We start from the raw sequence: 219,024 nt of genomic DNA, 5'->3' as shown, positions 1-219,024 counted from the left end.
TCGCCCCCGACGCGCGCGACCATGTCCCCCCGGCGCACCTCCTGGCGGAGGATGACGGCGACCTGTTCCAGCACGCGGTCACCGGCGGCATGGCCGAGCGTATCGTTGACGGCCTTGAAGTAGTCGAGGTCGAGATGCATCAGCCCGAAATTGGGCTTCCGCTGCCGCGTCAGGCGTTCCAGATGCAGGTCCATGGCGCGCCGATTGCGCAGGCCCGTCAGCTTGTCAGTCGCCGCTTCCTCCTCGGCTGCAAGGCGGGCCTGCTCCAGCCGGTCGCTCAGGTGGCCGAACTGTTCCAGCACGATGCGATGCGCTTCGAGCAGGAAGAGAAGATCAACTGTCGGATCGACGTCGGAAAAGTCGTTCGCGGACAGATTGTGACGGCGCAATTGAGGCGTGGGGTCGGCCCCGAGCGACATGGCCAGCACGCAGCGCCCGTCGGCCAGAGGCACGGCCACACAGCGCAGGGGCGTGGGGCGCCGATCTTCGGAACCGGCAGGCGCGCGGACCGCAACCTTCAAGCGCCGCCCCATCCACGGCATGATCGCCTCGAACGTCGGGTGTATCCGGGGTTGCCGGAAATCGAGGATCTCGGACAGATGCGCGCCCGGACGGTTGGAGGCCATCTTGGCCAGCGTGGGGCCCATGTGTTCGACGATGCCGTTCTGATCGAAGATCAGCGCCATCGGCACGACACCGTCGAGCACGGCCAGATCAAGGGAAATCGCTGTCATGCCTGCCCCGTCAGTGTGAATTCGCGCGGCGACTGATGCGATTGGTCATAGACGTGAATCGTCAACGTCTCGATCCAGTGGTTTTCGAGCCGCTTGTGCGCCGTCTCGTCGATGACGACGAGGGTGCCGTAGTCGTCGGCCATGGCGCGCAGCATGCCGCGCAGCACCGAACAGCCGCCGGGCACTGTCCAGGTGGTCTGAACGCTGAACACACCGCTTCCGTCGTCCGAGACGATCAGGTCGGGCAGGTCGATCCCGGGCAAAGCCATGTTCGCGCGGTCATGCATCTCATCCAGGGAATAGATCAGGTCGATGAACGTGCCGCCGGTGAAGCGCAGCAGGCGGCGGAAGGCTTCGGTTTGCGGTTCGGTACAGAGCCAGTGGCCCATGTCTTCGAGAATGTGAAACGGATCGTCCTTGATGGCACCGGCCGTCGCCGCCGCGAGAGCCATGATGATCCGGGTATCATAGGTCCGCAGCATCTCGAAGCGGTCGAAGTCGAGACCGGCATCGCGCACGATGCCGGACCAGACCGCCGGGCCATGGCGGTCGATGATGAAACTTTCCAGCGATTTGCAGATCAAGCCGTGCATCTGGCACCTCAGCCTCGGGACTTGTCCTTAAAGACCCCGAAATCTGAAAATCCGGTTAAGTCGCGCGCGATTCCCTGTCGGCCATCGCAAGCCAGTCGGGCAATCCGGTCACGTCGTCGATGACGGCCGCCGCGTGGGGTGCCAGCGCCGCGCGGCCGAGCGTCCCGGTCAGCACGGCGACGGCGGTCAGGCCCGCGCCACGCGCGGCCGCCATATCGGTCAGCCCGTCCCCGACCAGCGCGACGGACGCGGGCGGCAGGCCCAGGGCGCGGGCAAAGTCGGCGGCCCCGCGCGGATCGGGCTTGGCGCCGAAGCCGCTGTCGTGGCCGATGATGCGCGTGATGTGGTCGACAATGCCCATATCGGTCAGATGGTTGCGGGCCTCTGCCTCGCTTGCGTTGGTGAGAACGCCCAAGGGCAGACCGGCGGCAACCAGACGGGCCACGACCTGCGGCACGCCGGGCACCATGACCTGTCGCACGCTGCTGGACCGGGGTCCGATCCAGGCCGAAAGATCGCGGGCGGACCATCCGATGGCGCGGGCGGCGGCGGCCACGGTGACATGACCGGGGGCCGTCACGATCAGCGCATCGTCGCGCAGGCGCCCGGCGCCAAGGTCGAACCCGAAGGCGTCCGCAACGCCCTGTTCGGGGTGGCCCGACGCCCGCGACAGGTCGCGGATCATCGCTGGCATCCAACCGTCCCAGGTGGCCCGGAAGTCGGTCAGCGTGCCGTCCTTGTCAAAGAGAATCGCGCGGATCATGGGCGGACACTGCCCGCCGTCATCCTGCCCGTCCAGCGACGCCGATCAGTCGAGGCGGACCGCGCCGAGGATGGGGCCGGGCTTGCCATCGACCAAAGCCTGCGCCAGCACCGCCTGGCGCATCCCGTCGGGGGCATCGGGCACGACGAAGGCGCCCTCGGCCCCGTCCCAGTCGGCCAGCACGTCCCATCCCTGCACCACGTTGTGATAGCTCATGTCGCGCCCGGCATTTTCGCCGTGCAGGATCATGACCGTCGCCTTGGGCATGTAGGTCACGAGGATGAGTTGGCCGCCGCCGTCGACCGGGGCCACCATCACCTCGCGCCCTTGGGGGGTGGAGCCGACGCGCAGCACATCGCCGGTCGCGTCGCGGTGGGCGTCGATCGTCTCGGCCAGTTCCATGCCAGAGGGGCCGGCCATCTGGTCGCGGCCACCAACGATGAATTGCGGGGTATAGACCACGCTGGAGCCTGCGGCGGCGGCATAGGCATTCTGGCGCGCGGTGAAGGCGGGGTTCGCGAAGGTGTCCTTCCAGCCGATCCAGTCCCAATAATCCACGTGCAGCGACAGGGCGATGACATCCTCGCGGTCAGCCAGTTCGCCCAACATGGCATCGGCCGGCGGGCAGGACGAACAGCCCTGCGAGGTGAACAGCTCAAGCACCACCGGGTCGGCCTTGGCGGGCACGGCCAGGGCCGTTGCGGACAGCAGGGCAAGGATCAGGGTCGGACGCATGAGAATCTCGGCACTTGGAGCGGGTCCGTTGCAGATAGACGCTTGGCGCGCTCCGATCCAATCACCCCTTGGTGAGGGCGGCGTTGGCGCGTCCTTTGCGCCACTATCGGCGGGGAGGTCAGATCCAACGGCGGGTGCGGGCGAGGTAGTCCTCGGCCTCGGGTCCGAAGGCGGCGCGCAGTTTTGCTTCCTCGGGGGCGGCGAAGCGGCGGTCGAGGGCGAGGAACAGCAGCGGGAGCGGCAGGAGGGCGGCGATCCCGCCCTGGCGCAGGGCAAAGCCGAGTGCCACGACCATCAGGGCGAGGTAGATCGGGTTGCGCGAGACCCGATAGGGGCCTTCGACGATCAGCGCCCTGGGATCGTGGTGCGGCTCGATCGGGGTCTTCTTGCGCCAGAACCACACCCCCGCCCAGACCATCGCCGCAAGCGCCCCGGCGATCATCGCGCCGCCAGCCCAATGGCCGACCGCACCAAACGACGGCGACGGCAGCGCCGCCCCCAGGCCCCAGGAGGCGACCATCGTCCCGGCCAGCCAGACCGGGGGCACGTCGGGGAAGTTCTTGCGCATCCGGGGCTCCGGTCGGGTTGCAGGGTCCATCGGACACCGTGTTGATCCCCCAGACGTGGGACGGGCGTCAAGTCATGGGGCAGACGCGGGCGCGGTCTCTTGCGGTGGTGTTCTTAGGTCAGGTCTCGAGAACGTGGACACGCTCAAGTTTTTTCAGTCGGAGCGCGTCGAAGCGGGCGAGGAATTCTTCCGAGACGAAGAAACCGGGAAAAATTGTTGCTTCCCGCCATAGGTGAAAGCCCGCGACCTCGTCACGGCGGAGACTGAAGTGATCATCCTGATCATAGGGGATCCGGATAGGAATAATCCGTGGTTCCGGCATATATTTGTTTGGCGGGCGATAGACCTGTTCCTTTTGCCATTCGCTCAGATTCATCGAGTCCGCCCGGTTGGTGATGTTGAGGATGTAATAAGGCTCCTCGGCGGGCGGACCCTTTTTCCCGTTGCGCAGCGCATAGGGAAAGAACTGGTGCCGCCCCGGCTCGAACGCCTCGACAAGCTGCCGGAATGTTTCGGAGACATAAAAAAAGCTTCCTCGCGCCATGATGGCCGGGATCAGCTTGCGGCGCTTCTCGGTCGCCCCGGAGCGGTACAATCTGACCTTGTTGGGGCCTGCTTCCTTCTCCGGATCGATGGGTCGACCTATATCCAGGCCGAAACTAAGAGCTGATGCCACCTTTTTATCGTCATCAATCACTCTGACGTAGTACGGTGGATTCACAGTCCCCCTCACGACCCAAGCCATCCCTTAGCCCCCCATTCGCGCCAGACGCTCGATCACCATCCGCAGGATCGGCCCGTGCGTCCGGAAGTCAATGTCGGCATCACGGCGGGAGCGGCAAGGGTGACGAGATGGCGACCTGTCACAGTGTTGCTGCAATGGGTCGGCAGTGAAAAGGGGTGACACAGGGAATCATCATCCAGTCCTCAAGCCTGCGCGTGGCCAGCCTGCCGATCATCTGGTTCGGCTTCGAACTTGTGTTCCCGGCGCTCTATATCCTGACCATCCATCATGCGCCCCATATCTCGGCGCCATTCAAGGCGGTCTTCGCGGCGGCGGCTGTGTTCAGCGGTCTGCTTGCCCTTCGGTCGCTCATGTCCATCTGGCGTATCTGGAAGGCAGACGGTGACTGGACGGCCCGGGTGGGCGACGGGCGACTGACGTGGAACGCGCCGGTTCCCTGCCCCGGCCTGCCCCTCGACCTGCCGCTGGCGGAGATCGCGGAGGCGGTGCGGCTGGAGGTGTCGACCACCGACCGGGAGGGGGCGACGGACGTCGAGACGCGGTACGAGCTACGCCTGACGGATGGGCGGGTCATGGCGTTTGACCGGGAGACTTCGGGCCTCGACCCGCACCGGGTGTTCAGCGCGCTGGCCCGGCACGGTATTTCTTATGCCCTTTGGACGCAGGACCTGACCCGCGACAGCCGTGACAGGTCACCGGTGATGGACACGGCTTATTGACGTCGCGCCGGTTTCGTCGCGATCGGGTCCGGGGCGCAGCGCCGAAACGCAAACGGGGCCCCGAAGGGCCCCGCAGCTTGTGGGTCTGATCGCGGATCACTCAGCAGCAACAGGTGCCGCCGCCAAGTTGCGCAGCACGTAGTGCAGGACGCCGCCGTTCTTGATGTAGTCGATTTCGACTTCGGTATCGATCCGACACTTGAGCGTGATCGTCTTTTCCGTCCCGTCGGCCATGGTGATGGTCGCGGGCACCTCCTGCAGCGGCTTGACGTCGCCGAGGCCCAGAATGCTCACCTGTTCCTCGCCGGTCAGGCCAAGGGACTTGCGGGTGTCGCCGCCGGTGAACTCGAAGGGGATGACGCCCATGCCGACCAGGTTGGAGCGGTGGATCCGCTCGAAGTTTTCGGCGATGACGGCCTTGACGCCCAGAAGCGCGGTGCCTTTGGCCGCCCAGTCGCGGCTGGACCCGGCCCCATATTGCTCGCCGCCGAAAACCACAAGCGGGACGCCCTTTGCCTGCCAGGCCATGGCGGCGTCATAGATCGAGGTCTGTTCGCCATCGGGGCCCTTGGTATAGCCGCCTTCAACGCCCGACAGCATCTCGTTCTTGATCCGGATGTTGGCGAAAGTGCCGCGCATCATGATCTCGTGATTGCCGCGCCGGGACCCATAGGAGTTGAACTCCCGCACCGGAACCTGACGTTCGATCAGATACTTGCCCGCAGGGCTGGTTTCCTTGAAGGAGCCGGCCGGGCTGATGTGGTCGGTGGTGATCATGTCGCCCAGAACGGCCAGAACGCGGGCGTTCTCGATGTCGTGGATGATGCCCGCTTCGGGGGACATGTTCTGGAAGTAGGGCGGGTTCTGCACGTAAGTGGAGGTCGCGGGCCAGTCGTATGTCTCCTGCTCGGCGACTTCCACGTCCTGCCATTTGTCGTCGCCCTTGAAGACGTCGGCGTATTTCTCCTGGAAGGCTTCGCGCGTCACCGTCTTCTCGACGAGGTCGGCGACTTCCTTGGAGGTCGGCCAGATGTCCTTGAGGAAGACGTCGTTACCGTCCTTGTCCTGCCCCAGCGGCGCGGTGGTGATGTCGACGTTCATGTCGCCGACCAGCGCATAGGCCACCACCAGCGGCGGCGAGGCGAGGTAGTTGGCGCGCACGTCCGGCGAAATCCGCCCCTCGAAGTTGCGGTTGCCCGACAGGACCGAGGTGGCGATCAGGTCATTGTCGTGGATCGTCTTCGAGATTTCCTCGCCCAGCGGGCCGGAGTTGCCGATGCAGGTCGTGCAGCCATAGCCCACGAGGTTGAACCCGATGGCGTCGAGGTCTTCCTGAAGGCCAGCGGCCTCCAGGTAGTGCGACACGACCTGGCTTCCGGGGGCGAGCGATGTCTTGACCCAGGGCTTGCGATTCAGGCCCAGGGCCCGCGCCTTGCGCGCGACCAGACCGGCCCCGATCATGACGTAGGGGTTCGACGTATTGGTACAGGACGTGATCGAGGCAATCACGATGGAGCCATCCTGAAGCTGCGCACGGTCGGCCTCACCGCCCGAGACGAAGCCGCGGGCATGGTGGCCCTGATCGCCCGGAATCTCCACCGGCTCGGGCTGACCGCCCTCGCCTTCCCAGCGCACTTCGGCCTTCTTGGAGACGTCCTTGCCGCTGCGAATGCCCTTCACATAGTCGCCGAACGCCTTGGCGGCCTTGTCGAGCGCGATGTAATCCTGCGGGCGCTTCGGCCCCGAGATGGCGGGCACGATCGTGCCCATGTCGAGCGACAGCGTGTCGGTATAGACCGGCGCGTAATCCGCATCGCGCCAGAAGCCGTTTTCCTTGGCATAGGCCTCGACCAGCTGGACCCGGTCTTCCTCGCGGCCCGTGTTGCGCAGGTAGCGCAGCGTCTCGTCGTCGATTGGGAAGAAGCCGCAGGTCGCACCGTATTCGGGCGCCATGTTGGCGATGGTCGCGCGGTCGGCCAGCGGCAGGTGATCGAGGCCCGAGCCGTAGAATTCCACGAACTTCGACACCACGCCCTTTTCGCGCAGCATCTCGACGACCTTGAGCACAAGGTCAGTGCCGGTGGTGCCTTCCATCATGCGGCCCGTCAGCTCGAAGCCCACGACTTCGGGGATGAGCATGGAGATCGGCTGGCCCAGCATCGCGGCCTCTGCCTCGATGCCGCCCACGCCCCAGCCCAGAACGGCCATGCCGTTGACCATGGTCGTGTGGCTGTCGGTGCCGACCAGCGTGTCGGGATAGGCCACAGTCTCGCCGTTCTGATCCTTGTCGGTCCAGACCGTCTGGGCGAGGTATTCGAGGTTGACCTGATGGCAGATGCCGGTGCCGGGGGGCACAACGCGGAAGTTGTCGAAGGCGGTCTGGCCCCATTTCAGGAACTGATAGCGCTCCATGTTGCGCTCGTATTCGCGGTCCACGTTCATCTGGAAGGCGCGCGGGTTGCCGAATTCGTCGATCATGACCGAGTGGTCGATGACCAGATCGACCGGGTTCAGCGGGTTGATCTTTTGCGCGTCACCGCCCAGCGCCTTGATCCCGTCGCGCATGGCGGCCAGGTCGACGACGGCGGGGACGCCGGTGAAGTCCTGCATCAGGACGCGGGCCGGGCGATAGGCGATCTCGCGCGGGTTCTGGCCGCCCTTGGTGGCCCATTCGGCGAAGGCCTTGATGTCGTCCACCGACACGGTGCGGCCGTTGTCCTCGAACCGCAGCATGTTCTCGAGCACGACCTTGAGCGCGGCGGGCAGTTTCGAGAAATCGCCAAGGCCGGCCTCGGTGGCGGCGGCGATGGAGTAATAGCTGACGCTTTGGGCGCCGACACTCAGGGTGCGGCGGGTCTTGGCGGTATCGGTTCCGACGACGACGGTCATGGAAGGCCTCCGGGCATGTGGCAGGGAATTGCCCGCGTCATGCCCGAAGCGCGCCCCGGGATCAAGGGTATACCGTGGTATGCCGCGCGGTTTTCGGCGCCATATCCCTTGAATTTGACGCAAGGGATTGGGCAACCTGGCCGGGGCGTGGCCCGTTGTCGCGGACGGGTTGGGGCGGCAAAAAGCACGAAGGGACAGGATATGCTGACCGAGTTCGGCCCCGACATCTGGCTTGGCGACGGGGGCGAGGTCGCCGTTCTGGGGTTTCGCTATCCCACGCGGATGGCGGTGATGCGGCTGTCGGGTGGCGATCTTGTCGTGTGGTCGCCGGTGACTTTGACCGATGCGTTGCGGGTCCGGGTGGCGGAGCTGGGGACGGTGGCGCACATCATCGCACCCAATCATCTGCATCACCTGGCGTTGACGGAATGGACTCGGGCCTTCCCCAATGCGCGCGTCCACCCTGCCCCGCGCCTGCGTGGCAAGCGCCGGGACATCGCCTTTGCCGCCGATCTGGGCGATGTGGCCCCGGACGCCTGGGCCGGGCAAATCGATCAGGCCGTCTTCGGGGGCAACCGCATCACGACCGAGGTCGTCCTGTTCCACCGGGCCAGCCGGACGGTGCTTTTCACCGACCTGATCCAGCATTTCCCGCCTGGAACACATCCGGGATGGCGCGGTGTCGTGGCGCGGCTCGACCGGATGGAAGGCGCGGTCCCTGCCGTGCCGCGAAAATTCCGCCTGGCCCAGACCGACCGCGACGCCGCACGCGCCGCGTTGCGGCGGATCGAGGGCTGGAAAGCGGAAAGGCTGGTGATGGCCCATGGCGCGCCCGTCACCCGCGACGTGGCGGGAATGCTGGAGCGGACCTTCGACTGGCTGTAAGGCGCGGGAAATCGGCTCTCCCCTTCGGCCCCCGACCCCGCTAGACCGGCGGCCATGGAATTGACCGTCACCGATCTGGCCTGCCGTCGCGGCGAGGCGACCGTGCTTCGGGGGGTGAGTTTTGCCCTGGCCCCGGGGCGGGCGCTGGTGCTGCGCGGGCCGAACGGGTCGGGCAAGACGACGCTGCTGCGCACGCTGGCCGGGCTGACCCCGCCGGTGTCGGGCAGCCTGTCCGCCCCGCCCGAGGCGCTGGCCTATGCCGCCCATGCCGACGGGTTGAAGGCGCAGCTGACCGTGGCAGAAAACCTGACCTTCTGGGCGTCGGTCTTTGCCACCGACGACATCGCCCCCGCCGTCGCGGCCTTTGACCTGTCCGACCTGCTGGCGCGGCGGGCGGCGGACCTGTCGGCGGGCCAGAAGCGTCGCGCGGGGCTGGCGCGGCTGATGCTGACCGGGCGGCCCATCTGGTTGCTGGACGAGCCGACGGTCTCGCTCGACCGCGACAACGTCGCCCGCTTCGCCGCCGCAATCGAGGCGCACCTGGCGCAGGGCGGCAGCGCGGTTCTGGCCACCCACATCGACCTGGGCCTCGCCACGGCCTCCGACCTCGACATCACCGCCTTCGCCGCGCGTGCCCGTACGGAACCTTCGGGCGACCCCTTTGCCGAGGCCGTGGAATGATCGCGTTGATCGCCCGCGACCTGCGGCTGGCGTTCCGGGCCGGGGGCGGCTTTGGCCTGGGGCTGGTGTTCTTCCTGATCCTGGCCACGCTGGTGCCGCTGGCCGTCGGCCCGCGCCCGACCCTGCTGGCGCCGACGGCGGCGGGGGTTCTGTGGCTTGGGGCGCTGCTTGCGTGTCTGTTGTCGCTGGACCGGCTCTTTGCGCTGGATCAGGAGGACGGATCGCTCGACCTGATCGCGACCGCGCCCTTGCCGCTGGAGGGGGTCGCGGCGGCCAAGGCGCTGGTCCATTGGCTGACCACGGGCCTGCCCCTGACGCTGATCGCGCCGGGGTTGAGCCTGCTTCTGTTCCTGCCGACCGCCGCGATGCCCTGGCTGGTGATCTCGCTGGCATTGGGAACGCCTGCCCTGTCGTGGATCGGCACCTTCGGCGCGGCGCTGACGGTCGGCCTGAAACGCGGATCGCTGCTGCTGTCGCTGCTTGTCCTGCCGCTTTATATCCCGACGCTGGTCTTCGGGGCCGAGGTGGTGCGGCGTGGCGGCGAAGGGTTGTCGGTGGCGACGCCACTGGCGCTGCTGGCCGGGATCACGCTCGGCTGTATCGCCATCCTGCCCTTCGCGACCGCCGCCGCCTTGCGGGTGAACCTGCGCTGAGGCGGCTTGCCGCGTCGGCAATTTTGGAACATAGTGCGAACATCTCGCCGCAGGAGGCCCGCCATGACACCGCTTTTCCCGACCCTCAACACCGGGCTGGTCGTCCTGGTCCGGATCACCGCGAAAGAGGGTGAGGGCGATGCCATCGCCGCCATCCTGCAGGACCTGGCCGCGCCGTCGAATGCCGAACCGGGCATGAAGGCCTTCATGCCCTATCGGTCGCCCGATGATCCGCTGTCCTTCATCGTCTATGAAATCTACGAAGATGCCGCTGCCTGGGCCGCGCACAATGCGTCGGACCATTTCCTCGGCGCGGTCGACGACCTTGTGGCGCGCGCAGCCTTTCGCGAAAGGCTGCCCTACCTGCCCTTCGTGGCCTGACGCAGGCCCGCCCACGCCGATGTGAGGGCCCTGCGACGCGGCGTCTCTTGCCGATGGGGCGCAGCGGACATAGGAAGCGCCCATGTCGCTTTGGGAATATGCCAACCCCCGCCGCTTCATGGCGCTGTCCGGCGCGGCGCTGCCGTGGGTCTGGGTCGCGGCCGCCGTGCTGTGCACCACCGGACTGGTCTGGGGGTTCTTCTTCACGCCCGAGGATTTCCGCATGGGGACCTCGGTCAAGATCATCTATATCCACGTGCCCTCGGCCTTCATCGCCATCAATGCCTGGTTCATGATGCTGGTCACCTCGCTGATCTGGCTGATACGGCGGCATCACGTCAGTGCGCTGGCCGCCCGCGCCGCAGCCCCCATCGGGCTGGTGATGACCGTGGTGGCCCTTCTGACCGGGGCGATCTGGGGCAAGCCGATGTGGGGCACCTATTGGGCGCCCGACCCGCGCCTGATGTCGTTCCTGATCCTGGGGTTGTTCTATCTGGGCTATATCGCGCTTTGGGAGTCGATCGAGAACCCGGACAGCGCCGCTGACCTCACCTCGATCCTCTGCCTCGTCGGGTCGGTCTTTGCGGTGCTGTCGCGCTATGCGGCGCAGTTCTGGGCGCAGGGGTTGCATCAGGGCGCGTCCCTGTCGCTGGATGCCGAAGAAAACATATCGGACGTGTTCTGGATCCCGCTGGTGATCGCGCTGGCGGGGTTCGTGGCGCTGTTCCTCGCGCTGGTTCTGGTGCGGACGCGCACGGAAATCCGACGCCGCCGCCTGCATGCGCTGGCGGTCAAGGCGCGCACGGCCTGAGGGGGACGCATGGTCGATCTGGGGAAATATGCCGCCGACATCCTGCTGAGCTACGGGCTCACGATCCTGCTGATCGCGGGGCTGATCGGGCAATCGGTCTGGGCCGCGCGGCGCGCCCGCAAAGCGCTTGAGGAGCGGGGCGAATGAGGTGGCTGGCCCTGCTGCCGGTCGGGATCTTCGCCCTTCTGGCCGGAGTGTTCCTGAGCGGGCTGTTTCGCGACAACCCGGACGAGATCCGCTCGGCCCTGGTCGGGCGTCCCGCGCCGGAGCTGGCGGTCGGCGAATTGACCGGCAAGCCGGTGCTGACGCGCGAAATGCTGGACGACGGTGAGGTCAAGCTGGTCAACTTCTGGGCCAGCTGGTGCGTCCCCTGCCGGGTGGAGCATCCGCAGATCGAGACGCTGGCCGAGACGGTCCCGGTCTACGGCGTGAACCACCGCGACAAGCCCGAGGATGCGTTGGCCTTTCTGGCCGAGCTTGGCGATCCCTATGCCGCCATCGGTGCGGACCCGGGGCGCGTGGCCGTCGACTGGGGCGTGACCGGGTTCCCCGAGACGTTCATCCTTGACGGGTCGGGCAACGTGACGATGCGCTATGCGGGACCGATCACCGTTTCGGTGATGGAAGACACCATCCTTCCCGCGATTGCGGCGGCCCGGGGCGACTGAAGCCTCGGTTCAGGCGGGACGAAGACGATTCGTTGAACAGTCTTCCAAACGTCTTCCCCGAAGACTTTTGCCCCCTCACGAATTGAAGCGCCAGCCGCGGGCCTGGGCCTGAACCCAGTTCCAGCTCGACTCGCACATTTCCGACAGGTCGTGTTCGGCCTCGAACCCCAGTTCCTCGCGCGCACGGGTCGGGTCGGCATAGAGGCGCGGCACGTCGCCCGCCCGCCGCTCGGCCATGCGGCAGGCCAAGGGGCGCCCGACCGCCGCCTCGTAGGCCGCGTGCATTTCCAGGACCGAGACCGGATTGCCCGTCCCGATGTTGAGGTTGTGCCCCCGGTCGCCCAAAAGGGCATCCATCGACAGGACATGGGCCCGCGCCAGGTCGGCCACATGGATATAGTCGCGCCAGCAGGTGCCGTCGGGCGTGTCGTAGTCGTCGCCAAAGACCGACAGCTCGGGCAATTCGCCAAGGGCCACCTTGGCCAGGTAGGGCATCAGGTTGTCGGGGATGCCGCGCGGATCCTCTCCGATCAGGCCACTGGGATGTGCGCCCACCGGGTTGAAATAGCGCAGGATGCCCACGACGAAGGGGTCGGCCACGGCGGCCTGATCCAGGATCTGCTCGCAGGTGAGCTTAGTGAAGGCATAGGGCGAGGTATGCGACAGGGGCGCCGTTTCGGGGATGGGGAAGACCGCCGGGGCGCCGTAGACCGTCGCGGTCGAGGAGAAGACGATCCGCCAGACGCCCGCCGCCTTCATCGCCTGCGTCAGGGTCAGCAGGCCGCCGATATTCGTCTCGAAATAGTCGAGCGGCGCGCGCACGGATTCGCCCACGGCCTTGCGCGCCGCGAAGTGGATGACCCCGTCGAAGGCCTTGGCGGCAAAGACGCCCGCCAGGGCCGCGCGGTCCAGCACCGAGCCCTGCACCAGGTCGACTTCGCTCCCCGTGAGCCGGGCCAGCCGGTCGATCACGCCGGGATCGGAATTGGCGAAATTGTCGAAGATCGTGACCTCGTGCCCCGCCTCGCGGAGCGCGACATAGGTGTGGGAGCCGATGTATCCCGCACCTCCGGTCAGAAGAATTTGTGCCATTCCGCCTCCGTACCCGTCATGCCACTCCTAGCCAGCCAATCCGCTGCGCGAAAGGCCCCGTTGGTAGCTCGGGTCAGGAAATTCCATCGTCCGCGTCGCGCAGGGCATCGGCGATGAAACCTTCGGGGTCTGCGGTAAAGGATTGATAGAGCTTGAAATGCGAGGTGTCGCGATAGGCGATTGGCACGATGCCGTGGCGCGTCACCTCGAGCAGGCGGGCCTCGGGGACCGCCATCAGAATGGGCGAATGGGTCGCCATGATGACCTGCGCCCGCGCGCTCGTCTGTATGCGGTGCAGCAGGTGGACCAGCTCCAGCTGCCGCTTGGGTGACAGCGCGCTCTCGGGTTCGTCCATGAAGTAGATGCCCTGTCTGCCCATCCGTTCCTCGAAAAAGCGCACGAAGCCTTCGCCATGGCTCCAGGACAGGAAGTCCGGCGGGGTGCCACCGTAAGTCAGGGCGACGTCGTCGAGATAGCGGGCGACGGAAAAGAACGTCTCGGCCTTGAAGAACCAGCCGGCCGTCACCTTGGGCAACCATCCCGCGCGCAGGGCAACGGCCAGCCCGCCCCCGCTCTTGTCAAGGGCGCCCTCGTGATCGACCGCGTTGTAGCCCTTGCCACCCCCCGCCTCGTCATATCCGCTGAGCGCGGCAATGGCCTCGATCAGGGTCGATTTGCCGGTGCCGTTCTCGCCCACGATGATGGTGACGGGGGTCGTGAATTCCAGCTCGAACGATCCGTCGCGCAACCAGGGCAGGTTGAACGGATAGACTTGCGGATCCGGCACCCGGTCGGGCAGCAGCGCGAGCCGTTGCAGATAGGGCGCAGGCAGCGTCGTTCCGGTCTTGCGTCGGGCCATGGCGGCTCTCCTTCAGTCGCCGGGCGTGCCGGGCGGCGCCCATTCGCCCCGCTCCCGGGCGCCCGTCTCGGGACGAAATCCCAGGATCGGCTCCAACGCGCGCGCCAGATCGGGCACGCAGACCCGCGCCACTTCGTCCAGCGTCCCGTCGCCAAAGGCATTGAGAACGCAGCGCTCCGCCTGCTCGGCCAAGAAGAATGCGGTGGCATCGCCGGTGGTGAGCGCCATGTATTTCGCCCCCTCCGCCAATTCGACCGAAAACAGAAGCGACCGCCGCGCAGCACCCGTCGACAGATCATCGCGGGACGCGGCTTCCAGTGATCGAAACAGAGCGTAAAGCGCATTCTCGGCGGCCGGATATTGGCCGATCAGCGCGATTGCCTCGCTTGCGGGCATGGCTTCGGCCGTCTCGAAATCGCTGGCCCCTCGGGTCCAGGCGTCGCTGATCTCGCCCCGGGCCTGCGCGGCGCGGTAGTTCGCATAGGCCCGCATCCCCTGCCCTGCAATCATCCGGTCGTCCGCAAACAGGACCGGATCCGCGATGCGCAACTCCTGGGCCAGCCCGCCCGCGCCCCCCACCAAGCGCCCCGCCCCAAAGCCCACGCCAAGCAGCAAAGCGGCAGCAGCGCCAAGAGCAATCCAACGCATCATGGCGTAAACACCTGGTTGTCCCAGATGCAGCGCAGGCCCGTGCGCCGGGCCTCGGCCTGCCGACTGATGGTGGCGAAGGTCGCTGTGGGTTTTTTCATTCGAATCCTCCCGACATAAAGCCCGCCGCCGTCGCGTGCCTTGGAAAGGGCATCGACGATGGTGCCCCATCCCCGGTCCTGCCCCCTGTCGCTCACGTTCGTGAAGCATCCGGTGGACCCTCTACCCAGGTGGAAATAGCGGTCATTGCCCACGGCGTCCGAGCTCCGGTTGACGGGGGCGGTCTCGGCATCGACGCGGAACCAGACGGTTCCCCTCCGCGCGTTGTAGCGGTTGCCGCCTCGATGGGGGAAGTCCGGAATCGACAGGATGAAGCACTGGTTGGGCGTGATGACATCCGCTGCATTCTAACGGTCTTGGTGACCCCGGCTAGGTCATCTCGCCCTCCGCGTCCGCGACGGCATACCTACGTGATCCGTCGGTGGCGGTCCGCACGCTGTGTGAGCTGTTGGCGACGGTAATTCGGGCCGCCGCGGTATGCGGGTTGCACAGGACAAGGACATCGGTGCTGCCGGAGCGCTTCGACACATTGCCCTGACGATTGCCGCGGTCGTCCCAATGCACGCCGGCGGTGGCGATCAGTCTTTCGACGATGGTGAAGTAATACCGGTCACCCCGGCAGCTTCGGGGGCCGTCCACCCGGACCTTGAGGTGTTGCGGCAGGGCGCGGCGATTGGAGGAGGAGATATGACCCGGGATCGTGTTCCAGAAACCGGTGCTCGAGACATTGAACCAGGCGTCGTAATCCTCGGTGCAGGGGGCGCCGGTGGTGGTCGACTCCTCGCTTTCGGTTGCGGGCGCGGGATCGTCCTCCCAGGGCATGCGCGGCAGGGTGCACATCTCAGACCCTCGCGAGGGTCTGCTCGATCTGCCGCAGCGACTGCCGCACCAGCAGGCGGTCGGGATCGTCCCGACCCGGAGCGGACGCGAGAACCTCGGTCAACGGGCGCTGCAACGGGTCGCGGTGCGTCATGTGCCCACTCATCAGAAGGGTCTTGAACAGGATGAAGCGGGATGTTTCTGCCCCGAGGCCCGCCTCGGCGGTGATCTGGGCGACCGTGGCAAGATACTCGCGCACCGCATCATCGGGCATCAACTCCAGCCGGGCAGGCCAATGGGCCTGTGCCAACGCTTCGGGGTCGGCGTCGGACCAGAGGCGGTTCGGTTGCGACAGGGCGGTCTTGCTGGCCTCGAGAAAGTGCTGAACGTCGGCCGCGCGGGCGGATCGGGCACAACACCAAGCGGATCGGCGTCCCGACGGGGCGCAACGCCCGTCGTTCGCTTCGAAATCGCGAAGCGCATCAAAACCCTCGCCTGGAATGGATCATCAAATATCCGGGTAACGTATCGGCCCGTCGGGAATACGGCAGGTCCGGACACCCCAACCCTTCCCCCGCCCCCGCATCTGGCCTATCCTGCGCCCAACAACACAATATAGAGCAGATGCATGGCCGATGACCTTCTGGGCGGGGCGGATGACCCGCAAAAGTACGATGCTTCCTCGATTGAGGTGCTGGAGGGGCTGGAGCCTGTCCGCAAACGGCCCGGCATGTACATCGGCGGCACCGACGAGCGCGCCTTGCACCACATGGTGGCCGAGGTTCTGGACAACTCGATGGACGAGGCGGTGGCGGGCCATGCCAACCGGATCGAGGTCGAACTCCACGCCGACAATTCCGTCACCGTGCGCGACAACGGGCGCGGCATTCCGGTCGATCCGCACCCGAAGTTCCCCGACAAGTCCGCGCTGGAGGTGATCCTGTGCACCCTGCACGCGGGGGGCAAATTCTCGGGCAAGGCTTACCAGACATCCGGCGGCCTGCACGGGGTGGGCGCGTCGGTGGTCAACGCCCTGTCGGATTCGATGGTGGTTCAGGTCGCGCGCGACCGCGAACTCTGGGAGCAGCGATTCTCGCGCGGGATGCCGCTTGGCCCGGTGGAAAAGATCGGCGCGGCGCCCAACCGGCGGGGCACAACGGTGACCTTCCATGCGGACCCCGAAATCTTCGGGGCGCAGAAGCTCAAGCCCGCGCGGCTGTTCAAATCCATCCGCTCCAAGGCCTATCTATTCTCGGGCGTCGAGATCCGCTGGAAGTCCGAAATCGACGACGGCGAAACCCCGACCACCGCCACCTTCCACTTCCCCGGCGGCCTGTCGGACTATCTGACCGAAACGCTCGGCACCGCGTCGACCTATGCCGACACCGCCTTTGCGGGCACCGTCGATTTTCAGGAAAAGTTCGGCGAGGCGGGCAAGGTCGAATGGGCGATCAACTGGACGCCGTCGCGGGACGGCTTCCTGCAATCCTACTGCAACACCGTTCCCACGCCCGAGGGCGGAACCCATGTCAGCGGGTTCTGGGCGGCGATCCTGAAGGGGATCAAGGCCTACGGCGAGCTTGCCAACAACAAGAAAGCCGCGCAGATCACCCGCGAAGACCTGATGTCGGGGGGCTGCGCCCTCGTCTCCTGTTTCATCGCGGAGCCCGCCTTCGTCGGCCAGACCAAGGACAGGCTGTCGTCGGAAATCGCCCACAAGATGACCGAAGGGGCCGTGCGCGACCGCTTCGACAACTGGCTGGCGGGCGACACCAAGGCGGCGGGGGCGATCCTCGACTTTCTGGTGCTGCGCGCCGAAGAGCGGCTGAAACGCCGTCAGGAAAAGGAAACCGCGCGCAAGACGGCCACCAAGAAACTGCGCCTGCCCGGCAAACTGGTCGATTGTTCGCAGTCCGCGCGCGACGGGACGGAGCTGTTCATCGTCGAGGGCGACTCGGCCGGCGGGTCGGCCAAGATGGCGCGCGACCGCCGCACCCAGGCCCTGCTGCCTCTGCGCGGCAAGATCCTGAACGTCCTGGGCGCGGCGTCGTCGAAACTGGGCTCGAACACGGAAATCAGCGACCTGTCCCAGGCGCTCGGCGTGGCGATCGGGACGAAGTTCAACATCGACGACCTGCGCTATGACAAGGTCATCATCATGACTGACGCCGATGTGGACGGGGCGCATATCGCGGCCCTCCTGATGACGTTCTTCTTCACCCAGATGCGGCCGATGATCGACGCGGGCCACCTCTATCTGGCCTGCCCGCCGCTGTTCCGCCTGACGCAGGGGGCCAAGCGCGTCTATTGCATCGACGAGGCCGAGCGCGACCGCTGGATGGCCAAGGGCCTGGGCGGCAAGGGCAAGATCGACGTGAGCCGCTTCAAGGGCCTGGGCGAAATGGACGCCAAGGACCTCAAGGACACCACCATGAACCCCGCCACCCGCAAACTCATCCGCGTGACGGTGGACGAGGATCTGCCGGGCGAAACCGGCGACCTGGTGGAGCGGCTGATGGGCAAGAAACCTGAGATGCGGTTCCAGTATATCAGCGAGAACGCGAAGTTCGCGGGGGAGTTGGATGTTTGACGACTTCTATCCCGGAGCATTTCCACTTTGATTAGAAAAGTGTCGCTGTATTTAAAGCGCTGGGCGGGCTGGATAGGCTCCGGCTTGTCTGGATGGGCAGCATTAGCGGTGTTTCTTATTTGCCTAGCAGTTCCGTTTTGCGTTCGATCCATTGTTCCCGCTGAAAGCCTCAACGGCTGGATAGTAGGTATTGGCCTGATCTATCAAGTTTCGGGCTTCGGTATAACGATTTATTCTCTTGCGAATATTCATAAAGAGCTGGGCGGTCAAACTATCTGGCACCGCTTAAATCACTATCTCAAGTGCGCTCCATTCCGCTTCAGAAGATCTGTAAGGATTACACCGGCTGAGGAAGGAGGATATGGTGGCGTCATGCCAGTGGGCGTCAGAACGGGCAAAGCTGATGCTGAAACATTCGAAGAATTGAAGCAGTTATTCCTTCAAGAGAAGGAGAATACGCGTGCCGAATTTGACAGCCTACGCCTAGAAATTGAAGGCCTGAGGACCAAGTATCTTGAAAGCGTTAAAGAGGCCAAGGAGCACTCTCGCGATGCAGAGTCTCGTATTTCTGATAGGCTAGAAAGGACTTTCGCAAGGAACATTGCAATGGATTTTCTTGGCGTTGGCCTTTTCACGATTGGCATTGTCCTTGCTACCATTCCAAGCTTCTTCGTAAACCTCTAGCCACTCGGCCGGAGTTGGGCGCCGACCACCGTTCCAAATCCAAAGAACAGAACACGCCTTTTCCAAACTACCACCGCTTCCCCCATGCCCCCCATCCTCATCAACCTCCTCCAGCGCCCCCTGCACCTCCTCGCCCTTCTCGCCGTGATCGTAGCCGCCTACGTGGTGCTGACGCATCGGCCCGGGCCGCCGCAGGACAGGATGGCGGAGAAGCGCCACGCCCGCCGACCCTCCTCGATTTACGCCTGACGCGTCCATCCCACCTTGGCCAATCAACCCTGAACCGTCCCGCTCACTCCTGAACGCTCTCCAACCACGTCGCCAGCGCCGCGATCCCTTCGGATGTCACGATGGGTTGGCCCGCGTCGGTGCGGACGAAGGCGGATTGCACTCCGTCGAAGACCGGGCCCCAGACCGGCATCGCGCCGCCGTGGCTGATCAAAGGGTCACGGCCGTCGATCTTGGCCACCACATCGAACATGCGGAACCCGCCATCGCGAGCGGCGAGACCCGTGAGGTCGGGCACGTCCACCGAAAGGACCGCTTCCATCGGTCCGTCCCCGCGCGCGCCGACCCCGTGGCAACTGGCGCAGTGGTCACCGAAAAGCGCCGCGCCCTCGGCGACAAGGTCCACGTTCTGCGCCTCGGCAGGCACGGCCAGCAGGGTGACGAGCACGAGGTAACGCATGGATTGATCCTCCGGTTGACTGGCGACAGTGTCTTCGCTCCGGACCGCGCACGCCTTGACGCCAGTCAATTCCCGGTCCCCGAGACATCAGATCGACGGGACCCTGTTGGGGATAGGTCCCGGACCCGTCCCCGTCGCGCACTCTTCCCCCCGACCATCCCCACGCCTAACCTCTCTTCATGCCCCCGTTCCTGATCGATCTCCTCCGCCGTCCCCTGCACCTGCTTGCCGTCCTGGCGCTGCTTGTGGCGGGCTACACGGTGCTGACGCATCGGCCCGGGCCGCCGCCGGACCCGATGGTGGAGCTGTTCGAGGCGGTGCGGATGGCCCATGGCATCCCCGGCGGCGTCCTGGCCTTCGGCACCGCCGGGGAGGAGCCGACCGTCCTGGCGCTCGGGCTGGCCGATCCGACGACGCAGGCGGCGATGACGGCGGATCACCGGTTCCGCCTCGCCTCCCTGACCATGCCGATTGCAGCTGCCCTCGTGCTGGAGGCCGCGGCCGAGGGGCGGCTGGACCTCGACGCGCCGCTGGCGGATCAGACCGCCCTGCCCGCCCCCGGCGATGCGCGGCTGGCGGGGGTGACGCCGCGCCAGATTTTAGGCCACCGCGTCGGGTGGGACAGGATCGCCGCGGGGTTTGACCCGCTCTTTGCGCCGGATCGGGTGGGGGCGGACCCCGGCGCGTCCTGCGCTGAAATCGCGCGCGCCGCCTGGGCGGTCCTGCCGCTCGACGCAGCCCCCGGCACGGCGAAGGCCCATGCCGAGCTGCCGCCCTGCCTGCTCGCGGATGTGGTGACCGGCGGAGACCTCGCCCCGGCGCTGGCCCGCATCGCGCCCGGCGTCGACATGGCGCGCGCCGACGGCCCCAATTGGGTGCGGTCGGACGACGGCTGGCGCGCGCACTATGTCGATGATGGTGCTGACGCCGCGTTCCGGAACCTGGGCGGCGCAGGCGGGGCCACGGCATCCGCCGAATCCTACTGGCGCTTTGCCGCCCGCCCCCACCCGGCCCGCAATGCCCCGGCGCCCGAGGGCGAGGCGGCGGATTTCCACGCCCTGGGCTGGCGCGTCTGGCCAGCTATCGAGGGCGCGGCGATCAGCCATACGGGCAATTTGCCCGGCCTCTTCACCGTCGCCGTCAACCTGCCCGACGGGTTCACCGCCGTGGCGCTGTTCAACGGCGGGGTGACCGACAGCTGCACACTCCACGGCGACATCGTCGCGGAAATGTGCCGCCTGCGCGGCCTGATCTGCGGCCCGCCCTAGGGCGCGTCGATGGCGGCGGCGATCTCTTCGCGGGTCAGACGCGTCAGACCCGCGCGCGACAGCTCTCCCATCGGGCGGATGTAGCAGGTCACCACCGCCCAGCCCCGCTCCAGATCAGTCAGCCGCGAGGTGAAACCGTGGGGCGTGGCCTTGGCCATGTCGCGCACCTTCTGCGCCATCGCCTGGGGGTCGTCATCGGCGTTCCAGCCGCGATTCGACGTCCCGGAAATGCGCCCCATGGCCAGGAAATCCTCGACCATCGCACGGGACTTGGGCAGCAGGTGATCGACATCGCGCCCAAGCGACGTGCGCGGCATCACCGCGTCGAAGGCGCCGCGATAGTCCTTGTAGGTCGGCGCACAATAGACCGTGCCCCATCCGCGCCGTTCCAGCACGAAACAGCCGGTGATCTCGCGTTTGCCGATGCGGTGAAGACTGACCCCGACCTGCCGCAGATCGGCCCGTCCGATTGCGGGTGCGGGCCAGAGAATGGATTGTATGCGCATACGTTCGCCGTATTCGCGGGCCGTCGTGGGGGGCATCGAAATCTCCGTCTGAAATAGGCGGACAGGGAAGACCCGGGCACCGTCCTTGTCAACGGCGTGTTGTCGCCCGGGTCGGGTTCTTTGCCCGCCTTTGCGACATCTGGGCCCTTTCGCCCCGCCCCGGCCCGGCCTAGCATCTCGACGATGCGCCTTGCCCTGATCCTCGTCCTCGCCCTTGCCGCCTGCACCCGCCCGCTGACCCCGGCCGAGGTGGCGCTGGTCGCACCCTTGCACGGGGAGTCGCTCGACACCGCGCCGGTGCGCCTGATCCGGTCGCCCTTCGTGGGCCTGTTTCCCATTACTTTCGACGCGCGGCCCCGGACCACCTGCCGCGAACGGATCGGCCCCCCGCGCGAGGGGCGGATCACCACCAGCACTGGAGGCATCGTCCTGTTCGAGAAGTTGTTCCTGAACCCCGACAGCTTCCTGCCCGACTATGCGGCCACCTACGGCCCCGAGGACAAGCTGGACCTGGCGGCGGCGATGTTCCTGGTCCACGAGATGACCCACGTCTGGCAGTGGCAGAACCGCGCGCTGACCGGCTATCACCCGCGCCGTGCCTTTCGCGAACAGGTCACGATTGACGATCCCTATCTGTTCGATGCCGAAGCCTCGCAACCGTTCCTGAGCTATGGCTACGAGGTGCAGGCGAGCCTGGTGGAGGAATATCTCTGCTGTGCGACGCTGGACCCGAAAGGGGTGCGGACCACGCGGCTCAAGCACCTCCTGCGCGAGGTGATGCCCGTGGCCGAGCCCGAGGTCTTCGCCCGCCCCGTCTGGGTACCCTATACCGAGGATCTGCCGAAGATCTGTTCGTGACGCAGGGCCGCGAAGCGCGCGCCAGCACGCGACAAGGCACCCCCGACATCACCGCTGGGGCGTGACGTCCTGTCCCCTTCCCAAGGGTCGGTCAGGCGTTACGGTCGACCCATGCGCCTGATCCTTGTCTGCCTCACCCTGCTCGCCACGCCGGTCGCCGCACAGGATACCGACCTTGAACTGGTCCTTCTGGCCGATGCGTCGGGGTCGATCACCCAATCCGAACTCCTGTTCCAGCGCCGCGCCTATGCCGAGGCGATGACCGACCCGGAGGTTCTGACCGCGATCCGCAACACGGCCTATGGCAACATCACCGTCACCTATGTCGAATGGGCGACGAACCAGGCCGTCGTCGTCCCCTGGATGCGGATCGAGACGGATGCGGACGGGGCCGCCTTTGCCGCCGCACTCGACGGCCCGCCGCGACAGGCCAGCGGGCGCAACGCCATCGGCTCGGCGCTTCTGTTCGCGCGCGACCTGATCGAGACGAACCGCATCGACGGCTGGCGGCGGGTCATCGACTTTTCGGGCGACAGCACCGGCAACAGTTTCGGCCCCGCGATCACCGACGCCCGCGATCAGGTGCTGGCCGACGGGGTGACGATCAACGCCCTGGCCATCCTGTCGGAAGGCGGGATCATGGACGGGCGCGACGCATTGGCCGAGCGCTATGCCGACATGATCATCGGCGGCCCCGGCGCCTTCGTGGTCGAGGCGGCGACACGCGACGTCTTTGCCCAGGCCGTCAAGCGCAAGCTGATCCTCGAAATCTCGGGCGTGGCGACGCAGCGGATCGTGGCCGACCTGGACTAGGCGCTGGCCTTCTCTTCCAACGCCAGCCATTCCTCTTCTGCGTCCGACAGACGGGTGTGGCGTTCTACCAGGGCATCGCTGGCCTTGGCGAATTTGACCGGCTCGCGGGTGAACAGCTCGGCATCCGACAGCAATTCCTCCAGCTTTGCGATCTCCGCCTCCAGCCGCGCGATCTCGGCGGGCAGCGCCTCCAGGCGGTGGCGTTCGGTATAGCTCAGGCCGTCCGCCTTGGCGGCGGGTTTTTCGGCCACCGGGGCCGCGCCCTTCTTGCGGCCCGTGGGCTTGCCCGCCTGGCCGAAATCGTCGACCGCGCCGCGCTGCGCCAGATAGTCGGACCAGCCGCCGGGATAGGCCTGCACCCGGCCCTGCCCCTCGAAGGCGATGGTCTGGGTGGCCACCCGGTCCAGGAAATCGCGGTCGTGGCTGACCAGAAGGACGGTGCCGTCATAATCGCCGATCACGTCCTGAAGCAGATCCAGCGTTTCGACGTCGAGATCGTTCGTCGGCTCGTCCAGCACCAGAAGGTTGGAGGGCAACGCCATGATCCGCGCCAGCAGGAGGCGCGCCTTTTCGCCCCCCGACAGCGACCGGACCGGGGCCTTCAACTGCTTGTCGTCGAACAGGAAATCCTTGAGGTATCCCGCCACATGCTTCGGCGTGCCGCGCACCATCACCTGATCCGACGCGCCCGACACGCCCAGCAGCGGGTCCAGCGTCAGACTGTCCCAGAGGGTCGCGTTCGGGTCGAGTTTGGCGCGCGCCTGATCGAAGACCGCCACCTCCAGATTTGTGCCCAGCTTTACGGTGCCCGCATCGGGTTCGATCTCGCCCAACAGCAGCTTCAGCAGGGTCGTCTTGCCCACCCCGTTCGGGCCGACAAAGGCGACCCGGTCGCCGCGCAGCACCCGCAGCGAAAAGTCGCGGACGATGGTGCGGTCGTCGAAGGCCTTGGACAGCTCTGCCGCCTCGATCACGCGCTTGCCACTGGTCTGGCCCGAATCGAGTTCCAGCGCGGCGGTCCCCGCCCGCCGGATCTGGGCCGAGCGTTCGGCGCGCAGGTCGGCCAGCGCGCGGACGCGGCCCTGGTTGCGCTTGCGCCGGGCGCTGATGCCCTCGACGGCCCAGCGGGCTTCGGCCTTGATCTTGCGGTCGAGCTTGTGGCGCTGCTGGTCCTCTTCCTCCCAGACCTTGTCGCGCCAGGCCTCGAACCCGTCGAAGCCGGTCTCCTGCCGCCGGGTCTGGCCCCGGTCGATCCAGAGCGTCGCGCGGGTCAGCGCCTTGAGGAAGGCGCGGTCGTGGGAAATCAGGACAAAGGCCGCGCGGGTCGATTTCAGCTCTTCTTCCAGCCAGGCAATCGCCTCGATGTCGAGGTGGTTCGTCGGCTCGTCCAGCAGCATCAATTCCGGTGCCTCGGCCAGCAGCTTGGCCAGCGCGGCGCGGCGGCGCTCGCCGCCCGACGCCTGATCGGGATGCGCGTCAAGGCGCAGCTTCAGCCCTTCGGCCACCGCCTCCACCCGCCAGGCCTCCGACGGATCGAGGCCCGAGATGGCATAGTCGCCCAGCGTCTCGAAGCCCGAGATATCCGGCTCCTGCTCCATGTAGCCGACCGACACCCCGGGCGAGAGGGTGCGCGCCCCGCTGTCGGCCTCGACCAGACCGGCCATGACCTTCATCAGGGTGGATTTGCCCGACCCGTTGCGCCCCACCAGCGCGACGCGGTCGCCCGGTTGAACCACGAGACCGAGGTCGGAAAACACCGGCGCCCCCCCGAAGGTGAGCGAGATGTCGGAGAGTTGGAGAAGGGGTGCGCGTGCCATGCTGCGCCGCCTATCCGGCCCGGCGCGGGCGGTCAATCGGGCGCGCGCTATGCCGGGCTGAGCATCCCCGTCAGAAGGCGCACCCGCGCGGGCGGGATTGCCGCGATCGGCAGCGCGGTGAAGACATGGAGCGTGTTCAGATCCTCGTCGACCACCGCGTGATCCGACACGCTGGCCCCCAGCGCCAGATAGCTGCGCAGCATCGGCGGCAGGTCCCCGGGTGTGTCGGGAATCGGCACCGTCTGCCCGTCGCCGGATCCGGGGGCCCAGACCTCGGGCGCGATATGGCCGTCGAGGCGGGCCATGCCGGTGCCGTCGCGCGGGAACGACGAACAGCCATAGAGCACCGGCACGCCCGTCTCCTCGACCACCCGCGCCAGCGCAGCTAGCATCAGGCGCGGCAGGTCGGGGTCGGTCGCCCCCCGCGCAAGGCAGATGCGCCCGACCTCCAGCCCTTGCGGGAAATGTTCCGAAAACCGCGTCAGATCATAGCGTCGCCCGGTATAGCCCGCGCGCATCGACACCCGGTCGCGCTGCACCCAGAGCCGGGCCGAGGCGCGCAGCGCGCCCTCCTCCTCGATCAACAGGTGCTGTGCCACGGCGTCGAAGGCATCGGCGTCATCCGCGCCCCCACGAAACACCTGCGCCCGCAGGGCCAGCGCCGCATCGGCCGCGTCCAGTGTCACGAGACGCGCGCGGTAGCGTCCTGCGGTGATATCCATCTCAACCCTCGCCCTTGGCGCGCAGGACCTGCGGGCCTAAGTCCTGACCTGTACCGCCAGATGGCGTGGATACAAGAGAAAGGAAGCCCCATGGACAAGGTCGTGAAGTCGGATGCCGAGTGGCAGGAGCAATTGGGGCCCGAAGCCTACAAGGTTCTGCGCAAGCACGGGACGGAACGCGCGGGCACCCACGAGGATTTCCCCAAGGCCGCGGGCACCTACCGCTGCAAGGGCTGCGGCGCGCCGCTCTTTGATCAGGCCCATAAATTCGAAAGCGGGACCGGCTGGCCCAGCTTCTATCAGCCCGTGGACGGCGTCGAATCGCAGACCGTCGGCGAAAGCGAGGACAACAGCTGGTTCATGAAGCGGACCGAGGTGCATTGCGCCCGCTGCGACGGGCATCTGGGCCATGTGTTTCCGGACGGGCCGAAGCCCACGGGCCTGCGCTATTGCATCAACGGCGTGGCGCTAGAGTTCGAGGAGGACTAACGCGCGACGGGCCGTCGGCCCGGACATGGGTTCGACGCCAATGCGCAGCGCGGGGATGGCGGGGCCGTTGGACCGCCCCCCGCGCGGTCAGAAACCGGCATTGCGACCCCAATGCCGTGGCGTGAACGGGCGCGGCGGGCATCATTCTAGGGAAAAATTCGCCAAAAAAATAATCATTTAGATTAAAAAATGCGCAAAATCAGGGCCCTGCCCCTGTATGGTCGCTTTTTCGTCAAAGGCGTTTCGCACCTTGGGCAGGTTCGTAACGAAAGACAGACCCATGCCCCCCACAGTAAAGTCGAGGTTTCCTCGCAGGTTCCCGAGTATCCGCGCAGTTGCCGCTACTCTTGCCCTCATCACCACGCCGCTTGCCGCGGATCAGCACGCGCTGATCCAGTTGCAGGCGAAAGACGGAAGCATCTCCATCAGCGGTCAGCTCGTGGGGATGGAGGACGATCACTATATCGTCGCGACGTCCGATCTTGGCACGCTTCGCATTCAGGCGAGCAACGTCACCTGCACCGGTGTGCTCTGCCCCCAGATATCCTCCTATGGCCCCGAATTCGGGATCTACGGATCGCGGACGGTCGGGACCACGTTGATCCCCACCCTTCTGCGCGGCTATGCGCAGTCGGTCGGTGCGAGCTATGAACTCGTCACCACGGATGACGCCGCCGAACGCTTCGTTCGCCTCACCAATGCCGACGGATCCCTGCGCGCGGAAATCGATCTTCAGACGCGCGGCTCCGGCAGCGCCTTTCCCGCGCTTGCCGAGGGTGTCGCCGCCATCGGTGTCGCCGATCGCCGCATGAATGATGGCGATGTCGAGAAACTTGCCGTCGCTGGCATCCCCGATCTGCGCGACACCGCCAATGAGACGGTTCTGGGTGTCGACGGCATTGTGATGATCACCCATCCCGCCAACCCGGTCCGCAACCTCACCTCCCTCGAGATCGCGAAGATCTGGTCGGGCGAGATCACCAACTGGCTGGAACTGGGTGGCGGCAATGTCCCGATCACCGTCAATTCCTTCAGCGAAAGCTCAGGTGACCGCGCGGTGATGATGGATGCCCTCGTGCGCCCAAACAACCGCGACGAAACGGCCCCGGTCGTGCGGTGGAGCGATTATCAGGACATGATCGACGCCGTCATGGCGGATCGCGGCGGCATCGGGTTCGTCGGTCGCTGGCTGGCGCGCACCAATGACGTCAACCTCCTCGATATCCGCGAGACCTGCGGGTTGCTGTCCCCGCCTACGGACTTCCGCATGAAGATCGAGGGCTATGCCCTGTCGCGCCGTCTCTATGCCTATACGACCCCGGGCGACATGCACCCCGAGGCGCGGGCCTTCCTTGACTGGACGCTCACCGACGAAGCGCAGGCTTATATCAAGGAAAGCCACTTCATCGACCGCGAACTCGAGCGGATGCGACTGGAAGACATGGGCATGATGCTGGTGCACACCGCTGCGGTGGAGCCCGATTTCGACGGCCGCCAGTATTCGGACATGATGCAACAGCTGCGCGGCGCCGACCGCCTGAGCGTGTCGTTCCGCTTCCAGACCGCCTCCAGCGTGCTGGACGTGGAATCGGTGCGCAACGTCGAGGAATTGGCCGAGCGCATGGAAGCCGGTGCCTTCGACGGCATGGAAGTCCTGCTGGTCGGGTTTGCCGATTCCATCGGGAACCGGGTCCAGAACACGGCCCTGGCGCAGCAGCGGGCGGACACCGTCACCCGCATCATCGCGCAAGCCGTGTCGCGCCAGAATGCCCTGCGCCTGCGTGCGGTCAGCTATGGCGAACTGCTGCCGCTGTCGTGCAACGAGGACGAAGTGGGCCGCGAGCGCAATCGCCGGGTCGAGGTCTGGCTGCGCCTGCCCGACAGCCGTTCGATCCTGCGCTGAGGGCGCAACCAAGGATCGCGAAAAGAAGCGGGGGCGTCGACATCTGTCGGCGCCCCCTGCGTTTCGTGCGACATGATCGGGCGATCCGCTTCAGCCGTCGGCCAGCGTCTCGCCCACGTTGATGCGGCCGAAGTTGCGGATGATCTGCTGGATCAGGCCGAACTCGCGGATCGACGTCTTCGTCACCCGCCGCGACAGGGTCACGACCCGGCCCCGCTCCAGCCCGAACTTCTCGATGTTCTCGATGGTCCCGTCTGGCGCGAAGCTGATGGCGACCAACTCCCGCTCCAGGGTTTGGGGCGCGCGCCAGGCGTAATTGCGCACCTGGCTCTGGACGTAATACCACGCATCCTCGCGCTCCACGCCGCTGGTGGCGGGCCGACCCACGGTCGTCTCGACCGTGTCGCGGGTGTCGACGCCGATGATCAGCGCCTCGAGGTCGGCATCGTCGGGGACGTAGCCGTGGTTGCGGAAAGTGGCCGAACAGGCCGCAAGCCCCGTCACGACAAGCAGGATCGCCAAACCCTTGAAGAAAGATGCCATCGCCTGCCCCTTACAGTCCGTCCCTGGTGCCCGCCGCGTCTGCCGCATCGGATCGCCCCCCGTTGCGCGAAGGGTCGGTTTCGCAATATGGCTTACCCGCCCCCGGCCCCTCCATCAAGTGCGGGCCTTGTCTGAGGTTGAATCGATGAAACCCGTCCTGTCCCATCCTGTCCGGCTCACCGACCTGGCCCAGCGCAAATCGACGCGCCTGCGGCTTGTCCCCGACGAAGGCCAGCTCGAGGAATTGGCCGACCGTCTGGGGGTCGATGCCCTGCGCAAGGTCCGCTTCGACGTGGAGCTGAAACCCGGGCGGGGCCGCGACTGGTCGCTGACCGGAACCCTGGGCGCCACCTTCGTGCAGCCCTGCCGCGTGACGACCGAACCCGTGACCACCCGCGTGGACGAGCCGGTCACGCGTCAATACCTTGCCGATTTCGCCTATTCCGAAGCGGACGAGGCCGAGATGCCCGAAGACGACACGCTCGAACCCCTGCCCGAGGTGCTGGACCTGGGCGACCTGATGGAGGTGGAGCTGGTCCTGGCCGTCCCGCCCTTCCCGCGGGTCGAGGGGGCCGAGGACATCAACCTCACCGCGACCCCGCCGGGGGCCGAACCCCTGACGGACGAGGCGGTCAAGCCTTTTGCGGGCCTCGCCGACCTCAAGGCCAAGATGGACAAGGGCGACTCGTGACCCGCGCGCCGGGCCGCGTCTTCCTGCGGGCGGGCCTTGCGTGGCTGGCCTGCATCGCGTTCGGCATCACCAACATCCATATCATCTATGTCGCGCAATCCGTTCTGGCCGGGCTCATATTGGGTGCCGTGTCGGGCCTCCTGCTGCTCGGCACGTATGTCACACTCAATGCGCTCTCGCTCAGGTGGCCGTTGTCCCGGCGCGTGGTTCTGGGGGCCGGCTTCTCGGCATGGGGCCTTGCGGCGGCCTGGGGGGCGGCCATCGTGCAGGCGGCCCCCGGGTCCCCCACGGGCTTCGTCGACAGCTGGCTTGTCGTGGATGCCGCCTTCACCCTTCCGATCCTGTTGATCCTGATGTGGCGCGACGGCTGGTTTGGCGAACTCTCCCCTACGGCATGAGGGCAACGCGCTTGCATCCGGGCGGAATCGATGTATGAGGCCGCTTCCGGCATATCACAGTCGGGAAATCGCTGGACCCCCGGTCTGATTGCCACTAGGGACAGCCCGAGATTCATTGTGACACACCGGGTGCCCCGCACCCTCAGAAAAGACCCGAGGTGAGCCATGGCCGTTCCCCAGAACAAAGTCACCCCTTCGCGCCGCAACAACCGCCGGTCGCACGACAGCCTCGTGCCCGGAAACCCTGCGGAATGCCCGAACTGCGGTGAGCTCAAGCGCCCGCACCACGTCTGTGGTGCCTGTGGCCATTATGCCGACCGCGAAGTGATCGCGGCAAACACCGTCGACCTGGATGACGACGTCGCCTGATCGGCGGCTGCGCGTTTGAGAAAGGGGGCATCCGATGTCGGATGACACCGGCGAGGCCCCCATTCAGACCGGGGACGCAACGGGCGTCCTTTCGATCGACGCCATGGGCGGCGACCTCGGCCCCGAGGCCGTGATCGCCGGACTTGCGCGCGCGATCAAGAAAACCCCCGCGATGCGGTTCATCGTCCACGGCGACAAGCCCGTGATCGAGGCCCTGATCGCCAAGCGGCGGGGCCTGAGCGACCATTGCACCGTGCGGCACGCCTCGGGCGTCGTCACCATGACCGACAAGCCCAGCCAGGTGATGCGCACCGGCAAGGACACCTCCATGTGGTCCGCCGTCGATTCCGTCCGCTCGGGCGAGGCGACGGTCTGCGTCAGCTGCGGCAACACCGGCGCGCTGATGGCGGTGTCAATGCTGCGCCTGCGCAAGCTGCCGGGGATCAACCGCCCCGCCATCGCGATCCTGTGGCCGTCGCGCAACCCGAGCGGGTTCAATGTGATGCTCGACGTGGGGGCGGACGTTCGCGCCGATGCCGACGACCTTCTGCAATACGCCCTCATGGGCATGTCCTATGCCCGCAACGGTCTGGGGCTGACCCGTCCCCGTGTCGGCCTGCTCAACGTCGGGACCGAGGAAAACAAGGGCCGCACCGAACTCAGGGAAGCCCACGACCGCATTGAAACCGTCGCGGCCGAGGCCGATTTCGATTTCGTCGGCTTCGTCGAGGGCGGCGACATCCCCGGCGACCGCGTCGATGTGATCGTGACCGATGGCTTTACCGGCAACGTGGCGCTCAAGACCGGCGAAGGCACCGCGCGCTTCGTGCGCGACATGCTGGGCGAGGCGTTTCGCGCGACGATCCTCTCCAAATTCGCCGCCGTCCTGGCCATGACCTCCCTGAAACGCCTGGCCGCGCGGATCGACCCGCGCCGGGTGAACGGCGGCGTGTTCCTGGGGTTGAACGGCACGGTCGTAAAATCGCATGGTTCCGCCGACGAAACAGGTGTCGCCGCCGCCGTGGGGCTGGCCTGGGATCTGTCGAAATCCGGTTTCAGCGACCGATTGAAGACGCGCGTGGCCGCCGTCACCGCCTCTGTGGAAGGGCAAGAATGATCCGATCCGTCGTCAGGGGAGTCGGGCACTACCTGCCCGAACGTGTGGTGCCGAACGAATGGTTCACCACCTTTCTGGACACTTCGGACGAATGGATCGTCAGCCGGTCGGGCATCGAACGCCGCCATTTCGCCGCCGAGGGACAGACAACCTCGGACCTGGCCATTCGTGCCGCCACTGCCGCGCTGAGCGATGCCGGGATGGTGGCCGACCACATCGACGCCGTCATCGTCGCCACCTCGACCCCCGACCTCACCTTTCCGGCGACCGCGACCATCGTGCAGGCGGGCCTTGGCATGACCCGCGGCTTTGCCTTCGACGTGCAGGCCGTCTGCGCGGGCTTCGTCTATGCGCTTTCCAACGCCGACGCGCTGATCCGCTCGGGTCAGGCGACGCGCGTCATGGTCATCGGGGCCGAGACGTTCAGCCGGATCATGAACTGGGAAGACCGCACGACCTGCGTCCTGTTTGGCGACGGGGCCGGAGCCCTCATCCTTGAGGCGGCCGAGGGTCAGGGGACCAGCGCCGATCGCGGCATCCTCGCCACCGACCTGCATTCGGACGGGCGGTTCCGCGACATCCTCCAGGTCTCGGGCGGCGTCTCCTCCAGCCAGACCACCGGCCACCTGATGATGGCGGGCAAGGAAGTCTTCCGCCACGCGGTCGAAAAGCTTGCCAAATCCACGCTCGACGTTCTGGAAAAGGCGGGCGTCGCCATCGCAGACGTCGACCGGGTCGTGCCGCATCAGGCCAACATCCGCATCATCACCCGCACCGCCCAGAAACTTGGCCTGCCCATGGACCGCGTCGTGGTCACTGTGGCGGACCATGGCAACACCTCTGCCGCATCGATTCCCCTCGCCATGTCGGTCGCATCGGCCCGCGGCGACCTGTCGCAGGGCGAGCTTGTCGTGACCGAAGCCATCGGCGGCGGCCTGGCCTGGGGTGCCGTTGCCTTAAGATGGTAACCTAACCCGTTGTTCCGAATATAAAACCGCCGAGAATTCGCAACGGCGTGGTTTCGCGTGAACTATGCCCTGCAACCCCTTCATGTTGACTTGTTTTCGCCGGGCCCGCAAAGGTTGGTCAGGTCGAAGGGGGGAGGACGCCTTTGACGCTGGATCGAACATCAACGGGGGCGGACATGGCAGACAAGACACTCACACGCATGGACCTGAGCGAGGCGGTCTTCCGCAGCGTCGGGCTCAGCCGGAACGAAAGCTCGACATTGGTGGCCTCGGTGCTGCAGCACATGTCCGACGCGCTCGTCGCCGGCGAGCAGGTCAAGGTCTCGGGCTTCGGCACCTTCTCGACCCGTGACAAGACCGCCCGCGTGGGCCGCAACCCCAAAACCGGCGAAGAGGCTCCGATCCCGCCGCGCCGGGTTCTGACGTTCCGCCCGTCGCATCTCATGAAAGATCGCGTGGCCGCCGGGAACGCCGCGAAGAAGGGCTAAGACTTGGCGCAACCTCCCGAAAAATCGGACGGCGCGTTTCGCACCATCAGCGAAGTCGCGGATTGGCTGGGCGTGCGCACGCATGTCCTGCGCTTCTGGGAGTCCAAGATCGACCAGATCGCGCCGGTCAAGGGCGCGGGCGGTCGACGCTATTACCGCCCTGAGGACATGCGCCTTCTGGGCGGCATCAAGGTCATGCTGCACGATCAGGGCCTGCCGATCCGGGGCGTCAGCCAGAAGATCGAGGAGGAGGGCGCCGACGCCGTGATGCGCCTGTCGCCGGACCTCGACGTGCCGGAAACACCCCCGGCGCGCACCCGCCGGGTGATCCGCGCGGGCGACGACGCCGAAGGGGCCAAGATCGTGCCCTTCGACAATCGCACCAGGATCACGCCCGAGGGCGACGATACCGCGCCCGACGCGATGCCCGCACAACCGGACGCGCCCGTCGATACCGGGGAATCGCCGCCACAGGTCGACGAGCCCGCACCGCCGCAGCCCGACGATGGCCCGATCGAGGAACCGGCGGCCCCTGCCCAGCCCGACGTCGCAACCGAAACCGCCGAGGCCCCGGTCGATGTGCCGCCCCCGGCCACGTTTCCCACGCCCGAACCCGGACCCGCCGCCGAGCCCACCACCCTGTCGGCGGCCATCACCCAGGCGCAGGCCACGATCTCCCTCGGCCCCCTCGAACAACGCCGTCTGCGCCGGATCATCCGCAAGCTGCGCGGCCTGATCGAAGAGGTCGAGGCAGAGATGGACACGGGGCCGAACCGCTGACCCGAAACGCGGTTCTTTCGGCTTGCACCCCCACGCGAAAGCCGTATGTAGGGCTTCACGTCGGGCTATGGCGCAGCCTGGTAGCGCGTCCGTCTGGGGGACGGAAGGTCGCAGGTTCGAGTCCTGCTAGCCCGACCAACATCGCAACGCCTCGCCCCCACCGGGGTGAGGCGTTTCGCGTTCGACCAAAGGGGTCCGCATGACCTATCCGACCGGCGTCCTCGCCAGCCAGCAGATCGAGACCCTTGCCGCGACGGGGGCGATCACCGCCCCCGCATTCGCCCCGGGCCAGATCCAGCCGGCCAGTCTGGACCTGCGTCTGGGCGATGTCGCCTACCGCGTGCGCGCCTCGTTCCTGCCGGGTGCCGGGCGCAGCCTCGAAGCCCGCCTGCCCGAGTTCGAGATGCACCGCGTCGATTTGTCGGGCGGGGCCGTGCTGGAAAAGGGCTGTGTCTACCTTGTCCCCCTGCAGGAACGCCTGACCCTGCCCGACGGTGTCTCTGCGGTGGCCAACGCGAAATCCTCGACCGGTCGGCTCGACCTGCTGACGCGCACGGTCACCGACGGCGGCGTCGAATTTGACCGCATCCCGCTCGGCTACGATGGCCCGCTCTTTGCAGAAATCTGCCCCCGCAGTTTCAGCGTACTGGTCCGCCCCGGCATGCGCCTGAACCAGATCCGCTTTCGCGCCGGAGAGGCCGTGCTGGACGACGACGCCCTGCGCGCTCTCCACGCCCAGACCCCGCTGGTCGACGGCACGCCCGTCATCGACGACGGACTGGGGTTCAGCGTCGACCTGGAACCCGGCCCCGGCGACCTTGTCGGCTGGCGCGCCAAGCCGCACACCGGCGTCATCGACCTCGACCGTCTCGGCCACTACGACCCCGCCGATTTCTGGGAAGCGATCCGCACCGACCGGCGCAGCACCATCCTCGACCCCGGCGCGTTCTACATCCTGGTCAGCCGGGAGGCCGTGACGATCCCCCCGACCCATGCCGCCGAAATGGCCCCCTACCTTGCAATGGTGGGCGAATTCCGGGTGCATTACGCGGGCTTCTTCGATCCGGGCTTTGGCCACGGAACACCCGCGCGCGGCGTGCTCGAAGTGCGCTGCCACGAGGCGCCTTTCGTGCTGGAACACGGACAGGTCGTGGGTCGGCTGGTCTATGAGGCGATGTCCGAAGTGCCGGCGCAACTTTACGGCCAGGGCATCGCGTCCAACTATCAGGGTCAGGGCCTGAAACTCTCCAAGCATTTCGCCGCGCCCTAGCGGCGAATGTAATCACCCTGCGCCAGCGCCTCGGTCACCTCGGCCTGCACACCGCGCTCCAGATAGGTCGACAGCGCGATATAGGTCCGGGTCCCCCGCACCCCCTCGACGTCATAGATGCGCGACAGCAATCCCTCCAGCGCATGGGCGGATGCCACCCGCACCTTCAGGATCAGACACGTATCGCCGGTGGCCGAATGGATCTCTTCCACCTCGGGCAGTGCCCCAAGCTCCATCAACCCGCTGGTCTTGCCCCAGCCGACGCTGTCCACATGCACGAAGGCCAGAAGCGGTTTGCCCAGGGCCACACCGTCCAGATCGGCGGTCGTCCCCCGAATCGCACCCGACGCGCGCAGGCGGCGCACCCGTTCATGCACGGCCGCCGCCGACAGCCCGACCCGCGCCGACAGATCGGCATAGGATAGCGTCGCATCCCGCGCCAACTCACCGGAGATTTTTCGGTCAAGGGCGTCCAGACCCCGGAGCATGGCCCTGTCCTGCCGAACAGTGTTGGTTTCTGGCATGTCGCCCATCGGTTTTCCTTTCCGAATGTCATACGTCCAAATACGTCCTGGTCCGATCAATCATCAAGGATGGGGCAATGAACCGGAACCTGAACCTGCTGATGGCCGCAGTAGGCGTCGTCGGCGCGAACTCCCTGGTGCTGGCCCCGGTTTCGGCGGCGGTCGGGCAAGACCTTGGCCAGGCGCCCGCCGACGTTATGCAAGCGGCGGCGGCCTTCGGCGTGGCGACGGCGGTCTCGGCGCTGTTCCTCGCCCCGCTGATCGATCGGATCGGCGCGGGGCGGATGATGCGCCTGGCCCTGCTGGTGCTTTCCGTTGCCTTGGCCGCATCGGGACTGGCGCCGGACTTCGGCTGGCTTCTGGCGGCGCAGGCCGGGGCGGGCCTCGCCTCGGGTGTCGCCTTGCCTGCCGCCTATGCTCTGGCGGCCGAAGTGGCCCCGCCGGGCCGGGCGGCCGCAGCCCTCGGGCGGGTCCTGACCGGCTGGACGCTGGCGCTGGTCTTCGGGGTGACCACCTCGGCCATTCTGGCGGATCTCCTGAACTGGCGCGCGGTCTTTGGCCTCACGGCGACGGCGGCCTTGCTGCTGGCCATCGCCGGGCGGGGCTTGCCCGACACGAGGGCCGACCGGATCACCCTGCCATGGGCCGCCCTGCCCCGGCCCGGCGTCGCGCGCGGCCTCCTGCTGCAACTGGCGATGATGGTGGCTTTCTATGGCACCTACAGCTTTCTGGGCGCGCATCTCGACCGCCTCGGCCTCAGCACCCTGCAAGGCGCGATCCCCGTCCTCGCCTATGGCATCGGGTTCGGCCTGGCCGGACGGTTCGACCCCTGGCTCGACCGGCGCGGCTATGGTGGGGCGGCCCCCTTCGTCTTTGCGGGCGTCGCCGCGTCGCTGGTGGCCATCGCGACCTTGGGCGGAACGCTGACCGGGCTGACGCTGGCCTTCTTCGCCTGGGGCCTCGCCAACCATCTGGGCCTGGGCCTTCTGGTCGGGCGGCTGACCACGGTCGCCGGGGCGCAGCGCGGCGCCGTTCTGGGCCTCAATTCGGCGATCACCTATCTGGCGGTCGTTCTTGGCGCAGCGGGTCTGCGCACCGCCTTCGACCTGGGCGGCCTGTCCCTCTGCGCCGTGATCGGCGCGGTCCTGGCGGCCACCATCGCGGTCGAGGCCCTCACAGGCCGGGACAGGTCGCCCGCTGTTCAGGGCTGAGCGCATCGACCGGCACGATCCAGGTATGCACCGCGAAAACCATGACCCCCGTCACGGGTAGCCGGAAAACGGTCTGCCGCTCTGACCGAATATAGCGCACCGGCACGCGCGGCACGCGCGGCGCTGTTTCGGACTTCGGGCGATGCAGCACCGCCTCCCGGTGCGGCAGGACATTGGCCCGCCAAAGGGTGCGCCCCACCGGCACCCGGTCGAACAACCGCTGCACCTTCCCGGCGATCTGCGCGTCATATTCCGGCACCGGCGCGTGGATGCGACCCAAGGGGCGACCGATCTTTTCCGCCAACGTCCAATAGGCGGGAAAACACAAGAGCCCCGCGATCAGAACATGTTCAGCCGCCCCCTCGGGCCGATCGAGCAGCAGGATATCCTCCTGCAACAGCCCGTTGATCACCTCGAACGGAGGCCCCGCGACCCAGACCGTCCGACCATCGGGGCAGGTCACGCGATCGCCCTCCCGCCGAAACCCGGCCGCCAGCGCCCCGAGCACCGCGCCCAGCAATTCCGCCATCGCCTCCTCGGCCCCCGGCATCTGCGCCAGAACCACCGCGCGGTGATCGCGCATCAGCCGCGCACGCTCCGCCATCTGCGCGGCGTAGGCGTCATCGACGACGATCCACGGCCCCTCGACCGGGCGCATTCCCGGCATCCGTGACAGGGCCGGATCGTCCCAGGGCGTGTGCGGCAGGTGGCTCTGGCAGATGACGGGCCGCTCACTCACGCGGGGCGGTCGTGTTCAACAGGTCGTCCTCGCCTTCCGCGCGACGCTCGGCATCGACCATCTTGGCGATGGTCTGGTCGGCGGCCACATCCTCGGCCACCGGCGGCGCGACTTCGGCTGGCGGCGGCGGCGCGGGTTCGGCCTCGGTCACGGTGATCTCGCCGCTGCGCCCCTTCTGGTCGGGCAGGTCCAGCACGGGCAATCCGCCGCCCACCAGGTTCAGGCGATAGCTCGGCTCCGGCAGGCCGATGCCCGCCCGGGTCAAGGCCGCCATCACCAGGCGCAACGCCTCGCCCCGCGCCTGGGCAAAGGCCGTCGTCCGCTGGTTCACCCAGCCATAGAACTCCATCGTCACCGTGCTGTCGCCCGACTCCGCGACCCAGACCTGCGGCGCAGGCTCCGACAGCACGAAATCGAGCGCCGTCAAAGTCTCCAGCCCGATGCGCTTGGCCTCGGTCAGATCGTCGTTCGGATCGATGCCCAGAACAAAGCCGAACCGACGCTCATCGTTGCGGGTGAAGTTGATGATCTTCGCCTTGAAGACGAAACTGTTGGGCAGGCGCACATGGTTGCCGTCCGGGTCCAGCAGGATCGTGGCGCGGCTGGTCAGGCGGATCACCGACCCGGTGGAGCCTTCGATGTCGACCACGTCATTTGGCCGGAACGGCTGGCGAAGGGACAGCATGACCGAGGCGATGAAATTCTCGACCGTGTCGCGCACAGCGAAACCCACGGCCAGACCGACGATCCCCGCCGCGCCCAGAAGGGTCGACAACAAGGCCGTCGCATTCAGGATATCCAGCGCCACCACGACGCCCGCCACCACAAAGACCAGCCGCAGGATCGTGCGATAGATGTCGGCGATGAACGGGTTCGGGGCCAGCCTGCGCCAGGGCCGTTCCCACCGCGCGATGATCACACCCAGAAACATCACCAGAACACCGGCCATGACGGCCACGGCCAGCAGAGGCAGATAGTTGATGAACTGCGTCGCCCGCGTGCGGAACCGTTCGGCCACCGGGTTCAGACGCTGACGAACATCCGTGCTCTCGATCACCCGGTTCTCGATGGCCACGACATCCTCGACCCGCGCGGCCAGCACATCCAGACGCGGAATCGTCTCGGCATCCAGAACCTCGCCCTCGAAGGTGACAATGCCTTCGTTGACCGTGACCGTCACATCATCGTAGCCGTCCAGTTCGCCGATGATCGCCTCGATCCGACGCTGGATCGCCCGGTCCCCGCCCGCGTCCTGCGTGGTCGAGATGGTGCCCGACGGCTGTGCCGCGTCCTGTGCCGCAAGCGGCAGGGGAAACAGAAGTGCCAGCGTCAGAAACAGCCGAAGAAGAATGCGCGTCATCGAAAATCCGGGGTCAGAACGTCTGATCGTAATCCCCGACATTGGGCTCTACGCGGATGATCGCGTCAAGGTCGGCGAAAATCGCGCGCAACTCCGCCTCGGACTCGGGACTTTCGCAGACCACCACCAGGTTCGGGGTGTTCGACGATGCCCGCACCAACCCCCAGCCGCCGTTCTCCAGCATGATCCGCGCCCCGTTCACCGTGACCACATCAACGATCTTCTGACCGCCCAGGGTCCCCTCGCCCTTCATCGGCACGATCCGGTCCACGATGCGTTGCAGCGTGTCGTATTTCTCCTCGTCCGGACAGAACGGCGACAAAGTCGGCGTGTTCCACACCTTGGGCAGCGCGCGGCGCAGGTCGGACATCTTCATGTCCGGGTTCCGGTCCAGCAATTTGCAGACCTCGACCGCCACCCGCATGCCGCAATCGTATCCGCGCCCGATGGGGGCGGCCATGAAGTAGTGGCCCGACTTCTCGAACCCGGCCAACGCGCCGATGGCATGGACCCGCCGTTTCATGTGGCTGTGCCCGGTCTTCCAGTAATCGGCCTTGGCCCCGTTCGCCTTCAGGACCGGATCGCTGGCGAACAGGCCCGTCGACTTCACATCCGCCACGAAGGTCGCATTCGGATGCAGTCGCGACAGGTCGCGCGCCAGGATCACCCCCATGATGTCGGCGAAAATCTCCTCGCCCTCGTCGTCGACCACGCCGCAGCGGTCGCCGTCGCCGTCAAAGCCCAGCGCCAGGTCCGCGCCCGACGCCTTCACCGAGGCCGCCATGTCGTGGAGCATCTCCATCGCCTCGGGGTTCGGGTTGTAGTGCGGGAAGGTGTAGTCCAACTCGTTATGGCTCGCCACGATCTCTACCCCGATCCGGCGCAGCACCTCGGGCGCGAAGGCCGATGCGGTGCCGTTGCCCGTGGCGCAGACGATCTTGAGCTTGCGGGTCATGCGGAAATCCCCGACCAGATCGTCGAGATAGGCCTCCATCACGCCGTCCACACGCTCCCACTTGCCGCCGTCGCGTGCCTCGCCCTCGCCGTTCAGAACGATATCGCGCAGCTCCGACATCTCGTCGGGACCATGGGTCAGGGGCCGCTCGAACCCCATCTTGACCCCGGTCCAGCCGTTCGGATTGTGCGAGGCGGTCACCATGGCCACGGCGGGCGCATCGAGATGAAACTGCGCGAAATAGGCCATCGGCGACAGGGCCGGGCCGATGTCCTGCACGTGGATGCCGGCCTGCGTCAGGCCCAGGATGAGCGCATTCTTGATGGCCACGGAATAGTCGCGGTAATCATTGCCCACGGCAATCCGGGGCTCGATCCTCCGGCGCATCATCTGCGTGCCAAGGCCCAGGCCAAGCGCCGTTACCCCGGGCAGGTTGATCGCCTCGGGGTATTTCCACCGCGCGTCATATTCGCGAAAGCCCGTGGGGGCGATCATCGGGTCGCGCAGGAATTCCCAGGTGTTGGGGGTGACGTTGGCAATCGGCTTCATGGCAAATCCTTGGGCGGCTGTCCGGTCAACCCCTGACTAGCGGGGCCAACCGGCAATGCAAACCGAAGATTAGCCGCTGACCTGTTCGCGCAGGATCGCCGCCGTCAGCGACACCATCAGATAGATGCCCGCAAAGATCAGAAACGCCAGAAGCGTGTTCTCGAAGGCGCGCGGATAGGTCGGTTCGTCCGGGGCAATGGGCGGCACCGGCGTCGACAGGTAACGCACTTGCCGGTTCGCCTCGATCCGGGCCAGCTCCAGTTGCTGCGCGGATTGTTGCAACAACAGTTGCCGCGTCACCAATTCCTGCCGGGCGATCTGCAATTCGGCCGTCACCCGGGCCAGGCTCGCATCATCGGCGGCGTCATCGGTCAGGCTGGCGCGCAGCCCCTCGACCTCCGCCTCGAGCCGGGCGATGGCCTGGCGCGAGACATCGACGCGCGCCTGGTTGGGCCGCGCATTCGACAGCAGTTGATCCAGACGCAACCGCTCGGCCCGGATCTCGCCCTCCATCTGCCCGATCTGGGTATAGATGTTGGTAACCTCCGCCTCTTCCGAGACGACGCCCAGCTTTTCCTGCAATTCCACGACGCGGTTCTGCGAGGCCAGCATCCGGTCTTCGGCGGCCCGGAAACTGTCCTCCGCACCCGCCATCTGGTCGCCCCGCAGACGTGCGGTCAACTGGTCCACCTGCTCCTCGGCATAGCTGATGAGCGCGGTGCTGAACGCGGCGGACACCTCGGGATCGGCGGCCACCACCTCCATCTTGATCACGCCCTCGGTCGGATCGTACCCGATCTGCACCATCCGCTTGTAGAGCCGGTAGGCCTGTTCGCGCGACGCATCGGCGTCCAGCTGCTGCAACGCATCGATCGCGTCCGACGAGAAGTGACTGGTGAACCCGAGTTCGGCGTCCAACCGCTCCAGCGCGTCCCGCGACAGAAGGTAGGATTGCACCGAAATGCTGTCCTGCTGCGTGGCCAGCCCCGTCCCCGAGAACAGCCCGCCCAGACCCGACGCCCCGGCCGAGGCGGCATCGGCCTGTTGGATGATGAATTCGGACTTGGTCGCATACATCGGCGTCGCGATGACGAAATAGTAGATCCCCGCGATCACCGTGGGCAGGCCCACGAAGAACGCCAACCGCGACGCCAGAAGCGCCAGCCGCCGCCGCCGCCGCCGGGCGATGTCGCGCTGGATTTTCACGATCTCGCTGGCCCGCGTGTCGGAATCGATGGTGAGCGGATTGGGCTGAGCGGGCAGCGGTGCGGTGCGCGCCACGGCCGGGACCTGCGGTGCAGGCGCATCCTCGGCCGCCTCGGCCGGCTTGGCGGTCTGGCCGGGCACCAGCTGGATCATGTTGCTGCGCTCGAAGGGGTCGATGCCCCGCTGGCGCAAGGCCTCCACCGCCTCGCGATCGGAATTGACCTGGATGCCGTGCTTCTGCGCGATCCGCCGCGCCATGCGCAATTGCCGACCCGTCAGGGACGCTGGCGCGCTGTCGTTCGCCGGGGGGGCACTGGCGACCGGGGCCGCAGACGCCTGGGGCATGGCCGCAGGGACGCGCACGCCGGGGCGGTTGAAACTTCCATCGGGACGGATGCGGAATTTGACGGCCTTAGGCATCGTATTCGTACAGCCTCCGCGCTTCTTCCAAGGTCTCGAACTGATAGAGCTTGCCGTCGCGCAACACCGCCGCCGTGCTGGCGAACCGCTCCAGAACCTGGGGCTGGTGGCTGACGATCACGACGGTGGCTTCCTTCAGGCGGTCCTTCAGGATCGATCCGGCCTTGCGGTTGAACTCCGCATCCGTGGTCGAGGGCATGCCTTCGTCGATCAGATAGATGTCGAATTCCAGCGCCAGCATCAGTGCGAAACTGAACCGCGCCTTCATACCTTGGCTATAAGTCCCGACCGGCATGTCGAAATATTCCTCAAGCCCGCAGACCCAGCGACAGAACGCCTCCACGTAATCCGGGTCCAACCCGTAGAGCGTGGCGATGTAGCGGCAGTTCTCGGTCGCGCTGTTTCGGTTGACGACCCCGCCCATGAAGCCCAGCGGGAAGGACACCCGGCTGGTGCGGCGGATCTCACCCTCGTCTGGTTTTTCCAGTCCCGCCATCATGTTGATGATCGTCGTCTTGCCGGTGCCGTTCGGGGCCAGGATGCCGACCGACCGCCCCGGCTCCACACGGAAAGACGCGCGGTCAAGGATCACCTTGCGCTGCTTCCCGGTCCAGAAGGACTTGGAGACATAGTCGAACTCGATCATCGGCGCGGGGCTCCCGAATCGCTCACCACTTCTGCTGCCCAATATGGGCCTCATTTCCGTCTTTGATAATCGGGCATTCGGTCCACAATAAGGAGCGCAGGGCGCGATCGTCATCGGCCAATGCGGATACTGCGGCGGATTTTAGGCAAATCCGCCGCCCAGTGCCGCCGTCCTGCCGCTATCCGTTCTGCTTCTGGACCTTTGTCAACTTGCCCGCCAGCAGGCTGATCCCGGCGGCCGCAAAGCTCAGAAGCGCGCCCATCTTGGCGGCATCCTGCACCGGCCCCTGCTCGAACGCGACCGAGGCCACGAAAAGCGACACCGTGAACCCGATGGCTGCCACGCAGCCCACCACGAACAAGTCGACCGTGCGCATCCCTTCCGGCAGACCCAGCCGCAACGTATGCGCCCCGATATAGCCGAACACCAGCACGCCGATCGGCTTGCCCACGATCAGACCCGCCAGCACCAGCCAGGTCGGCTCCGCGATTGCGGAAAACTCGACCCCCGCATTCAGCAGGCCGAAGAAGAACAGCACGATCTCCACCGGATGCTTCAACAGATGCTCGGTGTGGTTGAGAAGGTCGGTCAGATATTGCTCCGCCTCCGAGAAGATCCCGAACGCCCGATCCGCATGGGGCAGCGTCGGCACGATGGGCAACAGGCCCAGCGCCGGGTGCAGACCCGATTGCGCGAATCCATACCAGGACAGCGCGCCCGCAGCCAGATACGGCCAGAACGACAGCTTGTTGCGCATCCAGGTGGACCGAGGGCGCAGCTGGTCGCCGGCATCCAGCTTGCGCGGCAGCCAGTTGAACAAGACGAAGACGCCCACCGCCGCAAAGATCGACAGCATCAGCCAGATCGGGGCCAGGTCTCCCGAGGGATAGAAGATCGCCAGGATGATCAGGCCCGCCGCATCGTCGGCAATCGCCAGCAGAAGCAGGAACCGCACCGCCGGGTGCCCCGCCCCGAAGACCAGCCGCCCGACCAGATAGCTGAACGCGATATCCGTCGCCGTCGGAATGGCCCAACCGTTGGCCACCGCGTCATAGACATCCGACCCGAGGAACGCCGCCAGACCCAGATAGACCGCAATCGGCCCGAACATGCCGCCCGCCGTCGCAAACAGAGGGGTCGCCGCCTTCTTGCCGCGCAGGCTCCCGTTCTTCAGGATCACGGCTTCCCAGACTTCCTTGGCCGCGATGGCAAAGAAGAACGCCATCAACACGTCGTTGACGAGATAGTGCAACGTCATGACCTTGGCCGTCTCGGCATGGCCGAACGCCTCGGCGTCCTCGCCCATCACCTTGACCCACTTCTCCATCGAGATGCCGATCTGGTCGTTGAACCAGAGCGGGTATTCGACGAACACGTGATAGCTGTGGGCGTCCGTATTGACCCAGACCAGCGCGATGATCGCACCCAGGATCAACAGCAGCGAATAGTTCGTGACGAAGTTCCAGACCCGATACATGCGCGCTCCCCTGGCAGCCGTAGAGGCCTTGCTACCGGAGGGGGCAGAGTGCGGCAAGACCGGTCATGCCAATTCGCCCGCCCCGTCGCGGGCTTGCCGAGAGATGCCGGGAAGGCTCGCTACGTCGCTGCGAACATGCCACGACAAGACCCCCCAAACGTGACAAGGGGCCCCGAAGGGCCCCTTGCCTTGCAGTCCGTTCACGCGATGGCGTGATTACATCATGCCGCCCATGCCGCCCATGTCGGGCATGCCGCCACCGGCGCCTGCACCTTCCTTGGCGGGACGATCCGCGACCATGGCTTCGGTCGTGATCAGCAGACCGGCGATCGAGGCCGCGTCTTCCAGGGCGGTGCGAACCACCTTGGCCGGGTCGATGACGCCGAACTTGAACATGTCGCCATATTCTTCGGTCTGCGCGTTGAAGCCGAAGGTGACGTCATTGCTCTCGCGGACCTTGCCCGCAACCACGGCACCGTCGACGCCGGCGTTCTCGGCGATCTGGCGCAGCGGGGCCTCGACGGCCTTGCGCACGATGGCGATACCGGCAGTCTGGTCCGCATTCGCACCTTCGAGACCGTTCAGAACCTTGCCGGCCTGCACGAGGGCGACACCGCCACCCACGACAACACCTTCCTGCACGGCCGCGCGGGTCGCGTTCAGGGCGTCGTCGACGCGGTCCTTGCGCTCTTTCACTTCGACTTCGGTCATGCCACCGACGCGGATGACGGCAACACCGCCGGCCAGCTTGGCAACACGCTCCTGCAGCTTCTCACGGTCGTAGTCGCTGGTGGTCTCTTCGATCTGACCACGGATCTGGCTGACCCGGGCTTCGATCTCGGCCTTGTCACCGGCACCGTCGACGATGGTCGTCGCGTCCTTGGTGATCGAGACGCGCTTAGCAGACCCCAGCATGTCCATCCCGACGTTCTCGAGCTTCATGCCCAGATCGTCCGAGATCACCTGACCACCGGTCAGGATCGCGATGTCCTGCAGCATGGCCTTGCGACGGTCGCCGAAGCCCGGTGCCTTGACGGCGGCGATCTTCAGACCACCGCGCAGCTTGTTGACGACCAGCGTGGCCAGAGCCTCGCCCTCGACATCCTCGGAGATGATGAGCAGCGGCTTCTGCGACTGGATCACCTGCTCGAGCAGGGGAACCATCGGCTGCAGCGACGACAGCTTCTTCTCGTGCAGCAGGATGATCACATCCTCCAGCTCGACGGTCATCTTCTCGGGGTTGGTCACGAAATAGGGCGACAGGTACCCGCGGTCGAACTGCATGCCTTCGACGACATCGGTCTCGGTCTCGAGGCCCTTGTTCTCCTCGACGGTGATGACACCCTCGTTGCCGACCTTCTGCATCGCGTCGGCGATCTGGCGGCCGATGTCGGCCTCGCCGTTGGCCGAGATGGTGCCGACCTGGGCGACTTCGTCGCTGTCGGTGACGTCACGGGCGGCGGCCTTGATGGCCTCGACGACCTTGGACGTGGCCAGGTCGATCCCGCGCTTGAGGTCCATCGGGTTCATGCCCGCGGCAACCGACTTCATGCCTTCCTTGACGATGGCCTGGGCCAGAACCGTCGCGGTGGTGGTGCCGTCACCGGCCTCGTCGTTGGTGCGGGAAGCGACTTCCTTCACCATCTGCGCGCCCATGTTCTCGAACTTGTCCTCGAGCTCGATCTCCTTGGCGACCGACACGCCGTCCTTGGTGATCCGGGGCGAGCCGAACGACTTGTCGAGAACCACGTTGCGACCCTTGGGGCCCAGCGTGACCTTGACGGCATCGGCGAGGATGTTAACGCCCTTGAGCATACGATTGCGGGCGTCGGTGCTGAATTTCACGTCCTTGGCGGCCATGTTATTCTCCTGGAATGTAAAAGGTTAAGACGAAGGTTCGGACAGGGCGTCGCCTCAGGCGATGATGCCCAGGATGTCCGATTCCTTCATGATCAGCAGCTCTTCGCCGTCGATCTGAACTTCGGTGCCCGACCACTTGCCGAACAGGATCTTGTCACCGGCCTTGACCGACGGGGCGATCAGCTCGCCCGAGTCCTTGCGCGCGCCCTCACCGACGGAAATGATCTCGCCCTCGGCGGGCTTTTCCTTGGCGGTGTCGGGGATGATCAGACCACCCTTGGTCTTCTCGTCGGATTCGATGCGACGGACCAGAACGCGGTCATGCAGCGGTTTGAAAGCCATTGTCAGCCTCTCAGCTATGAGTGTTTCCTCTGTTGTCACTCACCCGGGGGGAGTGCCAACGATCGCGAGATAGGCATCTGTGGCGGGGCTGTCAACGGGCGCAGATGGGAAAATTGGCACTCTCGGCGACCGGCTGCCAGCGATAGCGGGGCGCGGCCCGCGCCGCAAGGCGATCCCTCGGCTGCACATCCCCCATCGGCCGAAATCGCCGCAGGCCTGCGGTGGCCTTGCGGCTTGAAAACCGGGCGAAGGCAGACGACCTTGCGCCCCGAACGCACGGATCAGGACGACGACACCGATGACACCTTCCAAAGGCCCCAGCGATCCCCTTGTCGGGCTAACGGCGGCACTCGCCGACAGTCCCGACTGGTTCTATCTGCTGCGCGAATTCGAAGCGCTCTACCGGTTCGGCTCCGCCGGCGGCAGCCCCAAGATCCGCAGCCACCGCCGCGCCGTCCGCGAGGCGCTGTCGAAGGTCATTGCCGCCAATCCCGAAATCGTTGACCGCCCGCCCGAACGCCTGCCGGTGGTGGCCCACCTGCCCCGCGCGCTGGACCTGGGCGAACGCGCCGCGATGCAGGGCATGGCCCGCGCCCTGCGCGAGGTGCAGCACCGGCTGGCATGGGAATACGGCTATGACAAGGTGCCCAAATCGCTGGTCCGGAAGTTCGCCTATTGTGACATCCTGGGCCCCAACGGCGCGGTCCCCTGTGACAATCTCACCCTGGGCTTCGTCCTCTTCGCGCCCCGCACGACCTATCCCCAGCACAGCCACAAGGGGATCGAGGAAAGCTACATCTCCATCTCGGGTGCCTGGTCCGAAAACAACGCCGCCGTCTATGCGCCCGGCTCGCTCATCCTCAACGGCTCGGGCGACGAACACCGCATCACCACGGGCGACACCGATCCCTGCCTTCTCGCCTACGCCTGGGTCGGCGCCCCCGAAGCCCTCCGCGCCCCATCCATGAAGTTCACGCCCCCGCGCAAATCAGGCTGAGATCGTCCCGCGTCCCCGGGCCCGGGCCCGGGCCCGGGCTTTCTGACCCGATGGCCTTAGGCCCAGAATCCGCAGCACATCATCCTCGGCACACCTTACCGGGCCCAACATCCTCGGCATACCATTCTCGACCCAATGCCGTCGGTCCAGCATCCCTGGCCCAATTTCTCCCTGGACCAGCGCATCTCGCACAGCACTCTCGTCCCAGCGCCATCGGCCCCGCGCCTTCGATCCAAGGCCCTTGGCGGAATGGCTTCGGTCCAACGCCCTTGGCCCTATGCCTTTGGTTCAACGCCCTTGGCCCAAAGCCATCTGGCCCAGCATCCCTGGCCCGGTGCAGCCGACCCAAGGGCGACACCCAACGCGTCCGACCCAAAGGCGCCCCCCAACGCGTCCGACCCAAAGGCGCCGCCAAACGCGTCCGACCCAGAGCCCCTTTGCCAACGTCACCGTCGAGGCATTCCGTCAGAGGCGCGCCCGGTGATCGCGCCGCGTTCCCAACGGCCCCGCACCCCCGGGAAATTCACCCGCTCGCCTGACCAGACCCGCGCTTTCCCGACGTCTCGCAGTCGCACACTCCTCGCCTTCCGGGATACCTCACGCTTCCGGACACCTCGCGTTTCCGGACGCCTCGCATTCCAGGACATCCCGCATTCAAAGACGTCTCGCATTCGCGTACATATCGGCTGCCCAGACATATCGCCTGCCCAGACCTCTTGCCGTCCCAGGCCTCTTGCCGTCCAAGACCTCTTGCCGTCCCAGACCTCTCGCCCTTCCGGACGTCTCGCGAGACCGGAAACCACCCCGCGCTCCAGACCGAAACCCGTCCAGAAGCCGACCCGCTTCCCGGCAGGCCTGCCCCCGCCAACACGCGGCGGCGCTCCGGGTACAAGATCGCGACGCCGTCCGTTCCCCTGCGCGCCGATCGGTCGTCGCCCCGGTCGAGGCGCGTCAGGTATCTCAAAGGCCAAGCCAACCTCTGACCCACATGTCTCAACATCGAGGCCAATCCCCGTCCCGCATCGCCCGACACCACGGGACATCCCGTGGGCGAATGACCGGACACAAAATGCAAGGCGCATCGCCACGCCGCTGTCTCTCTGCACTCCTCCTACTTCTGAACGCGGCCACCCCGCATCCTTGCCGGACCCGGACGACTCGATCCGGACCACCCTACCCGCGAACTGCATACAAACCGTTAAGCGGCACCGCCCGTCTGTACGCAGGGTGTACGGGGGGTGTACGCAGGGTGACGCCTGTTTTCCCTTGCCACACAGGCCCCGCAGGACCCGACGTATTTTTTTTCGCTCACAACGTTAACCATTTCGGCGAACGGTCCTAGGTTGCTGCGAATGCCCCTGCCCGACGACCTCCGATCCTGCCGCCTCTGTGCCGACCGCTTCGCCGCAACCCATACGGCCCACCGCCCGAAGCCCGTCGTCTGGTTCAAGCCCGGCGCCCCCATCCTCGTGGCGAGCCAGGCGCCCGGGATGCGCGCCCACACCTCGGGCAAACCCTTTGACGACCCTTCGGGCGTGCGCTTGCGCGACTGGATGGGGATCGACGAAAAAACCTTCTGGAACAAGGACAACCTGGCCATCGTACCAATGGGGTTCTGTTTTCCGGGCTATGATGCCAAGGGCAGCGACCTGCCGCCGCCGCGCGTCTGTGCCCGCACCTGGCGCGACGCCGCCCTGCGGCATGTGGGCCAGCCCAGGGTGACTTTGTTGATCGGCGGCTACGCCCAGGACTGGACCCTTGGCAAAGGTCGTGTCACCGACCGGGTGCGCGATTGGCGCGCCTTTGCCCCGCAGGTGTTCTGCCTGCCCCACCCGTCTTGGCGCAATACCGCCTGGCTTAGAAAACACCCGTGGTTTCAGACGGATATCCTCCCCGTCCTGCGCCGCACAATTCAGGAGGCGTTGCCATGACCCCCCTCGACCAGGCCCACATCCGGGCCGAGACCGACGGCACCGACACCGCCCGCCTCGCCTTCTTCAACGCCCTGGCCGAGGCGGAATTGCACCTCCTCCTCGACGCCGAAGATGGCGAGACCGTCGCGCCTACCATCGCCCCGGTCGACGGTGTGGACTATGCGCTGGCCTTCGATCTGCCTGACCGCCTGACGGCCTTCGCCGGGGTCGCCGCCGCCACGGCCACCCTGTCGGGGCGGCGCCTTGCGGCACTTCTGGCGGCCGAGGGTCTGGGCCTGGCACTGAACCTCGACGAGGCGCCCTCCGCCCAGTTGCTGCCGCCCGACGCCATTGCCTGGCTGGCCGAAACGCTGGCCCGCGCGCCCGCCGAAACCGAAGCCCGGATCGCGGAGATCGCTCCGCCGGGGGCCTTGCCCGAAAACCTGATCACGGCGCTGGATGGCAAGCTGTCACTGGCGGCGGGGCTTGCGGCACAGGCCTATCTGGCGCGCGCGACCTATGCGGATGGCACGCGCGGCCACGTGCTGGCCTTCATCGATCCGCTGCCCGGGGCCGAGGCCGATCTGGCCCGCGCCGTGTCCGAGGCATTGGTCTTTTCGGGGCTGGAGGCGGGTCAGATCGACGTGACCTTCCTGCGCGCCGCACAGACCCATGCGGCCAGCCTTGCCCGGCATGGATTGCGCATCGACCTGCCCAAACCGCCCGAGCCGCCGCGCCAAATGGCTCCGGGCACCGGCGACGCCCCGCCCCGCCTGCGCTAGCCGCGCCGCGCGGACATGGGTGCCAGGGTCACGCCCTCGGCCTCCAGCGCGGCCCGCACGGCGCGCGCGATGGCCAAGGCAGTCGGCCCGTCGCCATGCAGACAGATCGAGTCGCAGGCCGCAGGCACCACCTTGCCGGAGTTGGCGACGATGGCCCCGCGCCGCACGAAATCGACCATCCGCGCCGCCGCTTCGGCCGGGTCGTGGACCATCGCGCCCGGCTGGCCGCGCGTGACCAACGTGGCGTCATCGTTGTAGCCCCGGTCGGCAAAGATCTCCCCTGCCCAGTTGGCCCCCAAATCGCGGGCGACCGCCTCTTGCACCGTGCCCGCAAGGACCAGCAGGATCACCTCGGGATCGACGCGCAGCGCCGCCTCATAGGCGGCGCGCGCCATGTCGGCATCTTCGCAGGTCATGTTGGACAACGCACCATGCAGCTTGAAATGCCGGACCGTGGCCCCCTGGGCCGCCGCGACGCCACGCGCGGCCCCGAACTGCCAGATGATCAGGTTTGCAAGGCTGTCGAGGGGCATGGACATGCGCCGCCGCCCGAACCCCTGAAGGTCGGGAAAGCCGGGGTGCGCGCCGATGCCGACACCCCGGTCCTGCGCAAGCGCCATGGTCCGCGCCATGACATCCCAGTCGCCCGCATGGGCCCCGCAGGCGATGTTGACCGAGGTCACGACCTCGAGCAGGGCCGCGTCGTCGCCCATGGTCCAATCGCCAAAGCCCTCGCCCATATCGGCGTTCAGATCGACTTTCATTCCGTCTCCTTCGCGGACACGACGCCGCCAATCAGGTTGAGACCCAGCAGATCGCCCATCTCGGCCGGATCGCGGGTCAGCGGGGTGACCTGGGGTGCAGGCACGGTCAGGGCGCGCGCCTCGGCCAAGGGCACAAAGCGGAACCGGAGCGGCGCGCCGGGCAAGGCCTGCAACGCGCGGGGCAGATCGGCGGCGATGACCGTGCCGATCCGGGGATAGCCGCCGGTGGTCTGGCATTCCGGCCCAAGGATATAAGGCACCCCGTCGCCGGTCATCTGCACATCGCCCGGCAGGATGAAGTCCGAGAGCAGGTTCAGCTGTCCCTCGGTCGCGAAGCCCGCACCATTGCTGGCCAGACGCACACCCTGCCGGTTGCCGCGCGGATCGCGGGTAAAGGCGGTGTTCTCGAAGCGGGTCAGGTCGTCAGGCGGAAACAGACGGGTCTGCGGCGTCTCGACGATCCGCAGAAGGCCGCCGCCGAAACGGTCGGCCGGCGTCACCCGGCTGGCCGCCCCGACCGACGGCGCATGGTCCAACCGGTCACCGGGGGCGAGCGGCGCGCCGATGTTGGCGATCAGATGCGCCGCCCGACTGCCCAGAACCTCGGGCGCATCGAAGCCACCGGTAACATGCAGATAGGAATAGATGCCCGCCGTGCCGGGACGCAGCCGCAGGACGCTGCCTGCGGGCAAGGGGTGCGCAGCGTGCCAGACGAGCGGCCGACCGTCGACATCGGCGGACATCTCTGCGCCGGTCAGGGCGATCCGTGTGTCCGTCGTCAGGCGCAGGGTCAGGGGCGACCCCGGGATCTCCAGCCCCGCTCCGATGGTCCCCAGAAGGGCCTCCGCCTCGCGCAGGGCCTGACGATCCGCCGCCCCGCCCTCGGCCAACCCCTGCGACAGATGCCCGGGCCGCCCGCGATCCTGCAGGGTGATGAGCGGGCCGCAGGACACCACCTCCATCATCGCAAAACCTCCCAGGTGGCGCCGCCCAGACGGTCGCTGTCCTCGGCGGCACGGTCGCGCAATTCCCCGGGCGAGACAGAGGGAAAGGTCACCTCGTCGCCCGGCGACAGGGCAATCGGGCGGGTCCGCGACGGCTCGAAACAACCGAAGAGCGTACGCCCGACCTGTCGCCACCCTGTCGGCGCCTCGGTCCCGAAGAGGACGAACTGACGGACGGCCACGACGAGCGCGCCTTCGGGCACCTTGGGCGTCAGGCCGGTCTGGCGCGGCAGGTCCCAGGCCTCGGGCAGGATGCCGAGATAGGGCATCCCGGGCGCGAACCCCAGGGCCAGAACCCGGACCCGAGCCGAGGACAGCGCGGCGATGGCGGCGTCGACCGACAGGCCGGCCATGGCCGCAGCCTCGGCCAATTGCGGGCCGTCGTCGCCGCCGTAACTGCACGGGATCTGCCAGAGGCGGCGCTCGGGCGGATCCACCGCAGACCAGTCGCGCGCGGCAAGAAGGTCGTCGAGCGCGGATTTGACCGCATCCGCCGCCCCCGGGTCATGGCGCACCAGAACCGACCCCAAGGACGACGCGGTTTCGGTCACGCCCTCCGGCAGCGCCGCCTGAAGCCCCGCGCGAAAGGCCACGCAGGCGCGGTTGGCCGCATCGTCCAGACGCGGCGCGAACCGCACCAGAAGTGCCGCTTCGCCCAAGGGCTCGATCCGGGGAAAGGTCTCTGACATCGCGGTCAGGGGTCGCCCGTGCGACCGCGCGCGTCAAGCCTTGCGCCGCGTCGCGGGGCGTGAAACCAAGAAGCATGCGGCTTGCATTCACCATGACCGAAGGCCGGGGCGAATTGGATCCCCTGCTGCACCGCGTGGCCCTTGCGGCCATCGACAGCGGGCTGCGTGTGGCCGGGATCGTCCAGGTCAACCACGACCGCCCCGATTGCACGCGCTGCGACATGGATGCCATCGTCCTGCCGGACGGGCCGACGATCCGCATCAGTCAATCGCTTGGCCGGGAAAGCCGGGGATGCCGGTTGAATGCCGAAGGGCTGGAGACGGCGGTCGCCGCCGCCGAAGCCCGCCTGCGCGAGGGCGCCGACCTTTTGGTGGTGAACAAGTTCGGCAAGCAGGAGGCCGGGGGCCGCGGCTTCCGCAACGTCATCGCCGATGCGTTGGCGCAGGGGACGGATGTGCTGGTCGGGGTCAATGCGCTGAACCTGCCAGCCCTGCGCGATTTTCTGGGCGAGGACGCGACGCAGGTGCGCGCCGATTTGCCTGACCTTCTGGCCTGGGTCGGCGCAAGGGTTCCGCACTAACCTTTTCCTGGCTCTTTTTGTCGCTACCAGCCAACCCGCCGGCTACGATCGTCCCCGGACCCCGTCGCGCGGGTCAACGGCATGGCCGCTCCTCGCGTTTCGCATCCGCTGACCAGCGGCGATGTGATCAGCTTTCGCTTGCGGTCGGTGCGCTCTGGCCCCTACGTGGGCGCAATGTCCGACAGCCCCCCCGACACCCTGCCACCGTGGCAATTCTGGCTCTGGCCTGCGATCCTGGTGGTGATTGCCTTCGGCATGTGGCTGCTGCCCTGGGCCGATTGGGTGCCGCTCCTGCGCGACTGGGTCGAAAGCCACGGCTCCCTTGGCGTGCTGGTCTATCTGGTGGCTTACGTGATCGTCGTCATCCTGCCCCTTCCTGCGGCGGCGATGTCGGTCGTGGGCGGGCTGGCCTTCGGGTGGTGGGGCTATCCATTGGCGCTTCTGGGCAGCGTTCTGGGCGCGATCCCGCCCTATCTGATTGGGCGGCACTGGCTGCGCGACTGGATGCTGCGGCGGTTCGCGGGGCCGAAGATGAACGCGGCGGACCGGGCCATCGCCAACAACGCCTTCTGGTTCGTCACGTTGCTGCGGTTGACCCCGATCCTGCCGTTCACGGCGCAGAACTGGCTTCTGGGGCTGACGGCGGTGCGTCCCGTCCCCTATGTCTTCGCGACGGTTCTGGGGCTGGCACCCGGAACCCTTGCCATGGTCTGGATCGGAGAGATGGGGGGCCTTGCGACCCTGGGGTCGTCACGGGTTCAATTGCTGATCGCCGGGGGCGGGTTGCTGGCCTTCGGGGCCTTCGTCCTCTGGCTGAGCCGGGTCGCGGGCCGGGAATTGCGCAAGGCCGGTTTCGACGCCGGGCCGGTCACGGGCGACGAAGGCTAGTTTTCTTCCTCGGCAGGGGAGGGCGTGAACATGTCGTCCTGATCCTCGTCCTCCTCGGGCGTGTCCGGTGTCAGGTCGGGCGGTCCGGCGCTGTCCAGAAGGCCTGCGGCCCGCAGCTCCTTCAGGCCGGGCAGATCGCGGGCGGACGAAAGGCCGAAATGGTCGAGGAAATTGCGCGTCACCACGAAGGTCACCGGGCGACCCGGCGTATCCCGGCGCTTGCCAAGCTTGATCCAGTCGAGTTCCAGCAATTGCTCCACTGTACCCTTGGAGACCGAGACGCCGCGCACCTCCTCGATCTCGGCACGGGTGACCGGCTGGTGATAGGCGACGATGGCCAGTGTTTCAACGGCGGCACGGCTCAGCTTGCGGGTCTCGACGGTTTCGCGCGTCATGAGGAAGGCAAGGTCCGGCGCGGTCCGGATGGCCCAGGCCTCGCCGATGCGGCGCACCTGCACGCCGCGCCCGTCGTAGCGTTTGGCCAGTTCCTCCAGCGCCGCCGGGGCGTTGCAGCCATGGGGCAGTCGCGCGTGAAGCTCCGCAATCGTCACGGGCGTGGCCGAGGCAAAGAGGATCGCCTCGACCATCCGCTCCTGCTCGGCCAGGGGCGGCGCTTCGAACAGGCTCTCTTCGGGGGTGTCGGTCATGGTCTTCCCTTGATGCGGATCGGGCCGAAAGTTTCGTCCTGACGCAGGTCCAGACGGCCGTTCTTGGCCAGCTCCAGCGTGGCCGCGAAGGTCGAGGCGGTGGCGGACCGGCGGCGCGCCGGGTCGACGTCCCACCCTTCGGGCAGGAACGTCATCAGGTCGGTCCAGTCGCCCAGATGTCCGATGAGGGGACGCAGGCGGTCGAGCGCCTCTTCCATGGTCAGCACACCCTTCCGGTCCATCACGAAGGGACGGAAGTCGTCGCGGGTGCGCAGGCGGGAATAGCCCTGCATCAGGTCCAGCAGCGTCGCCGTCCAGACCACCTTGCGCGACCGCTCAAGTCCCTGCGGTTCCCCCCGGGCAAAGACATCGCGGCCCAGATGGTCCAGCGCCATGAGCCGGGCGGCGGCCTTGCGCATCGCCTCCAGCCGCTCCAGCTGAAACGCCAGATGCGCGGCAAGGTCTTCGGCTGAGGGCCCCTCGTCGGTCGGATCCGGCGGGAGCAGCAGTCGCGATTTGAGAAAGGCGAGCCAGGCAGCCATGACAAGGTAATCGGCGGCCAGTTCCAGCCGGAGCTCCCGCGCCTTTTCCACGAACCGCAGATATTGCCGCGCCAGTTGCAGCACCGAAATCGTGCGCAGATCGACCTTCTGCGTGCGCGCCAGCGTCAGAAGCACGTCGAGCGGCCCCTCGAAGCCCTCGACATCGACGATCAGCGCTTCGGCCGCCAGCCCTTCGGCCACGTCGTCGCGCGCCGGTCCTTCGATGAAGTCTTCTGGCAATGCCCGGCCCCCGGCCAACCTCAGGATGTGAGGTCGGCAAGTTCCGCGTGGGCCGCTTCGATGTCAAGCTCGACCGGACCCGCGCGCATCGACAGCGCCCGATCCGCCCGCAGCAGCCCCGCCTCGCTTAGCGCGGGCGCGTTCTCGGCTACGGTTTCCATGTCCTCACGCTCGCCATTGCAGTGCAGGATGACGTCGCAGCCCGCCTCGATCGACGCGCGACAACGGCTGGCCATGTCGCCCGGCAGCGCCCCCATGGAGATGTCGTCGGTCATCAGCAGGCCGTCAAAGCCGATGCTCCTGCGGATCTCGGCGATCGTCCGGGCGGAAATCGTGCCGGGGGCGGTGTCGATATCGCAATAGACCACATGCGCGGTCATCCCCAGGGGCAGGTCGGCCAGACGGCGGAAGACCTCGAAATCGGTCTTGCGCAATTCGTCCAGCGGGGTCCTGACCTGCGGTAGACCCAGATGGCTGTCGACGGTGCCGCGCCCGTGGCCGGGGATATGCTTCATGACCGGCAGGACGCCGCCCTGAAGGCAACCTTCGGCATTGGCGCGGGCGCGCGCCGCGACGGTCTCGACGCTGTCGCCGTAAAGACGGGACAGAAGAAAGGGATGGGTATGCTCGCCCGCGATATCGGCGGTCGGGGTGCAATTGACGTCGATCCCGACGTCGCGCAGTTCACGGGCAATGAGGGTCGCGCGCAGGAACATGGCACGTTCGGGGTCGCGGGCGCGTGACATCTGGGTCAGCGGACGGGGCCAGCGGGTCCAGAACGGGGGGCCCAGACGCTGAACCCGACCCCCCTCCTGGTCGATCAGAATCGGCGCATCACGCCCCACAGCCAAACGCAAATCGGACGTCAGCTTTCGCAGGCGATCCGGCGTGTCGATGTTGCGGGCGAACAGGATGAACCCCCACGGATCGCAGTCGCGGAAGAATGCCTGCTCTCGTTCGGTCAGGTCAGGGCCTTCACAGCCAAGAATGAAGGCGCCTGCCATGGGCCTTAGCGGATCGTGACCGGCATGCAGACGGCATCCTGCGCCAGCAGGGCCGAGCAGAAGCGGCGCGCATCCGAACCGTCGTCAAAGCCGACGACCCGCAGACGCCAGAAATCGCGACCGCCGGAGCGGGCCTTCTGGATCATGCGCTGCTTGCCGTACATGTAGTCGCCGAACTTGCCTTGCAAACGGTCCCATTCACCCCGGGCCAGCTGCTCGCTGTCGAAGGCACCGACCTGGACGACGCGGGTACCTGCGGCGATGGAATTCGGATCGACGTCGCCGGACCGCTCCACCGGGCCGTTCGAAGCGACCTGCACGCCCGCGGGCGTCTCGGGGGCGTCAGTCGGAAGGCTGGCGATGGTCGGGCGCAGACCGGCGGGCCGCTGGCGCGGGCGGGTCGACTGCGCCACGCCGGGAACGGTGGCGGGCACAAGCGACGCGACCTCGGGGCCTGTCGGAGCGGAGGGGGCCAGGGCCGCCTCGGCGGCGGCGACCACATCGACGGGGCTGCTGGCGCTGACCAGGATCTCGTCCTCGATCACACGCAGGCTGGCCTGCAACAGGGCCGGGTCGACGGTGACATCGGGAACGGGCGTCGCGGTGGCGGCCACGACCGGTGCCGGCGCCGGGGCGGTGATGCCCGCGGCGGCTCGGCGCTCGGCCAGGGCCGGCGCTTCGAGCGAAACCGGCGGCGGCGCCAGCACAATCTGATCGGGGGCGGGTGCCGCAGCACCGCCCGAGGTGATGTCGGACAGGGCCAGACCCTGGAAGGGGGCGACCTGACCACCCGGCTTGGTGGGTTCTGTGCGCATCGGCCCTTCGAGCGCCATGATGACCGGAACGCCGGAGACGTCGCGGAAGGTCATGTCGATCGCCCAGACCGCCATGCCCGCCGTCAGACCGATGGACGTCAGCGCCCCGGCCCAGTTCACGAAACCGAAGTTGCGCGCGGCATCCATGAAACGCGAAGATTCCTCGGTGCCATAGTCCGCACCGTAATAGTCGAGATCCGCCATGTGCCTGCCCTCCACCTCCGGGGCGGCGATGCCCCGTGGCTGTTTTATTATGACTGCCTTCAAGAACCGGACGTTTCCGATTCTCGCCTCATATCCGGACGCGGGTTGGCCCCGCTGTCCAAAATTGCTCGTTCGCCCGCTGCGTCACGCCCCTTCAGGGGTCTTCAACGCATTTCCTGCGCAGGCTCGACACCCAAGATACCCAAACCCGCCGCAATTACAACGGAAACGGCACGGGCCAGCGCAATCTTGGCGCGACTTGTGTCCGGATCGTCCTGCAGGAAGCGCAGGGACGTGTCGTCATTGCCCCTGTTCCAAAGGCCATGCAGGCCCGAAGCCAGCTCGTAGAGATAAAATGCAACACGATGCGGCTCGTGTGTACGGGCCGCAATTTCGACCAACCGTGGCCATTCGGCCAGCTTGGCGGCCAGCGCATGTTCCGCCGGGTGATCGATTCGCGTGAGGTCAGCGGCCCGCAGCGCCGCATCGTCGGCGGTGATTCCCTGCTCGGCGGCCTTGCGCAGCACCGACATGACCCGGGCGTGGGCATATTGGACATAGAAGACCGGGTTGTCCTTGGACTGCTCCAGCACCTTGTCGACGTCGAAATCGAGCGGCGCGTCGTTCTTGCGGGTCAGCATGACGAAGCGTGTCACGTCACGGCCGACCAATTCGACGACATCCGCCAGCGTCACAAACGTGCCCGCCCGCTTGGACATTTTGAGTTGCTCGCCACCCCGCGTGAGCTTGACCAGCTGCGTCAGCTTGATGTCGAGCGGCACGCGGCCATCGGTCAGGGCCGCGACCGCCGCCTTCATCCGTTTGACATAGCCGCCGTGATCCGCCCCGAAGACGTCGATCAGCGCATCGAACCCGCGCTGCGTCTTGTCGTAGTGATAGGCGATGTCGGGGGCGAAATAGGTCCAGCCGCCGTCGGACTTCTGGATCGGGCGGTCCACGTCGTCGCCGTAGTCGGTCGACTTGAAGAGCGTCTGTTCGCGCGCCTCCCAATCGTCGGGCAGCTTGCCCTTGGGCGGCTCCAGCGTGCCGCGATAGATCAGGCCCTTGGCGCGCAGCGCGTCGATGGCGGCCTCGATCTGGCCGGTGCCGTAGAGCGCCTTTTCCGAGCTGAAGACGTCCATCTCGACGCCCAGAAGCGCCAGGTCCTTGCGGATCAGGTCCATCATGGCATCGTTCGCGAAGTTGCGGACTTCTTCAAGCCAGAACTGCTCGCCCTTGTCGACGAAGGCATCGCCGACCTTGGCCTTGAGCGCCTCGCCCACCTCGATCAGGTAGTCGCCGGGATAGGTGCCCTCGGGCCAGTCGACGGTGAGGTCATGCGCCTCGAGGTAGCGGTTGTAGACGGACCGGGCCAGCACATCGACCTGCGCCCCGCCGTCATTGATGTAGTACTCCCGCGTCACATCGTGGCCCGCGAATTCGAGCAGACTGGCCAGCGCGTCGCCGAAGACGGCCCCCCGCGTGTGGCCCACGTGCAGTGGCCCGGTCGGGTTGGCCGAGACGTATTCGACGTTGACCCTGGCGCCCTGCCCCATGTCGGACCGGCCATAGGCCGTGCCCTCTGCCAGGACGGCGGCCACGACCTGTTGCCAGACCTGCGCGGACAGGCGGATGTTGATGAAGCCGGGGCCCGCCACCTCGGCCACGTCGATGCGCGGATCGGCGGTCAGACGTGTGACGAGGGCGTCGGCGATATCGCGGGGCTTCATGCCCGCAGGCTTGGCCAGCACCATCGCGGCATTCGTCGCCATATCGCCGTGGGCGGCATCACGCGGCGGCTCGACCGCTACGGCGTCGGTCGGCAGCCCCTCGGGGATGACGCCTTCGCGGGCAAGATCGGCCAGCGCGTCGATGGTCAGGGCACGGATATCGGAAAACAGGTTCATCACGGTCGGTCCTTTGGAATTACCCCCCTCTAACGCCGCCCGCGCGCCGCCTCAACCGTGCCGGGCCTGCGCCACGTCATCTCAATTGATGAACCTCTTGTCTGCAAAAACAGTCACGACGCATCCATTAGCATCGGGGATCTCAAGACCGACGACCTTGGAAACCGCGAGAACATCAATCTGCGTCTCAACACCGACGTGCGACGGTGTGATGTATGTGAGCTCGAAGCTGCCTATGAGCTCTTTCCCCGAAACCAGGGGAAAGACGAAATCGGCATTGGACGACCGACCGGTTTCCAGACCCTCGAACTGCGCGGCTACGATTGACTGGGCGGCATCGAAATCCTTCCAGACGATATCTTCGACTGGTTCACCTTCCGCGATCGGAACGACGATATCCACGAAGAATTGGATTTCGTCGGAGCACGACGCGCTCTGCTCAACAGAACGCGTTTCGGTGCGCCATTTGCCATCGTGCAGCTGAACGGAAATGTCTGCACGCCCAAGGACCAGGAAGACCACGACGGCGAGGGCAAGAAAAGTGAGGGCTATCAAGGTCCGGGGCATCGCATCTCGCTGGTCGCGTTTGGGATGGGCCTTGTCGGAAACAATCGGGGCATTTCCATGGCGACGTTCCGCAACTTCCTTGTTTTCACCCTCCCCGAAGGACGGCATGGCAACGGGCTGCGGACCGCTCTGGCCCCGACCACGGGTCGCACCGGGCAGGCGGCCTCACTCCGAAGCCTTGTCGTCCCGAGGTTCTTGCCGACTGCGCGACCGCACCGAGGCCAGCCATTTGTCCACCAGAAAGACCGGCGCGATGATGATCGTCCAGGACACCGCGTTCAGCACGGTGAACGCCAGCTTGGCCGAGGTCGCCATGTCCGACCGCCAGAGAAACACATGGGCCACCACGATCCCGCAGATCAGGACCGCAACGATGGCCAGCAGCCGTCTGGACAGCCCCGTCGTCATGCGCCCCCGATCAACCGGTCGTGGCATTGCAGCGCGAAGCGGTCGGTCATGCCCGCGATGTAATCCGATACGATGCGGGCCAGGGCCGTCTCGCCCTCGGCCTCCTCCACGTCCTTGCGCCATTGCTTGGGCAACTCGCCCGGGTTGGCCATGAAGAAGGGAAAGAGCTCGTCGATGACCTGGGTCACCTGCTTGCGCATCTCGACCACCGGGGGCGCGCGGTACATCCGTTCGAAGAGGAACGCGCGGATCGTCTTCAGGTCCGACCACAGACCCGGCGAGAATTGCACCATCATCCGCCCGGCATGGCGGATGTCGGCGGCGGTTTGCGGGGAAAGGTCGCGCAGGTTCACCTCGGTCACGCCGATCACATCCTCGACCAGGATGCCGAAGAACCGGCGCAGCGCCTCGTGGCGACGCCGGTAGTAGTTCAGCCCCGGATAGATCGCGTCCACTTCGGCAAAGCAGTCGCACAGGATCGGCAGCTCGGCCAGTTCATCGGTCGAGAACAACTCCGCCCGCAAGCCGTCGTGCAGGTCGTGGTTGTTGTAGGCGATGTCGTCCGACAAGGCGGCAACCTGCGCCTCGGCGCTCGCGTGGGTGTGCAGTTCCAGGTCGTGGCGCGCATCGTATTCGGCCAGGGCATAGGGCACCGGGTCGAGCACCGGGCCGTTGTGCTTGGCGATGCCCTCCAGCGTCTCCCACGTCAGGTTCAGCCCGTCCCATTCGGCATAGTGCCGCTCGAGCGAGGTGACGATCCGAAGGGCCTGCGCATTGTGGTCGAACCCGCCGTAGGGCGTCATCAGCCGGTCCAGCGCCTCTTCCCCGGTGTGGCCAAAGGGCGTGTGGCCAAGGTCGTGAGCCAGCGCCACCGCCTCGGTCAATTCCATGTTCAGACCCAGATGCTTGGAGATCGTCCGCGCCACCTGGGCCACCTCGATGGAATGGGTCAGGCGGGTGCGGAAATAGTCGCCCTCGTGTTCGATGAAGACCTGGGTCTTGTGCTTGAGGCGACGAAACGCGCTGGCGTGGATGATCCGGTCGCGGTCGCGCTGGAACGGGGATCGAAACGCGCTCTCCTCCTCGGGAAAGAGACGCCCGCGCGACTGCTCTGGATCGCTGGCGAAGGGGACAGACATCTGGACTCGTTCCTGTGATGGGCTGCGGCCGGTATAGCGCAGCCGACCGGCAACCCCACCCCCTCGCGTCGGAAAGTTCAGCCGCCGAAGATCTCGCCCAAGGGCCAGTCCGGTCCACGCTGATCGGCCGGCAAAAGCGGATGGTCGTAGAGGCGGCGCAGCACCGGGCGCACGCGCGGATCGAGCCCATCGTCGATCGGCGCGCTGTCGGCCAGAAGCGAGGACCGGACGAACGACCCGCCCCGCCAGCTGCCGTAGGCAAAGGCCAGCGCGATTTCCATCATCGCCGGATCGCGCTCGGCCTCGTCCAGCAGAAGCGTCAGGATATCGGCACGCCGCCCCGCAGGCAGATCGAGCATGGTCGCCGCCGCCCCGTATTTGGTGAAGAAATCCACCTCGGGGTCGCGCAGCAACGCCTCCAGATTGGGTTGCCAGGCCGTGGGGTCGCTGCGGATCGTCTGGAACAGCTCCGTCTCGGACGGCGGAAAGCTGAGCCCGTCATTCACGTCGCGGCGATAGGTGTCCGTCATGGTCTCGGTGGCCGCGTCGCGGAAAGCTGCGTATTGCATATCAACTGCCTTGCTTGGAATTTCTTTCACCAGGAGGACGGCGACGGTGAGGGCTGCTGCCAGTAGCGGGATCGCAGGAAGCAGCCAGAGTCGCCTCACCGGCGAACCTCGACCCCGGCGGCAGGTGAGTTCAGGCTGTTCGTTTCCTTCTTGTCGCTTGTCCGAAAGCCCCAATTGTTTTCGACAACCGCAGCGCCGGTGGCGGAAATCGTCTGGCCCTGCATCACGACCGTGACGGTGTGGGTCGAGCCTCGGACGGCCTGCGTGGCGTTCGCGGGTTCCGGATAGGACACGATCCCGACGTGACCGGTCGCATCGCTGTAATTCGCGGCGATTGCAAGAATGGAACCGGGCGCAACGGGCGTCCCGCGCGGCGGGCGATAGTCGATGTTGCGCCAGCCCTCGGTCGGATCGGACGCGGAATTGTCGTTCGTCGCCCAACTCCCGGCGAGGTCTGGCACGGTTTTTCTGATCGGGCTCCAGGATCCGCCGCGCCCATAGGTATAGGTCGGCGCGGAGCCATAGGTCTGCTGGATCATGTCATAGATGAAAAAGTTGCACTTGTTGGTTCTCCCGGGAAGGCTCAGCTCTCCGTCGAGCGAGGTGATGGACGGTGCATAGGCCCACCGGGTGCTTCCAACATATTCCTTGGCCCGGTCGACCAGCGCATTGGTTTCGTCGACGGCTACGCCGACCGCATAGTCCCCGCAGGGGATATCCCTGAACGTATGGGTCCCCGTGGTCGTGGTGACGTTTTGCGTGGACGGCCCCCGCAGCGCGATGGCGACCACACCGCCGACCTTGACGCGGCTGTCTTTCATGTAGGGCGTGCCTGCGTTGGCGTCGTTGCCCCAGTGGACATTGACGATCAGGGTTCCCACACAGCCCGCGACGGGCGACCCGGCGGGGCGATTTGATCCCGGATTTCCTGGTGGTGTGCCATCAGGCATCTGATCTCTCCGGTTCAAGGGCGGCGCGGGGGCGGGCCGCGCGTTGTTCGGCCCAAGCGAGGAAGGCTTGGGCCCGCGCATCCTGCGGTTCATCTTTCGCCATCAGAACCGCCCGGCCGTCAGCGTCAAGTCCAGCCAGGTCGCGACGCAGCAGATAGAGACCGGCCAGCGCGAAATTCACCGCATATTCCGTCGTGATGCCGATGTCGGCCAGAGGCGCAAGCTGTGCCGCAGCTACAGCCTCCATGTGATCGCGCGATGTGGGGTCACCGCCGAACGCCTCGAGCAGCCAAGATACCGTTGTGCGCAGGAATCGGATCCGCTCCGCCCGCCCGAATGCGGCCAGTTCGATGGCGTCGAGGTCGGGCGGTCCGGGCGCAGGCGTCGACACCTCGGGAGGACGGATCAGCGCGATCTTGCCCGGTTCCGCCTCGGCAAAGAGACGCAGGGGCCTGCCGTCGGCGGGTGTGAGGAACCGCGCCAACCGCGCCGGACGATCCGCGTTGGCCTCTGCCAGTACCAGGGCGACCGACGGATCCCAGAACCGCAGAAACAGCGGCCGCGCAAACCCTTCGGCCCGAAGCGACACGAAGGACAACAGGTGGTCGGCCAGATCACGCGGCCGACAGCGCCCGGTCAGGAACACACCCACCCGTTCCCCCAGACAGACTCCGAACGCGTTGCGCGTGACGCCATCCGGGTTGTCCGGGTCCAACGGGCCGACAAGACGCGGCGCGACCTCTTCGATCTCGGACATGTGGCGGGGGATCAGGGGGTGGACAGGCGCGCAGGCACCCTCGATCCGCCCCCCGTCCGTGATCTTGGTGTAAAGTGTGGGATCGGCCAGCCACCAGACGTCATCGCCCGTCCCGAATACCGCATCGAAAAGGTCGGGCGCGATCCAGGGCGCCTCCCACCATGGGATGCCATCCGGGGACACGGGCCGCCGGGCGTCGATCAGATCAGCCGTGGCGGTCAGCCGGGGCACGCCCGAGATATCTTGCCAACTCATCCTCGTGGACCCCTTGAAGTCTGGCGCTTTTGGTCACAGTTTAAGGGTGCAGAAGTCAAGGAAAACCCATGCAACTGCCCCCGAACGTCACACCCCGCGCCTTCGAGCGTCTGAGCGAAATTGGTGCCGCCGCCCAAGGCAAGGCGCTGCGCGTGGCGGTCGAAGGTGGCGGCTGTTCCGGCTTCCAGTATCAGATCGACCTTGATGCGCCCGCCGAAGGCGACCTCGTCCTCGAGGACAAGGGCGAAAAGGTGCTGGTCGACGAGGTGTCGCTCCCGTTTCTGAGCGGCGCCACCATCGACTTCACCGAAGAACTGGTCGGCGCGCGCTTCACCATCGACAACCCCAATGCGTCCAGCGCCTGCGGATGCGGGGTCAGCTTCTCGATGTGATCCGCAGGAAGCGGGCGGCCAGGGCAATGGTTGCCGCCAGCAGACCGACCACCAACCCAAGCCATACGCCTTCGGGCCCCAGACCCATGGGAAACCCGAGGACATATCCGGCGGGCAGGCCAAACACCCAATAGGACACGATGGCATAGATCATCGGGCGGCGCGTATCCTGCACCCCGCGCAGAAACCCGAGCGCCATGACCTGCCCCGCATCCACAAGCTGAAACAGGGCCGCCACGACCAGAAGTTGCACCCCGAGCGCGAGGATCAGATCGGCCTGCGGGTCCGTCCGGTCGAGGAAGACCCCCACGACCATCTCACCCGCGCCCAGATACAGCCAGAGCGCCCCCAGAACCGCGACCCCCGACAGGATGGTCGCCGCCAGGGCGGCACGGCGCAGCGCGACCGGATCGCCCTGCCCCCAGGCCCGCCCGACCCGAACGGTCGCGGCCTGCGACAGGCCCAGATGCACCATGAACGTCAGGGCCGCGATGCCGATGGCGATGCCGTGGGCGGCCAGCGGCACCGTGCCAAGCCAGCCCATCATCAGCGCCGACCCCGCGAAAAGCCCGGATTCGGACACATGGGTCAGGCCGATGGGCCAGCCCAGACGAAAGATGTCGCCGAAAATGGGCCAGTCGGGCCGGTGGATATTCCGCAACAGCTCGAACCGGGCCATGTCGGGGCCGCGCATGGCGTAGGCCAGCAGGACCAGAACCGTCAGCACATGGACCGAGACCGAGGCCGCCGCCGCCCCGCGCAAACCCATTTCGGGAAAGCCCCAGTTGCCGAAGATCAAAAGCCAGTTGAGCCCGACATTCAGCCCCGCCCCCGCGAGCGTGGCGACCAACACGATGCGCGTCCGCTCCAGGGCGCTCAGGTGACTGCGCAGCGTCGCCGTCAGAAGCGCGGGGATCATGCCCAGACCCGCGACCCGCAGGTATAGCTGCGCATTGGCCGAGACTTCGGGCGTCTGCCCAAGCGCCAGCATGATCGGTTCGGCCCAGAACATCGCCGGCGCCATCGCTACGCCTGTTGCCAGCGACAACCAGAGGCCCATCCGGACGACGCGCCGGACCTGCACTTCGTCGTCGCGGCCAAGGGCGTCGGCGGCCATGGGCATGCAGGCGACCGCGAATCCCGACCCAAGGACGAACAGCGTGAAGAAGAATGACGTGCTGATTGTGGAGGCGGCCAGCGCCTCGACCGAATAGCGCCCGAGCATCAGCGTGTCGGTCAGACCGATCAGGATCTGCGCGACCTGACTGCCGACCAGCGGCAGACCCAGAACCAGCGTCCGCTTGAGGTGAATGGTCAGACTGTCGGACATGAACCGGCGCTAGCGGGGCCGACGGGGCAAGACAACACCACAAATGCAAAAGGCGCCCCCGGAGGAGCGCCCTTCACCAATGGAAACCCGATCACCCGACCAGTTCGAGGCCCGAGAAGAAGAAGGCGATTTCCTCGGCCGCGGTCTCGGGCGCGTCGGAGCCGTGGACCGAATTTTCGCCGATGGACAGCGCATATTCCTTGCGGATGGTGCCAGGTGCCGCGTCGGCGGGGTTCGTGGCGCCCATGACTTCGCGGTTCTTTGCAATGGCGTTCTCGCCTTCCAGGACCTGCACGACGATCGGCTCGGACACCATGTATTCGGTCAGCTCACCGAAGAAGGGACGGTCCTTGTGGACGCCGTAGAACGTCTGCGCCTGTGCCAGCGTCAGCTGGATGCGCTTGGAGGCGACGATGCGCAGACCGGCCTCCTCGAACTTGGCGGCGATGGCGCCGGTCAGGTTGCGCTTGGTGGCGTCGGGCTTGATGATCGAAAACGTGCGTTCGAGGGCCATTGCGGTCTCTCCATAGGTTGGTTTTGCCGCGCCTCTAGCAGCGTGCGCGACCAAAGGGAACCACGTGTTGACATGCGCGCGTCGCGCCATCACAGGGCTGTCATGCTCCAGATTACAGACCTCAATTATTCCGTCGCCGGACGCCCCCTGTTCGAGGGTGCCACCGCAACCGTTCCCGATGGCCACAAGGTGGGCCTTGTCGGGCGCAACGGCACGGGCAAGACCACGCTCTTCCGGTTGATCCGGGGCGAACTTGCGCCCGATGCCGGGGAAATCGCGCTGCCGACGCGGGCGCGGATCGGCGGCGTCGCCCAAGAGGTGCCGTCGTCCGAAGTGACCGTGCTGCAGACCGTGCTCAATGCCGACGAGGAACGCGCGGGCCTGATGGCCGAGGCCGAAACCGCGACCGACCCCGCCCGCATCGCAGAGGTGCAGGCCCGGCTTCAGGACATCGACGCCTGGTCGGGGGAGGCGCGCGCCGCCTCGATCCTGCGCGGCCTGGGGTTCGAGCCCGACGAACAACTGCGCCCCTGTTCCGCCTATTCCGGTGGCTGGCGGATGCGCGTCGCCCTCGCCGGTGTCCTGTTCGCACAGCCCGACCTGCTGCTGCTGGATGAGCCGACCAACTATCTGGATCTTGAAGGGGCGCTGTGGCTGGAAAGCTATCTCGCGAGATATCCCCATACCGTCATCATCATCAGCCACGACCGTGGCCTTCTGAACCGCGCCGTCGGCTCCATCCTCCATCTGGAGGAGAAGGGCCTGACCTATTACACCGGCACCTACGATCAATTCGTGCGGATGCGGGCCGAGAAACGCGCGGGACTGGCCGCCGCCGCCGCCAAGCAACAGGCGCAGCGCGCGCATCTGCAAAGCTTCGTCGACCGCTTCAAGGCCAAGGCCTCCAAGGCGAAACAGGCGCAAAGCCGGGTCAAGATGCTGGAAAAGATGGAGACGATCCGCGCGCCCGAAGACGCCGCGCGCACCGTGTTCACCTTTCCGCAACCCGAGGAGATGTCGCCCCCGATCCTGCGGCTCGAAGGAGCGACCGTCGGGTACGGCGGCGACCCGGTTCTGCAACGCCTGAATGTTCGAATAGATCAAGACGACCGCATCGCGCTTCTCGGCAGAAATGGAGAGGGAAAGTCCACGCTTTCCAAATTCTTGTCGAGCAGACTTGAGGCGTCCGAAGGTCAGCGGATCGCATCTCGAAAGTTGCGGATCGGCTATTTCGCGCAGCACCAGGTCGACGAATTGCACATCGACGAGACGCCACTGGAGCACATCAAGCGCGAGCGCCCCGATGAGACCCCCGCCCGTCTGCGCGCGCGGCTGGCTGGCTTCGGCTTGGGCGCGGATCAGGCGGACACCGTGGTGGCCAAGCTGTCGGGCGGCCAGAAGGCGCGGCTGTCCCTGCTGTTGGCCACTCTGGATGCGCCGCACATGTTGATCCTGGACGAGCCGACGAACCACCTCGACATCGAAAGCCGCGAGGCACTGGTCGAAGCGCTGACGGCCTATACCGGGGCGGTCATCCTGGTCAGTCACGACATGCACCTGCTCAGCCTCGTGGCCGACCGTCTGTGGCTGGTCAAGGGCGGCAGCGTCGGCCCATACGACGGCGATCTCGAAAGCTATCGACAGCTTCTGCTTCAAGGTGAAGAACGCCCTTTAAAGTCCGATAAACAAAAGAAACCCCCTGTCAGCCGGGACAAGATCCTCGAGCTGAAATCCGAAGTCCGCAAGGCCGAGGCGCGCGTCAAGAAGATCGAGGAGATGCGCGACAAGCTGGCCAAGAAGCTGGCCGATCCGGCGCTCTACGAAGCGGGTCGCGTGGGCGAATTGGAAACCTGGAACAAGAAATACGCCGAGGTGATGGAGGCGTCCGACCGGGCCGAGGCGCTGTGGGTGAAGGCCATGGAAACGCTGGAAGTCGCGGAAGCGTCATGAACTCGGTCGAACTCATCACGGCCTTCACGGCCCTCTTCGTGGTGATCGACCCCATCGGCCTTGCGCCGATCTTTCTGGCCCTGACCGCCGGGATGACACCACACCAGAGGCGGTCGATCGCCTTTCGCGCCTGCGCGGCAGCGGCCGGCATCCTGATCCTCTTTGCCATCGCGGGCGAAGCTGTCCTGAACTTCCTGGGCATCTCCATGCCCGCCTTTCGGATCGCCGGGGGCCTCCTGCTCTTCCTGACGGCACTCGAGATGTTGTTCGAGCGTCGGACCCAGAGGCGCGAAGGCCAGGCCGAGGCGGCGCCGCCCGATCCGTCCATCTTCCCGCTGGCCTTGCCGCTGACGGCTGGTCCGGGGGCTATCGCGACGATGATCCTGCTGACCGACGGGGCCGCCCCGCTTGGCACGGCGCAGGCCATCGGCGTGATGCTGGCGGTTCTTGCGCTCGTTCTGGTCCTGATGCTGGTCTCGTCGGTGCTTGAACGGATTCTGGGCGCGACTGGCATCAACGTCATCACCCGGCTTCTGGGGATGCTTCTTGCCGCGCTGTCGGTTCAATTTGTCCTGGATGGTTTGGCAGATTTGCCTTGGTCCGGCGGGCTCTAGCGCCTATCTGGGGATCATGACCGCAGATGATACCGCCTCGCTGATTTACCTGTCGCTCTTCGGGGTCGTTGTCGGGGGGTCCTATCTCATCGCCAATCGCCACCGCATGACGCAGACCGTCCAGCAGGCCGCGATCTGGTTTTTCATCTTCGTCGGCGCTGTCGTCGTCTTCGGCTACTGGGAAGACATCAAGCGCGCGGCCTTGCCGCAGCAGACCGTGACGGCCCTAGAGCAGGGCGTTGTGGTCGAGGTACCCCGGGGCCGCGGCGGGCATTATTTCATGACGTTGGAAGTGAACGGCACGCCGATCGAATTCGTCGTGGACACCGGCGCCTCGGAGATCGTGCTGAGCCAGCAGGCCGCCACCCAAGCCGGGTTGGATGTCAGCGAAATGCGCTTTCTGGGACAGGCCGCCACGGCCAATGGCATCGTGCGGACCGCAACCGTCTGGCTCGACGAGGTCAGCCTGGGCGAGCTGACGGATACCGGGGTGCGTGCCATCGTCAACGAAGGTGAGCTGGATCAAAGCCTTCTGGGCATGTCTTATCTGGAAACCTTCGGCCGGATCGAGATCGAAGGCAGCCGCCTGCGTCTGATCCGCTAGGCGTCTTTCGGACATCCGACCGGGGCGCAAAGATCGGGCCGTGGATGGGCCGGTTCAATGATCGGCAGTCCGGGAATGGTCGGCGGCATGACCGGGGTCGCAAGGGCCGGGCCACATAGAAGTGTCAAGGGTATCAGACAAAAGCGCATGATGCTGAACCCGGAACCCCTGAAATGGTTTCACCTCAGACGTTCTTGGTCGCCTTTTCTTCCCATTTCCCCGATTCCTCGGACCAGTAGCGCGCGCCGCATCCGGCGTCGGTCAGCGATTTCCATTGGGTGCGGGCCTGGGCCAGCGCCTCGGGGTCGAGGCCGTCGAACAGGATGCAGACGCGCGCCATGGCGCTCACTTCGTCCGCTTCGACCGACGCCCCGTCGACCGCCATCAGGCATTGCGGATCGTTCGCCGCTGGCCCGGTCGTCAACAGGATCGGCTGGCGGGCATCGTGGTCGCCCCCGGCCAGGCCGTGCGGCAGGAACCCCTCCTTCGGTCCCTGCCACAGCTTTTCGTCAAGCCAGCGCAACCGCTCCTGATCGCTGCCGCGCACGGCGACGCGCCACCCCTGGGCCAGGCTGCGCGTCAGCAGGTTGGACAGGGTCGCGTCGACCGGATTGCGCGTCAGATGGTAGAAATAGGCCTCACCCATCCGCGCTCTCGAACATGTCGCGGATCAGGCGGTCGAGCGCGCGCACCCCCCATCCGGTTGCCCCTGCGGGCGACAGCGTGGTGCCCGTCGAAACCGAGGCGACCCCGGCGATGTCGAGGTGCATCCAGGGCGTGTCATCCTTGACGAACCGCAGCAGGAACTGGGCCGCCGTGATGGACCCGGCGGGCCGCCCGCCGACGTTCTTCATGTCCGCCACGCGGGACTTTAGCAGCTTGTCATAGGCATCGCCGAGCGGCATGCGCCAGGCCCCCTCGCCCTCGGCCTTGGCCGCCTTCAGGAAGGCATCGCACAGCTTGTCATTGTTCGAGAAGACGCCCGCGTTGTCATGGCCCAGACCGATGATGATCGCCCCGGTCAATGTCGCCAGGTCGACCATTCCGGTCGGCTTGAAACGGTCTTGCGCGTACCACATGACATCGCAGAGCACGAGGCGGCCTTCGGCGTCAGTGTTGATGATCTCGACCGTGTCGCCCTTCATCGACCGCACCACATCGCCCGGGCGGATCGCCTTGCCGTCGGGCATGTTCTCGACCAGCCCGACAAGCGCCACGACATTGGCGCGCGCCTTGCGACGGGCCAGCGTGTGCATGACGCCCGCGACGGTGCCGGCCCCGCCCATGTCCATGGTCATGTCTTCCATGCCTGCGGCCGGTTTCAGGCTGATGCCGCCGGTGTCAAAGACCACGCCCTTTCCGATCAGCGCGAAGGGTGCCTCGTCCCCGCCGCCGTTCCACTGCATGACCACGACCTTGGAGGGGCTCTCTGACCCCTGCCCCACGGCCAGAAGGGTGCGCATGCCGAGTTTTTCCAGCTCCGCCTCCTCCAGCACCTCGACCTCCACGCCAAGATCGCGCAGGCCTTCAAGCCGGGTGGCGAATTCCGTCGTCGTCAGGATGTTCGACGGCTCGTTCACCAGGTCGCGGGTCAGGAAAATGCCTTCGGCCTGTGCCCGGATGTCGGCGAATGCCGCCTCGGCCTCCTCGAACTTGGCGGACATGACGGTGATGGTGTCCTGGGGCACCGGGTCGGAAGTCTTGTGATCGTCGAAGTCATAGCCCCGCAGGCAGGCCCCCAGAACCACGTCCCCGATGCGGCGCTGCGCCCCGGCCAGCACCAGAAGCGCCCGCGCGCCCCGCAGCTTGCCAAGCGCCGCGCCCGCCCCCTGGGCCTTGGCCAGATGGCAGCGATGGTCGAGCTTGACGATGGCCACGGTCGTCGCGGCCAACCCGGTCGGAAAACCGATTTCCAGCACCTCGCCCGCGCCCAGTTTCTCGAACGCCGACGAGTCGACGGCGCGTTTGACGGCGCCCCGGGTCAGCCGGTTCAGGCGGCGCACCTCGGTGCCCATCTTGCCGTCGGTCGGCACGAAGGCCGCGATGACGCCTTCGGTGGCGGCAAGCGCCTCAAGGTCGGTGGCAAGGAACGTGACGGTGGCAGGGGTTGTCATGTGAGGCTCCGGGATTGGGTGTCAGGCGGACCCTAGTGCGCGCCTTGGCGACTTTCCAGACGCGCCAGAGCGATCGGGGGTTTGATGCGCCGATCAAGCCCGCTAGGAAGGGTAAAACCAGCACCCGGGGGGATGCGCTTGGCCCTTTTCGACCGATACCTCACCGGACAGCTGATGGCCTATTTCGGCTTTTTCAGCCTTGTTCTGGTGGCGGTCTATTGGGTCAATCGCGCGATCAGCCTGTTCGACCGCTTGATCGCCGGGGGCTCCAACGTGGCGACGTTTCTGGAATTCACGCTCCTGGCGCTGCCCAATGTGATCTACGCGGTGCTGCCGATTTCCGCGCTTGTCGCCACGCTCTATGGCGTGAACCGCCTGTCCGCCGACAGCGAGATGATCGTGGCCCAGACAACCGGTCTTGGGCCCTGGCGCATGGCCCGTCCGATCCTGATCTTCGGGCTGATCGTGGCGGTCATGGTGTCGCTTCTGGGTCACATCCTGGTGCCTCTGTCGCGCACGATCCTGGCCGAACGCGGCGAGGTTCTGTCGCAGGACGTCACCGCCCGGTTCCTCAAGGAAGGAGAGTTCCTGCACCCTGGTTCCGGCATCACTGTCTATGTCCGCGAGATCACCGACGAAGGCGAGTTGTTGGGCCTGTTCCTGCAAGACCGGCGCAGCCCCGCGGTGCGGACGTCTTACACCGCCGAGCGGGCCTTTCTTGTCCGCGCGGACACCGGGACGCGCCTCGTGATGGTCGATGGCATGGCCCAGACCCTTCAGGTGGCGACGCGCAACCTTGTCACCACCGCCTTTGATGATTTCGCCTATGATCTGGCCGGGCTGGCCGGGGTCGATACCGGGCGCAGGCAGGACCCGCGCGAATTGTCGACGCCCGCCTTGCTGGCCGCCGGGACCGAAGCACAGGCCGCCACCGGCGCCGATGTCGCCAAGCTTCGGTTCGAGGGGCACGCAAGGTTTTCCGAGGCGATCTTCGCGCTTGGCCTGCCGCTGATGGCGCTCGGGTTCCTGCTGCTCGGGGGGTATTCGCGCCTGGGGCTGTGGCGACAGATCCTGGGGGCGGTGGTGGCGGCCATCCTGCTCAAGATGCTGGCCAACGTGGCCGAGAATGCGGCGCGGGGCGACGCGGATCTCTGGTGGCTTGTCTATCTGCCCGCCCTGCTGACCCTTGTCATCGGCGCGGCCCTTGTCTGGCGCGACACACGCGGACCGCGCCTTCTTGGGGCGCCGACATGATCCTGACGTTCTATCTCGCGCGCCGGTTCCTCTGGCTGGTCCTGATCGTGGCGCTGGTCTTCACGGCCCTTCTGCTGCCCATCGACCTGATGGAGCAATTGCGCCGCCTCGACGGTCAGGATGCGGGGCTTGGCGACGGCCTGCGGCTGGCGGCGTTGAACCTCCCCGCGGCGCTCTATCAGATCCTGCCGCTGATCGTGATCCTGTCTACGCTGGCACTGTTTCTGTCGCTGGCACGGTCGTCCGAACTTGTGGTGATCCGCGCGGCCGGGCGGTCAGCCATGCGCGCCCTGATGGCCCCGGTCATCACGGCACTTCTGGTGGGGCTCATGGCGCTGTTGATCGTGAATCCCATCGTGGCCGCCACACAGGCCGCCTATGAGCGCGAGATCACGCGCTGGCGAACCGGCGTCAGCAGTGTCCTGTCGGTCAGCGAAGAGGGCGTCTGGCTGCGCCAGGGCGATGGCACCGGCCAGACAGTGATCCGCGCGGCCCGGTCGTCCCTGGATGGCACAATCCTGTTCGAGGCGACCTTCATCGCCTTCAACGCGGGCGGCACCCCGATCGAGCGGATCGACGCCGCCCGTGCGGAGCTGTCCCGGGGTCAATGGCTGCTGGAGGATGCGAAATTCTGGCCGCTCGGCACGTCCGACAACCCCGAGCGCGATGCGCGGTCCGAGGCGGTGGCCACCCTTCCCTCGACCCTGACGTTGGCCCAGATCCGTGACAGCTTCGGCGTCCCTTCCTCGGTCCCGATCTTTCAATTGCCCGCCTTCATCCGACAACTGGACGCCGCCGGCTTTTCGGGGCGGACGCATCGCGTCTGGCTGCAGATGGAACTGGCGAACCCCCTGATGCTGGCTGCGATGGTGATGATCGGCGCGGCATTCTCGATGCGTCACGTGCGGTCGGGGCGGTCGGGCGTGATGGTTCTGACGGCGCTGCTGCTCGGCTTCGGCATCTTCTTTCTGCGCAACTTCGCGCAGGTTCTGGGGGAAAACGGCCAATTGCCGATCGTCCTTGCGGCCTGGTCGCCGCCCCTTGCCGCGATCCTGCTGTCGGCCGGGATCATCCTGCATCTGGAGGATGGGTGATGCTGCGGGTTGTCCTGACACTTCTGCTGCTCCTGCTGCCGACCGTGACCGCGCTGGCGCAGGGTGCGCCTGCCACATTGGTCGCGGACCGGATCGATTTCGACGAAGGCATCCTGACGGCCTCGGGCAACGTGGAGATCTATTCTGACGGACGCGTCCTTCGGGCCAGTCGCATCACCTATCTGCGGGCCGAGGACCGGCTGATCGTCGAGGGGCCGCTGACCCTGCTGGACGGGCCGGACGCGATCCTGATCGCCGATTTCGCGGCGCTCAGCGCGGATTTGCGCGACAGCGTCCTGCAAGGCGCGCGCCTGGTGCTGAACGAACGGCTTCAGATCGCGGCGACCGAAATTGCGACCGGGGCCGAAGGGCGCTACACCCAACTTTACCAGACCGTCGCCTCGTCCTGCGAAATCTGCGCTGAGGGCGGGACGCCACTGTGGCAGATCCGCGCCCGGCGGGTCGTCCACGACAAGGACGAACAGCAGCTCTATTTCGAGAACGCCACTTTCGAAGTGGCGGGCATTCCGGTGGCCTGGTTTCCGTCGCTCCGCCTACCGGACCCGACGCTGGAGCGGTCGCGCGGCTTCCTGTCTCCGCGGTTCTCCTCCGATGACCTGCTCGGGACGGGCATCACGGTCCCCTATTTCATTCCGCTCGGCCCGTCCCGCGACCTGACGCTGGCGCCGTTCTTGACCAACGAAGAGGCGCGCAGCCTGGGGTTTCGCTATCGGCAGGCCTTCGACAACGGGTCTGTCCTGGTCGATGGCGCCGTCAGCAAGGACAAGGTCCGGCCCGGCGAGACGCGCGGCTATGTCTTTGCGGAAGGCGTGTTCTTCCTGCCCCGCGACTATCGTCTGGAGTTCGGAATCGAGGCGGTCAGCGATGAGACATATCTGCTGAATTACGACATCACCGAAAAGGACCTGCTGGAAAGTCGCTTCGCCATCACGCGGGTGGACCGCGACGACCGCTTTCTGGCCGAAGTCCTGTTCTTCAACACCCTGCGCACCGGGGAGGAAAACCGTTTTCTTCCGACCCCCGTCTTCACCGTCGAACGGCAGCGTCGGGTGCCCCGCGCCTTTTTCGGCGGTCAGGCAATCTGGACCCTTCAGGCCCACGCCCGTCAGCGCCGTGCCGATGTCGTGCCCCCGGGCTTTCCGGCCAGTTCCGCGCGCGACGTGCTGCGCGCCTCGGCGGCCTTCGACTGGCGGCGCACGCAGATCACCGACGGCGGTCTGGTTATGACCGGGATGGCCGGGCTGCATTTCGACGCCTACAACGTCAATCAGGACGCGACCTTCACCGACCGGACCTTTGCCCGCGCAGTCCCCTATGCGGGTCTTGAACTGAGGATGCCGCTGGCGCGCAGCGAGGTGGGCGGCGTCCGCCATGTGATCGAACCCGTGGCCCAGGTGATCCTGTCGCCGTCCAACCGCGCCCTGACCCCGGCCGAAGACAGCCTCACACCCGAATTCGACGAGGGCAACCTGTTTTCGCCACAGCGGTTCGCGGGCCGCGACACGCGGGAGTTGGGCAACCGGCTGAACATCGGCGTCAGCTATACCCGCTATGACCCCTCGGGCTGGACATTGGGGGCGACCATCGGGCGGGTCTGGCGCGACGAAGACCTGGGGCAGTTCCGCGTGGGCACGGGCCTTGGCGGCACGGCGTCCGATTGGCTCTTCGCGGCATCGGCCAGCTATGAGGACCGGCTGGAGATCATGCAGCGGTCGCTTTTCTCCGACGGGTTCGAGTTCTCAAGCTCCGAGACGATCCTGCGCTGGAATGGCGACCGGCACGCGCTCGAGACACGATACACTTGGCTCGAGTCGGATGCCGGCGCCGGTCGGCCCCGCGACACATCCGAATGGGAGGTCGACGCCTCCTATGATCTGGGCGGCGACTGGACGGGACGGGCGAACTGGCGCTATGACTTCGTCACCAACGATGCCAGCCGCGCCGGGCTTGGCCTGACCTATCGGTCCGATTGCGTGACGGTGGATTTCGACGTGGAGCGGCGCTTCACCTCGACCGCCTCGTTGCAACCGACCACGAAGTTCGGGCTTGGCGTGGAACTGGCCGGGTTCGGAGCAGACGACCGGCGCGACAGGCAACGGCGCTGCGGCTTATGAGAGGGCGGGCAATGAGACGATTTCTGGCGGCGCTGATGGTTTCGGCCTTCGCGATGCTTTCGGTGGCGACACCGGCGGCGGCACAGCAACCCTTCGCGGCGGCGGCCACGGTGAACGGCGTGTCGGTCACCAATTGGCAGGTCGATCAACGCGCCTTGTTCTTCTCGCTCCTGCGCGCCCCCGGGGCCGATGTCGAAAGCGTCACCGACACCCTCATCAACGAGACGTTGCAGGTCTCGGCCGCCCGTGCCGCCGGGATCCAGCTGACCCCCGAAGAGCTGGACCAGGGACTTGTCGAATTTGCCAGCCGGGCGAATCTGACCCCCGATCAATTCATCGCGGCCCTTGAGCAGGCCGGTGTCGCGCCCGAGACGTTCCGCGATTTCGTGCGCAACGGTCTCTACTGGCGCCAACTCGTGCAGCAACGGTTCGGCCCGCGCGCCCGCCCCACGGACGCCGAGGTGCGGCGCGGTCTGGCCCGGGGCGGTCAGGGCGGCGTGCGCCTGCTGATTTCCGAAATCGCGATCCCGCTGACCCCCGAAACCCAGGCCGAAGTGCAGGAACTGGCGCAGCGCCTGTCCGACACGCTGAGCGGTCAGGCCGCCTTCGAGCAGGCGGCCCGCACCTATTCGCGCTCCAACACCGCGCGGGCCGGGGGACGGCTCGACTGGATCGATCTGTCGACGCTTGCCCCGCCGATTGCCAGTGCGGTTCTGCCGCTTGGGCCGGGCGAGGTATCGCAGCCCGTCAACCTCGGCTCCTTCATCGGCCTGTTCCTGCTGCGCGACCTGGACGAGAGCGCGGCGAGCGCGCCCGAGGGGCTGTCGGTCGACTACGCGATCTATCGCATCCCGGGCGGGCGCACGTCCGAGACGCTGGCCGCTGCAGCGCGCCTCGAGGACGAGATCGACGTCTGCGACGACCTCTATGGCGTGGCCAAGGGGCAGCCCGAGGGCGTGCTGACCCGCGAAGTCCGCGCCGTGACCGACCTGCCCTCCGACCTGCGTCAGGAACTGGCCAAGCTGGACGACAATGAGGTCTCGACCCTGCTGTCAGACGGGGCGAACCTGCAATTCGTGATGATGTGCGGCCGGGTCAGCGAACCGACCGAGGAAGCGTTTCAGGCCCTGGGCCAGCAACTGCTGAACCAGCGCCTGACGAGCTATGCGCAAAGCTATCTCGACGAGCTGCGCGCCGATGCCATCATCACCCGATAGACCCCGCGCGCCCCTGGCCGTCACCTGCGGCGAACCTGCGGGAATCGGACCGGAGGTTGTCGCCCGGGCCCGCGCGCGCACCTCTGCGCCGTTCTTCGTTCTGGGCAACCCCGATCACTTCGCGGGCTTCGGGATCGAGACGCGGACGATCGACGCCCCGGCGGATGCCCGGTCGGATATCCTGTGTATCCTGCCCCATGACGTCCCCGGCGCCGCGATCCCCGGCCAGCCCGTCGGCGCGCAGGCCGCGGGCGTAATCTCGGCCATCGCGCGGGCGGTCGATCTGGCGACGACAGGTGCGGCCAGCGGGATCGTGACGGCCCCCATCAACAAGAAAGCCCTGAAGGACGGGGCGGGTTTCCCCCATCCCGGCCATACCGAATACCTGGCGGCCCTGGGCGGGGACGCGGACGTCGTGATGATGCTTGCCTGCCCCGAATTGCGAGTTGTTCCAGCGACCATCCACATCCCGCTGTCGCAGGTGCCTGCGACCCTGACCCCCGCCACGCTGGAAACCGTTCTGCGGGTCACCCACGCGGGACTGATCCGCGATTTCGGCATCGCGCGGCCCCGCATCGCTGTCGCGGGCCTGAACCCCCACGCGGGCGAAGGCGGCACCATGGGGCGCGAGGAGGTCGACTGGATCGCCGATCTGGTTATCCGCCTCGCTCCCGACCTGGGCTGTTTCGGCCCCCTGCCCGCCGACACGATGTTTCACGCTGCCGCCCGCGCGGGCTATGACGCGGCAGTCTGCATGTACCACGACCAGGCCCTGATCCCGATCAAGACCATCGACTTTGCGGGCGGCGTCAACGTGACCCTTGGCCTGCCGTTCATCCGCACCTCGCCCGATCATGGCACCGCCTTCGATATCGCAGGACGGGGACTTGCCGATCCGACCTCCATGGTGGCCGCGATCGAGATGGCCTGGGACATGGCCGGACGCCGCGGATGAGCCAGATCGACGACCTGCCGCCACTGCGTGACGTGATCGCGACCCACGACCTGCGGGCCAAGAAATCGCTTGGGCAGAATTTCCTGCTGGATCTGAATCTGACCTCGCGGATCGCCCGCGTCGGCGGCGCGCTCGACGGTGTGGATGTGCTCGAAGTCGGACCTGGACCCGGCGGCTTGACCCGGGGTCTGCTGGCCGAGGGGGCGCGCAAGGTGCTGGCCGTCGAAAAGGATGCCCGCTGCCTGCCCGCGCTGGCCCAGATCGCGGCGCGCTATCCCGGACGGCTGGAGGTGGTGAACGCCGATGCGCTGGAACTCGACACATCGGCCCATCTGACGCCGCCGTGGCGGGTGGTGTCGAACCTGCCCTACAACGTGGGGACCGAGCTTCTCATCCGCTGGCTCACGCCCGCAAGCTGGCCGCCGCCGTGGGAAAGCCTGACGCTGATGTTTCAGAAGGAAGTGGCCGAGCGGATCGTCGCGGCCCCCGGGTCCAAGGCCTATGGCCGCCTGGCCTTGCTGGCGCAATGGCGCTGCGACGCGCGGATCGCGCTGACCCTGCCGCCCGAAGCCTTCAGCCCGCCGCCCAAGGTGCATTCCGCCGTCGTGCATCTGACCGCCCTGCCCGAACCCCGGTTCCCCGCCGACCCGCAGGTCCTGGAGCAGGTGGTGGCCAAGGGTTTCAACCAGCGGCGCAAGATGCTGCGCGCAGCCCTCAAGGGGCTGGTTCCGGATGTGGAGGATCGATTGCGCGCCGCCGGTCTGAACCCGACGGACCGCGCCGAACAGGTCCCGCTCGAAGGCTGGTGCGCCCTGGCCCGCGAACTGGCCTGACGCGCGGCGTCAGCCCTCGGCAGCAGGTTCGGCAGGCGTGTCCAGAATGCTTGGGTCCGCGATGCCATCGGCCGATTTGGCAGGGGCCTTCTTGCGGGTGCGCGTCCGCTTGGGCTTTTCGGCCTTCGGCTCTTCGGCGCGGGCCTCGGGTGTTTCCACCAGACCGCTGTCGCCCTGGGCGGCCTCGATCACATCGGAATCCATGCTGTTGTCGGACTGGGCATGATCATCGGACGCAGCATTGCGGGTGTCGCGGGAATCACGGCGACGGTTGCCGCCGCTGTTGCCCTGCGGGTTGTTACCCTGCTGATTGCCGTTGTTCTGCTGGTTGCCCTGATGGCCACCGCCACCTTGCTGGTTGCCGTTATTCTGGCCGCCCTGCCCGTTGCCGTCCTGCTGGTTGTTCCCAGCATTCTGGCCCTGCTGGTTGTTCTGGTTGTTGTTCTGCTGCTGACGCGCATCGATTTCCTTCTGCGCGGCGGCCAGCATCCGCGTGTAATGCTCGGAATGCTGCTGGAAATTCTCGACGGCAACGCGGTCACCGGACAGCTGCGCATCGCGGGCCAGCTGATTGTATTTTTCGATGATCTGCGCGGGCGTACCGCGCACCTTCCCCTCGGGGCCGGAGCTGTCGAAAACGCGATTTACGATATTGCCGCCGCCCTGAGGGCTACGGTTACGGCTCTTGTTCCGCGAACGGGACTTGCTGCTTCTCATGCGTGAAGGGTTCCGCTAATTTTGCCGGGGACCTTGCCCGCCGTGCGGGTCACCTGGGTCCGGATTGATCGGGCGTTGCAACAGGCGACGTGGTAATCTGCGTCATCTACTGAATGCACTCTTGTTATGGGTCTGCCCGCGCTGACTTACAAGGCGATTCGTCTTCAGTTTGCGCGTTTTTCCGCTGCAACGACCCGGTCCTTGCCGTTTATGTCTGCAATCACCCGGATCGACGTGAATTGAGCCGCCTCAAAGAGCGCCGTCACGGCCGCGGCCTGCCCTGCCCCGATCTCCACCAGAAGATGGCCTCCGGGGGTCAGATGCTCCGCGGCCCGCGAAAGGATCGCGCGGTAGGCGTCCAGCCCATCACCGCCGGGGGTCAGGGCCAGATGCGGCTCCCAGTCGCGAACGTCGGGGGAAAGACCCGCCATTTCTTCGGCGCTGATGTAGGGCGGGTTGGAGACGATCATGTCGAACGACCCCTCCACCGCCGAAAACCAGTCCGACTGAGTCAGGGTCACGCGGTCCGCGACGCCGAGGCGTTCCGCGTTCTCGGCGGCCACGGCCAGGGCGGCGGGCGATATATCGGTGCCCACCCCCGTCGCGGTCGGGCATTCGTGGAGGATCGACAGCAGAATGCACCCCGACCCCGTCCCAAGGTCGAGGACACGCTCGAACGGGATGGGCGGCCAGTCATGCGACGGGGCGTCCTGCCACCGATCCGGGTCGCGCAGCCGGTGGGCGCGCGCATCGAGCGCCGCCTGGACCAGCGTTTCGGTATCGGGCCGGGGGTCGAGGACATCGGGCGTCACCCGGAAATCGTGCATCCAGAACGCGCGCCGACCGATGATCTGCGCCACGGGCTGGTGACGGATTCGCCTCGCGACCGCCGCGTCATAACGCGCGGCCACCTCCGGCGTCATCGTCTCGCCGCCGCCCACGGCAGGCTCACCGATGGCCACCCAAAGCGCCGAGGCATCGCGCGCCGGATCGGGGATGCCCGCCACCTCCAGTCGGCGACGCGCATCGGCAATGGCGCGGGCCACGTCCCGCGCGCTCATCCGTTCATCTCGGCCAGAAGCTGCGACTGAAGATCGGCGGTCAGCGCGTCGATCACATCGTCGAGGTCGCCCTGCAGGATCGCGTCGAGCTTGTAGAGCGTCAGGTTGATCCGGTGGTCCGTCATCCGCCCCTGGGGGAAGTTGTACGTCCGGATGCGCTCGCTTCGGTCGCCAGTGCCGACCTGTGCGCGGCGGTCGGCGGAACGCTCGGCGTCGAGTGCGGCGCGCTGCGCCTCGAACAGGCGGGCGCGCAGGACGTTCATCGCGATTTCGCGGTTGCGATGCTGTGATTTCTCGGCGCTCGTCACCACGATGCCCGTGGGAAGATGGGTGATGCGAACCGCCGAGTCGGTGGTGTTCACGTGCTGGCCGCCAGCCCCCGAAGCCCGCATGGTGTCGATGCGGATGTCACTGGCGGGAATGTCGAGGTCGACCTCCTCGGCCTCGGGCAGGACCGCGACGGTGGCGGCCGAGGTGTGGATGCGCCCGCCGCTTTCGGTCGAGGGCACCCGCTGGACCCGGTGGACGCCCGACTCGAATTTCAGGCGGGCAAAGACGTTCTCACCCTCGATCCGCGCGACCAGTTCCTTGATCCCGCCGAGATCGGTTTCCTGCCGCTCCACCACCTCCAGCCGCCAGCCGCGCGCTTCGGCATAGCGGCGATACATCCCTTCGAGGTCGGCGGCGAAAAGCGCGGCCTCGTCCCCGCCGGTGCCCGGGCGGATCTCCAGAATCGCAGGTCGCGCATCGGCTGCATCCTTCGGCAGAAGCGCGATCTGCAGCGCGACCTGCCCCTCCTCCAGTTGTGTCTCCAAATCGGGCAGTTCCAGTTGGGCAAGCTCCGCCATCTCCGGATCGGCCAGCATGGCGCGGGCTTCGCTGATCTGGCGTTCAAGGCGACGATGGGCCCTAACCTGTTCAACGACCGGCCTTAAATCGGAATACTCACGGGTCAGATCGGCGATTTCATCGGCCTGCGGACCCGCGTTGAGCCGCGCTTCGAGGAACTCGAAACGGGCGAGAATTTGGTCAAGGCGGTCAGAGGGGATCATCGTTCTGTCCATGCGCGGCAGCGCGCGCTTGGTCAAGGGCCGGGCGCGTGGTAAGGTTTCCGGACGGAGGTTCCACCATGAAATCGGTTCTTTTCCTCGCGCTCCTCGGCATATTTCCGGCCGCAACGCTGGCCCAATCGGGCCGCGTCATCCCCTGCGAATGCCGCGACACCTTCGGCAACCTCCATGATGTCGGCGAGCAGGTCTGTCTGACGGTCGGCGGGCGCAGCTTCATGGCGCGATGTGCCATGGCCCAGAACGTCACCATCTGGCGCGATACGGGCGATACCTGCCTCAGCAGCTGAGACGAGAATAGCGGCTCAGGGCGCGGTAATCCTTGCGCGGGCCCCTCACACGCCACCGGACGGACCAGTTCGGCCAAACCCCGAAATCATAGGTCAGGCGATAGTCATCGGGCGGGCAATCATGCGCGGCTTGGATGCGGTGGCCCTCCGTCCAATCGATGACGTGGAACGGGCGGCCGTCACCGAAGGCCACGGCGATCCCCTCGCCCTCGGCGCGCCAGAGCGTCATCCGGGTCGCCGTCACGGGCGCGGCACCGTCGATCACCAGCGTCCCCTCTTCGTGGCAGGTCAGGCCACCATCGCCGTCGCCCCAGGTCGCGTGCCCGCGAAACCGCGCGGTCGGCCCGCCCACATGGCGGATCACGCGAACCAGACGCCACTCCCCGCGCAGGGCAGCCAGGCAAGCCGCGGCACTTGGTGGCATGGTCATCGGCGGGGTTCCTTGCGGACAGGGCGCGGCCAACATATGACGCCCGCGAACCTCTTGCCAGCCGCGTCCGTCCGAAAGGTCCTGCCGATGATCCCCCGCTATTCCCGCCCCGACATGGTCGCCATCTGGTCACCCGAGACGAAGTTCCGCATCTGGTTCGAGATCGAGGCCCACGCCTGCGACGCGATGGCCGACCTGGGCGTGATCCCCAAGGCCAACGCCGAAGCGGTCTGGAAGGCGAAGGACGTGCAATTCGATGTCGCCCGCATCGACGAGATCGAGGCCGTCACCAAGCATGACGTCATCGCCTTCCTGACCCACCTGTCCGAAATCATCGGCAGCGACGCCGCGCGCTTTGTGCATCAGGGCATGACCTCCTCGGACGTGCTGGACACCACATTCAACGTGCAGCTGACCCGCGCCGCGGACCTTCTGATCGCGGACCTGGAGGGCCTGCTGGCCGCCCTGAAGCGCCGCGCGCTCGAGCACAAGAACACGGTCCGCATCGGTCGGTCCCACGGCATCCATGCGGAACCGACGACGATGGGCCTGACCTTTGCGCGCTTCTATGCCGAAATGGATCGCAACCTGACCCGGCTGCGCACCGCGCGGGCCGAAATCGCGACCGGCGCCATCTCGGGTGCGGTCGGCACCTTCGCCAACATCGACCCCGCCGTCGAGGAGCACGTCTGCGCCAAACTGGGCCTGACGCCCGAACCCATCAGCACGCAGGTCATCCCCCGCGACCGCCACGCCGCCTTTTTCGCCTGCCTCGGCGTGATCGCCAGCAGTGTCGAGAACATCGCCATCGAAATCCGCCACATGCAGCGGACCGAGGTGCTGGAGGCCGAGGAATTCTTCAGCGCGGGCCAGAAGGGCTCGTCGGCCATGCCGCACAAGCGCAACCCGGTCCTGACCGAAAACCTGACCGGCCTTGCCCGTCTGGTGCGCATGTCCGTCATTCCCGCGATGGAGAATGTCGCCCTCTGGCACGAACGTGACATCAGCCATTCGAGCGTCGAGCGGACCATCGGACCCGACACCACCGTGACGCTCGACTTTGCCTTGGCACGGCTGACCGGCGTCATCCACAGGCTGGTGATCTATCCCGACAACATGCTGGCCAACATGAACAAGTTCCGCGGTCTGGTCATGTCGCAGCGCGTCCTGCTGGCCCTGACGCAAGCCGGCGTCAGCCGCGAGGACAGCTATACTCTGGTGCAGCGCAACGCGATGAAGGTCTGGGAAAAAGGCGCCGATTTCATGACCGAGCTGCTCGCCGACGCCGATGTCCGCGCCGCCCTGTCCGAAGAGGAGATCCGCGAAAAGTTCGACCTGGGCTATCACACCAAGCACGTCGACACGATTTTCGCCCGGGTCTTCGGATAACGGTCAAATCATGCTAGGCTTGCGGGACACTTGACCCCGGAGGCCGCCATGATCCGCAGACTTTCCCTGTCTTGCCTGTTCCTTGTTGCAGCACCCGCCATGGCGGAGCATCCGCATTCCGTGATCCAGGACGACCCGCATCAGACCTGCACCGCCGGGACCGCGTGGGACGACGAAATCGCGGGGTGCATGCCCGTCGTTTCGGGCTGACCCGCCTGCGACACTGCGGCATTTGCCCGATGGGAAAATCAGGCTAACGTTAGGTCACGCAAAATCAACCTCGGAGCCGACCATGAAGACAGTAAAGACCCTTCTCGCCGCCACCGTTCTCTCTGCGGCACCTGCCCTCGCCATTGCGGAATGCTCCTATGGCAAGCTGCAACAGCAGGCCCAGTCCTGTGCCCCCGGCACCAGTTGGGACGGCGAAAAGGCCGCCTGCGTGGCCGACACGACAAGCTGACCCGAACCGGTCATTTCATCGGTTTGCCAGCGACATAGGTTTGGGCGACGGCGCGGTCGTCGCCCATCATGATCGTCGGAAAGACCGCTTCCCACACATTCTGCGCACGCGCCGACCGCTGCGAAATGGCAGCTGTCGACGCCAGATCGAGCACAACCAGATCGGCCATCGCGCCGATTTTCAGGCGTCCGATATCCAGCGCATGAAGCGCCCTCGCCGAGCCTTCGGTCGCCAGCCACAGCAGTTGTGCCGGATGCAACGCTTGTCCCCGCAATTGTGCCACTTCGTAGGCCGCCGCCATCGTCCGCAGCATCGAAAAGCTCGACCCGCCGCCCGTGTCCGTTGCCAGCCCGACCCGCAGGCGCCCCGTCAGCGACATGTCGAACAGGCCCGACCCGATGAACGTATTCGACGTCGGACAATGGACGACCGCGGCCCCGACCTCGGCCAGCCGGTCCACCTCCCGCGGCTCAAGGTGAATGGCATGCCCATAGATGCCCCGGGGGCCAAGCAACCCATGCATCTCGTAGGTATCGAGGTAGTCGCGCGCGTCCGGGAACAGGTCACGGACCCAGGCGATTTCGTCCACCTGCTCGCTCAGATGCGTCTGCATCAGGCAGTCGGGATGTTCAGTCCAGAGGGCGCCAAGGGCCGACAATTGTGCGGGCGTGGAGGTCGGCGAAAAACGCGGCGTGATCACATACGACGCGCGCCCCACGCCGTGCCACCGGTCCAGCAACGCGCGACTTTCATCATATGCCGATTGGGCCGTATCGCGCAGGTCGTCCGGTGCATTCCGGTCCATGCAGGTCTTGCCCGCCCAAGCGGCCATGCCCCGCGTCGCGGAGGCCTTGAAAATCGCATCGACGCTGCCCGGATGGATCGTGGAATAGGTGCAGAAACTGGTGGTGCCATGGGCGAGAGCGAGGTCCAGGTACCGCTCCGCAATCGTCGCGGCATAGGCCGGGTCGGCAAGCCGCGCCTCTTCGGGGAAGGTATAGGTATTGAGCCAGTCGATCAGGCGCTTGCCCCAACTCGCGATGATCGCGGTCTGCGGATAGTGGACATGGGCGTCGACGAATCCGGGCAGGATCAGATGCGCGCCGTGCGACACCTCGGATGCGCCCGGAAATTCGGCGCGCAACCGGGCGACCGGGCCGACGCCGACGATCCGGCCTTCGGCCACGGCGACGGCACCCGAAGGTTCGTGGCGCGCCGCCGTTTCAGGCGGAACGGCGAAGGGATCATCGTCGAAGGTCAGAACCTGACCGGTAATCAGCTGTGTCATGCCCCCGGATACCGCGCCGCAGAAATCGCCGCTACCCCTTGTGCCTCAGGCACGCTATCCCCCGGACGAACCCGCAGTGGAGGCCGCCATGTCAGAGCCGCAGATGAATGATGACGACAGCCTCGAAGACGAGATCGAGCTGGATGAGCCGCGCCTGCGTCTGATCCAGATCGCGCTGGATGAACGCGACCAGACGGCGCTGGACGACCTGCTGGAGCCGCTGCATGGCGCGGACATCGCCGACATTCTGGAGCAGATCAGTTCTGCCGAACGCGGCACCCTGATCGCGCTCTGGTCGGGGCACATCGATGGGGAAATCCTGTCGGAACTCGACGAGTCGCTGCGCGAGGAAGTGCTGGACGCACTGCCTGCCGAGGACGTGGCCGAAGCCGTTCGCGAGCTTGATACCGACGATGTCGTCGACCTGATCGAGAACCTGGACGACGACGATCAGGCCGTCGCCATCATGGGCGCGCTGAACGAAGCGGACCGGTTCGCGGTCGAGCGCGCGCTGAGCTATCCCGAATATTCCGCCGGTCGTCTGATGCAGCGCGAAGTGGTGGTCGCGCCGTCGTTCTGGACCGTGGGTCAGGCCATCGACTTCCTGCGCACGGCGGAAGAGCTGCCCGAACAGTTCTACCATGTGATCCTGATCGACCCGCGGATGCGACCCGTTGGCCATGTGACCCTGGGCAAGATCCTGTCCACGTCGCGCGACACGCCACTATCCGAGATCGAAGAGGAAAGTTTCCGCACCTTCGATGCGACCGATTCCGAGACCGAAGTCGCCTATGCATTCAACCAGTACCACCTGATTTCCGCCGCCGTGGTGGACGAGGACGACCGCCTTCTGGGCGTCATCACCATCGACGACGCGATCCGGATTCTGGACGAGGAAGCCGAGGAGGACATCCTGCGACTGGCGGGTGTGGACGCGGAGGAATCGATCTCGAACCGGACACTCGGCGTGGTCCGGCGGCGCTTTCCCTGGCTTTTCGTCAATCTGATCACCGCGATATTGGCCTCGATCGTGATTTCGCAGTTCGAAGGCATCATCACCGAGATCGTGGCTCTTGCTGTGCTGATGCCGATCATCGCCTCGATGGGGGGGAACGCGGGCACCCAGTCGCTGACCGTGGCGGTGCGCGCACTGGCCACACGCGACCTGACCGGGGCGAACGTCTGGCGGGTTATCCGGCGCGAGGTCATCGCGGGCGGCATCAACGGGATGATCTTCGCGGCCCTGATGGCGGCGGTCGGCGTGATCTGGTTCGGCAGCCCGATGTTGGGGGTCGTCATCGCCGTGGCGATGGTCATCAACCTGGTCGTCGCCGGTCTGGCGGGAGTCGGCATTCCGGTCGTGCTGGAAAAGGCGGGCATCGACCCGGCCCTTGCTTCTGGCGCATTCGTGACGACGGTTACGGATGTCGTCGGGTTCTTTGCGTTCCTTGGTCTTGCGGCGCTCTGGCTGATCTGAAGACGCGTGACCCGGCCGTCAGACGGCGGCGTCGAGAAGGGCCTGGGCCGCGCCGCGTGCGGCATCGGTGATCGTGTCCCCGGCCAGCATCCGGGCGATTTCGTCCAGCCGCTCGTCTTCGGCCACCGGGGTCACCGTCGACAGGGTCATGTCACCCTCGACCCGTTTGGCGACGCGCCAGTGATGGCTTCCAAGGGCGGCTACCTGCGGCGAATGCGTCACGACGAGCACCTGCCCCCCGTCGGCCAGGGCCTTGAGACGGCGACCCACGGCATCCGCCGTCGCGCCCCCCACACCCCGGTCGATCTCGTCGAAAATGAGGGTCAGGGAGCGGTCGCCGCCCGTCAGGCAGACCTTGAGGGCGAGCAGAAAGCGGCTGAGCTCCCCGCCCGATGCGATCTTGCCGAGCGGCCCTGCGGGCGCGCCCGGGTTGGTCGCGACTTCGAAGGCGACTTCGTCCTGCCCCTCCGGTCCGGGTGTGCCCGGGGTCACCCGCGTGGTGAAGGTCGCCCGGTCCATCTTGAGCGGCGCCAGTTCGCGCGCCATGGCCGCGTCGAGCTTTCCGGCGGCGGCACTGCGCAAGGCAGTGAGCAGGCCCGCGGCCTGGGCGAATTCCGCCTCGGCGGCGGTCAGGTCGGCCTGAAGGTCGGCCAGCCCGCCCTCGGATGCATCCAGAAGGTCGAGACGACCGCGCAGGTCTTCGGCAAAGGCGGCAAGGTCATCGGCCAGGACACCGTGCTTGCGGGCCATGGCGCGGATCGCGAAGAGACGCTCTTCGGTGTCCTCAAGGTCGCGGGCATCGAAGGTCAGCATGTCGAGGCAACTTTCGACACCTGCCTGCGCTTCGCCCAGTTCGACCATCGCGCGATTCAGCGCATCGAGTGCTTCGCTCAGGGCCTCTCCGGCGTGGTCGGCGGCCCCTTCGAGCCAGCGGACGGAGTCGACCATCAGGCCCTCGGCACCTTGCGGCCCGATGGCATGGAGCGACTTTTCCACGTCGTCGCGGATGCGGGCGGCGGCCTGCATCAGGCGGCGGCGCTGGTCCAGATGCGCCTCTTCGCCCGGTTCGGGGCGCAGGCGGTCGAATTCCGCGACAGCGTGGCGCAGGAAGTCTTCCTCGGCGCGGGCGGTCTCGGCCACGGCGCGCGCGGCACTCAGCGCCTTGCGGCAGCGCGCGACATCGGCCCAGGCCGTGCGCACGGGGCCGAGATCGGCGCCCGCGAAGTCATCCAGCAACGCCCGGTGCCCGCGCACATCCAGCAGGCCGCGATCATCGTGCTGCCCGTGCAGTTCCAGCAATTTATCGGACAGCGCCCGCAACACCTCGCCCGTGACCCGCGTTCCGTTGACCCAGGCCGTCTTGCGCCCGTCGCGCCGGTTGACGCGCCGCATCAGCAGCTCGCCGTCATTGTCGGGGATCTGGTGTTCGGCCAGGACGGCATGGCCCGGGTGATCGGCGGGCAGATCGAAACTGGCGACGACTTCGCCCTGATCCGCGCCCGCGCGCACCAGTTCGGCCCGACCCCGCCAGCCCAGGACAAACCCGAGCGAATCCAGAAGGATGGATTTGCCCGCCCCCGTCTCGCCGGTCAGCACGTTCAGCCCCGCGCGGAATTCCAGCGCGAGGTGATCGATGATGAGCATGTCACGGATTTCGAGACTTCGAAGCATGGCAGGTCAGCTTTGCAATTGGGCGCGCGGTGCGTGCACAGCACACACCCTACAGCCAGCGACCCTTGATTGTCCGGTCATAAACCGCACGAAGCCAGCTGGACCCCCGCGCCTCGGGCGACAGACCCTGACCGTTGAGCTGCCGGAAGGCATCGTCATAGAACGGCGACGACTGGAAGTTGTAGCCCAGGATGGCACCGGCGGTCTGCGCCTCGTCGGCGAGGCCGAGCGCGAGGTAGGCTTCGACCAGACGCATCAGCGCCTCGGGCGTGTGCGTCGTGGTCTGGAACTCCTCGACGACCGCACGGAAGCGGTTGATCGCCGCGGGGTAGTGGCCGCGCAGCAGGTAGTAGCGCCCGATCTCCATCTCCTTGGCGGCGAGATGATCGAAGGCGAGGTCGAATTTCAGGATCGAGGAACGGGCATATTCGCTGTCGGGATAGCGTTCGATCACGGTCCGCAGGGCCTGCAACGCCTGGAACGTCAGACCCTGATCGCGGCCCACCTGATCGATCTGGTCGTAGTAGGACAGCGCCAGAAGATACTGGGCATAGGCCGCGTCTTCGTCGGCAGGATAGAAATCGATATAGCGCTGTGCCGCCGCGCGGGCGTTCTCATAGTCCTGATCCTTGTGGAACGAGAATGCTTGCATGATGAGGCCGCGCTTGGCCCATTCGGAATAGGGATAGAGGCGTTCGATCTCGGAAAAGAGCTGCGCCGCGTCGTCCGCATCGCCGCGATCAAGTTCACGTTCCGCCTGTTCGAAGATCGTCTGGGGTTCAGTATCTTCCAGCGCAAGTTCGTCGCCACCGCCACAAGCAGCGAGCAAGGCCGAAAGCGCAAGCGCCGCCAAGGGTTTGCCACGTCGTAGCTGAAGCCGATCCGTCATGCACTCATATCCCTGCCCCGCCCCCTTCGGAGGCTTGGGGCACCATAGAGCGGCAAGTCGAGGCTGTGAAGCGTCGGCATTCGGAAAAGCCACGTCACAGATGCGCGAACACATCTTTCTCAAGGCCCGCACCGGGCAAGAGCCGGCATTCCGACGCTTCGAGCGTCCGGATGCGGTAGGCCAGCGGGTCGGCAAAGAGCGCGCGCAACAGCTTGTTGGTCAGCGCATGTCCCGCACGCACGCCGGTATAGCGGCCCAGGATCGGGGCGCCGGCCAAGGCAAGATCGCCGAGCGCGTCCAGCATCTTGTGGCGCACCGCTTCGTCCGCGTGGCGCAGGCCTTCGGGGTTCTCGACCAGGTCGCCGTTGACCACGACCGCATTCGACAGCGATCCGCCTAGCGCCTTGCCCGCGGCCTGCATCGCGTCGACATCGGCGCGACGGCAGAATGTCCGGCTGTCGCAGAGTTCACGCACAAAGGTTCCGTTCGACAGGCGCAGGACCTTGTGCTGTTGCCCGATGGCCGCGTCCGAAAAGTCGATGGCGAAGTCGATCTCGAGTTCTTCGGCTGGCGTCAGCGTGGCCGTGGCCAGACCATCGGTCACGTGGACACGGCGCAGAACCTCGATGGCATGGACCGGCGCGTCGAGCTTGCGAACCCCGACACGCAGGATGGCGCGCACGAAATCGGCGGCGGATCCGTCGAGGATCGGCACTTCGGGCCCGTCGATCTCGAGAATGGCGTTGTGGACACCGCACCCCGACAGGGCGGCCATCACATGTTCGACCGTCGACACGGAGACACCGGCCTCGTTGACCAGGAGGGTGCAGAGCGGCGACGTCTCGACCACGTTGTGGCGCGCGGCGATCATGGTATCGCCATCGAGATCGGTGCGACGGAACCAGATGCCGTGATGTGCCGGAGCCGGATGAATGGTCAGCCGGGCGACGCGCCCTGCGTGAAGACCGACGCCGGTGAACCGGATGATGTCCTTGACGGTGGTTTGCATGTGCCTGCCGATCTGTTGCTTCGTGCCACTAGGTGGGCGCGTTTCTACAACCTTGACCTAAGCAAACGGTCCCGTCCTCGCAATTCAACGCTGGTTACGGCCTGAAACAGCGATGCGGCGGAATGGGCAAGAAATTGCCGACGCCATGCCCGGACAGGATTAATTCATAGAATTCAACACAAAAGGACAGGCATCCGACCGGGCCTTGTCGCCTGCGGGGAAGAGTCTTGTGATGGGGACGCTGCGGCAATTCATCCACTGAAACGCAAACGGCGGCCCAAAAGGCCGCCGAATGGTTGGATCTGGCTTTGGTTCAGTTGGCCTGACGACGCAGGAACGCGGGGATCTCGATCCGCTCGTCCGTTGCTTCGGGGGCCTTTTCCTCGACCTTCGGTGCGACCGGGGCCGCGGCGTGACGCTGAACCGGAGTGTCCCCGGTGCCGGTCATGCGGTTGATGAGCGATCCGATCCCGAACCGGGCCGAGCCATCGGGAGTCGTCGGGCGCGCGGCAGGTGCGGTCGGAGCACTTGCGACGCGACGCTCTCCGTTCAGGACGGCGGCGCGCAGACGATCCATCGCCTCGGGGGTCGGGGTTCCGGCAGGGCGGGGCGCGGTGAAGCTGGCCTGCGGGGCTTCGGCGGCGTGAACGACCGGCTCCGGCGGGGCCGGGGTGTAGGCAGGCGCCGGCAGAACGTCGTCGGCCTCGGGGGCGGAGAAGAAGTTCTCGGCGAGGGCTTCTTCTTCGGCCTCCTGCTGGTCGACGGCGTCAAAGAAGCTCGGCGTTGCGGGCTTTTCCGTCACCTCGGGCTCCTGCGCGGCTTCCACGGCTGCGGCGGCAGCAGGGGCCGCGACGGCGGCGGCCTGCACGTCGGCGGGGGCCACGGCATCGGCCATCCGGCGGCGCGGCAGCGGTGCGTCCAGCGACGAGGCGCTGGCGTCGATGCCGGTGGCGACGACCGAAACGCGCATCACGCCTTCCATGGAGGGATCGAGGGTGGAGCCGACGATGATATTGGCATCCTCGTCCACTTCCTTGCGGATGCGGTTCGCGGCTTCGTCCATCTCGAACAGGGTCAGGTCGTGACCGCCGGTGATGTTGATGAGAACGCCCTTGGCACCCGACAGCGACAGCTCGTCCAGCAGCGGGTTGGCGATGGCCTTCTCGGCGGCTTCAACGGCGCGATCCTCGCCCTCGGCCTCGCCGGTGCCCATCATGGCCTTGCCCATCTCGTCCATGACCGACCGGACGTCGGCGAAGTCGAGGTTGATCATGCCCGGACGGACCATGAGGTCGGTCACGCCCTTGACGCCCTGATAGAGCACGTCGTCGGCCATCGAGAACGCCTCGGTAAAGGTCGTCTTCTCGTTGGCGAGGCGGAACAGGTTCTGGTTCGGAATGATGATGAGGGTATCGACGACCTTCTGAAGGGCTTCGACGCCCTCTTCGGCCTGGCGCATCCGCTTGGTGCCTTCGAACTGGAAGGGCTTGGTGACGACGCCGACAGTCAGGATACCGAGCTCGCGGGCGGCCTGCGCGATGATCGGTGCGGCGCCGGTCCCGGTGCCGCCGCCCATGCCGGCCGTGATGAAGCACATGTGCGCGCCGGCCAGGTGGTCCACGATCTCTTCGATGGTCTCTTCGGCGGCAGAGGCGCCAACGGCGGGCCGCGCGCCGGCCCCCAGACCTTCGGTCACACGCGCGCCAAGCTGGATGCGGCACTGCGCGTGGTTCTGCGCCAGCGCCTGCGCGTCGGTGTTCGCGACGACGAACTCCACGCCCTCGAGATCCTTCTGGATCATGTTGTTGACGGCGTTACCCCCGGCCCCGCCGACACCGAAGACGGTGATGCGCGGACGCAGGTCGATCTCGGCGGCTCCGCCGGGCATGGTAAGGTTCAATGTCATTGCTCAGTCCACCTGTGTTATGCGGCCCTGCCTCAGGCCATTGTTGCGAATTTATCGCCTTATTTTCGTCACAGTTTAACCGGCGATTGTGACCTCGTCACCCCAAAATCGAATCGGTCAACCGAAATCGGCAAGGTTTTTCACCAGTTGTCGCGAAACCAGCGCACAGCCCGGCGCAACGACCGCCCCGAGGTGCGTTCCGGCACGGCGTTGAAGTCCCAGAATTCGTCCTGCGGCTCGGCGCCTTGCATGCACAATCCGACGCAGGCGGCGAAGGCCGGTCCCTTGGCGGCTTCGGGCAGACCCTGAACCCGGAGCGGGCGACCGAGGCGGACCTGATTGCCCAGGATGCGCGCGGCCAGGCCGTCGAGACCCGGGATCTGGCTGGCCCCGCCGGTCAGAACGATCCGCTGGCTCGGCAGTTCATTGAACCCGGCCCGGTCGAGGGATTTGCGCACTTCTTCCAGGATCTCCTCGATCCGCGGCCGCATGATCCCGATCAGCTCGGTGCGGGTCACCGACCGCCGGTCGTGGTGCCAATCGCCGGTATCCGCCTCGAGCGCGATGATCTCGCGGTCGTCCATGCCGGTGGCCACGACGCCGCCATAGCGGGTCTTGATCATCTCTGCGGTCTGCGCCGGAATATGCAGGCCCTGGCTGATGTCGGACGTCACATGCGCCCCGCCGAAAGCCACGGTGTCGGCATAGACCATATGCTTGCGCATGAAGATCGACACGCCCGTGGTCCCCGCCCCCATGTCGATGCAGGCGGCGCCCAGTTCCTTTTCATCCTCGACCAGCGCACTGGTCGCCGCGGCATAGGGCGCGCTGGCGAGGCCCGCGACTTCCAGGTCACAACGATGGATGCAGGTCAGAAGGTTCTCGATCGCATGGGCGTCGACCGACAGAAGATGCATGTCCGCGCGCAGCATCTCGCCAGTCTGGCCGCGCGGGTCGCGCAGCGTCGTGCGATGGTCGATGCCGAAGTTGACGGGCTGCGCGTGCAGCACTTCGCGGCCTGCCCCCAGATCGGGCGTCTCGATGGAGCTGAGGACGCGGGCGATGTCGTGCACCGAACAGGGCCCGCTTTCCAGAACGACTTCGCCCTGCAACGGCCAGGACGTGGGCCGCCCCCCCGAGAAACAGGCGATTACATGGTCGACCCGGACATTCGCCATCTTCTGGGCGCCCTGCACGGCGGTGCGGATCGCGCGCTCGGTCTCGGGCATGGCGTCCACTTCGCCCCGACGGATCCCGCGCGACCGGGTCGTCGTGGCCCCGATGACGCGGAAATTCGATTGCCCGGCCATGTGGCCAACGCCCTCGCCCTGCGGCGTATTCTCTTCGAAACGCAGGACAAGGCAGGCCGTCTTGTAGGTGCCCACGTCCATGATCGCGACGACCCCGCGTTGCAAGGCGGCCTGACGTTTGCGGCGCATGGCCTTCTGGGCTTGGAACAGGCGGCTCATTCATTTCCCTCTAACAAGGACAGACGTTCAAGATCCTGGAGACGCCGCAATTCGCTGCGCGCCTCGGGTGACAGGCGAAGGATGGGGCGCGACGCGATCCGAAGGTCGACTGCGGCCACGTCGCGCTCCAGCACGTCCTTGGCCGCCTGCATCGCCAGCGCGCGGTCGAGCGCCGCGGCCGGAGCCTCTTCGGGCAGCATGATCCGCTGGCCCCGCGTCAGCTGCACATCCCACCGCCGGTTGCCCACGCGGGTCAGCCCGACCAGGCGGTCGGTGATCGGGGCCGCAACTTCGATCAGGGCGAGCGCTTCGGGGACATGCTCCTCGGCTCCGGTGCCGCCGATCAACGGCAATCCGCCTGCCGACGCGATGTCCGACAGGGTGGCGACGCGATGGCCGGTCGCGTCCAGCACCTCGATCCCCTCGTCATGCTGCCAGACCACGGCCGGCTGACGCTCCGTCACCTTGAGGAGCAGGACACCCCCCGCCTTGATGCGCACTTCGGCGGCAAGAACGGGGTCGAGATCCTGCAAGAGCTTGCGCAGCGCATCCATGTCGAGCTGGAACTGGCTGAGCGGCAGGTCGATGGGCAGCGCTTCCTGGATATCGGATTGCAGCTGCTCGCTCGCCCCTTCGATCCGCATCAGGCTGACGGTGAACTCGGGCCGGTCCTGAACAGCCTGCACCCACCCTCCCCAGGTGTCGACGATGGCGGTGATCCGGACGGGATCGTTGATGTACCAGGTGAACAGGAACACGAAACTGAAACTCGGGATACCAGTCCGCACCAGCGCCTTGAACAGCGGCGTGAGCCACAGCCTCTCCATCCTGTACTGCCACTTGGACGGCGCGGGGTCGGCGACGGGGCGGACGGGGGGCGGCGTCAACGGTTGCATGACGCGTCCTCCACCAGAATGCGGCAGAGCGGACCAAACCCGATCCCCGCATGGGCGGCCTGTTCAGGCGTCAGCGAGGTCGGCGTCATGCCCGGCTGCGTATTCGTCTCCAGGATGATCAGGCCCTTGAGACCCTGCCCCTCGTCCCACCGGAAATCGGTCCGGCTGATGGTGCGACAACCAAGCGCCCAATGGGCGCGCAGGGCAAAGTCCTGGCAGGCGGCAAAGATCGCGGGCGGCAGGTCAGCCGGCAGGGAATGCCGCGATCCGCCCGGCGCATATTTCGCCTCGTAGTCGTACCAGCCGTCGGTGTGGATTTCCGTGACCGTCAGCGCCCGCTCTTCGCCCGGTGCCCCGAGGACCGTGCAGGTCAGCTCACGCCCCGGCGCAAAGGCTTCGACCATCACGTCGTCGGGCATCGTGTCGGGCAGGACCGGCGGCTCCTCGGCATCCCTCGGGACGATGTAGATGCCGACCGAAGAGCCTTCGTTGTTCGGTTTGATGACGTAGGGCGGCGGCATCACATGCTCTTCCATCGCCTCTTCGCGGCTGACGATCTCGCTCTCCACCACCGGCAGGCCCGACATGCGGAAGATCGCCTTCGTCCGGCTCTTGTCCATCGCGGTGGCGGACGCCAGCACTCCGGAATGGGTATAGGGCAACCGCAGCCATTCGAGCAGGCCCTGAATGCAGCCATCCTCGCCCCACCGACCGTGCAGGGCGTTGAACACAACATCCGGTGCCGCCTGTTGCAGGGCAGACACGATATCTGCCCCGGGATCGATCTGCGTCACGCGAAAACCTTCGCTGCGCAAAGCCGCGACACAGCCTTCGCCGGTCGAAAGACTGACATCACGTTCAGCCGACGGTCCGCCCATGAGGACGGCCACATGTTGGGGAGCCCTGCCCGACATACCCAATATCCTGCGCCTCTGGCCCGGCCTTTTGACCGTGACCTGTTTTTATGCCCGGGCCTCTGACGGGCCGTTCCGGGTCACGCCGGGTCACCGACCCGCATGATTTCCCATTCTAGCGTCAAACCACTCGCGTCGAAAACCTTTTTCCGCACGGCCTCGCCCAATCCTTCCAGATCGGCCGCCGTGGCGCCCCCGGCATTGACAAGGAAATTCGAGTGTTTCGGGGACATTATCGCCCCGCCAAGCGTCGCCCCCCGCATCCCCGCATCGTCGATGACCTTCCAGGCCTTCAGGTCGTGCACGTCGTCCGCCTTGCCGGTCGAGGAGAAACCGGCGGGGTTGCGGAAGGTGCTGCCCGCGCTGCGGTCCTTGGTGGGCTGCGTCTCATCGCGTTTGGCCAGCTGCGCGGCCATGCGCTCTTCGAGGTCGGCGGGATCGCCCCTGCCCGCGCGAAAGGTGGCGCGGGTCAGGACGTGGCCTTGGGGCAGATCCGAGGACCTGTAGGCCAGCTTCAGATCGGCCGCCGGAATTGTCACCGCCTCCCCGCTGCGCGTCACCGCCTGAACCTCGACCAGATGGTCGGCGGTATAGCTGCCATAGCACCCCGCGTTCATCCGCACGGCGCCTCCGATGGACCCCGGAATGGTGCGCAGGAACGTCAGGTCAAGCCCCGCCTGCGCCGCACGCCGCGCCACATGGGCATCCAAGGCGGCGGCCCCCGCGTGCACCAGATCGCCCTCGATCTCGATCCCGTTGAAGCCCCGGCCCAGACGGATCACCACCGCCCGCAGCCCCCCGTCCCGCACGATCAGGTTGGACCCGACCCCCATCGGGAAGACCGCGACCCTGGCGTCGAGATCGCGCAGGAACGTCTGCAAGTCGTCCATGTCCGCCGGCTGAAACAAGGCATCCGCAGGCCCGCCGACCCGCAACCAGGTGAGGTCGGCAAGCGGTCGGTTTTCGGTCAGGGTGCCACGGACGTTCGGATAGGTCATGGGGGTTGGTTAGGCGGGGAATGGGGGTGGGGCAAGGGTCAGGAGCCGCCCGCCGATGTCTTCAAGTAATCATTTGCGGCAGAAATCATCTGCGCAACGTTCTTCCGCGCGAACGCGAGCGAAGCAACGATGACCCCATGTTGCACCGGGATACCCATCTGGAAGAGCAGCGCGGTGGAACCGGCGACGAGGCCGAGATCGACCACATTCCCGCCTGTGGACCAGACCTTTTCGATGACTTCATCTGCCTTATCCCTTGGAAGCGCCTTGAGCTTTTCCAGATAGAGCTTTCCAAGGCTGACGAGTTCTTCGGCATCCGCATCCGATGGACCGCCCTCTTCCGGGACGAGCGCGCTGATCCGCGTCAGTGCCTCGCTCATCGTCACATATGTCGCGATTTGTTTTCGGCAGAGATCAGGCTGCTCGGCATTCAGAAAGTTATTCTGCTGCCACCTCTCGATTTCCAAAACGATGAATTGCTGGAGCGCATCGATTGTCGGCGGGATCAACTGTCGGTTTTCGACAACGGCAGTTTGGACCCTCTGGATTTCCGTCTTTGTCGCCCTCGGCTGTCGCTCAAGTTCAGTGTCGAGATCAAAGGGTAGCTGGTTCTTGTATCGCTCCCAAATCGCGTTGATCACCGGGAGGGCGACGTCGGGGCCTGCATCCCATGTGTCGGGGGGGATCAGCGCGATTTCTTCGAGCATGTCCCAGTTGGGCTCCTGCCCCTTGGGGTCGAGGATGCAGTCGTACCAGTCTGTCCAAAAGGCCCAGATCCCCGTTTGGCCGGATTGGGCAAGATGGTTCCGAACGTCTTGCCAGGTTTGGCGGAGCGGGCCCTCGTCGGGCCAAAGCGGCTGAGACGCCATCTTTCCTCCGCCTACGAGGGCTTCGCAGTCGGCGCGCAAAACCGGCCAAATGGCGTCGGCGGCGGAGCGGGCGGCGGCGGTGCTTGCGGCAGCGGCTGAGCGGGCGGCGGCGGCGGTGTCGGCGGCGGCGGAGCGGCGGGCTGCGGCGGTGTCGGCGGAGCGGGCGGCGGCGGCGGCGGCGTCAACCGCGTGGGCGGGGACTAAGCCGGCGACGAGGAAGGCGGCGCCGCCGACGGGGTCGGCGGCGGCGAAGGCGGAGGAGGCGGCAGAACTGATATCCCCGGTTGGTCGCACCGTCGAAACTGAGGATATCAGAAGACAGCGCAGAGTGAAAAGCGGCGTCAAACCCTTGCGCTGGAGCTGCAAATTCTGCGCAACCGCTTGCCACCAGAGCGGCATCACCCGCAGCGCTGCGCGCACGGCTATCGTCACCGCGATCCGCCTGTAGTCGGCCTTCTCCGCCTCCGTCTCGGACGGCAAAGCCTCCAGCCAAGCCTGCAGGCTGTCGCGGTCCACAATCTCGGAAATCTCAACCATGCGCGCACCCTGCCCCGCGCCAATCCGGGCGGCAAGACTTACCGACCGGCCAACCCCTTCAGCCAGCGCAGGAAATACCGCAGGGGCCAGCGGAGGACCAAACCCATGGTGACTGCGCCGCCGATGGCCCAGACCGCGCCCATGGATAGACCGAGCCAGATCACGATGGGGACGCCGAACGCGATGAGGACATAGGCCGCGGGCCAGCTCTGTTTGGCGCTCAGGACCAGCATCAGGACCCAGGCGACGATAACCCAGAGGCACATGGCGATCACGGCCATGGGCGGGCTCCGGGGATGCCGCGACCCGTCACAGGATCAGGCGGCCTTGCCGTTCAGCCGTTCGGGCAGGCCGTTGGCCCAGGCCGAGATGGTGCCGGCGCCGAGGCAGACCACGATGTCGCCTTCGCGCGCCTGTTCGCGCACAAGCCGCTCCAGATCGTCTTCGCCGGTCACGGCGCGGGCGTGGCGGTGGCCGGTGCGGATCAGGCCCGCGACCAGGTCGTCGCGCTCGGCGCCGGCAATCGGCTCTTCCCCGGCGGCGAAGACATCGGCGATGCCCACGACATCGGCGTCGTTGAAGCAGCCGCAGAAGTCGTCGAACAGGCTCGAGAGGCGCGAATAGCGGTGCGGCTGGTGGATGGCGATGACGCGGCCCGTGTCGCCGATGGATTGGCGCGCGGCCCGCAGGACGGCGGCAATCTCGACCGGGTGGTGGCCGTAGTCGTCGATGATCGGCACGCCGCGCCATTCGCCCACGCGGGTAAACCGACGGTTGACGCCCCCAAAGGCCGCGAGCGCCTCGCGGATGACCGACTTCGGCACGCCGAGTTCGCGCGCGACGGCCACGGCAGAAAGCGCGTTCGACACGTTGTGGTCGCCCGGCATGGGCAGGGCGCAATCCTCGATCACCGCGTCCTCGGCCTGAAGCTGGATGTCGAAATGGGCGACCCCGCGTTCGTAGCGCAGGTTGATGGCGCGCACGTCAGCCTGGGCGTTGAAGCCGAAGGTCAAGACCCGACGGTCGGTCACGCGGCCCACAAGGGCGCGCACCTCGGGGTGGTCGGTGCAGCAGACGGCCAGCCCGTAGAACGGAATGTTCGACACGAAATCGGTGAAGCCCTGGCGCAGGTTTTCGATCGTGCCCCAATGCTCCATATGCTCGGGGTCGATGTTGGTGACGATGGCGATGGTGGCGGGCAGGCGGTTGAAGGTGCCGTCGCTCTCGTCCGCCTCGACGACCATCCATTCGCCCTGCCCCATGCGCGCGTTGGAGCCATAGGCGTGGATGATGCCGCCGTTGATGACCGTGGGGTCGATGCCGCCCTGATCCAGAAGGGCCGCCACCATGGTCGTCGTCGTGGTCTTGCCGTGGGTGCCCGCGACGGCGATGTTCGATTTCATCCGCATCAGTTCGGCCAACATCTCGGCCCGGCGCACCACCGGCAGGCCCTGGGCCCGCGCGGCGTCGAGTTCGGGGTTGCCCGGCTTGATCGCCGAAGAGATCACGATGACTTCGGCGCCCTCCAGGTTGTCGGCGGCCTGACCTTCGAAAATGCGCGCGCCAAGGCGGGCCAGGCGGTCGGTGATCTTGGACGTTTTCGCATCCGACCCCTGCACGTTGTAGCCGTGGCTCAGCAGCACTTCGGCGATGCCCGACATGCCGATGCCGCCGATGCCGACGAAATGGATGGGGCCCATCTGGGTGGGGAGTTTGGTGGCATTCATGTCTTTGCGCTCGCGATGGTTTCGGCCAGGTCGGCCAATCGTTGGGCGGCATCGGGCACGGCGACGGCAAGGGCCGCGCGGTGCATCTGAAGCGCGCCACCGGGGTTGGACAGGATAAGTTCGATCTGTTCGGCCAGAGAGGCCGGGGTGAGTTTGCTTTCGGGGGTCAGGATCGCGGCCCCGGCTTCGGTCAGGCCGCGTGCATTGGCCGTCTGATGGTCGCCCGCCGCGACGGCATAGGGGATCAGGATCGCGGGGCGTCCGATCACGCTCAGGTCCGCGATGGTCGAGGCCCCGGCCCGGCAGATCACCAGCTGCGCGTCGGCCATGCGATTGGCGACGTCATCGAAGAAGGGCTCCACCTCGGCGTCGACCCCGGCGGTGGCGTAGTAGCGCCGCACGCGTTCCAGGTCTTCGGGGCGGGCCTGCTGTGCCACCCGCAAGTGGCGGGCCATCTCTTCGGGAAGATTGGCCAGCGCCTCCGGGACCATGTCAGACAGAATGCGCGCGCCCTGACTGCCACCGATGACGAGGATCGACATGGGATAGTCGCCGGGCACGATGTAGGGGCTTTCGGCGCGGCCCAGAATGGCGGCGCGCACGGGGTTGCCCGTATGCACCCCCACGACCCCCTTCGGCAGGGCCGTGGGCCATGTCCCGCAGGCGAAGGCGTCGACGCGGGTTGCGAAGACCTGATTGACGCGGCCCAGGACGCCGTTCTGTTCGTGGATCAGCCGGGGCAGCTTGAGCATGACCGCCGCCGCCATGGCAGGAATGGCGGGATAGCCGCCGAAGCCCGCGACGACGGCGGGGCGGTCCTTTCGGAACGCCTTCATCGCGCGCATCACGCCACCGGCCAGTTTGAACGGCACGCCGATCTTGGCGCCCAGACCACCGCGCGCAAAGGTGGCGGAGGGCAGAACCTCGACTTCCACATCGTCGGGAAAGCCGCCCGAATAGCGTGCACCCCGGTCATCTGTCGACAGTTTGACGCGCCACCCCCGGGCCAGCATCTCCTCGGCCAGCGATTGCGCCGGGAACATGTGCCCCCCGGTGCCGCCGGCGGCGATGACGATCAGGGGGGCGGACATGGCGTGACCTCAGCGATAACCGTTGGAGAGCAGGTGATCGGCGATCTCGGCCTGCGGGCGGGTGCGGGTGAAGCACAGGAGCATCCCCATCAGCAGCCCCATAGCGATCAGCGACGATCCGCCATAGCTCACGAAGGGCAAGGTCATCCCTTTGGCGGGAAGCAGCCGAACCGCCACGCCAAGGTTGATGAACGCCTGACTGGCCAGCAGCACGGTCAGACCGGTGCCGGCAAGCCGGATGAACGGATCCCGCTCGACGCACAGACGCAGCAGGCACCGGGCCGTGATGAAGGCAAAGAGCGCGACGATGAAAAGCACCATGATGAGCCCGTATTCCTCGGCGGCAACGGCGATGATGAAGTCGGTATGGGCATCCGGCAGGATCCATTTGACCCGACCCTCGTTCACGCCGGTGCCGAAGAAGCCGCCTTCGCGGATGGCGTCGATGGCATAGCCCATCTGGGTGCGCGGATCGACATCGGGGCTGAGGAAGCCGTCGATACGGCGGGCGAAATGTTCCGAGTTGTTGTAGGCGGCCAATCCCACGAGGCCCACGGCGGCGACCACGGCCGTCAACAGCACGATGGGCGCGCCCGCAACGAAATAGACCGCCGACCAGGCCACGATGGTCAGCATCGCCTGACCGAAGTCCGGCTGAAGCGCCAGAAACGCCACCACGATGCCCAGGATGACGAAACTGATGGTCTTTCCCGGCGGCCCGTTGGGTTCTGCGGCCGAGGCCATGAGCCAGGCCGTCATGATGATGAAGACGGGCTTGAGGAATTCCGACGGCTGAAACGATGCAAAGCCGAGCGAATACCAACGGGTCGCCCCCTTGCCGAAGTCGGTTCCCAGAATGGGCAGCATCATCAACGCGATGGCCGCCAAGAAGAATCCGATCACCCCGAGGCGGCGAACCATATGTGGCGACATCATCGACACGACGATCATCACCACGAAGGCCATCGCCCCGAAGATCGCCTGACGATACACATAGTAGAACGCCGGCAGGCCATTGCGTTCGGCAAGCGGAACCGAGGCCGCGAAGCCGAGCAGCAGGCCAACCGCGAAGAGCAGGACCAAGGCGCCGACCACGCCCTTGTCCAGGGTCCGCCACCAACGTGAGATAATGGCCTCGCCCGGTAGGACGACGACCGCGCCATGCGCGATTTCTGTCATTGATCCGCCTGTAACATCAACTGCCCTGCCCGGTTTTCCGGGTCTAAGTGCAGGTAGTGTAGCGCAGTGATTCGCGTGACGCTAGCCTCTTGGCGCAGGCAAGGTCAGGATCGACCCCATGGGTCGCCGGATTGGCACGCCAGGCAATCCACGCCAACCGCACTCGGTAAGTCGGTGCGAACGGAGCGCTTTAACCCAGAACGGCGGCGATCTTGGCCTTGGCGATCTCGGGGGCTTCCTGGAAGGGGATGATGTCGACGACTTCGCCCTCGTCGTTGAGGACGAAGACAGAGGCGTAGTGATCCATGGTGTAGTCGCCCTCGCCCAATTCGCGCCTCTGGAAATAGACGCGCCAGGATTTGGCCATCTCGCGCACGGCCTGCGGCTCACCAGTGATGCCGAGGATGCGGTCGGACTGCGGCTCGAGGTAATCCTTGAGGAAGTCCGGCGTGTCCCGTTCGGGGTCGATGGTCACGAAGAAGACGCCCAGATCGTCCTTGGGCACCTCCATGTCGGTCAGCCATGTCTCCATGTCATAGACCGTGGTCGGGCAGACCTCGGGACAATGGGTGAAGCCGAAGAACAGAAGCGACGGGCGACCGATGAACGCCGCCTCGGTGATCGGCGCGCCGTTGTGATCGACAAGGTTGAAGGGTTCGCCAAGCTCCGTGGCGACCGGGCTGATGGTGCGGTCCTGAAAGACCTGGCGCAGCGCGATACCCGCCCCAAGGGCCACCGCGGCGACAACAAGACCGGCGAGGATCGTGGCAAGGCGTGTGGTCATCATTCAGTTCCCATGCTTCATGTGACCGCCGTCGCCGTGCCCCTCGCCCGAATGGTCCATCGTGGCATCTTCCGCCGCTTTCGCGCGGATTTCGCCAAGTGTGAGGACGGGAAACCCGATGGTCACGTCGCCAGCTTCGGCAAAGGTCAGCGTGACAAGGTGAGTGTCCCCTGCGGTCAGCGGTTCGGTCAGGCCCATCAACATGAGGTGAAGTCCGCCGGGGGCAAGGATCACGGTCTCGCCCGCCGGGATCGCGATGCCACCCGCGACCTCCGACATGGTCATGACGCCCTCGTTCATAGTCATTTCGTGCAACTCGACCCGCTCCGCGAGGGGGCCTTCGATGCTGGCCGAGACAAGCGTGTCGTCGGTTTCCCCGTGGTTCACGATTGTCACGAAGCCGCCCGCGACGGGTGCATTTGGCGGTGTGGCGCGCAGCATCGGGCCTTCGATATGAATATCCCCAAGCGCCTTCATGTCGGCGGTGGCCGGAAAAGCCGCAAATGCGGCGAACAAGGTGACAATCGCGGTGCGGAACATGGGGCCTCCTGAGGGCGGGAACTGCTTTGGTGTTAGATGGCACCGCATCCCGCCGGATTGAACCCCGGCAGGTCACCCGACCCCGAAAAAAAGAAAGGGCGCTGTGGGGCGCCCTTTGGTCGTCAGTTTCCGTAGGCCACCGATGGCAGCCACGTCACAAGCGCCGGGAACAGGAACACGATCGCCAGACCCGTCAGCTGCAACAGCACGAAGGGCACGACGCCGCGATAGATGTGGCCGAGGGAGATGTCCGGCGGGCAGACCCCCTTGAGGTAGAAGAGCGCGAATCCCACCGGTGGCGTCAGGAAACTGGTCTGGAGTGTCACCGCCACCAGGATCGCGAACCAGACCACCTGCGGGTCGCGCACCACGTCGAAGCCCGGCACCGCAAGCTCCAGAGCCGCAACGATGGGCAGCATGAGCGGCATGATGATGATCGTGATCTCGATCCAGTCGAGCAGGAACCCGAGCAGGAAGACGATGAACAGGATGAACAGCACGATCATGTAGGGGTTCTCGAAGATGCCGAGGACATGGTGCTCCACGATCTCGTCACCGCCATACCGGCGCAGGACCAGCGCAAAGAAATTGGCCGCAAGGAAGATGCCGACGATATAGCCCGCCGTGTTCAGCGTGGACCGCGCCACCTCCCGGAAGACCTTCCAGTCCAGCTTGCGGTTCAGCATCGCCAGGATCGTCGCGCCGAACGCCCCGAGGCCCGAAGCTTCGGTCGGTGTGGCAAAGCCCGCGAAGATCGACCCGAGCACCAGCAGGATCAGGAAGAGCGGGGGCACGACCGCCACCAGCACGTCCTTGATCACGTCCCAGTCGACCTTGCCCGCATCCGGCGGCGCGGGCATCGAGTCGGGCTTGATGAAGCCGTAGATGACGATGAACAGGATATAGAGACCGCCCAGGATCAGACCCGGGAACAGGGCCCCCATGAACAGATCACCCAGGGAAATGGCCAGCTGATCCGACATGATGACCAGCATGATCGACGGCGGGATAAGGATGCCGAGCGTGCCCGCCGCGGCGATGGTGCCGGTCGAGATCGGCTTGGAATAGCCCTGTTTCATCATCTGCGGCAGCGCCATGACGCCAAGCAAGGTGACGGAGGCCCCGATCACGCCCGTCGATGCGGCGAGGATGATCCCGATCAGCAGGACCGTCAGGGCAAGACCCCCGCGCAGACCGCCGAAGAGACGCTGCATCGACTGCATCATGCGTTGTGCCACGCCGGACTGGTCCAGCATCAGGCCCATGTAGATGAACATCGGAAGCGCCACGAGAACGGGGTTCTGCACCACGTTCCCGAACAATCGGTTCGAGAGGACCGACAGGCGCGTGTAGTCGATGCCCGTCCGGTCGAATTCGATGATGTCCTCGAAGATGCGCCGATAGGGATCGAGGAAAATCTCGGCAAACAGCGCATAGATGAGAGAGACGCCCACAAGGGCGAAGGCCACCGGGATACCGCGGAAGAGCATCCAGATGAAGCTCAGGAACATGACCAGCACGACGAGTTCGTTCAGGGTCATGACCCGACCGATGACTTCAAGGATGAACATCAGACGTTATCTCCGTCACGGTCGCGCATCACATAGGCGGCGGCGAGCAATAGGGCGGTCGCGATCAGGGTGGCGAGAACCGTGATCTTCATTTCCTGGTTGGCGAAAAGGTCGATCTCGGCAAAGAACCAGTGGCGTCCCGCCTGACGGGCATCGGTGCCCGGCTCGGCCATCAGAAGCACGATGCCAAGTCCCAGATAGTAGATCGCCAGATTGATCGCGAAGGCGACCGACGGCAGCGCATAGAGGATCTTGCGCCACAGGACCGGCTTGGTCAGTTGCGACAGCATCCGCACATAGGTCGACCAGGTCGCAAAGGCGATCAGCAGGAACGAGACGTTCACGAAGGTCTTGAGCAGATAGAGCATGTGCAGCCCGTTCGGACTGCTCGACCCTTCCCGGCTGACGATGGATTGCAAGGCATAGGACAGCGTGACGTCCCAACACAGGATGATGAACGGCAGGAACAGCCAACTCAGCCCGAAGATATCGATCTTGCGCTGCTTTCGAGGCTCGTATCCGTCATAGAAGATGTCGACGCGCACATGGGAATTCGTGGTCACAGCATAGGCGACACCGACCAGCACGGCAGCCCCGTAAAGCCACCACTGCAAGTCGTCCATCCAGGCCTGGTTGCCCGGACCAATCCCGATTCGGCCAAGATTGCGCAGCAGGACCTGCGCCACGATCACCATCATCAGGATGGGAAAAAGCCAGGCGAAGAAATTCGATATCCCGACGACGATTCGGTCGCCGCGATTGTGTTCGCTGCGGTTCACCTCTCCGGGATCGGAGATAGCCACCAGGATCCCTTCGTTCGGGCTGGCGATTATTTTCTCGTCAACGTGCTGTGACATCCGGAAGTCCCCCAGGCGCGGCGAGCCGCACGGTCGCAAGAGCCAACCCGGGCGGCCATTAAGGTCCGCCCGGATCGATGTGTCGTGACGCTCAGGTCAGATCAATTGCCGCGCGGACGGGGCAGATAGATCGTGTCGCCCCAGGTCTTGTACCCGGCGCGGAACTCCTGCAGGTCGTCCCAGACTTCCTTGAAATAGGGGTCCTCGGCGGCCAGCTCGGCGGCAACCTCGTTCCAGGTCGACTCGAAGGTGGCCAGCATCTCGGGCGGCCAGATCTTGTTGGTCACGCCGTTCTCGTCGATGTTGGTCTGCATGGCCTCGAAGTTGGTGGCCTCGCCCTCGGCATAGTTGGTGGTGATATTGGCCAGGCAGGCGACTTCGATCTGCTTCTGGCTCCGCTCGTCCAGACCGTCCCAGACATCCTTGTTGATCAGGAGTTCGAACATCGTGGCGGGCTGGTGCCAGCCGGGGAAGTAGTTGTACTTGGCGATCTGGTGGAAACCCAGACGCGCATCGATCCGCGGCATGGAGAATTCGGTCGCGTCGATCGCGCCCCGCTCGAGCGCCGGGAAGATGTCGCCGCCCGCCAGAAGCGAGGTCGAGACTCCGAGACGCTGCATCACTTCGGCGCCAAGGCCGAAGAAGCGCATGTTCAGACCCTCGAGGTCGGCCAGCGAGTTGATCTCGTTCTTGAACCAGCCGGAGGTCTCGGGAGCGATGATACCGCAGGGCGTCACGTGAACGTTGTAGCCGTTCTCGTCATACATGCGTTGGAACAGCTCGGCCCCGTCATCATAGAGCATCCACGCCAGGAATTCCCCGGCCTCGGGGCCGAAGGGGACAGCGGCGAACAGCGAGGCCGCGGTGATCTTGCCCTGCCAGTAGCCGGCGGTCGTATAGGCCGCATCCACCGACCCGTTCGAGACCGCGTCCAGGGCCTCCAGAACGGGGACCAGCTCACCGGGATCGAAGTGCTCGAACTCGACGCCTTCGGAGATGCCGTTGATCTTCTCGACGAAGTCGGTGCCTGCCGTTCCGAGGATCGGAAGGTTCTTGCCGAAGGCCGAGGTCATCTCGAGGACTTCCTGTGCCTGGGCACCCGTCGAGAACACCGCGGCCGTTGTGACCAGCGCGATTGCTTTGAGTTTCATGTGGTTCCTCCCTGTCGAACCTATGGCAGCGGATGTTCACACCCACTTGTTAGGTGACCCCTCCCGGACCACCTGGTAAGGTTTTCTTACCGATCTTGCCGCCTTGATGCCAGCGCAAATGCGCAAAGACCCCTCGGTGGGGGCCTGGAACGCGATCAAATCATGGTTGGATCAGGGGTGCGGGCTCACACCGCGGGCTTCCATGGCAATCGAGAGCATTGCCATCTGGTCGTTCGCGCGGGAATGCATCGGATCGTTGACGTCCGCCTGACGGTTGCGCCAAGCCCGCTCCTGGTTGCGCAACTGCTGGTCGGTGAGGTCGTTCATCAGCTGGTTCATTCGCCGGTCGGCCCAGTTCGAACCGTAATGCGTCAGATCGACTGCGGCGGCTTCTTCACCGGTGCTGCGTGCGAAGTGGTGACTGCGGAAGATGTGTTCATCCGATTCCAGTTGCGCGGTGATGTCGTTCGACGAATTCTCGATCCCGTTGCTGACGGTCATCAGGACGCCGATGCCGAGGCCGGTGATCGCGGCGGTGATCACGACCCAATCGACGGTGACGGCGCCCGAGTCGGCACGAAGGAAGCGGTGGAGGGGATCAATCTGTCTCATGCCCCCGGAGTGACCGCCGCGGATGTCAGCAGATTGATGCATTTGAGGCGATTTCGGGATAGATTCAGGCAAGTTTGCCCAGTCCCCGCCCCTATGCTCCAAAATGCGGCAATTGCCCCGTGGGCCCATGCGACAGGCGCCAGGATTCGGGCCCTTCGCTTGGGAAGATCGCCCGGACCAGCGGATCGTGTCCCGGCACGATGAGGTCCGGTCGGCTGGCAAGCCTGCGCAGTGTCGCGAACCCCGCCAGCATCTTCGGCACATCGGCCACGATCGGAAACGGTTTCCCGGCCAGGTAATTCTCGTAGAAATGGGTGGCATCGGACGCGAGGCACAGCCAGCCCGCCGCCGTGCGCACACGCACCGCCTGCAACCCTTCGGAATGTCCGCCGATGCAATGCACGGTCACGCCCTCGGCTACTTCGCCGTCGCCATCATGGAACACCACGCGCCCCTGATAGAGCCGCTTGACCGTTTCACAGACATGATCCGCCGTGAACGGCATCCGCAGCACGTCGTGGCACATACACGGCCCGGTGGCATAGGCCATCTCGGCGGCCTGAAGGTGCAGCGTTGCCGCGGGAAACAGATGCAGACCGCCCGCATGATCGTAATGCAGGTGCGTGACGATAATCCGGTCGATCCCCTCGGGCGTCAGGCCGAACGGTTCCAGGGCTGCACGGGGATCCATCAGGATGGGCCGGTCCCGCCGTGCGCCTTCGGCAGCGTCATATCCGGTATCGACCAGGATCGTCTCGTCCCCGCGCCGCAGAAGCCACATGAAATAGTCCATCGGATGCGGGGCCGCGTGGTCGTCGTCGAAGATGAAACTGTCCCCCCGGACCCGCGCATTCCGGTCCGCATACCGCAGGGCGAAAACCTCCCACACATCGCTCATCCGCTGACCTGCGCATAGGTCTTGACCGATTTCCCGGCAATCATCGGCGTCACGATACTGTCGAAGGTCTTGTAATGCGGGGTTTCGCGATGCGCGTCAAACCCGGCGGCATCGTCATAAAGCTCATAGAGAAACACCTCGTCGGGCCGCGACGGATCGGTGAGGACATCGAACCGGTTGCACGCCGGCTCGGTCAACGAAGCGCGCGCATTGTCCATCATGGCGGGCAGAAAATCGGGCATGCGGCCCGGGGCGACTTCGATGGTGACGACGACAGCAAACATGCTTCCCCTCTCCCCCTTTGCTTCCTAAAGATAACATCAACAGACGCGAGGAATATCAAAATGTCCAAGACTTTCGAAATTGCGGTATTCCACGGCGACGGCATCGGGCCCGAGATCATGGCCCCCACGCTCGACCTGCTGCGCGGCCTGTCGTCCGGGTACGATTTCCGCTTCACCGACTGCCCGGCGGGGGCGGCCAGCTATCTCGACTGCGGGTCCGATCTGCCCGAGGCTTCTCTGGACACCGCACGCCGGGCGGACGCCATATTGCTCAGCGCGCTTGGTGATCCGGCCGTCCGCTATCCCGACGGCACGGAAATGACGCCCCAGATCGACATCCGCATCGCGCTCGACCTCTACGCCGGCGTGCGCCCTGTCCGGATCGTGCCGGGCATGCGCAGTCCGCTGAACCTGCCGGATGGCAAAGTGGTGGACTTCGTCCTGATCCGCGAATCGACCGAGGGCCTGTTCCATACCCAGGGCAAGGGCCACGTGGAGGCCGATATGGCCGAGGAGACGCTGCGCCTTACGCGGCGCACCACGACCAAGGTCTGCGACTTCGCCTTCCGCCTGGCACGGGAACGCAAGGCATCGGGGTCGCAGGGCCGTGTGACCAGCGTGGACAAGGCGAACGTTTTCCGCGCCTTCGCCTTCTGGCGCGACATCTTCGACGGTGTGGGCGCCAATTATCCCGACCTGACCGCCGATCATGCCTATGTCGACGCCATGGCGCTCTGGTTCGTGCTGCGCCCCTGGGATTGGGACGTGATGGTGACCGAGAACATGTTCGGCGACATCCTCTCCGACTTGGGCGCGGGCCTGATGGGTGGCCTTGGCATGGCGCCCAGTGCCGACATCGGCGACGACCATGCGGTGTTCCAGCCGTGCCACGGCTCGGCCCCCGACATCGCCGGGCGGGGCATCGCCAACCCGTTTGCGATGATCCTGTCGGCGGGCATGATGCTCGACTGGTTGGGCCGACGCCACGACATGCCCGCGATGATCGCGGATGCCGCCCGGGTGCAGGCCGCCGTCGATGCCTGCCTAGCCGCTGGCGAGACGACCGGCGATCTGGGCGGCCCGCTCGACACCAGGGGGGCCGGCGCGGCGGTCATGGCGCGCCTGTGACGCTGCGGGTCGGGCTGCTTGGCGCGGGCTATTTCGCGCAATTCCACGTCAACGCCTGGCGACGGATCGACGGGGCAAATCTTGTCGCGACCTGCGACACCGATCCGGCCAAGGGGGCCGACTACGCCGATCTGGACGCCATGATGGCGGGGGCGGAACCCGACATCCTCGACATCGCGGGGCCGCCGCTTTGCCACGCGCAGGCCGTGCGAACCGCCCTGCCCTTCGCGCCCCGCGCGATCATCTGTCAGAAACCCTTCTGCACCTCGATCGAAGAGGCCCGCGCCGTCACGGCCGAGGCCGCCGCCGCCGGTGTGCCCGTCATCATTCACGAGAATTTCCGGTTTCAGCCGTGGTTCCGCGCGATGAAGACCGCTCTCGACGGAGACCGCATAGGACAGGTCTGGAATCTGACCTTCCAGATGCGCACCGGCGACGGCCAGGGCCCCCGCGCCTATCTGGACCGCCAGCCGTACTTCCAGCAGATGCCGCGCCTGCTGATCCATGAAACCGGCGTGCATTACCTCGACACGTTCCGTTTTCTACTGGGGGAGCCCGCAGGCATCTATGCCGACCTGCGCCGTCTGAACCCGGTCATCCGGGGCGAGGATGCGGGCCATGTGATCCTCGACTACGCATCCGGCGCGCGGGCCGTCTATGACGGCAACCGGCTTCTGGATTTCGACACCGATCTTGCACGCCGCACCTTTGGAGAGGCCCTGCTGGAGGGCGAAGGCGGCGCGATGCGCCTGACGGGTGATGGATGCGTGACGTTCCGGGCGCATGGGACGCGGGTGCATGAGACCTTGCTTGAGCCGCGCGATTGGCCGGATTTCGCGGGCGATTGCGTCTTTGCGCTGCAAAGCCACGTCGTCGCAGCCCTGAATGGCACCGGAACCTTCGAGAACGAGGCACAGGATTACCTGCGCGTCATGGAGCTGGCCGAACTGGCCTATGCCTCCGATGCCGCAAAGACCCGGCTTCCGATCAGACGCCCCTAGTCGGCGAATTTGCCTCAAATCCTCGGAACGAATGCGGGCCTATCCGTGAAAAATCACCGACCCGGTAGGTAAGCCTTAACGCCTCAACCCTAAGGTGTGGGCATACCAATCGGGACAGCGGGCATTTCCGTCATCCCGGTCCTGGCCGGGCGAAGCCCGGTCCTCCGGGGCGGACAAATCTGCGCGTCCCGTTCAGCGGTGGAACACCGCACTTCCTTAAAGGGCATGCCATGCCTGATCGTCATCCTATCGATCAATCGTTCGAACATCGCTATTCCCGCAGTGAACGCCTGACCATCGCCGCATTCGTGCTATTCGCGACCGCAGCGCTCGTACCCTTCAGCCCGGCAACCTCGGATTCTTTCGGAACGGCAAAACCGGTGAAAACCTGCGATGCCGAAGCAACCCGCGGGATGGAGGGTCGTTGCGCCCAGACGTCTCAGGTGTCGGACAGCGCGTCGTTCGCCATCTTGCGGATTGCCGCGATGTTCCGTCCATAGGGGGCCGGGTCCGCAACGGATCCGCCCCGGAAGACCGCCGACCCGGCGACCAGGACATCGGCGCCCGCCGCCACCACAAGCGGCGCCGTGACTGGGTCGATCCCGCCATCGATCTCGATATGGACGGGTCGGTCCCCGATCATGGTGCGCAACTTCCGGATCTTGTCGATCTGGCTGTGAATGAACTTCTGCCCGCCAAAGCCCGGGTTCACGGTCATCACGCAGATCAGGTCGACGTCATCCAACAGCCCCGCCGCCGCCTCGGCAGGGGTGCCGGGGTTCAGGGCAAGACCCGCCTTTGCCCCGCCCGCCCGGATCGCCTGGAGCGTGCGGTGGATATGGGGCCCTGCCTCCAGATGCGCCGTCAGGATGTCCGCCCCGGCCTGCACGAAAGCATCGATATAGGGATCGACGGGCGAGATCATCAGGTGGACGTCCATCACCCCCTTGATATGCGGCCGGATCGCCGCGCATGTGGCGGGTCCGAAACTGATGTTGGGCACGAAATGCCCGTCCATGACGTCGACATGGATCCAGTCGGCCCCCTGCGCTTCGGCAGCGGCGCATTCCGCCCCGAAGGCCGCGAAATCGGCGGCCAGGATCGACGGGGCGATCTTGATGGAGCGATCAAAGGACTGGGACATGGGGCCTCCGGAGGCTGATTGGTTGAGGTGGGGTTACACTGCGTCCCCGGTGCCGAAAACCCCGGATTCCGTGACGATCCAGGGCAGGGCCACATCGGTCGGCTCCACCGGCAAGTCCGGCAAACGCTGCGCATCAAGGGCGAATCCGACGATCAGCGTATCCGTCAGCCCCGCCAACGTGCGGTCGTAGAACCCGCCGCCATAGCCCAGACGGTTCCCCCGACCGTCGAAGCCGACCAGCGGCACGATCACCACATCCGGCATGCGCCAGCCGCCCTCCGTCGGGACCATCACGCCGAAATCGCCGGGCGCCACGGCGCAACCCGGTGTCCAGTCGCGAAACCGCAGGGGCGCGCCGCGGCCCGTGACTACGGGCACACAGATCCGGTTGTCGGCACACAGGACGCGCATCGCCCCGCGCGGGTCGGCCTCGGACCCGATCGGCAGATAGCCCGCGATCGTCTTGCCGCGCAGCGCACAGAGCCTTGCGAAAAGGCGGGTTGCCGCCGCCGCACGGGCCTCTCGGCCGACGCCTTCGCGGGCCGCCAGACATGCCTTGCGCAATTGCCCCTTGCGAGCAGCCAGAGTAGGATCCTCTCCCATGCAGGCCTTTGACCACTTCGCCATCTCCGCCGCAACGCTTGACAAAGGCGCGGCCCATGTTGCGGCCCATCTCGGGATCGAAATCGGGCCGGGCGGCAAACATGCGCTCATGGGCACGCACAACCGGCTGAGCGGTCTGGGAGCGGGCGAGTATCTCGAAGTCATCGCCGTCGATCCGGACGCGCCAGCCGTCGGTCGGCCACGCTGGTTCGACCTTGACCGGCAAAGCGGCGCGCCCCGGATCGGCAACTGGATCCTGCGCACCGACGACCTCGACGGACTTGTCGCGCGCTTTCCCCAGGCGGGCCGCGCGATTTCCTTCGTGCGCGGCGATTTCCGCTGGCGCATGGCCGTCCCGGACGACGGTGTGCTGCCCTTCGATGGCTGCTTTCCCGCGCTGATCCAATGGGACTCGCCGTCGCCCACGTTCCCCGACATCGGCCTGCGCCTGGCCGATCTGACACTGCATCACCCCGAGGCCGAGGCCCTCGCCGCCATCCTGACCGAGATCCTCGACGATCCTCGGATCAAGACCAAGACCGGACGGCGCGAGATCGTCGCCCGCCTCGACACGCCGACTGGGGTCCGCACCATCCGATGACCCAATTCGCACCGGACGAGGCGGAAATCCTGCGTTTGGCCGAGGCCGCCCGCGCGGCCCTGCCCCCGCCTTTCGACAGCCTCGCCGCCGAAGTGCGCCTGATCGTGGAAGACTGGCCGTCCGATGCGCTGCTCGACGAGATGGACATCGACGACGGCTATGAATTGACCGGGATTTACGAGGGAGAGCCGCTGACCCTGCGGTCGGTCGAATCCCCCGCGCCGCCCTCTTCCGTGACGCTGTTCCGCCGTCCGATCCTGGATGAGTGGTCCGAACGGGGCAACGTCACGCTGGCCGAGTTGGTGACGAACGTGACCATACACGAATTCGCCCACCATTTCGGATGGTCCGATGACGAGATCGGGCGAATCGACGCCTGGTGGGAATGACCGCCGCGCGATCGCAACCCGCAAAAGCAAAAGGGGCGCCCGAAGACGCCCCTTTCAATCATATCTATCCGACGATCAGGCGGCGGCGCGCGACATCAGGATCTGATCGACGGCCTTGAGCGCGCCATCCTCATCCATGTCGTTCACTGCGGCCAATTCCCGCGTCAACCGGTCGAGCGCGGCTTCGTAGAGCTGCCGCTCGGAATAGGACTGCTCGCGCTGTTCGTCGTTGCGGTGCAGGTCGCGCACCACTTCCGCGATTGCGATCAGGTCGCCGGAGTTGATCTTGGCTTCGTATTCCTGCGCCCGGCGGGACCACATGGCGCGCTTGACCCGGGCCTTGCCCTTCAGCGTGGCCATGGCTTTCGTCACGATCTCGGGCGACGACAGCGAACGCATCCCCACGTCGGTCGCCTTGTTGGTCGGCACACGCAGGGTCATCTTGTCCTTGACGAAAGAAATCACGAAGAGTTCCAGCTCTAGGCCGGCCACTTCCTGCTTTTCGATGGACACGATCTGTCCGACGCCGTGGGCAGGATAGACGACGAAGTCATTGGGGCGGAACTCGGCTTTCTTGGACATGGGCATCCTTTCGATGTCTCGTTGCACGGCGACCAAAGCTCCCGCTTGGCCGCAAAAATGACCGGCCCAGGAAATTCCGTGGGTCAGATCAGACGCGCTGTTGTGTTGGCCCGGACAACGGCAGCAAACCGACAGGGCCGAAACGTGGCAGACGCCGCGGGAACGCCCGCGAACAAGACTCATCATATCACAAAATAAGGGGTCCCGAAAGTGGAATGGAGACTGACCTTTGGCCCCCGTTTCAGCCCCCCTCGCCGGGGGCCTCCGAGAACATGTCCATCTTGCCGTCCTTGCCGTCCATGGCCTCGGCGTCGGGCAGCGGGTCTTTCTTGGTGATGATCACCGGCCAGGCCTCGGAGTACTTGCGGTTGAATTCAACCCATTTGTCCATGTCCGGCTCGGTATCCGGACGGATCGCGTCGGCGGGGCACTCGGGCTCGCAGACGCCGCAGTCGATGCACTCATCCGGATGAATCACCAGCATATTTTCGCCTTCGTAGAAGCAATCCACGGGGCAGACCTCGACGCAGTCGGTGTATTTGCAGGCGATGCAATTGTCGGTGACGACATAGGTCATGATGGGTGTCCTTGCTGCGTGTCGCGGGCGGTCTAGACGGCCCGGGCGGGGCATTCAAGCGCCGTCGCCCTGCTCTCTCATTTCCGTGAGCCGACGCCGGTCTCGCCCCGTGGGCCGTGGTCCGGCGCGGGGCACGGGTGCGGGGCTGTCATCGCGATAGAGCGCCTGCGCCTCGGCGGCAGGTCCCCGCCGCGTTCCCAAGGCCAGGATTTCGACGACACGAATCCGATCCCCCTGCGAGAATGTGAGCGCATCCCCCGGGCTGACATTCTGCGCGGGCTTGGTGACGCGCACGTCGTTCAATCTTACGCCCGTCTCACCGATGATCCGCGCGGCAAGCGTCCGGGTCTTGAAAAAGCGCGCCTGCCAGAGCCATTTGTCCAGCCTCTGGCGCGCTTTCGCGGTCTCTGGCGCTTCGCTCACTTGTCCTTCAGCGCGGCCAGCGCAGCAAATGGATTATCCGGATCGATCCGCGCCTCGCGCTTGGGCTTGGCCTCGAAGACCTGCGGGCCGCGATTGCCGTCACCTTTGCCCTTGCCGCCGGGTTTGCCCTTGGGCTTGCCCTTGCGCTGCGGCCGGTCATCGCGATTGCCCTCGCGACGCGGACCGCCGCGCGGTGCCCGCTTGGGCGCCCAGGTGAAGGTATAGAATATCTCGACCTCGGGGGCGGTGGCCTCCACGGCTTCTTCGGGCGGGGTCGCCGCTTCGGTCGACGGCTCGGCGGGCGCGGCCTCGGGCGCCTCGGGCGCAGCGGTATCGGTTTGCGCCGCTTCAGGCTCCGCCGCTTCGGCGGTGGCCTTCACCTTCGGGCGCTCGCCCCGCTCGGCGTTATAACCCAATCCACCCATCAGATCCGCGAATTGCTCCAGTGTCATGCCGGTGATCGAGAGCATGTCCGCGGTCGCCTCGAACCCGCCCCGGCTGTCGGCCGGACGGATCAGATCGGCCAGTCGTTCCAGCATGTCGATCCGGATCGCGCGCGCGCCAGCCAGACGGTAACCGGCCATCGTGTAGTACCCATCGGGCGCATCCACGACGCCCGGGACCGTGACCAGACCGGGAGGCGGTGCCTCGGGAAATTCGTCCAGACCCTTCCACAGCGACCAAAGCACAAGACGCAGGCGCGTCGGCGCGGGCTTCAGAAGCAGTTGTTGAAACACCGTGAACTGACCGAACCGCACGCCATGCTTGCGCAGCTGGCCGCGGGCATCCTGCTCCAATTCCTTGACGTCCTGGGCGACCTCATTGCGGGGCAGAACGCCCATGCCTTCCATCATCCGGAAGGCAAAGCCACGGGCCAGCCCGGTCATCGTCTCGTCCCGCGACATGGCCAGCAAAGGGTCGAACGCTGCGGCAACCTTGCGGTCGATGAAATGCTGCAGGCGGCGTGTGACTTTCTGCATCACCTCCGGACCGGCGTCATCGTCGACGAAGGCCTCGACGGCGGGGCGCAGCGCATCGCTGCCCTTGACCAGTTTACCGATCGCCTGATCGCCCCACATCAGGCCACCCTGCTCGGTGAAATCCATCTCGGTATCGGGGGCGTTGTAGAACCGGTCCGCACGCAGGTGGAACTCGGGGCGCAACGCCTGGGTCGCGGCCTGCCGCACGGTCTTGGCTTCGTCCGGCGTGGTCGTGCCCGTCTCGTGAAACCGGAAGCCTTCCAGCCGTCCCAGGGTTTCGCCTTCGACGACCACTTCGCCTTTGTCGTTGATCTCGGCCAAAAGGCCCTCCTTCATCTTCAGCCGCCGCAGCAGCACAGAAGTCCGTCTGTCCACGAACCGATTTGTCAGCGCCTGATGGAGCGCATCCGACAAGCGATCTTCTACCGCCCGTGTGGCCGCGCGCCAATGGGTCTCGTCATCGATCCAACCCTTGCGCTGCGCGACATACGTCCAGGTGCGCACATAGGCCAGTCGTTTCGACAACATATCGATGTCGCCAAGCGGCTTGTCTATACGCTTGACCTGACGGGCAAACCAGTCGCTGTCCACCCGCCCCTTCTCGTGCAGAAACCCGAAAATGCGCGACAGGAGCGTGGTGTGTTCGCCGTGGCTAATTCCCTGAAAATCAGGAACCCGGCACACGTCCCACAGCAGCCTTACATCGCGCGCATCGCGCAAACGGACCGCGACCCCCTCCAGCGCTGTCAGGGTTTTCAACGATGACAGGTCATCGGCCTCGCGACCCTTGGTCAGGACCTGCTCGCCGCTCGGAGTCTCCAAAGCCGCGATCAGCGCCTCGGCAGAGGCGAAATCCAGCCGATCATTGCGCCAGAACAGCCGGTCGATGGGTTTGAAGCGATGCGTCTGGATCGCATCCACCAGATCGTCATCCAGCGGACTCGCTTCGCCGGTAATCCCGAATGTCCCAGGCTGCATGTATCGGCCGGCCCGCCCCGCGATCTGCCCCATTTCATGGGGGAAAAGCGGACGGATCCGTTGGCCATCGAATTTGGAGGTGGCCGAGAAGGCGATGTGACGGATGTCGAGGTTCAGGCCCATTCCGATGGCATCGGTCGCCACCAGGTAATCGACATCGCCGTTCTGATACATCTCCACCTGAGCGTTCCGCGTCCGCGGGCTGAGCGCCCCCATGACAACGGCCGCACCGCCTTTCTGCCGACGCAGCAGTTCGGCGATGGCATAGACATTCTCGACCGAAAAACCGACGATTGCCGTGCGCCCAGGCATTCTGCTTATCTTTTTCGAACCTGAATAGATCAACTCGCTGAAACGCTCACGCCGCACGAACTGAACCTTGGGGACAAGTTGTGCGATGGTCGGGCGCATCGTGTCCGACCCCATGAACAACGTCTCGTGCAGGCCGCGCATGTTGAGCAAGCGGTCGGTGAAGACATGACCCCGATCCGGATCGGCACAGAGCTGTATCTCGTCGATTGCGACGAAGTCAGCGGCCATCCCGACCGGCATCGCCTCGACCGTGCAGACCCAATAGGTAGCCCGCGCTCCGACGATCCGTTCCTCTCCGGTGACCAACGCCACTGCCGAGGGGCCGCGAACGGCGACGATCCGGTCATAGACCTCGCGGGCAAGCAGCCGCAGCGGCAGGCCGATGATGCCCGTCCGATGCGCCAGCATCCGCTCGATGGCGTAATGAGTCTTGCCGGTGTTCGTCGGCCCCAGGACCGCCGTCACCCGCCCGAGAGGGCTGTCCATTCAGAGGGTCCGTTCCCCGGTCTGCATTTCCAGCCGCTCGATCGCCCCGTTCAGGTTCTCTTCGGCGGGATAGATCTGCTGCGCAGCACGGTAGGCCTTGAGCGCAGCCGCGTCCTCTCCGGTCTGTTCCAGGATGATCGCAAGGCCGGTCAGGGCGCCGAAATGCCGCGGCTCCAGGATCAGGACCTGCTCGATATCGGCCAGCGCCTCGCCGAAACGCTCGGTCAGGAAGAAGGCCGTGGCGCGCTGATTCCACCCTTCGGCGAATTCCGGCGCATGATCGGTCAGCGCTGTCAGATGCGCGATGGCGCGCGGAAAATCGCCCTCGGCCATCGCGTCCTGCCCCCGGCGGAGCAACAGGTCGAGCGTCGCGCTCCCCGAATGCGTCCACCGTTCAAGGATTTCGTCCGCAAGGCGCCCGGCCTCGGCGGCATCCCCTTCGGCGGTGAGCGTCCCGAGGCGGTTCAACAAGGCCTGCGGGTCGCGTTCGAGTTCGGGGCCGACCTGCTGCGCAGGCAAGAACGTGGCGTAACTGCACGCGATTGCGAGCAAGAGGGCCTTGAGCGTGACACCTAGGTCAACCATCCTGATAAAGACCCCATCCCGCCGTTCCGGCGATCAGTTCCAGAGGATTACATGAGCGACATCATCAACGAAGCCGTCACGCAGCTATCTGCCAAGATTGGCACCTTCGACGGCAGCGTCAAGTTCGTGGTCGAAGGCGAAGGCGCAATCATGGTCGATTCCGACGGTGTTCGCGCCGGAGACGAAGACGCAGAATGCACCATGACGGCTGACGCGGAAACTTTCAAAGGCATTCTGGACGGCGACGTGAACCCGACCAGCGCCTTCATGACGGGCAAGCTGTCGGTCGACGGTGACATGGGCACGGCCATGAAACTGGGCGCGGCGCTGTCGTAGGTGACCCAAGCCGCTCCCCTGCACGGCCTGCCCGGTGACGCCCTGTCCGGGGGGCACGCCCTCTGGGTGACGACATCCGACGGGGTGCGGCTGCGCGTGGCGCTTTGGCCCGAAGGGTCGAAGGGCACGGTTTTCCTGTTCCCGGGGCGCACGGAATACGTTGAGAAATACGTCGTTCCGGCCCGGGAGCTGGCCAGCCGCGGCTATGCCAGCCTTGCCGTCGATTGGCGGGGTCAGGGCCTGACGGAGCGGCCGCGCCACGACCGGATGGTCGGTCATGTGAACGATTTCAACGAGTTCCAGCGCGATGTTGATGCGGTCATTGCGCTTGCAACCGAAGAAGGCCTGCCGCGTCCTTGGGTCGTGCTCGGCCATTCCATGGGCGGGTTGATCGGTCTTGCGACCCTCATGCGGCGGTCGGAGTTTTCGGCGGCGGTGTTTTCGGCCCCGATGTGGGGGCTGCAACTTTCGCCGCATCGACGGCTCGGGGCGTGGCTCATGTCGTCCATCGCGTCGACCGTGGGCATCGGGCATTTGGGCACACCCGCTTCGGGCAAGGTCGCGGACCCGGCCAATGCGCCGTTCGAGGGCAACCTGTTGACGACCGACCCGGAGATGTTCGCCTGGATGAAGGCGCAGCTTGCCGCCCATCCCGACCTCGCCCTGGGCGGGCCGTCGCTCGGGTGGGTCTGGGGCGCGTTTCGCGAAATGCACCGCTGCGCGCGCGAAGCCGCACCCGACATCCCCTGCCTGACCTTTCTTGGAACCGAGGAAGGGATCGTCGACCCCGACGCGATCCACGTACGGATGGCGTCCTGGCCGCGCGGCAAGCTGGTCACCCTTCCCGGTGCGCGTCACGAACCGATGATGGAAGGCGCCGCCAAACGGGCCAAGCTTTTCGATCAGGTCGCCGATTTCCTGGCGGCCGAGACCGCCTAGACCAGCGTACCGGCATTCAGGCGCACGGTGCGATCCATCCGCGCGGCAAGGTCCAGGTTGTGGGTCGCGATCAAGGCGGCCATGCCGGTATCCCGAACCAGCTGAACCAGGGCCTCGAAGACGGTGTCCGATGTTCCGGGATCGAGGTTGCCGGTCGGCTCATCCGCCAGAAGCAGGCTTGGAGCATTGGCCAGGGCGCGACAGAAGGCCGTGCGTTGCTGCTCGCCCCCGGACATTTCGGCCGGGCGGTGATCGACGCGGTGCTCCAGCCCGACGCGGGCCAGCAGGTCCATCGCCCGCGCGCGGGCGTCGGCCTGAGAGGTTCCGGCGGCCAGCTGCGGCAGGATGATGTTCTCGGCCGCCGTGAATTCGGGCAGCAAATGGTGGAACTGATAGACGAAGCCGATCTTCTGCCTGCGGGCCCGGGTCCGGGCGCGGTCGCCCCGTCCTGTCAGGTCGTCGCCCGCGATGGTGACGCTGCCGCTGTCCGGCGTGTCCAGAAGGCCCGCGATGTGGAGCAGGGTCGATTTGCCCGCACCCGAAGGTGCGACGAGGGCACAGACCTCGCCCCGCGACAGGGTCAGGTCGACGCCGTTGAGCACGCGGATTTCACCGGGCTTGCCAATGTGATACCCTTTTTCGATCCCGGAAAGCCGCAGCACCTCACTCATAGCGCAGCGCCTCGACCGGGTTCATGCGGGCCGCACGGCGTGCCGGGAAGATCGTCACGATGAACGACAGCGACAGCGACAGCGTGACCGCGAGCAGGACGTCGCCCAACTCCAGCCGCGCGGGCAAGGCCGAGATGTAGCGCACCGACGGGTCCCAGACGCCGCCGCCGGCGACCCAGTTCACAAAGCCGAAAATCTGATCAATGTAGATGGCAAAGAGACACCCGAGGAGGGTGCCGATGGCCGTGCCGACGACGCCGATGGACGCCCCGCAGAGAAAGAACACCCGCAGGACCGTCCCTTCGGACAGGCCCATCGTGCGCAGGATGCCGATATCGCGGCCCTTGTTTTTCACCAGCATGACAAGGCCGCTGGTGATGTTGAGCGTGGCGACGAGGACGAGGATCGACATGATGACGAACATGATGTTGTCCTCCATCTGGAGCGCGCGCAGGAAACCGCCCGCCGCGTCCTTCCACGTCCAGAGGTAATTGCCATCGCCCGCCGCCGCGATCAGCCGGGGGGCGAAACTGTCCACTTGTTCCGCGTCTGTCAGCGTCACCTGCACTTCGTCGGCGAGTTCGGGTTTGTTGAAATAGATCTGCGCCTCGTCGAAGGGCATGTAGATGCGGATCTTGTCGATGTCGTATCGCCCGACCTGAAAGACATAAGTGACGGGATAGGCCTTGACCCGGGGCGATGTTCCGAAGGGCGTCTTGGTCCCTTCCGGCGAGATCAGGCGGACCATGTCGCCCGCCTGCAGGCCCAGATCCTGCGCCACGAACCAGCCGAGCGCCACGCCCCCGGCGAAATCCGCGATATCGCCTTGCGACTGCTCGGGCGAGGCCACGCGGGGAATGCCGGCCAGATCCTCGGGGCGGATGCCGATGACCTGCGCGCCCGTGTTGCGCCCGTTGGCGGTGGCCATGACCTGCCCCGTGACCACAGGTTTTACTGTCACCACGCCTTCGACCCCCGAAAGACGTTCGGTCAAGGCGTCATAGTCCGACACGGTCCGCGTCAACGTCCCGTTCGGAAGCACCTCGCCATAGCTGAGCACGCTGACATGGGGGTTCGCCCCCACGATTGTGTCGACGAATTCATAGCGAAATCCGGTCCGCACGGCGAGGACTGCAATCAACGCGAATACGGCCAGCGAAATGCCCGCAAGGCTGATCCAGGTCATCACGCTGATGCCCCCCTCGGACCGGCGCGCCCGCAGATAGCGCCAGGCGATCATCCATTCGAAACGCTGAAACATCGACCTCTCCGGGACTGCTCCGCCCCTAGGTGCGGGAGGCAGGGGGCCGGGTCAAGGGGCCGACCCGGCGATGACAGAACGGTCGGGCCGAGCACCGCTCGGATCGCCTCAGGCCGTCAGCGGTCGGCGTAGATGTGCGCCAGGCGCTGCACGGCGGCTTCGGGCGACATCTCCTGGCTCTCGCCGGTGCGGCGGGACGTCAATTCCACCATCCCGTTGGCCAGACCGCGCGGCCCGACCGTGATCCGCCAGGGCAAACCGATCAGGTCCATCGTCGCGAACTTGCCGCCCGCCCGCTCGTCGCGGTCGTCATAAAGCGGCTCCAACCCGGCGGCGATGAGGGCATTGTAGAGACCGTCGCAGGCGCTGTCGGTCGCGGCATCCCCCTGGCGCAGGTTCACGATGCCCGCATGGAACGGCGTGACCCCCTCGGGCCAGATGATGCCCTTGTCGTCGTGGCTCGCCTCGATGATCGCGCCCAGAAGGCGGCTGACGCCGATCCCGTGGGAGCCCATGTGCAGCGGCACGCGGGCGCCGTCTTCGTTCTGCACGAAAGCGCCCATCTTCTCGGAGTACTCGGTCCCGAAATAGAAGATCTGGCCAACCTCGATGCCCCGGGCCACACGGCGGCGCGCCTCGGGAATTTCGGCGAAGACGGCTTCGTCGTGGGTTTCATCGGTGCGGGCATAGCGCGAGGTGAATTCCTCCAGAACCGCCTGGCACTGGGCCTTGTCGTCATAGTCGATCTCGCGCGCGCCGAAGCTCAGATCGGTGATCTCGCTGTCATAGAAGACTTCCGATTCCCCCGTCTCGGCCAGCACCAGGAACTCGTGGGTGTAATCCCCGCCGATGGGGCCGGAGTCGGCCCGCATCGGAATCGCCTGAAGGCCCATCCGCTCATAGCTGCGCAGATAGGTGACGAGATGCCGGTTGTAGGCATGCAGCGCGTCTTCCTTGGTCAGGTCGAAGTTATAGCCGTCCTTCATCAGGAACTCGCGCCCGCGCATGACGCCGAAGCGAGGCCGCATCTCGTCGCGGAACTTCCACTGGATATGATAGAGCGTCAGCGGCAGAGCCTTGTAGGAGGTGACATAAGTCCCGACGATGTCGGTGATCATCTCTTCGTTGGTGGGGCCATAGAGCATCTCGCGGTCGTTGCGGTCGGTGATGCGCAGCATCTCGGGACCATAGGCGTCATAGCGGCCCGACTGCTTCCAAAGGTCCGCGCCCTGCAACGTGGGCATCAGCATCGGGATGTGGCCAGCGCGTTGCTGCTCCTCGTGGACGATGTCCTCGATCCGTTTGAGCACCTTGTAACCAAGCGGCAGCCACGAATAGATGCCCGCGCTCGACTGTTTGATCATGCCTGCGCGCAGCATCAGGCGATGGCTGGCGATCTGGGCGTCGGCGGGCGTTTCCTTGAGGACGGGCAGGAAATAGCGGGTCAGGCGCATGGTGCGGCTCCGGATGGGCGATGGTTGCAAAGGCGCTACCAACGCTGAGGGGCCGGGGCAAGCGGCGGGATGACCCGGACAGGTCGCGCGGTTGTGACCGGCGGGTCTTTGTCAATCGACCGTTGCGACCTAATTTCTGTTCAAACGGATTTGGGGAAAGGACCGTACTCATGAAAGCATCACTCTTGGGCCTCCTGTCGACGGCGTTCCTTCTGGCATCGCCCGTGGCCGAGGCAGGTCAGGGCGCAACACGGGAGTCGGTTCTGGAATTGCTGCAAAACGACGGGCGGTTCAGCACGTTGTCCGGGGCCTTGACGGCGGCCGATCTGGGCGACCTGCTGGACGGAGACGGTCCCTTCACCATCTTCGCTCCGACAGACGCCGCCTTTGCCGATCTGCCTGAGGGTATGGCAGTGTCGCTTCTGCGGCAGGACAACATCGAGGGGCTGCGCGCCCTTCTGGGGTATCACGTCGACGATCGTAAACTGTCGCGCCACATGCTTCCCGATCAGCCGATCCTGGTGCAGCCGGTCAACATGGACACCCGGCTCTGCGTTGCGCGCACCCCCGACGGCATCAGCATCAGCGACGGCAGCGGCGCCTCGGCCGAGGCCGAAGGTCGGGCGATCCGCGGGGCCAACGGCATCATCTATGCGATCGACAAGGTCCTGATCCCCGGTCCGCGTCCTGCCTGCGGCTGACCGGGTTCAGGCCTTCGCCTTGTCCTGCCGACCGATCTTGATCTGCGCGGTCACCCCGAGGGAGTCGGCGAGGGACTGAAATCGGGCTTCGGCCACTTCGCCATAAAGCGCCTCGCCGTCGCCGCGTGGCAGGGAAAGTTGCAGGATCCCCTTCTTGGGATAAAGCCGCAGGACCCCCATCAGGGCCGGGTCCTGCGCCGAGAACATGGCCCCGAGACGCATCGCCTTGCCCACCACCTCGGCTTGGGCCGTCGCCGGTTCCGACAGCAGGGGGGCCAACGCCTCGAACGGGGTCCCCTCGCGTTTGTTGCGATAGCGATGCAACAGGGCCAGACCCAGATACACCCGCTCCCAATGGGTCAGGCCGCCCAGATTGGCGCGGGTCGCATTGTCGAAACAGATTTCCGCGCGGTAGTCCGGATGCGCGCGCCAGCTTACGTCATGAAGAAGGCAGCAAGCCCGGATCAACCGCCGCCGCCGCGCGTTTTCGCGCGCGAACAGCGGCGAGATGAAGCGGTAAAGGACGCGCCCGAATCCGGGCATCCGCGCAGACGCGGCCTCGGCGAAGCGGCAGCTTTCGATCAGGGGGTCGCGCGCCCGCAACACGTCCGGCATCTGCTCGTACAGAAGACCCTCGCGAATGCCATAGCTGGAGATGGCGATCTCCTTGGGCCGGAAGGTCTTGGCGACCTGGCGCAGAACCTGGGCGGCGATCGGGACAAGCGACATTCGCGCCGAACTCGTCTCGGTCCTGTTGGCAAGGTCGCCGATATCCTGATCTCCGATGTATTCCAGCGTCGCCCGCAAATCCCTGGGCGTCATCGTGTATTCGTGCAGGACGTGCAGCGGATAGCCCCGCCGCTCCATGTCGATCCGGGCAATCGCCCGCCAGGACCCACCCACCAGATAGATCTTGTCATAACGGTCGCGACCAAGGGCTATGGCCATCTCGGCCACGCCCGCCGCGATCTGCTCTGCGCGTTTGCCCTTGCCCTTTACCCCGGCGAGTTTCAGGGGCCCGAGTTTGCCCGACACGGTGGCCTTGACCTCGCCCCCGGAAATCTCGGCAAGCTCCATCGACGATCCCCCGATGTCGCACATCAGACCATCCGCCTCGGGCCAGCCCAGAAGGACGCCCTGCCCCGACAGCCGCGCCTCTTCGGTGCCATCGATCACCCAGAGTTTCAGCCCCGTCAGTGCCTTCACCTCCGCCTCGAATGCGGGGCCATCCTCGGCCTCGCGCACGGCGGCAGTGGCGACGGCGGTCAGGGAATTGACCTCCATCCCTCGGGCCAGGATCGCGAAGCGGCGCAATGCAGACAATGCCCGGACCCGACCTTCGGGGTTCAGGCGACCGCTTTCGGACATGCCCGCGCCAAGCCCGCAGAGGATCTTTTCGTTGTAAAAGTAGGCCGGCGACCGCGCCGCGCCATCGAACACGACCAGACGAACCGAGTTGGACCCGACGTCGATGACCCCGACCCGGCGCAGGGCCCGGGCCTCGGGTCCGTCGAACAGCGGGGCGCCGAATGGGCCATAACCTTCTGGGTCCACTACATCATTCGCCATCGGTCGCTCCCCCGGCCCATGTCCATCTTGCCCCGGGGGTCTGACACGGCAGCGGACAGGGGGTCAACGTCAACCGTCGCTGGAGTGGGTCAGTTCCGGCACGTCACGTGCCCCGGCGGACCCTCGACCCGACAGCGACGGGTTCTCCATAAAGAAGCGGTGACAGCTGAACGGATTGTCGAGTGCGGAAAGGTCGGGCCGGGTCCAGTCGCCCTCGGCCCCCAGAACCCAGCTTTGCGCCACATCGGCCAGATTTGCGGCCATGACCTGGCTCACGATCTGGGCCTTGACCGTCGGATTCACGCATTCCACCAGCGTCTCGACCCGGCGGTCGAGGTTGCGCCCCATCCAGTCGGCCGAGCTGATGTAGACCCGCGCCTTTTTGCCCGGCAGTCCGCCGCCGTTGCCGAAACAGACGATCCGGCTGTGTTCGAGGAACCGCCCGACGACGGATTTGACGCGGATGTTTTCCGACAGGTCCTTGACCCCCGGACGCAGGCCGCAGATGCCGCGCACCACCAGATCGACCTTCACCCCCGCCTGCGACGCCGCATAAAGCGCGTCGATCACGTCAGGTTCGACCAGCGAATTCATCTTGGCCCAGATCACACCGGGCTTGCCCGCCCGCGCCATGTCCGCCTCGTTCTCGATCGAGGCCAGAAGATGAACCTTCAGCCCATTGGGCGAGATCGTCAGCTTGTCGAGGCCGTCTGGCGGCGCGTAGCCCGAGATGTAGTTGAACACTTTGGTCGCGTCGCGGCCCAGACCCTCGTCACAGGTGAACAGGCTCAGATCGGTATAGATGCGCGCCGTGATCGGGTGATAGTTGCCCGTCCCGAAATGGGTATAGGTCACCAGCCGGTCGCCCTCGCGGCGGACGACGGTGCTGATCTTGGCGTGGGTCTTGAGGCGGGTGAAGCCATAGACCACATGCGCCCCCGCCCGCTCCAGGCGCCGTGACTGGCGGATGTTCGCGGCCTCGTCGAAGCGCGCCTTCAACTCCACCAACGCGGTAACGGTCTTGCCCTGTTCGGCGGCCTCGCAAAGGGCCGCGACGATCGGGCTGTCACGCGAGGTGCGATAAAGGGTCTGCTTGATGGCCACCACATCGGGATCATTGGCCGCCTGCGTCAGGAAGCGGATGACCATGTCGAAGGTCTCGTAGGGATGATGCAGCAGCATGTCCTTCTGGCGGATCGCCGCGAACATGTCGCCGTCGTGGTCCTGCACTCGTTCGGGCACGCGCGGCGTGAAGGTGGGCCAGAGCAGCTCCTTGCGCTCGTTCACCACCAACTCCTTGAGCGAGGCGAGGCCGACCAGACCCCGCACCTCGATCACCTCGGATTCGTCGACGCCCATCTCCTCGACGATCACGCGCTTGAGCCCCTCGGGCGCCCCCGCCGTGATCTTCATGCGGATGATGTCGCCCCGGCGGCGGCGTTTCAGCGCCGTCTCGAATTCGCGCACCAGGTCTTCGGCCTCCTCCTCGACCTCCAGATCGCTGTCGCGAAGCACCCGGAACGCACAGTGACCGCGCAGCTGATAGCCGGGAAAGAGTTCCGTGATCTGCATCAGAAGCAGATCCTCGAGCGGCAGGAACCGGATCACCCCGTCCTTGTCGGACAGGCGCAGGAAGCGGTCGATCTGCGCCGGGATCGGCAGAAGCGCCCGCAGCGTCCGCCCATCGGTCCGCCGCTGCAATTCCACGGCGAGGGCAAAGCCCTCGTTCGGCAGGAAGGGAAAGGGGTGCGCCGGGTCGATGGCCAGGGGCGAGACGATGGGGAAAACCTCGTTGAGGAAACGACCCGCCATCTCGCGGGTTTCGGCCTTGTTCAGGTTCTCGGGCGACAGAAGGCAGATGCCCTGCGTCTCCAACTCTGACCGCAGGGTCATCCAGACGCTCTGCTGGCGCTCCAGCAAGGCACCCGCGTCCGCGTCGATCATGGCCAATTGTTCGGCAGGCGTCCGCCCGTCGGCAGCAGGAGTCAGGTTGCCCGCCCGGGCCAATTCCCTGAGGCCCGCCACGCGGACGGTATAGAATTCGTCAAGGTTCGCCGCCGAAATCGACAGGAAGCGCAGCCGTTCCAAAAGCGGGACCTTGGGGTTCTCGGCCTCTTCCAGCACGCGCAGGTTGAAGGCCAGCCAGCTGCGTTCGCGGTTGAAGAACCGCTTGGGGCTGGTCCGGCGCTCCTCGTCCAGTTCCGTCGGAACGGGGATCGGCGCGTTCAGGAAATCGGACGGCGATATCTGGTCTTTGTCGAGCATGATTGAATTTGGCCGGGAAACGTGTCGGGGACATGACACGGTATGACCATCGCGCATCCCCGTCCAGTCACCCCTCGAGCAGGTCCCGGGCCAGGCTTTGACCAAGCGGGATACCGCGCGCCAGGGACTCGCGGTCCAGCCGGTCGACCACGTCCTGCGCGGCGGCGAAACTGCGCTCCATCCGCGACAGAAGATAGCCGATCAGGGCGGGCTTCACCTGCAATTGCCGATCCGCGAAGAGCTTGAGCAGGACGACCGAGAGCAGGGCATCGTCGGGGTCGTCGATCCGCGCCGGGGTAAGCGAGGCAAAGCGACTGCGCAGGTCCGGCAACTCCGCGCGCCACTCCGACGGGGCCGCCCGCCCCGTGAGCAAAAGCCCGCGTCCGCCCCCGACGCAGGCGTTCCAGAGGTGAAACAACGCCGCGTCATTGCCCCCCCGGTCGGCGTCTTCCACCAGAACCGGGGCCTGCGCCAGGTCGGGCGCGTCCTCTTCGCGCAGGTCAACCGCCGCAACGCGGGTCGCCCCGACCTCCTGGGCCCAGATCGCCGCCAGATGTGACTTGCCGCAGCCTTCGGGGCCGATCAGGGCCAACCGCGATCCGGGCCAGTCGGGAAAGCGTTCGATAAGCGCCATGGCCGCCGCGTTGCTGGTCGAGACCATGAAGTCTTCACGCCCGCAGGCGTCCAGCCGGGGCAAGGCGATGCTGAGTTGGGTCAAAGCCTATTCCGAAGCTTCGACAAGGTCTTGGTCCGCCTCGTCCGGAACCGGTTTCGGCTCGGGATCGCGGCCATTATAGAGCAGGCTCGACTTGTATTCCGACACCATGAACCGCGTGACGACACCGATCGCGGCGGCGACGGGCACAGCGACCAGCATTCCAACGAAACCATAGATTGTCCCGAAGGCCGACAGCGCAAAGAGCAGCCAGACGGGATGCAGACCAACCGATTCCCCCACCAGTTTCGGCGTCAGGATATTGCCCTCCAGGAACTGGCCCGCGACGAAGATCGCGGCCACCAGGCCGATGGACGTCCAGTCGCCCCAGAACTGGAACAATGCCAGACCGATGGCCAATCCGCCGCCAACGAGAGCGCCGACGTAGGGAATGAAGGTGATCAAGCCTGCGATGGCCCCCACGACCAATCCGAACTGAAGCCCGACCAGCATCAGCGCCACCGAATAATACGTCCCCAGGATCAGGCAGACTGTCAGCTGGCCACGCACGAAGCTTGCCAGCGTGGCGTCGATTTCGGACGCGATCTTGCGGATCGTCCCCACATGATCGCGCGGCAGCAGATCGTCGATGCGGGCGACCATATTGTCCCAGTCGAGCAGCAGGTAGAAGGCCACAACCGGCACGACGACGATGAAGACGACGGCGTTGACGACCCCAAAGACGCCCGCGACCAGCTGTCTGGCCAATTGTCCGCCGCGCGACTGCACCGCAGCACCGATGTCGGCCAAGGCCGTCTGAACGATGCCGCCCTCCTCGACGATGGTCGGGAAGCGGGCGGTCAGCCAATCACGCAAGGCCGCGAAGTAATCCGGGGCCACCCGGATGAGGGAGGTGGTCTGCTGGATCAGCAAGGGGATCAGGAAGGCCACCGCGACGACCAGCACCAGAAGCCCGACCAACGTGATGATCGTCGTGGCCGCCGTTCGCGGAAGTCCCATGGTCTCCAGCCGGTCCGCCAGCGGGTCAAGGATGTACGCAATCGCACCGCCCACGATAAAGGGCAGCATGACCGGCCCCAGATACCAGAGCAGAACAAGGAAGACCGCCGCCGCCGCCCCCCAGTAGATCGCCTGTTGTCGTACCGGCAGCGCCATGCCCCGTCTCCCCTTGGTCTCTGTCCCTAGATGCCTGCGCAGGCCCCCCGGTTCAAGGCGTTGCCAGCAAGGCCCGGCTTGGCCTAGCTTGACGGGAATGTCCCGTCCCGCGTTCCCATTCGAGGTGCTCGATGCGCGCTTGTCTCTTGTGTCTCTGCCTTTTGTCGGGCCTGACCGTCGCGTCTGCGGCCCCGGCTCAGGACAATTGCGGCATGGGGGGGTGCGCGGGGCCGGCCGATGGTGACCTGCCGACGGTCACCGCCTCCGAAAGCCGCCTGACCACGCGCGAAGTCTTCCTGATGGCCAATGAGATCCTGGCGATTTCGGGCCTCGCCAACAATCTCAAGATCCACGAGACGATGGACGTCTACAACGCCGCCGCCTACATCGAAGATCAGGAGCGTGTGATCGGCTTCAATCCGCTCTGGGTTCTCAAGTTCAAGGACATGCCCGTCGATGACCGATGGCCGCTTTATGCGGTGATCGCCCATGAGATCGGGCACCACCTTCTGGGTCATACGATCCTGCCCGGCGGATCGCGGCCCGCGACCGAGCTCGAGGCCGATGCCTTTGCGGGGTTCACCCTGCACGCCCTGGGCGCGACGCTGCCGCAGGCGCAAACCCTTTGGCAGGGTTTCAGCGAAAGTGGATCCGACACGCACCCGCCGCGGCAGGAACGTCTGGCCGCCGTGGAACAGGGGTGGCTGCAATCCGCGGGGCGCGCGGGCCTGGCCATTCCGGACGGCACCCCCGACGGTGGCAGCGGCCCGGGTGACCCCGATGCCGTGCGCCAGCGCCCTGACGAAAACGCGGGCGATGTCTCGGCCCAAGCGGGATCGGATGGCACGGAAGACAGCCAGACCAGTCGCGGGGCGCGCCCCGACCTTCCGGCGCAATCGATCTGCGCACCCCTGCCCAAGGGCGGCGCACGCGGACGGCTCTGTGCCACCACGGCCCTCGATGCCCTGTCGGTCAGTCGCCTTCTCGATGGCGACATCCGCTCGTCCTGGTCCGAACAGGCCCCGGGCAACGGCCGGGGCAGCAGGTTGCTCTTCGATTTCGAAACCCCGATTTCAGCGGCGCGCCTGACCATCGTCAACGGCGACAACAGCGACGAAAAGACGTTCCGGCGCTATGCACGCCTGGAGTCGATCACCCTTTCGGGGTCGAATGGCTTCAAACGGACGATCGCCGTGCGCGATCACCGGGGCGAGCAGAGCTGGACACTGGCCGGGTTCGAAGGCGTCGACTGGATCGAGGTCCATGTGGACAGCGTCATCGATGGCCGCCGCTATGATACGCTGGCGGTATCGACCCTGCGCTTCGACTAGCGGCTGGCCTGCGCGTCAGGCAAGGCGCGCCTTGACCAGCGGGCCGACCGCACCGAAGTCGATCTGCCCGGTATACCTGCCCTTGAGCACACCCATGACCTTGCCCATGTCGCGCACCGAATTGGCACCCGTTTCGGCAATGGCCTCCACCACGGCGGCCTCGACTTCCTCGTCCGACAGCTTCTTGGGCAGGAATTCCTCGATGATGTCGATTTCCGCCAGCTCCTGCTCGGCCAGTTCCAGCCGCCCCGCCTCTTCGTAGGCGCGCGCGCTTTCGTGGCGCTGCTTGACCATCTTGGCCATGATGGCAAGGATCTCGGGCGAACCGGCGGTCTTGGAGTCACTGCGCAATTCGATGTCGCGATCCTTGACGGCCGCATTGATCAGGCGCAGCGTGCCGACCCGTTTCTGGTCCTTGTCACGCATCGCCTCCTTGAGGCGGGCGTTCAGTCGGTCGCGCAGGTCCATGGGCGATCTCCGTCCCGTTGTGTCTGAGCGCCCGCCATAGCGCAGAACGCGCCCCCGGGCCAACCCTTCCGAAGGGTCACCCTTCTGGTGTTGACGCCCCCCGGCCCCGTCCCTAGAACCCCGACAATTTGGCCGCGCTGGCCATCCGCCCTGCCACCCCGGAGTTCCCCATGCCCCAGAAGCCGACCGCCTGCCTCGCCCTTGCCGACGGAACGATTTTCATGGGACGCGGTTTCGGCGCATCCGGGGTCGCCGTGGCTGAGCTGTGCTTCAACACCGCCATGACCGGCTATCAGGAAATCATGACCGACCCATCCTATGCGGGCCAGGTCGTGACCTTTACCTTCCCCCACATCGGAAACACCGGCGTGAACCCCGAGGATGACGAGACGACAGATCCGGTCGCCGCCGGCATGATCGTCAAATGGGACCCGACCGATCCGTCGAACTGGCGCGCCACATCGGACCTCGAAAGCTGGCTGGCGTCGCGGGGCCGCATCGGCATGGGGGGCGTCGATACGCGGCGTCTGACCCGCGCGATCCGCCAACAGGGGGCGCCGCATGTGGCACTGGCCCATGACCCGGACGGCAACTTCGATATCGAGGCGCTGGTCGCAAAGGCCCGCGCCTTCGCCGGACTGGTCGGGATGGATCTGGCCGGTCAGGTCACCTGCGCCCAGTCCTATCGCTGGAACGAGACGAAGTGGGCCTGGCCCGACGGCTTCGGCACGCAGGAGGCGCCGCGCCACAAGGTGGTGGCGATCGACTATGGCGCCAAGCGCAATATCCTGCGCTCGCTGGCATCGGTAGGCTGCGACGTGACCGTGCTGCCCGCAACGGCAACGGCCGAGGACGTCAAGGCCCAGAACCCCGATGGCGTGTTCTTGTCGAACGGTCCGGGCGACCCCGCGGCAACGGGCGAATACGCAGTTCCCGTGATCCGTGAAATGGTCGACAGCGGCGTCCCCGTCTTCGGGATTTGCCTTGGACATCAGATGCTTGCCATGGCGCTTGGGGCCAAGACCATCAAGATGAACCACGGGCATCACGGCGCCAACCACCCCGTTCGCCGCAGTCGCGACGGCAAGGTCGAAATCACGTCGATGAACCATGGCTTCACCGTCGACGCGCAATCCCTGCCCGAGGGTGTTGAGGAGACCCATGTGTCGCTGTTCGACGGGTCGAATTGCGGCATCCGGCTGAGCGGCCGCCCGGTGTTTTCGGTGCAGTACCATCCCGAAGCGAGCCCCGGTCCGCACGACAGCGCCTATCTGTTCGACGAATTCGCCGCCGCGATGGATGCACGTCACGGTTGAAGCGCGACATCTTAACGCATCCTTAACTTCCGGCGGGGCATGGTGGGCGGATATCACGTTCCGAGTATGCCATGCCGCCCGCAAGACCTTCTGCCTCGCCCCAGAACCCGGGCGCGGATGTCATGACTCCCCTCGCGCACAATCCTGCCAGGATCGTGCGTTTTCCGTCCCTCGGGCCACCGATCCCCAGTGATCTGATCCCGAACGAGGCGGCGGATCCGGACGCGGGGCCCGCCTTCAAGCGACAGCCGTATATCCGGCGCCCGAAACTTGGCGAAGTCCTTCTCGACATGGGGGCCATCAGCGGGTCCGACCTCGCGCGCGCCTTGATGCTGCAACGCCGCCTTTCAGCGCGCCTTGGTGACGTGCTGATCCGTCGCAACCTCGTGGACGAGGAGACGTTGGCCGTGGCTCTGGGTCGTCAACGCGGGATGGGGCGGGCGGGAAATCCACCCCTGTCGACGCCCAACACCGACAAACTCGCCCGCAAGCTGCCGCTGGAACTGGCTCTGAAGTACCACGCCCTGCCGTGGCGGCGGGTCGGCGGGAAGACGTTGATCGCCACGTCGCGCCCCGAATTGGTCGACGAACTTCGCGCCGCTCTCCCCGAATCGATGGGCGTCTGCCTCTTCGCCGTCGCCACGGCCAGCGCGCTCGAGGCGCGAATGCACGAGGTCCATGGTGCAACCCTGGCGCGGGCTGCCGAATGCCGTGTGCCCCAGGCCATATCCTGCCGAAGCTGGCAGCCCCGCACCGGGTCTGCCGCGCTCGCCATTTTCATGCTGACCGCCCTCATCGCGACGGCTCTCTGGCCCTACAACGCGCTTCAGGTGGCCACCGCTGCGGCCCTTCTCGTCATGGCGCTCAACCTGGGGCTGCGTGTTGCCGCCGCCATCGCGCTCTTTCGAACGCCCAAGGGATTCGCCTCGATCCGACCGGCCGAAGAGGCGGCGCGCCGCCTGCCCTGCATCTCGATCTTAGTGCCGCTCCACCGCGAGCCGTCGATTGCCGGGCCACTGACGGAACGGCTTTCTCGCCTCGATTATCCCCGCGAATTGCTCGACATCTGCCTCGTGGTCGAGGCGGACGACCGCCAAACCCTCGATGCGCTGGAGCGGTCGAACCTGCCCAGGTGGATGCGGGTCATTCCGGTTCCCGATGGCCGTCCGCGTACCAAACCCCGGGCCATGAACTATGCGTTGAACTTCGCACGCGGCAGCATCGTGGGCATCTATGACGCCGAAGACGCGCCCGCCCCGGACCAGCTTTTGACCGTCGCCACCCGCTTCCGCACGGCTCCGGCCAACGTGGCATGCCTCCAAGGGCGGCTCGACTACTACAATCCCATGCGCAACTGGATGTCGCGCTGCTTCACCATCGAATACGCGAACTGGTTCCGCCTGGTCCTGCCGGGGATCGCGCGCCTGGGCCTCGTCGTGCCCCTCGGCGGCACCACCTTGTTCTTCCGACGTCGCGCGATCGAGACGGTGGGCGGATGGGACGCCCACAACGTCACCGAAGATGCAGATCTGGGCGTTCGTCTCGCCCGCATGGGCTTCCGGACGGAAATCATCGACACCACCACTTTGGAAGAGGCGAATGCCTCGCCAATTGCCTGGGTCAAGCAGCGGTCGCGCTGGATGAAGGGATACATCCTCACATGGGCCGTTCACAGCAGACGTCCGCGCGAACTCTGGCAGGATCTGGGAACCCGGCGTTTTCTGGGATTCCACCTGTTGTTCATGGGCGCAATCCTGAACGCGCTGCTGACACCCGTTCTCTGGTCGACGACCGTGGTAGCCTTCGGCTTCCACCATCCTATCCTGGACTGGTTTCCCGGGAACGGCGCGATGTCCCTCGGCATCTTCCTCGGGCTTGCGCTTGCGTTGTCCATGGGGCTGGCCTGCATCGGGTGCCGCGCCCCGCACCACCGCCACCTGCGCAAATGGATCCCGACGCTCGAACTCTACTTTCCGCTGGCCACACTGGCCGTCATCAAGGCCCTTGCCGAGATCGTGTTCAAGCCATTCCATTGGGACAAGACCAGTCACGGGGCGTTTGGCGGCACGTTCCAGGGCGGGATTTCCGAACTTGAACTGCAGCTTTCGCAGGCCAACGACGCGCCCAAGTCCCGGGTTTCACACGGCGGCTAGCGCGCCGCAGTCAGATCTTGCGCGCCTCTTCCCGCAGGCGGGTCTCAAAGGCGAGACTCAGATGCTGGCGCAGCGCGTCTGCGGCCGCGTCTCCATCGCGGGCGGCAATCGCCTCCACGATGGCCTGATGTTCGCCCAATGCGGCTGGCCCCCGGCCCTCGGCGGCCAGCGATGTCGTCGCCATCAGCGCCATGGAGCGGTGAACCATCCCAAGCTGTTGGATGAGATAGCGATTGTGGGACGCCAGGTGGATCTGTCCGTGAAACCGGCGGTTGGCGCGGGCCAGTGCGTTCGCATCCCCGATCAAGGCCGCGTCCTCCTCGACCATCTGGCGCAGCACGGAAATCTCCTCGCGGGCTGCATGTTGCGCGGCGAGGCGTGCAGCCAACGCCTCCAGTTCCGTGCGCACCGCATAAAGCTCGGCCATCTGGTCATGACTCAGGGTCGCCACGATCAAGGAGCGTCCATCCCGCACCAGCACCGATTGCGTCTCCAGCCGCTGCAACGCCTCGCGCACGGGGGTACGCGATACGCCGAAGCGATCAGCCAGCTCGCTCTCGACCAGACGGTCGCCGGGGCTGAACTCGCCTCGATCAATCGCGTCGAGGATCATGGCATGCGCATCCTTCTGGGCCAAAACCGTGCCTTTCCAATCTGTTCCTTCCGAATACACGTGCCGCGGCCCCGCCGTATACCCCAAACAGCACCGAGGCGGCCCAAACGCTTGACGCCTTGCCCGCCCCGCGTCAGGGAGGCCGGATGCAGTTCGATCATGTGACAACTTGGGTCTTCGACCTGGATGAGACACTCTATCCCCCGTCCGTGCCGCTCTTTCCCCAGATCGAGGCGAGGATGGTGGACTGGATCGTGGCGACGATGAACGTCAGCCGGTCGGATGCCGACGGGCTTCGCGCCCGCTGGTGGCATGACCACGGCACGACGCTGGCCGGGCTGATGCGCGAACACGGCCAAGACCCGGAGCCATTCCTGGAGGATGTGCACAGGATCGACTTTTCGGTTCTGTCGCCCGACCCGGAATTGCGCGATCTGATCACGATGCTCCCGGGCCGCAAGATCATCTATACCAACGGGACCGCCCCCTATGCCCGGGACGTGCTGGCCGCGCGCGGGTTGGACGGCATCTGGGACGCGGTCCACGGCATCGAACACGCGGGCTATGCGCCCAAGCCCGACGCCATCGCCTTCGAGCGCGTCTTTGCCGCCGACGGTCTGGACCCGACGCGCGCCGCCATGTTCGAGGATTCGCCCCGCAACCTGCAGGTGCCGCACGAGATGGGGATGGTCACGGTGCATGTCGCCCCCGAACGCGCGCAGGGGTCGCACGTGCACCACCACGCGCCCGACCTCAACGCGTTTCTCCGCGGCATCCTGGCCCCTGTTCCCGGCGCCTAGAACGCCCTAGGTGAGGGGCATGGACTTCGACACAGATATCGTGATCGCGGGCGCGGGCCCCGCCGGTCTGGCCGCCGCCTGCGTCTTCGGGAGCGAGGGGTACGACGTGACCCTTATCGACCCCGCCCCGCCGATCACCGGCGAGGATGAGCCGGGCGCCGACCTGCGCACCACGGCCCTGCTGCAACCGGCGCGCGACCTGCTGACCCGGGCCGGCATCTGGGACAGGTTGGGCCCTGCGGGCACGGCGCTCTGGACAATGCGGATCGTCGACGCGGCGGGCGACACGACCGTCACCCGCGATTTCGAGGCACGCGACATTTCGGACGCACCCTTCGGATGGAACTTTCCCAACTGGCTGTTGCGCCATCACATGCTTGCGCGCGCAGAGGAGTTGCCCGGGGTCACGCTGCGCTTCGGTCGTTCCGTGTCGGGCATCTTCGCGCGCGAGGCCGGAACACGGGTCACCCTGGACGACGGCAGCCGGATCACCGCCCGGCTCCTTGTCGCCTGCGACGGTCGCGACAGCCCGGTTCGCAAAATGGCCGGGATCGACGCGAAACGGGTCGACTATGGCCAGAGCGCAATTGTCTTTGCCTGCACGCACGCGGCCCCGCACGACGACATCTCGACCGAAATCCACAACAGCGGCGGGCCGTTCACACTGGTGCCCCTGCCGGATCGGGGCGGGCAACACCGCTCCGCCGTGGTCTGGATGGATATCGCAGCGGAACAGACGCGCCGCATGGATCTCGACCCCGGCCGTTTTACCGAGGAAGCGCAGGAGCGATCCGCCAATGTGATGGGGACGCTATCGCTGGTCTCGGGTCGGGCGATCTGGCCGATCACATCCGTCCTCGCGGACCGCTTCACGGCGCGCCGCCTGGCGCTGGCCGCCGAAGCCGCCCACGCGATGCCGCCGATCGGGGCTCAGGGGCTGAACACCTCGCTCAAGGACATCGCGCTGCTGCAAGATCTGGCCGCCCGGCACCCCTTGGGCAGCCTCGAGATGCTGGAGCCCTACGGGCAGGCGCGCAGGCGGGATGCGGCGCTGCGGATGGCTGGAATCGACCTGCTCAACCGCACCTCCATCGCGGGGATTGCTCCGGTTCAGGCGCTGCGGGCGCGGGGTATGGCGGCCTTGCATGACCTGCCACCCCTGCGCCGGGCCGTCATGCGCCTGGGTCTCGGGGCCACGCCAAAATCCGCATCCAGCGATGCGCCCCAGGCCAACACGACCTGAGGCAACCGCGCACGTCAGTCCGGAAAGACCTGGTCGATCACGCGCGACAGGCGGGCCATCGTCCCGTCCACATCCATGAGCTTGTCCATCCCGAACAGTCCGATGCGGAACGACGCGTAATCCGCCGGCTCATCGCATTGCAACGGAACGCCCGCCGCGATCTGCATCCCATGCGCCATGAACGCCTTGCCCGACTGGATCTCGGGCGAGGGCGCGAAACTGACCACGACGCCGGGCGCACCGAAGCCGTCGGCCGCAACCGACCGGATGCCCTTGGCCGCGAGCATCGCGCGGACCTTGGTGCCCAGATCCCATTGCGCCTGCTTCAGGCGGTCGAAGCCATAGGCCCGCGTCTCGTTCAATGTGTCGCGGAAGGCGCGCAGCGCATCGGTCGGCATCGTCGCGTGATAGGCGTGGCCGCCCGCCAGATAGGCCTGCATGATCTGGTGCCATTTCTTCAGGTCGATGGCGAAACTGTCGGAGGCCGTGGCCGCCACCCGTTCCGCCGCGCGATCCGACAACATCACCAGACCCGCACAGGGCGAGGCGGACCAGCCTTTTTGCGGCGCACTGAGCAGGACATCGACGCCCGTCGCCTTCATGTCGACCCAGATGCAGCCCGACGCGATGCAGTCGAGCACCATGAGCGCGCCGACCTCATGGGCCGCCGTGGCCAGGGCCGTGATGTAGTCGTCAGGCAGGATCACGCCGGCGCTGGTTTCGACATGGGGCGCAAAGACGACATCTGGCCGGGTTTCGCGGATGCGGGCGGTGACCTCCTCGATGGGTGGGGGGGCGAAGGGTGATTTGCTGTCGTTGCCCGACTGACGGGCCTTGATGACCTCCGTCCCGGCGGTGAAAGCCCCGGCTTCCATGATCTGCGACCAGCGATAGGAGAACCAGCCGTTGCGCACCACAAGGGCCTTGGCCCCCTGCCCGAACTGCCGCGCCACCGCCTCCATCCCGAAGGTGCCGCCGCCGGGGATGATGACCGCGTGGTCGGCCTGATAGACCTCGCAGAGCCCCGCATGTAGGTCGCGCATGACCTGCTGGAACGCCCCGCTCATGGAATTGAGCGAGCGGTCGGTGAAGACCACTGAAAATTCGTCTAGACCCTCGGGGTCAACGGTGTCGAGCAATGCCATGATCTCTCCTCCTGCTTGGGTCATGTTCTCACATGCGGCTCGTCCCCGCGCAAAGGCAAACTGGTCCGCCGACCCCGGCGGATCGTCGCGGCGGGTTTCCAATGGGCGGCATTCTGTCCCGCAAAGCGCCATCGCCAGACCAACGATGATCGGCTAGGCTTGTGGAATGATCGTTTCAAATGTCCCCCTCCGCGCCGTCCTTTGGGATTTCGACGGCGTGCTGAACGTCAACGCGCCCGGTGGCCGCTTCCTGTGGTCCAAGGGGTTCGAGGACAAGTTCGGCGCGCCCATCGACGATTTCACCGATGCCGTGTTCGGCGGGCTCGACGGGTTGCTGACCGGGGCCGAGGATATCTTCGACCGCATCGACGGCTGGATCACCGGCAGCGGGGCGGACACCACGCCCGAGGCGGTCGTCCAGCATTGGCTCGACAACGACTTCCACCCGAATGTCCGCATCCAGCAGGCGATTGCCCGGTTGCAACGGCAGGGCCTGCGTCAGGCGATCCTGACCAATGCCGACAGTCGCCGTGCCGATTGGGTCGATGGCCTGCTGCCGCAGTTTCCCGGCATCGAACAGGTGTTCGCCTCGGCCCGGATCGGCCATGCCAAACCCGCAACCGAGGCATTTCAGGCAGTGCTCGATGCGATGGAGCTGACGGCGGGCGAGGTTCTCTTCATCGACGACAGTTCCACGAACGTGAATGCCGCCGGGTCCATGGGGTTTCGGACTTTCCGCTATTCGCCCCTTGCCCATGACGCGCTCGAATGGAGTCTGCCGCGCTGATCCGGGCCTAGGTCGGTGCGTCACGAAGGCGTGCGCGCAGATCGGACCACTCGGGCACCATCCGGCGCAGGGCACGCCGCCGCATCCACCGCCGGACCGGGGCAAGCACGCCCGGATCGGCCCGGTTCTTGGCAATCCGCGCCAGCAGCCAATCGGTATCGAACCCCTCCCATTCCCCCGCCGGGGAATAGAGGTTCGTCAGGCACACGCGAGCCACATCCTCCACCATCAGCCGGTCCAGTGCCGCGACCGGCACGCCCGTCGCCCGCAATTCCTGCGCCAGACGATCCAGACTGCCGCGGGTGTCAGTGTCGAGAAACAGTTCGGACAGCAGAAAGCAGGCCCGGTCCTCGGGGGTCCGCTCGGGCGCGGTCACAGCGGCCCCGGCAAGCGTTCTTCGGACAGCAGCACATTCGCCTCCATCTCGCCCACACCGGGCAGCGCCATGATCCGCCGCCGCAGGACCCGCTCGAAGTCGGGCAGGTCGCGGGCGGTAACCCGCAGCCGGTAATCATAACGGCCCAGAACATGCTCGACACGGCGCACTTCGGGGATGGCGGTCACCGCCCGCTCGAAATCGTCCAGACTGACCCGGCCCTTCGTCGCCAGCTTGATGCCCAGGAACACCGTCACCCCGAAGCCGAGCTTTTCGAGGTCGAGCGTCAGTTCCCGCCCCCGCAGGATGCCCAGATCGCGCAACCGCCGCAGGCGCCGCCAGGCCGCCGGCTGCGACAGATCGACGGCGCGTCCGACGGCCCCCGCCGACAGCCTCGCGTTGGCCTGAACCACCCGCAGGATGGCGCGGTCGGTATCGTCGATCGCTTCGGTCATATGGGCAACGTCTGGTCGGTCTTGACGGTGGCCACGTGCATCAGCGCCTCGATCTCGGCCAGATGCGGCAGGGTCAGGATGCGGTCGCGGTAGAGGCTCTGCCAATGGGTCATGTCCCGCGCGATCACCGTCAGGCGGAGATCGACCCGGCCCAGGAAGGTCTGCATCTCGGTCACCTCGGGCACCTTCCGGGCCTCGGCCATCAGCGCGTCGAAAGCCCCGGGCACCGTCTTGTCGAGCTGGATGCGCAGCGACACCTCGACAGAATAGCCAAGTGCAGCCCAATCGATCACGCCGCGCAATCCGCGCAGCACCCCCGTCTCGCGCAGTCGCTCGATCCGCCGCGACACGGTAGCCGCAGGCAGGTCCAGCGCCGCCGCGAGGTCGGACGGCGACAGATCCGCATCGGCCTGCCAGCGGCGCAAGATACGACGATCCAGATCGGACAGCATGAAAACTCGCAGTTTACCTTTGATGACGAATGGATATCTCGAAATCCATTCGGAATCTATCCCGATCTCTTCTGTGATTTTGCCGATCGAACCGATAGCAACGCCGCAACGCAAAACCGCTTCAGGGAGAGAGACCATGCGCGTTTACTATGATCGCGATTGCGATGTGAACCTCATCAAGGACATGAAAGTCGCCATTCTGGGCTATGGCAGCCAGGGCCACGCCCATGCGCTGAACCTGCGCGACAGCGGCGCCAAGAACGTCGTCGTCGCCCTGCGCGAAGGCTCGCCGAGCCGGGCAAAAGCCGAAGGCGAAGGCCTGCAGGTCATGGGGATCGAGGAAGCCGCCGCCTGGTGCGACCTGATCATGTTCACCATGCCCGACGAACTTCAGGCCCAGACCTACAAGAACCATGTCCACGCCCACCTGAAGGACGGCGCCGCCATCGCCTTCGCCCACGGCCTCAACGTCCACTTCGGCCTGATCGAGCCCAAGCCCGGCGTCGACGTCATCATGATGGCGCCCAAGGGTCCGGGTCACACCGTGCGCGGCGAGTACACCAAGGGCGGCGGCGTTCCCTGCCTTGTCGCCGTCGACAACAACGCCTCCGGCCGGGCGCTGGAAATCGGGCTGTCTTATTGCTCCGCCATCGGCGGGGGCCGGTCGGGCATCATCGAGACGAACTTCCGCGAAGAGTGCGAAACCGACCTCTTCGGTGAGCAGGCCGTGCTCTGCGGTGGTCTGGTGGAGCTGATCCGCATGGGCTTCGAGACGCTGGTCGAGGCGGGTTATGCCCCCGAGATGGCCTATTTCGAGTGCCTTCACGAAGTGAAACTGATCGTGGACCTGATCTATGAGGGCGGCATCGCCAACATGAACTACTCGATCTCGAACACCGCCGAATATGGCGAATACGTCAGCGGCCCGCGCATCCTGCCCTACGAGGAAACCAAGAAGCGCATGAAAGAGGTTCTGACCGACATCCAGACCGGCCGGTTCGTGCGGGACTTCATGGCGGAAAACTCGGTGGGTCAGCCGATGTTCAAGGCCACCCGTCGCCTCAACGACGAGCACCAGATCGAAGCCACGGGCGAGAAGCTGCGCGGGATGATGCCCTGGATTTCGGCGGGCAAGATGGTCGACAAGTCCAAGAACTGATTCGACCGATAGAGCGGACAAGGAAAAGGCGGGTCATCAAGACCCGCCTTTTTTCGTATCAGACATCCGCCGGCTTGGCGTCGTTCGGTACGTCCGCGGCAAGTGTCGATTTCGGCGCGTTCGGGTCGTTCATTCGGTCGATCAGTTTTTGCTGACTGACGTAGGCGAAGACAACGGCCCCCAGAAGGGTGAACATCGACAGCAGCGGCAACAGGAATTCAAAACTCATTAGGCGGTCCTTTCCGAATTGGTTGGGTGCATTGGAAAGGAAACGCGCCGCGCGGCGCCGGGGTTCCGTCAAACGGTGCCGCTGCCCGACTTGCCGGAGGCCGCCGATTTCGCATTGCGGCGCGCCACAGCTTCGCTCTGCTTGTGATAGGCCATCACCACGACCGCCAGAACGATGCCCAACAGGCAAACGACGATCCATCCCTCATATGACATTCTGCGGCCCTTCTCCGGTGACGCTTGATGTTGAGCACATGACATAGGGTCAAGGACGCGGCCCGCCAATGGGCCCGCAACAATTGTCGGCGTATCGGCAGCCGTTGCGGCGACCGAACGCGCGATCCTACCCATCATCGCTCTGTTCTCGCCCCCTGCCGCAGGCTAGGGAGCGGAGATGGCCACCACGACCGACACCCCCGTTTCGCAGCCCACCCTCGGGAACTATGCGTCGATCATCGCCCTCGGGTTGATCTGGGGCGGCACGTTCATGGTCGTGGCCATCGCCCTGCGCGGCTACGGCCCTGTCACGGTCGCGGCGGCGCGCACGGCGCTCGGCGCGCTGGCGCTGCTGTCCCTGGTCCTTGTCCTGCGGCGGCCGTTCCCGGTCGTGACACCCATGCTCCTGGCCTTTGTGGCGGTGCTTGGCGTGTTGACGACCGCCCTGCCCTTCATGCTGCTCAGTTGGGGCCAGCAATATGTTCCATCGGCCTTTGCGGGGCTCAGCATGGCGGTCCTGCCGCTGTTCGTGCTGCCGCTTGCCCATTGGTTCGTGCCGGGCGACCGGCTGACGATGCGGCGGGCGGGGGGCTTCGGTCTGGGTCTTGTGGGCGCGCTCGTTCTTCTTGGTCCCGGTGTCACGGCGGCGGGCGATGGCGACCTGGCCGCCATCGGGCGGATCGCCTGTCTCTGCGCCTCGGTCAGCTATGCCTTCGGGTCGATCCTGACCCGCCGCTGTCCGCCCATCGACGCCATGTGGCTGAGCGCGCTGACCCTTGTGGTCGGCTCCATATTCCTTGTCCCCGCCATGCTCCTGACCGAAGGGGTGCCGCAGGTGGCCGACCCGGGCATCATGGCGGCCATCGTGTTCCTCGGCCTTATCCCCACGGCCTTTGCCGCGCTCCTGCGGGTCCAGGTAATCCGGTCGGCGGGGCCAAGCTTCATGACCCTCGTCAACTACCAGGTCCCGGTCTGGTCCATGGTCTTCGGCACCCTGATCCTTGGCGAGGTCCTGCCAGGCCGCTTCTTTGTCGCCCTCGCCCTGATCGCCTGTGGCCTTGCGGTCAGCCAATCGGGCAGACGCGCGCGCGCCGACCGCCGCGCTTGACTTGATCGCGCGGGCACAGGACACCGGGCCAATGCTGGACGTGCGCCCCGTCGGATATGTGATCGGCCTGTTGCTGGTGGTTCTGGGCGCATCCATGGGCCTGCCCGCGCTTGCCGATATCATCGTCGACAATGGGGAATGGCCGGTCTTCGTCGAATCCGGCTTGCTGACGATGCTGGTCGGCGCCTGTCTGTCGCTGTCGACGGCCAATGCCGTGCGCGACCGGCTGTCACTGCAACAGACGTTCCTGCTGACCACGGGGGTCTGGCTGGCGCTGCCGATCTTCGCCGCCATCCCCTTCACCATCGGCGCCACGCAGCTCAGCTATACCGACGCCTTCTTCGAGGCGATGTCGGGCCTGACCACGACCGGCTCCACGGTGATTGTCGGCCTCGACGAGCTGCCCAAGGGCATCCTTCTGTGGCGCGGCCTGTTGCAGTGGTTCGGGGGGATCGGCGTGATCGTCGTCGCCATGGTCTTCCTGCCGGAACTGCGCGTCGGGGGAATGCAGATCTTCCGCTCCGAGGCCTTCGACACCATGGGCAAGGTCCTGCCCCGCGCGGCCCAGATCAGCTCTACCATCTCCACGATCTACCTTGGCATCACGCTGGCCTGCGCCCTGGCCTATGGGGCGGCCGGCATGGGCACCTTCGACGCGGTCGTCCATGCGATGACCACGGTGTCGACGGGCGGCTTCGCCAACTACGATGCCAGTTTCGGGGCCTTCCAGGGCCCACATGAATATATCGCCACCTTCTTCATGCTGGCCGCCGCCTCTCCCTTTGTCCTCTATGTCCAGCTGCTGAACGGTCAGAGCCGACCGCTCCTGACCGACAGCCAGCTGCGAGCCTTTCTTGGCACCGCCCTCTCCCTTGTGGTCGTCACATCGGGGGCCCTGATCGTGGTCGACGGCTATCCGGTGGAACGTGCCGTGCGCGAGGCGCTGTTCAACATCGCCTCCATCCTGACCGGCACCGGCTTCGCCAGCGTGGACTACATGGAATGGGGCGGCTTCATCATCGCGCTGTTCTTCTTTTGCGGCCTGATCGGGGGCTGCGCCGGGTCCACCTCCTGCTCGGTCAAGATCTTCCGCTACCAGATCCTGTTCGCCACGGTCAAAACCCAGATCCGTCAGATTCACTCGCCTCACGGCATCTTCTTTCCCCGCTACGACGGCCGCCGCGTGTCCGAGGACGTGCTGTCGTCGGTCATGGCGTTCTTCGTCCTCTTCGTCGTGACGCTCGGGGTGTTTTCGGTGCTGCTGGCGATGACCGGCCTCGACCTGCTGACCTCGGTCTCCGGGGCGGCGACCGCCATCGCGAATGTCGGCCCGGGTCTGGGCGACATCATCGGCCCGGCGGGCAATTTCGCGCCCCTGGGGGACACCGCCAAATGGCTGCTGGCCTCGGCGATGCTGATCGGACGGCTGGAACTCGTGGTTGTCTACGTGCTGTTCACCCGCCGGTTCTGGCAGGGGTGAGGGTCACTCCCAACAGCTGACCAGCACCGTCATTCCCACGGCGCGGGTGGTCAGGTCTTCGGGCGCGATGGCGGCGATGCTCTGCGACACCACGGGTTGAACGCCCGCCGACGTCAGGATCGTCTGGAGCGCCGTCGACTTGATCGCGAAGGTCACGTCATCGGGCAAGGCCCGCGTGGGGTCCGACGCATCGGGCAGCAACATGCCCGACACCCGGCCCGATCCGTCCAGAACCGGCCCACCTGCATCCCCGTCCCGCGCAGGCAGCGACAGGCGCATCACATCGGGCGATCCGTCCAGACCCCGCACATCCTCCAGCGTCCCGAAGCTGAGCGTTGCCGCCCCCAGAACGCCACCATAGGGGAAGCCGCCGACCGACACCGGGCTGCGCAGCCGCCCCTCGGACGGGGCAAAGGCAGCGACTTCGACCGGGGCCAGGCGGTTCACGGGGCGCAGGATCGCGACACCCTGCTGGCTTGCCGCGATCGTCGCATCGTGCAGACGGTCCAGCGTGATCCGGCCACAGGCGGCGACGGTCTCGCTGGCCGTGACGACCGTTCCCGCACCATCGACGAAGAACCCCGACGCGGAGCGCAGGGGTTTGCGCACATCGAGGCCCGAAACCATGTCGAAACTCTGCTCGGACGGCTGGAACCCCGCGTCGGGGGCCAACGGCGTTCCGACCGAGGCCAGCGTCCGCTCCATCTCGGGCAGGGCCCGCGCGGCCAGTGCGTCCTGCGCCTCGGGCCAGCTCATGATGTAGCCGATGATGTGGCCATCGGCCAATTCCGCCACCACCTGCGTCGTGCGGTCCGGCGCGACACCGGTGATCCGGAACGAGTCGCGCGACTTGCTGCGGTCGCCTTCGGTCGGGATGATTTCGAGGGTCTGCAAGATCTCGTAAAGACCTGCCAGCGCGGTCCGATCCCCGGGCTGAGAGATCAGCGAGAGGCGAACACCGCTGTCGTTCTTGGGTAGGTAATGCACGAAGGGCGCTTCGATCCGGTCGAAGGTCACCAGCCCGAGCGGCGCGGTCAGGGCGATGCCCGCCTTGGCCACCGTCAGCGGCTCCAGCCCCAGTTCGGCCTGCGCCTCTGCGTATTCCGCCATCAATTGCGCCCGCTGGCGGGTGGTCAGCACACCGCTCGTCTCGATCCCCGACGCTGCCTGCCAGGCCGCCATCGAATTGCGCGTGCCAGCCCCAAAGCTGCCATCGATCCCGGCGGTGTAGAAGCCGAACCATTGCAGCGCGCGCTGCAGCTCCATCTTCTCCTCGCGGCTCAGAAGCGCCTCGGAAGCGCGGGCCTCCCGCGGGGTCTCGTCGGGTTCGATCACGACCGGATCAGGGACGACCACGCCCGCGATCTGCGTGCTGTCGGTCGCGGGAAGGGTTTGCGTCTCCACCGGGTCGGGGGCAGTGATCCCCGCCGTCGCACCGGCGCCAACCGGCCAGAAGCGGTCGCGGTAGGTGTCGCCTTCGGTCACATAGCTGTCGCGCGGGATCAGACCGTCTTCGCGCAGATCGCGCAGAACGCTGCGCGCCGTGTCGACGTCAAAGGGCCCGAGCGCGATGCCGTACCAGCCGCCGCCAAGGGCGAAGCCGTTGATGTTCGTGACCACGGCGCCATAGGCGCGGGCGCGGCTTTCGGCTTCGGACAGACTGGGGTGCGCCTCGATCTGGACAAAGACACGGTCCTGCGCTGCGGCAGGGAACGTGGCGGCGGAAAACACGGAACAGGCAAGCAGGATCGCAGCGAAGCGCATGAAACTCTCTCGGTCGGTCAGATAATTGCCCTCCTTCCTTTCCGATCCGGTGTCCCAAGGGAAGGGGCCGGAGTGTCACGTTTGCCGCCAAGCCGCGCGTTGACGGGCCAAGTGTTGCCGCATAGACGCGGTCGCACGCGGTTCAAGAGGCTTGCCATGGGCATCACAGACACCCCCAGGTCGTTTCAGGAGATCATCCTGCGGCTTCAATCCTATTGGGCGACCAAGGGCTGCGCCGTGCTGCAGCCCTACGACATGGAGGTCGGCGCAGGCACCTTCCACCCGGCCACCACCCTGCGCGCCCTCGGGCCGAACGCCTGGGCCGCCGCCTATGTCCAGCCGTCGCGTCGTCCGACCGATGGCCGCTACGGCGAGAACCCGAACCGGTTGCAACATTATTACCAGTATCAGGTCCTCATCAAACCCTCGCCGCCCGACCTTCAGGAGCTGTATCTCGGCTCGCTTCAGGCCATCGGCATCGACGCGGAGCTGCACGACATCCGTTTTGTCGAAGACGATTGGGAATCGCCCACCCTCGGGGCCTGGGGCCTCGGATGGGAAGTCTGGTGTGACGGCATGGAAGTGTCGCAATTCACCTATTTCCAGCAGGTCGGCGGCCACGATTGCCACCCCGTCTCGGGCGAGCTGACCTATGGTCTGGAGCGTCTGGCGATGTATGTGCTCGGGGCCGATCACGTCATGGACATGCCGTTCAACGATCCTTCGGCGCCGATCCCGCTGACCTATGGCGACGTGTTCCGCCAGACCGAAGAGGAATACGCCCGCTGGAACTTCGACACCGCCGACACCGCCGTCCTGCTGCGCCATTTCGAGGAGGCGGAGGCGCATTGCTCCGAAATCCTGTCGAAACCCGCAGAGGACCCCAAGACCGGCAAGCGCATCGTCATGGCCCACCCGGCTTATGACCAATGCATCAAGGCCAGCCACATCTTCAACCTTCTGGATGCGCGCGGCGTCATCTCGGTGACCGAGAGGCAGGCCTATATCGGACGGGTCCGCGCCCTGGCCAAGGCCTGTGCCGACGCCTTCCTGACGACCCGCGCGGGTGGCTGGACCGACGCCGCCTGAGCGCGGTTTTCGGCAAACATCCGCCCCGCATCGTCGGCTTTTCGCCCACAGGTCCGCGTGCGCGTTAACGGCTCGGCAATCTCCGTCTGGCAGGTCTATCCTGCGAGTCCAGCCAGCGGAGGATGACACCATGCTCGAGTCCCGACGGTCCGGACCACCCGATACCGGGCCTTCCCACGACGCCCCCGCACCCCGGGGCGACCTGGCACTTCTGCAACGCCGGATGAGGCGCAAGATCATCGCCCGAACGCGCCGCGCCCATGCCACCGGAATGTTCGACGGCCTGCTGACGCAGCTTGGCCCCGACGATGTCGTGGTCGATTGCGGCGCGAATGTCGGCGTGGTCTCGGGCCCGCTCGCCGATACCGGCGCCACCGTCTACGCGTTCGAACCTGACCCCGTCGCCTTCGCCGAGCTGCAAACCCGCCTTGGCGCGCGCGACAACGTCCACCTGATGCCCGGGGCCGTCGGCCTGACCTCCGGCACCGCCACCCTGCACCGCTCCGTCACCTTCACCGACGATCCCCTTTCGGGCACCGTCGGATCGACCCTGCTGGACGGGGTCCGTCCGGCTGAGGCGGGGCATGGCCAAAACATCACCGTGCCAGTCCACGATTTGCCCGCGATCCTGGCCGACCTGGCCCGAGGCGACTTGCCCGACACGCTGTCCCTCGACCCACCCCCGCACTGCGGCCGCCTCGCCTTCGTGAAGCTCGACATCGAGGGGGCGGAGCTATCGCTCCTGCGCGCCCTCCACGACAGCGGCCTTCTGGCCCGCATCCCTTGCCTCGTCGCCGAAACCCACGAACGCAAGTTCCCCGCCCTGCGCCCGGATTTCGCCGCCCTGCGACGTGACATCGCCGCCGCCTACCCCGCGCGCCAGGTCTGCCTCGACTGGGTCTGACCGCGCCGCCCGCATCGCTTGCCCCTGACCGGGGCGCGGTGTAACCCGCGCCCTGACCACACGGAGGGACAGGGGCGAAATGGGCAAGGCCGTCGTCATCGCATTGCTGCTTGTCGCGTTCGGGATGGGCGCGGGCATCTGGTACGCCCAGACGCGCGGCTACTACGACCCGGTCGAGGGGCCGGTGACCCTGACGCTCGCCTCGGACACGGGGCTCAACCTGCTGCCCGCGACCGACGTTCAGGCCATCGCCTCGACCTCCTCGCCCCTGGGGTTCCGCGCCTGTTTCGCCCACGACCTGACCCTGGCCGAGGTGACGGGCGACCTCGCTACCCGCGCCCACCCGGGCGCCGCCCCCACCATCGCGCCCCCCTGGTTCGACTGCTTCGACGCCGAGGCCATTGGCGCGCTTCTGGCCTCGGGCACGGCGCAGGGCTTCATCGCCTATCCCAACGTCGCCTACGGGGTCGACCGCGTCGTCGCGCTGACCGATGACGGGCGCGGATGGGCCTGGAACGAGCTCAACGAATGCGGCCGCAAGGCATATGACGGCACCCCCGTCGGCGAAGCCTGCCCCGACCGCGCCACCTACACTCCGCTGACCGAGGGAAGCCTTTAGATGTCCGACCTGCTGATCGAGCTGTTCTCCGAGGAAATCCCCGCCCGGATGCAGCGCCGCGCCGCCGATGACCTGCGCCAGCGGGTGACCGACGGGCTGGTCGAGGCCGGGCTGACCTATGCGGGCGCCGTCGCCCATTGCACGCCCCGTCGCCTCGCCCTGTCGGTTCAGGGCTTGACCGACGTCAGCCCCACCACCACCGAAGAGCGCAAGGGCCCGCGCACCGACGCCCCCGAAAAGGCGCTCGACGGGTTCCTGCGCTCCACCGGCCTGACCAAGGACCAGCTGGAGGTCGCCGACGACAAGAAGGGTCAGGTCTACCTCGCGCGGATCACCCGTCCGGGCCGCCCCGCCGCCGAGATCGTGGCCGAGGTGCTGGAAACGACGATCCGCAACTTCCCCTGGCCCAAATCCATGAGATGGGGCGAAGGCAGCCTCCGGTGGGTGCGCCCGCTGCGCTCCATCCTCTGCATCCTCACGCGCGAGGACGGGGCCAGCGTCGTCCCGCTCGACATCGACGGCATCGTCGCGGGCAACACGACCGAGGGGCACCGCTTCATGTCGCCGGGCCGCTTTGCGGTGACCTCCTTCGACGACTACGAGGCGCGGCTCAAGCGCGCCCATGTCATCCTGTCGTCCGAAGAACGCGCCGACCACATCTGGCAGGACGCCACCAATCAGGCCTTCGCCGCCGGGCTGGAAGTCGTTGAAGACGCAGGCCTCCTGGCCGAGGTCGCGGGGCTGGTCGAATGGCCCGTCGTCCTGATGGGCAAGATCGGCGACGCCTTCCTCGACCTGCCGCCCGAGGTGCTGCAGACCTCCATGAAGGAGCACCAGAAGTTTTTCTCGGTCCGCGACAAAACCGGCAAGATCGTCCGCTTCATCACCGTCGCCAACCGCACCACGGCGGACGACGGCTCGACGATCCTCGCGGGCAACAACCGCGTGTTGTCGGCCCGCCTGTCGGACGCGAAATTCTTCTGGGAGAATGACTTGCGCGTCGCCCGGGCGGGGATGGAAACCTGGACCGACGCCCTGTCCAACGTGACCTTCCACGCCAAACTGGGGTCACAGGCCGAACGGATCGAGCGCATCGCGGCGCTGGCCCGAGAACTGGCCCCCGCCGTCGGCGCCGACCCCGATCTGGCCGAGCGCGCCGCGCGTCTGGCCAAGGCCGACCTGTCGTCCGAAATGGTCTTCGAATTCCCCGAACTGCAGGGCCTGATGGGCCGCTACTACGCCGAAGCCGCGGGCGAAGACCCTGCCGTGGCCCTCGCCGCGCAGGAACACTACTCCCCCCTCGGCCCCTCCGACGCCGTCCCGACCGCGCCCGTGTCCGTGGCCGTCGCGCTGGCCGACAAACTCGACACGCTGGCCGGGTTCTGGGCCATCGACGAGAAGCCGACCGGGAGCAAGGACCCCTACGCGCTGCGAAGGGCGGCTTTGGGGGTAATTCGGTTGGTGCTGGAGAACGAGATCGATCTGAACTTGTTGGAAGCCTTTGATAGCTGTCTCAAGCTTCATAATGCGCCACGACCGGAGCCAAACGACAGCGACGACTTCACGGGCATGGCCGCGGATTTCAATCTCCTCTCCTTCTTCCATGACCGCCTCAAGCAGCACCTCAAGTCCGAGGACATCCGCCACGATGTCATCGACGCTTGTCTGACCGGCGACCGGACCGATGACCTGGCCAATGTCACCGCCCGCGCCCGCGCGCTCAATTCCTTCCTCGCCACCGATAACGGGGAAAACTTAATACAGGGTTACAAGCGGGCGAAAAACATCCTCGATCAGGCCGAGGCGAAGGACGGCGTGGAATACAGCTATGGCGCCGATCCCAAGCTGGCCGAAACCGAGGAGGAGCGCGCGATTTTCGCCGCTCTCGCCCCCGCCAGACCGGCCATCGAAGCGGCGCTCGCGGCCGAGAATTACCCGGCCGCCATGACTGCCCTCGCCGCCCTGCGCGCGCCCATCGACGCCTTCTTCGAGGCCGTGCAGGTCAATGCCGACAGCGAGATCGTGCGCCGCAACCGCCTGAACCTTCTGTCGGAAATCGTGCGCCTGTGCACCCGGATTGCCGATCTGGGCCGTATAGGTTCGTAAATCGCGTCGGACGCAGATCACCTGTCGATCACCCGCCGGTCCGACGTGAATTTCGCCCCGTGCATCCCGGCAACAGGCTCAAAAGGGTTGTGAACTCCCGGCTGGCGCGACGGAAACGAAGTCTTAGTGTCTGAGGTGTAAATGTCGCTATGCTGCGCCGCAACAATGTGCGATGCTGCAACTGCACAATGGCGAGGCGCAGGTCATGCTCGACACACCCGGCTTCATCGAAGTCACGCCCACCGCTGACATCAAGGTCACGCGGCATGGCAACCGTGCCAAGTGCCTGCAACGCCTTATTCGCATGGGTCTTCCCGTGCCCCAAACCGTTGCCTTGCCCTTCAGGACCGTGCGCGATATCGCCGACGGAAAGATGCCGGACCTGGCCACGTTGATCTCGCTTTTCGACGGTCAACCGATGCTTTTGTCCCTGCGGTCGTCGTCCGAAACGGCGGATTGGGGCGGCCCGAATGCCGTTCTGAACATCGGGATGAACGACAAGGCGCACGCCTGGCTGTCCAATACTTTGGGCGACGTCGCCGCAGACAAACTCTACCTGCGCTTCATCCGCTCTTTCGCCATCGACGTCATGCGCCTCGACGAAGAACCGTTCCTTGAGGCGCAAACCCCTCTGGAAGCACGCGAAATATTCGAGGCCGAGGTTGACGACCCCTTCCCCCAGGCCATCACCGACCAGCTGGCCGCCGTCCTGCGATCCATGGCGCGGGCCTGGGAAGGGACGTCCGCCCGGCTCTTGCGTCAAGCCCAGGGCGCGCCCGCCGATGCCGGTCTGGGCTTGGTGGTCCAACGAATGGCGCAGGGCATGGGGCCCGGCCAATCCGGTTCGGGAATCGTGCAATTCGTGAACCCCAACACGGGTGAGCCGCAGGTCACCGGGCGCTATCTGGGGCAGGCCATGGGCCGCGATGCCCTGATCGACCGTGACAAGGCCATCTATCTGACCCGCGACGCGCGCGGCCCCTCGCTGCAGGATCTGCTGCCCGAGGTGTACCGCGAATTGCTGGAGGTCGGAGAGGCCTGCCGCAAACGTCTGCGCGAAGAAATGCAGGTCGAATTCACCATCGACCAGGGCCGCCTCGCCATCCTCGACGCCGTGCGCTGCCCCCGCGAGGCGCGCGCCTCGGTGGCGATTGCCGCGTCCCTGGCTCGCGACGGCGTGATCCCGCGGTCCGAGGCGCTGCTGCGGGTCGCCCCCGGCACGCTGAGCCATCTTCTGCACCGCCAGATCGACCCACGCGCCAAGCGAACGGTCCTTGTCCGTGGCATCGCCGCCTCGCCCGGGGCCGCCGTAGGCAAGATCGTCTTCGACAGCGCCGCCGCCCAGGCGTCGCAATCGCGCGACGAGGCCTGCATCCTTGTCCGCCGCGAAACCACGCCCGATGACGTGCGCGGCATGCACGCGGCCCAGGCCGTCCTGACCGAACGGGGCGGCTCGACAAGCCATGCCGCCGTGATCGCGCGCGGCCTTGGCCTGCCTTGCGTGACCGGCGCGACCGGCCTGCGGATCAGCGGCACCAAGCGGCGTGTGACCCTGCCCGACGGCACGATCCTTAGGGAAGGCGACGAGATCACGGTCGACGGCTCCTCGGGGGAGGTTCTGGCCGGGGCGGTCGCCACTCAGGAACCCGCGATCGACGGCGCCTTCGGGGACCTGATGAAATGGTCCGACGACGTGCGCGACATCGGCGTGCGGGCCAACGCCGACACGGTTGCCGACGCGACCCTGTCGCGGACCTTCGGGGTCGACGGCATCGGTCTTTGCCGGACCGAGCACATGTTCTTCGACAGCGGTCGCCTGACCGTCATGCGCGAAATGATCTTTGCCGAAACCCCCTCGGACCGTGCGGCAGCTCTGGAACGCCTCTTGCCGATGCAGCGCGACGATTTCACCGAACTGTTCCAACTCATGTCCGGCCTGCCGGTCTGCATCCGTCTGCTCGATCCGCCGCTTCACGAATTCCTCCCCTCCGAGAACGAAGGGATCCGCGCCCTGGCCGAGGCCCTCGACCGGCCCCTGTCGGAGGTGAAAGCCCGAATCGAGGCGATGCAGGAATACAATCCGATGCTCGGCATGCGCGGCGTCCGACTTGGGATCGCGCTGCCGGAAATCTATGAAATGCAGGCCCGGGCGATCTTCGAGGCGACCGTTGCCGCCCGGGCCGCCGGCGCGCAGACCATGCCCGAGATCATGATCCCGCTGGTCACCGCCCGACGGGAGGTCGAACTGGTCAAGCGTCGCATTGACGCCATCGCCACCGCCGTGCGCGAAGAGACGGGGCAAGACTTCGACTACCGCGTCGGCGTCATGGTCGAGACGCCGCGCGCAGCACTCCGCGCCGGGGAAATCGCCGAAACCTCGGCTTTCCTCAGCTTCGGGACGAACGACCTGACGCAGATGACCTATGGCCTGTCGCGTGACGATGCGGGCCGCTTCATGTCGGCATACGTGAACGAGGGGGTCTATCCCGAAGACCCGTTCCGGACGCTGGACGTCGACGGCGTCGGAGAACTGCTGCTGCTTGGCGCACAGCGGGGCCGCAAGGCACGCGCGAACGTCACCTTGGCCCTGTGCGGCGAACATGGGGGCAACCCCGAATCGATCGCATTCTGTCGTCTGGCGGGCTTCGACTACGTCAGTTGCTCGCCCTTCCGGGTGCCGGTCGCCAAACTGGCTGCGGCGCAGGCGACGTTGTTGGGCGGTCCCAAAGGCGGTCATCCGGCGGATTGACGCGCACGGGTGGCCGAGGGACCGGCGCAATCCGGCTCAAGGCACAGATGGCGATGGATCTGCCGTAGCGGAGGCGGTTGCCGCAATCCAAGAGGCCGAACATCTGGTCGAGAAATCGTCGGGAAGTTTACCCCCCCGTAACGGTTGGTCGGTAGACCAAAGGCAATCCAGCAAACGGTGAGGTCCGGATGCGACATCTCAGGGTGACGGTCATGTTGGCCGTCGCATGGTTCATTCTTGCGCTTGCCGTCCCGGCGGCGGCGCAATCGATCGGGGCGTCCACCTTCGGTGGCCCCGCGGTGCAACTCTTCGGAGCGCGCGCGGCCCTGTCGACCGGCGCGGCTCCGCAGGTGTCGGGCGCACGACCGCTGTCGGCCCAAGGCACGCTGCGCAGATCCGACCTGTTGCGCGGCCCCGCTGCCCGAAACGACGCGGCTCTCCCCGCACGGTCCACCGAACCGGGCCGCGGCGCCCTAGGCTGCCTGACCGAGGCGATCTATTTCGAGGCCCGGGGCGAGCCGTTGGACGGACAGGTCGCCGTTGCCGAAGTCATCCTGAACCGGGTCGACGCGCAGAATTACCCCGACACGGTCTGCGATGTGGTCAACCAGGGGACAGGGCGCATCCACGCCTGCCAGTTCAGCTATACCTGTGACGGCATCCCCGAGGTGGTGACCGAACAGGCCGCCTGGGACCAGGCCGACAGGATCGCGCGCAGACTGCTGGATGGTCAGCCACGGGTGCTGACCGGGCGGGCGACTCACTACCACGCCGACTACGTGAACCCCTATTGGGCGGCCGTCTATCCGCGCACCGCAAAGGTGGGGCGGCACATCTTCTATCGGCAGATCCCGGGCGCCTGACCGGGCCGGACGGCGATTGACCGGCAGGAATGTCGCATTCTGCCCCGATGCGCCGGACAGGGGTCTTTATCAGACCGGGTCCGCATGGTTTCAGGGGACACGCCCTGAGCCGTGCCGAGGTCCGCGATGTCCAGCCCGATGCCATCCCCCGATCAGGAGGCCCTGCGCCTCGCCTTTGCGGCCCCGCTCGACCGGGCGCGCGCGACCGGCCTGCCGCTTGACCGCATCTCCCTGCGCGAACACCTGCGCGAGGTCGAGATCGGTGCCTTCCAGCAGGAGCGCGGGGTGCGCCAACGTCTGCGGTTCGATATCGTCGCCGAGGTGACGCCCGACACCGAAGCCATCCTGTCGGACGACGTGGACGGCATCCTGAGCTATGACACCCTGATCGAGGCCATCGACGTCGAGATGGAGGCCGAGCGCCTCAACCTTCTGGAAACCCTGGCCGAACGTCTGGCAGCGCGGGTCCTGCTCCACGACCGGGTCGCGCGCGTCTTCGTCCGGATCGAAAAGCTGGACCGGGGTCCGCATGTCCTGGGGGTCGAGATCGTGCGCGCCCGCACGGCGGCACCCGCCATCGCCGTGGCCAAGGACGCCCCCCGACCGCGCGTCATCCTTCTGGCAAAGGGCGCTCAGGATGACGACGGCCTCTCTGCGCTTCTCGACCGGCTCTCGGCGGATACGGCGCCCACGGTCCTCATCGCCACGCCGGATTTCACCCCGCCCTCTGCAGCCAACCCCATGGCGCAGCGCCGCGTCTCCCTTCTGGCGGTGGAGCAGGCCGCATGGCGGCTGGCCGCACGCGACCGGCGCTGCGTTGTCGTCGACAGCCGGACCGAACTGGACTGGTCGATGCGACGGGGCGGCCTGACCGTCTGGGCCCCCTCCCGCCTGGTCCTCGACGCGACACATGGCCCGACCGACGAAGCACCGCTGACACTTGCCCGCTGGTTCGCGGAAACCTTCCATGCCGTCGAATTGGTCACGCCGCACGACCCGGGTGCAGGCCCCGTGCCCGAGCGCAGCGCCCGGACAATCGCCGACATCTGATGCGCTACCTTATGCCCCTGCCCCGACCGGATGCGGACGGCCCCCGCCTCGCGGCTGGCTGGCTGCGGTTCGACCGCGTCGCTGTCCTGACCCGTCAAGCCGCGCCCGAGATCGTCCCCGTCGGACGTCTGAGCGACGCCGATCTGACCCCGCTGACCGCAGCCCGCCCCGACATCGCGGGGCTGACCTTCGACCGCCCCCGCATTATGGGCATCCTGAACGTCACACCCGACAGCTTTTCGGACGGCGGGCTGTTCCTGACCCCCGAAGCCGCACTTGACCGCGCGCGCGCCATGGCCGCCGCTGACCTGCTGGATATCGGCGGCGAAAGCACCCGTCCCGGCGCAGAGGAGGTGTCGCCGGAGGAGGAGGCGGCCCGGGTCCTGCCGGTTCTGACGGCGCTCAAGGGACGCAAACTCTCCATCGACACGCGCAAGGCGGACGTCGCGCGGGCGGCGCTGGAGGCGGGGGCGGCTTTGGTCAACGACGTCTCGGCCATGACCCACGACCCGGCGATGGCAGAGGCGGTGGCACGGGCGAACGCGCCGATCTGCCTGATGCACAGCGTGGGCACGCCACAGACGATGCAGGACAATCCCGCTTACGACGACGTCGTGCTCGATGTCTTCGACGCGCTGGCCGAACGGATCGCGGCGGCAGAGGCGGCGGGCATCCCGCGCGCGCGGATCATCGCGGACCCGGGCATCGGTTTCGGCAAGACGCAAGCCCATAACCTGGCCCTGCTGCGCCGGATCGGCCTGTTCCACGGCCTTGGCGTCCCCATCCTTCTGGGTGCATCGCGCAAGCGGTTCATCGGCGATATCGGCGGGGCCGTGACCGCCGCCGACCGGATGCCGGGAACACTGGCGGTCACCCTCGCCGCCGTGGCACAAGGCATCCAGATGCACCGGGTCCATGACGTGGCCGAGGTGGCGCAGGGCCTCGCGCTCTGGCGGGAAACGGGGGATTGGAATGGGCCTGTTTGGCACTGACGGCGTGCGGGGACGCGCCAATCAAGGCAACATGACCGCCGAAATGGCGCTGCGCCTCGGCGCGGCGGCGGGTCGCTACTTTCGCCGCGAGGGCACGGGAATGGCTGCGCACCGCGTCGTCATCGGCAAGGACACGCGGCAGTCGGGCTATATGCTCGAAAACGCGCTGACGGCGGGGCTGACCAGCACGGGGATGAATGTCCTGCTGCTCGGGCCGGTGCCGACGCCTGCCGTGGGCCTTCTGGCGCGGTCGATGCGCGCCGACCTGGGCGTGATGATTTCGGCCAGCCACAACCCGGCGGATGACAATGGGATCAAGTTCTTCGGCCCCGACGGCTTCAAGCTGAGCGATGAGGCCGAAGCCGAGATTTCGCGCATGGTCGATGCCGGCGTGCATCTTGCCGACGCGCCCAATATCGGGCGGGCCAAGCGCATCGACGACGGGCGCGGGCGCTATGTCGAATACGCCAAGACGACGATCCCGACGGGCATGACGCTGGAAGGGCTGAAGGTGGTGATCGATTGCGCCAACGGGGCGGCCTATCGCGCGGCGCCAGACGTTCTGGCGGAACTGGGCGCGACCGTGATCCCCGTCGGGGTCAACCCGAACGGGCGCAACATCAACCTCGACTGTGGCTCGACCCACACCGATACCTGCGCGCAGGCGGTTGTCGCACATGGCGCGGACGTGGGCATCGCCCTGGATGGTGACGCGGACCGCGTCATGATCCTGGATGCGCAGGGGCAGTTGGCGGACGGCGATCAGCTGATGGCCCTCTTCGCGACCCGGTGGGCCGGCGAAAACCGGTTGCGCGGTGGTACCCTTGTCGCGACGGTGATGTCGAACCTGGGGCTGGAGCGGTATCTGCAACGTCAGGGCCTGGCGCTGCACCGGACCAAGGTCGGCGACCGCTATGTGGTCGAGGCGATGCGCGCCGGGGGGTTCAACCTGGGCGGCGAGCAATCGGGCCATATCGTCATGACCGACTATGCCACCACGGGCGACGGGTTGATCGCCGGGTTGCAGTTTCTGGCCGAGATGGTGCGGACCGGGAAATCGGCTGCCGACCTGATGCAATCCTTCGAGCGCGTCCCGCAACGTCTTGATAACGTGCGCTATGCTGCGGGGGCCCGGCCGTTGGACGCAGCGTCGGTGAAGGCCGCCATCGCCGAAGCCGAGGGCCAGCTGGCCGGCAAGGGCCGCCTGCTGATCCGGGCGTCGGGGACCGAGCCGTTGATCCGGGTCATGGCGGAATGCGAAGACCCGGAGCTTTTGGACAGGGTGGTCGAAGACGTGGCAAGCGCCCTGCGCGACGCCGTCTAGAGCGTTTCTCGTTTAGCCAGATCGGTCGCTTCAGAACAGCGCGACCCCCGCTCCGCCGAGGGCGGCCAGCGCCAGTGTTTCCAGCACGCCACGCCTGAGCACCAGCAACCAGACCGCTGCCAAGACGGCGAGGGCCAAAGCCACGGGGTCGAGGCTGCTCCAGTCAGGGACGGGCGGGCGGCTGTCCGTGACGCGCGCGAACAGGACGTGGACCGCGAACCACAGCGACAGGTTCGCGATCACACCCGCCACCGCCGCCGAGACCATTGCCAAAGCGCCGCGAAGCCGGGGCATGGCGGTCAGCCGCTCCAGATGCGGAGCGCCCGCGAAAATCCAGAGAAAACAGGGCACAAACGTCGCCCAGAGCGTCACGACGGCCGTGGCGATTGCCGTGCCTGTGCCGACCTGCGCGCCGCCGAGCCATGCGGTGAACACCGTCACCAGGATCAGCGGGCCGGGCGTGGTTTCAGCAAGGCCCAGGCCATCGACCATCTGGTCCGGTGTAAGCCAGCCCTGCGTCTCGACCGCTGTCTGCGCCAGCGCGGCCAATACGGCATAGGCGCCGCCGAAACTGACCGTGGCGAGCCAGCTGAAGAACAGCCCCGCCTCGGCGGGCGCGGACCTTGGGGCGAAGGCGATCAGCGTCAGAAGCGGGGCCCACCAGATGATGAGCCAGAGCACGACAGTCTGCCCGGTTCTGGCGGGTGGCGCGGCGGGCACCGCGACATGGCGGCCCTCGGGCACGGCAGCCCCCAAAACGAGCGCTGCCAGCAGGACGGCCCAGAATGGAAGGGCCAGGAAGAAGAGCGCAACAAAAGCGGCCAGGGCCACCGCGATGGGAAGGGGGCCGCGCAGGGCCTTGGCGCGCAACTTCCACAAGGCGCCCGCGACGATGGCGAGGGTCGCGGCCTTGATGCCGAGAAACGCAGCCTCGACCAGAGGCAGGCGACCATAGGCGAGGTAAAGCGCCGACAGGGCCATGATGCACAACGCGCCCGGGATCACGAAAAGCAAACCCGCCAGCAGCCCGCCAGCCGTGCCGCGCAGACGCCAGCCCGCGAAGGTCGCCAGCTGCATCGCCTCGGGTCCGGGCAGAAGGGTGCAGAAGCCCAGGCCGCGCAGGAACGTCTCCTCCTCCAGCCAGTCGCGGGTTTCCACCAGTTCGCGGTGCATCAACGCGATCTGGGCCGCGGGCCCACCGAAGGACAGAAGACCGATACGCCCGAAAACGCGCCCCATTTCGGCCCATGAGGGGGTCATGCCGCTTCTCCGGCAAGCCAGTCGTCGACGAGGTCCAGCGCATCCAGGGGCGTAGTGATCCGGGTCAGACGTCCCGCGATTAATCGGTCAGAGCCGCCCTTCAGAACGTCAAGGAGAGGATGTGAGAGTTGGGCAACTGACGCTAAGTCGCACGGTTCGTTCGGCACAATGCGCGCCTTCCAGACGTCTGCGGACTGGTCCAGCCAGTCCCGGGTCACCGGCATGACCGGGGCGAGCCGGTCGATGAACCGACGCAGAACCCAGAGGGAGGTCAGTTCATCCCAGGTCGGGTCGGTCGGCAGAACCCACTGCTCCGCAAGACGACCCGATGCCACCAGCGGCAGATCGGCCGCGATCCAGGCAAGATGTCCCCCGTCCATCGACTGCGCCGATGCCCCAGTGCTGCGCAGGATGGCGGCGGCCAACTGACTGAATTTGCCGCCCTTTTGACAGACGCAGACGAAACTCCCGGACGCAATGTCCGACGCCTCGAGTTCGGCCAGGGTGGTCGGGCGCGCACCGGGGATGCGGCGCGGATCGGCCGCGGCATCTGCGGGGTCGCGCAGATCGAGGATCTGCGGCGCATCCGGCAGGTGAAGATGGGCGGAAAGGGACTTGGACGACGTGGAAAGGTGGGCCATGAGGCATCCTCCGAATGAACGGTAACAAGGATGCGACGCTTGGGCCGAGGCCTGATGGGGTGCTCGCGACCCCGCACGGATTGGCTAGACCTGTGCGGGGTGCGGTGTCAACCGGCGTGGACGAGGGTGCCGAAGAGGCGCGGCTCGAGGGTTTCGGAAGCGAAGAGGTCGCCGTGGGTCAGGACCGACACGGCATCGTGGCTGTGCAGGCTTTCCTGGTGGCTGGCCACGACGCGGAAATCGCCAATGCCCTCAAGGTCTTCGAGACCTTCCGCAAAGAGGCGCGCGGCGTCTTCGACGAAGATCGGATGGGCGGCGTTGAGTTCGGCAAAGGCCTGCTCGTCCTCGCGCTTGACCATCACCTGCGTCTCGGTCGGGACCTGGGCGCGGGCCATGTCGATGATGTCCTCGACCGTCACATCCCCCTGAACTTCCGCGGACATTCGCGCGACCGAGCGCTGCGAATGCGGCGTGGCGAGTTGGCCCCGGGTGCGGCGGGCATGCTCGGACAGTTCCAGCGAGCAGGGGCAGGTCGACGAATAGACGTAGTCGAGGTGGAGGATGCGACGGCGGGTTTCGCCGGTCTGGATCACTTCCATCGCGATGTCGTAATACTGCCATCCCGTCAGACCCGAGCGCAGGCTTTTCACCTGAAGCGGCAGGGAGAACCGCAGCAGAAGACGCGCGTCGAAACTGTTGAGATCGTTCAGGTAATCGTCAAGAGCGGCGTCGACGACGTCGAAGCCCACATGGGCTTCGGCGTGGATGTAGAAGGAGCGCATGATGCGGGACATGTTGATGCCCTTCTTCCCGGCCTCGAGGCTCACGGTGCCGGTCACGGAGACCTCGGCCAGGTGCGCGCCATTCCGGGTGGCGATCTGCATCGGCAGGCGGAAGTTCGAGATGCCCACATGCTGAATGCGGCGGTCGGCGCCACGGATCAGACTGGCAGGCCCGTTCTGCAGGTCGGGCAGCGTGGCACGATACGCCTCGTCGGTGACGTGCGTCGGGTAAACCGCTGACAAGTCCGGATAGATATTCACCGTCGGCTCGGTGCCGCTGGCGGCGTAGCGACGAAGAAGATCGAGCGCGGCCTGAGCCTCGGCCTCGGTCGGGTGGCGGTCAATGTCCGGTGCGTGGACGTTCATTTCGCCCCTCCCTTCGGTTCTCGCATGGAGCCCATAGGTGGCACGTTCGGGGGCGAGATCAAGGACGATCAAAATAAATCTTGGCGACTGTGCCGGGGGTCGTCGCAGGGCTGTCCGGCAAGGGCAAAACCCGTGTCACCCCCGGTACGCCCCCCGTACACCCCCCGTACAGACAAACGGCGCGCCTTAACCGGATCGTAATCGTTCGCCGTCAGGATGGCGCGCAGAGGATTTCGGATGCGGAGGTCAGGACAGGGCAATTCAGATCGCGGGCCATGTCAGCCGCCGGAATCGTGACGCCATCGCGCAGCTGCGGCGCGGGGGCCACGACCTGCCAGCCGTGGCGGGCGAAGAACGGTTGAGCCATCGCGCTGGCGCGGGTGGTCAAACGGGTCGTGCCCCGCGCCAGTGCCGCGTTTTCGAGCATCGCCAGCAAGGCATCGGCGGTGCCGGAGCCGCGCACTTCGGGCAGGACATAGGCGAGGTCGAGGGTGCCATCGGCGCGCAGGGTCATGAAGCCGGTGACGGTCCCGGCCTCTTCGGCGACGAACACGGTCTGGTCGGACAGTCGCTTGGCGAAGGCCTCGGGCGCGGGCGGCGCGGGAAGCCACGCGCGGCGCTGCGCGGGCGTGTAACGCGGCGCGGCCCCTTCGTGGACGCCACGCCAGAATATTGTGGCGAGCTGTGGGAGGTCGTCCGGTCGGCAGGGGCGGACCTCACGCATGGGTCTGCTCTGGCGCGCGGAGGACCCGGCCTGACAGGGCGGCGCTTCCGATGGATCGGATTGCCGGGATGACGGCGCGTGACGGGAACGCGGCGGGCATAGCGACCTTGGTGGCGGAGGCGGCCACGAGAGGGTCGGTGAAAACCGCCTGTGCGGAGACCCCGGCCGATGCGGCCTGTGCGAGGGTCGCGGGGCTTGCCGTGGTCGGTGTCCGGCCGGTGGACGGGGCCGATGTCGCCGGCGCGGCGGATACGGCGAATGCCGTAGATGCGGTTGAGATGTCACCTCTGGCGAACACCGTCGACACGGCGACCTTGGCGTATCCGGCGAATGCTGGGGAGACGTCGGGCATCCGGGTGCCGAGCGACGGCGGGGTCGCATTGGCCCTCCTGCCGCTCCGGCGCGCCGCAATTGTGCGGCGGGTCCGTGCGGTCATCGGCCTTGGTCCCTGCCGGTCAGGCATGGTCGAGGGCGCGCAGGATGTCGGCCAGCAGGTCGTCGGGATCTTCCAGGCCGCAGGACAGGCGGATCAGGCCGGGGGTGATGCCGAGCGCGGCTTTCTGAGCCTCGGGCAGGCGTTGGTGGGTCGTCGTGTAGGGTGGCGTCGCAATGGATTTCGCGTCGCCCAGGTTGTTGGAAATGATGATGATTTCCAGCGCATTGAGGAAGCGATAGGCGGCCTCCTTGCTGCCCAGATCGAAGGCCAGCATGGTGCCGCCACGCTCCATCTGGCGCAGGGCGAGGTCGTGCTGCGGATGCCCGGCAAGGTGCGGATAGAGCACGCGGGTCAGCTTGGCATGGCCGTCAAGGGCGCGGGCGATGCGGTCGGCCGTCTCGGTCTGGGCATGGACGCGCAGGTCCATATGCTCCAGCCCCTTGAGCATGACCCAGGCGTTGAAGGGCGACATGGAGCCGCCGGTGTGTTTGAGATACGGCTCGGCCACCTTGCGGATGTATTCGGTCGTCCCGCAGATGACACCGCCCAGACAGCGCCCCTGCCCGTCGATGTGCTTGGTGGTCGAATAGACGATGACGTCGGCGCCCAGATCGAGGGCGCGCGAATAGGTGGGCGTGGCGAAGACATTGTCGACGACGACCGTGGCCCCGACGGCATGGGCGAGGTCGGCCACGGCGCGGATGTCGATCAATTCCAGCGTGGGGTTCGACATCGTTTCGAAGAAGGCGACCTTGGTGTCAGGGCGCAGCGCGCTGCGCCAGGCGTCGAGGTCGGTGCCGTCGATGATCGTCACCTCGACCCCGAAGCGGCGCAGCACGTCCTCGAGGATATAGAGGCAGGAGCCGAAGAGCGCGCGGGCGGCGACCACGTGATCCCCGGCCCGAAGCAGCGACATCATCGCGCCGTTGACGGCGGCCATGCCGGACGCGGTCGCGAAGGCGTCTTCGGTGCCCTCGATGGCGGCGATCCGGTCTTCGAACATGGCGACGGTGGGGTTGCCGTAGCGGGCGTAGATGAAATCTTCGCGGCCCCCGTCGAGAAAGCGCGCTTCGGCCGCTTCGGCGGTGTCGTAGACGAAGCCCTGGGTCAGGAACATCGCTTCGGAAACCTCGCCGTATTGGCTGCGCCGGGTGCCTGCGTGGACGGCGAGGGTGCGGGATTTATGTGCGCGCGACGCGGAATCTTTCATGGCGGGCCTCCTTCAGGGACCGGAATTGACGCACCAGATATTCGGAGAGGGGGCTGACCCCGGACCGATTTAGCGGTTTGTTTAACGAGGGCCGCAAGCTGGCTCAAATCCCCTCGGGGGTGGGCGTAGCGCGGGGGGAAAGCGCGGTCAAGACGGCGTGAGCGGCCCTTGTGTGCGCAGGCGATCCTGCGAAAGGTGGACCCCGAGCAAAAGGAGCGCGCCCATGTCGGACCCCATCGATCTGTATTTCTGGCCCACACCGAATGGCTGGAAGGTGTCCATCGCGCTGGAGGAGTTCGGGCTGCCCTATGAGGTTCACCTGGTGAACATCGGCGCGGGCGACCAGTTCAAGCCGGAGTTCCTGGCCATCAGCCCCAACAACCGGATGCCCGCCATCGTCGACCCGGACGGCCCCGACGGCGCGCCGATCGCCATTTTCGAGAGCGGCGCGATCCTCCAGTATCTGGCGCGCAAGACGGGGCGGTTCTGTGGTGCGACCGAACGGGAGCGGATCGCGGTGGATCAATGGCTGATGTGGCAGATGGGCGGCCTGGGGCCCATGGCGGGTCAGGCGCATCATTTCCTCAAGTATGCGCCCGCGATGGATCCGCCCAATGACCTGCCCTATGCCAAGGACCGCTATCGCAATGAGGTGGCGCGGCTCTACGGGGTGCTGGACCGGCAGTTGGCGAACAACCGCTATGTCGCGGGCGATTTCTATTCGATCGCGGACATGAGCGTCTGGGGGTGGGCGTCGCTGTGGGAAGGTCAGCAGCAGACGCTGGACGACAAGCCCCACATGGCCCGCTGGCTGGCCGAGGTGGGGGCACGGCCCGGGGTTGTGGCGGGGCGCGCGCTGCATGCGGATCGGCGCGGCGACCTGGCACAGGCGAAAGACGCGCACGACCGCCTGTTTCGGGGCAAGGATTAGGCAGATTGCCGCCGCGTGGGGTTCCATCGGACGGGCAACCTGTCTTACGGTGCGCCGGAGTGACCGGGGGATGACACATGGGTTCTGACGGGGTGCAGAAAATCGCCTTTGCCGCGCTCTGCGTGCTTGTGACGCTGGCGGGCCTTGGCGTGCTGGACGGCGGGGGGCTCTAGGTCATGGCGCAGCGCTATGGGGGTCAGTTCAGCCCCGAGGGCAAGGTCGACAAGTCGGCCCCGCCGCCCCCCAAGATCGGGTTGAAGCGGCCGTTGAAGGGGCGCGCGCGGGTGAGCATCCTGATGGTGCTGGCCGTGTTGCCCGTGGTGACGGCGTTCTTTCAGGACGGGGCCGTGGCGCTGGCCGTGAACCTCTTGGCCGGTGCGGTCCTGTTCGGGGGTGCGGCGCTGACCCGCGAGGGATTGAAGGCCGAGGCCGCCTGGGCCGAGCGGCGCATCGCCCGCCGCCCGGCCTTTCCGCGCAAGATCGCCGGGGCGGTCCTGACCGGCGTCGGCGTGACGCTGGCCGCGACGGTGGGCTTGGCGGGGCTGTTGCCCGCGGTGGTCTACGGCGTGGTGGCGGGGGCGTTGCATCTGGTGGCCTTCGGGGCGGACCCGATGTCGGACAAGGGGATGGAAGGGGTCGATACCTTCCAGACCGAGCGCGTCGCCCGGTCGATCGAGGAGGCCGAGAAGCACCTGGTCGCCATGCAGGATGCGGTGTTGCGCGCCAGGGACCGCGAGGCCGAGGCACAGGTCGCCCGCGTGGCCGCGACGGCACGTGCCATGTTCCGCACGGTCGAGGATGATCCGCGCGACCTGACCTCGGCGCGCAAGTATCTGGGCGTCTACCTGATGGGGGCGCGCGACGCGACGGTGAAGTTCGCCGACCTTTATGCCGCGACGCGCGATGCGAAGGCCAAGGCGGATTACCTGGACCTTCTGGGCGATCTGCAACGCGGGATCGAGGCCAAGCGCGAGACGCTGCTGATTTCGGACCGCAGCGATCTGGATGTAGAAATCGAAGTTTTGCGGGACCGTCTGAAAGCGGACGGCCTGCCAACGGGAGACTGACCATGGACACCACTATCCGCCAGCAGGCCGAGCTTGCCACCGCCGAGATCGCCGAGGTCGCCGCCATCCCCCTGCGCGAGCCGGGCACGGAGCTTGTCGCACTGGAGGCGGCCCCGGCCCCGGTCGCCGAGGCGATCCGCAAGCGGATGGACGAGCTGGACATGACGAACACCCAGTCGATCATCAGCTTCGGATCGGCGGCGCAGGCGGAATTGCAGCAGATCAGCCAGGCCATGCTGGCGGACGTGAAGAACAAGGACGTGGGACCGGCGGGCGACAGTCTGCGCGGCATCGTCAGCACCATTCGCGGCTTTTCGGTCAGCGAACTGGACGTGCGGCGCAAGCGGTCCTGGTGGGAAAAGCTGACGGGGAAGGCCGCGCCCTTTTCCAACTTCCTGGCGAAATTCGAAAACGTGCAGAGCCAGATCGACAAGGTGACCGACGATCTGTTGAAGCACGAACATGTGCTGCTCAAGGACATCAAGTCGCTGGACATGCTCTATGAGAAGACCCTCGATTTCTACGAGGAGCTTGGGCTTTATATCTCGGCGGGCGAGGCAAAGCTGGCCGAGCTGGATGCGACGACCATCCCCGCCAAGGAAGCCGCCGTGGCCGCCCTGCCCGAGGACGACAAGATGATCGGCAGTCAGGAGCTGCGCGACATGCGCGCGGCCCGCGACGACTTGGAGCGCCGGGTTCACGACCTGAAGCTGACGCGGCAGGTGACGATGCAGTCGCTCCCCTCGATCCGGCTGGTGCAGGAGAACGACAAGAGCCTGGTCACCAAGATCAACTCGACCCTCGTGAACACGGTGCCCCTCTGGGAGACGCAGTTGGCGCAGGCCGTGACCATCCAGCGGTCGCGCGAGGCCGCCGAGGCGGTGCGAGACGCCAACGACCTGACCAACGAATTGCTGACCGCGAATGCCAAGAACCTGCGCGAGGCCAATGCGGTGGTGCGCACGGAAATGGAGCGCGGCGTCTTCGATATCGAGGCCGTGCGGCAGGCCAACGAGGATCTGGTGGCGACGATCAACGAAAGCCTGCAGATCGCGGACGAGGGCAAGGCCCGCCGCGCCGAGGCCGAAAAGGAACTGGAGCACATGGAGAAGGAACTGCGCGAGACGCTCGCCTCGGCCAAGGCGCGAGATGCCTCCAGCGACGCCGGGGCGTCTGTTCCGACAGCCTGATGCACTTCAAAGCTCTCCTCGTGGCGGCCCTGGCCGTCGGCCTTGCCGCATGTCAGCCCGTAAGCCAGACCGCACCACCGCCTGTGGACGCGGCCCCGACCCCGCCTGTGGCCCGTCCCGAGGTGTCGAGCCCGGAGGTCTCGGCGGAAAGCCGGTCGGCGCGGCTGTTCTATGCGCGGCTGGAGCGGCGTCTGCTGGCGGATGGGCTGATGCGGGTCGATGGCGGCGGACCCGACACGCCGTTTGGCCCCGCAGAACTGGCGCGCAACTTCGAGCGGGTGGCGCTGTTTTCCGAATATGTGCAGATCAACGGGCGCTATGTGGCCCGGCAGAGCCGCGCGCAGCTGCGTCGGTGGGAGCGCCCGGTGCGCATCCAGCTGCATTTCGGCGCCTCCGTCGACGCCGAGACGCAGCGCGAGGACCGGTCGCGGATCGCGGCCTATGTCGCCCGGCTGCGCCGGATCAGCGGTCACCCCATCTCGCTGGTGAACGGGGGCGGCAATTACCACATCTTCGTGGCCTCGGTGGACGAGCAGCGGGCCCTTGGTCCCCAGATCGCCGCCGTCGAGCCGGCCCTGGGGCGGCAGACCATCCGCGAGATCACCAGCTTGGGCAGTTCCACCTATTGCGCGGTCTACGCCTCGTCGTCGTCGGAACGACCGAACGCCTATATCTCGGCCATCGCCTTCGTGCGCTCCGAACATCCCGACCTGTTCCGCCTGTCGTGCTATCACGAAGAGATCGCCCAAGGATTGGGCCTGGCCAATGACAGCCCTGCGGCGCGCCCGTCGATCTTCAACGATGACGAGGAATTCGCGCTCTTGACCGGACATGACGAGCTTTTGCTGCGGATGCTCTATGATCGTCGCTTGCGCATCGGCATGACCGCCGAGGAAGCCCGGCCCATCGTGGCGCAAATCGCCGCCGAGTTGCGCGACGCGGGGCCGGTCTAGGGTATGTCGGATCAGACGGGTGGGCGCGCATGGATCGACCGGATCAGCGAGCGTTCGGGTGTCTGGACAGATCACGGGCCGCTGATCCTGACGTCTGGCTGCCTTGGCTTCGCCCCGGTCGGCGGTGCGGGCGGTGCGGTGACACTGGCATTGGAGACGACAGGACTGCGCGTCTTTACCAAGGCCACGCCGGGGTTCGAGCCTCAGGTCATCTGGGGAGAGGCGTCGACAGCCTGTCCGATGACAGCCGTCGAAAGCGTGACGGTGGAAACCCGGGGCGCGCATTTGACCCTGGGCAGCGGCGACGCCGTGGTGACGGAGGTTGCGCAGTATTCGGCGGGATGGGTCGGGGCGCCGGGCGGCGTCTTTGCCTTTCCGACCGGGCCACATGGCTGGTTCGACCTGGCCAGCGGGCTCTGCGGGAGCGCGGCGGACGACAGGTTTACGGCGCTGCGCCTGAACGATGCGGACGGCGCGTTTTGTGGTGTGATGATCGACCTCTGGGGGCACCGCGACGGTCGCCCCTTGCGATCTTTCCTCGGGGGTGGGGTATCGTGACCGACATCCGGATTTCCACCGCCAATCCGGCCCGCAAGGCCCCGGTCGCCCGCCATCCCCCATCTGCGGGATGCAAAAGGCGACACACAGCCCCTATATGTGCAATTCTGATGCGCAAGCGGCGACCGGTAGAGCCCGCCCGCATTTTTCTGAAGTCCTAACGGAGGCCCTTCATGTCCATTCTCGATTTCCTTTCCGGCCAGTTCATCGACGTCATCGAATGGACGGACGATACCCGCGACACGATGGTCTATCGGTTCGACCGCTATGGGCACGAGATCAAGTATGGCGCCAAGCTGACCGTGCGCGAAGGGCAGGCCGCCGTCTTCATCCACGAGGGCCAGCTGGCCGATGTGTTCATGCCCGGGCTCTACATGCTCGAGACGAACAACATGCCGATCATGACCTCGCTTCAGCATTGGGATCACGGCTTCAAGTCGCCCTTCAAGTCCGAGATCTATTTCGTCGCCACACGGCGGTTCACCGACCTGAAGTGGGGCACCAAGAACCCGATCACCCTGCGCGATCCGGAGTTCGGGCCGGTGCGGCTGCGCGCGTTCGGGACCTATGCGATCAAGGTGTCGGACCCGGGCAAGTTCCTGACCGAGATCGTGGGCACCGACGGCGAGTTCACCCAGGACGAGGTGCAGTTCCAGCTGCGCAACATGATCGTGCAATCGGCGAGCCGGGCGCTGGCGGGGAGCAATATCCCGGTGCTCGACATGGCGGCGAATACCGACGGGTTGGGCAAGATCGTGGCCGATCAGGTGACGGTGACGACCGCCGACTACGGCATCGCGGTGCCCGAGCTGTATATCGAGAACATCTCGCTGCCGCCCGCCGTCGAGGAGGCGCTGGACAAGCGCACGTCGATGGGGGTTCTGGGCGATCTGTCGAAGTATCAGCAATACGCCACCGCCGAGGCGATGCAGACCGCCGCCGCCACGCCCAATTCGGGAATGGGCGCGGGGCTTGGCATGGGGATGGGCATGGGCATGGCGCAAGGCATCGCCGGGGCCGCGGGGCCCTGGGGGGCGCAGCCGCAGCATCACGCCGCCCCCGCAGCACCCCCGCCCCCGCCCGTGGAGCATGTCTGGCACGTGGCCGAGAACGGCGAGACCAAGGGCCCGTTCAGCAAGGCCGCCCTGGGCCGCATGGTCAGCGCGGGCGAGGTCAAGCGCGACACCCATGTCTGGACCCAAGGTCAGGATGGCTGGCTGAAGGCCGGGGACGTGGACGAGTTGGCGCAGCTGTTCACCGTCATGCCGCCCCCGCCCCCGCCCGGCATCTGATGGCCTTTGCCTGGGACGCGGTCTTCGACCCCGAGCCTGTGGCCTGGGGCCTGCGCGGCGACCGCCCCGTCTGGCAACGGATGGCGGCGGCGCTGGAGGGGCACCCGGTGCCGACGGACGTGGCGGACCGCTACCAATTGCTGCGCGGGGTATTCCTGGCAGTGACCGACACCGCCCTGCCCTGCCCGGTCGACCCGACGCGCATGCGCCTGACCGCCGTCATCGACGAGGGACCGGGCATGTCGGCGGGATGGGTGTCGCTGCGCTGGTGGATGGAGACGGGGATGCCCCTGCTGGCCGAACGCGCCGGGTGTTTCGACACCCACGCGGAATGATCGCGCGTCCGACACGGCGCGCCCTTCTCAAGGCGCTGCATTGGACGATGGTGCCGTTCTTCGTGTGGTTCCTGCTGGTCGAGCCGCGCGATGTCGCCGCCTGGGGGTCGATCTGGGTCAAGCTGCATTCCGTCTTTGGCCTGATCTTCGTGACGATGGCGCTGCTCTGGACGGGGTGGTTGCTGCGGTCAGGTCTGGCCTCCCGGCCCGGGCCGAAATTGCAGGGGTGGGCGCGGGCGATCCATCGACCGCTGCACCTGACGCTGATCTGGGGGCTGTTCGGGGTGGCCTTGACCGGCTTCCTTCTGGGGCTGACGGCCAGCCGGGTCCTGTTCGCGGGCACCATCCTTCCGATTGCGCCACCGCTCGGGTTGCCGACCGCGAATGCCTGGGCCGGGACGTTGCACACAGTGGAATTCTATGGCCTTGCGGTTATCGTGGTGTTCCACGTCGCCTATCATGTCTGGCGCCACTACCGTCTGCGGGACAACGCCCTGCGGATCATGGCGCCGAAGTCCATCCAGAGGTTTCTATGACCACGCCGCCCCCCGCCCCCGAGGAACACCGCTTTCCCTGCGCCAACTGCGGCAGCGACATGCGGTTCGATCCGGGCGACAACCGGCTGATCTGCGACCATTGCGGCAATACCGAAAGCCTGCCCGCGACGCGCGACACGATCCGCGAAATCGCCATCGAGGAAGGGCTGGACGCCCGTGGCGGCGCGGCAGAGCAGGAGGAGACCCGGGTTCTCGACTGCCCCAGTTGCGGCGCGCAGGTGGAGTTCGACCCCGACATCCACGCCGCCGAATGCCCGTTCTGCGCCACGCCCGTGGTGACCGGCACAGGCACCAACCGGCACATCAAGCCGGCGGGTGTCATCCCCTTCGTGCTTGAGGAGCGCCAGGCCCATCAGGCCATGTCGGAGTGGCTGGGAAACCTGTGGTTCGCCCCCGGCGGATTGCAGGACTACGCCAAGAAGGGTCGCAAGCTGTCGGGCATCTATGTGCCCTTCTGGACCTTCGACGCCCAGACCGAGAGCACCTATTCCGGCCAGCGCGGCGACACCTATTGGGAGACGCAGACCGTGGTGCGCGACGGCAAGCGCCAGCAGGTGCAGGTCGCCAAGATCCGCTGGACCCCGCGCCGGGGACGGGTCGCGCGATTCTTCGACGATGTGGTCGTCCTTGCGTCCCGGTCGCTGCCCAAACGGCACACCGACGCGCTGGAACCCTGGGACATGTCGGCCCTGTCGCCCTATGCGCCGCACTTCCTGGCCGGATTCCGGGCCGAAGCCTATCAAGTCGAACTGGCCGACGGCCTGACGGAGGCGCGCGCGCATATGGATGCCGTGATCGCCCGCGACGTGCGCATGGACATCGGCGGCGACCAGCAGCGGATCGACCGGATCGACACGCGGATCAGCGACGTGACGTTCAAGCATGTCCTGCTGCCGGTCTGGGTCGCGGCCTACAAATACCGCGGCACGTCCTATCGCTTCGTCGTCAATGGGCAAACCGGCCGGGTGCAGGGCGAACGGCCCTGGTCCAAGTGGAAGATCGCCTTCGCCGTCATCGCGGCGTTGATCGCGGCGGCCATCGTCGGCTACATCGCCGCGCAATCGCAATGAACGGACCCCGACCATGATCCTTTGTGCAGGCGAAGCCCTGATCGACATGCTGCCCCGCGAGACCTCCGACGGGCCGGGGTTCTATCCGGCGACGGGCGGCGCGGTGTTCAACACGGCCATCGCCCTGGGGCGGCTTGGCGCGCCGGTGGCGCTGCACACCGGTCTGTCGACCGATCTGTTCGGTCAACGGTTGTCGGAGGCCATGTCGGCGTCCCGCGTCGGCAACCGCGCGGCCCTGTCGGACCGGCCCACGACGCTGGCCTTTGTGACGCTGACGGATGGGCACGCGGAATACGCCTTTTATGACGAGGGCACGGCGGGCCGGATGCTGACCCATGCAGAGGCGCCGGACATGGACGGGGTCACCGCGCTGTTCATCGGCGGGATCAGCCTTGCGGTGGAGCCCTGCGCCGAGGCCTATGCGGCGCTGGCGCTCGACAACCGGCACCTGCCGATCATGATCGACCCAAATATCCGCCCCGGCTTCATCCGCGACGAGGATCGCTTCCGCGCGCGGCTGACCCGTCTGTTGGGGCTGGCCGATATCGTCAAGCTGTCGGACGAGGATATGGAGTGGCTTGGCATGTCGGCGGGCGATGTGCTGGACCTTGGGCCGAAGGTTCTGTGCCTGACGAAGGGGGCCGAAGGCGTGCGCGCCATCACCCGGACGGACGAGGTTCATGTCGCCGCCCGCAAGGTGGATGTGGTCGATACCGTGGGCGCGGGAGACACGTTCAACGCGGGCTTTCTGGCCGGACTGCACCGCGCCAAGGCGTTGACCAAGGGCCTGCCCCCGCATGACGCGTTGAGCGAGGCGCTTAAACTCGGCGTCGCGGCGGCGGCCATCACGGTTAGCCGCGCGGGCGCGAACCCGCCCTGGGACCGGGAATTGTGAAGGCCGTCATCCAGCGCGTGACCGAAGCTCGCGTCGATATCGACGGCGTGACGGTCGGGCGCTGTGGCACGGGGCTGATGATCCTGGTCTGCGCGATGGAGGGCGATACCGAAGACAACGCCCGGGCGCTGGCCGAGCGGGTCGCGAAGCTGCGCATCTTCGTGGACGAGGCGGGCAAGATGAACCGGGCAATCACGGATGTCGGCGGCGAGGCGCTGGTGGTCAGTCAGTTCACGCTGGCCGCCGATACGTCGCGCGGCAACCGGCCCGGCTTTTCGACGGCGGCCCGGCCCGAGGTGGGCGAGGCGCTGTATGAGCATTTCGTTACCTGCCTGCGCGACCTTGGCATCGCGACGCAGACCGGGCGGTTCGGTGCGGACATGGCCGTGCATCTGGTCAACGATGGCCCCGTGACCATCCCGATGGAGCGCTGAGGCGATGATCGGACGGCACCTGATCCTGGAACACTGGGGCGGCAATCTGGACCCGGAGACGCTGGCCGAGGCGATGGAGGCGGCGGCGGTCGCGGCGGGGGCCACCGTGTTGTCGCGGCATTTCCATCCCTTCGAGGGCGGCGGCGTAACCGGCGTCCTGATGCTGGCCGAGAGCCATGTCACGGTGCACACCTGGCCCGAACACGGCTACGCTGCGCTTGACCTGTTCATGTGTGGCGATGCGCCGGTCGAGGCGGCGGCGGATCATCTGGACGCGGCGCTGGCCCCGGCGCGGACCAGCCGACAGATCGTGCCGCGCGGCGTGCCCGCCTGACCTATTCGTACCAGGCCTTCCACCCCGCCTCGTAGGCGCGCGGCAGCGGATGGGTCGAGAGCGTGTTGACCGGAACGTCACGCGGGCCGATCCCCGCATCGAAGGCCTGCGCGGCCTGCCAGACCCCGGGTGTCAGATAGCGCAGGCCGTCCGGCAACGGGTCGGCGCGTGGACGCATCCCCTCGGGCAGGCCCATGACGAAGCCCCAGAGGCCGAAACTGGGTACGTAGGATTGGTAAGGGACCGTTGACCATTCGGTGCCAACCGTCGTGGCGGTGATCCAGAAGGCATCGGTCGCAAAGAGCGGGGAGCCCGCCTGGGTCACGACGATGCCTTGGGCCGACATGCGACGTTTAAGAAGGCGATAGAATTCGACGGTGTAGAGCTTGGAGAGCGACAGGTTCTTGGGGTCCGGCAGATCGAGGATCGCCACATCGAAGGCCCCCTCTCCGTCGCGCACATATGTGAAGGCATCGGCGTTCACGATGGTGACGCGCGGATCGCGCAGGGCGAAATCGTTGAGGGCAGCCAGGCTGTCGCGGTCGCGAAAGAGGGTGGTGACGGCGGGGTCCAGATCGACCAGCGTGATGCGTTCTACATCGGGCCAGCGCAGGACCTCGCGGGTGGCCATGCCGTCGCCGCCCCCCAGGATCAGGATGTCGGCACGGCGCGCGGCCTGCGCCATGGCCGGATGGACCAGCGGTTCGTGATAGCGCGCTTCGTCCAGGGTATCGAACTGGATCGACGCATCCAGCATCAAGCGGGTCTGGCCGCGGTGGCGCGTGACGGTGACCTGCTGATACTCGGTGCGGGTGTTGAAGATGATTTCATCCTCGTAAAGCCGCGCATCGAGGGCGGAAGCCATGGGCCCCGACCAGATCAGGGCCGCCGCGACCAAGGCCGTCGCCAGCCCCCAGGCCGCGCGCGTGCCCCACCCCAGGTGGTCGCGAAACACCCAGAGCGTGCCGCCCGCGACGGCGAGGTTGAGCAAGCCGAAGGCAAGCCCCGCAGAGATCAGACCGAGGTTGGGCACGATCAGCACGGGGAAGGCCAGTGAGGCGAGGAGCGAGCCGAGGTAGTCGAAGCTGAGCACGTTCTCGAAACGGAAACGGCCCGCGCCGATGGTCTTGAGGATGCGGGCCAGCAGGGGGATTTCCATGCCCGACAGGGCCCCCACCACGATGAGCGAGCCATAGAGCGGAACGGCGACCGCCTCGGCCATGGCATAGCTGGAGAAGGTCATCAGGGCGGCGAACCCGCCGACCAGGCCCAGACCGATCTGCGCACGCACGAAGCCCGTCACCGCGTCGTGGACAAACCGCGACAGGAAGGCGCCAACCCCCATGGCCGACAGGAAGACACCGATGACAAAGCTGAATTGCCGGATGGAATCGCCCAGAAGATAGGACGACACCGTGGCCGCGATCAGCTCGTAGATGAGGCCCGCCACGGCGACGACCAGTGTCGTGCCGAGCAACCAAAGCTCCGTGCCCCGCGGCGACAGGGTCCGCGTCGACAGGGGGTGGTTCACACCCGCAGGATCGCCGCGATGATGATGGCGAGCGACAGGAACAGCGCCCCCATCACGATGGCGATGGCGGTGTTCTGGTCTTCCTCCAGCTCCTTGCGGAGCGAGAAGGGGGTGACCAGCTCGATCAGCCACCAGCAGGCCAGCAGAAGCGCCAGCCCGAAGAAGGTGTAGAAGACGGTCGAGACGACTTCGGAGAAGAGGATTCCGTCAAAGGCGGTCATGGGGTGCTCCCTTGGGTTATTTCACGCTGAGGCGGCGTGTGGTTCCGTTGCTGCCCGATCCCGTGCGGATGGACGGGCTTCGACTGAAGGCCGTGGGCGTGCCAAGGCCGCGAAGGTCGCGGTCGGCGCCAAGGCCCCAACTGTTGAGGCTGGCGTTGGCCGCCCCGATAAAGAGGCCAGCGGATAGGATCATGGCGACAGCACGCAGAAACATCAGTCATCATACCAATCTGTGCCGGCCCACCGGGCCTTGTTGTGCCGTATCCGCCCCGTCCACTGCCAGGCGAGGCAGAGCAGGAAGACCGGCAGCGCCAGCCAGAGCCAGAGTGCATTGCGCCGACCTTCCGCCACCGAAACCTTCAGTGGCGCGTCCAGGGTGCCCGAGGGATCGGGTGTCAGGGTCAGCTTGTATTCCCCGGCGACGGGCGGGACGAAGTTGAGGGTGCTGCGACGGCTGCCCTCCGACCAGGCGTCATCGCCAGAGCCGCCGGAATAATAGCTGACCTCGCGCCCGGTTTCCGCCATGACGGTCCCGTCGGGGCCGGTCATCTTCACCGTGTAGAAGGCGAAGGCATTGCTCAGGTCCTGCCGCAAGGCGATCTGGGCGGGTCGCGTCGGATCGGTGATGGTGAAGGTCATCAGGGGCGGCAAGTCGCCTGGCATCCCCGAATAGATCGCCTGACCGGGCGGTTGCAGGGACGAGATCCAGATGGCCAGCGCCACGGTCGCCACGCAAAGCGCCGCGAACCAGACTTTCAGAATGCCTGTCGCCGCCTTGTCATCGTAGGGTTGCAGGGGGTGGACCTTGGGGACGGGGATGGTGCGGACGCCGAAGGCGGCGGCGGCTTCGGGCCAATAGTAGGAGACCTCGAGTTCGCGCTCGGCGCGCGCACCTTCGGAGATCGGCGAGACGTAATGCAGCATTGCCAGGTCATCGCCGTTGTTGAGCAGGCTGGCGGTATAGCCGAGGGCGCCCCTGCGCGGGCGCCAGTTGAATTCGCCCTCGACGAAGACCGTCTGCCAATTGGACGAACTGTAGTAGGTGAAGCGTTGCTGCCGCCAATAGGAATTCGGCGGATTTTCCGCGTTTTCAACGACATGTTCGGTGATGAACTGCCGCTGTGGCCAGTCGCGAACCTTGCGGGTGATGATGGTGTGCCCGTCCTCGACGGTAAGCCAGGCATAACCATGGGTCGGGGAATAGAGCTGATGATCCACCCAGGTCCAGGTCTGGCCGCCATAGGATTCCTGCTGGCCGATGGTCCCGATGATGGTGAAGGTGACGCCGTTCCAGTCGCCCTGCATGCCAAGCCGGAAGGGGCTGTCGGGGCGCTTCATCTCGCTGAAGACTTCCAGCACCTTGAAGGCGTCGGTGGCATCCAGCGCGGCCCCGCAATAGGAGCAGACCTTGGTCGTCACCCGGCCGCCGCCGATCACCTCGAGGCCCGCACCGCAGTTGGTGCAGTTGATGGATTTGATGTGGCCGGTCATGCGGGCCTCAGGTCGAAGGGATCGATCCATTCGCCGACAAAGAGCGCATGCCCGCCATCCCACATCTCGGCCGAGGCGATGCGGGCTCCGACCCCCTGGAAGTTGGCGTAGCGGTGCGTGTCCCCGATGGCAACGGGTTCCGGCAACTGGCCGCGAAAGGCGATGGCCGTGGCGTGGTCGGTTTCGGTGCAGGTGTATTTGGTGCCCCCGATCTCGACCTGGGCCAGGGGCCGGAAATCGGTGGCGACAAGGCCTTTCCCTTCGACCTTGAATTGCAAGGCAATGTCGCCCTCGTCGACCGAGAGCCAGCACCAGTCGCCGTTCAGCTCGCCGTAGTATTCGTCCCAGTGGCCCAGACCGTAGTCATAGCGCACATGGCCCCAGGCGGTGAACTGTCCCTGCGGCAGGCGGACAGCGCGACCGATGGTGACCAGTTCGGGCGCGTCGAGCATTTCGCCCGCCTCGCCCGCCTTGCGCAGGACATCGTCGTCCAGAACCACCGAAGACCCGCAGAACTCGCAATTGATCATGCGGGCGTGGGCCAGCATCTCGGGCAGCGCGGCACCGCAATTGGGGCAGGATCGTTGTGTCATCGTGATGACCTACCCCTTAGCCGGCCTTCTCGACAAACGACTTTTGCAGAAGGTCGAAGGCATCGCTGAAGAAGCTTTGAGCCCCGAAGTTCCCGGACTTGAGGGCAAGCGCCGTGTTGTCGCCCGCAAAGCACCACGGCACGCCCGGCGCGACTTCCGGCCCGATCCGCAGGCGGTCGACGCCAAGGGCGCGGGTCACGGCGCCCGACGTCTCGCCGCCCGCAACGACGATCTGGCCGATGCCCATGGCGCGCGCGTCCTGTGCCAGCTGCGCCAGCGCGTCCTCGACCAGGGCGCCCGCGCGCGACACGCCGAGGGCCTCCTGCGCGGCGGCGACGGACTTCGGCTCGGCGGTGGCGAAGATGATCTTGGGGCGGTCCGGGCTTTGCCCCGACAGCCAGCTGCGCGCGTCGGCCACCCCGTCACGGGCCAGTTCGAGCGGGTCGAGCCGGTAGCCGAGCGCGCCCGCGTCGAGATAGGCGCTGACCTGCGCGCGGGTCATGGCCGAGCAGCTGCCCGACAGGACGATGCGGCCGGTCGGAACCTCGGGCAGGTCGAGATCGGGCAAGGCGCCCATGGAGCCCGTCTCGGCCCAGAGTGCGGGCAAGGGCTGCGCGATGGCGGAGCCGCCGCAGATCAGCGGCATGTCATGAATCGCCTCGGCCAGGGTAACGAGGTCGGCGTCGTCGACGGCATCCAGCACGATGTGTCCCGCCAGTTTCTCGAGCGCGTCCCGCACCACCTCCGAGCCCTGCCGCACGGTCGGGAAGGGGATCAGGCCGGTCTGGCGCTGCACCTGCGGGGTGAGCAGGCGCATCAGGTTGGCATCGCGCATCGGGGTCAGCGGGTGATCCTTCATCGGGCTTTCGTTCAGCGGCTGATCGCCCACGAAGAGGTTGCCCATGAAGACCCGCCGCCCGTTTTCGGGGAAGGCCGGGCAATGGACGGTGCGGTCGACGCGCAGATCGCTCATCAGGGCGTCGGCGACGGGGCCGATATTGCCGCGCGCCGTGGAATCGAAAGTGGAGCAGTATTTCCAGAAGATCCGCCGTGCGCCCCGCGCCCGAAGCCAGCGCAACGCGGCCCGCGCTTCGGCCACGGCATCCTCGACCGGGTTGGTTCGGATCTTGAGCGCGATGACTTCGAAGGCCGTGGCCTCGCCCGCGCGCGCCTCGTCGGGCAGACCGATCCGCAGGGTGACCGGCACGCCCGCGCGCGACAACATCGCCGCAAGATCGGTCGCGCCCGTGAAATCGTCTGCAATCGCACCGAAAAAGGTGTTTGTCATGGCAAATAGCCCCCCGCGACCACCCTGCCCCGACCGATTGCGGGGTTGAAAGCGGGGGAGGTGTCCGGGGTCGGTTTTTCTGTGCCGGGTGATGCACGAAGGTCGCGCTCCGGATGGACGCCGACCCCGGCGCGGGATAGCGTGATCCATCATTCACGAGGTGCACCATGCCCGACACGACCCTGCCCAACTCCTGGGATGCCCGCGCAAAGCAGAACAGCTTTTTCGGCTTCACGGATCTTCCCTCGATCAACGAGCGCGGGACGGTGATCCTGACCCACGGCGAGGGGCCCTATGTGGTCGACACCGAAGGTCGCCGCTATCTCGACGGAAACTCGGGGCTCTGGAACATGATCGCGGGGTTCGACCACCCTGCCCTCATCAAGGCGGCGCAAGATCAGTACGCCCGCTTCCCCGGCTATCACGCCTTCTTCGGGCGGATGTCCGACCAGGCCGTCATGCTGTCCGAGAAGCTGGTGGAGGTGTCGCCCTTTGCAGACGGAAAGGTGTTCTATACCAACTCCGGGTCCGAGGCGAACGACACCATGGTCAAAATGCTGTGGTTCCTGCATGCCGCCGAAGGCCGCCCCAATGCGCGCAAGATCATCACCCGGGGCAATGCCTATCACGGGGTGACGGCGGTCAGCGCGTCGATGACGGGCAAGCCCTATAATTCGGTCTTCGGCCTGCCGCTGCCGGGCTTCCTGCGCCTGACTTGTCCGCACTACTGGCGCGAAGGGCGGGAGGGCGAAAGTGCCGCCGACTTCCTTGCGCGTTTGGTGGCCGAACTGGAAGAAATGATCGCCCGAGAGGGTGCCGACACAATCGCCGGCTTCTTTGCCGAACCGGTGCAGGGTGCGGGCGGCGTGATCCCCCCGGTCGACGGCTATTTCGACGCGATCCTGCCGGTGCTGCGCAAGCACGGCATCCCGGTCATCGCCGACGAGGTCATCACCGGCTTCGGGCGCACCGGGTCGGTCTGGGGATGCGAAAGCTATGGGTTCCTGCCCGACGCCATCATCAGCTCCAAGGCGTTGACGGCGGGCTTCTTTCCCATGGGCGCTGTCATCCTGGGTCCGGAACTGTCGGACAGGTTGCAGCGCGCCACCGATGCCATCGAGGAGTTTCCCCACGGCTTCACCGCCTCGGGTCACCCGGTGGGATGCGCCATCGCGCTGGCCTCCATCGACCTTGTCCTGAATGGCGGGCTGATGGAAAACGTCCAGCGGCTGATCCCCCGGTTCGAGGCCGGAATGGCCAAGTTGGCCGATCAGGACCACATCGGCGAATGGCGCGGACGCGGGTTGATGGGGGCGTTGGAAGCGGTGCGCGACAAGGCCACAAAGAAGCCGTTCGAGGGGCATCTGTCGGTGTCCGAGCGGATCGCCAACACCTGCACCGACCACGGGCTGATCTGTCGCCCGCTCGGCCAGTCCATCGTGCTCTGCCCACCCTTCATCATGACCGATGCGCAGATGGACGAGATGTTCGACAAACTCTCGGCCGCCCTGGCCCAGGTCTTTGCGGAAGTCGCCTGATCCCGGTTGCCCTTGTCGCTGACGCCCCCTACCCTCCGCGTGACTTCAATGCGGAGGGTATTCCATGAAATCCATCTTGACGGGCACCGCCCTGCTTTTGACCTGTGCCGCGCCGGCCTTCGCACAGGCCCCGATCTGCGGCGGGATCAGCCTGGTGGGCGAATGGGTTGGTGGAGATGAGGCCGGATCGGATCTGACCGAGGCCGACGCCCCCTTCGACGCGGATGGGCAGGTGCCGATTGCGGGCCATCTGGTGCGCATGTTCACCCTGTCGGGCGACACCGACATCCGCATCGATGTGGATGCCGTCCCGGCGGGCGATCCCTATATCTCCGTCTATGACGCGGCGGGCACCGAGGTGGCGGCGGACGACGATTCCGGCGGCAATTTCGGTAGCCAGATCCAGTCGACCCTGGGTGCCGGGACCTATTGCCTGGCCGCCCGCAGCTATGAAAGCGGTGTGACGGATGTGACCGTCCGCATCGGACGCGGCGATCACGATTGGCCCGACGCCGGAGGCAACGGCGGTGTCAGCCCGCCCGCGGCCGCTCCGAGTGCAGGCGGCACCGGCGCCGGATGCTTTGCCGCCGACACGCCGATGCTGTCTGGTAACCTCGGGATTGCGGAGCTGACGCAGGGCGTGCGCGCCAGCGGCACCGCGGCGCAGTTCCCGGCTTATGGCCTTGTGGTGGGCGAGGCGAGCCCGATGATCATCACCGCGACCAGCCAGGACGGCGATCCATTGATCCGCATCCTGGATCGGTCGGGCACGACCATCGCGGAGAACGACGACTACGACGGCCTCGACAGCCAGATCGACCTCACCACGCCGCTGGCGTCGGGGGAATACTGCATCGAGGTCGAGGATCTGAACGGCGCGGACAACGAGATCACCGTAGGCCTCGACATCTTCGATCCGTCGGCCGACCGCCTGCGGCGCCTGAACGAGGCGGAGTTTGCGCCGACCTCGACCGATTCCGTGACGATCACCGACCTGGGCGCGCTGGAGACCGCGCTGCTGCGCGAACTGCCCGCGACACAGGCCGCGCAGTGGTTCACCTTCTCGCTGCCTGCGGGGGGCCTGCTGGTGACCGAAGTGATTGGCAACGGCAACGATCCCATCGTGACGCTGTTCGACCGGGTCGGACGCCGCGTGGGCGAGAACGATGACGGCCCTGACGGTCTGGACAGTTTCATGGTCAACCGTCTGCTGCCGGGCACCTATACCATCGCCGTCCGCCTGGTCGGGGACGGCAACGGCGGCAGCGTTCGCCTGCTGATGGAGCGCTACGTTCCCGCCCAGTGACGTCTGAAAACACGAACGGCCGCGCCTGTCCCGGGCGCGGCCGTTTTTCTGTCTGGATGCGCGGGATCTACTTGTTCATTTTCGACAGCATGGCCTGCATCTCGGCCAGCTGCTTTCGGATCGCGTCCAATTCTTCCTTGGAGGTATCGTCGCCTGCGGTCGCGGTCGGCGGCGCTTCCGGCGCGTCGGCGGCGCGCTCGGACGGCGGTGTCCAGCCCCGGGTCATGGCCTTGAAGAACGCGGCCTGCTGTTCCTGCATCGCCTTGAAGCCGGGCATCTGTGCCATGGGGTTCAGGGCCGTCATATTCTCGACGATCTTCGATTGGCCCGAGCGCAGCATCTCGAAGCTGGAGGCAAGGAATTCGGGTACCACCGATTGCGCCGTCCCGGTGTAGGATCGGACGAGGTCGGTCAGCACGCCAAGGGGCAGGACCGACTCGCCCTTGGATTCGTGTTCCGCGATGATCTGCAACAGGTAGGACCGCGTCAGGTCATCCCCGGATTTGAGATCGACGATCTGCACCTCGCGGCCCGCGCGGATGAACCCGGCGATATCCTCGAGCGTCACGTAGTCGCTGGTCTCGGTGTTGTAGAGCCTGCGGCTCGCGTAGCGCTTGATCAGCAGCGGCTTCATGTCGTCCGTCATGACCGATCCCTCCCCATTTTTGCAGTGCAGCACAACCGTAGCGCGCTGCGGCGAAAGCGCAAAGGAAAAGGGCACGGGCGACGCCGGGGCAAGCGGCGGGGGTCAGCGGTCGGTGTCACGCCCCGCGCGTTCGTCGCGGACGGCCCGGAACCAGAGCCAGGCGAACAGCGGAAGTGCGAGGGCCCCGACAACCAGGGTCGTGCTTTCCCCAAGAGTTCCGTTCATGGCCCGCAGGATGAACAGCCCGCCCAGGGCAAATCCCGTCACGATGGTGACGGCCGCCCATTGCGCGCTGGCCGGTTGGGGTGTGCCATCGGGGTTGAAGCCGCGCGACATCGTAGCCCCGGACCGCTTGCTGATCACGACGCCCCAGATCGTTGCGACCAGTCCGAGGGCCGTCACCACCAACATCGTCAGTTCCGTCAGGGACCAGACCCCGTCGATCTCCACCAGAAAGGCAAAGCCGACCGGTGCACCAAAAAGGGCAAGAAATCCGACAAGTGCAATCAGGCCGCCCCGCCGGTGCATCTTCGGATCATAGTCGCGCATTCACGTCTTCCACGTCCAACCTCGACATCAAGGGTCGATCATCGCAGGAAAGTCGGGCGTGGCGATGTCCGGATTGGAACGGAAAAAGGGCGGGCCCATCGGACCCGCCCCTTAGTTGTGAAACCAAAGCTGCCTCTTACTTGGAGGTGGCTTTCTTCGTCGCGGTCGTCACTTCGGCGGTGGCCTTCTTGACGGCGGCGGTTGCGTCTTCCTGGACTTCCTTACCGGCAGCCATCATCAGTTCGACGGTTTCCATCTGAACTTTCTTGGCGATCTCGGCGAAAGCGGCCATGTTCTCGGCGGCGACTTCGGCGGAAGCCGAGGCGAAATCCGTCATGGACTTGGCGTAGTCGGCCGGCTCACCCTTGACGGTGGCGACGGGGGCCATCTTCGACAGGGTCTCGCGGGTCCACTTGTGGGACACTTCGGCGGACTGCTCGGCAGCGGCCAGAGCGACCTTGGACATCTTCTCGGCGAAGGCGGCCTGGGTCTTGAAGGCTTCGGTCATGGCCGAGGTGTCGACGGGGAACGAACCCATCATGTCGGTCATGTACTTGGTGAAATCAGCTTGCTTGGTCATTCTCTATCTCCGGTTCGTGTCGCGTGGTCTGCCCGACCATCGGGCGGGTTCCTCCGCGGCTGACACTCATCTACATGCTGCACTGCGGCATTGCAAGGGTCTTTCTGCACTGCAGCATAAAAAATTTCCGTAGCGGAAACTGACCGGGTTGCGCGGCCCATGGTTCAATGAACCATGGCGCGAGTCATAAAAAGAGGGGGCCGAAGCCCCCTCTCCTGCTTTTCCGGTTGGTGGATCATGCGGCCAGGCTGTCGCTCTCGCCACTGTTGAAGATCGAATTGCTGTCTCGCAGCATCAGGTTCAGAAGCGTGCCGGCAACCAGCGTTCCGCCCAGTTGGCCCAACTTGCCACCGGCGCATTCCGCCTCCCAGAGGATATAAAACCACAGGGGCGTGTTCCCGGTCAGGCCCAGGGCCTTGATGTCGTCATGCGGATCCAGAACGTCGAACCCGAGCGATGCCGCCGCCCGCTCGCCCGAGGGCAGGCAGAAGGTGTGCTGACCACGCAGCATGTTGCGCTCGGCCAGGTTGGGCGTGTCGGGCACGATCCGACCGGGCAGGTTGATCAGGTCCGCGACCAGCTTGGTGTTGATCGGGCGCGACTTCTGCGCCGACGGTCCGAAGAAGCGATCGAAGTCGAGGTTGAACCATTCGGGCACGGGGCTGAACCCGCGATGCGCCTCCGAGAACAGCTCCACATCCGGGAACCGGTCGTTGAGCGAATAGCTCTGCCGGATCATGGAATGGCCGAAACGGAAGGCGGCGGCGGCGAACTCGACCGGCATATCGGGCGCGCAGTCCCAGTTGATTGGCCCCTTGAGGCTGCCGTGGCGGGCCTGTGACAGAAGCGGCGACAGCACGTCCTCGGCGACGACCTGCGGCAGGAACTCTTCGCAGACGCGGCGCTGATAGGCGTGGCGCAGATCGTCGGCGGCAGGCTCGAAGGCGTTGCCATGGGTCTCGATATGCCCGTTGAAGGCATCGACGAACTGGCGTCCGTGGATCTGGCTGATGAAGAGGTTCTCGTCGTTGCGCGGGTCGCCGATCAGGGCACGGGCGTTGCGGTTGCGTTGCAGGTCGAGCGGGTTCGCATTGACCCCCGCCCCGTCGGCCGAGCCGAAGACCAGCGCGTGACTGCGCCCGCCCTGACCGTAGAGCCAGGGGTCGACTTCGGGCCCGTGACCCAGAACCGAGTCGAGGTCAAAGCGCGGCGTGCGGAAGTTCGGGACGGCAGCGACGTCGCCACTGGCCGCCCCCAGCATGGTGGTCGCGTCCAGCGTCAGGTCATGGTCGATGAACTGACCGAAGAACGCCGTGCCCGCATCGGCGGGGCCATCCTGCGGATCGTCCGGACCCTCGGCCATGCCCTGGGCCAATTGCTTGATCTGGTCCGCCGTGGGCTGCGTGTTGAGGGCCTGGGCGTCGAACAGCCGCCCGAAGGTCTGCTGCGCCCGCATCTGTGCGGCCTGCTCGGTTCCGGCGTGGACTTTCTCCCATCCCTGGAGGGTCTGGGTGCCCTTCTGCATGTCGTGGCAGGCGTATTTGATGGCGACGGTAATGCCGGACACCATTCCGTGCGCGGCGGGGGACTGTGACTTGGCCATGGGGCTCTCTCCGAATGCGGTGGATAAAATGACGTAAAGTCACCCTATCGCGCAGGCGGTCAGGGCCGAAGTAAGGGAAACCCGACTCGACAGGCCGTGATTCAGGGTTTGGGCAGCACGTAGGTGCCCGGGGCCGCCTCCAGCACGGGGTGATCGGGGCCGCCGGGTTTGCGGGCCTTCACCTTCTTGCCCGAGAAGGGCCGCACCCACTCCTCCCACCGCGGCCACCAGGAGCCTTCGTGGAAGGTTGCGCCCGCGAACCAGTCGTCGGCCGTCGCCACATCCATGTCGGGGTTCACGTAGTGGCCATACTTGTTGCGGGCGGGGGGGTTCACGATGCCCGCGATATGCCCCGACTGCGACAGGATGAAGGTCTTGTCGTCCGACCCCAGCTGCTTCGCCGTCTGCCACGCGCCGCGCCAATGGGCGATGTGGTCCGTCTCGCAGGCGATATCGCAGAGCGGCACCTTCACATCCGCCAGGGTCAGGCCGCGTTCGCCCATCAGGTCGAAGCCGGTGGTGGCCAGTTCGTTGCGAAGGCAGAGCTTGCGGAGGTATTCCGTCACCATCGGCCCGGGCAGGTTCGTCCCGTCCCCGTTCCAATAGAGCAGGTCGAAGGCCGGCGGCGCCTCGCCCAGCATGTAGGATTTGATGGCCGGTCCGTAGACCAGATCGTTGGACCGCAGATAGCTGAACGTGCGCCCCATGAAGAACTTGTCCAGGTAGCCCTTGGCCTTCCCCTCCCGCTCGATCCCGTCGATGAAATCCTCGTCCAGGAAGACGCCCATTTCGCCCGGATCCTCGAAATCGGCCAGCGTCGTCAGGAAGGTCGCCGACTTGACCGAGGTGTCCCCGCGCCGCGCCATCAGGGCCAGCGTGGCGGCGAGCGTCGTGCCCGCGATGCAATAGCCGATGGCGTTGACCTGATCCTGTCCCGTGATCTCCTTGGCGACATCGATGGCCGTCAGGTATCCGCCATCGACGTAATCGGCCATCGTCACGTCCGAATGGGATTCGTCCGGGTTGACCCAGCTGACCACGAAGAGCGTATAGCCCTGATCGACGATCCACTTGATCAGGCTGTTGGCGGGCTTGAGATCCAGCACGTAGAACTTGTTGATCCAGGGCGGGAAGAGAACCACGGGCCTTTCGAACACCTGCTTGGTCGTGGGCTTGTACTGGATCAGCTCGAACATGCGGCCCCGGAAGACGACGCTGCCTTCGGTGGTGGCGATATTGCCGCCGACCTGAAACGCCTCGGGGTCGGCCAGGGTGACCAGCCAGTCGCCCTTGTTCGCCTCGATGTCGCGAACCAGGTTTTCGAGTCCCTTCACCAGGCTGTCGCCCTCGGTGTCGACGGCGCGCTGCATCGCTTCGGGGTTCGTGGCCAGGAAGTTTGTCGGCGCGAACAGGTCCACGATCTGCTGGCTGAAGAACGACACGCGCCGCTTGTCGGCAGCGTCCAACCCCTCCAGGTCGGCCACCGTATCGCGGATCGCATTGGCGCTGATCTGATACTGCTGCTTGAGGAAGTTGTAATAGGGATGATCGGTCCAGAGCGAGTTCGCGAACCGCCGGTCGGCGGGCTGATGGTCGGGCGGGGCCACGGGTTTGCCCGACGTCAGGGCCGTCTGCGCTTCGACTGCATGTTTCAGGGCCTGGCCCCAATAGCCGACCTGCTTTTCGATCAACTTAGCCGGATTCGCCGCCATCTCAGCCCAATAGGCGGCCATCGCCTTGGCATAGAGTTCCGGCCCCGGCCCTTGAAGCCCTTGATCCGATGTGCGTTTTGACGACAGGGCGGCCACAAGGCGTTTGGTCAGCGCCTCCATCCGTTCCAGATTGGCATTCAACCTGCTCAAAGCCTCATCGCCCGTGTCGGCAGGGTCACGAGCTTCATCGTTTCCGTGATCGCCAGCGCTCATCTCTTGCCTTCCCGCAGTCATGCTGCAACTGCTAAGTAACCTTTGGCTATTACAATAGCCGAATTGACCAATTGCGACAGGGAAATGGTATGCCGTTTCCTGTTTGCCCGACGGAAGGTCCGCACATGCGCTTTATGGCTGCTTACGATCTGATGGAAACCGCCCGCAACACCAACGCCTGGCTCGGCGCGACCGCGCGCACGATGGGCAGCTATCCCCTCACGGCCCTGGCCCCGCACCCCGGGTTCAAGATGCTGGCCGCCTGGGGCGAGGTGATGGAGCGCAGCTTCAACCGCATGGTGGTCAAACCCGACTGGAACATCGCAGCCCTGCCTGGGGACGATCAGACCGACCACAGCGTCGTGGTCAAGAAAGAGTTGGAGCGCCCCTTCGGCGACTTGATCCGCTTCAAGGTGCAGGGCCGCGCGCCCATGGCCCGCCGCATCCTGCTGGTGGCGCCGATGTCCGGTCACTACGCCACCCTCCTGCGCTCCACGGTCGTCAGCCTTCTGCCCGACGCCGACGTCTGGGTGACCGACTGGCACAACGCCCGCGACATTCCCGTCAGCGCGGGAAAGTTCGATATCGAAGACTACACCCTCTATCTTGTCGACTTCATGAAGGCGCTCGGCCCCGACATCAACGTCATCGCCGTGTGCCAGCCTGCCCCCCTGACCCTGGCCGCCACGGCCCTTCTGGCCGAACAGGACCCGGAGGCGCAGCCGCGCACCCTGACCCTGATCGGCGGGCCGGTCGACCCCGATGCCGCCGCGACCGACGTCACGGATTTCGGCCGCCGCGTCACCATGGGCCAGCTTGAGCAGAGCATGGTTCAGCGGGTCGGCTTCCAATACGCGGGCGTGGGCCGGATGGTCTATCCAGGCCTTCTTCAACTGTCGTCCTTCATCTCGATGAACGCCGAAACGCATGGCAAGGCCTTTACCAACCAGATGATCGCCATCGCCAACGGCGAGGCGTCGGACCACGACAAGCACAACAAGTTCTATGACGAATACCTGGCCGTGATGGACATGCCGGCCGAGTTCTACCTCTCGACGGTGGAACGCATCTTCAAGGATCTGGAAATCGCCCAGAACCGCTTCGTTGTCGACGGCCATCAGGTCGACATCGGCAAGATTACCCAGGTCGCCGTCAAGACGGTCGAGGGCGGCAAGGACGACATCTCTGCGCCCGGCCAATGTGTCGCGGCGCTCGACATGCTGACCGGCCTGCCCGACAGCAAGAAGGCCAATTACATCGAACCCGAGGCGGGCCACTACGGCATCTTCGCCGGGGGCAGCTGGCGCAAGAATATCCGGCCGCTCGTGCTGGACTTCATCGACGCGAATTCGGGCGGGGCCGCACCGGTCAAGCGGGGGCGCAAACTGAAGGCCGTCAAGTAGATGGCGGGCGAGACGCTCGATTTCGCCTGCACCTGCGGGGAACTGCGGGGCCAGATCACCGATGCCGGGCCGGCCGCCTTCACCCACATCGTCTGTCACTGCAAGGACTGCCGCGCCGCCTATACCCATCTGGGTCATGCCGACCCCAAGAAGGTCGGTATCCTGCAAACCACGCAGGACCGGGTGAAGATCACCCAGGGAGGTGAAAACCTCCGGGTGTTTCGGCACACACCCAAGGGCGCGCTGCGTTGGTACGCGACCTGCTGTGACACGCCGCTGTTCTACACCCCCCTGAAGGGACGGTTGGTCCATGTCGGCATGAACACCGACCGCCTGACCGACCCTGCCGCCATTGGCCCGCACGTGGCCGAAGCCTTCATCCCGAAGCCGGGTGGCAAGCAGGGGAACAAGGGCCTGGGCACCATGCTGACCCGCATGGTCAGCCGCATGGCCGCCAAGAACATCTCGGGCGAATGGCGCGATACGCCGTTCTTTGACGATACCGGGGCGCCTGCCGTGGCCCCGAAGGTGTTATCGCGCGAGGAGCGGGCGGCCGCCCTGATGGGTGTCAGCTAGGACCGAATGCCATTCGCGGGCTCTGGCAAGGCTCGCCGCATGTCCGACAGATGACCCCTCGGCAGCATGGGCCGACAGATCCGGTGCACCAGACCGCGTACACGCGGCGCGTCCGTCGGTATCACGTGCGACATGCCACCCGACCCAATGATTCGCCGCGACATCGGCCCCAAAAGCAGGCTTTCCGCCTGCGCCCCATTGGCCAGCAGGACCTGATGGTCCTCAAGCAGAAGGTGAACGTACCAGACATGCGCGACGCCCCGCGCGATCCGCGCGGACAGTCCGGCAATTCGGGGCAGGTCGCAGGCCTTGACGAAATAATCGCCAACGACGATCCGATGCTGCGGTGAGACGAGCAGAGGCCGGTCATTTCCGACCATCCCCTCGGCAATGCGAACGGGGCGCAGACGCGGGGTCCGGACCAGTTGCAGATGGTCGAACCGCCGATTGCCGCACCACAGAACCTCGTGCAAACCGTGATCGACGGTTTGAACACGGTCGCCCGGCCTGATGGATTGCACGGGAACCTCGCCGCGCGCCGTCCGGATCAGCGTGCCCGCGACAAAGCAGACCACGCCTCCGCTCTGCACGGCGCCATCCGAAAACGTGCTGTAAGCATAGGTATTCGATGGCCCGTTACCCGGCGAATAATTAATCGCGGTGACGGAATAGGTGACCGTCGGATCGATCGGTCCGTCGAAAATGAACACCTCGGCCAGCGTCGCGCCATTACCGAACGAACCGTCGTCGATGCTGACCCGGACGACGCCAACCTGAACGGTCGCCCCCGTGTCGGGGTGGGTCAGGGTGATGACCTGCTGAAGTGATGCGACCCCGCTCTGGCTGAGGCCCCCGGCCCCGTCGAAAAGCTGCGCGGTCTGTCGGCCGGCGCCTTGCGTTTCGTCAGGGCGCGGGCTGAAGGAGTCGAAATTGGAATCGTTGTCCTGCACGCTCAACGATCTGTCCGTGAACGGCCCGGAACCGAGGGTAAATGTGCCCCCGACAAAGGAAAACTGCGCCGTCGTTTCGCTGATGTTCACAGCGACGGCATTCGAGAGCTGCGTGCTCATGCGGGGGTGACCATCCGGACCATTATCGGACCATAAGCCAACAGTCCCAAGAATTAATTACCGGGCCGCTGACGCTACGGGAAAACCGCGAAAACCCGCCGTTTTTACCACCCAAGCGCTCCAATCTCGCTCACCAGAGCGAGAAGACGGAATGCGTGCGCAGCCAACAAAAAGGGCGCGCGAACCCTTCGACCCGCGCGCCCCGAAATCGCCACCCTTGCGGGGATCAGTGCCCGAGGATCTGGCTCAGGAACAGTTTGGTCCGCTCATTCTGCGGGTTGAGGAAGAAGCTCTCGGGCTCGTTCTGTTCCACGATCTGACCGGCGTCCATGAAGATGACTCGGTTGGCGACCTGACGGGCAAAGCCCATCTCGTGGGTCACGCAGAGCATGGTCATCCCCTCTTCGGCGAGCTGGATCATGGTGTCGAGCACCTCCTTGATCATCTCGGGGTCGAGGGCGGAGGTCGGCTCGTCGAAAAGCATGATCCGGGGCCGCATGCAAAGCGACCGCGCGATGGCGACACGCTGTTGCTGACCGCCCGAAAGCTGGCCCGGGTATTTGTTGGCCTGATCGGGGATCTTCACCTTTTCGAGGAAATACATCGCCGTATCCTCGGCTTCCTTCTTGGGCGTCTTGCGCACCCAGATCGGCGCCAGCGTGCAATTCTCGAGAATCGTCAGATGGGGGAAGAGGTTGAAGTGCTGAAAGCACATCCCGACCTCGGACCGGATCTTGTCGATGTTCTTGAGATCCGAAGAGAGCGGCACGCCGTCGACCACGATGCTACCCTGCTGATGCTCTTCCAGCGCGTTGATGCAGCGGATCAGCGTCGATTTGCCGGACCCGGAAGGTCCGCAGATGACGATGCGTTCGCCGCGCTGAACGGTCAGGTCGATGTCGCGCAGAACGTGGAACTGTCCGTACCACTTGTTCATGCCCTTGATTTCGATGGCCACCTCGTCAGAGACGGTCATGCCTTGCGGGTTGGTGTCAGCCATAGCCATGTCTGATCTCCTTAACGATGGTCGGTCCGCAGCTGGCGTTCGAGCCACTGCGAATATTGCGAAATGCCGTAGCAGACGATGAAGAACAGGACGCAGGCAGCCGCCCACAATTCCCAATAGACCCCGGTCCAGTCGGTCGACGACAGGATCGGGCCCCGGATCATGCCGACAAGGTCGAACATCGAGATGACCGAGACCAGCGTCGTATCCTTGAAGAGACCCACGGCCACGTTCACGATCCCCGGGATGGAAATCTTGAGCGCCTGCGGCAGGATGATCAGCCGCATCGATTGGGGATAGTCGAGCCCCAGGCTGTCACCCGCCTCGTACTGACCCTTGGGCAGGGCGGCGAGGCCACCCCGGATCACCTCGGCGATATAGGCCGAAGAGAACATGGTGATCATGATGATCACGCGGATGATCAGGTCAGGGTTGGAGTTCGGCGGGAAGAAATAGGCCAGGACCACGTTCGCCACGAACAGCAGCGTGATGAGCGGCACGCCCCGCACAAACTCGATGAAAACCACGCAGAAGCCCTTGACGATGGGCAGCTTCGATTGCCGCCCGAGCGCCAGAACGATTCCGAGCGGGATCGAGAGCGAGACGCAGACGACCCCGAGAATCAGGTTGAGCATGAAGCCACCCAGGGCCCGGCTTTCGACCACTTCCAGCGCGCCGACGCGGCTGAACTCCTCGGCGATCACACCACCGATCCACCAGACCGCGACGGCGGCCACGATGCCCGCTGCAAGGCCCTGAACGAAGCCCCGCTTCTCGACCTTGGTGAACACCAGATAGCCCACCAGAAAGCCGACGGCCGCGACGATGGGCGACAGGATCGTGCCGCCCCAGATCAGCCAATAGGCCACGAAGGGGTAGATCGCCGTCACGATCAGCGTCCAACGCGGCAGGAACATCACGAAGAGCGCGGGTGGCACCGCAAGGAACAGCAGGACGAAGGCCAGGGTCGGACGCCAGCGCAGGTAGTCGGGATACTGGAACCCGAACAGCAGCTGCGGCCAGCGTTCGGCGATGACGGCAAAGCAACCGCCCCCGCTGCCTTGCAGGATTTCACGGCATTCACGGATGTCCGCGCCTGTCCACGTTCCGTTGGCGATCCAGGGGATCAGTCCGGCCAGAAGATAGGCGACGACCAGAATGCCCAGGATCGTCATGATCGTGTTGAACGGCCCCGAGATCAGGTTGTCTTTGATCCACTTGACCGCCCCCGCCTCGGCCACGGGTGGTGGCGACGCGGGGATCTCGCTTGTCCGGACGAAGGCGACCGTATGTGCGTGTACTTCACTCATCGCTCAGCGCTCCTTCAGGGCTACGGAATTGTTGTAGACGTTCATCACCGCCGAAATGATCAGGCTGAACGTGAGGTAGAACAGCATCAGCAGCAGGATGCATTCCAGCGCACGCCCGGTCTGGTTCAGGGTGATGCCCCCGAGGGTCGCGGTCAGGTCCATGTAGCCCACGGCGATGGCGAGCGACGTGTTCTTGGTGATGTTGAGGTACTGGGAGATCAGCGGCGGGATGATGACGCGCAGGGCCTGCGGCAGGACCACAAGCGACATGATCCGACCCGGGCGCAGGCCCAGGGCGGCAGCCGCCTCGGACTGGCCGCGCGAGATGGCGAGGATGCCCGCGCGCACGTTCTCGGCGATGAAGGCGCCCGTGTAGATCGACAGGGCAAACCAGAGGGCGATCAGCGAGGGACGCAGCAGGATGCCGCCGTCAAAGCTGAACCGGCCCATTTCGGGGTTCTCCACGCCGAGAGGGCTTCCGAGGATGAACTGCATCAGGACGGCGGGGACGATCAGGATCGCGATGGAGGGCCAGAGAACGGGGACGACCTTGCCCTCGTCATAGAGCTTCTTGCGGGCAAAGCTCCGCATTCCGAAAACGCCGGCGATCGACGCAAGGAATGTGGCGATCACGATCCAGCCGGTGTCGCCCAAAGTCAGGCGGGGGACATAGACGCCCTGGTTCGTTGCCGCGAACATGCCGAACAACAGCGTGCGGGTCGGATCGGATCCGTCGCGTGGCAATCGGAATTCGGACATGGGCGGGAAGGTGTTCGCAGCCACGGTGAAGATGATGATGATCCAGATCAGGACCGGGATGTTGCGGAAGATTTCCACATAGACGGCCATCAACTTGGAAATGATCCAGTTGTTCGACAGGCGGAGCACACCCGCGATGACCCCGAAAACCGTTGCCGTGACGCAGGCCAGGAAGGCGACGATCAGCGTGTTGATCGCGCCGATGACGGTTGCCCGCAGGTGGGTGTCCTGGCTGTCGTAGGAGATCGGCTGCTGGTTGATGTCGTAGCCTGCGGGGGCGGACATGAACTCGTAGCTGAAGCCGTTGGCCTGAAGCTGCTCGTTCTGGGACGCATTGTAGGCGAGCCAGCTGAAGGCGAAGATCAGGGCGACGATGGCGATAAACTGGAACGTATAGGACCGGTATCGCGTGTCGTTGATCAGTTGCCCGATGCGGAAGCCTTCCGCCTTGGGCGGGTCGGTCATCGTGGTCATTTGCTTTTCCCCGTGGCCCGACGGCGATGTGACACGGCCACATCGGGCCGGTGTCCGCAGGGTCGTTTGTCGCCCTGTCGTTGATCCGTCGAATTATAGAACGTCTTGATGGAAGAAGGGCGCGGGACCAGCCCGCGCCCTTCTCCGTTCGTGTCTTAGCGGAACGGCGGTGCGTACATCAGACCACCGTCCGTGTACTGCGCGTTCAGACCGCGGGCGAGGCCGATAGCCGTCGACTCACCGATGGTGGTATCGAAGATCTCGCCGAAGTTGCCGACGGCAGCGATCGCGTCCTTGGCCCAGGAGTTGCTGACGCCCATCATGGCGCCCAGTTCACCCTCGGTGCCGAGCAGGCGGTTCACTTCGGGGTTGTCGCCCGGAGCGGAGGCCAGCTCTTCGACGTTCGCCTGCGTCACGCCATATTCTTCGGCGGCGATCAGGGCATAGAGCGTCCACTTGACGATGTCGAACCACTCGCTGTCGCCATGACGCACGAGGGGGCCGAGCGGCTCCTTCGAAACGACTTCGGGCAGCAGCATGTAGTTGTCGGGATTCTCGAAGCCTGCACGCTGTGCGGCCAGGGCCGAACGGTCGGTGGTGTAGACGTCGCAGGCGCCAGCCAGGAACTGCTGGACGGCCTCGGCACCGGTTTCGATCGGAACCGGCTCATAGGACATACCGTTGATGCGGAAATAGTCGGCCAGGTTCAGCTCGGTCGTGGTGCCGGTCTGGATGCAGACGGTCGCGCCATCGAGTTCGGTCGCCGAGGCAACGCCCAGATCGGTCGGAACCATGAAGCCCTGACCGTCGTAGTAGTTGACGCCCGTGAAGTCGAACTTCAGGTCGGTGTCGCGCGAGAAGGTCCAGGTGGTGTTCCGGGCCAGCATGTCGATTTCGCCCGATGCGAGCGACGTGAAACGCGTCTTGCCGGTCGTCGGCACGAAGGTCACCGCGTCGGAATCGCCCAGAACGGCAGCAGCGACGGCACGGCAGACGGCAACGTCGAAGCCCTGCCACACACCGTCGGAGTCGGGCTCTGCAAAGCCGGGAACGCCGGTGGTCACGCCGCAGTTCAGCGTTCCGCGTGCCTTAACATCGTCCAGCGTCGCCGCCGAAGCACCCGCAGCGGCCAAACCAGCGAAAGCCAGCGTGCCGAAAAGTACGGATTTATTCATTTCTAACCTCTTCCTGATGAACCACGCAGCAGGTCAACGCACACGCGGCACCTCCCCGTTTGTCGGAGCGGTTCGTTTTCCTGTGAGGATGTTCACCCCCCTCACTGCCATGAAAGAGGCCAGATGGGGGCCGGAACGTCAAGGGATGAAGCCGGATTTTGAGGCAATTGCCCAATTCATCGACGGTTGAGCGCGGTCAGTGCCCGACACGGCGGCAGTGGCGGGATCACCCGGCGCGCACAAGCCCCAGATATCGCTCGGCCTGCAGAAATGCCTCGCGCTTGATGGCGATGCGCGCGGCCTCGTCTTCGTCGTGGCCCCATTGTTCGGCCTGCCAATCCTCATCCAACCGACTCAGCGGCCAGATGTCCGCCGCAGGCCGCCCCTCCATGACCGCCAGCGCTAGAACCAGCGAGCCGGACAAGGTGACGAACTCGGACAGCGCGGTCACTTCCCAGTTGCTGAGCGCATCAACCCGCGCGCGCAACGCATCCGTTGCGGCCTTCGGCTGTTCGACCGGAATCACGCCCGTCGTCACCACGAGCCTGGCCCCCAAAGCGGTCGCGGCCCAGTCGATCAGCGGGTCCCATTCCGCGTTCTGGCGCATCACGAGGGATTCGGGCGCGCTGGCACGGTAGCAGAGCAGATCGGTGCCGCCATATCCCGCCAGATCGGCGATCACCGCCTCACGCTGCGGCCTGACCTTGTCGAGCGTGGAATTCGCCGCCCGCGTCAGGGGCATCGACGCCGGGCGGATCACCTCCTCCTGCGCGTCCCATTCGAGGGCGATGGCTTGGGCCAGGGCACGCGACGGCACGATCAGTTCGGTCTTCAGAGGGGTGCGTACGGGTCGGCCGTCCAGACGAACGGCATGGCCGCCGTCGACATCCTCGGTCGTGGCGGCGGTCCAGAACCGGCGTGCTTTCCATTCGCTCATCGTGCTCTCCGCTCGATCTCTTGCACCAGGGCGGCGAAATCCTGTGCCACGGGCGTGGCCCCTGCCCCGCGCAAAGCGTCTTCGGGATGATAGCCCCAGGCCACACCGATGGCGGCCATGCCACCCGCGCGGGCCATATCCATGTCAAAGACCGTGTCCCCGATCATGGCGGCGCGCGACCGATCCACACCCGTCTCCTCGACCGCGCGATGCACCATCGAGGGATCCGGTTTGGAGGGGTGGGCATCGGCGCATTGCAGCGTCACGAAAAGCTCTTCCCAGCCGTAGTGCCCGATCAGCCGGTCCAGACCGCGCCGGTTCTTGCCCGTCGCCACCCCGAGCATGATGCCCCCGTCGCGCAGCCGTCGCAGGCCTTCGGACACACCGGGGTAGAGCAACGCCTCTCCCGCCGCCTCGGCATTGCCGCAGAACCGCTCGCGATAGCCCGCGAGGACAGCATCTCGCCCGTCCGCAGTGGCGTCGGGCAACAGCCGCGCGATCATCACGGGAAGCGACAGGCCCACCAGTTCGGTGATCCGCGCCGATGTCGGCGCCGACACGTCGGCCCATTCGCAGGCCTCCTGCATCGTGCGCACGATGACATCGCGGCTGTCGATCAGCGTGCCATCCACGTCGAACAGCGCCAGAAAATCACCCTGACGCATGTCAGCCAAGCTCGTCTTCGTCGAAGGGGTCGGCGGGAACATCCAGATCGGACCAGCCCATCATGTCCCAGGTGCGCTTCATATGCTCCGGCAGGGGGGCGGTCAGGTGCAACCTCGCGTCGGTGATCGGGTGGGTCAAGGTCATGGAGCGGGCGTGCAGATGCAGTTTCCGGCTGATCTCGCCCCCGAAGGATGCGCCCCATCCGTCGCCCTGATTTTCCTGCGCGGAGCCGCCGTATTTGCCATCCCCGACAATCGGATGCCCGATCTCGGCCATGTGGACGCGGAGCTGGTGCGTGCGCCCGGTGACCGGAACAAGGGCAACCCAGGCGCCCCGACTGCCCAGGGCCTCCAGCACGGCATAATCGCTGACCGCGCGTTTGGCGCCCTTCACCTCCTCGATCTCGTTCGGATGGATGGCGCGCATCTTCTCACCGCCGTCCCCGCTGCCGCCGGATTTGATGAGGCCATAGCGGATCGTGCCCATGCGCGGATAGGGCACGCCCGCGACGGCCGCCCAATAGATCTTGCGGGTTTCGCGGTCGCGGATGGCTTCGGACAATTGCACCGCCGTCAGACGGTTGCGCGCCATCAGCATGACCCCGGAGGTGTCCTTGTCGAGCCGGTGGACAAGGCGGGGTTGTTCATCGCTGTCGAAGCGCAGCGCGTCGCCAAGGCCGTCGACGTGCCGCGTCTGGCCCGACCCGCCCTGACTGGCTAGGCCCGGCGGCTTGTTCAGGGCCAGGATATGCTCGTCGCGATAGATGACGCAGGACCGGATCATCTCCGCGTCGGCGGCCAGCACCTTGTCGCGGCGCGGAGCGGCGGGGGCGCGGTCTTCGGGCAGCGGCGGAATCCGCACCTCCTGACCTTCGTCCACGCGGGTATTGGCCTTGACCCGGCCACCTTCGACGCGAATCTCGCCCTTGCGGCACATCTTCTCGACGTTGCCCTGATTGAGTTGCGGGAAACGCCGCTTGAGCCAACGGTCCAGCCGTTGGCCGCCCTCGCCCGGTTCCACGATGATCGTCTGGACGCCGCTCATGCGAGGCTCCTTGCAAATGTGACGCCGAGCCAGATGGCCGCCAGCGAAAGGCCGACCGAGAGCGCGACATAGGACAGGGCCTGACCCGTGTCGCCGCGCTCGATCAGCGTGAGAGTTTCCAGCGAGAACGCCGAAAAGGTGGTGAAGCCGCCAAGGACCCCGGTCAGGACGAAGGGCTGCCATCCGGGCGCATTGCGGCCAAGATAGACGACAGCCAGCCCCATCAGGAAGGACCCCACGACATTCGCCGTCAGCACGCCGACGGGAAAGCCCGGGCGCAGCAGGGCCATGCCCAGGAGGAAGCGGAGCGCGGCTCCGATCGCGCCGCCCAGGGCGACCTGCAAGGTGGTGAACATCATCGCTGGCCTGTCCTTCACCGCGCCGCCCGAGTCAACCTTTGCCGCGCTTGGCGCGCTGTTCCACGAACCAGTCGAGCCGTCGGCCCAGTTCCCGTTCGAACCCGCGATCGACGGGCACGTAATAGACCGGGCGCTTCATGCCGTCGGGGAAGTAGTTCTGGCCCGAGAAGCCATCCGCCTGATCGTGATCATAGGCATAGCCCGCGCCGTACCCCTGATCCTTCATCAGTTTCGTGGGCGCGTTCAGGATATGCTTGGGCGGCGGTTCCGACCCGGTTTCCCCCGCCTGACGCATCGCAGCCTTGTAGGCGGCGTAGGCGGCGTTCGATTTCGGGGCCAGGGCCAGATAGACGACGGCATTGGCCAGTGCCAATTCCCCCTCGGGCGAGCCCATGCGTTCGTACATTTCCCAGGCTTGCAGGCAGACTGTCTGGGCCTGCGGGTCGGCCAGGGCGATATCCTCGACCGCCATGCGGGTGATGCGCCGGGCCAGATAGCGCGGGTCTTCGCCCCCCTTCAGCATCCGCGCCAGCCAATAGAGGGCGGCGTCCGGGTCGCTGCCGCGGACCGATTTGTGCAGCGCGGAGATCAGGTTGTAGTGGCTGTCGCCGGATTTGTCGTATTGGGCCGCCCGCCGTTGCAGCCGCTTGGCCAGCATGTCGCGGTCCACGGATTCGGTAGCCCCCCAAGCGGCCACCTGTTCGACCAGGTTCAGAAGCGCGCGCCCGTCGCCATCGGCCATCTCTTGCAGCGCCTCGCGGGCGGGGCCGTCGAGCGGGAGCTTCTTGCCCAACTCCTTTTCGGCCCGCTGGACCAGCAGTTCCATATCACGCAGCGACAACCGCTCCAGCGTCAGGACCTGGGCGCGCGACATGAGGGCAGCATTCAACTCAAAGGACGGGTTCTCGGTCGTGGCCCCGACCAGCGTGATCGTCCCGTCCTCCATATGCGGCAAAAAGCCGTCCTGCTGCGCCTTGTTGAAGCGGTGGATCTCGTCCACGAACAGAAGCGTGCCCTGCCCGTTCGCGCGGCGATTGCGCGCGGTCTCGAACACCTTGCGAAGGTCGGCCACGCCGGTGAAGATCGCGCTGATCTGCACGAAGTGCAGGCCCGTCCGGTCGGCCAGAAGCCGCGCGATGGTCGTCTTGCCGACACCGGGCGGCCCCCAGAAGATCAGGCTGGGCAGCGCACCGTCCAGCATGACCCGCAACGATCCCTCCGGCCCCAGAAGATGGGTTTGTCCGATGACATCGTCGAGCGTCGCCGGGCGCAGCCGTTCGGCCAGCGGCGCGGGGCGTTCGGCGCGGGGGCCGGACTCGGATGCGGCGGTGTCGAAAAGATCAGCCATGGGGCACATATGCGCGCCCCATGACCTTCCAGCAAGCCGCGCTGGCGTGGTTAATGCATCTTCGTCGCCATCGAGATGTTGACGCAGACGCTGGCCGAACCGCCGATGTCGAGGACCGGACCCGCCGCTTCGCAATCGAGGCCGACCCGCCGTGCAAGGCGCGGCGACGTCGCGGGGATCAGGCCAAGCACCGAACTGGCCCCGAGGTCGCGGGCCGCCCGCACCATCTCGGCGATGAGCTGCATCTGGACGCGCAGGCGCATGGCGGCAGGCACGTCATCGCAGACGAAGACCCGGCTCGATTCCCAGACGTGGGGGGCGACCGGCGCCTCGCCGTAGAGAAGCTCTTTCGGGATCGTGTCCAACAGGCCCTTCTGGGCGTCGCGGATCATGTAGGAATAGATGCCGCACCGATGTGTCGTGGGCGTCAGCCGGACGCCGGCCAGAATGCGCCCGTATTCGTGCACCGCGACCCACCGGCTGGCCGGGGTGTCATACTGGTCGAACTCCATCCCGTCGGCGGCGGGCAGGTCCCATTTCGCCTGTTCGATGAAGGTGCGATGCCGGGCCCGCAGCAGATCTGCGAACAGGGGGCCGTGGGTGTGGATGTTCTGGAAAGATAGGGTCGTGACTTGCATTTTGGGAATTCTTCCTCTGCCGGGTTGTCATTGACACCAGGGGCCTTGGGTACTCGCGATGTGGGACTGCGTGGCTAGATCAGCCGATATTCTTTCGCCATTTTTATCGCCTCGGCCGTGGTGGTTGCGCCCAAAAGAACGCGCGCAGTCGAAAGACGCGATTTCATCGTGCCCTCCGAAATTCCAACCTGCTCTGCCGCCGCCACCTGGTTGACGCCCAAGCCAGCGAGGCGCAGCGCCTCCAGCAGTTCGGGCGTCATGTCCTGGGGAGGTTCGGCAACTTCGTGCAGGGCGTCGGCGATCGCCGACACCTCCGCGATTTCGCCATCGGTGAATTCCCGGTCCGCCCTTGCGACACCGACAATGGTGCGAGAGGTGATCTTGCCGCATGAGACGACGACACCATAGGTCAGACCGAAATCGGCGGCCTTCTGCATCACGCCGAAGGGATCGGGAAGGGTGATCTCGCTCCAGCGGATGGCACCACTGCGGCTGACGCCCCAGAAGACCAGTGGATCGCGCAGCGCATAGTTCTGGGCAGAATAGAGTTCCTGCCATTCCTGCGGATAGGTGCTGCGCATGAACAGCGGCGACGCGAAGCGGATATGGACTCCGGCCTGGTATCCCATGGGGGCCAGTTCTTCCAATCGTTGCAGGTAGCGGAACATCAGGCGGCGTCTCTCTGACATGGCTTATAGGACAAGGTGTCGGCACGATCGTCAACGACCTTCCCTTTCGAAATGGACCGGGATTAGTTAACGAATGATGAATAATGGCGTTGGATCAATCGATTGCCAGACGGATTCTCGGACCGCACCGCCGAATCTGCGTTTGCAGAAATCTATCGTTGAAATATCAGGCGTTCGATCTTCGAAACGAAAAAGCCCCGCTGTTTCCAGCGGGGCCTGCAAAACTGATGTGCCGGGAAACTCAGGCCTCGGCGGCGTCCTCGGCCTCGAGGCGGGCGCGGTCAGCGGCACCCTTGGCATCGACGTCGCGCTCGACAAATTCGATGATCGCCATGGGCGCCATGTCACCATAGCGGAAGCCCGCGCGCATGATGCGCACATAGCCGCCCGCGCGGTCCTTGTAACGCGGCCCGAGGATGTCCATCAGCTTGGCCAGGTGACGGTCTTCCTTGAGGCGCGAGCGCAGCAGGCGACGGGCGTGCAGATCGCCACGACCGGCCAGCGTTACCATCTTTTCGATGATCGGGCGCAATTCCTTGGCCTTCGGCAGGGTGGTCTTGATCTGCTCGTGTTCAATGAGCGAGCCGGCCATGTTCGCGAACATCGCCTTGCGATGCTCATGGGTCCGGTTGAGGCGGCGGTATCCGCGGGCGTGACGCATGGGTCTATCTCCTGATGCTTTTGCTTTGTCCGGGGTCCCATGCGTGGCGGGACCCTCACCTTGGGGCTTTTGCCCTTATGTTCCCCGCCAGATGCGGGCATTTTCAGCACCCCGACCCGTGGGACGGGGTGCCGTAGATCAGAATTCGTTTTCGAACTTCTTGGCCAGATCCTCGATGTTCTCGGGGGGCCAATCGACGATATCCATGCCCAGGTGCAGACCCATGCCCGACAGCACTTCCTTGATCTCGTTCAAGGACTTGCGGCCGAAGTTCGGCGTGCGCAGCATCTCGGCTTCGGTTTTCTGGATCAGATCCCCGATATAGACGATGTTGTCGTTCTTCAGGCAGTTGGCGGACCGAACCGAAAGCTCCAGCTCGTCGACCTTCTTCAGCAGAAGCGGATTGAACTCCAGATCGTCGGCGGTTTCGGACCCGCGGGCGGCCTCGGGCTCGTCGAAGTTGACGAAGACCTGCAACTGATCCTGAAGGATGCGGGCGGCATAGGCCACGGCATCGTCGGGCGCGATGGACCCGTCGGTTTCCAGCTTCAGCGTCAGCTTGTCATAGTCGAGCACCTGACCTTCGCGGGTCGGCTGCACTTCGTAGGACACCTTCTTGACCGGCGAATAGATCGCGTCGATCGGGATCAGACCGATGGGCGCATCCTCGGGCTTGTTCTTGTCAGCCGAGACGTAGCCTTTGCCGGTGTTGACCATCAGCTCCATGTAGAGGTCGGCGCCGTCGTCCAGGTGACAGATCACGTGGTCGCGGTTCAGAACCTCGATGCCGTTGGATTCGCTGATGTCACCGGCGGTGACGACCATCGGACCCTTGGCCGAAATCGACAGGCGCTTGGGCCCCTCGACTTCCATCTTCAGGCTGACACCCTTGAGGTTCAGGATGATGTCGGTCACGTCCTCGCGGACGCCGGACACGCTGCTGAACTCGTGCAGGACGTTGTCGATCTGGACGCTGGTGATGGCGGCGCCCTGAAGCGACGACATCAGCACACGGCGCAGCGCATTGCCGAGCGTCAGACCGAAGCCGCGCTCGAGCGGTTCGGCAACCATGGTTGCCTGACGGGCGGGGTTGTTCCCCGGACGCACCTCAAGCTGCGACGGCTTGATCAGCTCTTGCCAATTCTTGTGGATCATCTTGCCCTGTCCCTCCATTCCTGTCTCACGCCGGGGCGGATGGCGGAGACCCCCGAGGTTGAAATCGGCGAGGCAGGGACCACGCGGTGCGGCCCCTGCCCTGTCGTGTGAAAGCGGATCAGACCCGGCGGCGCTTCGGCGGGCGGCAGCCGTTGTGCGCAATCGGCGTCACGTCGCGGATCGCGGTGATCTGCAGACCGACGGCGGCCAGGGCACGCAGGGCGCTTTCGCGACCCGAACCGGGGCCCTGCACTTCGACCTCGAGGGTCTTCATGCCGTGCTCCTGCGCCTTCTTGGCAGCATCTTCGGCGGCCATCTGGGCGGCATAGGGCGTCGACTTGCGCGAGCCCTTGAAGCCCATCGTACCGGCCGAGGACCAGCTGATGGCGTTGCCCTGAACGTCGGAGATCAGGATCTTGGTGTTGTTGAAGGACGAGTTCACATGCGCCACACCGGCGGCGATGTTCTTGCGTTCCTTGCGCTTGGGGGCGCGACGGGTTTCACGTGCCATTGTCTACGCTCCCTTACTTCTTCTTGCCGGCGATGGCCTTTGCGGGGCCCTTGCGCGTGCGTGCATTGGTGTGGGTGCGCTGACCGCGGACGGGCAGGTTGCGACGATGGCGCAGGCCCCGGTAGCAGCCCAGGTCCATCAGGCGCTTGATGTTCATCTGACGCTCGCGGCGCAGATCGCCTTCGACCATCAGGTTTGCGTCGATGTATTCGCGGATCGCGAGGACTTCGGCATCCGAGAGTTCATTCACCCGGCGGGTGGCATCGATGCCGACCGCGTCGATGATTTCCTTCGCCTTGGATGAGCCGATTCCCGTGATGTAGGTCAGGGCGATCGGAACGCGCTTTCCCGTCGGAATGTTGACGCCAGAGATACGAGCCAAATGCAGCTTCCTTCTTCGTTGCGGTTCCGTAGCACCAGAACCTTTTTTCACAACGCCCGGTTCGATTCAGACCAGGCAAAAACAGACCACCGGGAATCGGTCGATTCCCGGCGGAGATTGCGACTTAGGGGGTCTTGACAGGCGCGTCAAGCACAGGACGCGCACCTGTCAAGAGAAATCTGTCAGTCCGACAGAACCTTGGAAATGGCCTTGGCCACTTCCTCGATCTCGCCCAGACCGTCGACCGATTTTAGGTCGCCCTTGGCATAGTAGTAACCGATCAGCGGCGAGGTCTTCTTGTAGTATTCCATCAGCCGCGTGCGCAGGCTTTCGGGGTTGTCGTCGGCGCGGCGCTTGAACTCGGTCCCGCCGCAGTTGGTGCAGGTCCCATCGGCCGGGATGGGCTTGGTCAGGTCGTTGTAGACCTCGCCACAGGACGCGCAGGTCGCCCGCGCGGTGATCCGGTTGACGAGCGCGCCGTCATCGACGCGCATCTCGACCACCGCATCGAGCTTGCTGCCGTGCTTGCCCAGCAGTGCGCCCAGGGCGTCCGCCTGGGCCAGCGTGCGTGGAAAGCCGTCGAAGATGAAACCGCCTGCGTGGTCCCCCTCCAGCTTCTCCTCGATCAGGCCGATGACGATGTCATCGGTCACAAGCTCTCCGGCATCCATGATCGCGGCGACCTTGTTGCCCATTTCGGTGCCCGAAGACCGTGCATCCCGCAGCATGTCCCCGGTGCTGAGCTGGATCATCCCCCGATCCTCGGTCAGCCTGCGCGCCTGGGTTCCCTTTCCCGCGCCAGGCGGCCCCAGAAGTATGATATTCATTTACGCGCAGCTCCCTTGTTCCTCCCACGCCGCTTCCCGCGAAGCTGCGACTTTTCGATCAGTCCCTCATACTGATGCGCCAGGAGATGTGATTGCACCTGCTGGATCGTATCCATGCCCACCGACACGATGATCAGGATGGACGTCCCCCCGAAGTAGGCCGTGATCGCCAGTTCGTGACGGACCATCTCGGGGATCAACGCGACGAGCGCCAGGTAGCCCGCACCCAGAACAAGGATCCGGTTCACCACGTATTCGAGATATTCCGACGTCCGCGCACCGGGGCGAATGCCCGGAATGAAGCCGTTCTGGTTCTTGAGGTTGTCGGCCACATCGTCGGTCTTGAAGCTGACGTTGTGGGTATAGAAATAGGTGAAAAAGACGATCATGCCCGCAAAGAACAGCAGGTAGAGCGGTTGACCCGGGCCGAAGTAGGCCAGGATCGTCGACATGATCGGGCCTGTCTGCTGGCCCGAGAACGTCCCGATCGTCGTCGGCAACAGCAGCAGCGACGAAGCGAAGATCGCCGGGATCACGCCCGCCGGGTTCACCTTGATCGGCAGGTGGCTGGAGCCGCCGTCATAGACCTTCATACCGACCTGACGGCGCGGATACTGGATGTGGATCTTTCGCAGACTGCGCTCCATGAACACGACGAAGAACAGCGTCGCGATCAACATCGCAACAACCCCGAGGATCACGGCCGCCGACAGGGCGCCGGACCGGCCCTGCTCGAAGAACTGGGCAAAGGCTGCGGGAAGTTCGGCCACGATGCCAACGAAGATGATGAGCGAGATGCCGTTGCCGATGCCACGCGCGGTGATCTGCTCACCCAGCCACATCAGGAACATCGTGCCGCCGACCAGCGTGATCATGCAGGAGGCGATGAAGAACGCGCCCGGCGTATGCACCAGCCCCCCGGATTGCAGCGACACGGCGAGGCCATAACTCTGCAACGTCGCCAAGGCCACGGTGCCATAGCGCGTGTACTGGTTGATCTTCTTGCGGCCCTGCTCGCCCTCTTTCTTCAATTGCTCCAGCTGCGGCACCATGGCCGTCATCAGCTGGATGATGATCGAGGCCGAGATATACGGCATGATCCCCAGGGCGAAGACGCCCATCCGGCCGATCGCACCCCCCGTGAACATGTTGAGCACGCCGCCAAGGCCCGCGCTCGCCTGTTCGACGAAGTTCCGCAACTCGGCGGCGTCGATGCCCGGCACGGGAATATAGGTCCCGAAGCGATAGATGATCAGAAGGCCGATCGTGAACAGGATGCGCTGGCGAAGCTCCTTGGCTTTGCCGAACGCCCCCCAGCTCATGTTCGCGGCCATTTGCTCCGCGGCTGAAGCCATGAAAGCCCCTCTTTCAAGTAAAACACCGCCTGACCGGTTTTCCGATCAGGCGGCGTTTGGAAAACTTAGACCCATCTAAGCAGGGCGGACCCTGCCTTCAACCGATCATTCCGCCGCGACTGCCGCGACCGTGACCGAACCGCCAGCCTTTTCGACCGCCTCGACCGCGCCCTTGGAGGCGCCGGTGACGGCAATCGTGGCTTTCGCAGTCAGATCGCCCTTGGCCAGAAGGCGGATGCCGTCCAGCTTGCGACGCACCAGGCCGCTTTCGACCAGACTGTCCTCGGTGATCGACTTGGCGTCGAGCTTGCCCGCGTCGATGAACTCCTGAAGCTTGCCCAGGTTGACGACGGCATAGGATTTGCGGTTCGGCTTGGTGAAGCCGCGCTTGGGCAGACGCTGGTAGAGCGGCATCTGGCCGCCCTCGTAGCCATTGATGGCCACGCCCGAGCGGGATTTCTGACCCTTGATCCCGCGACCACCGGTCTTGCCCATGCCAGAACCGGCACCGCGGCCGACCCGCTTCGGCTTCTTGGAGGCGCCGGGATTGTCGCGCAGTTCGTTGAGTTTCATTTCGCTTCTCCTACTGGCCGGAAGCGTCCCCGGAAGCGAGATGGGACGAACACGGCGTTTCTTGATTCTGAATGCGCCCTTGGGCACCGCGCGGTCCTACATGGGGGGTGACCCCCGCGCAAGGGGAATGGACGTCATCCGACGGACGGATTTGTCCAGCGGGTCGGGGCGAACGGCTGGCGCAAGGCGCGCGCCACCATCGCGAGCCGGTCCTGCCCGTAAAAGGGGTCGCCGTTCACGAAATAGGTGGGTGAGCCAAGCACACCGCGCGCGATGGCCTCCGCCGCATTCGCCGCATAGCGCTCCGCCACTTCGGGTCCGGTGGCCAGTGCAAGAAGGGCTTCTGCATCCTGTCCCTGCGCCGTCGCGATCTTCGCCAATGTGACCCGGTCGGACAGGTCCGCATCGTCCCGCCAGTGCGCGGTCAGAACGGCGTCGGCCATGGCATCCACAGCGTCCCCCCGATCCCCGAGCGCCATGATGAGGCCGGAGGCCAGCGCATAGTCGGCGTCATGATGGGTCGGGCGATAGGGCACGACCGGGCGATCCCGCTCTTCGGCCCATCGTTCGATTTCCCGCCCGAAGAAATAGTCCACATGGGCCTGAGTCCTTGCGGCAAACGGCAGGCTGCCCTGTGCCTCGACCACGGGCGAGAGCGGGATCGGGCGGTGGACCAATGTCGCGCCCTCGGCCAGGCAGATGTCGCACAAGCGCGCGTGGCCGAGGTAGGCGAAGGCGGAATGGGCGGAGTAGAAATATTCGATGACGTGCATGTGACGGCCCCCTTGGGGTGGCAGCTTGCCCAAACCCCCGGCGACTGCAAGGATCGACCATGCGCATCGCCCTTGCCCTGACCTGCTCGCTCGCCCTGCCCGCCTGGGCGCAGGCACCCTGTTCGACCGATGCGATGGTGGTCTTCGACGGTTCGGCCTCCATGGCGGAAATCGGCTTCGACACCGGGGAGACGAACCGGATCACCGACGCCCGCGCGGCCATGGCCCGGGTGATGCCCGACGTCGAGGATTTCCGCCGCATCGGACTGGTCACCTATGGCCCCGGCCCCGAAGGCTCCTGCGAGGGGATCCGCCTGCGCTTTCCGCCCATCGAGTCCGCCGCCGCCCGGATGATCGCGGAAATCGACGCCTTGGAACCGACTGGCCTGACCCCGCTCACCGATGCGGTGGAGCGGGCGGCTGAGGTCCTGGACTACCGCCTGAAACCCGCCATCGTGGTTCTGGTCACGGACGGCAACGAAACCTGCGGCGGCCGCCCCTGCGCTTTGGGCCGCGCGTTGGAAGCCACCGGCGCGGACCTGACCGTGCATGTCATCGGCTACAAGGCTGAGAGCGATTTCTTCAGTTGGGACAACCCCGAAGCCGACGAAGTGGCGCGGGGCGATACGGTGGCCAAATGCCTGTCGGACACGACCGGTGGGCAATTCGTGGCAACCGACACGGTCGACGAATTGGTCGAGGCTTTGCGGGCGACTTTGGGGTGTGCGTTGGTGGGGCGGCTTTGACCGGGTGACCACCAACAAAAACGCCCCGGCCATTTCTGACCGGGGCGCATGTGTCTGACGCGCGGTGCGTGACAAGCACGCACCCTACGGGCTCAGCCGCGCTCTTCGATGATTTCCACCAGATGCGGGATTTTGTTGACCATGCCGCGGACGGAGGGCGTGTCTTCCAGCTCGCGGGTCTTGTGCATCTTGTTCAGGCCCAGACCCACCAGCGTCGCGCGCTGATCGGCGGGGCGGCGGATCGGAGAGCCGATCTGCTTGACGACAATCGTTTTAGCCATGGATCAGGCCTCCTCGGTCTCGGTTGCCGCGGCGGGGGCTTCGTTGCCCTTGCGCAGGATGTCGGCGACCTTCTTGCCGCGACGCTGCGCGACCGAACGGGGGCTCGATTCCTTGCGCAGGCCGTCGAGCGTGGCGCGGATCATGTTGTAGGGGTTCTGCGACCCGATGGACTTCGACACGACGTCATTGACGCCCAGCATCTCGAACACCGCGCGCATCGGACCACCGGCGATGATCCCGGTGCCTTCTGGAGCGGCGCGCATGACGACGCGACCGGCGCCGTGGCGACCTTCCATGTCGTGATGCAGGGTGCGACCGTCGCGCAGGGCGACGCGGATCATCTGGCGCTTGGCCTGCTCGGTGGCCTTGCGGATGGCCTCGGGGACCTCCTTGGCCTTGCCCTTGCCGAAGCCGACACGGCCCTTCTGGTCACCGACGACGACGAGCGCCGCGAAACCGAAGCGCTTGCCGCCCTTGACCGTCTTGGAGACGCGGTTAATCGCGACAAGGCGGTCGGCGAACTCCGGGGTTGCTTCTTCACGGTCGCGGCCACGGCCACGGCCGCCCCCACGCTGGTTGTCACGTTCTGCCATGCGGCATCTCCATCTATCGGGGCCCTCGGGCCGTTTGCGCGATCCTTGGTGAGCCACTGCTCCCGGATCATCGAGACGGGGGTTCCCGTCTGCAAGAAAGGTGGGCAATCACTGCCCACCCTAAATTCACCTGTGTCGCGCAGGCGCCGAAACGCCGACATCGACGATCAGAACTTCAGACCACCCTCGCGGGCGGCGTCGGCCAGGGCCTTGACCTTCCCGTGAAAGAGAAAGCCGCCGCGGTCGAAGTACACTTCCTCGACGCCCGCCTTCTTGGCCCGCTCGGCGATCGCCGTGCCGACCTTGGTTGCAGCTTCGATGTTGTTCTTGCCGACCACGCCCAGAGCTTTCTCGAGGGTGGAGGCAGCGGCGAGCGTCTTGCCCGCCACATCGTCGATCAGCTGCACGCTGATGTTCTTGTTCGACCGATGAACCGACAGGCGCAGGCGCCCGGCGTTCATCTTGCGAAGCTTGTTCCGGACGCGCAGGCGGCGCTTGAGGAACAGATCCCGTTTGCTGTTTGCCATCTGACTGGTCCTTACTTCTTCTTGCCTTCCTTGCGGAAGATATACTCGCCCTTATAGCGGATGCCCTTGCCCTTGTAGGGCTCGGGCGAACGCCATTCGCGGATGTTGGCCGCGACCTGGCCGACGAGTTGTTGATCGATACCTTCGACGGTGATCTCGGTCTGCTTGGGCGCAGTGACGGTCACACCATCGGGCACTTCAAAATTGACGTCATGGCTGTAGCCGAGCGCCAGCTTCAGGGTGTTGCCCTGCATCTGGGCGCGGTAGCCGACGCCGGTGATCTCGAGCTCTTTCTTGAAGCCTTCGGTCACGCCCGTCACCAGGTTCTGAACCATGGTGCGGGACATGCCCCACTGCTGACGGGCGCGCTTGGACTTGCCGCGCGGTTCGACCGAGACGGCACCGTCGGCGACCTTCAGGTCGACGTCGTCCGTTGCGGTGAACTGCCGGGTGCCCTTGGGACCCTTGATCGAGATCGTCTGGCCCGAAACCGAGACTTCGACGCCGGACGGCAGGTCGACGGGTTTTTTGCCGATACGAGACATCAGACCCTCCTCAGAAGATTGTGCAGAGCACTTCGCCGCCGACATTGGCGTTGCGTGCTGCTGCATCGGACATGACGCCCTGGGACGTCGAGACAATCGAGACACCAAGGCCCTGACGGACCGTCGGGATGTCGCTCACACCGAGGTACACGCGACGGCCCGGCTTGGAGACCCGCTTGAGTTCGCGGATGACCGGGATGCCCTCGTAGTACTTGAGCGAGATTTCGATCGTGGGGTGACCGGCGCTGTCGGTCTTGGACTCGTAGCCGCGGATGTAGCCTTCGTCGGCCATCACATCCAGGACACGGGCCCGCAGCTTGGACGCCGGGGTGATTACGGTGGACTTGCCACGCATCTGCGCATTGCGGATGCGGGTCAGCATGTCGCCGATGGGATCATTCATCGTATGTGCTCCCTTACCAGCTCGACTTGACCATGCCGGGGATCTTCCCCTGCGAGGCCAGCTCGCGCAGCATGATCCGGCTGAGTTTCAGCTTGCGGTAATATGCCCGAGGGCGACCGGTCAGCTGGCAGCGGTTGTTAAGACGGACGGCGGCGGAGTTGCGGGGCAACCCGGCCAGTTTCAGAGTGGCCTTGAACCGCTCTTCCATCGGCTTCGACTCGTCGCGGACGATCTCTTTCAGAGCGGCGCGCTTGCCGGCGTATTGCTTCACCAGCCGCTCGCGCTTTTTCTGGCGTTCGATCATGGATACTTTTGCCATGTCTAATCCCTCAGCTGTTGAACGGCATGTTGAAGTGCTTGAGCAGCGACTTCGCCTCTGCATCCGTCTTGGCGGTGGTGCAGATGATGATGTCCATGCCCCAGACCTCATCGACCTTGTCGAAGTTGATCTCGGGGAAGACGATATGCTCCTTCATGCCCATGGCATAGTTGCCACGGCCGTCGAAGCTCTTGCCGGACACGCCGCGGAAGTCACGGATGCGGGGCATTGCGACGGTGATCAGACGGTCCAGGAATTCGTACATCCGGGCGCCGCGCAGCGTCACCTTGGTGCCCAGGGGCATGCCTTCGCGGACCCGGAAGCCGGCGATGGATTTCTTGGCGTTCGTCACGACGGCCTTCTGGCCCGCAATCGCCGACAGGTCTTCCTGCGCCGATTTGGCCTTCTTGCTGTCACGCACGGCTTCGGCACCGCAGCCGATGTTCAGAACGATCTTTTCCAGACGCGGGATCTGCATGTCGTTCTTGTAGCCGAACTCTTCCTTCATCGCGGCCTTGACGGTCTGCTCGAAGAAGCTGCGGAGACGGGGGGTATAATTTGCTTGGTCAAGCATCAGATCACGTCTCCCGTGGTCTTGGCGAAGCGAACCTTCTTGTCGCCATCCATGCGGAAGCCGACGCGGGTTGCCTTGCCGTTGCCGTCGAGGACGGCGAGGTTCGACAGATCGATGGGCAGCGCCTTGGGGATACGTCCCCCCTGGCTTGCCTGGCTCTGACGGGTGTGGCGGATCGCGATGTTCACGCCATCGACCACGGCCTTGCCGGCCTTGGGGTCAACGGAGACGATCTCGCCTTCCTTGCCCTTGTCGCGGCCCGAAAGCACGACGACCTTGTCACCCTTGCGGAGTTTTGCGGCCATCACAGCACCTCCGGCGCGAGCGAGATGATCTTCATGAAGTTCTTCGCGCGCAGCTCACGAACCACCGGCCCGAAGATACGGGTGCCGACCGGTTCGTTGTTGTTGTTGAGGATGACGGCGGCGTTCCGGTCAAAGCGGATCGCGGTCCCGTCATCACGGCGGACTTCCTTGGCGGTGCGAACGACGACGGCCTTGCGGACGTCCCCTTTCTTCACTTTGCCCCGCGGAATGGCTTCCTTGACGGACACCACGATGATGTCGCCAACAGAAGCGTACTTCCGCTTGGACCCGCCCAAGACCTTGATGCACTGAACACGGCGAGCGCCGCTGTTGTCAGCAACATCCAGGTTGGTTTGCATCTGGATCATTGGTTTCTCCCGACCTTTGGGGCGGCGATGCGTGCCTTATCCCCAGGGTTTCGAATTATTCGTGGCGAACCCGGTCATTCGGGCGAACCATCGGTCACTGCCTAGTCGGCAATGACCTCCCACCGCTTGGTCTTGGACCGGGGCGGGCATTCCTGGATGCGCACGACGTCGCCAACCTGGTACTGGTTGTTCTCGTCGTGGGCGCGGTACTTCTTGGACTTCCGGACGGTCTTCTGGAGCAGCGGGTGCTTGAAGCGACGCTCGATCGACACGGTCACGGTCTGGGCGTTCTGGTTGGACGTCACGACGCCCTGGAGGATACGCTTGGGCATCTTACGCCTCCGCTTCGGCGCCACGCGCCTTTTCGTTCAGAATGGTGTTCACGCGGGCGATGGACCGCTTGACGGCCCGCACGCGGGCGGTGTTCTCGAGCTGGTTGGTCGCCGCCTGGAAGCGCAGGTTGAACGCTTCCTTCTTGAGATTGGTCAACTCCGTACGGAGCTCATCGGGGCTCTTGCCCCGGAGTTCGCTGGCATCCATGCCATATTCCTTTGCAACATCACCGGGCCGCTCTGCGTGGCGCAGGTCACGACTGATTCCGGTGGAGATCAACGTAGAGTGCGCCCTCTAGACGAGGTTCCGACAGGGCGCAAGGGGTTTGATCCTGCCTCGGCAACAAAGGGCGAGATGCGGATCAGGACACGCTGCAAACCTTCAACGGTCGATGCCTGTTCCCGCCTGTTGGGCTATCTCTTTCGGTCACCGCGTCCCGTGCCGGGTCTACCGGTCATCGGGTCACCCGACCCCGGATTCGGCCGGACCAAGACGCCGCCGCGCGGGCTTTGCGCGCGCCCTGTCGGTCGTGACTGACGACAATGATCGCGGCAGCATTGCCGACCTTGCGGGTGGTTGTCTCGATCGCGGCCTTTGTGCGTCCATCCGAATGCACGGACGCCCGACCTTCCATCAGGTCCAGCCGTAGTTGAAACTCACCGATATCCGGTCTTCTTCGGCCATGTTCATCGGCACCTCGTGGCGCAGCCACGATTCCCACAGCAGGACATCCCCCACCTCTGGCGCGACATAGGTGAAGGTGCGCAGGCCCTCGGGCGCGTCCTTCAGCCGGGTCGGGGCGGCCATCATCATGGGCAGGCGGGGGTCTTCGAACTTGATGGCGCTCGTCCCCTTGGGCATCGCCACATAGGTCGTGCCGGAGATAACGGAATGCGGGTGCAGATGTCCGGTGTGGATGCCGCCATAGGGCAGGATGTTGATCCACAGATCCTCGAGCGTCAGGCGCTTGTCGCCCAGATCGAAGGCCAGATCCTCGGCAAAGGCGGCCACATGCTTGTCGAGCGCCTTGACCACATCGGCGAAGATCGGAAAGCGCCAGGGCAGATCGGTCAGCGAGGCATAGGACGTGTAGCCCGGGAAATCATTGGCCTCGCACCACGCCTGCCCCGCCTCGTCATCTTCGGCGATGGAGAGGCACGACGCCGCAAGCTCCGCCGGATCGACGGCGGGGGACTGGGCCGCAAGGGCAGACCGATAGAGGCGGGTCACGAAGAGAGAGCGAATGTCCGACATGACCGCGTGATATCGCAGGCCCGGCACCTTGGCGAGAGGGCGGACGTGCTTGATCTCGGTCAAGGCAGATACCGCACCTGAGCGCCTAGGCTCTGACCGACAAGCAGGAGCGAAGCATGTCCCACACACCCCACGAACTTGCCGAAGAATTTCCCGAGCATACGCAGAAGATCCATGACTTGCGTCAATCCGACGCTCACTTTGCCCGGCTGGCGGACGAATACCACGACATCAATCGGGCCGTTCACAGAGCCGAGACGGATGTGGAGCCGACGTCGGACGACCACATGACCGAGATGCGAAAACAGCGGCTGCGCCTGAAGGATCGGATCGCGGCGGTCCTGTCGAAGGGGTGACATCGGGGACAGGTCCGTGAAACGGCAAAAGGCGGAGGTTTCCCCCCGCCTTCCGGAACCTTTCCCGATCCTTGCGAACCGGGATGAGACCCATTCTTACCAGTCTTCGCGCACCACGGTGCGGGTCTTGATCGGCAGCTTCATCGCAGCCAGGCGCAGGGCCTCGCGCGCGACGGCTTCGGTGACACCGTCGATCTCGAACATCATCCGGCCGGGCTTGACCTTGCAGGCCCAGTAATCGACCGAACCCTTGCCCTTACCCATACGAACTTCGACGGGCTTGGATGTGACGGGCACATCCGGGAAGATCCGGATCCAGACGCGACCCTGACGCTTCATGTGACGCGTCATGGCCCGGCGGGCGGCTTCGATCTGGCGCGCGGTGACGCGCTCCGGCTGGATCGCCTTCAGGCCGTAGGTGCCGAAGTTCAGGTCAGACCCGCCCTTCGCTTCACCCTTGATGGAGCCCTTGAACTGCTTGCGGAACTTCGTCCGTTTCGGTTGCAACATCTGCTCTACTCCTTACCGGCGCGGGCCGCGGGGGCCGCGGTCATCACGACGGCCACCGGCACCACGGGGGGCGGGTCCGTCCTGCATTTCCTGGGCCTTGCGGTCACGTGCCGAGGGATCGTGCTCCATGATCTCGCCTTTGAAGATCCAGACCTTGATCCCGATGATGCCATAGGGCGTCGCGGCTTCGCTATGCGCGTAATCGATATCGGCGCGCAGCGTGTGCAGCGGAACCCGACCCTCGCGGTACCATTCGGTCCGCGCGATTTCGGCGCCGCCCAGACGACCTGCCATGTTGACCCGGATACCCAGGGCCCCCATGCGCATGGCGTTCTGAACGGCCCGCTTCATGGCGCGGCGGAACGACACACGACGCTCCAGCTGCTGTGCGATGCTCTCACCGACCAGGGCGGCGTCCAGCTCGGGTTTGCGCACTTCAACGATATTGAGGTGCAGCTCGCTGTCGGTCATCGCGGCCAGCTTCTTGCGCAGACCTTCGATGTCCGCACCTTTCTTGCCGATGATGACACCCGGACGGGCGGCGTGGATGGTGACGCGGCACTTGCGGTGCGGGCGTTCGATGATGACACGGCTGACGCCGGACTGCTTGCACTCTTCCTCGATGAACTTGCGCATGCGCAGATCCTCGAGCAGCAGATTGCCGTAGTCCTTGGTGTCGGCGTACCAGCGGCTGTCCCAGGTGCGGTTGACCTGGAGGCGCATACCGATCGGATTGACCTTCTGACCCATTATGCTTGCTCCTCGACTTGACGCACCTTGATCGTCAGCTCCGCAAAGGGCTTCACGATCTTGCCGAAACGACCACGGGCCCGCGGGCGGCCCCGCTTCATGGTCAGGTTTTTCCCGACCCAGGCTTCGGCCACGATCAACGCGTCGACGTCCAGGTTGTGGTTGTTCTCGGCGTTCGCGATGGCCGACTGGAGGCACTTGCGCACGTCGATGGCGATCCGCTTCTTGGAGAAGGTCAGGTCGGCGATTGCCTTCTCGACCTTCTTGCCGCGGATCATGGCGGCAACCAGGTTCAGCTTCTGCGGGCTTGTGCGCAGCGAGCGCAGCTTGGCCATGGCCTCGTTGTCAGCCACGCGGCGGGGATTTTTTTCCTTGCCCATGACTTACTTCCTCTTGGCTTTTTTATCGGCGGCGTGACCGTAGTAGGTCCGCGTCGGGGAATATTCCCCGAACTTCTGGCCGATCATGTCTTCGGAGACATTGACGGGGATGTGCTTGTGCCCGTTGTACACACCGAAGGTGAGACCCACGAACTGCGGCAGGATGGTGGAGCGGCGCGACCAGATCTTGATCACGTCGTTGCGCCCGCTTTCGCGCGCGGCTTCGGCCTTCTTGAGGACATAGGCGTCCACGAAAGGCCCTTTCCATACGGAACGGCTCATACTCAGCGGCCTTTCTTCTTGGCGTGACGCGAGCGGATGATCAGCTTCTGCGACGCCTTGTTCTTGTTGCGGGTCTTGGCACCCTTGGTCGGCTTGCCCCAGGGCGTGACCGGGTGACGACCACCCGAGGTCCGACCTTCACCACCGCCGTGCGGGTGGTCGATCGGGTTCATCACGACGCCGCGAACGCTCGGGCGGATGCCCTTGTGGCGGTTGCGACCGGCTTTACCGATGTTCTGGTTCGAGTTGTCGGGGTTCGACACCGCGCCAACCGTGGCCATGCATTCCTGACGCACGAGGCGCAGTTCGCCCGACGACAGGCGGATCTGGGCATAGCCCCCGTCCCGGCCGACGAACTGGGCATAGGTGCCGGCGGCACGGGCGATCTGGCCGCCTTTGCCGGGCTTGAGCTCGATGTTGTGAACGATCGTCCCGATCGGCATCCCCGAGAACGGCATCGCGTTGCCCGGCTTGATGTCGGCGCGGGCGGCGGCCACGACGCGGTCACCGATTGCCAGACGCTGCGGCGCCAGGATGTAGGCGGCTTCGCCATCGGTGTAGCGGATCAGTGCGATGAAGGCCGTGCGGTTCGGGTCATATTCGATCCGTTCCACGTTTGCCTGCACGTCCAGTTTGTTGCGCTTAAAATCGACGATCCGATAGAGGCGCTTGGCGCCCCCGCCCTTGCGGCGCATCGTGATCCGTCCGGTGTTGTTGCGGCCACCATTCTTGGTGAGACCTTCGGTCAGCGCCTTGACGGGGCGACCTTTCCACAGCTCCGAACGGTCGATCAGTACCAGCCCACGCTGGCCCGGCGTCGTCGGCTTATACGACTTGAGTGCCATAGTTTACCTGTCTTCCGTTGTGTGTCGGACGGCCCCGATCAAACGAACTCCGCCCTGGATGTAAGGGCCCCGAAGGTCCCCGGTGATATGCTCCGAAGAACAAAGGCAAAGCCCCGGACGAATCCGGGGCCTGTGCCGATGGGGCCGTTTAGGGGGGCTGCGGGATGGGGTCAAGGGGGCGCATGGGGGTTCCGAATTCAACGGGTGATGCGCGGGTGACCAACGGGTGATCCACGTCGGACGTTGCGCGGGGGTGACGCAGACGACGATCCGGACCGATCGGCAGCATCCAGCCGAGGGCCGCCGCCCCGCTCAATTGACTCCGGGGCGGAACAGCGGGTCGCTAGTATCTGGTCAGCGCGGGCGAAAGCCCCGCCTGCCGACCGGAGGTGGCCCCGATGTTCAAGACCCCGCTGAGGGCGCCAATGGCGATGCCCAAGTGGCTGGCTGCGGTCACGGTCGTGGCCTGCGCGGCGACGGCATCCGCGCAGCAGGCCGACACCGCCTCGACCGCTGATCCCACCCCCGTCGCGATCATCCTGGACCAGCGGGACGGCGCGGCCCCCGTCAACCCACAGGCCTGGGAGGAGGCCCTGGGCCAGTCGCGGGCCGAGGTGCTGACCGTGGTCCCCGTGACCGACCCGAACGCCGCACAGACCGCCGCACAGGCAGCGACGGACGTGGGCACGCCCGAAAACACCGTGATCCTGCAGACCTTCAACGTGCCGGCGGCAAACTCCAGCGCCTTCGATCCGATCCGCCAGCAGATCGACGCGAATGTCCTGGAACAGAATGCGCAGATGGGCTGGCAGGTCGCCCTGAACCTGCCGATGTGCGTCCTTTACGAACGGCCCCCTTCCGGCGACGAGCCCGCGCCAACCGCCCTTCTGGCCGTCATGGACGAGGTCTATGCGCAGGTCTTCTGCTACCGCATGGCCATCGCCTATTACGCCTCGGGGCGCGACGAGAGCGGGGCGCGCATTGCGCCGGTGTATATCGATGCCCAGACCATCGCGATGCAGGAGACGATGCCGCCCATCGCCTTCCACTCCGCCTATCTCGCCCACAAGGACCGGCGGGACGACCGGGGGCGTTACCTGGCGCGCGACAGCAATGTCTATGCGCCCGGCGAGGAGATCTTCCTGCGCGGCTACCTCGAGAACGTGGCGCGCGGCCTGCCGGGGACGATGGAGATGACCTTCGAGTTCGACCTGCACATGGAGGTGCGCGACGACGCCGATGAGGTGCTCGGGCGGGTCAAGCTGCACACCTACACCGCGCCCTCGACCCTGCTCTATCCGGTGGACGAGACGCAGTTCTGGAACAGCATCACGGCGGGCGTGAACCTGGGGGACCCGGGAAGCTACACGCTCACATTCATCGCAACCGACAAGATGCGCGCCGGAGAGCCTTCCGCGGAGGTGTCTTTTGACGTGGTCGTGGACGCCGACGCTGTGCCCACGGGGAGGGTGATGCCGACGGAATGAAGGATGCAGGTGGCGTCCGCGCCCCCGCTTTGGAGAAGGTTCTTGCGCGACTAGGCCTTGGACGAAACCGGGGCTGCCGATGGGGCCGTTTGGGGGGATAGAGTGGGGTCACGGGGTGGGTGGAACAGCGTGGATTTTACGGGTGATCTGCGGGTGATCTGCGTCCGACACTATTGTTAGGTAAATGTGTTGCGTGTTGCCGTGCTCAGCGTGACTAAGAGCACGTCGCTTGTAGCGTTTCAAACTACTCGAGCAAATCATCCTCAGAATCGTCCTGTAGCTTCTCTACGAGCCTACGCGACGGCGCGACAGAAAACTGCCCCGCGGCCCTTTGGAGACGCAATACTTCATTAACATCAATATCTTCAAAGTCTTTGCCTGCCGCGAAGATTTTAAGACGCTTCTTGCGACCGTCAGGTGCATCAATGGATGTGAAAGCGCACACAACTTCTGTTTCACTATCGAACTGACCTTGCTGACGTAAAGCGTAGGCACGCGCAGCGTCAGCGATGGCTATAAGCGAGGCTCGAGGTGTTCCGGCGACAAGATCAAATGTATAGGCTTGCTCCTCGTCAAAATTGAAAAGACGGCCAGACCGGTTTCGTCCATCATAGCTGGTCACGATGAACCGTTGAGAACGCAAGTCTTCGTTAAAGATATTTTAATACATGTACTCCTTACTAGCACCGTCTAAAACAACATTGTTTCCATCTCCCTGTATAAAGATGTTAACGTTATTCGCACCATGATTTATTATCGCATGAGACTTTCGAAGTGACGGTTCTACCGCCTGTACAGCAGCACCTATATCTCCGGGTGGTATGACTCCCTTCGCTTCAAGCTCCTCAATATCAGCATCTCCACGACCGCCTGTGGCACGAGAGATGATTGTTTCAATCAGCGCCCAACTTGCCTGAGCAGCTCCCTTTCCATACGCTTCGACAAAGTAAGGAGCAAACTGCGCGAAATCGAAAATAGCTTCAAACGATCCCTCACGCGTATTCACAAGACGAAGATCTATATCTAGTTCCTTAAATTTCCGGCGACGGATTTCACCAGTCTGCGCGTAGTGAAGGCATATCATAACGACCTGAGAGAAACTGTGGAGGCTCTCGAGTGAGGCAAATGCGGGCACTTCACCACTATCCGCTGCTCTGACCCCCGATAGTTCCTCCATCTGATACTGGAGTCCGGCCCGAGAAGAGGACCGGACCATGAAGAGATCGAAGTTCACGGAAGAGCAGATCATCGGCATTCTGCGGGAGCAGGAAGCCGGTGCGAAGACGGCGGAGCTGTGCCGTCGGCATGGGATCAGCAGCGCGACCTTTTACGCCTGGAAGGCCAAGTTCGGCGGCATGGACGTGTCGGACGCGAAGCGGCTGAAGGCGCTCGAGGAGGAGAATGGCCGTCTGAAGCGGCTGCTGGCGGAATCCCTGCTTGATCAGGCCGCGCTGAAGGATCTCCTGTCGCGAAAGTGGTAACGCCCGCCGCCAGGCGCGAAGCCGTCGCGATCCTCGTGGAGAAGCACGAGATGAGCGAGCGGCGGGCGTGTGCCGTGATCGGCGCAGACCGGACCTCGATCCGCTACCGCAGCCGACGACCCGATGACCACGATCTGCGCGAGCGCCTGCGGGCGCTGGCCTCTGAGCGCCGCCGGTTCGGCTACCGGAGGCTGCACGTTCTGCTCAGGCGGGAGGGACATGTCGTGAACCGCAAGAAGACCCAACGGCTCTACCGCGAGGAAGGCCTCACCGTGCGCAAGCGGCGGGGGCGGAAGAAGGCGACCGGGACGCGGGCGCCGCTCCTGACTGTGGCCACGCCGAACGCGCGCTGGTCGGTCGATTTCGTCCACGACCAGTTCGCCCAAGGCCGGCGGTTCCGGATCTTCAACGTGATTGACGACGTGACGAAGGAATGCCTCGCCGCGGTGGTCGACACCTCGATCTCGGGCCGCCGCGTCGCGCGGGAACTGACGGCGCTGATCGCCCGGCGCGGCAAGCCCGACCTCATCGTCAGCGACCACGGCACCGAGTTCACCTCGAACGCGATGCTGGCCTGGAGCGAGGAGACGGGCGTGCCTTGGCATTTCATCGCCCCAGGCAAGCCGATGCCGAACGGAATCTGCGAGGCCTTCAATTCGAAGATGCGGGACGAACTCCTGAACGAGACGCTGTTCTTCGGACTGGATCACGCCCGCGAGGCCGTCGCCCGCTGGGTGGCCGACTACAACCTCGCGCGCCCACATTCAGCCCTCGACTACCAAACGCCTGCGGCATTCGCCGCCCAACTCACCGCAATGGGCGATCAGCTCCACGAAACGGAAGCGTTCCGCTGCTCGCCCATTGCTCC

239 protein-coding genes, 1 tRNA gene, 1 pseudogene and 1 riboswitch (1 of these 242 only partly in view) are annotated in these 219,024 nt (G+C 65.7%); of the genes and pseudogenes, 91 read left to right on the top strand and 150 right to left on the bottom strand.

Annotation, left to right across the window (positions count from 1 at the left end; translation table 11 throughout):
* The 6 genes from BM002_RS14885 to BM002_RS14860 form a co-directional block, all read right to left on the bottom strand.
* On the bottom strand, positions 1–734 hold the 5' portion of the coding sequence (locus tag BM002_RS14885; protein WP_092782882.1) for a diguanylate cyclase domain-containing protein. The gene continues 295 nt to the left of window position 1, outside the view; only the first 734 of its 1,029 coding nucleotides appear in the window; its start codon is at positions 732–734; its stop codon lies off the left edge, out of view.
* The gene (locus BM002_RS14880; protein ID WP_092782879.1) at positions 731–1,327 is read right to left on the bottom strand and encodes a heme NO-binding domain-containing protein; all 597 of its coding nucleotides are present in this window, start codon (positions 1,325–1,327) and stop codon (positions 731–733) included. Before BM002_RS14880 ends, BM002_RS14885 begins: the two co-directional genes overlap by 4 nt.
* A 55-nt stretch (positions 1,328–1,382) precedes the next feature.
* On the bottom strand, positions 1,383–2,090 hold the full coding sequence (locus BM002_RS14875; RefSeq protein ID WP_092782876.1) for an HAD family hydrolase: 708 nt from the start codon (positions 2,088–2,090) through the stop codon (positions 1,383–1,385).
* A 45-nt stretch (positions 2,091–2,135) separates the two neighbouring features.
* Positions 2,136–2,825 carry a DUF1223 domain-containing protein gene (locus BM002_RS14870; RefSeq protein WP_092782873.1) on the bottom strand — a complete coding sequence of 230 codons (690 nt, stop codon included), beginning with the start codon at positions 2,823–2,825 and terminating at the stop codon, positions 2,136–2,138.
* Positions 2,826–2,943: 118 nt separating this feature from the next.
* Entirely contained in the window at positions 2,944–3,393 is a 450-nt protein-coding gene (locus BM002_RS14865; RefSeq protein WP_092782870.1) for a methyltransferase family protein, read from the bottom strand.
* 118 nt (positions 3,394–3,511) lie between these two features.
* Positions 3,512–4,138 (bottom strand): imm11 family protein, encoded by a 627-nt coding sequence (locus BM002_RS14860; protein WP_217641173.1) that lies wholly within the window; start codon positions 4,136–4,138, stop codon positions 3,512–3,514.
* 155 nt (positions 4,139–4,293) lie between these two features.
* On the opposite strand from BM002_RS14860, the gene BM002_RS14855 reads away from it, so the two are divergent.
* The gene (locus tag BM002_RS14855; RefSeq protein WP_245749278.1) at positions 4,294–4,857 is read left to right on the top strand and encodes a hypothetical protein; all 564 of its coding nucleotides are present in this window, start codon (positions 4,294–4,296) and stop codon (positions 4,855–4,857) included.
* Positions 4,858–4,953: 96 nt separating this feature from the next.
* On the opposite strand, the gene acnA is transcribed toward BM002_RS14855, so the two are convergent.
* On the bottom strand, positions 4,954–7,746 hold the full coding sequence (gene acnA / locus BM002_RS14850; protein ID WP_092782865.1) for an aconitate hydratase AcnA: 2,793 nt from the start codon (positions 7,744–7,746) through the stop codon (positions 4,954–4,956).
* A gap of 201 nt (positions 7,747–7,947) precedes the next feature.
* Here acnA and BM002_RS14845 point away from each other — a divergent pair, with 201 nt between their 5' ends.
* The 7 genes from BM002_RS14845 to BM002_RS14815 all read left to right on the top strand — a co-directional run bounded on the left by BM002_RS14845 (position 7,948) and on the right by BM002_RS14815 (position 11,825).
* Complete coding sequence (locus BM002_RS14845) at positions 7,948–8,631, top strand: DUF4336 domain-containing protein (RefSeq protein ID WP_092782863.1); 684 nt, start codon at positions 7,948–7,950, stop codon at positions 8,629–8,631.
* A gap of 54 nt (positions 8,632–8,685) precedes the next feature.
* Complete coding sequence (ccmA, locus tag BM002_RS14840) at positions 8,686–9,312, top strand: heme ABC exporter ATP-binding protein CcmA (RefSeq protein ID WP_092782861.1); 627 nt, start codon at positions 8,686–8,688, stop codon at positions 9,310–9,312.
* Complete coding sequence (gene ccmB / locus BM002_RS14835) at positions 9,309–9,965, top strand: heme exporter protein CcmB (RefSeq protein ID WP_092782859.1); 657 nt, start codon at positions 9,309–9,311, stop codon at positions 9,963–9,965. The genes ccmA and ccmB overlap by 4 nt, the downstream gene beginning before the upstream one ends.
* Positions 9,966–10,028: 63 nt before the next feature.
* Positions 10,029–10,346 carry a putative quinol monooxygenase gene (locus BM002_RS14830; RefSeq protein WP_092782857.1) on the top strand — a complete coding sequence of 106 codons (318 nt, stop codon included), beginning with the start codon at positions 10,029–10,031 and terminating at the stop codon, positions 10,344–10,346.
* Between the two features lie 82 nt (positions 10,347–10,428).
* The gene (ccmC, locus tag BM002_RS14825) at positions 10,429–11,157 is read left to right on the top strand and encodes a heme ABC transporter permease CcmC (RefSeq protein ID WP_092782855.1); all 729 of its coding nucleotides are present in this window, start codon (positions 10,429–10,431) and stop codon (positions 11,155–11,157) included.
* 9 nt (positions 11,158–11,166) lie between these two features.
* A complete protein-coding gene (gene ccmD, locus BM002_RS14820) occupies positions 11,167–11,304 on the top strand; it encodes a heme exporter protein CcmD (protein ID WP_092782853.1) in 138 nt (45 codons plus the stop codon).
* Positions 11,301–11,825 (top strand): DsbE family thiol:disulfide interchange protein, encoded by a 525-nt coding sequence (locus tag BM002_RS14815; protein WP_092782851.1) that lies wholly within the window; start codon positions 11,301–11,303, stop codon positions 11,823–11,825. The genes ccmD and BM002_RS14815 overlap by 4 nt, the downstream gene beginning before the upstream one ends.
* Positions 11,826–11,900: 75 nt before the next feature.
* On the opposite strand, the gene galE is transcribed toward BM002_RS14815, so the two are convergent.
* The 5 genes from galE to BM002_RS14785 form a co-directional block, all read right to left on the bottom strand.
* Positions 11,901–12,917: a UDP-glucose 4-epimerase GalE gene (gene galE, locus BM002_RS14810; protein ID WP_092782849.1), complete on the bottom strand. Its 1,017-nt coding sequence runs from the start codon at positions 12,915–12,917 to the stop codon at positions 11,901–11,903.
* Between the two features lie 73 nt (positions 12,918–12,990).
* A complete protein-coding gene (locus tag BM002_RS14805; RefSeq protein ID WP_092782847.1) occupies positions 12,991–13,776 on the bottom strand; it encodes an AAA family ATPase in 786 nt (261 codons plus the stop codon).
* A gap of 12 nt (positions 13,777–13,788) precedes the next feature.
* Positions 13,789–14,427: a hypothetical protein gene (locus BM002_RS14800; RefSeq protein ID WP_139212390.1), complete on the bottom strand. Its 639-nt coding sequence runs from the start codon at positions 14,425–14,427 to the stop codon at positions 13,789–13,791.
* Between the two features lie 426 nt (positions 14,428–14,853).
* The gene (locus BM002_RS14790) at positions 14,854–15,324 is read right to left on the bottom strand and encodes a hypothetical protein (RefSeq protein WP_092782841.1); all 471 of its coding nucleotides are present in this window, start codon (positions 15,322–15,324) and stop codon (positions 14,854–14,856) included.
* Position 15,325: 1 nt separating this feature from the next.
* Positions 15,326–15,613, bottom strand: coding sequence for a hypothetical protein (locus BM002_RS14785; RefSeq protein WP_139212389.1), 288 nt, complete (start codon positions 15,611–15,613; stop codon positions 15,326–15,328).
* Between the two features lie 318 nt (positions 15,614–15,931).
* Between BM002_RS14785 and parE the strand changes: the two genes are divergently transcribed.
* From parE to BM002_RS19350, 3 genes are all read left to right on the top strand, one after another.
* Positions 15,932–17,893, top strand: coding sequence for a DNA topoisomerase IV subunit B (gene parE, locus BM002_RS14780; RefSeq protein ID WP_092782835.1), 1,962 nt, complete (start codon positions 15,932–15,934; stop codon positions 17,891–17,893).
* A 39-nt stretch (positions 17,894–17,932) separates the two neighbouring features.
* The gene (locus tag BM002_RS19180; RefSeq protein WP_139212388.1) at positions 17,933–18,577 is read left to right on the top strand and encodes a hypothetical protein; all 645 of its coding nucleotides are present in this window, start codon (positions 17,933–17,935) and stop codon (positions 18,575–18,577) included.
* Positions 18,578–18,661: 84 nt separating this feature from the next.
* Positions 18,662–18,826, top strand: a complete 165-nt coding sequence (locus BM002_RS19350) for a hypothetical protein (protein ID WP_175484923.1) — start codon at positions 18,662–18,664, stop codon at positions 18,824–18,826.
* A gap of 43 nt (positions 18,827–18,869) precedes the next feature.
* On the opposite strand, the gene BM002_RS14770 is transcribed toward BM002_RS19350, so the two are convergent.
* Entirely contained in the window at positions 18,870–19,265 is a 396-nt protein-coding gene (locus BM002_RS14770; protein WP_092782829.1) for a c-type cytochrome, read from the bottom strand.
* A gap of 179 nt (positions 19,266–19,444) precedes the next feature.
* On the opposite strand from BM002_RS14770, the gene BM002_RS14765 reads away from it, so the two are divergent.
* Positions 19,445–20,533, top strand: coding sequence for a serine hydrolase (locus tag BM002_RS14765; protein ID WP_092782826.1), 1,089 nt, complete (start codon positions 19,445–19,447; stop codon positions 20,531–20,533).
* Here the strand turns inward: BM002_RS14765 and BM002_RS14760 are convergent.
* On the bottom strand, positions 20,530–21,075 hold the full coding sequence (locus tag BM002_RS14760) for a hypothetical protein (protein WP_092782823.1): 546 nt from the start codon (positions 21,073–21,075) through the stop codon (positions 20,530–20,532). The two genes, BM002_RS14765 and BM002_RS14760, sit on opposite strands and share 4 nt — an antisense overlap.
* A gap of 147 nt (positions 21,076–21,222) precedes the next feature.
* Here BM002_RS14760 and BM002_RS14755 point away from each other — a divergent pair, with 147 nt between their 5' ends.
* A complete protein-coding gene (locus BM002_RS14755) occupies positions 21,223–21,897 on the top strand; it encodes a hypothetical protein (RefSeq protein ID WP_092782820.1) in 675 nt (224 codons plus the stop codon).
* Positions 21,898–22,008: 111 nt separating this feature from the next.
* Entirely contained in the window at positions 22,009–22,710 is a 702-nt protein-coding gene (locus BM002_RS14750) for a DUF1194 domain-containing protein (protein WP_092782817.1), read from the top strand.
* Here the strand turns inward: BM002_RS14750 and BM002_RS14745 are convergent.
* Together BM002_RS14745 and BM002_RS14740 are read right to left on the bottom strand one after the other, a co-directional pair.
* Positions 22,707–24,527: an ABC-F family ATP-binding cassette domain-containing protein gene (locus BM002_RS14745; RefSeq protein WP_092782814.1), complete on the bottom strand. Its 1,821-nt coding sequence runs from the start codon at positions 24,525–24,527 to the stop codon at positions 22,707–22,709. The two genes, BM002_RS14750 and BM002_RS14745, sit on opposite strands and share 4 nt — an antisense overlap.
* Positions 24,528–24,574: 47 nt before the next feature.
* The gene (locus BM002_RS14740) at positions 24,575–25,249 is read right to left on the bottom strand and encodes a GNAT family N-acyltransferase (RefSeq protein ID WP_092782811.1); all 675 of its coding nucleotides are present in this window, start codon (positions 25,247–25,249) and stop codon (positions 24,575–24,577) included.
* A gap of 90 nt (positions 25,250–25,339) precedes the next feature.
* Between BM002_RS14740 and msrB the strand changes: the two genes are divergently transcribed.
* Together msrB and BM002_RS14730 are read left to right on the top strand one after the other, a co-directional pair.
* Positions 25,340–25,738 carry a peptide-methionine (R)-S-oxide reductase MsrB gene (msrB, locus tag BM002_RS14735; RefSeq protein WP_092782808.1) on the top strand — a complete coding sequence of 133 codons (399 nt, stop codon included), beginning with the start codon at positions 25,340–25,342 and terminating at the stop codon, positions 25,736–25,738.
* Positions 25,739–26,018: 280 nt separating this feature from the next.
* Entirely contained in the window at positions 26,019–27,641 is a 1,623-nt protein-coding gene (locus tag BM002_RS14730) for a phosphate ABC transporter substrate-binding/OmpA family protein (protein ID WP_175484922.1), read from the top strand.
* Between the two features lie 90 nt (positions 27,642–27,731).
* On the opposite strand, the gene BM002_RS14725 is transcribed toward BM002_RS14730, so the two are convergent.
* Complete coding sequence (locus BM002_RS14725; RefSeq protein ID WP_092783298.1) at positions 27,732–28,184, bottom strand: outer membrane protein assembly factor BamE; 453 nt, start codon at positions 28,182–28,184, stop codon at positions 27,732–27,734.
* A 145-nt stretch (positions 28,185–28,329) separates the two neighbouring features.
* Here BM002_RS14725 and BM002_RS14720 point away from each other — a divergent pair, with 145 nt between their 5' ends.
* From BM002_RS14720 to BM002_RS14680, 9 genes are all read left to right on the top strand, one after another.
* Positions 28,330–28,875, top strand: a complete 546-nt coding sequence (locus tag BM002_RS14720; RefSeq protein ID WP_092782802.1) for a YceD family protein — start codon at positions 28,330–28,332, stop codon at positions 28,873–28,875.
* The gene (locus BM002_RS14715) at positions 28,872–29,273 is read left to right on the top strand and encodes a hypothetical protein (RefSeq protein ID WP_092782799.1); all 402 of its coding nucleotides are present in this window, start codon (positions 28,872–28,874) and stop codon (positions 29,271–29,273) included. The genes BM002_RS14720 and BM002_RS14715 overlap by 4 nt, the downstream gene beginning before the upstream one ends.
* A gap of 165 nt (positions 29,274–29,438) precedes the next feature.
* The gene (gene rpmF, locus BM002_RS14710; RefSeq protein ID WP_092782796.1) at positions 29,439–29,642 is read left to right on the top strand and encodes a 50S ribosomal protein L32; all 204 of its coding nucleotides are present in this window, start codon (positions 29,439–29,441) and stop codon (positions 29,640–29,642) included.
* Positions 29,643–29,676: 34 nt separating this feature from the next.
* Positions 29,677–30,759: a phosphate acyltransferase PlsX gene (gene plsX, locus BM002_RS14705; protein ID WP_092782793.1), complete on the top strand. Its 1,083-nt coding sequence runs from the start codon at positions 29,677–29,679 to the stop codon at positions 30,757–30,759.
* Positions 30,756–31,727 carry a beta-ketoacyl-ACP synthase III gene (locus BM002_RS14700; protein WP_092782790.1) on the top strand — a complete coding sequence of 324 codons (972 nt, stop codon included), beginning with the start codon at positions 30,756–30,758 and terminating at the stop codon, positions 31,725–31,727. The genes plsX and BM002_RS14700 overlap by 4 nt, the downstream gene beginning before the upstream one ends.
* A 176-nt stretch (positions 31,728–31,903) precedes the next feature.
* Positions 31,904–32,215, top strand: a complete 312-nt coding sequence (gene ihfA / locus BM002_RS14695) for an integration host factor subunit alpha (RefSeq protein WP_092782787.1) — start codon at positions 31,904–31,906, stop codon at positions 32,213–32,215.
* 3 nt (positions 32,216–32,218) lie between these two features.
* Complete coding sequence (locus BM002_RS14690) at positions 32,219–32,995, top strand: MerR family transcriptional regulator (RefSeq protein WP_092782784.1); 777 nt, start codon at positions 32,219–32,221, stop codon at positions 32,993–32,995.
* Between the two features lie 61 nt (positions 32,996–33,056).
* Positions 33,057–33,133 (top strand) — tRNA-Pro (locus BM002_RS14685).
* Between the two features lie 61 nt (positions 33,134–33,194).
* Positions 33,195–34,265, top strand: coding sequence for a 2'-deoxycytidine 5'-triphosphate deaminase (locus tag BM002_RS14680; protein ID WP_092782781.1), 1,071 nt, complete (start codon positions 33,195–33,197; stop codon positions 34,263–34,265).
* On the opposite strand, the gene BM002_RS14675 is transcribed toward BM002_RS14680, so the two are convergent.
* Entirely contained in the window at positions 34,262–34,753 is a 492-nt protein-coding gene (locus BM002_RS14675; protein WP_245749277.1) for an Lrp/AsnC family transcriptional regulator, read from the bottom strand. The genes BM002_RS14680 and BM002_RS14675 overlap by 4 nt on opposite strands.
* A 113-nt stretch (positions 34,754–34,866) precedes the next feature.
* Here BM002_RS14675 and BM002_RS14670 point away from each other — a divergent pair, with 113 nt between their 5' ends.
* On the top strand, positions 34,867–36,000 hold the full coding sequence (locus BM002_RS14670) for an MFS transporter (RefSeq protein ID WP_092782778.1): 1,134 nt from the start codon (positions 34,867–34,869) through the stop codon (positions 35,998–36,000).
* On the opposite strand, the gene BM002_RS14665 is transcribed toward BM002_RS14670, so the two are convergent.
* From BM002_RS14665 to BM002_RS14630, 8 genes are all read right to left on the bottom strand, one after another.
* Positions 35,963–36,739 (bottom strand): heme-dependent oxidative N-demethylase family protein, encoded by a 777-nt coding sequence (locus tag BM002_RS14665; RefSeq protein ID WP_245749276.1) that lies wholly within the window; start codon positions 36,737–36,739, stop codon positions 35,963–35,965. The two genes, BM002_RS14670 and BM002_RS14665, sit on opposite strands and share 38 nt — an antisense overlap.
* The gene (locus BM002_RS14660) at positions 36,732–38,099 is read right to left on the bottom strand and encodes a mechanosensitive ion channel family protein (RefSeq protein ID WP_092782772.1); all 1,368 of its coding nucleotides are present in this window, start codon (positions 38,097–38,099) and stop codon (positions 36,732–36,734) included. Before BM002_RS14660 ends, BM002_RS14665 begins: the two co-directional genes overlap by 8 nt.
* 13 nt (positions 38,100–38,112) lie before the next feature.
* Positions 38,113–39,603: a phosphomannomutase/phosphoglucomutase gene (locus tag BM002_RS14655; protein ID WP_092782769.1), complete on the bottom strand. Its 1,491-nt coding sequence runs from the start codon at positions 39,601–39,603 to the stop codon at positions 38,113–38,115.
* 69 nt (positions 39,604–39,672) lie between these two features.
* On the bottom strand, positions 39,673–41,229 hold the full coding sequence (locus tag BM002_RS14650) for a KpsE/RkpR family capsule polysaccharide export protein (RefSeq protein WP_092782766.1): 1,557 nt from the start codon (positions 41,227–41,229) through the stop codon (positions 39,673–39,675).
* On the bottom strand, positions 41,222–41,875 hold the full coding sequence (locus BM002_RS14645) for an ABC transporter ATP-binding protein (protein ID WP_092782763.1): 654 nt from the start codon (positions 41,873–41,875) through the stop codon (positions 41,222–41,224). The genes BM002_RS14650 and BM002_RS14645 overlap by 8 nt, the downstream gene beginning before the upstream one ends.
* A gap of 178 nt (positions 41,876–42,053) precedes the next feature.
* Positions 42,054–43,352 (bottom strand): Na+/H+ antiporter NhaA, encoded by a 1,299-nt coding sequence (locus BM002_RS14640; protein WP_092782760.1) that lies wholly within the window; start codon positions 43,350–43,352, stop codon positions 42,054–42,056.
* Positions 43,353–43,568: 216 nt separating this feature from the next.
* A complete protein-coding gene (gene groL / locus BM002_RS14635; protein ID WP_092782756.1) occupies positions 43,569–45,212 on the bottom strand; it encodes a chaperonin GroEL in 1,644 nt (547 codons plus the stop codon).
* Positions 45,213–45,266: 54 nt separating this feature from the next.
* Entirely contained in the window at positions 45,267–45,554 is a 288-nt protein-coding gene (locus BM002_RS14630) for a co-chaperone GroES (RefSeq protein ID WP_092782753.1), read from the bottom strand.
* 298 nt (positions 45,555–45,852) lie between these two features.
* Between BM002_RS14630 and BM002_RS14625 the strand changes: the two genes are divergently transcribed.
* From BM002_RS14625 to BM002_RS14615, 3 genes are all read left to right on the top strand, one after another.
* Complete coding sequence (locus BM002_RS14625) at positions 45,853–46,551, top strand: dimethylsulfonioproprionate lyase family protein (protein WP_092782750.1); 699 nt, start codon at positions 45,853–45,855, stop codon at positions 46,549–46,551.
* Between the two features lie 1,352 nt (positions 46,552–47,903).
* Positions 47,904–48,482: a uracil-DNA glycosylase family protein gene (locus BM002_RS14620; protein ID WP_092782747.1), complete on the top strand. Its 579-nt coding sequence runs from the start codon at positions 47,904–47,906 to the stop codon at positions 48,480–48,482.
* Positions 48,479–49,246, top strand: a complete 768-nt coding sequence (locus BM002_RS14615) for an SseB family protein (protein WP_092782744.1) — start codon at positions 48,479–48,481, stop codon at positions 49,244–49,246. Before BM002_RS14620 ends, BM002_RS14615 begins: the two co-directional genes overlap by 4 nt.
* Here BM002_RS14615 and BM002_RS14610 read toward each other — a convergent pair.
* The 3 genes from BM002_RS14610 to BM002_RS14600 are packed head-to-tail and all read right to left on the bottom strand — an operon-like array spanning position 49,243 to position 51,703.
* Positions 49,243–50,010: a LamB/YcsF family protein gene (locus BM002_RS14610; RefSeq protein WP_092782741.1), complete on the bottom strand. Its 768-nt coding sequence runs from the start codon at positions 50,008–50,010 to the stop codon at positions 49,243–49,245. The two genes, BM002_RS14615 and BM002_RS14610, sit on opposite strands and share 4 nt — an antisense overlap.
* Complete coding sequence (locus BM002_RS14605; RefSeq protein ID WP_092782737.1) at positions 50,007–50,975, bottom strand: 5-oxoprolinase subunit C family protein; 969 nt, start codon at positions 50,973–50,975, stop codon at positions 50,007–50,009. Before BM002_RS14605 ends, BM002_RS14610 begins: the two co-directional genes overlap by 4 nt.
* Complete coding sequence (locus BM002_RS14600; RefSeq protein WP_092782734.1) at positions 50,972–51,703, bottom strand: 5-oxoprolinase subunit B family protein; 732 nt, start codon at positions 51,701–51,703, stop codon at positions 50,972–50,974. Before BM002_RS14600 ends, BM002_RS14605 begins: the two co-directional genes overlap by 4 nt.
* 74 nt (positions 51,704–51,777) lie before the next feature.
* On the opposite strand from BM002_RS14600, the gene BM002_RS14595 reads away from it, so the two are divergent.
* On the top strand, positions 51,778–52,284 hold the full coding sequence (locus BM002_RS14595; RefSeq protein ID WP_092782731.1) for a DUF2478 domain-containing protein: 507 nt from the start codon (positions 51,778–51,780) through the stop codon (positions 52,282–52,284).
* A gap of 174 nt (positions 52,285–52,458) precedes the next feature.
* Positions 52,459–53,172, top strand: a complete 714-nt coding sequence (locus BM002_RS14590; protein ID WP_175484921.1) for a TVP38/TMEM64 family protein — start codon at positions 52,459–52,461, stop codon at positions 53,170–53,172.
* Here BM002_RS14590 and scpB read toward each other — a convergent pair.
* The 11 genes from scpB to BM002_RS14535 all read right to left on the bottom strand — a co-directional run bounded on the left by scpB (position 53,169) and on the right by BM002_RS14535 (position 63,176).
* Positions 53,169–53,819 carry an SMC-Scp complex subunit ScpB gene (gene scpB / locus BM002_RS14585; protein WP_092782725.1) on the bottom strand — a complete coding sequence of 217 codons (651 nt, stop codon included), beginning with the start codon at positions 53,817–53,819 and terminating at the stop codon, positions 53,169–53,171. The two genes, BM002_RS14590 and scpB, sit on opposite strands and share 4 nt — an antisense overlap.
* A complete protein-coding gene (locus BM002_RS14580) occupies positions 53,816–54,601 on the bottom strand; it encodes a segregation and condensation protein A (RefSeq protein WP_245749275.1) in 786 nt (261 codons plus the stop codon). The genes scpB and BM002_RS14580 overlap by 4 nt, the downstream gene beginning before the upstream one ends.
* Before the next feature lie 20 nt (positions 54,602–54,621).
* Entirely contained in the window at positions 54,622–55,605 is a 984-nt protein-coding gene (locus tag BM002_RS14575) for a glycoside hydrolase family 3 N-terminal domain-containing protein (RefSeq protein WP_092782722.1), read from the bottom strand.
* A 5-nt stretch (positions 55,606–55,610) separates the two neighbouring features.
* Positions 55,611–56,624 (bottom strand): SPOR domain-containing protein, encoded by a 1,014-nt coding sequence (locus BM002_RS14570; RefSeq protein WP_092782719.1) that lies wholly within the window; start codon positions 56,622–56,624, stop codon positions 55,611–55,613.
* A 164-nt stretch (positions 56,625–56,788) separates the two neighbouring features.
* On the bottom strand, positions 56,789–58,531 hold the full coding sequence (gene argS, locus BM002_RS14565; RefSeq protein ID WP_092782716.1) for an arginine--tRNA ligase: 1,743 nt from the start codon (positions 58,529–58,531) through the stop codon (positions 56,789–56,791).
* A gap of 81 nt (positions 58,532–58,612) precedes the next feature.
* Positions 58,613–59,206, bottom strand: coding sequence for a hypothetical protein (locus tag BM002_RS14560; RefSeq protein ID WP_092782713.1), 594 nt, complete (start codon positions 59,204–59,206; stop codon positions 58,613–58,615).
* 57 nt (positions 59,207–59,263) lie between these two features.
* A complete protein-coding gene (locus BM002_RS14555; protein WP_092782710.1) occupies positions 59,264–59,506 on the bottom strand; it encodes a hypothetical protein in 243 nt (80 codons plus the stop codon).
* Entirely contained in the window at positions 59,503–60,645 is a 1,143-nt protein-coding gene (locus tag BM002_RS14550; protein ID WP_092782707.1) for a deoxyguanosinetriphosphate triphosphohydrolase, read from the bottom strand. Before BM002_RS14550 ends, BM002_RS14555 begins: the two co-directional genes overlap by 4 nt.
* A 77-nt stretch (positions 60,646–60,722) precedes the next feature.
* Positions 60,723–61,214 carry a hypothetical protein gene (locus BM002_RS14545; RefSeq protein WP_092782704.1) on the bottom strand — a complete coding sequence of 164 codons (492 nt, stop codon included), beginning with the start codon at positions 61,212–61,214 and terminating at the stop codon, positions 60,723–60,725.
* 95 nt (positions 61,215–61,309) lie between these two features.
* Positions 61,310–62,164 carry a hypothetical protein gene (locus BM002_RS14540; RefSeq protein WP_139212387.1) on the bottom strand — a complete coding sequence of 285 codons (855 nt, stop codon included), beginning with the start codon at positions 62,162–62,164 and terminating at the stop codon, positions 61,310–61,312.
* Entirely contained in the window at positions 62,157–63,176 is a 1,020-nt protein-coding gene (locus tag BM002_RS14535; RefSeq protein WP_139212386.1) for a DUF4123 domain-containing protein, read from the bottom strand. The genes BM002_RS14540 and BM002_RS14535 overlap by 8 nt, the downstream gene beginning before the upstream one ends.
* Before the next feature lie 68 nt (positions 63,177–63,244).
* Between BM002_RS14535 and BM002_RS14530 the strand changes: the two genes are divergently transcribed.
* Positions 63,245–63,568 (top strand): HesB/IscA family protein, encoded by a 324-nt coding sequence (locus BM002_RS14530; protein ID WP_092782695.1) that lies wholly within the window; start codon positions 63,245–63,247, stop codon positions 63,566–63,568.
* Here BM002_RS14530 and BM002_RS14525 read toward each other — a convergent pair.
* Entirely contained in the window at positions 63,552–64,898 is a 1,347-nt protein-coding gene (locus tag BM002_RS14525) for an MATE family efflux transporter (protein WP_092782692.1), read from the bottom strand. The genes BM002_RS14530 and BM002_RS14525 overlap by 17 nt on opposite strands.
* A gap of 91 nt (positions 64,899–64,989) precedes the next feature.
* Positions 64,990–65,412, bottom strand: coding sequence for a nucleoside-diphosphate kinase (gene ndk / locus BM002_RS14520; protein WP_092782689.1), 423 nt, complete (start codon positions 65,410–65,412; stop codon positions 64,990–64,992).
* Between the two features lie 102 nt (positions 65,413–65,514).
* On the opposite strand from ndk, the gene BM002_RS14515 reads away from it, so the two are divergent.
* Genes BM002_RS14515 through BM002_RS14505 form a run of 3 tightly spaced genes read left to right on the top strand, consistent with a single transcriptional unit; the run spans position 65,515 to position 68,580 of the window.
* Entirely contained in the window at positions 65,515–67,362 is a 1,848-nt protein-coding gene (locus BM002_RS14515) for an ABC-F family ATP-binding cassette domain-containing protein (protein WP_092782686.1), read from the top strand.
* A complete protein-coding gene (locus BM002_RS14510) occupies positions 67,359–67,976 on the top strand; it encodes a MarC family protein (RefSeq protein WP_092782683.1) in 618 nt (205 codons plus the stop codon). The genes BM002_RS14515 and BM002_RS14510 overlap by 4 nt, the downstream gene beginning before the upstream one ends.
* The gene (locus BM002_RS14505) at positions 67,939–68,580 is read left to right on the top strand and encodes a retropepsin-like aspartic protease family protein (RefSeq protein WP_245749274.1); all 642 of its coding nucleotides are present in this window, start codon (positions 67,939–67,941) and stop codon (positions 68,578–68,580) included. The genes BM002_RS14510 and BM002_RS14505 overlap by 38 nt, the downstream gene beginning before the upstream one ends.
* Before the next feature lie 184 nt (positions 68,581–68,764).
* Here BM002_RS14505 and BM002_RS14500 read toward each other — a convergent pair whose 3' ends face one another.
* Positions 68,765–69,226, bottom strand: a complete 462-nt coding sequence (locus tag BM002_RS14500; protein WP_092782677.1) for a DNA polymerase III subunit chi — start codon at positions 69,224–69,226, stop codon at positions 68,765–68,767.
* Positions 69,219–70,694, bottom strand: a complete 1,476-nt coding sequence (locus BM002_RS14495) for a leucyl aminopeptidase (protein ID WP_092782674.1) — start codon at positions 70,692–70,694, stop codon at positions 69,219–69,221. Before BM002_RS14495 ends, BM002_RS14500 begins: the two co-directional genes overlap by 8 nt.
* A gap of 132 nt (positions 70,695–70,826) precedes the next feature.
* Here BM002_RS14495 and lptF point away from each other — a divergent pair, with 132 nt between their 5' ends.
* The 6 genes from lptF to rsmA are packed head-to-tail and all read left to right on the top strand — an operon-like array spanning position 70,827 to position 78,182.
* A complete protein-coding gene (gene lptF / locus BM002_RS14490; RefSeq protein WP_175484920.1) occupies positions 70,827–71,948 on the top strand; it encodes an LPS export ABC transporter permease LptF in 1,122 nt (373 codons plus the stop codon).
* The gene (gene lptG / locus BM002_RS14485; RefSeq protein ID WP_092782668.1) at positions 71,945–73,042 is read left to right on the top strand and encodes an LPS export ABC transporter permease LptG; all 1,098 of its coding nucleotides are present in this window, start codon (positions 71,945–71,947) and stop codon (positions 73,040–73,042) included. The genes lptF and lptG overlap by 4 nt, the downstream gene beginning before the upstream one ends.
* Positions 73,042–75,177 (top strand): LPS-assembly protein LptD, encoded by a 2,136-nt coding sequence (locus BM002_RS14480; RefSeq protein ID WP_092782665.1) that lies wholly within the window; start codon positions 73,042–73,044, stop codon positions 75,175–75,177. Before lptG ends, BM002_RS14480 begins: the two co-directional genes overlap by 1 nt.
* An 11-nt stretch (positions 75,178–75,188) precedes the next feature.
* On the top strand, positions 75,189–76,394 hold the full coding sequence (locus BM002_RS14475; RefSeq protein WP_175484919.1) for a peptidylprolyl isomerase: 1,206 nt from the start codon (positions 75,189–75,191) through the stop codon (positions 76,392–76,394).
* Positions 76,375–77,349: a 4-hydroxythreonine-4-phosphate dehydrogenase PdxA gene (pdxA, locus tag BM002_RS14470; RefSeq protein ID WP_092782659.1), complete on the top strand. Its 975-nt coding sequence runs from the start codon at positions 76,375–76,377 to the stop codon at positions 77,347–77,349. The genes BM002_RS14475 and pdxA overlap by 20 nt, the downstream gene beginning before the upstream one ends.
* A complete protein-coding gene (gene rsmA, locus BM002_RS14465; protein ID WP_092782656.1) occupies positions 77,346–78,182 on the top strand; it encodes a 16S rRNA (adenine(1518)-N(6)/adenine(1519)-N(6))-dimethyltransferase RsmA in 837 nt (278 codons plus the stop codon). Before pdxA ends, rsmA begins: the two co-directional genes overlap by 4 nt.
* Positions 78,183–78,191: 9 nt before the next feature.
* Here rsmA and BM002_RS19570 read toward each other — a convergent pair whose 3' ends face one another.
* From BM002_RS19570 to prfA, 4 genes and pseudogenes are all read right to left on the bottom strand, one after another.
* Positions 78,192–78,386, bottom strand: a complete 195-nt coding sequence (locus BM002_RS19570) for a hypothetical protein (protein ID WP_245749290.1) — start codon at positions 78,384–78,386, stop codon at positions 78,192–78,194.
* Positions 78,387–78,710: 324 nt separating this feature from the next.
* Positions 78,711–78,899 (bottom strand): annotated as a pseudogene (locus BM002_RS19565) (DUF4167 domain-containing protein); the annotation flags it as partial.
* Positions 78,900–79,063: 164 nt separating this feature from the next.
* Complete coding sequence (gene prmC / locus BM002_RS14455; RefSeq protein WP_092782650.1) at positions 79,064–79,960, bottom strand: peptide chain release factor N(5)-glutamine methyltransferase; 897 nt, start codon at positions 79,958–79,960, stop codon at positions 79,064–79,066.
* Entirely contained in the window at positions 79,957–81,012 is a 1,056-nt protein-coding gene (gene prfA / locus BM002_RS14450; protein ID WP_092783289.1) for a peptide chain release factor 1, read from the bottom strand. The genes prmC and prfA overlap by 4 nt, the downstream gene beginning before the upstream one ends.
* A 77-nt stretch (positions 81,013–81,089) precedes the next feature.
* On the opposite strand from prfA, the gene BM002_RS14445 reads away from it, so the two are divergent.
* On the top strand, positions 81,090–81,317 hold the full coding sequence (locus BM002_RS14445; RefSeq protein WP_092782647.1) for a hypothetical protein: 228 nt from the start codon (positions 81,090–81,092) through the stop codon (positions 81,315–81,317).
* Here the strand turns inward: BM002_RS14445 and BM002_RS14440 are convergent.
* Positions 81,307–81,747, bottom strand: coding sequence for a DUF6314 family protein (locus BM002_RS14440; protein ID WP_139212385.1), 441 nt, complete (start codon positions 81,745–81,747; stop codon positions 81,307–81,309). The two genes, BM002_RS14445 and BM002_RS14440, sit on opposite strands and share 11 nt — an antisense overlap.
* A gap of 87 nt (positions 81,748–81,834) precedes the next feature.
* On the opposite strand from BM002_RS14440, the gene purB reads away from it, so the two are divergent.
* The 3 genes from purB to BM002_RS19340 all read left to right on the top strand — a co-directional run bounded on the left by purB (position 81,835) and on the right by BM002_RS19340 (position 83,596).
* The gene (gene purB, locus BM002_RS14435; RefSeq protein ID WP_092783286.1) at positions 81,835–83,136 is read left to right on the top strand and encodes an adenylosuccinate lyase; all 1,302 of its coding nucleotides are present in this window, start codon (positions 81,835–81,837) and stop codon (positions 83,134–83,136) included.
* Positions 83,137–83,184: 48 nt separating this feature from the next.
* Positions 83,185–83,346 (top strand): hypothetical protein, encoded by a 162-nt coding sequence (locus tag BM002_RS19345; RefSeq protein ID WP_175484917.1) that lies wholly within the window; start codon positions 83,185–83,187, stop codon positions 83,344–83,346.
* Positions 83,347–83,428: 82 nt separating this feature from the next.
* Positions 83,429–83,596 (top strand): hypothetical protein, encoded by a 168-nt coding sequence (locus BM002_RS19340; protein WP_175484916.1) that lies wholly within the window; start codon positions 83,429–83,431, stop codon positions 83,594–83,596.
* A 10-nt stretch (positions 83,597–83,606) separates the two neighbouring features.
* Here BM002_RS19340 and guaD read toward each other — a convergent pair whose 3' ends face one another.
* Positions 83,607–84,884 (bottom strand): guanine deaminase, encoded by a 1,278-nt coding sequence (gene guaD / locus BM002_RS14430; RefSeq protein WP_092782640.1) that lies wholly within the window; start codon positions 84,882–84,884, stop codon positions 83,607–83,609.
* Positions 84,885–84,972: 88 nt separating this feature from the next.
* Between guaD and mgtE the strand changes: the two genes are divergently transcribed.
* The gene (mgtE, locus tag BM002_RS14425; protein WP_175484915.1) at positions 84,973–86,361 is read left to right on the top strand and encodes a magnesium transporter; all 1,389 of its coding nucleotides are present in this window, start codon (positions 84,973–84,975) and stop codon (positions 86,359–86,361) included.
* 18 nt (positions 86,362–86,379) lie between these two features.
* Here the strand turns inward: mgtE and recN are convergent, their stop codons facing one another.
* The 21 genes from recN to BM002_RS14320 all read right to left on the bottom strand — a co-directional run bounded on the left by recN (position 86,380) and on the right by BM002_RS14320 (position 108,213).
* Positions 86,380–88,032 carry a DNA repair protein RecN gene (gene recN / locus BM002_RS14420; RefSeq protein ID WP_092782634.1) on the bottom strand — a complete coding sequence of 551 codons (1,653 nt, stop codon included), beginning with the start codon at positions 88,030–88,032 and terminating at the stop codon, positions 86,380–86,382.
* A 49-nt stretch (positions 88,033–88,081) separates the two neighbouring features.
* Positions 88,082–88,921, bottom strand: coding sequence for an outer membrane protein assembly factor BamD (locus tag BM002_RS14415; RefSeq protein ID WP_092782631.1), 840 nt, complete (start codon positions 88,919–88,921; stop codon positions 88,082–88,084).
* A 94-nt stretch (positions 88,922–89,015) separates the two neighbouring features.
* Complete coding sequence (gene lpxC, locus BM002_RS14410) at positions 89,016–89,930, bottom strand: UDP-3-O-acyl-N-acetylglucosamine deacetylase (protein WP_092782628.1); 915 nt, start codon at positions 89,928–89,930, stop codon at positions 89,016–89,018.
* A gap of 313 nt (positions 89,931–90,243) precedes the next feature.
* Complete coding sequence (ftsZ, locus tag BM002_RS14405) at positions 90,244–91,836, bottom strand: cell division protein FtsZ (protein ID WP_092782625.1); 1,593 nt, start codon at positions 91,834–91,836, stop codon at positions 90,244–90,246.
* Positions 91,837–91,976: 140 nt separating this feature from the next.
* On the bottom strand, positions 91,977–93,305 hold the full coding sequence (gene ftsA, locus BM002_RS14400) for a cell division protein FtsA (protein WP_092782622.1): 1,329 nt from the start codon (positions 93,303–93,305) through the stop codon (positions 91,977–91,979).
* Positions 93,302–94,201 carry a cell division protein FtsQ/DivIB gene (locus BM002_RS14395; RefSeq protein WP_092782620.1) on the bottom strand — a complete coding sequence of 300 codons (900 nt, stop codon included), beginning with the start codon at positions 94,199–94,201 and terminating at the stop codon, positions 93,302–93,304. Before BM002_RS14395 ends, ftsA begins: the two co-directional genes overlap by 4 nt.
* Positions 94,189–95,115 (bottom strand): D-alanine--D-alanine ligase, encoded by a 927-nt coding sequence (locus tag BM002_RS14390; RefSeq protein ID WP_092782617.1) that lies wholly within the window; start codon positions 95,113–95,115, stop codon positions 94,189–94,191. Before BM002_RS14390 ends, BM002_RS14395 begins: the two co-directional genes overlap by 13 nt.
* An 80-nt stretch (positions 95,116–95,195) precedes the next feature.
* Positions 95,196–96,113 carry a UDP-N-acetylmuramate dehydrogenase gene (gene murB, locus BM002_RS14385; RefSeq protein ID WP_092782614.1) on the bottom strand — a complete coding sequence of 306 codons (918 nt, stop codon included), beginning with the start codon at positions 96,111–96,113 and terminating at the stop codon, positions 95,196–95,198.
* Positions 96,114–96,151: 38 nt separating this feature from the next.
* Positions 96,152–97,519 (bottom strand): hypothetical protein, encoded by a 1,368-nt coding sequence (locus BM002_RS19660; protein WP_175484914.1) that lies wholly within the window; start codon positions 97,517–97,519, stop codon positions 96,152–96,154.
* Between the two features lie 38 nt (positions 97,520–97,557).
* Entirely contained in the window at positions 97,558–97,800 is a 243-nt protein-coding gene (locus tag BM002_RS14375) for a DUF2484 family protein (RefSeq protein WP_092782608.1), read from the bottom strand.
* A gap of 36 nt (positions 97,801–97,836) precedes the next feature.
* Positions 97,837–99,246, bottom strand: a complete 1,410-nt coding sequence (gene murC, locus BM002_RS14370; RefSeq protein WP_092782605.1) for a UDP-N-acetylmuramate--L-alanine ligase — start codon at positions 99,244–99,246, stop codon at positions 97,837–97,839.
* Positions 99,243–100,337: an undecaprenyldiphospho-muramoylpentapeptide beta-N-acetylglucosaminyltransferase gene (gene murG, locus BM002_RS14365; protein ID WP_092782602.1), complete on the bottom strand. Its 1,095-nt coding sequence runs from the start codon at positions 100,335–100,337 to the stop codon at positions 99,243–99,245. Before murG ends, murC begins: the two co-directional genes overlap by 4 nt.
* 9 nt (positions 100,338–100,346) lie before the next feature.
* Entirely contained in the window at positions 100,347–101,516 is a 1,170-nt protein-coding gene (locus BM002_RS14360) for an FtsW/RodA/SpoVE family cell cycle protein (protein ID WP_092782599.1), read from the bottom strand.
* Between the two features lie 190 nt (positions 101,517–101,706).
* Positions 101,707–102,300, bottom strand: coding sequence for an SCO family protein (locus tag BM002_RS14355; RefSeq protein WP_175484913.1), 594 nt, complete (start codon positions 102,298–102,300; stop codon positions 101,707–101,709).
* A gap of 3 nt (positions 102,301–102,303) precedes the next feature.
* Positions 102,304–102,840 (bottom strand): copper chaperone PCu(A)C, encoded by a 537-nt coding sequence (locus BM002_RS14350; RefSeq protein ID WP_175484912.1) that lies wholly within the window; start codon positions 102,838–102,840, stop codon positions 102,304–102,306.
* A 122-nt stretch (positions 102,841–102,962) separates the two neighbouring features.
* Complete coding sequence (locus tag BM002_RS14345) at positions 102,963–104,411, bottom strand: TRAP transporter large permease (RefSeq protein ID WP_175484911.1); 1,449 nt, start codon at positions 104,409–104,411, stop codon at positions 102,963–102,965.
* Positions 104,411–105,268: a TRAP transporter small permease subunit gene (locus BM002_RS14340; protein ID WP_245749272.1), complete on the bottom strand. Its 858-nt coding sequence runs from the start codon at positions 105,266–105,268 to the stop codon at positions 104,411–104,413. Before BM002_RS14340 ends, BM002_RS14345 begins: the two co-directional genes overlap by 1 nt.
* 101 nt (positions 105,269–105,369) lie before the next feature.
* Positions 105,370–106,419 carry a TRAP transporter substrate-binding protein gene (locus tag BM002_RS14335; RefSeq protein WP_092782590.1) on the bottom strand — a complete coding sequence of 350 codons (1,050 nt, stop codon included), beginning with the start codon at positions 106,417–106,419 and terminating at the stop codon, positions 105,370–105,372.
* A gap of 171 nt (positions 106,420–106,590) precedes the next feature.
* Complete coding sequence (locus tag BM002_RS19555; protein ID WP_092782587.1) at positions 106,591–107,031, bottom strand: Flp family type IVb pilin; 441 nt, start codon at positions 107,029–107,031, stop codon at positions 106,591–106,593.
* Positions 107,032–107,122: 91 nt separating this feature from the next.
* Positions 107,123–107,929, bottom strand: a complete 807-nt coding sequence (locus BM002_RS14325; protein ID WP_092782584.1) for an N-acyl homoserine lactonase family protein — start codon at positions 107,927–107,929, stop codon at positions 107,123–107,125.
* Complete coding sequence (locus BM002_RS14320; protein WP_092782581.1) at positions 107,926–108,213, bottom strand: putative quinol monooxygenase; 288 nt, start codon at positions 108,211–108,213, stop codon at positions 107,926–107,928. The genes BM002_RS14325 and BM002_RS14320 overlap by 4 nt, the downstream gene beginning before the upstream one ends.
* A 60-nt stretch (positions 108,214–108,273) precedes the next feature.
* Between BM002_RS14320 and BM002_RS14315 the strand changes: the two genes are divergently transcribed.
* A complete protein-coding gene (locus tag BM002_RS14315) occupies positions 108,274–109,341 on the top strand; it encodes an isocitrate/isopropylmalate dehydrogenase family protein (RefSeq protein ID WP_092782578.1) in 1,068 nt (355 codons plus the stop codon).
* Positions 109,338–110,342, top strand: coding sequence for a Gfo/Idh/MocA family protein (locus BM002_RS14310; RefSeq protein ID WP_092782575.1), 1,005 nt, complete (start codon positions 109,338–109,340; stop codon positions 110,340–110,342). Before BM002_RS14315 ends, BM002_RS14310 begins: the two co-directional genes overlap by 4 nt.
* Before the next feature lie 439 nt (positions 110,343–110,781).
* Here BM002_RS14310 and rpe read toward each other — a convergent pair whose 3' ends face one another.
* Entirely contained in the window at positions 110,782–111,486 is a 705-nt protein-coding gene (gene rpe, locus BM002_RS14305; protein ID WP_092782572.1) for a ribulose-phosphate 3-epimerase, read from the bottom strand.
* Between the two features lie 33 nt (positions 111,487–111,519).
* Positions 111,520–112,089: a 5-formyltetrahydrofolate cyclo-ligase gene (locus tag BM002_RS14300; protein WP_092782569.1), complete on the bottom strand. Its 570-nt coding sequence runs from the start codon at positions 112,087–112,089 to the stop codon at positions 111,520–111,522.
* Between BM002_RS14300 and BM002_RS14295 the strand changes: the two genes are divergently transcribed.
* Positions 112,088–112,690, top strand: a complete 603-nt coding sequence (locus BM002_RS14295; RefSeq protein WP_092782566.1) for a VOC family protein — start codon at positions 112,088–112,090, stop codon at positions 112,688–112,690. The two genes, BM002_RS14300 and BM002_RS14295, sit on opposite strands and share 2 nt — an antisense overlap.
* On the top strand, positions 112,687–113,079 hold the full coding sequence (locus BM002_RS14290; protein ID WP_092782562.1) for a metallopeptidase family protein: 393 nt from the start codon (positions 112,687–112,689) through the stop codon (positions 113,077–113,079). The genes BM002_RS14295 and BM002_RS14290 overlap by 4 nt, the downstream gene beginning before the upstream one ends.
* Before the next feature lie 75 nt (positions 113,080–113,154).
* On the opposite strand, the gene BM002_RS14285 is transcribed toward BM002_RS14290, so the two are convergent.
* The 5 genes from BM002_RS14285 to BM002_RS14265 all read right to left on the bottom strand — a co-directional run bounded on the left by BM002_RS14285 (position 113,155) and on the right by BM002_RS14265 (position 118,002).
* The gene (locus tag BM002_RS14285; RefSeq protein ID WP_092783277.1) at positions 113,155–113,667 is read right to left on the bottom strand and encodes a CarD family transcriptional regulator; all 513 of its coding nucleotides are present in this window, start codon (positions 113,665–113,667) and stop codon (positions 113,155–113,157) included.
* Positions 113,668–113,902: 235 nt separating this feature from the next.
* Complete coding sequence (gene fdxA, locus BM002_RS14280; protein WP_092782559.1) at positions 113,903–114,238, bottom strand: ferredoxin FdxA; 336 nt, start codon at positions 114,236–114,238, stop codon at positions 113,903–113,905.
* 54 nt (positions 114,239–114,292) lie between these two features.
* Positions 114,293–114,661, bottom strand: a complete 369-nt coding sequence (locus BM002_RS14275) for an RNA-binding S4 domain-containing protein (RefSeq protein WP_092782555.1) — start codon at positions 114,659–114,661, stop codon at positions 114,293–114,295.
* A complete protein-coding gene (locus tag BM002_RS14270; RefSeq protein ID WP_092782552.1) occupies positions 114,658–117,417 on the bottom strand; it encodes a helicase-related protein in 2,760 nt (919 codons plus the stop codon). The genes BM002_RS14275 and BM002_RS14270 overlap by 4 nt, the downstream gene beginning before the upstream one ends.
* A complete protein-coding gene (locus BM002_RS14265) occupies positions 117,418–118,002 on the bottom strand; it encodes a tetratricopeptide repeat protein (RefSeq protein ID WP_092782549.1) in 585 nt (194 codons plus the stop codon).
* A gap of 51 nt (positions 118,003–118,053) precedes the next feature.
* Between BM002_RS14265 and BM002_RS14260 the strand changes: the two genes are divergently transcribed.
* Positions 118,054–118,338 (top strand): SCP2 sterol-binding domain-containing protein, encoded by a 285-nt coding sequence (locus BM002_RS14260; protein ID WP_092782546.1) that lies wholly within the window; start codon positions 118,054–118,056, stop codon positions 118,336–118,338.
* Positions 118,339–119,277 (top strand): alpha/beta fold hydrolase, encoded by a 939-nt coding sequence (locus tag BM002_RS14255; protein WP_245749271.1) that lies wholly within the window; start codon positions 118,339–118,341, stop codon positions 119,275–119,277.
* On the opposite strand, the gene BM002_RS14250 is transcribed toward BM002_RS14255, so the two are convergent.
* From BM002_RS14250 to proS, 3 genes are all read right to left on the bottom strand, one after another.
* Positions 119,274–119,948, bottom strand: coding sequence for an ABC transporter ATP-binding protein (locus BM002_RS14250; RefSeq protein WP_092782543.1), 675 nt, complete (start codon positions 119,946–119,948; stop codon positions 119,274–119,276). The genes BM002_RS14255 and BM002_RS14250 overlap by 4 nt on opposite strands.
* Positions 119,941–121,209, bottom strand: coding sequence for a lipoprotein-releasing ABC transporter permease subunit (locus BM002_RS14245; protein WP_092782540.1), 1,269 nt, complete (start codon positions 121,207–121,209; stop codon positions 119,941–119,943). The genes BM002_RS14250 and BM002_RS14245 overlap by 8 nt, the downstream gene beginning before the upstream one ends.
* Before the next feature lie 116 nt (positions 121,210–121,325).
* On the bottom strand, positions 121,326–122,663 hold the full coding sequence (gene proS, locus BM002_RS14240) for a proline--tRNA ligase (RefSeq protein ID WP_092782537.1): 1,338 nt from the start codon (positions 122,661–122,663) through the stop codon (positions 121,326–121,328).
* A gap of 170 nt (positions 122,664–122,833) precedes the next feature.
* Between proS and BM002_RS14235 the strand changes: the two genes are divergently transcribed.
* Positions 122,834–123,364 (top strand): fasciclin domain-containing protein, encoded by a 531-nt coding sequence (locus tag BM002_RS14235; RefSeq protein ID WP_175484910.1) that lies wholly within the window; start codon positions 122,834–122,836, stop codon positions 123,362–123,364.
* A 6-nt stretch (positions 123,365–123,370) separates the two neighbouring features.
* Here the strand turns inward: BM002_RS14235 and BM002_RS14230 are convergent, their stop codons facing one another.
* The 4 genes from BM002_RS14230 to BM002_RS14215 form a co-directional block, all read right to left on the bottom strand.
* A complete protein-coding gene (locus BM002_RS14230) occupies positions 123,371–124,933 on the bottom strand; it encodes a Ppx/GppA family phosphatase (RefSeq protein WP_092782531.1) in 1,563 nt (520 codons plus the stop codon).
* A gap of 69 nt (positions 124,934–125,002) precedes the next feature.
* Entirely contained in the window at positions 125,003–127,180 is a 2,178-nt protein-coding gene (locus BM002_RS14225; protein ID WP_092783272.1) for an RNA degradosome polyphosphate kinase, read from the bottom strand.
* An 85-nt stretch (positions 127,181–127,265) separates the two neighbouring features.
* Positions 127,266–127,916, bottom strand: a complete 651-nt coding sequence (locus tag BM002_RS14220) for a P-loop NTPase family protein (protein WP_245749270.1) — start codon at positions 127,914–127,916, stop codon at positions 127,266–127,268.
* A 3-nt stretch (positions 127,917–127,919) separates the two neighbouring features.
* The gene (locus BM002_RS14215; RefSeq protein WP_092782527.1) at positions 127,920–129,029 is read right to left on the bottom strand and encodes an AI-2E family transporter; all 1,110 of its coding nucleotides are present in this window, start codon (positions 129,027–129,029) and stop codon (positions 127,920–127,922) included.
* Positions 129,030–129,160: 131 nt separating this feature from the next.
* Here BM002_RS14215 and BM002_RS14210 point away from each other — a divergent pair, with 131 nt between their 5' ends.
* Positions 129,161–130,360, top strand: coding sequence for an NADase-type glycan-binding domain-containing protein (locus BM002_RS14210; RefSeq protein WP_139212383.1), 1,200 nt, complete (start codon positions 129,161–129,163; stop codon positions 130,358–130,360).
* Between the two features lie 15 nt (positions 130,361–130,375).
* On the opposite strand, the gene BM002_RS14205 is transcribed toward BM002_RS14210, so the two are convergent.
* Positions 130,376–130,828 (bottom strand): GatB/YqeY domain-containing protein, encoded by a 453-nt coding sequence (locus BM002_RS14205; protein ID WP_092782521.1) that lies wholly within the window; start codon positions 130,826–130,828, stop codon positions 130,376–130,378.
* Between the two features lie 170 nt (positions 130,829–130,998).
* Between BM002_RS14205 and carA the strand changes: the two genes are divergently transcribed.
* Both carA and BM002_RS14195 read left to right on the top strand, forming a co-directional pair.
* Positions 130,999–132,144, top strand: a complete 1,146-nt coding sequence (gene carA / locus BM002_RS14200) for a glutamine-hydrolyzing carbamoyl-phosphate synthase small subunit (protein ID WP_092783266.1) — start codon at positions 130,999–131,001, stop codon at positions 132,142–132,144.
* Between the two features lie 155 nt (positions 132,145–132,299).
* Positions 132,300–134,297: a glycosyltransferase family 2 protein gene (locus BM002_RS14195; RefSeq protein ID WP_245749269.1), complete on the top strand. Its 1,998-nt coding sequence runs from the start codon at positions 132,300–132,302 to the stop codon at positions 134,295–134,297.
* 10 nt (positions 134,298–134,307) lie between these two features.
* Here BM002_RS14195 and BM002_RS14190 read toward each other — a convergent pair whose 3' ends face one another.
* The gene (locus BM002_RS14190) at positions 134,308–134,910 is read right to left on the bottom strand and encodes a GntR family transcriptional regulator (RefSeq protein WP_092783263.1); all 603 of its coding nucleotides are present in this window, start codon (positions 134,908–134,910) and stop codon (positions 134,308–134,310) included.
* A 146-nt stretch (positions 134,911–135,056) separates the two neighbouring features.
* On the opposite strand from BM002_RS14190, the gene BM002_RS14185 reads away from it, so the two are divergent.
* The gene (locus BM002_RS14185; RefSeq protein ID WP_092782514.1) at positions 135,057–135,710 is read left to right on the top strand and encodes a pyrimidine 5'-nucleotidase; all 654 of its coding nucleotides are present in this window, start codon (positions 135,057–135,059) and stop codon (positions 135,708–135,710) included.
* 19 nt (positions 135,711–135,729) lie between these two features.
* Entirely contained in the window at positions 135,730–136,953 is a 1,224-nt protein-coding gene (locus BM002_RS14180) for an FAD-dependent monooxygenase (protein WP_092782511.1), read from the top strand.
* Positions 136,954–136,967: 14 nt separating this feature from the next.
* Here the strand turns inward: BM002_RS14180 and BM002_RS14175 are convergent, their stop codons facing one another.
* Complete coding sequence (locus BM002_RS14175) at positions 136,968–138,098, bottom strand: aminotransferase class V-fold PLP-dependent enzyme (RefSeq protein WP_175484929.1); 1,131 nt, start codon at positions 138,096–138,098, stop codon at positions 136,968–136,970.
* A gap of 166 nt (positions 138,099–138,264) precedes the next feature.
* Between BM002_RS14175 and BM002_RS14170 the strand changes: the two genes are divergently transcribed.
* Positions 138,265–138,885: an HAD-IA family hydrolase gene (locus tag BM002_RS14170; RefSeq protein WP_092782508.1), complete on the top strand. Its 621-nt coding sequence runs from the start codon at positions 138,265–138,267 to the stop codon at positions 138,883–138,885.
* Between the two features lie 7 nt (positions 138,886–138,892).
* On the opposite strand, the gene BM002_RS14165 is transcribed toward BM002_RS14170, so the two are convergent.
* From BM002_RS14165 to BM002_RS14155, 3 genes are read right to left on the bottom strand one after another with little or no spacing between them, the layout of a single operon-like run.
* Complete coding sequence (locus BM002_RS14165) at positions 138,893–139,261, bottom strand: DUF7079 family protein (protein ID WP_092782505.1); 369 nt, start codon at positions 139,259–139,261, stop codon at positions 138,893–138,895.
* Positions 139,258–139,716 carry an Lrp/AsnC family transcriptional regulator gene (locus BM002_RS14160; protein ID WP_092782502.1) on the bottom strand — a complete coding sequence of 153 codons (459 nt, stop codon included), beginning with the start codon at positions 139,714–139,716 and terminating at the stop codon, positions 139,258–139,260. The genes BM002_RS14165 and BM002_RS14160 overlap by 4 nt, the downstream gene beginning before the upstream one ends.
* Entirely contained in the window at positions 139,713–140,168 is a 456-nt protein-coding gene (locus BM002_RS14155; RefSeq protein ID WP_092782499.1) for an Lrp/AsnC family transcriptional regulator, read from the bottom strand. The genes BM002_RS14160 and BM002_RS14155 overlap by 4 nt, the downstream gene beginning before the upstream one ends.
* 136 nt (positions 140,169–140,304) lie before the next feature.
* Between BM002_RS14155 and ilvC the strand changes: the two genes are divergently transcribed.
* The gene (ilvC, locus tag BM002_RS14150; RefSeq protein WP_092782496.1) at positions 140,305–141,327 is read left to right on the top strand and encodes a ketol-acid reductoisomerase; all 1,023 of its coding nucleotides are present in this window, start codon (positions 140,305–140,307) and stop codon (positions 141,325–141,327) included.
* Positions 141,328–141,385: 58 nt separating this feature from the next.
* On the opposite strand, the gene BM002_RS19330 is transcribed toward ilvC, so the two are convergent.
* Both BM002_RS19330 and BM002_RS19325 read right to left on the bottom strand, forming a co-directional pair.
* Positions 141,386–141,556, bottom strand: a complete 171-nt coding sequence (locus BM002_RS19330) for a hypothetical protein (RefSeq protein WP_175484909.1) — start codon at positions 141,554–141,556, stop codon at positions 141,386–141,388.
* A gap of 68 nt (positions 141,557–141,624) precedes the next feature.
* Positions 141,625–141,771, bottom strand: coding sequence for a hypothetical protein (locus BM002_RS19325; protein ID WP_175484908.1), 147 nt, complete (start codon positions 141,769–141,771; stop codon positions 141,625–141,627).
* A gap of 178 nt (positions 141,772–141,949) precedes the next feature.
* Here BM002_RS19325 and BM002_RS14145 point away from each other — a divergent pair, with 178 nt between their 5' ends.
* Both BM002_RS14145 and BM002_RS14140 read left to right on the top strand, forming a co-directional pair.
* Positions 141,950–142,879: a DMT family transporter gene (locus BM002_RS14145; RefSeq protein ID WP_092782493.1), complete on the top strand. Its 930-nt coding sequence runs from the start codon at positions 141,950–141,952 to the stop codon at positions 142,877–142,879.
* A gap of 31 nt (positions 142,880–142,910) precedes the next feature.
* A complete protein-coding gene (locus BM002_RS14140; protein ID WP_092783257.1) occupies positions 142,911–144,359 on the top strand; it encodes a TrkH family potassium uptake protein in 1,449 nt (482 codons plus the stop codon).
* 3 nt (positions 144,360–144,362) lie between these two features.
* On the opposite strand, the gene BM002_RS14135 is transcribed toward BM002_RS14140, so the two are convergent.
* Complete coding sequence (locus BM002_RS14135; RefSeq protein WP_092782490.1) at positions 144,363–146,123, bottom strand: serine protease; 1,761 nt, start codon at positions 146,121–146,123, stop codon at positions 144,363–144,365.
* A gap of 156 nt (positions 146,124–146,279) precedes the next feature.
* On the opposite strand from BM002_RS14135, the gene BM002_RS14130 reads away from it, so the two are divergent.
* The 9 genes from BM002_RS14130 to glmM all read left to right on the top strand — a co-directional run bounded on the left by BM002_RS14130 (position 146,280) and on the right by glmM (position 157,819).
* Positions 146,280–147,212, top strand: coding sequence for a glycine--tRNA ligase subunit alpha (locus BM002_RS14130; protein WP_092782487.1), 933 nt, complete (start codon positions 146,280–146,282; stop codon positions 147,210–147,212).
* Between the two features lie 130 nt (positions 147,213–147,342).
* The gene (locus BM002_RS14125) at positions 147,343–148,116 is read left to right on the top strand and encodes an FkbM family methyltransferase (RefSeq protein WP_092782484.1); all 774 of its coding nucleotides are present in this window, start codon (positions 147,343–147,345) and stop codon (positions 148,114–148,116) included.
* Positions 148,117–148,195: 79 nt separating this feature from the next.
* Positions 148,196–148,735, top strand: a complete 540-nt coding sequence (locus BM002_RS14120) for a DUF6446 family protein (protein WP_092782481.1) — start codon at positions 148,196–148,198, stop codon at positions 148,733–148,735.
* Entirely contained in the window at positions 148,736–150,841 is a 2,106-nt protein-coding gene (gene glyS, locus BM002_RS14115) for a glycine--tRNA ligase subunit beta (protein WP_092782478.1), read from the top strand.
* Positions 150,842–151,013: 172 nt separating this feature from the next.
* Positions 151,014–153,590: a putative PEP-binding protein gene (locus BM002_RS14110; protein WP_245749268.1), complete on the top strand. Its 2,577-nt coding sequence runs from the start codon at positions 151,014–151,016 to the stop codon at positions 153,588–153,590.
* A gap of 212 nt (positions 153,591–153,802) precedes the next feature.
* A complete protein-coding gene (locus BM002_RS14105) occupies positions 153,803–154,453 on the top strand; it encodes a cell wall hydrolase (protein ID WP_092782475.1) in 651 nt (216 codons plus the stop codon).
* A gap of 138 nt (positions 154,454–154,591) precedes the next feature.
* Complete coding sequence (locus BM002_RS14100) at positions 154,592–155,503, top strand: dihydroneopterin aldolase (protein WP_092782472.1); 912 nt, start codon at positions 154,592–154,594, stop codon at positions 155,501–155,503.
* A complete protein-coding gene (gene folP, locus BM002_RS14095) occupies positions 155,503–156,495 on the top strand; it encodes a dihydropteroate synthase (protein WP_092782469.1) in 993 nt (330 codons plus the stop codon). The genes BM002_RS14100 and folP overlap by 1 nt, the downstream gene beginning before the upstream one ends.
* Positions 156,470–157,819: a phosphoglucosamine mutase gene (gene glmM / locus BM002_RS14090; protein WP_092783251.1), complete on the top strand. Its 1,350-nt coding sequence runs from the start codon at positions 156,470–156,472 to the stop codon at positions 157,817–157,819. The genes folP and glmM overlap by 26 nt, the downstream gene beginning before the upstream one ends.
* A gap of 30 nt (positions 157,820–157,849) precedes the next feature.
* Here the strand turns inward: glmM and chrA are convergent, their stop codons facing one another.
* From chrA to metZ, 6 genes are all read right to left on the bottom strand, one after another.
* Complete coding sequence (gene chrA, locus BM002_RS14085; RefSeq protein WP_092782466.1) at positions 157,850–159,079, bottom strand: chromate efflux transporter; 1,230 nt, start codon at positions 159,077–159,079, stop codon at positions 157,850–157,852.
* Positions 159,076–159,720 carry a rhodanese-like domain-containing protein gene (locus BM002_RS14080; protein ID WP_092782463.1) on the bottom strand — a complete coding sequence of 215 codons (645 nt, stop codon included), beginning with the start codon at positions 159,718–159,720 and terminating at the stop codon, positions 159,076–159,078. Before BM002_RS14080 ends, chrA begins: the two co-directional genes overlap by 4 nt.
* A 107-nt stretch (positions 159,721–159,827) precedes the next feature.
* The gene (folE2, locus tag BM002_RS14075) at positions 159,828–160,868 is read right to left on the bottom strand and encodes a GTP cyclohydrolase FolE2 (protein WP_092782459.1); all 1,041 of its coding nucleotides are present in this window, start codon (positions 160,866–160,868) and stop codon (positions 159,828–159,830) included.
* Between the two features lie 211 nt (positions 160,869–161,079).
* Complete coding sequence (locus BM002_RS19165) at positions 161,080–161,592, bottom strand: GNAT family N-acetyltransferase (RefSeq protein ID WP_139212382.1); 513 nt, start codon at positions 161,590–161,592, stop codon at positions 161,080–161,082.
* Positions 161,585–161,944, bottom strand: a complete 360-nt coding sequence (locus BM002_RS19160) for a hypothetical protein (RefSeq protein WP_175484907.1) — start codon at positions 161,942–161,944, stop codon at positions 161,585–161,587. The genes BM002_RS19165 and BM002_RS19160 overlap by 8 nt, the downstream gene beginning before the upstream one ends.
* Before the next feature lie 103 nt (positions 161,945–162,047).
* Complete coding sequence (gene metZ, locus BM002_RS14065; RefSeq protein WP_092782453.1) at positions 162,048–163,238, bottom strand: O-succinylhomoserine sulfhydrylase; 1,191 nt, start codon at positions 163,236–163,238, stop codon at positions 162,048–162,050.
* A 48-nt stretch (positions 163,239–163,286) separates the two neighbouring features.
* Positions 163,287–163,363: riboswitch (SAM riboswitch) on the bottom strand.
* Positions 163,364–163,461: 98 nt separating this feature from the next.
* On the opposite strand from metZ, the gene BM002_RS14060 reads away from it, so the two are divergent.
* The 12 genes from BM002_RS14060 to speD all read left to right on the top strand — a co-directional run bounded on the left by BM002_RS14060 (position 163,462) and on the right by speD (position 172,854).
* Positions 163,462–164,169 (top strand): glutathione S-transferase N-terminal domain-containing protein, encoded by a 708-nt coding sequence (locus tag BM002_RS14060; RefSeq protein WP_092782450.1) that lies wholly within the window; start codon positions 163,462–163,464, stop codon positions 164,167–164,169.
* Positions 164,170–164,345: 176 nt separating this feature from the next.
* On the top strand, positions 164,346–165,236 hold the full coding sequence (locus BM002_RS14055; protein WP_092782447.1) for a 5-bromo-4-chloroindolyl phosphate hydrolysis family protein: 891 nt from the start codon (positions 164,346–164,348) through the stop codon (positions 165,234–165,236).
* Positions 165,237–165,238: 2 nt separating this feature from the next.
* Positions 165,239–166,426: a toxic anion resistance protein gene (locus tag BM002_RS14050; RefSeq protein ID WP_092782444.1), complete on the top strand. Its 1,188-nt coding sequence runs from the start codon at positions 165,239–165,241 to the stop codon at positions 166,424–166,426.
* Entirely contained in the window at positions 166,426–167,379 is a 954-nt protein-coding gene (locus BM002_RS14045; protein ID WP_092782441.1) for a DUF2927 domain-containing protein, read from the top strand. Before BM002_RS14050 ends, BM002_RS14045 begins: the two co-directional genes overlap by 1 nt.
* Before the next feature lie 3 nt (positions 167,380–167,382).
* Entirely contained in the window at positions 167,383–167,937 is a 555-nt protein-coding gene (locus BM002_RS14040; RefSeq protein ID WP_092782438.1) for a hypothetical protein, read from the top strand.
* Positions 167,938–168,110: 173 nt separating this feature from the next.
* Positions 168,111–169,229, top strand: a complete 1,119-nt coding sequence (locus BM002_RS14035) for an SPFH domain-containing protein (protein ID WP_092782435.1) — start codon at positions 168,111–168,113, stop codon at positions 169,227–169,229.
* A complete protein-coding gene (locus BM002_RS14030; protein WP_092782432.1) occupies positions 169,229–169,564 on the top strand; it encodes a hypothetical protein in 336 nt (111 codons plus the stop codon). The genes BM002_RS14035 and BM002_RS14030 overlap by 1 nt, the downstream gene beginning before the upstream one ends.
* Entirely contained in the window at positions 169,561–170,100 is a 540-nt protein-coding gene (locus BM002_RS14025; protein WP_092782429.1) for a cytochrome b/b6 domain-containing protein, read from the top strand. The genes BM002_RS14030 and BM002_RS14025 overlap by 4 nt, the downstream gene beginning before the upstream one ends.
* Entirely contained in the window at positions 170,097–171,191 is a 1,095-nt protein-coding gene (locus tag BM002_RS14020; protein WP_092782426.1) for a TFIIB-type zinc ribbon-containing protein, read from the top strand. Before BM002_RS14025 ends, BM002_RS14020 begins: the two co-directional genes overlap by 4 nt.
* 13 nt (positions 171,192–171,204) lie before the next feature.
* Entirely contained in the window at positions 171,205–172,086 is an 882-nt protein-coding gene (locus BM002_RS14015) for a carbohydrate kinase family protein (protein WP_092782423.1), read from the top strand.
* Complete coding sequence (gene dtd / locus BM002_RS14010; RefSeq protein ID WP_092782420.1) at positions 172,083–172,520, top strand: D-aminoacyl-tRNA deacylase; 438 nt, start codon at positions 172,083–172,085, stop codon at positions 172,518–172,520. The genes BM002_RS14015 and dtd overlap by 4 nt, the downstream gene beginning before the upstream one ends.
* Positions 172,521–172,524: 4 nt before the next feature.
* On the top strand, positions 172,525–172,854 hold the full coding sequence (speD, locus tag BM002_RS14005) for an adenosylmethionine decarboxylase (protein WP_092782417.1): 330 nt from the start codon (positions 172,525–172,527) through the stop codon (positions 172,852–172,854).
* Between the two features lies 1 nt (position 172,855).
* Here the strand turns inward: speD and BM002_RS14000 are convergent, their stop codons facing one another.
* Genes BM002_RS14000 through otnK form a run of 6 tightly spaced genes read right to left on the bottom strand, consistent with a single transcriptional unit; the run spans position 172,856 to position 177,978 of the window.
* Positions 172,856–174,385, bottom strand: coding sequence for a polyamine aminopropyltransferase (locus tag BM002_RS14000; RefSeq protein ID WP_342707329.1), 1,530 nt, complete (start codon positions 174,383–174,385; stop codon positions 172,856–172,858).
* Positions 174,382–174,606 (bottom strand): DUF350 domain-containing protein, encoded by a 225-nt coding sequence (locus tag BM002_RS13995; RefSeq protein ID WP_092782414.1) that lies wholly within the window; start codon positions 174,604–174,606, stop codon positions 174,382–174,384. The genes BM002_RS14000 and BM002_RS13995 overlap by 4 nt, the downstream gene beginning before the upstream one ends.
* Before the next feature lie 16 nt (positions 174,607–174,622).
* The gene (locus BM002_RS13990) at positions 174,623–174,820 is read right to left on the bottom strand and encodes a hypothetical protein (RefSeq protein WP_092782411.1); all 198 of its coding nucleotides are present in this window, start codon (positions 174,818–174,820) and stop codon (positions 174,623–174,625) included.
* Positions 174,820–176,097, bottom strand: a complete 1,278-nt coding sequence (locus BM002_RS13985) for a DUF4178 domain-containing protein (RefSeq protein ID WP_175484906.1) — start codon at positions 176,095–176,097, stop codon at positions 174,820–174,822. The genes BM002_RS13990 and BM002_RS13985 overlap by 1 nt, the downstream gene beginning before the upstream one ends.
* Positions 176,094–176,690 (bottom strand): DUF4178 domain-containing protein, encoded by a 597-nt coding sequence (locus BM002_RS13980; RefSeq protein WP_092783245.1) that lies wholly within the window; start codon positions 176,688–176,690, stop codon positions 176,094–176,096. The genes BM002_RS13985 and BM002_RS13980 overlap by 4 nt, the downstream gene beginning before the upstream one ends.
* Positions 176,691–176,706: 16 nt before the next feature.
* On the bottom strand, positions 176,707–177,978 hold the full coding sequence (gene otnK / locus BM002_RS13975; RefSeq protein ID WP_092782406.1) for a 3-oxo-tetronate kinase: 1,272 nt from the start codon (positions 177,976–177,978) through the stop codon (positions 176,707–176,709).
* 167 nt (positions 177,979–178,145) lie between these two features.
* On the opposite strand from otnK, the gene BM002_RS13970 reads away from it, so the two are divergent.
* Positions 178,146–179,516, top strand: a complete 1,371-nt coding sequence (locus BM002_RS13970; RefSeq protein ID WP_092782403.1) for an aminotransferase — start codon at positions 178,146–178,148, stop codon at positions 179,514–179,516.
* Positions 179,517–179,580: 64 nt separating this feature from the next.
* Positions 179,581–180,822: a PPC domain-containing protein gene (locus tag BM002_RS13965; RefSeq protein WP_092782400.1), complete on the top strand. Its 1,242-nt coding sequence runs from the start codon at positions 179,581–179,583 to the stop codon at positions 180,820–180,822.
* Positions 180,823–180,889: 67 nt separating this feature from the next.
* Here the strand turns inward: BM002_RS13965 and phaR are convergent, their stop codons facing one another.
* The 5 genes from phaR to BM002_RS13940 all read right to left on the bottom strand — a co-directional run bounded on the left by phaR (position 180,890) and on the right by BM002_RS13940 (position 186,125).
* Complete coding sequence (gene phaR / locus BM002_RS13960) at positions 180,890–181,468, bottom strand: polyhydroxyalkanoate synthesis repressor PhaR (RefSeq protein WP_092783242.1); 579 nt, start codon at positions 181,466–181,468, stop codon at positions 180,890–180,892.
* A 102-nt stretch (positions 181,469–181,570) separates the two neighbouring features.
* Positions 181,571–182,017: a hypothetical protein gene (locus tag BM002_RS13955; RefSeq protein WP_092782397.1), complete on the bottom strand. Its 447-nt coding sequence runs from the start codon at positions 182,015–182,017 to the stop codon at positions 181,571–181,573.
* A 136-nt stretch (positions 182,018–182,153) separates the two neighbouring features.
* Positions 182,154–182,597: a Phasin gene (locus BM002_RS13950; protein WP_092782394.1), complete on the bottom strand. Its 444-nt coding sequence runs from the start codon at positions 182,595–182,597 to the stop codon at positions 182,154–182,156.
* A gap of 235 nt (positions 182,598–182,832) precedes the next feature.
* Positions 182,833–184,200 carry a peroxidase family protein gene (locus tag BM002_RS13945; protein ID WP_092782391.1) on the bottom strand — a complete coding sequence of 456 codons (1,368 nt, stop codon included), beginning with the start codon at positions 184,198–184,200 and terminating at the stop codon, positions 182,833–182,835.
* A gap of 101 nt (positions 184,201–184,301) precedes the next feature.
* Entirely contained in the window at positions 184,302–186,125 is a 1,824-nt protein-coding gene (locus BM002_RS13940) for a PHA/PHB synthase family protein (protein ID WP_092782388.1), read from the bottom strand.
* A gap of 125 nt (positions 186,126–186,250) precedes the next feature.
* Between BM002_RS13940 and phaZ the strand changes: the two genes are divergently transcribed.
* Both phaZ and BM002_RS13930 read left to right on the top strand, forming a co-directional pair.
* Positions 186,251–187,528, top strand: coding sequence for a polyhydroxyalkanoate depolymerase (phaZ, locus tag BM002_RS13935; protein WP_092782385.1), 1,278 nt, complete (start codon positions 186,251–186,253; stop codon positions 187,526–187,528).
* A complete protein-coding gene (locus BM002_RS13930) occupies positions 187,529–188,104 on the top strand; it encodes a DUF6151 family protein (protein ID WP_092782382.1) in 576 nt (191 codons plus the stop codon).
* Here BM002_RS13930 and BM002_RS13925 read toward each other — a convergent pair.
* The 20 genes from BM002_RS13925 to BM002_RS13830 form a co-directional block, all read right to left on the bottom strand.
* Entirely contained in the window at positions 188,101–189,174 is a 1,074-nt protein-coding gene (locus BM002_RS13925) for a Hint domain-containing protein (protein ID WP_092782379.1), read from the bottom strand. The genes BM002_RS13930 and BM002_RS13925 overlap by 4 nt on opposite strands.
* A gap of 226 nt (positions 189,175–189,400) precedes the next feature.
* Entirely contained in the window at positions 189,401–190,150 is a 750-nt protein-coding gene (locus tag BM002_RS13920; protein WP_425431873.1) for an amino acid ABC transporter ATP-binding protein, read from the bottom strand.
* 41 nt (positions 190,151–190,191) lie between these two features.
* Positions 190,192–191,490, bottom strand: coding sequence for an amino acid ABC transporter permease (locus tag BM002_RS13915; protein ID WP_092782373.1), 1,299 nt, complete (start codon positions 191,488–191,490; stop codon positions 190,192–190,194).
* Positions 191,491–191,493: 3 nt separating this feature from the next.
* Positions 191,494–192,723 carry an amino acid ABC transporter permease gene (locus tag BM002_RS13910; RefSeq protein WP_092782370.1) on the bottom strand — a complete coding sequence of 410 codons (1,230 nt, stop codon included), beginning with the start codon at positions 192,721–192,723 and terminating at the stop codon, positions 191,494–191,496.
* Between the two features lie 155 nt (positions 192,724–192,878).
* Positions 192,879–193,898, bottom strand: coding sequence for an amino acid ABC transporter substrate-binding protein (locus tag BM002_RS13905; protein WP_092782367.1), 1,020 nt, complete (start codon positions 193,896–193,898; stop codon positions 192,879–192,881).
* Between the two features lie 226 nt (positions 193,899–194,124).
* Entirely contained in the window at positions 194,125–194,835 is a 711-nt protein-coding gene (locus BM002_RS13900) for an ATP12 family chaperone protein (protein WP_092782364.1), read from the bottom strand.
* Entirely contained in the window at positions 194,832–195,500 is a 669-nt protein-coding gene (locus BM002_RS13895; RefSeq protein WP_245749288.1) for an HAD family hydrolase, read from the bottom strand. Before BM002_RS13895 ends, BM002_RS13900 begins: the two co-directional genes overlap by 4 nt.
* A 1-nt stretch (position 195,501) precedes the next feature.
* Positions 195,502–196,545, bottom strand: a complete 1,044-nt coding sequence (locus BM002_RS13890; protein WP_092782358.1) for an RluA family pseudouridine synthase — start codon at positions 196,543–196,545, stop codon at positions 195,502–195,504.
* A complete protein-coding gene (gene crcB / locus BM002_RS13885; protein WP_092782355.1) occupies positions 196,542–196,904 on the bottom strand; it encodes a fluoride efflux transporter CrcB in 363 nt (120 codons plus the stop codon). The genes BM002_RS13890 and crcB overlap by 4 nt, the downstream gene beginning before the upstream one ends.
* A gap of 31 nt (positions 196,905–196,935) precedes the next feature.
* On the bottom strand, positions 196,936–198,252 hold the full coding sequence (locus BM002_RS13880) for a replication-associated recombination protein A (protein WP_092782352.1): 1,317 nt from the start codon (positions 198,250–198,252) through the stop codon (positions 196,936–196,938).
* Between the two features lie 50 nt (positions 198,253–198,302).
* Positions 198,303–198,890, bottom strand: a complete 588-nt coding sequence (locus BM002_RS13875; protein WP_092782349.1) for an acyl-homoserine-lactone synthase — start codon at positions 198,888–198,890, stop codon at positions 198,303–198,305.
* Between the two features lie 74 nt (positions 198,891–198,964).
* On the bottom strand, positions 198,965–199,558 hold the full coding sequence (locus BM002_RS13870) for an autoinducer binding domain-containing protein (protein WP_092782346.1): 594 nt from the start codon (positions 199,556–199,558) through the stop codon (positions 198,965–198,967).
* Positions 199,559–199,820: 262 nt separating this feature from the next.
* Positions 199,821–200,240 carry a 50S ribosomal protein L17 gene (gene rplQ, locus BM002_RS13865; RefSeq protein ID WP_092782343.1) on the bottom strand — a complete coding sequence of 140 codons (420 nt, stop codon included), beginning with the start codon at positions 200,238–200,240 and terminating at the stop codon, positions 199,821–199,823.
* A gap of 138 nt (positions 200,241–200,378) precedes the next feature.
* Positions 200,379–201,395 (bottom strand): DNA-directed RNA polymerase subunit alpha, encoded by a 1,017-nt coding sequence (locus BM002_RS13860; protein WP_092783239.1) that lies wholly within the window; start codon positions 201,393–201,395, stop codon positions 200,379–200,381.
* 118 nt (positions 201,396–201,513) lie between these two features.
* A complete protein-coding gene (gene rpsK, locus BM002_RS13855; RefSeq protein ID WP_092782341.1) occupies positions 201,514–201,906 on the bottom strand; it encodes a 30S ribosomal protein S11 in 393 nt (130 codons plus the stop codon).
* Between the two features lie 13 nt (positions 201,907–201,919).
* Positions 201,920–202,288, bottom strand: a complete 369-nt coding sequence (gene rpsM, locus BM002_RS13850; RefSeq protein WP_092782339.1) for a 30S ribosomal protein S13 — start codon at positions 202,286–202,288, stop codon at positions 201,920–201,922.
* A gap of 182 nt (positions 202,289–202,470) precedes the next feature.
* Positions 202,471–203,115: an adenylate kinase gene (locus tag BM002_RS13845; RefSeq protein WP_092782337.1), complete on the bottom strand. Its 645-nt coding sequence runs from the start codon at positions 203,113–203,115 to the stop codon at positions 202,471–202,473.
* Positions 203,112–204,470 (bottom strand): preprotein translocase subunit SecY, encoded by a 1,359-nt coding sequence (secY, locus tag BM002_RS13840; RefSeq protein WP_092782333.1) that lies wholly within the window; start codon positions 204,468–204,470, stop codon positions 203,112–203,114. The genes BM002_RS13845 and secY overlap by 4 nt, the downstream gene beginning before the upstream one ends.
* Before the next feature lie 105 nt (positions 204,471–204,575).
* On the bottom strand, positions 204,576–205,043 hold the full coding sequence (gene rplO, locus BM002_RS13835) for a 50S ribosomal protein L15 (protein ID WP_092782330.1): 468 nt from the start codon (positions 205,041–205,043) through the stop codon (positions 204,576–204,578).
* Positions 205,044–205,177: 134 nt separating this feature from the next.
* Positions 205,178–205,816 carry a 2-hydroxychromene-2-carboxylate isomerase gene (locus BM002_RS13830; protein WP_092782327.1) on the bottom strand — a complete coding sequence of 213 codons (639 nt, stop codon included), beginning with the start codon at positions 205,814–205,816 and terminating at the stop codon, positions 205,178–205,180.
* A gap of 59 nt (positions 205,817–205,875) precedes the next feature.
* Between BM002_RS13830 and BM002_RS13825 the strand changes: the two genes are divergently transcribed.
* Positions 205,876–206,562 (top strand): vWA domain-containing protein, encoded by a 687-nt coding sequence (locus BM002_RS13825; protein ID WP_245749266.1) that lies wholly within the window; start codon positions 205,876–205,878, stop codon positions 206,560–206,562.
* Positions 206,563–206,654: 92 nt separating this feature from the next.
* On the opposite strand, the gene rpmD is transcribed toward BM002_RS13825, so the two are convergent.
* The 12 genes from rpmD to BM002_RS13760 form a co-directional block, all read right to left on the bottom strand.
* The gene (gene rpmD, locus BM002_RS13820) at positions 206,655–206,843 is read right to left on the bottom strand and encodes a 50S ribosomal protein L30 (RefSeq protein WP_037311717.1); all 189 of its coding nucleotides are present in this window, start codon (positions 206,841–206,843) and stop codon (positions 206,655–206,657) included.
* A gap of 3 nt (positions 206,844–206,846) precedes the next feature.
* Positions 206,847–207,437 (bottom strand): 30S ribosomal protein S5, encoded by a 591-nt coding sequence (rpsE, locus tag BM002_RS13815; protein ID WP_092782324.1) that lies wholly within the window; start codon positions 207,435–207,437, stop codon positions 206,847–206,849.
* A gap of 167 nt (positions 207,438–207,604) precedes the next feature.
* A complete protein-coding gene (rplR, locus tag BM002_RS13810) occupies positions 207,605–207,964 on the bottom strand; it encodes a 50S ribosomal protein L18 (RefSeq protein ID WP_092782321.1) in 360 nt (119 codons plus the stop codon).
* 11 nt (positions 207,965–207,975) lie between these two features.
* On the bottom strand, positions 207,976–208,509 hold the full coding sequence (rplF, locus tag BM002_RS13805; protein WP_092782318.1) for a 50S ribosomal protein L6: 534 nt from the start codon (positions 208,507–208,509) through the stop codon (positions 207,976–207,978).
* Between the two features lie 10 nt (positions 208,510–208,519).
* Positions 208,520–208,912, bottom strand: coding sequence for a 30S ribosomal protein S8 (rpsH, locus tag BM002_RS13800; RefSeq protein ID WP_092782314.1), 393 nt, complete (start codon positions 208,910–208,912; stop codon positions 208,520–208,522).
* 13 nt (positions 208,913–208,925) lie between these two features.
* Positions 208,926–209,231 (bottom strand): 30S ribosomal protein S14, encoded by a 306-nt coding sequence (gene rpsN / locus BM002_RS13795; RefSeq protein ID WP_092782311.1) that lies wholly within the window; start codon positions 209,229–209,231, stop codon positions 208,926–208,928.
* A 10-nt stretch (positions 209,232–209,241) separates the two neighbouring features.
* Positions 209,242–209,805 (bottom strand): 50S ribosomal protein L5, encoded by a 564-nt coding sequence (rplE, locus tag BM002_RS13790; RefSeq protein WP_092782308.1) that lies wholly within the window; start codon positions 209,803–209,805, stop codon positions 209,242–209,244.
* Complete coding sequence (rplX, locus tag BM002_RS13785) at positions 209,805–210,110, bottom strand: 50S ribosomal protein L24 (protein WP_092782305.1); 306 nt, start codon at positions 210,108–210,110, stop codon at positions 209,805–209,807. Before rplX ends, rplE begins: the two co-directional genes overlap by 1 nt.
* The gene (gene rplN, locus BM002_RS13780) at positions 210,110–210,478 is read right to left on the bottom strand and encodes a 50S ribosomal protein L14 (protein WP_092782302.1); all 369 of its coding nucleotides are present in this window, start codon (positions 210,476–210,478) and stop codon (positions 210,110–210,112) included. The genes rplX and rplN overlap by 1 nt, the downstream gene beginning before the upstream one ends.
* 101 nt (positions 210,479–210,579) lie before the next feature.
* On the bottom strand, positions 210,580–210,810 hold the full coding sequence (gene rpsQ / locus BM002_RS13775) for a 30S ribosomal protein S17 (protein ID WP_092782299.1): 231 nt from the start codon (positions 210,808–210,810) through the stop codon (positions 210,580–210,582).
* 1 nt (position 210,811) lies between these two features.
* Positions 210,812–211,018 carry a 50S ribosomal protein L29 gene (gene rpmC, locus BM002_RS13770; protein WP_092782296.1) on the bottom strand — a complete coding sequence of 69 codons (207 nt, stop codon included), beginning with the start codon at positions 211,016–211,018 and terminating at the stop codon, positions 210,812–210,814.
* A gap of 426 nt (positions 211,019–211,444) precedes the next feature.
* Entirely contained in the window at positions 211,445–212,065 is a 621-nt protein-coding gene (locus BM002_RS13760) for a TIGR02466 family protein (protein ID WP_092783233.1), read from the bottom strand.
* A gap of 116 nt (positions 212,066–212,181) precedes the next feature.
* Between BM002_RS13760 and BM002_RS13755 the strand changes: the two genes are divergently transcribed.
* Entirely contained in the window at positions 212,182–212,421 is a 240-nt protein-coding gene (locus BM002_RS13755) for an HP1242/YdcH family protein (protein WP_092782290.1), read from the top strand.
* Positions 212,422–212,517: 96 nt separating this feature from the next.
* Here BM002_RS13755 and rplP read toward each other — a convergent pair whose 3' ends face one another.
* From rplP to rplB, 5 genes are read right to left on the bottom strand one after another with little or no spacing between them, the layout of a single operon-like run.
* Positions 212,518–212,931, bottom strand: coding sequence for a 50S ribosomal protein L16 (gene rplP / locus BM002_RS13750; RefSeq protein ID WP_092782287.1), 414 nt, complete (start codon positions 212,929–212,931; stop codon positions 212,518–212,520).
* Between the two features lie 12 nt (positions 212,932–212,943).
* Positions 212,944–213,681, bottom strand: a complete 738-nt coding sequence (gene rpsC / locus BM002_RS13745) for a 30S ribosomal protein S3 (protein WP_092782284.1) — start codon at positions 213,679–213,681, stop codon at positions 212,944–212,946.
* The gene (rplV, locus tag BM002_RS13740; RefSeq protein WP_092782281.1) at positions 213,681–214,061 is read right to left on the bottom strand and encodes a 50S ribosomal protein L22; all 381 of its coding nucleotides are present in this window, start codon (positions 214,059–214,061) and stop codon (positions 213,681–213,683) included. The genes rpsC and rplV overlap by 1 nt, the downstream gene beginning before the upstream one ends.
* Before the next feature lie 3 nt (positions 214,062–214,064).
* Entirely contained in the window at positions 214,065–214,343 is a 279-nt protein-coding gene (rpsS, locus tag BM002_RS13735; RefSeq protein WP_092782278.1) for a 30S ribosomal protein S19, read from the bottom strand.
* A 2-nt stretch (positions 214,344–214,345) separates the two neighbouring features.
* Complete coding sequence (gene rplB, locus BM002_RS13730; RefSeq protein WP_092782275.1) at positions 214,346–215,188, bottom strand: 50S ribosomal protein L2; 843 nt, start codon at positions 215,186–215,188, stop codon at positions 214,346–214,348.
* A gap of 398 nt (positions 215,189–215,586) precedes the next feature.
* Between rplB and BM002_RS13725 the strand changes: the two genes are divergently transcribed.
* Complete coding sequence (locus BM002_RS13725; RefSeq protein ID WP_139212380.1) at positions 215,587–216,675, top strand: hypothetical protein; 1,089 nt, start codon at positions 215,587–215,589, stop codon at positions 216,673–216,675.
* Positions 216,676–216,919: 244 nt separating this feature from the next.
* Here BM002_RS13725 and BM002_RS19155 read toward each other — a convergent pair whose 3' ends face one another.
* Positions 216,920–217,297 (bottom strand): hypothetical protein, encoded by a 378-nt coding sequence (locus BM002_RS19155; protein ID WP_139212379.1) that lies wholly within the window; start codon positions 217,295–217,297, stop codon positions 216,920–216,922.
* A gap of 39 nt (positions 217,298–217,336) precedes the next feature.
* A complete protein-coding gene (locus tag BM002_RS19150) occupies positions 217,337–217,852 on the bottom strand; it encodes a DUF7946 domain-containing protein (protein ID WP_483867455.1) in 516 nt (171 codons plus the stop codon).
* A 37-nt stretch (positions 217,853–217,889) separates the two neighbouring features.
* On the opposite strand from BM002_RS19150, the gene BM002_RS13720 reads away from it, so the two are divergent.
* A protein-coding gene (locus BM002_RS13720) for an IS3 family transposase (protein WP_245749228.1) occupies positions 217,890–219,024 on the top strand; the annotation gives its coding sequence in 2 pieces (ribosomal slippage) (positions 217,890–218,151 and positions 218,151–219,024; 1,136 coding nt annotated over the 2 pieces). This gene is flagged as partial in the annotation.

It is taken from the genome of Jannaschia pohangensis (assembly GCF_900113875.1).
Lineage (GTDB): Bacteria > Pseudomonadota > Alphaproteobacteria > Rhodobacterales > Rhodobacteraceae > Jannaschia > Jannaschia pohangensis.
This window is presented reverse-complemented; position numbering and strand designations above follow the sequence as displayed.

Excerpts from the sequence above, each read along its gene's own strand:
- BM002_RS14650 (WP_092782766.1), bottom strand. The coding sequence starts at position 41,229 with ATGCCTAAGGCCGTCAAATTCCGCATCCGTCCCGATGGAAGTTTCAAC.
- BM002_RS19340 (WP_175484916.1), top strand. The coding sequence starts at position 83,429 with ATGAAGACAGTAAAGACCCTTCTCGCCGCCACCGTTCTCTCTGCGGCA.
- rpsN (WP_092782311.1), bottom strand. The coding sequence starts at position 209,231 with ATGGCAAAAGTATCCATGATCGAACGCCAGAAAAAGCGCGAGCGGCTG.
- BM002_RS19150 (WP_483867455.1), bottom strand. The coding sequence starts at position 217,852 with ATGGAGGAACTATCGGGGGTCAGAGCAGCGGATAGTGGTGAAGTGCCC.
- BM002_RS14445 (WP_092782647.1), top strand. The coding sequence starts at position 81,090 with ATGAAATCGGTTCTTTTCCTCGCGCTCCTCGGCATATTTCCGGCCGCA.
- BM002_RS14390 (WP_092782617.1), bottom strand. The coding sequence starts at position 95,115 with ATGTCGGGCAGGGCTCCCCAACATGTGGCCGTCCTCATGGGCGGACCG.
- BM002_RS14870 (WP_092782873.1), bottom strand. The coding sequence starts at position 2,825 with ATGCGTCCGACCCTGATCCTTGCCCTGCTGTCCGCAACGGCCCTGGCC.
- BM002_RS14515 (WP_092782686.1), top strand. The coding sequence starts at position 65,515 with ATGCTCCAGATTACAGACCTCAATTATTCCGTCGCCGGACGCCCCCTG.
- BM002_RS14740 (WP_092782811.1), bottom strand. The coding sequence starts at position 25,249 with ATGGATATCACCGCAGGACGCTACCGCGCGCGTCTCGTGACACTGGAC.
- BM002_RS14655 (WP_092782769.1), bottom strand. The coding sequence starts at position 39,603 with ATGAAGCCGATTGCCAACGTCACCCCCAACACCTGGGAATTCCTGCGC.
- BM002_RS14875 (WP_092782876.1), bottom strand. The coding sequence starts at position 2,090 with ATGATCCGCGCGATTCTCTTTGACAAGGACGGCACGCTGACCGACTTC.
- BM002_RS14205 (WP_092782521.1), bottom strand. The coding sequence starts at position 130,828 with ATGGACCTGCGCGACCGACTGAACGCCCGCCTCAAGGAGGCGATGCGT.
- proS (WP_092782537.1), bottom strand. The coding sequence starts at position 122,663 with ATGCGCCTGACCCGCTATTTCCTGCCCGTCCTCAAGGAAACGCCCGCC.
- rpsE (WP_092782324.1), bottom strand. The coding sequence starts at position 207,437 with ATGGCAGAACGTGACAACCAGCGTGGGGGCGGCCGTGGCCGTGGCCGC.
- phaR (WP_092783242.1), bottom strand. The coding sequence starts at position 181,468 with ATGACGGACGACATGAAGCCGCTGCTGATCAAGCGCTACGCGAGCCGC.
- BM002_RS14360 (WP_092782599.1), bottom strand. The coding sequence starts at position 101,516 with ATGACAGAAATCGCGCATGGCGCGGTCGTCGTCCTACCGGGCGAGGCC.
- BM002_RS14155 (WP_092782499.1), bottom strand. The coding sequence starts at position 140,168 with ATGCTGTCCGATCTGGATCGTCGTATCTTGCGCCGCTGGCAGGCCGAT.
- BM002_RS14160 (WP_092782502.1), bottom strand. The coding sequence starts at position 139,716 with ATGACCGAAGCGATCGACGATACCGACCGCGCCATCCTGCGGGTGGTT.
- folE2 (WP_092782459.1), bottom strand. The coding sequence starts at position 160,868 with ATGAACGTCCACGCACCGGACATTGACCGCCACCCGACCGAGGCCGAG.
- BM002_RS13955 (WP_092782397.1), bottom strand. The coding sequence starts at position 182,017 with ATGCGCGACTATGATCCGAAGATGCACCGGCGGGGCGGCCTGATTGCA.
- BM002_RS14550 (WP_092782707.1), bottom strand. The coding sequence starts at position 60,645 with ATGTCTGTCCCCTTCGCCAGCGATCCAGAGCAGTCGCGCGGGCGTCTC.
- rpmD (WP_037311717.1), bottom strand. The coding sequence starts at position 206,843 with ATGGCTAAAACGATTGTCGTCAAGCAGATCGGCTCTCCGATCCGCCGC.
- BM002_RS14355 (WP_175484913.1), bottom strand. The coding sequence starts at position 102,300 with ATGACCACACGCCTTGCCACGATCCTCGCCGGTCTTGTTGTCGCCGCG.
- BM002_RS14325 (WP_092782584.1), bottom strand. The coding sequence starts at position 107,929 with ATGAGCGATGTGTGGGAGGTTTTCGCCCTGCGGTATGCGGACCGGAAT.
- BM002_RS14615 (WP_092782744.1), top strand. The coding sequence starts at position 48,479 with ATGACCCCCCTCGACCAGGCCCACATCCGGGCCGAGACCGACGGCACC.
- BM002_RS14315 (WP_092782578.1), top strand. The coding sequence starts at position 108,274 with ATGTCCAAGACTTTCGAAATTGCGGTATTCCACGGCGACGGCATCGGG.
- BM002_RS14480 (WP_092782665.1), top strand. The coding sequence starts at position 73,042 with ATGCTGCGGGTTGTCCTGACACTTCTGCTGCTCCTGCTGCCGACCGTG.
- BM002_RS14815 (WP_092782851.1), top strand. The coding sequence starts at position 11,301 with ATGAGGTGGCTGGCCCTGCTGCCGGTCGGGATCTTCGCCCTTCTGGCC.
- plsX (WP_092782793.1), top strand. The coding sequence starts at position 29,677 with ATGTCGGATGACACCGGCGAGGCCCCCATTCAGACCGGGGACGCAACG.
- BM002_RS13940 (WP_092782388.1), bottom strand. The coding sequence starts at position 186,125 with ATGAGCGCTGGCGATCACGGAAACGATGAAGCTCGTGACCCTGCCGAC.
- acnA (WP_092782865.1), bottom strand. The coding sequence starts at position 7,746 with ATGACCGTCGTCGTCGGAACCGATACCGCCAAGACCCGCCGCACCCTG.
- rpsC (WP_092782284.1), bottom strand. The coding sequence starts at position 213,681 with ATGGGTCAGAAGGTCAATCCGATCGGTATGCGCCTCCAGGTCAACCGC.
- BM002_RS13965 (WP_092782400.1), top strand. The coding sequence starts at position 179,581 with ATGAAATCCATCTTGACGGGCACCGCCCTGCTTTTGACCTGTGCCGCG.
- BM002_RS14570 (WP_092782719.1), bottom strand. The coding sequence starts at position 56,624 with ATGGCGGATCTCGACTATTACGGTGCGGACTATGGCACCGAGGAATCT.
- BM002_RS14300 (WP_092782569.1), bottom strand. The coding sequence starts at position 112,089 with ATGGGAGAGGATCCTACTCTGGCTGCTCGCAAGGGGCAATTGCGCAAG.
- BM002_RS14475 (WP_175484919.1), top strand. The coding sequence starts at position 75,189 with ATGAGACGATTTCTGGCGGCGCTGATGGTTTCGGCCTTCGCGATGCTT.
- BM002_RS13915 (WP_092782373.1), bottom strand. The coding sequence starts at position 191,490 with ATGAGTGAAGTACACGCACATACGGTCGCCTTCGTCCGGACAAGCGAG.
- BM002_RS14015 (WP_092782423.1), top strand. The coding sequence starts at position 171,205 with ATGATCCTTTGTGCAGGCGAAGCCCTGATCGACATGCTGCCCCGCGAG.
- scpB (WP_092782725.1), bottom strand. The coding sequence starts at position 53,819 with ATGACCGACACCCCCGAAGAGAGCCTGTTCGAAGCGCCGCCCCTGGCC.
- BM002_RS19160 (WP_175484907.1), bottom strand. The coding sequence starts at position 161,944 with ATGCCCGACGTCTCCCCAGCATTCGCCGGATACGCCAAGGTCGCCGTG.
- rpmC (WP_092782296.1), bottom strand. The coding sequence starts at position 211,018 with ATGGATGCCAGCGAACTCCGGGGCAAGAGCCCCGATGAGCTCCGTACG.
- BM002_RS13990 (WP_092782411.1), bottom strand. The coding sequence starts at position 174,820 with ATGTTTCTGCGTGCTGTCGCCATGATCCTATCCGCTGGCCTCTTTATC.
- BM002_RS13950 (WP_092782394.1), bottom strand. The coding sequence starts at position 182,597 with ATGACCAAGCAAGCTGATTTCACCAAGTACATGACCGACATGATGGGT.
- ndk (WP_092782689.1), bottom strand. The coding sequence starts at position 65,412 with ATGGCCCTCGAACGCACGTTTTCGATCATCAAGCCCGACGCCACCAAG.
- chrA (WP_092782466.1), bottom strand. The coding sequence starts at position 159,079 with ATGACCCCCTCATGGGCCGAAATGGGGCGCGTTTTCGGGCGTATCGGT.
- BM002_RS19330 (WP_175484909.1), bottom strand. The coding sequence starts at position 141,556 with ATGAGTTTTGAATTCCTGTTGCCGCTGCTGTCGATGTTCACCCTTCTG.
- crcB (WP_092782355.1), bottom strand. The coding sequence starts at position 196,904 with ATGATGTTCACCACCTTGCAGGTCGCCCTGGGCGGCGCGATCGGAGCC.
- BM002_RS14495 (WP_092782674.1), bottom strand. The coding sequence starts at position 70,694 with ATGACAACCCCTGCCACCGTCACGTTCCTTGCCACCGACCTTGAGGCG.
- BM002_RS14120 (WP_092782481.1), top strand. The coding sequence starts at position 148,196 with ATGGGCAAGGCCGTCGTCATCGCATTGCTGCTTGTCGCGTTCGGGATG.
- BM002_RS13930 (WP_092782382.1), top strand. The coding sequence starts at position 187,529 with ATGGCGGGCGAGACGCTCGATTTCGCCTGCACCTGCGGGGAACTGCGG.
- BM002_RS13890 (WP_092782358.1), bottom strand. The coding sequence starts at position 196,545 with ATGAGCGGCGTCCAGACGATCATCGTGGAACCGGGCGAGGGCGGCCAA.
- BM002_RS14170 (WP_092782508.1), top strand. The coding sequence starts at position 138,265 with ATGATCGTTTCAAATGTCCCCCTCCGCGCCGTCCTTTGGGATTTCGAC.
- msrB (WP_092782808.1), top strand. The coding sequence starts at position 25,340 with ATGGACAAGGTCGTGAAGTCGGATGCCGAGTGGCAGGAGCAATTGGGG.
- BM002_RS14105 (WP_092782475.1), top strand. The coding sequence starts at position 153,803 with ATGTTGGCCGTCGCATGGTTCATTCTTGCGCTTGCCGTCCCGGCGGCG.
- BM002_RS13845 (WP_092782337.1), bottom strand. The coding sequence starts at position 203,115 with ATGAATATCATACTTCTGGGGCCGCCTGGCGCGGGAAAGGGAACCCAG.
- BM002_RS13755 (WP_092782290.1), top strand. The coding sequence starts at position 212,182 with ATGTCCCACACACCCCACGAACTTGCCGAAGAATTTCCCGAGCATACG.
- BM002_RS14540 (WP_139212387.1), bottom strand. The coding sequence starts at position 62,164 with ATGCCTGATGGCACACCACCAGGAAATCCGGGATCAAATCGCCCCGCC.
- BM002_RS14260 (WP_092782546.1), top strand. The coding sequence starts at position 118,054 with ATGAGCGACATCATCAACGAAGCCGTCACGCAGCTATCTGCCAAGATT.
- BM002_RS14250 (WP_092782543.1), bottom strand. The coding sequence starts at position 119,948 with ATGAGTGAGGTGCTGCGGCTTTCCGGGATCGAAAAAGGGTATCACATT.
- BM002_RS14865 (WP_092782870.1), bottom strand. The coding sequence starts at position 3,393 with ATGCGCAAGAACTTCCCCGACGTGCCCCCGGTCTGGCTGGCCGGGACG.
- rplO (WP_092782330.1), bottom strand. The coding sequence starts at position 205,043 with ATGAAACTCAACGAACTGCGCGACAATCCCGGCGCCTCCAAGAAGCCG.
- BM002_RS14555 (WP_092782710.1), bottom strand. The coding sequence starts at position 59,506 with ATGACGACGGGGCTGTCCAGACGGCTGCTGGCCATCGTTGCGGTCCTG.
- ccmB (WP_092782859.1), top strand. The coding sequence starts at position 9,309 with ATGATCGCGTTGATCGCCCGCGACCTGCGGCTGGCGTTCCGGGCCGGG.
- BM002_RS19555 (WP_092782587.1), bottom strand. The coding sequence starts at position 107,031 with ATGAGACAGATTGATCCCCTCCACCGCTTCCTTCGTGCCGACTCGGGC.
- BM002_RS14440 (WP_139212385.1), bottom strand. The coding sequence starts at position 81,747 with ATGACCATGCCACCAAGTGCCGCGGCTTGCCTGGCTGCCCTGCGCGGG.
- murG (WP_092782602.1), bottom strand. The coding sequence starts at position 100,337 with ATGTCCGCCCCCCTGATCGTCATCGCCGCCGGCGGCACCGGGGGGCAC.
- BM002_RS14045 (WP_092782441.1), top strand. The coding sequence starts at position 166,426 with ATGCACTTCAAAGCTCTCCTCGTGGCGGCCCTGGCCGTCGGCCTTGCC.
- BM002_RS14415 (WP_092782631.1), bottom strand. The coding sequence starts at position 88,921 with ATGACGGATCGGCTTCAGCTACGACGTGGCAAACCCTTGGCGGCGCTT.
- BM002_RS14595 (WP_092782731.1), top strand. The coding sequence starts at position 51,778 with ATGCGGCTTGCATTCACCATGACCGAAGGCCGGGGCGAATTGGATCCC.
- BM002_RS14060 (WP_092782450.1), top strand. The coding sequence starts at position 163,462 with ATGTCGGACCCCATCGATCTGTATTTCTGGCCCACACCGAATGGCTGG.
- ccmA (WP_092782861.1), top strand. The coding sequence starts at position 8,686 with ATGGAATTGACCGTCACCGATCTGGCCTGCCGTCGCGGCGAGGCGACC.
- BM002_RS14215 (WP_092782527.1), bottom strand. The coding sequence starts at position 129,029 with ATGGCGCTGCCGGTACGACAACAGGCGATCTACTGGGGGGCGGCGGCG.
- fdxA (WP_092782559.1), bottom strand. The coding sequence starts at position 114,238 with ATGACCTATGTCGTCACCGACAATTGCATCGCCTGCAAATACACCGAC.
- BM002_RS14395 (WP_092782620.1), bottom strand. The coding sequence starts at position 94,201 with ATGCAACCGTTGACGCCGCCCCCCGTCCGCCCCGTCGCCGACCCCGCG.
- BM002_RS14135 (WP_092782490.1), bottom strand. The coding sequence starts at position 146,123 with ATGCGCTTCGCTGCGATCCTGCTTGCCTGTTCCGTGTTTTCCGCCGCC.
- BM002_RS14235 (WP_175484910.1), top strand. The coding sequence starts at position 122,834 with ATGAAAGCATCACTCTTGGGCCTCCTGTCGACGGCGTTCCTTCTGGCA.
- glyS (WP_092782478.1), top strand. The coding sequence starts at position 148,736 with ATGTCCGACCTGCTGATCGAGCTGTTCTCCGAGGAAATCCCCGCCCGG.
- BM002_RS13900 (WP_092782364.1), bottom strand. The coding sequence starts at position 194,835 with ATGAGCGAATGGAAAGCACGCCGGTTCTGGACCGCCGCCACGACCGAG.
- BM002_RS13825 (WP_245749266.1), top strand. The coding sequence starts at position 205,876 with ATGCGCATCGCCCTTGCCCTGACCTGCTCGCTCGCCCTGCCCGCCTGG.
- murB (WP_092782614.1), bottom strand. The coding sequence starts at position 96,113 with ATGACCTATCCGAACGTCCGTGGCACCCTGACCGAAAACCGACCGCTT.
- BM002_RS14805 (WP_092782847.1), bottom strand. The coding sequence starts at position 13,776 with ATGGCCCGACGCAAGACCGGAACGACGCTGCCTGCGCCCTATCTGCAA.
- BM002_RS19325 (WP_175484908.1), bottom strand. The coding sequence starts at position 141,771 with ATGTCATATGAGGGATGGATCGTCGTTTGCCTGTTGGGCATCGTTCTG.
- BM002_RS13920 (WP_425431873.1), bottom strand. The coding sequence starts at position 190,150 with ATGACCGTCTCTGACGAGGTGGCCATCGAAATCAAGGGCATGAACAAG.
- BM002_RS13860 (WP_092783239.1), bottom strand. The coding sequence starts at position 201,395 with ATGATCCACAAGAATTGGCAAGAGCTGATCAAGCCGTCGCAGCTTGAG.
- BM002_RS14025 (WP_092782429.1), top strand. The coding sequence starts at position 169,561 with ATGATCGCGCGTCCGACACGGCGCGCCCTTCTCAAGGCGCTGCATTGG.
- BM002_RS14860 (WP_217641173.1), bottom strand. The coding sequence starts at position 4,138 with ATGGCTTGGGTCGTGAGGGGGACTGTGAATCCACCGTACTACGTCAGA.
- BM002_RS14630 (WP_092782753.1), bottom strand. The coding sequence starts at position 45,554 with ATGGCTTTCAAACCGCTGCATGACCGCGTTCTGGTCCGTCGCATCGAA.
- BM002_RS14040 (WP_092782438.1), top strand. The coding sequence starts at position 167,383 with ATGTCGGATCAGACGGGTGGGCGCGCATGGATCGACCGGATCAGCGAG.
- BM002_RS19345 (WP_175484917.1), top strand. The coding sequence starts at position 83,185 with ATGATCCGCAGACTTTCCCTGTCTTGCCTGTTCCTTGTTGCAGCACCC.
- BM002_RS14130 (WP_092782487.1), top strand. The coding sequence starts at position 146,280 with ATGGGCATCACAGACACCCCCAGGTCGTTTCAGGAGATCATCCTGCGG.
- rplN (WP_092782302.1), bottom strand. The coding sequence starts at position 210,478 with ATGATCCAGATGCAAACCAACCTGGATGTTGCTGACAACAGCGGCGCT.
- BM002_RS14350 (WP_175484912.1), bottom strand. The coding sequence starts at position 102,840 with ATGTTCCGCACCGCGATTGTCACCTTGTTCGCCGCATTTGCGGCTTTT.
- BM002_RS14745 (WP_092782814.1), bottom strand. The coding sequence starts at position 24,527 with ATGGCACGCGCACCCCTTCTCCAACTCTCCGACATCTCGCTCACCTTC.
- prfA (WP_092783289.1), bottom strand. The coding sequence starts at position 81,012 with ATGATCCCCTCTGACCGCCTTGACCAAATTCTCGCCCGTTTCGAGTTC.
- BM002_RS14680 (WP_092782781.1), top strand. The coding sequence starts at position 33,195 with ATGACCTATCCGACCGGCGTCCTCGCCAGCCAGCAGATCGAGACCCTT.
- BM002_RS14760 (WP_092782823.1), bottom strand. The coding sequence starts at position 21,075 with ATGCCCCCCACGACGGCCCGCGAATACGGCGAACGTATGCGCATACAA.
- carA (WP_092783266.1), top strand. The coding sequence starts at position 130,999 with ATGCCCCAGAAGCCGACCGCCTGCCTCGCCCTTGCCGACGGAACGATT.
- BM002_RS14320 (WP_092782581.1), bottom strand. The coding sequence starts at position 108,213 with ATGTTTGCTGTCGTCGTCACCATCGAAGTCGCCCCGGGCCGCATGCCC.
- rpsQ (WP_092782299.1), bottom strand. The coding sequence starts at position 210,810 with ATGCCCAAGCGTATCCTCCAGGGCGTCGTGACGTCCAACCAGAACGCC.
- BM002_RS14340 (WP_245749272.1), bottom strand. The coding sequence starts at position 105,268 with ATGTCACAGCACGTTGACGAGAAAATAATCGCCAGCCCGAACGAAGGG.
- ftsA (WP_092782622.1), bottom strand. The coding sequence starts at position 93,305 with ATGAGCCGCCTGTTCCAAGCCCAGAAGGCCATGCGCCGCAAACGTCAG.
- BM002_RS19570 (WP_245749290.1), bottom strand. The coding sequence starts at position 78,386 with ATGGATTCCGATGTGATCGAGGCCGCCCAGGGCGACAGCGGTCTGGTG.
- BM002_RS13830 (WP_092782327.1), bottom strand. The coding sequence starts at position 205,816 with ATGCACGTCATCGAATATTTCTACTCCGCCCATTCCGCCTTCGCCTAC.
- groL (WP_092782756.1), bottom strand. The coding sequence starts at position 45,212 with ATGGCCGCCAAGGACGTGAAATTCAGCACCGACGCCCGCAATCGTATG.
- BM002_RS14660 (WP_092782772.1), bottom strand. The coding sequence starts at position 38,099 with ATGACGCGCATTCTTCTTCGGCTGTTTCTGACGCTGGCACTTCTGTTT.
- BM002_RS14720 (WP_092782802.1), top strand. The coding sequence starts at position 28,330 with ATGAAACCCGTCCTGTCCCATCCTGTCCGGCTCACCGACCTGGCCCAG.
- BM002_RS14500 (WP_092782677.1), bottom strand. The coding sequence starts at position 69,226 with ATGGGTGAGGCCTATTTCTACCATCTGACGCGCAATCCGGTCGACGCG.
- galE (WP_092782849.1), bottom strand. The coding sequence starts at position 12,917 with ATGGCACAAATTCTTCTGACCGGAGGTGCGGGATACATCGGCTCCCAC.
- rplV (WP_092782281.1), bottom strand. The coding sequence starts at position 214,061 with ATGGGCAAGGAAAAAAATCCCCGCCGCGTGGCTGACAACGAGGCCATG.
- mgtE (WP_175484915.1), top strand. The coding sequence starts at position 84,973 with ATGTCAGAGCCGCAGATGAATGATGACGACAGCCTCGAAGACGAGATC.
- BM002_RS14050 (WP_092782444.1), top strand. The coding sequence starts at position 165,239 with ATGGACACCACTATCCGCCAGCAGGCCGAGCTTGCCACCGCCGAGATC.
- BM002_RS14700 (WP_092782790.1), top strand. The coding sequence starts at position 30,756 with ATGATCCGATCCGTCGTCAGGGGAGTCGGGCACTACCTGCCCGAACGT.
- lpxC (WP_092782628.1), bottom strand. The coding sequence starts at position 89,930 with ATGCAAACCACCGTCAAGGACATCATCCGGTTCACCGGCGTCGGTCTT.
- BM002_RS19350 (WP_175484923.1), top strand. The coding sequence starts at position 18,662 with ATGCCCCCCATCCTCATCAACCTCCTCCAGCGCCCCCTGCACCTCCTC.
- BM002_RS14180 (WP_092782511.1), top strand. The coding sequence starts at position 135,730 with ATGGACTTCGACACAGATATCGTGATCGCGGGCGCGGGCCCCGCCGGT.
- BM002_RS14110 (WP_245749268.1), top strand. The coding sequence starts at position 151,014 with ATGCTGCAACTGCACAATGGCGAGGCGCAGGTCATGCTCGACACACCC.
- BM002_RS14640 (WP_092782760.1), bottom strand. The coding sequence starts at position 43,352 with ATGTATCGGGTCTGGAACTTCGTCACGAACTATTCGCTGCTGTTGATC.
- metZ (WP_092782453.1), bottom strand. The coding sequence starts at position 163,238 with ATGAAAGATTCCGCGTCGCGCGCACATAAATCCCGCACCCTCGCCGTC.
- ccmC (WP_092782855.1), top strand. The coding sequence starts at position 10,429 with ATGTCGCTTTGGGAATATGCCAACCCCCGCCGCTTCATGGCGCTGTCC.
- rplE (WP_092782308.1), bottom strand. The coding sequence starts at position 209,805 with ATGCTTGACCAAGCAAATTATACCCCCCGTCTCCGCAGCTTCTTCGAG.
- BM002_RS14800 (WP_139212390.1), bottom strand. The coding sequence starts at position 14,427 with ATGATGCGTTGGATTGCTCTTGGCGCTGCTGCCGCTTTGCTGCTTGGC.
- BM002_RS14610 (WP_092782741.1), bottom strand. The coding sequence starts at position 50,010 with ATGAAAGTCGATCTGAACGCCGATATGGGCGAGGGCTTTGGCGATTGG.
- BM002_RS14755 (WP_092782820.1), top strand. The coding sequence starts at position 21,223 with ATGCGCCTTGCCCTGATCCTCGTCCTCGCCCTTGCCGCCTGCACCCGC.
- BM002_RS14770 (WP_092782829.1), bottom strand. The coding sequence starts at position 19,265 with ATGCGTTACCTCGTGCTCGTCACCCTGCTGGCCGTGCCTGCCGAGGCG.
- BM002_RS14560 (WP_092782713.1), bottom strand. The coding sequence starts at position 59,206 with ATGCCGTCCTTCGGGGAGGGTGAAAACAAGGAAGTTGCGGAACGTCGC.
- BM002_RS14505 (WP_245749274.1), top strand. The coding sequence starts at position 67,939 with ATGGTTTGGCAGATTTGCCTTGGTCCGGCGGGCTCTAGCGCCTATCTG.
- rsmA (WP_092782656.1), top strand. The coding sequence starts at position 77,346 with ATGAGCCAGATCGACGACCTGCCGCCACTGCGTGACGTGATCGCGACC.
- argS (WP_092782716.1), bottom strand. The coding sequence starts at position 58,531 with ATGAACCTGTTTTCCGATATCCGTGCCCTGACCATCGACGCGCTGGCC.
- prmC (WP_092782650.1), bottom strand. The coding sequence starts at position 79,960 with ATGAGCGCGCGGGACGTGGCCCGCGCCATTGCCGATGCGCGTCGCCGA.
- BM002_RS14230 (WP_092782531.1), bottom strand. The coding sequence starts at position 124,933 with ATGGCGAATGATGTAGTGGACCCAGAAGGTTATGGCCCATTCGGCGCC.
- BM002_RS13945 (WP_092782391.1), bottom strand. The coding sequence starts at position 184,200 with ATGGCCAAGTCACAGTCCCCCGCCGCGCACGGAATGGTGTCCGGCATT.
- BM002_RS14265 (WP_092782549.1), bottom strand. The coding sequence starts at position 118,002 with ATGGTTGACCTAGGTGTCACGCTCAAGGCCCTCTTGCTCGCAATCGCG.
- BM002_RS14530 (WP_092782695.1), top strand. The coding sequence starts at position 63,245 with ATGCAACTGCCCCCGAACGTCACACCCCGCGCCTTCGAGCGTCTGAGC.
- BM002_RS14100 (WP_092782472.1), top strand. The coding sequence starts at position 154,592 with ATGCCATCCCCCGATCAGGAGGCCCTGCGCCTCGCCTTTGCGGCCCCG.
- lptF (WP_175484920.1), top strand. The coding sequence starts at position 70,827 with ATGCGCTTGGCCCTTTTCGACCGATACCTCACCGGACAGCTGATGGCC.
- BM002_RS14375 (WP_092782608.1), bottom strand. The coding sequence starts at position 97,800 with ATGGCCGTGATCGCCATGTGCCTCTGGGTTATCGTCGCCTGGGTCCTG.
- BM002_RS14535 (WP_139212386.1), bottom strand. The coding sequence starts at position 63,176 with ATGAGTTGGCAAGATATCTCGGGCGTGCCCCGGCTGACCGCCACGGCT.
- BM002_RS14510 (WP_092782683.1), top strand. The coding sequence starts at position 67,359 with ATGAACTCGGTCGAACTCATCACGGCCTTCACGGCCCTCTTCGTGGTG.
- BM002_RS13995 (WP_092782414.1), bottom strand. The coding sequence starts at position 174,606 with ATGACCGCCTTTGACGGAATCCTCTTCTCCGAAGTCGTCTCGACCGTC.
- recN (WP_092782634.1), bottom strand. The coding sequence starts at position 88,032 with ATGCTTCGAAGTCTCGAAATCCGTGACATGCTCATCATCGATCACCTC.
- BM002_RS14605 (WP_092782737.1), bottom strand. The coding sequence starts at position 50,975 with ATGATGGAGGTGGTGTCCTGCGGCCCGCTCATCACCCTGCAGGATCGC.
- BM002_RS14270 (WP_092782552.1), bottom strand. The coding sequence starts at position 117,417 with ATGGACAGCCCTCTCGGGCGGGTGACGGCGGTCCTGGGGCCGACGAAC.
- rpmF (WP_092782796.1), top strand. The coding sequence starts at position 29,439 with ATGGCCGTTCCCCAGAACAAAGTCACCCCTTCGCGCCGCAACAACCGC.
- BM002_RS14290 (WP_092782562.1), top strand. The coding sequence starts at position 112,687 with ATGACCCAATTCGCACCGGACGAGGCGGAAATCCTGCGTTTGGCCGAG.
- BM002_RS14525 (WP_092782692.1), bottom strand. The coding sequence starts at position 64,898 with ATGTCCGACAGTCTGACCATTCACCTCAAGCGGACGCTGGTTCTGGGT.
- BM002_RS14335 (WP_092782590.1), bottom strand. The coding sequence starts at position 106,419 with ATGAAACTCAAAGCAATCGCGCTGGTCACAACGGCCGCGGTGTTCTCG.
- BM002_RS14210 (WP_139212383.1), top strand. The coding sequence starts at position 129,161 with ATGCGCGCTTGTCTCTTGTGTCTCTGCCTTTTGTCGGGCCTGACCGTC.
- BM002_RS14675 (WP_245749277.1), bottom strand. The coding sequence starts at position 34,753 with ATGCTCCGGGGTCTGGACGCCCTTGACCGAAAAATCTCCGGTGAGTTG.
- guaD (WP_092782640.1), bottom strand. The coding sequence starts at position 84,884 with ATGACACAGCTGATTACCGGTCAGGTTCTGACCTTCGACGATGATCCC.
- rplX (WP_092782305.1), bottom strand. The coding sequence starts at position 210,110 with ATGGCCGCAAAACTCCGCAAGGGTGACAAGGTCGTCGTGCTTTCGGGC.
- rplB (WP_092782275.1), bottom strand. The coding sequence starts at position 215,188 with ATGGCACTCAAGTCGTATAAGCCGACGACGCCGGGCCAGCGTGGGCTG.
- BM002_RS14670 (WP_092782778.1), top strand. The coding sequence starts at position 34,867 with ATGAACCGGAACCTGAACCTGCTGATGGCCGCAGTAGGCGTCGTCGGC.
- BM002_RS14285 (WP_092783277.1), bottom strand. The coding sequence starts at position 113,667 with ATGCCCATGTCCAAGAAAGCCGAGTTCCGCCCCAATGACTTCGTCGTC.
- BM002_RS13870 (WP_092782346.1), bottom strand. The coding sequence starts at position 199,558 with ATGTTCCGCTACCTGCAACGATTGGAAGAACTGGCCCCCATGGGATAC.
- BM002_RS14625 (WP_092782750.1), top strand. The coding sequence starts at position 45,853 with ATGACACCTTCCAAAGGCCCCAGCGATCCCCTTGTCGGGCTAACGGCG.
- BM002_RS14190 (WP_092783263.1), bottom strand. The coding sequence starts at position 134,910 with ATGATCCTCGACGCGATTGATCGAGGCGAGTTCAGCCCCGGCGACCGT.
- ftsZ (WP_092782625.1), bottom strand. The coding sequence starts at position 91,836 with ATGACATTGAACCTTACCATGCCCGGCGGAGCCGCCGAGATCGACCTG.
- rpe (WP_092782572.1), bottom strand. The coding sequence starts at position 111,486 with ATGTCCCAGTCCTTTGATCGCTCCATCAAGATCGCCCCGTCGATCCTG.
- lptG (WP_092782668.1), top strand. The coding sequence starts at position 71,945 with ATGATCCTGACGTTCTATCTCGCGCGCCGGTTCCTCTGGCTGGTCCTG.
- rplP (WP_092782287.1), bottom strand. The coding sequence starts at position 212,931 with ATGTTGCAACCGAAACGGACGAAGTTCCGCAAGCAGTTCAAGGGCTCC.
- BM002_RS14055 (WP_092782447.1), top strand. The coding sequence starts at position 164,346 with ATGGCGCAGCGCTATGGGGGTCAGTTCAGCCCCGAGGGCAAGGTCGAC.
- BM002_RS14125 (WP_092782484.1), top strand. The coding sequence starts at position 147,343 with ATGCTCGAGTCCCGACGGTCCGGACCACCCGATACCGGGCCTTCCCAC.
- rplF (WP_092782318.1), bottom strand. The coding sequence starts at position 208,509 with ATGTCTCGTATCGGCAAAAAACCCGTCGACCTGCCGTCCGGCGTCGAA.
- BM002_RS14750 (WP_092782817.1), top strand. The coding sequence starts at position 22,009 with ATGCGCCTGATCCTTGTCTGCCTCACCCTGCTCGCCACGCCGGTCGCC.
- murC (WP_092782605.1), bottom strand. The coding sequence starts at position 99,246 with ATGAATGCCACCAAACTCCCCACCCAGATGGGCCCCATCCATTTCGTC.
- BM002_RS13980 (WP_092783245.1), bottom strand. The coding sequence starts at position 176,690 with ATGACACAACGATCCTGCCCCAATTGCGGTGCCGCGCTGCCCGAGATG.
- parE (WP_092782835.1), top strand. The coding sequence starts at position 15,932 with ATGGCCGATGACCTTCTGGGCGGGGCGGATGACCCGCAAAAGTACGAT.
- BM002_RS14645 (WP_092782763.1), bottom strand. The coding sequence starts at position 41,875 with ATGATCGAGTTCGACTATGTCTCCAAGTCCTTCTGGACCGGGAAGCAG.
- BM002_RS14080 (WP_092782463.1), bottom strand. The coding sequence starts at position 159,720 with ATGGCCCACCTTTCCACGTCGTCCAAGTCCCTTTCCGCCCATCTTCAC.
- BM002_RS14830 (WP_092782857.1), top strand. The coding sequence starts at position 10,029 with ATGACACCGCTTTTCCCGACCCTCAACACCGGGCTGGTCGTCCTGGTC.
- BM002_RS13760 (WP_092783233.1), bottom strand. The coding sequence starts at position 212,065 with ATGTCGGACATTCGCTCTCTCTTCGTGACCCGCCTCTATCGGTCTGCC.
- rpsK (WP_092782341.1), bottom strand. The coding sequence starts at position 201,906 with ATGGCACGTGAAACCCGTCGCGCCCCCAAGCGCAAGGAACGCAAGAAC.
- BM002_RS14345 (WP_175484911.1), bottom strand. The coding sequence starts at position 104,411 with ATGTTCATCCTTGAAGTCATCGGTCGGGTCATGACCCTGAACGAACTC.
- BM002_RS14175 (WP_175484929.1), bottom strand. The coding sequence starts at position 138,098 with ATGGCATTGCTCGACACCGTTGACCCCGAGGGTCTAGACGAATTTTCA.
- purB (WP_092783286.1), top strand. The coding sequence starts at position 81,835 with ATGATCCCCCGCTATTCCCGCCCCGACATGGTCGCCATCTGGTCACCC.
- BM002_RS13985 (WP_175484906.1), bottom strand. The coding sequence starts at position 176,097 with ATGACCGGCCACATCAAATCCATCAACTGCACCAACTGCGGTGCGGGC.
- BM002_RS13925 (WP_092782379.1), bottom strand. The coding sequence starts at position 189,174 with ATGAGCACGCAGCTCTCGAATGCCGTCGCTGTGAACATCAGCGAAACG.
- BM002_RS14590 (WP_175484921.1), top strand. The coding sequence starts at position 52,459 with ATGTCCGACAGCCCCCCCGACACCCTGCCACCGTGGCAATTCTGGCTC.
- BM002_RS13875 (WP_092782349.1), bottom strand. The coding sequence starts at position 198,890 with ATGCAAGTCACGACCCTATCTTTCCAGAACATCCACACCCACGGCCCC.
- BM002_RS13725 (WP_139212380.1), top strand. The coding sequence starts at position 215,587 with ATGTTCAAGACCCCGCTGAGGGCGCCAATGGCGATGCCCAAGTGGCTG.
- BM002_RS14730 (WP_175484922.1), top strand. The coding sequence starts at position 26,019 with ATGCCCCCCACAGTAAAGTCGAGGTTTCCTCGCAGGTTCCCGAGTATC.
- BM002_RS14765 (WP_092782826.1), top strand. The coding sequence starts at position 19,445 with ATGCCCCCGTTCCTGATCGATCTCCTCCGCCGTCCCCTGCACCTGCTT.
- BM002_RS14620 (WP_092782747.1), top strand. The coding sequence starts at position 47,904 with ATGCCCCTGCCCGACGACCTCCGATCCTGCCGCCTCTGTGCCGACCGC.
- BM002_RS13910 (WP_092782370.1), bottom strand. The coding sequence starts at position 192,723 with ATGACCACGATGACCGACCCGCCCAAGGCGGAAGGCTTCCGCATCGGG.
- BM002_RS19660 (WP_175484914.1), bottom strand. The coding sequence starts at position 97,519 with ATGGTTGAGATTTCCGAGATTGTGGACCGCGACAGCCTGCAGGCTTGG.
- BM002_RS14725 (WP_092783298.1), bottom strand. The coding sequence starts at position 28,184 with ATGGCATCTTTCTTCAAGGGTTTGGCGATCCTGCTTGTCGTGACGGGG.
- BM002_RS14575 (WP_092782722.1), bottom strand. The coding sequence starts at position 55,605 with ATGGCAGGCGCCTTCATTCTTGGCTGTGAAGGCCCTGACCTGACCGAA.
- BM002_RS14880 (WP_092782879.1), bottom strand. The coding sequence starts at position 1,327 with ATGCACGGCTTGATCTGCAAATCGCTGGAAAGTTTCATCATCGACCGC.
- rpsH (WP_092782314.1), bottom strand. The coding sequence starts at position 208,912 with ATGAATGATCCCATCGGCGACATGCTGACCCGCATCCGCAATGCGCAG.
- BM002_RS14020 (WP_092782426.1), top strand. The coding sequence starts at position 170,097 with ATGACCACGCCGCCCCCCGCCCCCGAGGAACACCGCTTTCCCTGCGCC.
- BM002_RS14145 (WP_092782493.1), top strand. The coding sequence starts at position 141,950 with ATGGCCACCACGACCGACACCCCCGTTTCGCAGCCCACCCTCGGGAAC.
- BM002_RS13905 (WP_092782367.1), bottom strand. The coding sequence starts at position 193,898 with ATGAATAAATCCGTACTTTTCGGCACGCTGGCTTTCGCTGGTTTGGCC.
- secY (WP_092782333.1), bottom strand. The coding sequence starts at position 204,470 with ATGGCTTCAGCCGCGGAGCAAATGGCCGCGAACATGAGCTGGGGGGCG.
- otnK (WP_092782406.1), bottom strand. The coding sequence starts at position 177,978 with ATGACAAACACCTTTTTCGGTGCGATTGCAGACGATTTCACGGGCGCG.
- BM002_RS14030 (WP_092782432.1), top strand. The coding sequence starts at position 169,229 with ATGGCCTTTGCCTGGGACGCGGTCTTCGACCCCGAGCCTGTGGCCTGG.
- BM002_RS14545 (WP_092782704.1), bottom strand. The coding sequence starts at position 61,214 with ATGCAATACGCAGCTTTCCGCGACGCGGCCACCGAGACCATGACGGAC.
- rplQ (WP_092782343.1), bottom strand. The coding sequence starts at position 200,240 with ATGCGTCACGCCCGCGGATACCGCCGCCTCAACCGGACCCATGAGCAT.
- pdxA (WP_092782659.1), top strand. The coding sequence starts at position 76,375 with ATGCCATCATCACCCGATAGACCCCGCGCGCCCCTGGCCGTCACCTGC.
- BM002_RS14845 (WP_092782863.1), top strand. The coding sequence starts at position 7,948 with ATGCTGACCGAGTTCGGCCCCGACATCTGGCTTGGCGACGGGGGCGAG.
- folP (WP_092782469.1), top strand. The coding sequence starts at position 155,503 with ATGCGCTACCTTATGCCCCTGCCCCGACCGGATGCGGACGGCCCCCGC.
- rplR (WP_092782321.1), bottom strand. The coding sequence starts at position 207,964 with ATGGCAAACAGCAAACGGGATCTGTTCCTCAAGCGCCGCCTGCGCGTC.
- BM002_RS14295 (WP_092782566.1), top strand. The coding sequence starts at position 112,088 with ATGCAGGCCTTTGACCACTTCGCCATCTCCGCCGCAACGCTTGACAAA.
- ilvC (WP_092782496.1), top strand. The coding sequence starts at position 140,305 with ATGCGCGTTTACTATGATCGCGATTGCGATGTGAACCTCATCAAGGAC.
- BM002_RS14245 (WP_092782540.1), bottom strand. The coding sequence starts at position 121,209 with ATGTTTCAGCGTTTCGAATGGATGATCGCCTGGCGCTATCTGCGGGCG.
- BM002_RS13970 (WP_092782403.1), top strand. The coding sequence starts at position 178,146 with ATGCCCGACACGACCCTGCCCAACTCCTGGGATGCCCGCGCAAAGCAG.
- ihfA (WP_092782787.1), top strand. The coding sequence starts at position 31,904 with ATGGCAGACAAGACACTCACACGCATGGACCTGAGCGAGGCGGTCTTC.
- rpsS (WP_092782278.1), bottom strand. The coding sequence starts at position 214,343 with ATGAGCCGTTCCGTATGGAAAGGGCCTTTCGTGGACGCCTATGTCCTC.
- BM002_RS14140 (WP_092783257.1), top strand. The coding sequence starts at position 142,911 with ATGCTGGACGTGCGCCCCGTCGGATATGTGATCGGCCTGTTGCTGGTG.
- BM002_RS14790 (WP_092782841.1), bottom strand. The coding sequence starts at position 15,324 with ATGTGCACCCTGCCGCGCATGCCCTGGGAGGACGATCCCGCGCCCGCA.
- speD (WP_092782417.1), top strand. The coding sequence starts at position 172,525 with ATGATCGGACGGCACCTGATCCTGGAACACTGGGGCGGCAATCTGGAC.
- BM002_RS14600 (WP_092782734.1), bottom strand. The coding sequence starts at position 51,703 with ATGTCAGAGACCTTTCCCCGGATCGAGCCCTTGGGCGAAGCGGCACTT.
- BM002_RS14035 (WP_092782435.1), top strand. The coding sequence starts at position 168,111 with ATGTCCATTCTCGATTTCCTTTCCGGCCAGTTCATCGACGTCATCGAA.
- BM002_RS13880 (WP_092782352.1), bottom strand. The coding sequence starts at position 198,252 with ATGGCTGATCTTTTCGACACCGCCGCATCCGAGTCCGGCCCCCGCGCC.
- BM002_RS19165 (WP_139212382.1), bottom strand. The coding sequence starts at position 161,592 with ATGCGTGAGGTCCGCCCCTGCCGACCGGACGACCTCCCACAGCTCGCC.
- phaZ (WP_092782385.1), top strand. The coding sequence starts at position 186,251 with ATGCGCTTTATGGCTGCTTACGATCTGATGGAAACCGCCCGCAACACC.
- ccmD (WP_092782853.1), top strand. The coding sequence starts at position 11,167 with ATGGTCGATCTGGGGAAATATGCCGCCGACATCCTGCTGAGCTACGGG.
- BM002_RS14185 (WP_092782514.1), top strand. The coding sequence starts at position 135,057 with ATGCAGTTCGATCATGTGACAACTTGGGTCTTCGACCTGGATGAGACA.
- BM002_RS13895 (WP_245749288.1), bottom strand. The coding sequence starts at position 195,500 with ATGCGTCAGGGTGATTTTCTGGCGCTGTTCGACGTGGATGGCACGCTG.